The following is a 225,186-nucleotide window of genomic DNA, read 5'->3' as shown; positions in this document are numbered from 1 at the left end:
GAAGCTGGCACTGTCGGACGGCCAGCTCCTGTTGACGGTCAATAACCCCGACTCCGGAAGCGCGACCGAAGAAGTCGCCGTCGGCTACGACATGGACGCGATGGAAATCGGCTTCAACGCCAAATATCTGCTCGACATCACCGCGCAATTGTCCGGCGATGCGGCGATCTTCCTGCTTGCCGATGCTGGCTCGCCGACGCTGATCCGCGACACGGCCGGCGACGATGCTCTCTATGTCCTGATGCCGATGCGCGTCTAGCGAAACCGAAGCGCCCTTCATGCGTTCTTCGGAACGACAGAGGGGCGCTTTTCTTTGAGCCTGTGCAGCTTGCGACATTTTCTCTTTGTATTGCGCCATGGCATTGCAAGATGAGAGATAAACGATATGTAAGCCGTAACTGTTAAATCTGGTGGGGGGAGAGCATGGCGCTGCGTCTCAAGGAACGGCTGGGCAAGAAGTTCGACGAAGAAATCCGTTTCTTCAAAGGCATGATGCAGGGTCCGAAAACGGTCGGTTCCATCGTTCCGACCTCCTCGATTACCGCCCGCAAGATGGCGAGCGTCGTCAATATCCATTCCGGCCTGCCGGTGCTAGAGCTCGGCCCCGGCACGGGTGCGATCACCAAGGCGATCCTGGCGCGCGGCGTCGAACCGGAAAATCTCGTCGCCGTCGAATATTCCACCGACTTCTATAATCATCTCGTCCGTCTTTATCCCGGCGTCCATTTCATCAATGGCGACGCCTTCGATCTCGACAAGACGCTTGGGGTGTTGCGCGGCCAGACCTTCGATTCCATCGTCTCGGGCATTCCGCTGCTGAACTTTCCCACGAAGGCGCGCGTCGCTCTGCTCGAAAGCCTGCTGGACCGCATCCCACCCGGCAGACCTGTGGTGCAGATCTCCTACGGACCGGTCTCGCCGATCATTGCCCGGCCGGATCGCTATCATATCCGCCACTATGATTTCATCGTCCGCAATATTCCGCCGGCCCAGCTCTGGGTTTATAGCCGGGGCTGAGGCTATCCAGGAAGAGTCATCTTGCCACCGCGTTTCGGCTGGACATATTCTTGTTCCGAGACCCTTCAGTATGGAATCCTGCTCCGATGTTCGCTCTCTATATTACGCACCCGCAGGTGCGCATCGATCCCTCTGTGCCGGTTCCGGACTGGGGTCTTTCCGATATCGGCGCGGAACGCGCCAGACTGACGGCCACCCGCGCATGGGCGCGTGAGCTCGGCCTGATCGTTTCCAGCGGCGAGCGCAAGGCGATCGAGACAGCCGAAATCCTGGCGACGGCCAGCGGCGCGACGATCGAGATTATCGAAGCCATGCATGAGAACGACCGCAGCGCCACGGGCTTCCTGGCCCCGCCCGAATTCGAGAAGGCGGCCGACTGGTTCTTCGCCCATCCGCATGAAAGCTTCAAAGGCTGGGAACGCGCGATCGATGCGCAGGTGCGGATCGTCTCCCAGGTGGAGGCCGTTCTTTCTCGGCACGACCCGCGCACGCCGATCGCCTTTGTCGGCCATGGTGGCGTCGGTACGCTGCTAAAATGCCATCTCGAGGGCAAGCCTATCGCGCGCCAGGGCGATCAGCCGCCCGGCGGCGGCAATCTTTTCTGTTTCGACCTTGCGAAGCGCGCCGTCTCATGCGACTGGACGCCTATGGAAGATTGGCAGGGGTGGAGTTGAGATGACCGCACGCGACCGCTTGATCGTTGGACTGGATGTTCCAAACCTTCAGGAGGCCGAAAAGGTCGTCACGGCGCTCGGCGACGATATTCTCTTCTACAAGATCGGCTATCAGCTTGCCTTTGCCGGCGGCCTGGAATTTGCACGCGACCTTGCCGCCAGCGGCAAGAAGATCTTCCTCGACATGAAACTGCTCGATATCGACAACACGGTTGCGTCCGGCGTTGAGAACATCGTCAAAATGGGCATGTCGATGCTGACGCTGCATGCCTATCCGAAGGCAATGCGCGCCGCCGTTGCCGCAGCCAAGGGTTCCGATCTCTGCCTGCTCGGCGTCACCGTGCTGACCTCGATGGACGAAGAGGATCTCATCGCTGCCGGATACGAATATGACCCGCATACGCTGGTGCTGCGCCGCGCCGAACAGGCGCTCCTCGCCGGCATGGGCGGCATCGTATGCTCGGCCGAAGAATCTGCCGCCGTGCGCAAGATCATCGGTCCGGACATGGCGCTGGTGACCCCCGGCATCCGCCCGACCGGCAGCGACAAGGGCGACCAGAAGCGCGTGATGACGCCGACCGAGGCCATCAAGGCCGGATCGAGCCATCTCGTCGTCGCCCGGCCGATCGTCAAGGCGGCCGACCCGAAGGAAGCTGCCCGCGCCATCCTCGCGGAGATGGACGCCGCGCTCTAAATTGCAGGAAACAGGGAGACCGGACATGGCAAAGGGATATTGGATCGCACGCGTGGATGTACGCGACCCTGAGCGCTACAAGGACTACGTTGCCGCCGCCAAGCCGGCTTTCGAGAAATACGGCGCGAATTTCCTCGCCCGCGGCGGCGCTTTCACGCCACTGGAAGGCCAGGCGCGCGGCCGCAATGTCGTCATCGAATTCCCGTCGCTGCAGCATGCTGTCGATTGCTACAACTCGCCGGAATATCAGATCGCCGCCAAGATTCGTCATGAAGTCGCGGACGCCGAAATGGTGGTCGTCGAAGGCATCTAACGCTTTTAAAAAGCAGCCGGAACATGCGGTGTGATAGCACTTCACCTCGGCCCTCGGATCGGTTAAGACGAAACCAGATCAGCCCTATTTAAGCCTTTCGAGGAGCCTGCCATGACCCTGTCCAACCTTCCACCGCTCGTGACCGTGTTCGGGGGATCGGGCTTCATTGGGCGGCATGTCGTCCGCGTGCTCGCCAAGCGCGGCTATCGCATCCGCGTCGCCGTGCGCCGCCCCGATCTCGCCGGTTTTCTGCAGCCGCTCGGCAATCTCGGCCAAATCTCGATCGTCCAGGCGAACCTGCGTTACCGCAACTCCATCGATCGCGCCGTCGAAGGCGCACAGCATGTGGTCAATTGCGTCGGCATCCTCGCCGAAAGCGGCCGCAATAAATTCGATGCCGTGCAGGAATTCGGCGCCAAGGCAATCGCGGAAGCTGCACGCGGCGCCGGCGCTTCGCTGACGCATATTTCCGCCATCGGCGCCAATGCCAATTCGCCTTCCGCCTATGCCCGCACCAAGGCTCGCGCTGAAGCCGGCATCCTGTCGATCAAGCCCGATGCCGTCATCCTGCGGCCATCGATCGTCTTCGGTCCGGAAGACAGCTTCTTCAACAAATTCGCCGATATGTCGCGCACCGCGCCCTTCCTGCCGCTCATCGGCGGCGGCGAGACGAAGTTCCAGCCGGTCTATGTCGAGGATGTCGCCGAGGTAGTCGCCCGCGGCGTCGACGGCAAGCTGAAGGCCGGCACGATCTACGAGCTTGGCGGTCCGGAGGTGCTTTCTTTCCGCGAATGTCTCGAAACGACGCTTGCCGTTATCAACCGGAAGAAGTCGCTGGTCTCCATCCCCTTCGGCCTCGCTTCGCTCATCGGCTCGGCTGCTTCGCTGGTGCCGCTCATCACGCCGCCGATCACGCCCGATCAGGTTCGCCTGCTGAAGCACGACAATGTCGTCTCCAAGGAAGCCGAGGCGGAAGGCCGGACCCTGCAGGGTATCGGCCTGATGCCGACCCTGCTCGTCTCCGTGCTGCCGTCCTACCTGGTACGCTATCGCCCGCAGGGCCAGTTCACCGGCTCCGGCAAGGCCGCGTGACGCTTTGTAGCGATTCGGAAAAATTGAAGCGCCGTCTGGTTTATCCAGGCGGCGTTTTTGTTTCCTCTGGCTGCGTTTTCGGCACCGGGAGAGCTAGCTTTGCCGTCTTGATTCACAGCTTGGCGTTGCTCAAAAGACGCACACTGAAAATAGTAGCATTAACGTCAAATTTAACATGAACCTTTATTGCTATTCATCATTTCACTGACTAACACAACCGCGCGTCGCCAAGCCCGGCACGGGCCAATCGTGGCGCGTTTCACTTCTGCGGAAAGGCATTCTTCGATGGGTAAGTCTATCGCGCTTTTGTTTGCGTGCGCGGCACTGGTGATCCTCGCTGGCTCGTTCGTGGCCCGCGGCAGCATCGCCTCGGTCAAGGGTGAATGCACGCCGACCTATGGCGTCGATCCCTGCACGACGGGTTCCATCGAGCCTTCATCCTCGAACTGATCGAGCATGAAAAAAGGCCGGTTCTCACCGGCCTTCGTTTTTCTCAAGATTTCACCCCCGGCGATCGGCCTCAGCCGACCGTATAAAGCCCGATCAGGCCGAGCACGCCAATGGCGATGCGCCACCAGGCGAAGGGGGCATAGCCGCGGCGCGAGACGAAGTCGAGCAGAGCCCGGACCACGAACAATGCCGATATGAAAGCGGTGAAGAAGCCGACGACGATCAGCAGGCCCTGGTCCGTGCTGAGGTCGTGACGGCTCTTCCACAAATCCAGCGCGAAGGCGCCAGCCATGGTCGGCATGGCAAGGAAGAAAGAGAATTCCGCGGCCGAGCGCTTGTCGGCGCCAAGCAAGAGGGCGCCAACGATGGTGGAGCCGGAACGCGATGTTCCCGGGATCATTGCCAGACATTGGAAGAAGCCGATCTTGATCGCCATCGGCCAGGAAAACTCATAGGCGCTGGTATATTTGGGTTTGAACTCGATCTTGTCGATCGCCAGCAGAACGATGCCACCAAGAATCAGCGAGATACAGATAACCTTCGGCGAATCGAACAGCACCGTCTTGATGAAATCATGCGCGATCGCGCCGATCACGGCAGCCGGGAGGAAGCCGAAAAGGACCGCCAGCACGAAATGGCGAGCCTTGACGCTGACCGGCAGCGCCTTTGCGATTTGAACGAGACGATTGAAATAGACGAGCAAGATGGCGAGGATAGCACCGAGCTGGATCAGAACGTCGAAAGTGGCAGCTTCATCAAAACCGAGGAAATGTCCGATCAATATCAAATGGCCCGTGGAGGATACGGGAATGAACTCCGTCAGGCCTTCCACAAGGCCCAAAAACAACGCGATAACAATTTGTTCAGCCATATTGTGTCCTTTGTCAAAGAGCGGGGTGGCCCGATTCGCTTGTAATAGCTAGGCCAAACTCCTATAGCTTCAACCGATGACGTATGACTAGGGCCGCAAGATGGTGGGCCCGAGACTCTTATAAGCATCAACTGCAAAAGCCCGAGTATCAATGCCGACGCTGTATCATCATTCCATGTCATCTCCGTCACGGTTCGTCCGTCTGATTCTGACCGAATACGGCTATCAGACGGAGTTGATCGAGGAACAGACGTGGGAAAAACGGCGCGATTTCCTGGCGCTCAATCCGGCCGGCACCCTGCCGGTCTATGTCGACGACAGCATGCGGGCGCTCTGCGGCGCGACCGTGATCTCCGAATATCTCGACGAGACGCATGGCGTTTTGAAGCGAGACCGCCGGCTTCTGGCCGAAGACCCGTTCCAGCGCGCCGAAATCCGCCGGCTGACGGAGTGGTTCATGCAGAAGATGGAACAGGACGTGACGCGGCCTCTGGTGCGCGAACGGGTCTACAAGTTGCAGATGACTGCCGACCAGGGCGGCGGCGCTCCCGATTCCAAGGTGATGCGCATGGCTCGCGGCAACATCCGCCAACACATGAAGTATCTCTCCTGGCTTGCGGGTTCCCGCCAATGGCTCGCCGGCGATCGACTGAGCTATGCGGATCTCGCTGCTGCCGCCTCGGTTTCCGTTCTCGATTACCTCGGCGAGATCGACTGGATGGAATCACCCGTTGCCAAGGAATGGTATCAGCGGCTGAAATCGCGCCCGTCGTTCCGGCCGATCCTGGCGGAACGCGTGCGCGGCATCACGCCTGTATCGCACTACGCCGATCTGGATTTCTGACGAGGGCTGCATATGCCCGAAGACCGTGCCATAGATAAAGAAAGCAAGCGACGGCATAGGCTAACGGCCTTTCTTCGCGACGAAGCGCGGGCGCAGGGTTTCGATCTCTGTCGCATCACCCGGCCGGACGCCATTCCCGACGCGGGGATCAGGCTCAACCAATTCCTTGAACAAGGCTACCACGGCACCATGGCGTGGATGGAGGAAACGCGCGAACGTCGCGCTGATCCGCACATGCTCTGGGGCGATGTCCGCTCCATCGCGGTCTTCGGCCTCAACTACGGTCCCGAGGAAGACCCGCGCGGCATTCTGCAGAAGCCCGATAAAGCGGCCTTTTCCGTCTATGCCCGCAACCGCGACTATCACGACATCATCAAGGGCCGGCTGAAGGAGATCGCCACCCGCTTTGCGGCGCGATCGCAGGAGGACGTCAAGGTCTTCGTCGACACGGCGCCGGTCATGGAAAAGCCGCTGGCTGCCGCAGCGGGCCTCGGCTGGCAAGGCAAGCATACCAATCTCGTCAGCCGGACGCACGGTTCCTGGCTGTTTCTCGGCTCGATGTTCACAACGGCCGATCTCGAACCGGATCGGCCCGAGATCGATCACTGCGGCTCCTGCCGCGCCTGTCTCGACGTCTGCCCGACGGCCGCATTCCCGGCCCCCTATCAACTCGATGCGCGCCGCTGTATCTCCTACCTGACCATCGAGCATAAGGGGCCGATCGATCCGCAGCTTCGGCCGTTGATCGGCAACCGCATCTATGGCTGCGACGACTGTCTCGCCGCCTGTCCCTGGAACAAATTCGCCAGTGCGGCCGCCGAGATGAAGCTGGTCGCTCGCGACGACCTCAGGGAGCCGTCGATCGCCTTTCTGCTCGATCTCGACGATGCCGCCTTTCGCGCCTTCTTCAGCGGCTCGCCGCTCAAGCGCATCGGCCGCGATCGCTTCATTCGCAATGTGCTGATCGCCGCCGGCAATTCCGGGGATCGAGGCTTGATCGCGGCGTGCGGTGGCCTGTCGGACGATCCCTCGGCCGTCGTGCGCGGCATGGCCGTCTGGGCGCTGTCGCGGTTGATGACGGCTGGCGAGTTCCGCACTTTTGCGGCAGAAAGAGGTGACGAACCGGACGCGGATGTCCGCGCGGAGTGGATACTGGCGGGAGTTGCGTGATGCATGTGATGATTTTCGGCTGCGGCTATTCGGGAACGGCTATCGCCAAGGCCTTCGCCGGCCCGGGCATTCGGATCACCGGCACGACTCGTTCGCCCGAAAAGACCGGCCCTCTTGGCGAGCAAGGCATCGAAGCTTTCGTCTTCGACGGAGAGACATTCGATCCCGCATTGAGCGAGGTGATGAAATCCGCCACGCATCTCGTCCAGTCGATCGCGCCCGGCAAGTCGGGTGATCCGCTGCTGCGGCTGGCGCATCTGAATATCCGCGCGCTCATGCCGAAGCTCGAATGGGTTTGCTATCTTTCCACCGTCGGCGTCTATGGCGACCACAAGGGCGCCTGGGTCAGCGAGGAAACGCCGCTGCATCCGGTTTCCGACCGCTCGGTTGAACGCGTCGAAGCGGAGGATGGCTGGCACCGCGTCGGAATCAGGCTCGGTATTCCGGTTGCCGTGCTCCGGCTTGCCGGCATCTATGGTCCGGGCCGCAACACCTTCTGCAATCTGGAAAAGGGAACGGCACGGCGGCTGATCAAGGCGAACCAGGTGTTCAACCGCATCCGCGTCGAGGACATCGGCGCCTGCGCCAAGTTCCTTTCCGATCGCAAACTGGGCGGCATTTATAATGTCACCGATAACGAGCCCGGTCCGCCGCAGGACGTCATCGTCGAGGCCGCCCGTCTGATGGGTGTCGAGCCGCCGCCGGAACAGGCTTTCGAAACGGCGGAGCTGACGCCGATGGCGCGTTCGTTCTATGGTGAGAACAAGCGGGTTTCGAACGCAAAACTGCGCGCGCTGGGCTTCCCATTCCGCTATCCGGACTATCGCATGTCGCTCGCCCAACTGTGGTCCTCGGGGCGCTGGCGCGGCTAAGGGAATTCGACCTCATCCCCCGGATCAATCGCACGAAAATTCCTACTAACCCATATTGGCTAGTTCAATTTGCTCCACATTTATGGTTAATGATCTCTGAAATTGCACAAATGCGGCAGCAAATAAGGCGAAGTCGGAAAATTATTTTTTCAAATTTCGTGATCTTCTGCATTGCAGCATCGATTTGGGAAAATTCGTTCGGTTTTTAACTGAATTTATTGTGTTTTTTCCATCAAACCTTAGTTTTAGCGATACTCGATATCACTCGTCATAAATCACAAATGTTACAGCCTGTAACATTCCGTGATATTAGCAGGCACTTTTTTGCCATTTTTCGCCCGATTTAAGCCCCCGCCGCTCACCAGGCGCAAGTTCAATTGTTTGAGGGAAAATCGGTTTGAAGAAAATCAATCGTTCTGTTGCGATCATCGCAACTATATCCGCCGCTTTTGCTATCCTCTCGACGGACGCATTTGCAGCAACGGGATGCGGGGGCGCATCATGGTACGGGGGAAGCTCCAAGACTGCTTCCGGGGAACGCATGAGTTCCTCCCATTTTACTGCCGCCCATCGCTCGCTTGCCTTTGGCACTCGCCTGAAGGTAACCAACCGCCACAATGGTCGTAGCGTCGTCGTTCGCATCAACGATCGCGGACCTTTCATTCGCGGACGCGTGCTCGATCTCTCTCGTGCTGCAGCGCAGGATATCGGCATGGTTGCCTCCGGCACAGCGAGTGTTTGCTACGACGTCGTCGCCTCGAAATAACCGGCAGATCCGCTGGGAACGACCCGGCGTTTTGGCCTGACGCTTGCTCTCTCCGTCAATCGCGGCTACCACGCGGTTGAGACGTCTCAATAATCTGCCGCCACGTGCTTATTTCGTGCGGATTGATGAGGTGTCAGTGACACTTTGGTGGTGCATGAGCCTTTCCGGTGATCCAGGTGATTTCGGAGCCATGCGCAAGCAGGAGAATAGTGAATGCGTCTGGGCGGCCGGCTGCAGGGGGCCATCGAAGTTCTTGCCGATATCGAAGCGCGCAAGCGACCAGTGGCCGACGCCCTGAAGGATTGGGGACTGGCCCATCGCTTCGCCGGCTCCGGCGACCGCGCCGCAATCGGCAACATCGTCTACGATGCTCTGCGCATGCGGCTGTCTCATGCCTGGCTGATGGGCGACGACAGTCCCTCCGCGCTTGCCCATGCCGTGCTCTTTCGCCAATGGGGCTTGACGCCCGAGATGCTGGCTGCCGAATTTGAAGGCGACAAATTTGCACCCGAGCCGCCCAGCGCCGAGGCGCTGGAAGCCTTTGCCGCCCGAAAGATCGAAGATGCGCCGCGCCATATCCAGGGCGACATTCCGGAATGGGTCGAGCATTCCTTCCAACAGGCTTTCGGCGATAGCTGGCTTGCCGAGGCCCAGGCATTGGCCGAGCGGCCGACACTCGATCTGCGGGCCAACGCGCTGAAGGCCAGCCGCGACAAGGCCGTGAAGGCACTGGAACGCGCCGGAGCGCATGCCTCGAAGATCGCCCGTTACGGTATCCGCATTCCCGCCGGCGAAGGCGCATCGCGCCTGCCGAATGTCACCGCCGAACTTTCCTTCCAGAAAGGCTGGTTCGAGGTGCAGGACGAAGGCTCGCAGATCGTTGCCGATCTCGTCCTGCCTGAAGAAGGCGACCAGGTGCTCGACTATTGCGCCGGCGGCGGCGGCAAGACGCTCGCCATGTCGGCGGCGATGCACAATAAGGGCCAGGTCCATGCCTATGATTCCGATCGGCGGCGGCTGGCACCGATCATCGAGCGATTGAAGCGCGCCGGCACGCGCAATGTTCAGGTGCATGACGAAAGAAACGGCCTGCTCCCTTTGCGCGGCAAATTCGACAAGGTACTGGTCGATGCCCCCTGCACCGGTACCGGCACCTGGCGCCGGCGCCCCGATACGAAGTGGCGGCTGACGCAGAAGAACCTCGACGAGCGCACCAGCCAGCAGCAGGAAGCGCTGGCTCAGGCCGGCGAATTCGTCCGCCCCGGCGGCCTGTTGCTTTATGTCACCTGTTCGGTCCTGCCGGAAGAAAATGAAACGCAGGTCAACCGCTTCGCAGCCAACAATCCGGACTTCGAAGTGGTCGAGGCGCTGAGCGCCTGGGAGAAACTGTTCGGAAAGGATGCGCCCAAGCCGCGCTCTTCCGATGGTAAGACCATTACCCTGACGCCGGCATCGACGGATACCGACGGCTTCTTCTTCTGCCGGCTGCGGCGGAAGGGATAGGCAAGGCTTATCCCGCTCGCGGCGCGTTTGCTGGTTCGGCGGAACGAGACGGCGCGACATCTGCCGCTTTTTCCAGGCAAATGCGCTGCTTTGCCAATGCTGGAACTATCACTTTCCCGTTTTAAAATCATTCCAAACTAGAGTGTTTGACACCAGTTTGTTTTTAATACATGAGACAATTTACCAAGTTTCTGACGGCGCCCCCGCCGTCACAGGAGAGGATCATGAAACTGAAAATCAATTTTGGCGCCGGCCTGGCGCTGGCCGTCGCCTCGACTGCCATGTCCACCCTTCCGGCGCTCGCAGCCGCACCCGAGCCGGCCGCCATCATCAAGCATTACGCCGAAGTGGGGCATGCCAAGTATCAAGACGCGCTGATCACGGCGCAGACGCTGGACAAGGCGATCGACGCATTGCTTGCCAATCCCAGCGACAAGACGCTGAAGGCCGCCCAGGCCGCCTGGATCAAGGCGCGCGTTCCCTACGAGCAGACGGAAGTCTACCGCTTCGGCAATCCGATCGTCGACGATTGGGAAGGCGCGGTGAATTCGTGGCCACTCGACGAAGGCCTGATCGACTATGTCGACGCCTCCTACGGTACCGAAAGCGATGAGAATTCGCTTTATGTCGCCAATGTCATCGCCAACAAGACGATCAAGATCAACGGCAAGGATGTCGACGCTTCGCATCTGACGCCGGAATTCCTCTCCGGCACGCTACAGCAGGCCGGCGGCGTCGAAGCCAATGTCGCGACCGGCTACCACGCCATCGAATTCCTGCTCTGGGGACAGGACCTGCACGGCACCGGCCCGGGCGCCGGCGAACGTCCCGCCACCGACTACGACCTGAAGAACTGCACGCACGGCAATTGCGACCGCCGCGCCGAATACCTGAAATCGGCCTCGACCCTGCTCGTCTCCGCCATGCAGGAGATGACCAATGACTGGGCGCCGGATGGCGAAGCCACCAAGCATATCGAAGCCGATCCGAAGGCCGGTCTCGCCGCCATCCTCACCGGCATGGGCTCGCTCTCCTATGGCGAACTCGCCGGCGAGCGCATGAAGCTCGGCCTGCTGTTGCACGATCCCGAGCAGGAGCATGATTGCTTCTCCGACAACACCTACAACTCCCACAACAATGCCGCCATCGGCATTGCGGCCGCCTATAACGGCAATTATACGCGCGTCGACGGCACCAAGATGAAGGGTCCTTCGCTGCACGATCTTGCTGCCGCCAAGGACAAGGCGCTGGACAAGGAGATGGAAGGTAAGCTGAACGCGACGCTCGATGCCATGAAGGCCATGGTTCATCGCGGCGAGACCGTCGAGAAGTACGACCAGATGATTGCCGAGGGCAATAAGGTCGGCAACGCCACCGTCCAGAAGGCGATTGACGGCCTGCTCGACCAGACGAAGAGCATCCAGCGCGTCGTCGCCGACCTCGATCTCGGCACGATCAAGCTTGAAGGCTCGGACAGCCTTGATAATCCTAACGCCGTCTTCAAGAAGTAATAAAGGAGGGCGGCGGTATCTGACGATGCTGCCGCCCTGATCCAGATGATCCGCATTCCGGTCAGCCGCGCATTCTTGCCCGCCCTCGCAGCGGGCTTTGTGGTTTTTGCAGTGACGTTGGCGGCAGCCGATGCGCTGAATTTCCCAAGCGTCCGCACCGATCTGTCGGCCGATACGCTGAAACGGGTTCAGGACGTTACCCGCCCGACGGCGGATTTTTCCAAGGCCGAGCCCTATGAGGCGATGGAGAGTGGCGCGACGACGTCGATTGCCCCCGTCAGCCGCAATATCTTTTCCCAGCCTTCCGCCAATCTGGGCCTGGAGCGCGAAGAGAATTTCCATCTCGGCAACGCGTTGTTTCGCCAGCTCTGGGTCTCCTCGCCCTCTTCGACGCAGGCGACTGATGGGCTGGGGCCATTGTTCAACGCCCGTTCCTGCCAGAGCTGTCATATCAGGGACGGTCGTGGCCATCCGCCGGAGACGGCGGGAGCCCCCGCCACGTCGATGGTGCTGCGGCTGGCGCGGCCGGCGATCACGCCGGAAGAAGAACAGGTCGTCAAGGATTCCAAGGCGCTCAATTTTCCGGATTCGACCTATGGCGCTCAGTTGCAGGACCTTGCCGTTCCCGGTCTCGCGGCCGAAGGCAAGGTGGCTGTCACCTATGCGGAAGAGCCGGTGACGCTGGCAGGTGGCGAAGCTATTTCGCTGCGCAAGCCCCATTATGCCGTGACCGCGCTGGCCTACGGTCCTCTCGGCCAGACGACGACGGTCTCGGCGCGTGTCGCGCCGCCGATGATCGGCCTTGGCCTGATCGAAGCCATTCCAGATGCCGATATCCTCGCCCATGCCGACCCCGACGACAAGGATGGCGACGGCATTCGCGGCCGCGCCGCCCTGGTCCGCGACCACCGCACCGGCCAGCTCGCTCTCGGCCGCTTCGGCTGGAAGGCGCAGAACGCCACCGTGCGCGATCAGGTCGCCGACGCATTCCTCAACGATATCGGCATTTCCACGCCCGACCAGCCGAACGCCCACGGCGATTGCACGGCCAAGGAAGCACACTGCCTTGCCATGCCGACCGGCGTGCAGAAGCGTCTTGGCGACACGGAAGCACCAGGGCCTATCCTCGATCTCGTCACCTTCTATTCCGAGAACCTCGCCGTGCCCGCGCGCCGCAAGGCGAGCTTTCCCGATGTGCTGCATGGGAAGGAAATCTTCTATCAATCCGGCTGCGCTGCCTGTCATACGCCGAAATTCGTCACCCGCGACGATCTCAAGGGAAGCGACGGCAAGGCTGCCGCGCAGGCCTTTCAGCTCATCTGGCCCTATTCCGATTTCCTGCTGCACGACATGGGCGATAGGCTCTCGGACGGCCAGCAGGTCGGTGTGGCATCGGGACGCGATTGGCGCACGCCGCCTCTCTGGGGTATAGGGCTGACGCAAACGGTCAGCGGCCAGCAAGCCTACCTGCATGACGGCCGCGCCCGCACGCTCACCGAAGCCATCCTCTGGCATGGAGGAGAGGCGGAAAAGGCCCGCAATACATTCGCAAACCTGCCGCAGAACGACAGGCAAGCACTCATCGATTTTCTGGAGTCCCTTTGATGCGCCATTGGAAACCTTTCGCGGCCAGCCTGCTCCTCAGCCTTGCGGCACTGCCCGCAAGCGCCCAGGACGCGACGGCCAATGGCGCCGGGCTGAACGAAGCAGCCGTGCCGGCGGTCCTGCAGAAGGCGGTCGACGATGTCATCCGCCCCGGATACCGCGCCATGCATGACAGCGCCTCGAAGCTGACCACGGCGATGAAGGCGCTCTGCGCTGATCCTTCCGCCGCAAGCCTTGCCAACGCGCAGTCCGCCTTCGGCGATACGATCAAAAGCTGGTCGCGCATCGAGATCGTGCAGACCGGGCCGATCATCGAAAAGAACCGTTTCGAACACATCCTCTTTTATCCCGACCGCAAGGGCGTCGGCTTGAAACAAGTGCAGGCGCTGATCGCCAAGGCCGACGAGCACGACACCACGGTCGAGGCGGTCGCCGGCAAGAGCGTGGCACTGATGAGCCTAACGGCGCTGGAATACGTGCTCTACGGCAACGGCTCCAGCGTTCTCAGCACCGAAAAGCAAGGATTCCGCTGCCGCTATGGCGCGGCCGTCGCCGGCAATATCGAAAACACAGCCAAGGACATCGCCGACGAATGGGACGATCCGAACGGCGTGCAGAAATCCTGGAAGTTTCCCGGCAAGACCAGCAACGACTTCATGGACAACAAGGAAGCGGTAACGGCGCTGCTCGGCATCCTCGTGCATGGAGCTGCCAATGTCCGCGACCAGCGGTTGGAAACCTTCTATAAGGGCGATCAGGCAGCGGCCCGGCCGAAGATGGCGATCTACTGGCGCTCGGCCAATACCTGGACCTCGTTATCAGGCAATATCGAGGGTCTGAAGACGCTCTGGGAAAAGGCCGACATGGCAAGCTTGCTGCCATCAGACAAACCCGCCGTCGCCGCCAAGATCGACGGCCTCCTGAACGAGCTTGCGACGACGGCGACGACAATCAATCCGGATATCGAGGCCGCCATCGGCAACGACGCGGAGCGCGCCAAGATCGACAAGCTGCTCTCCGTCAGCCGCGACCTCGCCACCAGCTTCAGCGATGAGTATGGCGGCGCCATCGGGCTCTCGGCCGGCTTCTCCTTCGCAGACGGAGACTGAGCGCGATGCGCAGCGGCCTGATCGATCGCAGAGCTTTCGTCAAGGCGGCGGGGCTGACCTTCCTCGCGGCGCTCAAGCCCGGTGCCTTGATGGCGCTGGAGCGGGCCGATGCAGTCTATGCCTCCGGCATCCGCGCATCAGACGGTTCCTTCGCCGTGGCGACGGTCACCGAGCGCGGCCAGATCCTTGATCAGGTGGCACTGCCCGCCCGCGCCCACGGCATGGCCTTTTCTAAGGTAACCGGCAAGACCGTCGCCTTCGCCCGCCGCCCCGGCACCTATGCGATGATCTTCGATCCCTGGAACAAGGGCGAGCCCATTGTCATCACCTCGCGCGAGGGCCGGCATTTCTATGGCCACGGCACGTTTTCCCCTGATGGAAAGCTGCTCTACGCCAGCGAAAACGACTTCGACAACAACAGGGGCATGATCGGCATCTACGACGCCCGCAATCGCTTCGCGCGGATCGGCGAATACGAAACCTACGGCACCGGCCCGCATGACATGACAGTTTCCGACGACGGGACGCTGTTAGTCGTTGCCAATGGCGGCATCGAGACCCATCCGGATTTCGGCCGCACCAAGCTCAACCTCGATCATATGGAGCCGTCGCTCACCCTGATCGACGCGGCCAGCGGCCGGCTGATCGAAAAGCACGCCTTGCCGCTACAATATGCCCGGGTCTCCACCCGCCATGTCGATATCGACGTGCAAGGCCGCATCTGGTTCGCCTGCCAATATGAAGGCCATCGCAACGACCTGCCGCCGCTCATCGGCCATTTCTCCAAGGGCGAAGACCTGACCTTCGTAACCCTGCCCGACGATACGACCCGGGCGCTTGGAAATTATGTGGGCGCCATTGCCGTCAATCGCGCCGAAAACCTCGTCGGCGTCGCCTCGCCGGTCGAAGGCACGTCGGTGACGCTCGATGCGAAGACAGGCAGGGTGCTGAAGGTGGAAAGCATCGCCGACGCCGCTGGCATCGCACCGGCACGGCATGGCTTTGCCGTTTCCTCCTATCGCGGCGATTTCCTGGGCGAGCACAGCGACGTCGCCTGGGATCAGCATATCGTGCGCATCACCCGCGGCTGACGCCGCCTAAACTAGCTTGTTGCCTTCAATGAAACGCCGCAACGCCGTCGCCGCATTCAGCATATGCGCCCGCATGCGCCGCGACGCCATTTCCCCGTCACCCTCTGCGATTGCCTGCATGATGGCTTCATGCTCCGCCCGGGATCGATCGAGGCGCTGTTCCTGCTGCAATTGAGCGCGGCGGAAGGCCATTAGACGATTGCGGATCGCGATTGCCTGTTCGGCGAGGAAGCTATTGTGGGTCGCCTGATAGATCGCCTCGTGGAAGGCGCGATTGAAGGTATCATAGGTATCGAAATCGCCCTTTTTCACGATAGCTTCGGATGCATCGTGCAGTTCGATCAGGTGGCTACGCTCCAGGGGCGTCATGCGATAGGTGGCAAGCCTGACGCACATGGCTTCGATTTCGGCTGCCGTCTCGAACATGTCCATAATGCGCTCGGGCGTCATACGGGCGACGACGACGCCCCGCCGCGCTCGCACTTCGACTAGGCCGTTTGCCGCCAGTTGCCTTAATGCCTCGCGAACCGGCGTGCGGGAAGCGCCGAAGCGATCGGCAAGGTGCTGTTCGTCCATCGCAGCGCCCGCTTCCAGCTTACCCGCCGCGATCTCATCCGCCAGCGCGTTGCGGATACGATCGGACAACAATTCGCGATCCTCAGTGTCATCCGATCTATCAGCCATTTCTCATTCTCCCGCGTCCATACTGCTTGTATGCAAAAACATCTCTGCGCCTCATTTTTGCATGCAAATTCTCCATCACGCAACTGTTACGCATCCAATTATTGACAGATATCACCATTGAGAATACAAAAATGATCAACGAGAGCGCTCTTGCATACATAAAGAAGCCTCGAATACCCATCCGGAATGCAAGACGGAGCCACATTTGATCCGTTCGGGCAAATGCCGCTCCCAGAAATACGAAACCTTCAAGAAGCTCACCGCTCCGACATGCGGCGCGGACGGCTTTCTGGTGCCCGTTTATCCTCTAGCCAAAAGGATCACGATGATGATGATGATGACCAGACGGAATTTCTCGACCGCGCTCATTGCCGGCGCCGCCGCCTCCTTAGTTTCGACGCGCGCCATGGCCGCCAGCAGCGCGGCCTCGAGTTCGGGTTCCGCGCTCCCGGCGCCGCCAAAGGCTCGCAACGTCGTCCTTGCCCATGGGCTCTTCGCAGACGGCTCCTGCTGGACGGAAGTCATCGCGCGGCTGCAGGCCAAGGGGCTGAAGTGCACGGCGGTGCAGAACCCACTGACGACGCTTCCCGAGGCGGTTGCGGCCGCCCAGCGCGTTCTCGATCGCCAGGACGGCCCGACAGTCCTGGTCGGCCATTCCTTCTCCGGCATGATCGTGACGGAAGCCGGTGTGCATCCGAAGGTTTCTTCGCTGGTCTATGTCGCAGCCCGCGCACCGGATGCAGGCGAAGATTATACGGCGCTCGCCAAGACATATCCGACGCCTCCGGCATCGGCAGGCATTGTCTTCGACGGCGATGAAGGACGACTGACAGAGGAAGCTTTCCTGCGGGATTTCGCCGGCGACCTGCCCAAGGCCAAGGCAGAGGTGCTTTATGCCGTGCAGGAGCCCTTCCAAAAGGCCTTGCTGACCGGGAAGACCACCCAGGCCGCCTGGCGCAGCAAGCCGAGCTGGTATGCGGTCTCCACCGAAGACAGGACGATCAATCCGGATCTGGAACGCTTCATGGCCAAGCGCATGGGCGCCAAGACCATAGAGGTGAAGGCCAGCCATCTCTCGCTGATCTCGCACCCCGATACGATCGCCCGTCTGATCCTTGAAGCCGCCGGGCATTGACCGGCTTTGCCGGTTTAGCCCCTCGCCGCGAACTCCGCCTGCTCCATGCCGATCGCGACCGCAGCCGCCTTGGCGGAGTTCCTCAGCCAGTCCACCTCCCTCCTGTCGAGGTCAGCTAGAATGCCTGGAATGCGGGAGGCGTCATCGGCATGGCAGTTGGCGATCTCGAAACCCATCAGGTCGAGCATCGCCGGCGACAGCAGGAGCTGCGCATCGCCCTCGACCTCGATCTTTCTGCTGTTTGGCGATAGCCGACGGACCAGCAGCTTGCCCACCACCTGATAATGCGGATCGGGAGAGCGGGCGCGTCCGGCGGCGATGACGCCCGTGTGGATCGTCGTATCGGACGGATTGTGTCGGAGCGACCATGCAGACTGGGCGAGCGCCTTGACCTCGCGGATCACCGGCCCGCCGCGCCATTCGACATCGGCGACAAAGCGCGGGCGGCCGAGGCTACCGGTGCCGGCCGTGCGCGGCTTGGCGACAAAAGGGAGCTGCTCATCTGGTAGCGATCGCCGCAGCACGTCAAGGTAAGGCCCAGGAACCGGTTTGGCGGAGGGTGGCAGATCGCGATATTTGTCCCAGAACGCCTTGCGCTCGCCATTCGAGAGGATGACGTCATTGCGCAGCCACTTGTAATCACGCTCCAGGATGACCGGTGACGGCGTCTTCAACCCACGGCGATAGCCGCCCAAAATGGCCTCGGCGATGGCGCGCGGCGGCGGCGCGGTGGCGCCTCGCGCAAGGATCGCACTCGTCGCCAAACGCACAAGGTCCAGCGCATAGGGCATTACCGCCGCATCATCGAAATCGTTGGCGCCCCAGACCAGCCGCCCCTCCTCGTCGCGCCAGGTGCCGAAATTCTCCAGATGCGTATCGCCGATCGCCAGCACCTGCGGCGCGCCCGCAAGATGGGGGCAGATGTCGAAGATGGTCTCGGCCCAGCGCCAATAGGTGGCGCGCAGAAAGACAAAACCGCCGCTCTTCATTTTCTTGTGCTTCTTGTCGAGATCGGCATCGACCAGATCGTCCCCCAATTGCGTCCGCATCCAGGTCTCATAGGCTCTCGTCGATTGCAGGATCGTCGTCATCTCGGTTCCATCTCGAATCTGTTGATGCGTATCGAATACCCAGCATCATGGGAAAACAATGTCGATCGCGCGTTATTTCCGCGAGGCGAATTCCACCGCAGTGCCCTTGTCCAAATCCTCCTGCCATGCCAATTTCGCACCCCGCGAAAGGGAATGGGATGACTGGGGAAAGCAGCGACTTTCGGGCGCGTATTCGAACGAGTTTCGAGCGACAGGCGGCGATGACGACGATCGGCGCGGAGCTGACGCGCGTCGAGCATGGCACGGTCGAGATCGAGTTGCCGTTCGACGTCAAGCTGACGCAGCAGCACGGTATTCTACACGCCGGCATCATTGCCGCCGCGCTGGATTCGGCCTGCGGATTTGCGGCTTACAGCGTCATCGATCCTACAGCATCAATTCTTACAATCGAATTCAAGATCAATCTGATGTCCCCGGGACGCGGCGAGCGGTTTCTGTTTCGCGGCGATGTTACCAAGCCCGGCTCCACCATTATCGTCGCCGATGGGCGAGCCTATGCCATCAGCGACGGGCCTGCCAAGCTGATTGCCTCCATGACCGGAACGATGATGGTCATCCGAGGCCGAGAGGGAATTACCGGATGAAATTCGAACTGAAACGCGTATCGGGAAAGTCGATCCTGTTCGTCATGGCGGCGGAGGCGGAATACGGCCCCTTCCTGCGCTCCCGCATCGACCCGCTGATGACCGGCGTCGGTCCAGTCGAGGCGGCGATCGCCATGACGAAAGCGTTCGCTCAGCTCGAAGCGCAGGACGATTTGCCGGACATGGTGGTTTCGTTAGGTTCGGCCGGCTCCTCCAAGCTGGAGCAGACGGAGGTCTATCAGGTCACCTCCGTTTCCTATCGCGACATGGACGCCTCGCCGCTCGGCTTTGAGAAAGGCCGCACGCCGTTCCTCGACCTGCCCGCCACGATCGAGCTGCCGTTGCGCATTCCCGCCATTCCGGAAGCAAGCCTCTCGACCGGCGGCAATGTCATCTCCGGCGCCGATGCCTATGGCCGGATCGCCGCCGACATGGTGGATATGGAGACCTTCTCCGTACTGCGTGTCTGCCAGCTCTACGACCGGCCGCTGATCGGACTGCGCGGTATTTCCGATGGCCTAGTCGAGCTCCAGCACATTTCCGGCTGGACCGAATATCTGCACGTCATCGACCGCAAGCTCTCCTACGCCGTCGACGGACTGTTCACTGCGCTGGAAGACGGCGTTTTCTGGTTCTGAACGGCGCGGCGGCTGATACAATCGGGACAATAAAATCGGCCCTCGCGCGATTTGCCGGATTGCCAGGGAAAGCGCTTTTCATTAAAGGCTCGCCATGACCCAGACAGCACATCCAGACACCGTTCTCATCGTCGATTTTGGCAGCCAGGTGACGCAGCTCATCGCACGGCGCGTGCGCGAAGCGGGCGTCTATTGCGAGATCGTCCCCTTCCAATCCGCCGAAGCCGGCTTCAAGCGGCTGCAGCCGAAGGCCGTGATCCTGTCCGGCAGCCCGGCCTCGACCGTGGATGAAGGCTCGCCGCGGGCGCCGCAGATCATCTTCGACAGCGGCTTGCCGGTCTTTGGCATCTGCTATGGCCAGCAGACCATGTGCATGCAGCTCGGCGGCAAGGTGGAAAGCGGCCACCATCGCGAATTCGGCCGCGCCTTCCTGGACGTCGACAAGGATTGTGCCCTCTTCGAAGGGCTGTGGTCGCACGGTTCGCGCCATCAAGTGTGGATGAGTCATGGCGACCGCGTCACCGCGCTGCCCGAGGGCTTTGAAGTCGTCGCCACTTCCTCGAACGCGCCTTACGCCTTCATCGCCGACGAGAAGCGCAGATATTACGGCGTGCAGTTCCATCCGGAAGTGGTGCATACGCCTGACGGCGCCAAGCTGATCGGCAACTTCATCCACAATATCGCAGGCATCAAGGGCGATTGGTCGATGTCGGCCTATCGTGCCAAGGCGGTGCAGGCGATCCGCGATCAGGTCGGCGACAAGCGCGTCATCTGCGCACTGTCCGGCGGCGTCGACTCTTCCGTTGCCGCGCTGCTGATCCATGAGGCAGTCGGCGACCAGCTCACCTGCATCCTCGTCGACCACGGCCTGATGCGCAAAGACGAGGCGGCCAATGTCGTCGCCATGTTCCGCGAGCACTACAATCTGCATCTGCTGCATGTCGACGCCTCCGACCGCTTCATTGGCGAGCTGGAGGGCGTCAGCGACCCCGAGACCAAGCGCAAGATCATCGGCCGGCTCTTCATCGAGACCTTCGAAGAGGAAGCGAAGAAGCTCGGCGGCGCCGATTTCCTCGGCCAGGGCACGCTCTATCCGGATGTCATCGAGAGCGTTTCCTTCACCGGCGGCCCCTCGGTCACCATCAAGTCGCATCACAATGTCGGCGGCTTGCCGGAGCGCATGAAGATGCAGCTCGTGGAGCCGCTGCGCGAACTCTTCAAGGACGAAGTGCGCGTGCTCGGCAAGGAGCTCGGCCTGCCCGACAGCTTCATCGGCCGCCACCCCTTCCCCGGCCCCGGCCTCGCCATTCGCTGCCCGGGCGGGATCACCCGCGAGAAGCTGGAGATCCTGCGCGAGGCAGACGCCATCTATCTCGACGAAATCCGCAAGGCTGGCCTCTACGACGCCATCTGGCAGGCCTTCGCCGTGCTGCTGCCGGTCCAGACCGTCGGCGTCATGGGCGACGGCCGCACCTACGAATTCGTCTGTGCGCTCCGCGCCGTCACCTCCGTCGACGGCATGACGGCCGATTTCTACCATTATGACATGGAATTCCTCGGCCGCGCCGCGACCCGCATCATCAACGAGGTCCGTGGCATCAACCGCGTGGTCTACGACGTAACGTCGAAGCCGCCCGGCACGATCGAGTGGGAATGAGGGGCAAGCTGCGGCCATAGCGTAGTTTCGGCAGCGATATTCGCTGCCGAACTTTTGCAGTCACTCGCTGTATCTCCCCCTCCGCGCCGCCGGGACACTCAGATCTGAGCCCAGCCACCATCGACGCAGAGTTCGCTGCCTGTGATGTAAGCCGAGTCATCGGAGGCGAGGAACAGGACGGCCTTGGCGATCTCATCAACGGTGCCGCTGCGGTGCATTGGAATTTGGGCGTGCACCTGGGTCTTCGTCTGTTCGATCATCTCCTCGCTCACTCCGGCTTTACGTGCTTGGTCCGTATCGATGTAGCCAGGCGCCAGGGCATTTACCCGTATGCCCTTGTCGGTCAGCTCCGCGGTGAGCGACCGTGCCAGCGAGCGGATGGCTGCTTTCCCCGCCGAATAGACGCTGACATAGGGGCGGCCTTGTCTGCTCAGGGTCGAGGTGTTTAGGATTATCGAGCCGCCGGAACCCATCAGCGGCAGGAGCTTCTGCACCGTAAAATACGTCCCTTTGAACGTGTTAGCGACCGTGAAATCGAATTCTTCTTCGGACGTGTATTCAAACATGTTCGGTCGCGCGCCCCCGGCGTTCGCGAAAATAATGTCGACGCGGCCATGCTTTCTCTCGACATATTCGCGAAGCGCTTCGATGTCCGACATCCTGGAAATATCACTGCGGACCGCGTCGGCGCCATTTCCGATGCTTTGCACGGCAGCGTCGAGCGCCGCTTGATCGCGGCCGGTGATGACCACCTTTGCGCCTTCGCGTGCGAACAGCTTGGCCGTCGCCAGTCCCATTCCTGAGTTACCGCCAGTGATGACAGCGATCTTACCGTCCAATTTACCCATATTCGTCTCCTAATTCGCTTCCTAAGGCGTCACCGGCAACCACACGGGGCTAGAGCATCGGCGACGGCTGTAATATATGAAGCATTATTCAGTTTTTGGATTCGCATATGGAAAACGCTGCTCCGTCACCGCTAAACCGCCGGAAACTACCGCGTCAGGTCCGACCCATCGTCACCGTGAACGCTATTTTCGAGGCGACCATTCAGGTTTTGCTGAGCGATGGGCCGATCCGCCTGAACACGACGCGTGGCGCGTCGTGCCGGCGTTTCGGTCGGAACGCTGTACCAATATTTCCCGCATAAGCAGGCCTTGCTTTTCGCTGTGCTGGAGCGGCATCTCGCGTTGCTGGCCGAGGCTGTGGAGAAAGCGAGCGACGAAAACCTGTACGCTCCGGTGGAGACAATAGCTCGGGCGGTGGTGAAGGCCTATCTTGACGCAAGGATGGCGCAAACCGAGGTCGCGCCCGCCCTCTACCTCATCGCTACGGAGCTTGATGCGCGCGAGCTGATCGAATCGGCGTCCCGGCGGAGTGAAAGGGCGATCGAGGCGATGCTGTCCACCGCCAGCGACGGCCGTTTCGCCGATCCGCACGTGATCGCCCAAACAATGACGGCAGTGATTTACGGAACGGTCCCGGCATTCTGCAAACGGGTCATGCCCCCGGCTGTGGGAAGCGAGGCCGAAAAACAGCTAACGATAATGTTTCACTCTTATCTCGTCGCGAGCAGCACTGCGGCATAGCACAAGTGGCGAAAGCCACTTCCTGAATGCACTTTTCCGGAAGTGCCCGATCGCCAAACTCAGCAAATCGGGCCTCTCCGGGGAGATGACGAACGGAGCAACAGCCCCTTACTTCACCGTGATGCTCAGACCGCTGATATCGGCATTGATTTGCAGGCCTACCTGCCTGCCTGTGAGTTCGAGCTGAGCGCCCTTGTCATTGGTCATGACGATCACCTGGGCTCCTTTGACGACCGCGCCGCCGCCGCCCACTGCGCCGTACACTCCCGACACATCTCGAGCGCGGCGAATGTGGCGCACGGTACCACTGAAATACGTCTTGGAGGCACCGAAGGCGAGGCCGCCCGAGATGCCGCCGATCGTGATGGGGTAGCGCCGGCCGTGGAAGGTCAGCGTGCCCTCGCCGCCGGAGCCACCGACGAAGAAGGCTGCCTTGTAGACGGCGAAGCGGATCGTGCCGCTGTCGGCATGCGCGGCACTGGCAAAGCTGATTCCCGCGGCGGCGATGACGGCAACCGCGACTGAACGAAATCCGGACGAAATCTTCATGATGAGAGACTCCTGAAAAAGCGCCGCTTACCCCAGCCGGCCGGGCACGACGTTAGCGTCGTATCAAAGTTATAACTGAACAGTCTCGCGCGTCATTAGTTCCAAGCCATAATAGTAACATATCAAAATAATCGCGCGAGAATGAGGGGTTACACCTTCCAGCCAAGAAGGCGAGCTCGACCGGTCCGAGCGGAACACCAAGCTCAGCGCGGCGGCGTTAGGCTTTCGGTCTGCCGCCTTTGCAAAAAGCGGCGGACGACAGGATCTATTTCCAACGCAATCGCTTGGTCATAGGCTTCGCGGGCCGCTGCCATTTCCCCCGTTCTCGCATGGAGTTCGGCGCGCGCTGCCCAATATGGCTGATATTCGACCAGCCGGCTGCCAGGGGCCAGTATCGGCAGCGCCGCCAGCCCTGCCGCAGGCCCGCGCGTCTGCGCCACGGCGATCGCGCGATTAATTGCCGCCACCGGCGAGCCGGTAATTGCGCAAAGGCCATCGTAGAGGCGCTCGATAGCCACCCAATCGGTCGCGCCTGTGCGGCGTCGCACGACATGCGCCGATTGGATTGCCGCTTCCAATTGATAGCGGTCGAAGGCGTCAAGCGTACTGGCGCGAATAAGCAGATCTTCAGCTTCGTCGATCAACGCTTCGTCCCATAGAGCGGGATCCTGATCGGCCAGCGGCACGAATTCGCCGGCCGGACTGCGCCGGGCGCCACGCCGAGCATGCGAATAGAGCATCAGTGCAAGCAGGCCGAGCGCTTCAGCCTCCTTCGGTAAGAGCGCGACGATCAGCCGGCCAAGCCAAATCGCCTCCTCCGCGAGGTTGCGCAGGCTCGCATCGGTGCCGGCCGGGTCGCTCCAGCCTTCCGTATAGGCCGCATAGACCGCTTCCAGGACCGCCGCCAGGCGTGCGCGCATGTCTGCCCTGTCGGGCACACGCAAGGGAATCCTGGCGCGACGGATCTTGTTCTTGGCCCGCGCCAGCCGTTGGCCCATTGCCGCCGGCGAGACCAGGAAGGCGGAACCGATTGTCTGGGCGTCAAACCCAAGGATCGTCTGCAGGATCAACGGCGCTCTCACTCCAGACTCTATTGCCGGATGCGCGCAGGCGAACATCAAAGCCAGACGCTCGTCTGGAATGTCTGGTGCGAGGCTCGCCGTTGCCTCCAACTCTTCCGCCATGAGCTTCAGATGCTCGGAGGCAACGGCGCTTACTCGTCTGCGCCTGACGGCGTCGATCATCTTGCGCCGGGCAACGGCAAGCAGCCAAGCCTCGGGGTTTAGCGGCGCGCCATTGGCCGGCCAATCGGCCAAGGCAGACGCAAAGGCCTCCGACAGGGCGTCTTCGGCGCCGGCCACATCGCGTGTGCGGGCCGCAAGGATGGCGACCAGTTTGCCATAGCTTCGACGCGCCATCGCTTCGGCAGCTTTGATGGCGGACCGGTCATCTCCTTGCGACATGATAGTTCAATAGACCATGAGAGGGCGAACCTCTACCGTGTCCTGCCGGGCGCCGGGACAGCGCGCCGCCCAGGCGACGGCGCTATCGAGATCATCAGCCTCGATAATATAATAGCCGCCTAACTGCTCCTTGCTTTCGATATAGGGGCCGTTGAGAACGGTGGCCTTGCCCTCCGGCGCACGCACCACGGTTGCCATCGAGGAATCCTGCAATCCACTACCCGCAACGTAGGCTCCGGCCTTTTTCAACGTTTCCGTATAGGCCGCATAGGCCGCAAACGTCTCGGCTTTCTGTTCCTTCTTAGCATTCTTATGCTCGGCTTCGTTCCAATACACCAACAGCATATATTGCATGATGCGTTCCTTTCTCTCGATACGCGCAGCCTGATGGCCCGCTGCGACAAAGACGTTTGAACCGGCGAGATTTTGACAGGGCACTGGAAGAAACTAGGGGCATCCATCGATATCTTCGACGCTACTCTCATGGGAACGGTCGTGTCGCTAAAAAATCGCGAGACGGTGTCGGTTTCCAAAAACTCCGTTCGTCATTCCAATGTCAGGCCGATGCGGCCAGCTCAAACAGGGAGACGGACGATGCGTGTGATGGTGATCGTGAAGGCTACGGAAGACAGCGAGAAGGGGTTCCTCCACACGGCCTGGGAGGCGGAGATGATGGAAGCGATGGGCAGATTCAATGACGAGCTGAAAGATGCCGGCATCATGCTCGACGCCGGCGGCCTCAAGCCCACCTCGCAGGGCAAGCGCATTGCGTTCGAAGGCCCCGGCCGTGCGGTCATTGATGGGCCTTTCGCCGGTGGTCGCGAGATGGTCGCCGGCTTCTGGATCTGGGACGTCAAGGACATGGACGAGGCAATCGCCTGGGTGAAGCGCTGCCCCAATCCCATGCCGGGACCGAGCGAGATCGAAATCCGGCCACTATACGAGATGGCTGATTTGCAGCAATAATCCGACGGGCAGAAGTTACGCGCGGGGCTTTGCCTGTTTTATCCGCATGCCCGATGCTTCTGCATAATCCCTGAAATACAGCGATTGACAGCCGACGAGCGGCGCGGATGCTTTGCCAGTCAAATATGGAGGGCTGATACATGGCGAAGAAGCACACCGGTCAGTGCGCATGCGGGGCCGTCAAATTCGAGTTTGATACCGATCCTACCTTTGTTGCCGTCTGTCACTGCCTCGACTGCAAGAAGGCGTCAGGCGGCGAGGCGGCGACGTTCTTCGGCGTGCCCGAGGATGATTTTGCGCTGGTCAGCGGCGAGCCGAAGGCGTTTCACTACATCGCCCAATCCGGCAAGGGCCTGGATCGCAACTTCTGCCCCAATTGCGGCGCCAGGGTCTTCAGCAGCAAGCTGGAGAGCTTCCCCGGAATGATCTTCGCCACGATCGGCTGCCTGGATAGTTCCGCGGGCATCGAACCGGTGCTCGAGATGTTCACCAAGCGACGTCTTGAATGGGTGAAGCCGCTCGACCTTCCGCAATTCGAGAACATGCCGAGCTGAGTCCAAGCGGGCATATCGATGTGATCATTGGTGCGATCTAGCTGGGTCGCCTCTGCGCGGAGCGTCGTTGCTGCGGTATCTGACATGCTCGATGAATGCGCGCAGTTTGGGCAAAACCTGGCTTCTGCCCGGGTGGTACAGAAAAACCCCGGGGGTTGTGACGGCGAAGGAGGCGAGCAGCACTTGCAAGCGGCCATCGGCAAGAGCCGCTTCGGCGAGCGGGCTTGGCACTTGCGCAATTCCCGCACCCTGGATGGCAGCTCCCAGGACCGTGGGGTAGTCATGCGCGATGAGCGGCCCTGAGACGATTGCCTCGACCGCCTTGCCGCCGTCGACAAAGGACCAGGGCGCGACCGACCCGTTTGTGCGGCGCATGCGCAGGCAGGCGTGGTCACGCAGATCGTCGATACGCTCCGGCCGCTTGTGCCGAGACAGGTAATCGGGGCTGCCAACGACTACAAACGGGAACGGCGGCGTCAGCCGTACCGCGACCATGTCGGCGTCGATGAACTCGCCCAGCCTGACACCGGCATCAAATCCTTCGGCTGCGAGATCGACCAGCTTCTCGCTTACGGCGATCTCCACCTCGATCGCGGGATAGGCCTCGCAGAAGGACGCGATCAGTGGCTCCAGCACGATCGGCACGACCGAACGCGGCACGGCGAGGCGCAATAATCCGGCCGGCCGCTCTCCGAGTTGACCGGCGACCTCGCTTGCAGCGACGAGCTCTTCGAAGGCCGGCTTTGCGCGCGACAGGAATCGTTCTCCTGCTTCGGTCAGGCCCACGCTGCGCGTGGTGCGCAGGAAGAGCGCTGCGCCGACGCGCGCCTCAAGTGCGCGCACCACTTGGCTGATCGCCGATGGAGTTACCCCGAGTTCCGCGGCCGCTCTGCGAAAACTGCGGTGCTCGGCAACGCTCAGGAACGCCTCCACCCCATCGAGCGCGCCTCGTCTGACTGTGAAATTCTGCTTCATGGCCCGTCAACATTATAGCGAATAGTCGCCAGGCGATAGCGGTCGTACATCTGACCCGGACGGCCCGGCTCGGCATTCCGACCACCGTGTTTGAGACCGCATGAGCTAGCACACCATAGGAGGCTACATGTCGCCCGCAATCATCTTCCAGCTACATCTCGTTCTGGGTTACGTCCCCTGGCTGCTCTGCTTCGGAGCCTACGTCTGGCCGAAGCTCAAATCCATGGATCAGGTCGAAGCGCAACGCGCCATCGCCACGCTGCACAGTTTCCGTTTCTTCGGGCTGGTCTTCATTGTTCCCGGCGTCGTCGGCCCCAATCTGCCCGCCGGCTTCGCGATATCAGCCGCTTATGGTGACTTTGCAACCGGCCTGCTCGCCATGCTGGCGCTTCTCACCGTAAGGATACGTCCGCTCTTTTGGCTGTTCACCATTGCCTTCAATGTTGTGGGGACAGTCGACCTCATCGTCGACTACTATAATGGCACCCAATTCGACCTTCCCGGGTTCGCCGGACAGTTGGGCGCCACCTACGCAATCCCGATCATCTATGTGCCTCTATTGATGATCACGCATGTCGCCGCGTTCTATCTGCTGCTGCGTCCTCAGCCCGGAACGGCTCGGGCCATCGCCGGAGATGCGGCCGCATCCACGGACGCGTGACCCTCCGGGCGCGTTATGCACACGACCAACGTTCAGAAACCCAGGGATTGCTGCACGGGCTTCGGCGGCGCGAGCTGGACGCCTTCCAGTTCCAGCATGCGAGCCTTGGCGGTCGAACCGCCGGGCGCGGAGAAGCCGCCTATCTTGCCGCCGGCGGCCAAGACGCGGTGGCAGGGAATGATCAGCGCCACGGGGTTCTTGGCCATGGCCTGGCCGACGTCGCGCGCCGCTTCCGGACCGGCGCCGAGCTGTTTGGCTAGCGCGCCATAGGTGGTGGTGTGCCCCCACCCTACCTGCCTCGCTGCGGCATAGATCTGCTTGAAGAAATCGTCCTGCTCGCTGAGATCCAGTTTCACGCCGGAGAAATCGATTGTTTCGCCAGCGAAATAACGCTTTACGGCGGCAACCGCATCGGCGACATCGGGCGTCGGCGCGCTAGGTCGTGCATTTGGCAAACGGCGAAGCATGAGGCGCTCGGTCGCCTCAGCGCTTTTCGTCGGCAATTGGAAGCGAGTGACACCGATGTCGTTCCACGCAATCCCACAGAAACCACCGACGGTTTCGAAGATCAGATAATGTTGCCTTGTCTCGCTCATGGCAAAGTCTCCGTGTTTCCACTTGCCATGAAAATCGTGCCTCTGGCACCCGAATTCAACCCGATTCTTGCGCAGGCCGATTGTTGCCAACATTTTGCGGAGTGAAGGAAGCGATGCCGATGCTGCGACGGCAACATCCGCCACACCACTTCCCACCCAGCTTGGGAGCTTATCAATACCCTCCGCCGGCCGGAGCCGAATTCTGCGTCATGCCGCCGCCGGAGCCGGTGGTGGAGCAGGCGGAGACGCCGAGACCGATGAAGGCGAAAAGAACGGCGGAGAAGATGGTTTTGATCAACATGTGAGGTCATTCCCTTGTTGAGAGCGGGCCAAAATGCCCTGACCTGCGGTGAACAATCGAAGGGCAGTTTTATTCGGTGCTTTTTCCAAATCGAGGGATGCGATGAAATATCCGATCTTCCCGGCCAATTGCGGCCACTTCAATTTGTTCTCTATTTGTTCTTGATTTTAAGACTAGGCGACCGTAGGATATCAGCGCTCAGCAAGAACAGCACGAGGCAAGGCCGGCTGGCTTTGAAGCGATCTCATGAAGAACAACGCACAGCTTTCGCTCAATCTTGGCGGAGGATCACGAGTCAGGAAATCTGAAGCCGATCCGATGCATTCGGCTGGTCTTTATTTTGCTGTACTGCCTGATCGGGAGGTTGCTTCGTCAAGTGCCAAATTAGCAAGCGATCTGCATCGGCAATACCGTTTCTTCGCAAAGCCGCGCCCCTCGGATCTGTTTCATATTACGCTTTACCAGTTGGGCTCCTACGCCGGCATGCATGAGCCACCGCATGAGATCGCATTTGCGGCAATGCAAGCGGCGTCGACCGTCAGGAAGCCATCATTCCAAGTGGTTTTCGATCGAGCCGTCAGCTTCGGTAATGGCGACAATCGCCCCCTTGTCCTATGGTGCAAGGAAGGAAATGCGGAACTGAAAGCGCTGCGTCAAGAACTGGATGACGCAATGCGGTTCACCGGCTTTGCAAATAACGATAGAAGGGAATTTGAGCCGCATATGACCTTGCTATATCGGGGTCAATTGATTCCGGAAGTCGTGCTTGACGAACCCGTAGGGTGGACCGTCCGGGATTTTGTGCTGGTCCATAGCCTCCAGGGGGAAGGCAGGCACGAGCATCTTTGCTACTGGCTGCTGAACTAAGCCGGCTACAGAGGTCAGCCGTTCCCCACCGCCGGTGCAACCACCGCGGCCGCGTCGTCAACGCTGAAGCTGCAGCGATTTTCGAGATCGGTCATTCCGGCAGCGGCCATGAGGTCGCGGGCTTTATCATGAGCACGCGCGAATTGCACGCGGATGCCGGCAATGCGCATGGCATTGTCGAATTCCATCAAAGCGTCGAGCGCGGAGCTGTCGAGATCGAAGCTTTCCTCCAGACTCAGCACCACGGCCTTCAGTCCCGTTTCGGCGCGGCTGCGCATCAGAATCTCGCCAAGGATCATATCGGCATTTCCGAAAAACAGCGGCTCGCCGGGACGCCAGATCGCAATGCCGGGCGTTTCTATCGCCTCCGGGTGGCGGCTGACGTCGACGAAATTATGGCTGCCTCCCAGCCGTCCGAGGCGGGCGACATAGGGGGATGCCAATCGATGCATCATTGCGACGAGCGAAAGTACGATCGCCAGCAGCATGCCGTTGAGGACGCCGAAGATCAGTACGCCAGCCGCGGCACCGAGCGCGACATAGAAATCACGATGAAGCCGCCGCAGTCGAAGGATCGGGCCGGGGTCGAGCGCATGCGTGAGGGCCGCAATCACCACGGCGGCAAGCACCGGCTCCGGCAGCCGCGCCACCAGCGGCCCGGCGCAGGCGATCAGAATGGCAAGGCCGATGGCGGCAAAGACGGCGGTGGCCCGCGTCTTGGCCCCTGCCGCCTCACTGGCGAAACCTGCGGAAAAACCGGCGCCGACAGGCATGCCCTGGACGACGGCGCTGGCGATATTGGCAAAGCCCAACGCCCCCAACTCGCGATTGACCTCCAGAGCATCGCCGTAGCGCAGCGCCAAGGCCCGCATCGTACCCCAGGATTCGGCAAAGAGAATGAGCACCAGCGGCACGGTAAATTGCACCAGCCGCGAATAAGCGGGCCAGCCGGCATCGGGAAGCGAAGGCCATTGCGGCAGGACCTCGATCGTCCCGACCAACGCGACACCATGGCCGTCGAGGCCAAAGGCAGAAGAGGCGAGGATGCCGGCAGCGAGCACGAGGAAGGCGCCGGGGACGCCCGGCAGCCGCTTGAGCAATAGCAGTGCGACCAATGCCACGATGCCGACGGCAACGCTTGCGATGTTCCACCTAGGAATTGCCGCCAACAGCGCGCCGGCATAGCTGAAGATATTCGAGCCCTGCACGGGGACGCCGACGAGAATCGGGAGCTGATGCAGGATGATGGTAATCGCCAGTCCCAGGGCAAAGCCGCGCAACACCGGGCGCGAGATGAAGCCGGTAATGCCGCCCAGGCGCAAGGCGGCGGCGATGACGAAGAGGATGCCGGCCAGCGCGACGGCGATGGTCGCGAGGCTCGCCTTGACGGTGGCGTCTCCCGGAACAACCGCTAGCGTCGCCGCAAGAATGGCGGCAGATGAAGAGGTCGGTGAGACGATGGCGAAACGGCTGCGTCCGAAAATCGCGTAGACCAGACAGCCGGCAATACCGGCGAGGATCGCTCTATGCGGCGGCAGACCGGCGATACCGGCATAGGCGACTGCTTCGGGCAGCATCAGGCCGGCAACCGATATGCCCGCGATCACATCGGCTTTGTTTATCGCGGGCCAGCCGCCGAGCTTCGTCATCAATCACCGACCACAGGAATCGCCAATCTGTCTAGGTGTAGAGTTTCGCTGGCAGGCTGCAACAGGAAAGTAAGCATGACGAACCGTTGGCTTACGTGGCCCCGTCAGCCTCTCTCAATGGACACGTTCTGCCGATCGTTTCGCTGACAAAATCCATCACTGCGCGGATGGCCGGAGAGCGGCGCAGATCAGGATAGGTGACGAGCCAGAGATCGCGCGTGGGTGACGGGATCTCCGTCGGCAGACGCGTAAGCGCAGCTTCACCGTCGCCGAGAAAGGCGGGGAGCGCGACGACACCGAGACCAGCGAGCGCGGCTTGCAATTGACCGAAGACGTCGCCGGCGCGGAAAACGATCGGGCGGCCTGCAAGCAGGCTGCGCAGCCAGGTCTGCTGCGTCAGATGATCGAGCGCCGCATCATAGCCGATGAAGACCCAGCTCTCCTCCGGTGTTGCGGCAATCTCAGGGACAGCATAGAGCCCGAAGCGCATGACGCCGATGCGCCGCACCAGAAGATCGCTTTCTTCGGGCCGCGACATGCGCACGGCGACATCAGCCTCTCCATGATCGAGAGCGGCGCGACGGGTAACACCGGCGATCGTCAGCGTGATATCGGGATGTTCGGCACGAAAGGCGACCGCTTTCGGGGCGATGAGGTGGGCGGCGATCGATGGCGGCGCGCTGATCTTGACTGCGGCGGAAAGCCCCGCAACCGCGCTCTTTGAATAGCGTCTGATGGCCTCGACATTGTCCTCCATGCCGGCCACCAGCTCGGCGATCGCCCGGCCATCGGCCGTCAGCGGCGAGGTGCGCGGCCTACGGTCGATCAGGCGCAGGTCGAGCGTACGTTCTAGTGCGGCGATGCGCCGGCCGACCGTGGCATGGTCGACGCCGAGCTCACGCGCAGCCGCCGAGAGCGAGCCGGTCCGCGCCAGATAAGCGAAATGAAGAAGGTCCTGCCAATCGATCATCTGTGCATTATTGCACAGATACCGTGAACTCATACCGAATTTATTCAGACGCACCTTTGTGATCAAAAGCCCGTCTGAAAGGAGACCGTTCAATGCCCTTAGCCATCGCCATCACCGGTCCCGGCAGTCCCGAAACCATGACGCTCGTTGATCTTGCCATCACCGAGCCGGGTCCCGGCCAGGCCCGCATCCGCCAAAGCATTTCCGGCGTCAATTTCGTCGATATCTATGTCCGTTCTGGACTGTACCCTCTGCCGCCCGGCCAGACCGTTCTCGGCTTCGAGGGCGCCGGCATCGTGGAGGCAATCGGCTCCGGCGTCGAAGGTCTGTCGGTCGGCGATCGCGTCGCCTATGTCGGCCATCCGCTGGGAAGTTATGCGGAAGTGCGCACCCTGCCTGCCTCCCGGCTGGTGAGGCTGCCGGACGATGTCAGCGAAAGGCTCGCAGGCAGCACGATGTTGCGCGGGCTCACCGCCCATATGCTGCTCCACAAGGTTCATCCGCTGCAATCGGGCGAATGGGTGCTGGTGCATGCTGCAGCCGGCGGTGTCGGGCAGATCGTGACGCGCTGGGCCAAGCGGCTCGGCGCCAACGTCATCGGCACTGTCGGTTCCGAAGCCAAGGCGGGATTTGCCTATGAAGCCGGCGCCGACGCCGTTCTCCTGCATAATTCCGAGGATTGGGTGGAGGAAACGCGCCGCATCGCCAACCGCCGGGGCGTGCATCTCGCCATCGACGGCATCGGCGGCGCGATGCTGTCGCAGACGCTCGCCACCGTCCGGCCCTTCGGCATGGTCGCCAGCATCGGCCAGGCCGGCGGCCCCATTCCTCCGATCCAGATCGAGGAACTGACCGCCCCCCGCGCCATCGGTCTCGCTCGCCCGAGCGTATTGACCTACGCCAACGATCCCGATCTCTATCGACGGGGCGCCGAGGCGCTGATGATGGAATTGCAGGCCGGCCTGATCAATCCGATTGGCGCGGAATACGCACTGAAAGATGCGGCCAGAGCGCATGCCGACCTTGAGGCGGGGCGGACGACGGCAAGCGTGGTGTTGACGATGTGAACCCAAGGGCAAGGTGGCGCTATCGTCACCTTGTCTCCCTTCCCGCGGCCGGGCCTAGTGCGGTTCCCTTCCGCCACGGCGCTGAACACAATTGCTTGAAGACGCCATGAATTTTTGCTGCAAAGCAGCAATTTCATTGACCCCACCGTTTCCCGCCTGATACGAAATTGATCCGTGACGTCGCACGGTCGATGGGCCGTTGCCGCCACTCCTGTCCGGTACGAACCCCGATCCGCATGGCAAACAGCAAGGACACCGCGCGCGGTGCCCGCAGGCGATATCTCGTGAACACTGCCTCCCAGACCATCCAGTCCACCTCGACACTATCCCTCCTTTCCATCGTAGCGCTGACCTTCTTCGGCTATATCGCCATCGGCCTGCCGCTCGCCGTGCTGCCGACCTATGTCGACAGCGGTCTCGGTTTCGGCGTCGTCTGGGCCGGCATCACCATCAGCGCGCAATATGTGGCGACCATCATCAGCCGCGCACAGGTCGGCCGGCTTTGCGACCAGTATGGGCCGCGCCGTTCGGTTTTCCTCGGTTTCATCGCCTATGGATTTTCCGGCGCCCTGACGCTCGCATCGGCGCTGGTGACGGGTGCTCCGGTTCTGAGCCTGGCGCTGCTGCTTGTCGGCCGCTTGGCGCTGGGTGTCGGTGAAAGCCTGGTCAGCACGGCGGCGATTACCTGGGCGATCGGGCTGATGGGCGCGCGCGAAACTGTGCGCATCATCTCCTGGAACGGCATCGCCACCTATGGCGGCATCGCGCTTGCAGCACCCTTCGGCGCCTGGCTGGAGGGGCAATATGGTTTCTTCGCCACGGGCGCCGTGACGATCGGCCTGGCAATTGCCGGCCTGATGCTGGCGCAAACGCGGCCGGCCGTACCCGGCGTCAAGGAGAAGGGCATCGGCACCGGCCAGGTCCTCAGCCGTGTTGCGCCTTTCGGCGTGGCGCTGGCGCTTGCCTCCAGTGGCTTCGGCGTGGTGATGGCCTTTGTCGCTCTCTTTTTCCATAGCCGCGATTGGGATGGGGCTTCGCTGGCGTTGAGCGCTTTCGGCCTGGCCTTCATCGGCGTCCGCCTCGGATTGGCGCAAGCCGTCGCGCGCTTCGGCGGCTTGCCGCTGGCACGCGTCTCGCTGGTGGTGGAGATCCTGGGGCTGATGGCGCTGGCCTTTGCTCCCTCGCCCACGGTCGCAATCATCGGCGCAGCTCTTGCCGGAGCCGGCTTTGCACCGATCTTTCCGGCGCTCGGCAACGAGGCGATGGCGCACGTTCCAGCACAAAATCGCGGCGTGGCGCTTGGCCTCTATTCGGTTTTCCTGGATGTGGCGCTCGGAAGCACCGGCCCGATCGCCGGCCTGCTTGCCAATCAGTTCGGCTATACGGCACCCTTCCTCCTCGGTGCCGGCGCCGTCCTGCTCAGCCTCGCCCTGATCATGAGCCTGCGCAGGAGCGGCGGCCTATAGAACAGAAGCGATGACAAAGGCTCCGGAAGCGGAACCTTGTCTTTCGGCAGGCGGTGAAACAAGTTCTGATCCATCCGCGCGCCGCCTTCCCATAATTGTTGCGGACGGAGGCCACGACTTGGTATCGGGCCATCATAAGCAGGAGAGAAACACATGGACATTACGCACATCACTATCGACGGCGATACGCCGGGGATCGCGTGGCGGTTGCCCGTGTTGCATTTTTCAGGCAGCGAGCCGGATGCGCCGAAGGTCTATATCCAGGCGGCGCTGCATGCCGGGGAACTGCCGGGCACGGCGCTGGCCCATTTCCTCTGCGAGCGGCTGCGGCAGGCGGAGACGGAAGGCGCGGTTCTGAGCGATATCATCGTCGTGCCGCATGCCAATCCGATCGGCGCGGCGCAATCGCATTTCGGCGAAATGCAGGGCCGGTTCGATTTGGGCACGCGCACCAATTTCAATCGCGACTTTCCGCTGATCTCGGCGCGCGACCGCCATCTGCTGCTCGAAAACCTGGGGCGCTACCCGGCCGCTGACCGGCTGAAGCGGCAGCTCATCCATATGGCGCTTGCGGCCGATCTGGTGATCGACCTGCATTGCGATGACGAATCCCTGCAATATGCCTATATCGACGACGCCTTCTGGCCGGAGGCAGCCGATCTGGCGGCGGCGCTGAACATGGACGCCGTGCTGCTGTCGGATGGTGAAAGCTCCGCCTTCGAGGAGGCTGTCAGCTTCGCCTGGAAATACGAAGTGCCCGGCGAGAAGAAGGCGCGGCTACCGGGAAAACTGTCTGTGACCGCCGAATTGCGCGGCACGCGCGATGTCTATCCAGAGATGGCGAAGAGGGACGCCGAAGGGCTCTGGGGTTTCCTCGCTGCCCGCGGCGCAGTGCGGGATGAAGGCGTGAGCCTGCCGAGCTTTACCGGGCCCGCCGTGCCGCTCGACAATGTCGAGATAATCCGGGCGCCGCAGGCCGGTACCGTGCTCTTCCATCGCAATATCGGCGAACATGTCGATGAAGGCGATCTGCTGGCGACGATCATTACCGCTCCCGGCATGCCGAATGGGACGATCGATATCCATGCTCCGCAAGCCGGCCTCATCGTCACCCGCGTCTCCGATCGCCTCGTGCGCCGCCGCGGCGACTTGATGAAAATCGGCTGTGACAGGCCGAGCACGGCCGCCCGCAAGCCGGGAGCGCTGGAAGACTGAGGCACCTCAGCGGACGTATGACCGTCGAGCCGTCCCCAGACTTTCGCTCATCTCCGCTTGCGTGCTATGCGAGAGCGCACAGCAAGAGACGGATTCGACATGACGATTACCATTTACGGCATCAAGAATTGCGACACGATGAAGAAGGCACGGACCTGGCTGGAAGGCCATGGCATCGCCTATGATTTCCACGATTACAAGGCCGTCGGCATCGACCGCGACCATCTCGAACGCTGGACCGCGCAAGCCGGCTGGGAAACCGTCCTCAACCGCGCCGGCACCACCTTCAAGGCACTCCCCGAAGAAAATCGCGCCGATCTCACCAAGGACAGGGCCATCGCGCTGATGCTGGCCCAACCTTCGATGATAAAGCGCCCGGTGCTGGAGGCCGATGAAAAATTGTTGATCGGGTTCAAGCCGGAGATTTATGCAGGCATTTTCGGAAACTGACTAAAGCCAATTGGCTTCCAAAATGATAGCATATATGCTATCAAAAACTGATGAAAGTGGTCGTCGACACAAATATTTTCGTCTCAGCCATCATGAATGCGGATGGAGCTCCGCGGCATGTCATTCGTCTTTGCCTTGAAGGACACCTAATTCCACTAGTCGGTAACGCCCTCTTTGCTGAATATGAAGATGTATGCGGAAGAGATGCCCTCTTTGATGATCGGCTGATATCGAAAGACGATCGGATAGCCTTGTTGGATGCTTTCCTTTCAAGTTGTTTGTGGACCCCCATATACTATTTGTGGCGCCCGAATTTACGTGATGAAGCAGACAATCATCTGATCGAACTAGCAGTCGGCGGTGGTGCTTCAGCTCTGATAACGGCAAATAAGAGAGACTTCGCACGAGCTGAATTACTATTTCCACGGTTGGAAATCCGCACAGCAGGTGAATTCCTTACTCAAAGGAGGCTTTGACATGAGTACACTGACAATCCGCCTTCCAAACGATCAACATGAGCGACTGAAAGCTCTTGCCGCCGCCCGCGGCACGAGCCTCAACAAGCTTTTCGAAGAACTTTCAACGAAAGCGCTGACTGAGTTCGACGCCGAAACACGCTTCCGCCTGAGAGCAGCAAACGGTGATAGCGCGCGCGGATTGGAAATTCTTGAAAAGCTCGACCGCATTCATTCTAAGCGCGGATGAGATCCGCATCGCCAAAGACACCGGTATCCGCATGTCCAAAACCACCCGCGCCACGCAGGTGCTGACTCAGGCCAAGGTTGCCTTCACCGTCCATACCTATGACTACGATCCGAATGCCGAGCGTGTCGGCATGCAGGCGGCGGAAGCGTTGGGCGAGGAGCCGCATCGGGTGTTGAAGACATTGATGGCGGAGGTGGATGGCAAGCCGGTCTGCGTGGTTGTCCCCTCCGATCATGAGGTCAGCATGAAAAAGCTCGCCGGCGCGTTTGGCGGCAAATCGGCGGCTATGATGAAGCCCGCCGATGCCGAGCGGCTGACGGGTTATCATGTCGGCGGCATCAGCCCTTTCGGCCAGAAGAAGACGGTGCCGACGGCGATCGAGGCACAGGCGATGGCCGAGGCCTATGTCTATATCAACGGCGGCCAGCGCGGCCTGCAAGTGCGCCTTAACCCCCAGGATGCGCTGAGGATTTTGAAGGCGAAGGCCGCGCCGTTGATTGCCTGATCGTGCCAAAAGAACAAAACGGCCTTCATTTCCGTCGCAAACAAGTCTAAGTCTGGGACCGTTCTTCCGATCCTCACACGCAGGTTTGCCATGACGTTCGCCTCCCCCAACCATCATCCCGTCGATCCCGCCAAGCTGGAAAAGCTTGCCGAAGTGGCCGTGAAGGTCGGGCTGCAACTGCAGAAGAACCAGGACCTGGTTATTACCGCGCCGGTCGTCGCGATGCCGCTGGTGCGGCTGATCACCCGCGAGGCCTATAAGGCCGGCGCCGGTCTCGTCACCACGTTCTATTCCGACGAAGAAACCACGCTTGCCCGCTATGAATACGGCCATGAGGAGAGCTTCGACCGCGCCTCGAGTTGGCTCTATGAAGGCATGGCCAAGGCCTATGCCAACAACGCCGCGCGGCTTGCCATTTCCGGCGATAATCCGATGCTGCTCTCCGGCCAGGACCCGGCCAGGGTCGCGCGTGCCAATCGCGCCAACTCCGCCGCCTACAAGCCCGCACTGGAAAAGATCTCCAATTTCGACATCAACTGGAACATCGTCTCCTACCCCAATCCCTCCTGGGCGAAGTTGGTCTTCCCGGACGATCCGGAAGGCATCGCCGTCGCCAAGCTCGCCAAGGCGATCTTCGCCGCCTCGCGCGTCGACGTGCCGGATCCGATCGGGGCCTGGGCTGAGCACAATGCCAATCTGCACAAGCGTTCGGCCTGGATGAACGGCCAGCGCTTCGCCTCCCTGCACTTCCAGGGTCCGGGCACGGACGTGAAGATCGGCCTTGCCGATGGCCACGAATGGCATGGCGGCGCCTCGGTCGCCAAAAACGGCGTCACCTGCAACCCGAACATCCCGACCGAAGAGGTGTTCACCACGCCGCATGCGCTGCGTGTTGAAGGTCATGTCTCCTCGACCAAGCCGCTCTCGCATCAGGGCACGCTGATCGACAATATCCGGGTTCGCTTCGAAGGCGGCCGCATTGTCGAGGCGAAGGCGTCGCGCGGCGAAGAGGTGCTGAACAAGGTGCTGGATACCGACGAAGGCGCGCGGCGCCTCGGCGAAGTGGCATTGGTGCCGCATTCCTCGCCGATCTCGGCCAGCGGCATCCTGTTCTACAACACGCTGTTCGACGAAAATGCGTCCTGCCACATCGCGCTCGGCCAATGCTACTCCAAGTGCTTCATCGATGGCGCGACGTTGAGCCAGGAGCAGATCAAGGCCCAGGGCGGCAATTCCAGCCTCATTCACATCGACTGGATGATCGGCTCCGACAAGGTCGACATCGACGGCATCAAGTTCGACGGCTCGCGCGTGCCGGTCATGCGCAGAGGCGAGTGGGCGTAAGTCATCAATACCTTCGTTTCGATGGAGCGAAGGTATTTTCAGATATCGAGATCCACCCATACGGCCGCATGGTCCGAGGCGCCCTGTTTTTCCGCCGTCAGCTCCGGATAGACGTCCCAGCGCTTCGGCCTCGATCCCGGCCATAAGCCCCTGCGGAAAACGCCACCGCCTTGAACCTTGTCGAAAAGCGTCGGCGACAGGAAAAGATAGTCGATCTTGTTGGTGGTGTTGCAGAGGCCATAGGTACCGGGATAGCCGCCATCATCGAAGTCGGGATGGGTAAAGGCATCCTTCAGGGTGCTGGTGGTCAGCGGCTTCAGCGGCTGGCTATCGGGATAGTCGTTGAGGTCGCCGATCAAGGCGACGTAATCGACACCTTCCGTCAACAGCGCCTCGTAGATTTCCCGCGCCCGCTTCGCTTGCGTCCTGCGGCGGGCATCGGAAACCTGCACGCCGCCATAGCCCTTGCTTTTGAAATGGTTGACCAAAACGACGAGCGTCGCGCCGGCGGGCGTCGTAACACGATATTCGGCGCAATCCCGCGAGAAGAGCAGCGAACCATCCGGCATGCGATCATCGACATGGCTGCGCATGAAATCGATCGGGAAATCTTTCCGCGTCATGAGACCGACATCGATACCGCGCTCATCATTGCCGTCGATCACCATGACATGCGCGAAAGGATCGCCGCCGACAGCCGGCACGATCAATGAATTGAAGGAAGAGAGTGCCGGCCGGCCTTCGACTTCGACAATACCCAGCACATCGGCATTGACATCGCCGATGACGCGCGCCGTGTTGCGCATCGCCTCTTCATCCACCGGCTCTTCGCGCAGCTCCAGCGAGCCGACCCAATCGGCGCGGCCATCGGCGATGACGACGACACCGCCCGTCTTCGGCCGCGTCAACAGCGCACCGCGATTGCGCCGAAGGAGAACGAAGGGACCGGTATCGCTTTTCTCCAGGCCAAGCTGGACGATCAGTTCCGTCATCCTTTTCCGGTCGGCGTCGTTATAGCTCACTTGGCCGAGCAGGCCTTCGAGTGCGGCGAACTTCTCCAAGATCGGGCGGCCTTCATCCCAGCTATCGAGATTCATCGCCTTGGCGCGGTCGAACAGGTTTTCGACGTTATAAGAGGCCAACCTCATCGTATGGCCCTCCTAAAAAAACATGGTGTTAGAATAACATACGTCGCCAAAACCGCATATCAGCCGAATTGATTGGTTGGATACCGGGAGGATTAGTTGGTTCAAAGCGAAAGGGCAGCCAGGGCATTCCTGACGCGTGCAAGATGGGCAAGACGCCCGGCTTCGCCGATCCGATCCATATCGTGCAGGGTCAACATACGGAAATCGAGCCGCTTTGAGCAGAAGGCGGCGATGCCACGTTTCAAAAGGCGGCGCACCGGATTGCCCATGTAGAGATGCACGATCCACCAGGGCGAACCAGTCGTCGTCAACGCCCAGAACAGGCGGATATTGCTCAATTGCGGCACAATGCGGCCGCCGGCAGCATCGTGGCGGAAAGCGACGCCGGGAGCGAAGACCCGATCGAAGAAGCCCTTGAGGATGGCCGGAAAATTGAACCACCACTGTGGAAAGACCAGCATCAGCCCCTCGGCCGCCTGCAGCCGGGCGACGATATTCTCGACGACGGAAGCGTCATAAGGCTCATCGAAATAACCGCGCCGCTCGACTTCGGAGAGGCGCGGGTCGAAATCCTCACGGTAGAGATCGAGCAGATCCACCTGATGCCCGCCGGCGACGAGAGTCTCCTCCGCAGTTTTCGCTACTGCAGCCGCAAAACTATCCCCAAGAGGATGGGCGAGCACGAGGAGGATGCGCATTAGAACAGGCTTCCCTGCTTCGGCGGATCGGCGGCATCAGCCGGTTTCGCGGCCCGCTTCTTCGGCGGCGGCGTGCCTTCCGGCGGCACCCCCGGCGATGCAGTGGCAGGGTTGTCGCCGGTGACGGCACCGATGCGGCCATCGGCAAATTCGATCGAGATCGCGGCGCCCGTGGCAAGCGCTGCTGCCAAAGAAACGGGCCGGTCGGTCGCGTCGCGCACGACGGCGTAGCCACGCTTCAGCACGTTCTTGTAGGAAAGCGATTGCAAAATCCGCTCCTGGGCCACCAACTCGCCACGCGCCCGCACGAGCTGATGGCGTATCGCGGTGTCGGCATGGCGGGAAAGATTGCCTAACAGATCGCGGGCGCGGCCGGTCTGCGCCGCCAGCCGCGACGGCAGCGTGGCGAAAACCGCATCGGCGCGGCCGATGCGGGCGCGGGCGCGATCGATCATCCGCTCGACGGTGCGCTCAGCGCGATTGATCCGCTCGCTCAGCATCTGCCTCCGCTCGGCGATACGATTCGACAGCACATCGGGCCGCAGATGCGCGGCGATGCGCTCGAAGGCGCGGCGCTTGTTGAGCGTGTTCATCTCCAGCCCACGGCCCAGCCCGGCGGCGGTCTCATCGAAGCGGCGGCGCGGCAGGGCCAGAAGCTGGTCGAGCGAGGGCAGCGCCCGAAGCAGGGCACGCACCGCCTGCCGACGCTGATCCATCTGCCTGCCCATACCGCCCTGCAGGCGGGCGGAAAGGCTTGCGAGCTGTGCCTCAAGTTCAGCCTTGACCGGCACGGCCATTTCCGCGGCTCCAGTCGGCGTCGGCGCCCGTACGTCGGCGGCATAGTCGATCAGCGTCCAGTCGGTCTCGTGACCGACGGCGGAGATCAATGGAATCTCGCTCGCCGCGGCAGCGCGGACGACCGCCTCGTCGTTGAAGCTCCAGAGATCCTCCAGGCTGCCGCCGCCACGGGCGACGATCAGCACGTCCGGGCGGGGAACGGCGCCCCCTGGTACAAATTCATTGAAGCCGCGGATCGCATTCGCCACCTCATCGCCGGACCCGTCACCTTGCACCTTCACCGGCCACACCAGAACATGCACGGGGAAACGATCGGAGATGCGGTGCAGGATGTCGCGGATGACCGCGCCGGTCGGCGAGGTGACGACACCGATGACCTTGGGCATGAAAGGAAGACGGCGCTTTCGATCCGCATCGAACAGGCCCTCGGCGCCGAGCTTGCGCTTGCGCTCCTCCAGCAGAGCCATCAGCGCACCAGCGCCTGCCGGCTCCAGCGTTTCGATGACGATCTGGTATTTCGAGGAGCCCGGGAAGGTCGTCACCTTGCCGGTGGCGATGACTTCCATTCCTTCCTCGGGGCGGAATTTCAGCTTGGAAAATGCGCCTTTCCAGATCACCGCGTCGATGCGGGCCCGGTCATCCTTCAGGGCAAAATAGGCGTGGCCGGAGGAATGCGGTCCGCGATAGCCGGAAATTTCGCCGCGCACACGCACCTGATCGAAGGCGCTCTCAACGGTGCGCTTGATCGATCCGGACAATTCCGAGACGGAATATTCCGCAAGATTCGTCGGCGAATCATTCTCAAAGAAGCTGCTCATACGGTCCTTTTATCGAAAGTCGCCGCAAATGCGGAGCCTATTCCTTCATCATGCGTTAACCCTATCAACAAAGCCTTTCTTAGCCATCCTCGTGCAATTCTGTGCAAACTTGTTTTTGGTAAAGAGGAGGTGGAGCGATGATATTCGTAACCGCCATGATCATCGGAATTGCGGCCGGCCTGCAGCGTTCGGCGATCGGTTCGATCCTGGGCGCGGCCTTGGTCAGCATCGCCTTCATGGCAGCCGTCGCCGCCTCCGTGGTTCCGCCGCCTCTGACGACATTGTTCGTTGCGCTCGGCGGTTACAACCTCGGCTTCATTGGTTATCTCATCACGCTCGACGTGCTGGAGCGTCGCCAGGCCTGATCCGGGCGCATGTGCGCAAAAGGGATTTACAAAGCTTTGGTTACAGACCCCACTTCGGGCCATCTTCCGACAAAGTAATATCAACCGGATCACCGCTCACCTCGACAGATGGACCGCCGAGCGCATTCCAGCGAAACAGATTGAGATGCCAGCCACCGGGGATCATTCTTGATCGATCGATGATGCCATCGGCACCCGCCGCTCTGGCAGCATCGGCGGTGCGCCAGGACGGCGGCTCCTCGCCGGCAGCCAGTGCGGGGCGCCAGGGGAAATTGGAGGCATTCCGATCAATGCCGAGCCGTTCACACGCCTGCTGATCATGCTGATCGAGCACAAATGCGTCGCCGACCAACAACGGCACAACAACACGCCTCCGCCCGTCTTCGCGCATATAACCTGAAATCGCCATGACCGCCCACTCGGGGGACCCACTCATATAAAGGGCAGGCTGACCGAGCCGATGATAGCGGCCCGCGCTCCTCTCGTCCGGAGGATCGAGGACATGGTCGAGGCGTTCGACAGGGACAGAACGAAAGAAGCGCCCACTCACCTTGCGCAGGATGTTCGACGGTTCAGCGCGCGATTGTTCTTCCATGAAGATCCGTTGGTCCGACATACTAGATAACGCAGGCTATCGGCGATTTGTGACAGAGTCGCATCGGCTGCAATAGTCAGCCCACCTGCGATACGGGCACCCTCAATCCTGCGGCTTGAACCGGAAGAACTGCACGTCCGACTTCGCCGCCACTGGGATCGGTTCGAGATAGGCGGGCACATGCCCCTGGCCGAGTTGGGCGTAGAGCCCTTCCGGCTTCAGCTTGGAAACTTCTTCCACTTGCGGGTCGCTGGGGCAGAAGGCAAGCAATGTTACATGGGCGCCGCGCAGGAAGGCTTCTGCCTCTTTCGGCTCCGCAAGGCCGATGTGCAGCTCGGTCAGCATACCACCCTGGTTGCGATGATAAGGAGCCGACAGCACGCGATGCGGCGTGAAGCGCAGCATGGGCGAGCCCATGTTGGACGGCGCGGCAACGACGCCGGGATCGAGACTAGCGATCGGCGCCAGCGCGTCCTTTGAGGCGCATTCTCCCTTCTCTTCCGCATTGGCGACTGGAGCGGAGAAACTGTTTGCGATCCCGTTGTTGGCAAGCGCGCCGCCGACGGCCCAGACGGCGGGTACCGAAAGCAGCGTGGCGGCAACATAAAAGAAGGCCGCGCCCATATCTTCCGTGTCAGCGACGGAGATGCGACGAAGCTCGGCAAGCAGCAGCGCGAGCGGCGGAATGGCGAGCAGATTGGAAAACTCGGCTCCGCGCACCTGCACCAGCGCGATGATCCAATTGACGGCCACCATCGCCAAAAGGACGGCATGCAAGCGGGCACGCTCGCCGCGCATCATGCGGAAGATGCAGACCACGATCGCCATGAGGCCGGTGGCATAGAACGCGCCGAGCGAATCCGGCTGATGATGGGACAGGGTCAGGATCGACTGCGCCTCGGTGACGCTGTTCAACCAAAGTTGCACCAGCATCGGATCGAGATCGGCGAGCGGATTGCGCAGGCATTGGGGCGCGATCGCCAATGTCGTCGCGAAGACAACGGCGCCATTGGCCGCCAACACCGCCAGACGCCAGGGACGCGACAGGCGGCTGGCAAACAGCGCGGACAATAACAGGCCGGCGCCGCCGATGCTGATGATGCTATAGAAGCCGAGCGAGAGATTGTCGCATGTGACGTTGGAATAGAGATGCGGCGGCACCAGCGCGAAGAAAGCGGCGCTGACGGCGATCGTCAGCGTCAAGGCGAAGGCGCGGGCGGCGGGCGCGAAAATCTCGCCATCCCACGCCCAGAGCCCGGCAACAGCCATGCAGGCGACCGCGACGAACGGCGTGGTCTCCGCACCGATGCCGAGGGCGATGGCAAGGGCGATGGCCGCGATGACGAAATTACGCGGCCTACAGGTTTCGTCGGCCAGCATGGCGGCCGTGAGCGCGACAAGCCCGAGCTGCACATTGTCATGGTCGATGGAGCCCGGCTTGAAACGGCTCGACACCAGGATGAAGAGCGCCGTCAGACCGAGCGAGAAATGCATGCCTTCCGTGCTGGCGATGCGGCGTCCGGCTAGGCCCATGGAGAACATCAGCGGCAGCACGAGCAGCAGCGGCCAAACCGTAAGCGCTGCCGCCTCCGCGTTTTCCGGCGCAAGGAACAGTCGAAAGAAGGCAATCAGGCCAGCGATCGGCAGGTCGATGAAGCGCGACCAATGCATGAGCGTGCCGCCATCGAGGCCAAGGCGGTATTGCACCATGTCGAACCAGCCTTGGCCACCGAGAAAATCGCGTACTTCGACCAGGCGCATGATGTCGTCATTGTCGGGGCCGACATAGTCCGTGGCGTGACGATTGAGGATCAACAGCGCGGCGATGATGACGGCGCTGTAGATCAGCGAGACGAGCCATGGCTGCGACCAGCGCGAAGACGTCTTCTGCGTTACCGCCAGTGCCGATCCACGCGATAATCCCACCGCCTGCACCATTTCGAACCTCGTGTTTGAAGGACATGCAAGGGCGCCATGCTAACGGCTGCCGATCAAGAAAGGGTAAAGCAGGCCCACGCCGCAGCCGATATCACGATAATGTTCCCGCAGAGATCACAACCTGCCATTTTTCATCCTCAGCCATAGGGTCTTATTAACGCGCAGCGGGATAAGTTCTCATTCGAATTATCCGTCGGGGCCTCAAGTGAAAGTCATGCGTAGGAATTGGCCAGAGACCATGTGGAATGAGAACCTGAATATCGCCGTTCTCCTGCCCTGCTACAACGAGGCCGCAACCATCGGCCAGGTCGTACGCGGCTTTCGCGAGGCGCTGCCGAATGCCGGCATTTACGTCTACGACAACAACTCCACCGATGGCACAGCGCTGCATGCCATGCTTGCGGGCGCGACCGTCGTACGCGAGCGGCGTCAGGGCAAAGGCCATGTGGTGCGCCGCATGTTTGCTGATATCGACGCAGACATCTACCTCATGGCCGATGGCGACGGCACCTATGCGCCTGATGATGCCGAGGAATTGATCCGCACACTTCTGACCGAAGGCTCGGACATGGTGGTGGGCACACGCCGCGGCGTACATGACGATGCCGGCCGACAGGGCCATGCCTTCGGCAACCGGATCTTCAACTGGCTTTACCGCACGATCTTCGGCGCCGATTTCACGGATATCTTCTCCGGCTACCGCGCTTTCTCCCGGCGCTTCGTCAAGAGCTTCCCGGCTGTCTCCGGCGGTTTCGAGATCGAGACGGAAATGTCGGTGCATGCTTCCCGGCTGAAGCTGCCCGTCAGCGAATTGGAACTCGATTACGGTCGTCGGCCGGAGGGTTCGCATTCCAAGCTTTCGACCTTCCGCGACGGCTGGAAGATCCTCTGGATGTTCGCGATGCTGATGAAGGAAACGCGGCCCTTCGCCTTCTTCGGCATTTTGGGCGCCATGTTCATGGAAGCGAGTATCGGCTTCATGATCCCGGTCTTTGTCGAATATTTCGAAACCGGCATGGTCGCCCGCATGCCCACCTGGGTACTGTCGATGGCGTTGATGATGATTTCCTTCATGCTGTTCACAGCCGGACTGATCCTCGATTCCGTCGCTCGCGCCCGCGCCGAACAGCTTCGCATCCACTATATGAGCTTGGCCAAACCGCCATCGCGGCAGATTGGCGATGAGCAAACGCTCTATATGGCCGAACACGAAAAGCCGGCGAGCCGGAGGAAAAAGGCCAAGGCTGCATGAAGAAGCTCCTTCGCTTCCTGATCGCCGGCGGCATCGGCTTCGTGGTCGATGCGGGCGTGCTGCATCTGCTGCTCTGGTTCACGCCGTTCGGCCCCTTCGTCGGCCGAGCAATCTCGATCCCGAGCGCGCTGCTCGCCACCTGGTTTCTCAACCGCAATTTCACCTTTGGCCGTTCCAACCGCTCGCTCGCGGCCGAAGGCTTCCGCTATGGTTCGGTCGGCCTGACCTCGGCATTGCTGAACTATGCCCTGTTCAGCTCGCTGCTCGTTTCCGCGCCCACCCTTAAGCCGATTATCGCGCTGATCCTGGCCTCGGCGGCGGCGACTGCGTTCAGCTTCTTCGGCTATTCACGCTTCGTCTTCCGCCACCGTCAAAATCCCTAGAGGACGATGACTTTCCTTCGAATCGTCATCATGCTCTAGCTCTTTGATTTTGCATGATCTTATCCAAAAACCGCTGCGCACTTTTTGGGATCATGCTCCACCAGTTCAGACCGGCTCCCAGCCATCCTTCTCGCTGGCGCGATAAATGGCGTCGATGACCTTCTGATTGAGCTTCGAGCTTTCGAGCGTCACGACTTCCGCACCCTTGCCCATTGCGGCCGAGGCAAAGGCTTCCGCCTCGCGCTTGTACTGACGACTATCGGGGAAGCGGAAGATCTGCGATTCCGAATGGCCGCGATTGGTCAGCTCCAGCTCTTCGGCGCCATAGCGGTCGGCATTGAAGGGAGACTTCACCTCGATGAAACCGTCCGTGCCGTGGAAAACCATGACTTGGCGGGCAGCCATCTGCGTCGAGATATAGAAGGTCATCTCGAAATCGCCGAAATCGGCTTTGACGCTGGAATAGATGTCCGTGCCGAATTCCGGATCGCGCTCGGTGACCGCCTGGATGCGCAGGGGTTCGCGACCAGTAACGAAGCGGGTGCTGATCGTCGGATAGACGCCGATATCGGGCAAGCCGCCGCCGCCGAGTTCCGGGATGTTGCGCATATTGCCGGCATCGCGGTTGAAATAGGTGAAGGCGCCCTGGATGTGCCGCAGCCGGCCAATGGCGCCGGCTTGCAGCAGCGAGCGGACTTTCTGCCAGACCGGCGTATAAGTAACCATATAGGCTTCCGTCACCAGCACCTTGTTGCGGTCGCGGGCAGCGATCAGGCTGTCGATCTCGTTGGCCTTCAGCGCAATCGGCTTTTCGCAGAGCACATGCTTGCCGGCATCGGCCGCCTTGATCGTCCATTCGACATGCTGCGAAGTCGGCAGCGGAATATAGACGGCATCGATCGTGTCCGAGGCGAGCATTTCCTCGTAGGAGCCGAAAGCATGCGGGACGGAGAAGCGATCCGCCATGTCGCGAGCGCGCCCCAGATCACGGCTGGCGATTGCCGTCACCACGCAATTTTCCGCATCCTGAATAGCCGGCACGACGAGTTCGCGGCCGATCTTGGCGGTCGACAAAATTCCGAAACGCAGCATGATTTTCCTCCTGGAGCACGATCCCGAAGCAAACAACCGCAGGGCGGCAAGCGCTGAGCGGCTTTCGAACAGGACCTTATGAAATTGATGGGTGGAACGAAACGATGGGTCGTCTCGCTCGCGACGAAACCGGGACCAACTCTATTCGGCACTTATCCAAGGCGCAATGGCATGGAGCAGCGTCAAGCCGAAAACTCGTTGCGCTGCTGGATGTCTCTATGGCCGGATTTGTCCTCATTTTGTCCGGCTTTTGGCTTTTGAGGCTATCAAGGCGGGTCTAGCTTCGGTTATCCTTCAAACACAGGAGATACGAAAATGTCCCATGCCGACACCGCCTTGCTGGTCATCGATGTTCAGGAGTCCTTTCGTCAGCGCCCATACTGGCAAACCGATGATCTGCCGGATTTCGTCGACCGGCTACAGGCACTGATCGACGGAGCCAAAGCCCGCGGCATTCCGGTGGTCCAGATTTTCCATGTCGATGGCGACGAGCATTTCAGCCTGGCGAGCGGATATGTCCGCAAGCTCGAGGAGATTGCGCTGGAGGCCGACGCCGTATTCCACAAAACCCGCCATTCCGCGCTCGTGGGTTCCAGTCTCGACGTCTGGCTGGTGGAAAATGGCATCCGCAAACTGATCGTTTCCGGCATCCGCACCGAACAATGCTGCGAAACAACGACGCGCCACGCCTCGGACCTCGGCTACGATGTCGACTATGTCACCGAGGCGACGCTGACTTTCCCGATGACGCACGCGTCCGGCACGGTGTTCAGCGCCGATGATATCAAGAAGCGGACCGAGCTGGTGCTATCAGGTCGATTTGCCCGCATCGCCACCGTGGACGATGCGCTTGCCGCCGCGACCACCAGGAGCGCTGCATGAACCAAACCGGCCGACACCTCCGGACCATTCCCGTTTATGTCGTACTGCCACCCTATACGCTGCTGATGGATGTCGCCGGGCCGGTGGAGGTTCTGCGCCGCGCCAATATCGAACAGGAGGATATCCTGTTCGATTACCGTTTCATTGCTGCCCGGCCGACCCAGACCACTTCGATCGGTCTGACGCTTGCCGACCTGCTGCCGCTGCCCGATCGTGTTCCCGATGGTGCACTGGTTATCGTCTCCGGCAGCGTCACGCCGCCGGCTGATGCCGGCGACATCGATGAAGAGAATAGGCTCCTCGCCACCTGGCTAAGGACGGTAATCCGTCCGGGCGTCACCCTCATCACCATCTGCTCTGGGGCCGTACTTGCTGCTCGCGCCGGGCTGCTCGAAGGCTATGCCTGCACGACGCATGCGGCGTGCATCGAGGAAGTTCAGCACCATGCCCCGACTGCGCGGGTTCTCGACAACCGGCTCTACGTCGAGGACCGTGAGCGCTATTCCAGCGCCGGCATCTCCACCGGCACGGACCTGATGCTGCACATCGTCTCGAAACTCACCTCGCCGGTGACAGCGTTGACCATCGCCCGACACATGGTCGTCTACATGCGCCGCACCGGCGCCGACCCGCAGCTTTCGCCCTGGCTCAGCGGCCGCAACCATGTGCATCCCGCCATTCACCGCGTTCAGGATGCGATCATGGCCGATCCCGCCCATGGCTGGTCGCTCGCGGAGCTCGCCGGTATCGGCGCGATGAGCGCGCGGCATATTTCCCGCCTGTTTCAGGAGCATGCCGGGCTGTCGGTAACCGCCTATGTCAATCTGATGCGCGTCACGCTCGCCCGCGATGTGCTCGCTAACTCGCGGCTGGATATGGAGCGCGTGGCGGAAAAATCCGGTTTCGCCTCGCCGCGGCATATGCGGCGCGTCTGGTCGAAGTATAATGAGCTGCCGCCCAGCCACTACCGACGATCGGCGGCCGAATAAAATAATCGTTAGTGGCATTTCCAATGGTAGAACGATAGCTTGCCGCGACGTCCCCTCCCCTTCCGGCCTTTTCCCCACGCCGGTTTTTGCTCAAGTGATTTGGAGAGCCATTATGGAAATGCGTAAGCTTGGACGAACTGATCTTTTCACCGCGCCGATCGTCTTAGGCGGCAATGTCTTCGGCTGGACGGCCGATGAGAGGACCTCCTACGCTCTGCTCGACGCCTTCTTCGACGCCGGCTTCAACACAATCGATACAGCCGACGTCTATTCAAGCTGGGTTCCGGGCAACAAGGGCGGCGATTCCGAGGAGATCATCGGCAAGTGGCTGAAGCAGGGCCGTGTCGCCCGCGACAAGGCCATTATCATCACCAAGGTCGGCTCGGAAATGGGTCCCGGCAAGAAAGGGCTGAAGGCGGACTACATCCTGCAGGCGGTCGAGGATTCGCTGAAGCGCCTACAGACCGACTATATCGACCTCTACCTCTCGCACTGGCCGGACCCGGAAACCCCGCATGAGGAGACGCTCGGCGCCTATGCCAAGCTGAAGGAACAGGGCAAGATTCGCCATGCCGGCTGCTCCAACCTCAATGCCGAGCAGTTGCAGGCCTCCTTCGACGCCGCGGCCAAGGCTGGCCTGCCGCGCTACGACGTGCTGCAGCCGGAATATAATCTCTATGCGCGCGACAGCTTCGAAGGTCCGCTCGCGGACCTCTGCGTCAAGGAAGAAATCGGCGTCATCACCTATTTCAGCCTCGCGGCCGGCTTCCTCACCGGCAAATACCGCAGCAAGGCCGATACCGAAGGCCGGGCGCGCGAAAACCGCGTCGCGACTTATCTCAACGACAAGGGTTTCCGCATTCTCGCCGCTCTTGATACAGTCGCGGCGGAAACCAAATCCACGCCGGCCGATGTCGCGCTCGCCTGGCTGCTGCGCAAACGGGGTGTTACCGCGCCGATCGCCAGCGCCACCAGTCTCAGCCAGCTCGACGCGCTGATCAATTCGGCAAAGCTTTCGCTTTCCGACGAAGCGATGAGGCTGCTCGACAAAGCCGGCGAATAACGTAGGCAGGGACAAAACGATGACCGTGGTGATCCGCGATGCCAAGCCAGAAGACGAAAGCCGCTGGCGCGAGCTCTGGGCCGACTATCTCGCTTTCTATGGCGTCGGCATCGCGCCGGATATTACCGACAAGACATGGCGCCGGGTCTTCGATCCGGCGTCCGCCATATTCATGCGCGTCGCCGAAGTCGATGGCGAGGTGAAGGGTTTCACGCTCTGCCTGACGCATGAGGGCACCTGGGTGCGTACGCCGGATTGCTATCTGGAAGACCTGTTCGTCGATGAAAGCGCACGTGGCCGGGGTGTCGGCCGGGCGTTGATGGACGACCTCGTCGCCCTCTGCCAAAAGAACGACTGGGCGCGGCTCTATTGGCATACGGAAGAGAGCAACGCGACGGCCCGCAAGCTCTACGACAGCTATGTCGAGAGCGACGGACACATTCGTTACCGCATCAGTTTTTAGGGCATGATCCCAAAAAGTGTGAAGCGGTTTTTGGATAAGATCATGCCCAGTCAAATAACCGGTTTCGGAAATCCTTCGTAGAGGGCCGAATGATCGCCTTGCCAATTTGCCATGCCGGGCTTGGTCAGCATGCCGCGCGGCGGGGCATAGCTCTGGATCGTCCGTTGCGGCCGCTCGTGCCATTGGATGTTGAAGGCCCATAATTTCGGGAAGAAGCAGAGCGAAGCGTAGGGCAGGTGATCGTGGATCCACCAGGCAAGCTTCTGCCAATCTCCCTCTTCGCGGCAATTGTCGATCAGCCACGGCACGACGATACAGACTGCCGCGCCCATGCAACCATCAAGATCGCGCATATCCCAAATATGATGCGTGGCGGTGTGGGCATTGGTCGAGCAATTGAAGCCGTTCCTGTTGCCGAAGGCATTGACCTCGGGCGCGCGGTAGCCTGAACGGATATGCAGTCGTCCGAAGGTCGCCTGCAGCGGCTCCAGCAGCTCCTCGCAAAGCCGGCTGCCGGTCTCGATTGCCAGATCAGGATCATCGGGGATATTCGGAATGCGATGGAAATCGGCGATCTCCGAGTGCAGGAAATCACGCAGGAAGAAATTCTTCGACAGCCGGACGCGGCCGAGCTCCTCCAGCCCCTTCATCGATCCCGGCTTCTTCATCGTCTCGAACCTCTCTCCGCCCGCGTGACTGGTACAGACACCTTATCTCACGCCGCCACCCCGAATTTGTCAGCAGCGGGAACAATTGGGATTGCACTGGCTTCTGTAGGGGTCGCCGTCGAGCGGCATCCCAGAAAAATCAGGCTCTGACAACACGGAGAGAGAGATAATGGCCAAGGACAAGACGTTGGAAGATCTGTTCTACGATACACTGAAGGACATCTATTATGCCGAGCGGCAAATCGTTCGGGCACTGCCCAAGATGGCTCGCGCAGCGCAATCGCCGGATCTCAAGGCCGGCTTCGAAAAGCATCTGCAGGAAACCGAAGGACATGTGGAACGCCTGCAGCAGGTGTTCGAACTGATCGGCAAACGCGCGCAAGGCAAGACTTGCGAAGCCATTCAAGGAATCATCGCCGAAGGCGAAGAGATCATCGACGAATTCAAGGGAACGCCCGCTCTCGATGCCGGGCTGATTTCCGCCGCGCAGGCCGTCGAGCATTATGAGATTGCCCGCTACGGCACGCTGCGCACCTGGGCGAACACACTCGGCCAGCAGCAGGTGGTCAAGCTGCTCGACCAGACGCTGCAGGAAGAGGGAAATACCGACAAGATCCTCTCGAAGCTGGCGATGACCGCTGCCAATCAGAAAGCCGCAGCGTGATTGCCTCGTGGCAAGAGCGGCGGGGCCTGCCCCGCTGCTCTCCTATTGCCCGGTATATTTGAAGAAATCGATGAAGGCCCTGAGTGCCGGGCGCATCTGACGGCGGCTGGAATAATAGATGCAGAAGCCGGGATAGGGTGCACACCAGTCCTCCAGCACGCGGATGAGCTTGCCCTCGGCCAGTTCCTGCTGCACGCGGATGTCAAACAGATAGGCGAGGCCGGCGCCATTGATCGCCGCCAGAACCGCAAGCCGGTCCTCGATCACGATCAAAGGCCCGTCGATGGCGACGATCAACTCACGACCGTCCTTCTCGAACTCCCAGCGATAGAGAGAGCCATCGGTAAATCGTCGCTTGATGCAGCGGTGATGGACGAGATCGCGCGGATGCAAAGGCTTCGGATTCTTCTCGAAATAGGCCGGGGAGCCGGCGATGACGGTGCGGATATCCGGCGAGACCTTCACCGCGATCATATCCCCTTCGATGCTCTCCTCCAGGCGAATGCCGGCATCGAAGCCTTCCTTGACGATATCGCTGAAGCCATCCTCATTGGCGATTTCCAGCGTGATATCGGGATAGGTGTTCAGGAAATCGCCGAGCCGCGGGGCGAGCAGCAGGTCGGTCGCAAAACGCGGCGCGGTGATGCGAAGGTTGCCGGCCGGACGCCCGCGGGCGGCAAGCGTATCCTCCAAGGCAATATCGATCTGCTCCAGTGCCGGCGCCAGGCGTTCCAACAACAGCTTACCCTCCTCCGTCGGCGACACACTTCGGGTGGTGCGGGCAAGCAGCCGCACGCCGAGGCTTTCCTCCAGGCTGGAGATCGCATGGCTGACGGCGGAGGGCGCAATCGATAATTCCTTGCCGGCGGAACGGAAGCTGCGATGGGCAGCAACGGCGGCGAGGACCGCCAACTGAGAGAGCTGGGTTCTGTTCATTGATCTAAATAATAGAACAGCCTATTTGGATTTGCATGCATTTTCATTCGTTATCGCCAGGCATAGTTTCTCGCTTGTCACGCGGCAGGCAATCATTGTCGTCGCGGCTCGGAATTAAGCTCAAAAGGATACGACTATGAAAACCCGCAAACTCGGCAAGGAACTTTCTGTCTCCGCCGTCGGTCTCGGCTGCATGGGCATGAGCTTCGCCTATGGCGCTACGGATGATAACGAGTCAGTCAAAACGCTGCATCGTGCCGTCGACCTCGGCGTAACCTTTTTCGATACCGCCGAGACCTACGGCCCCTTCACCAATGAGGTGCTGGTCGGCCGTGCGCTGAAGCCCGTCAGGGATCGCGTCGTCATCGCGACGAAGTTCGGCTTCAAGCTCGATCTGGAAAAATCCGGTCCGGCAGCGATGGTCGGCGTCGACAGCCGGCCGGAACATGTGAAAGAGGTGGCCGAAGCCTCGCTGAAACGCCTCGACACGGATGTCATCGACCTCTTCTACCAGCACCGCGTCGATCCGAATGTTCCGATCGAAGATACCGTCGGCGCCATGGCGGAGCTGGTGAAGGAGGGCAAAGTGCGGGCGCTCGGGCTTTCCGAAGCCAGCGCCGCCACCATTCGCCGCGCCCATGCCGTGCATCCGATTGCCGCCGTGCAGAGTGAATATTCGCTGTGGAGCCGCGATCCGGAGGAAGAGGTCCTTGCCGCCTGCCGTGAACTCGGCATCGGCTTCGTGCCCTATAGCCCGCTTGGCCGCGGCTTCCTGACCGGCGCGATCCGCAATGCGGACGAACTGGCAGCCGATGACTTCCGCCGCAATCTGCCGCGTTTCCAGGCCGAGAATTTCGACGCCAACGCCGCACTCGTCGCCAAGCTCGAAGCCCTCGCCAAGGACAAGGGCGTCACGGCGGCACAGCTCGCACTTGCCTGGGTGCTGCACCAGGGCGACGACATCGTGCCAATCCCCGGCGCCCGCAAGCTGAACCATCTGGAGCAGAATGCCGCCGCTGCCGACATCACGCTCTCGGCCGGCGAACTTCAGGAATTGAGCGATGTCATGCCGCTCGAGCTGGTAGCTGGCAAGCGCTATTCGGATGCCTCGCTGGCGATGACGAACCGGTAGGGATCGTCAGCCATTCTCACGCAACATCGGCACCGGCGCCCCCTCGCCGGTGCCGATGAACAGGTGACACATCTATTCGATGACGAACTGAACGCGATCCTCAGCAGCCATCGTCATGAGGATGAAACAGACGCTCTGTAAAGGTCTGTACTGCGAAACAAGGTATCGACCTTCTACAAAATAAGCTTTTGATTTTTCTCTGCTTATCCGTGCCGAATGACATCTTCGCACGCGCAGTCCATTGCGAACTGGATGATTGGCATTCCCATCGAGCGTTCTGTCGAAAGCCTTGAAAAGCGTAGACTAAAGTACCAATTTTTGATCGAAGGCTTCACATCAAATAGATCGTTATGGTCGAAATCCCGCTTTTAGATCTCGACGCTCGGTTGACAAATTAGCCCGAAGTTTGAAGAGTGCGGCCAATCGAAACGGACAGCGTTGGGGGGACTTATGTCTAAGCGCGCGTTTATCGGACTTTCCGCTTTTCTTCTCGCCACCTTCGCTGCCTTGACGCCGGCGAGCGCCGCCGATACGAAGCGCCAGGTGGTCACCACACAGGATGGGGACTATTTCGGCTTCGATCTGCGCACCGAACAGAATGTCACGCTGGACCAGTGCTCGACATCCTGCATCGGCGACAAATCCTGCAAGGCCTTCACCTATAATCCCAAGGTGAAATGGTGCTTCCTGAAGTCCGATTTCAACCAGCTCAACAGTTTCCCCGGCGCTGTCGCCGGCAAGATCGTCGAAACGGCTGCCGCCAACGAGCCGGATATCGGCGCCGCACCCGCCCTCCCCTTCCTTTCCGACAATTTCGTACAGAGCGCGCGCGATGCGAAGAGCAGGCTCACGCTCGCCAATGAGTTGAAGGGACAAGGCGTCGAAAGCCTGACGGCGCTCGGCCGCATCGAGCTGACCTCCGGCAACGTCAACAATGCCTTGAACGCCTTCCAGGGCGCGCTGTCGCTTGCGCCTGACAATGGCGCGCTCTGGGTCGAGATGGCACGGGCCGCCAACACGATAACGAACGATACAACCGTCGCCACCCAGGCGGCTTACGCTGCTCTCAACGGCTATCAGCTTTCCCGCACGACGCGCAGCCGCGCCGACGCACTCGCCGTGCTCGCTACCTCGCTGCAGAATGCACAGAATTATCGCCAGGCGCTCAGCGCCTATAAGGCAAGCCTCGCTCTGGCCGGCTCCCCGACGATCCAGGCCGCCTATGACGATCTCAAAGCCCGGCAGGGCTTCCGTGTCACCGGCAACACGCTGGACAACGACAACGCCTCGCCCCGCGCCTGCCTGCAATTCTCCGAAAAACTGGTGAAGAGCGGCGTCGACTACACGCCCTTCGTGACCGTCAACGGCGCCGCCCCCAAGGGCGTCGACGCCAAGGACAACCAGATCTGCGTCGAAGGCCTCGAATTCGGCCAGCACTACAAGATTTCGCTGCGCCGCGGCCTGCCCTCCTCTGTCGATGAGAACCTTGCCGCCCAGGTGGACATCGATGTCTATGTCAAGGACCGCACCGCCTCGATCCGCTTCACCGGCGACAATTTCGTGCTGCCGTCGACGGCGCGTCGCGGCATTCCCTTGGTTTCGGTCAACACCACCACGGCCAATCTGAAGCTCTACCGCATCGGCGACCGCAACATTGCCCAGTTGCTCAGCAATTCGCAGTTCCTGACGCAGATGGACAGCTATAGCGCCCAGACCATCCAGGACACCAGCGGCGAACTGGTCTGGCAGGGTTCAATCGATATCCAGCAGGACCTCAACAAGGACGTCGTCACAAGTTTCCCGGTCGACGAGGCGCTGCCCAAGCGCAAGCCGGGCGTCTATGTCCTGACCGCCGTCACACCGAACGGCGGCCAGGAGTGGGATCCGCAGGCTACGCAATGGTTCGTCGTCTCCGACATCGGTGTCACGACCTATGCCGGCACCGACGGCTTGAACGTCTTCACCCGCTCGCTTGGCAGCGCCAAGCCGATCGCTGGCGTCGAACTGCAACTGCTCGCCAAGAACAATGAAATCCTTGGCACTGCGAAGACCGATGCGAACGGCCGCGCCACCTTCAGCGCCGGCCTGATGCGCGGCACGGCAGGCATGACCCCGGCCGTCATCACGGCGCAGAACGGCGACCAGGATTACGTCTTCCTTGACATGACCCGTGCGGGCTTCGATCTCTCCGACCGCGGCGTCACCGGCCGCACGGCACCGGGCGCGATCGATCTGCTCACCTGGACCGAACGCGGCATCTACCGCGCCGGCGAGACGGTGCATGCCTCCGCTCTTGCCCGCGACGTCAGCTCGATGGCGGTCGAGAACCTGCCGCTCACCTTCGTCTTCCTGCGCCCCGACGGCGTCGAGGACCGCCGCATCGTCACCGACGGCGGCAAGCTCGGCGGCTACAATGTCGACCTGCCGCTACAGCAGACCTCGATGCGCGGCACCTGGACAATGAACATCTATACCGACCCGAAGGGCACCTCCATCGGCTCACAGACCTTCCTCGTCGACGATTTCGTGCCGGATCGCATCGAATTCGACATGAAGAGCGACGCGAAGGCGATCGAAGTCGGCCAACCCACACCGGTCAATATCGAAGGGCGCTACCTCTACGGCGCGCCGGCCGCGGGTTTAAGCCTCGAAGGCGAAGTGACGCTGAAGCCGACCCGCGAGAGCGCCGACTATAAGGGCTATGAATTCGGCCTCGCCGACGAGGGCGCCGGGCAGGACAACAGCGATAGCGACAGCAGCAGCGACAACAAGGCCGAAAGCTCGCAAATGCCGCTGGAAGACCTGCAGGCGCTGGACGAAGACGGCAAGACGACCTTCGACGTCACCATAGCCGACACGCCTTCGACCACGCAGCTCCTCAATGCCAACATCACCGTGCGCATGCAGGAGGCCGGCGGCCGGGCCGTCGAGCGCTCCCTGACGCTGCCGGTCAAGGCGGATGGGCCGCGGATCGGCATCAAGCCGGAATTCGACGGCGATCTCGGCGAAAATTCCATCGGCAACTTCCATGTCATCGCCGTCGACCAGAACGGCCAGAAGCAGGCCATGCAGGGCCTGACCTGGAAGCTGCTCAGTGTCGAACGCGACTACCAATGGTATCGCGACGGCAGTAGCTGGAAATACGAGCCCGTGATGTCGACCAAGCAGGTCGCCACCGGCACGGTCAACGCCACAACGGACGGCGCTAGAATCTCGGTGCCGGTGACCTGGGGCCGCTACCGGCTGGAAGTAGAGACGGCCGATCCGAACGGGCCGGAATCCAGCGTCCAATTCAACGCCGGCTGGTATGTCGCTTCCGCCTCGACGCAAACGCCGGACGCACTGGAAATTGCGCTCGACAAGGACAGCTACCATGTCGGCGATACTGCCAAGCTGAAGGTGACCTCGCGTTACGCCGGCCAGTTGATGGTGACGGCCGGGTCCGAAACGCTGATCTCGGTGACCAATGCCGATATCGGCGCCACCGGCGGCGAAGTCGACATCCCCGTCACCGCCGATTGGGGCGCCGGCACCTATGTAACCGCCACCCTCTTCCGCCCCGGCGATGCCCAGGAAAGCCGCATGCCAATGCGCGCAATCGGCATCAAATGGGCGATCGTCGATCCCGGCGAACGCAAGCTGCAGGTCAAGCTCGATGCGCCACAGAAGACCCTGCCCCGTCAGCCGCTGACTATCGGCGTGCAGGTGGCGGGCGCGGGCGCCAACGAGGATGCCTATGTCACGGTTGCCGCCGTCGATGTCGGCATTCTCAACCTCACGCGCTACCAGCCGCCAGCCCCGGACGAATGGTATTACGGCCAGCGCCAGCTCGGCCTCGAAATCCGCGACCTCTACGGCCGCCTGATCGACGGCTCGCTCGGCGCCACCGGGCGGTTGCGCACCGGTGGCGATGGCGGACAGGCGGCCTTGCAGGCCAGCCCGCCGACGGAAAAGCTGATCGCCTTCTTCTCCGGCCCGATCAAGCTCGATGCCAGTGGCAAGGCCAATGTCAGCTTCGACATTCCGCAGTTCAACGGCACGGCACGCCTGATGGCCGTCGCCTGGTCGAAGGCCGGGATCGGCCATGCGACGCAGGATGTGATCATCCGCGACCCCGTCGTCGTCACCGCTAGCCTGCCGAAATTCCTCGCTCCGGGGGATAAGGCCAATCTCCGGCTCGATATCGCCAATACTGACGCGCCCGCCGGCGACTACAGGCTGGCAGTGACGGGCAACTCGGCCGTGACCGTGGATGCAAGCGCTGCGCAGCAGACGATCAACCTACAGACCGGCGGTAAATACAACATCACGCTGCCGCTGACCGGCGGACAGCCCGGCGACGGTACGGTTTCGATCAAGCTGTCGAATGCTTCCGGCATGTCGCTCGATCAATCGGTCGATATTCCAGTTCGCCCGGCGCAGCTACCAGTCACCGAACGGCGCGTCATCGCGCTTGCCCCCGGCAAGAGCCTGACAGTCAATGCCGACCTTTTGGCCGATAGCGTGCTGCCGGGCGCTTCCGTCAGCCTCAATGTCAGCCGCTCCAGCGCCTTCGACGTGCCCGCTTTGCTGATGAGCCTCAGCCGCTATCCTTATGGCTGCGCCGAGCAGACAGCCAGCAGCGCGATGCCGCTGCTCTATTTCAGCGATATGGCGATCAAGAACGGTCTTGCCGACGACGCTGAAATCCACAAGCGCGTTCAGGACGCAATCTATCGCGAAATGTCCTATCAGTCGTCGACGGGCAGCTTCGGCCTCTGGGCTCCGGGCTCCGGCGATCTCTGGCTCGACGCCTATGTCACAGACTTCCTGACCCGCGCCCGCGAGCAGAAATACACCGTGCCGGATCAGGCCATGGTGCAAGCACTGGAAAACCTGCAGAACTCCTTGAGCATCAACACCAACGTCAAGGACCAGGGCAACGAGATCGCCTATGCGCTCTACGTGCTCGCCCGCAACAAGAAGGCTTCGATCAGCGATCTGCGCTACTACGCCGACGCCATGCTGAACGACTTCCCGACGCCACTCTCCAAGGCACATCTGGCGGCCGCTCTCGCGCTCTATGGCGATGCCCAGCGCTCACGCAACATCTTCGTCGATGCGCTGCAGATGTCGCAAAAGGCGGCGGTGACCAAGGTCAGCTTCGCTCGTTCCGACTACGGTTCGTCGCTGCGCGACGGCGCGGCCGTGCTGGCACTTGCTGCCGAAAGCCGCCCTGTGCCCCCGATCATTCCAGATCTGGCGTCGGTCGTTGCCAAGGAATGGCAGACCAAGACCTATACCAGCACCCAGGAACAAACCTGGATGCTGCTCGCTGCCCGCGCCCTGCAGAACGGCGATGACGGCCTGACGCTGGATGTCAACGGCGCTGCCCATAGCGGCGCTTACATGGCCCAAATGACCGGCGACGCCCTGATGGGACATCCGCTGACCGTCACCAACACCACACGCCAGCCCTTATCGGCCGCGGTGACTACGGTCGCCGCTCCGGTCGCACCACTGCCGGCCGGCGGCAACGGCTTCAAGATCGAGCGCAAGTACTACACGCTCGATGGCGAGGAGGCTAATGTCAGCCAAGCGCAGCAGAACGAGCGTTACGTCGTGGTGCTGCATGTTACCGAGGACAATGACTGGCCGCAGCGCCTTCTCGTAACCGATCTCCTGCCCGCCGGCTTCGAGATCGACAATCCGAGCATCGTCAACAGCGCCCAGCTTTCGAACTTCGACTGGCTCAGCGATATCCAGCCGGCCCATGTCGAATTCCGCAACGACCGCTTCGTCGCCGCTTTCGACCAGAGCACCGGCGCCGATCGTGATCTGACCTTCGCCTATGTCGTCCGTGCCGTTACCCCCGGCACCTACGATCATCCGGCCGCGAGCGTCGAGGACATGTATCGTCCGCAATTCTCGGCCCGCACGGCGATGGGCCGCATGGAGGTGCTGGCAGCACAGCAGTAAGAGCAGGCGATGAAGACACGATGGAAAATTGCGATCGGTGTCGGGGTGAGCGCCCTCTCGGTGGCGGCGCTTGTCCTTGGCCTCGAGGCCGGCGATCGCGCCTTTCCGCCTCCGCTCGACAAGGCCGGCATCGTCTCGGCAGAGGTGCTCGACGTCAATGGCGAGTTGCTCCGAGCCTTCGCCACGCCGGAGGGGCGCTGGCGGCTGAAGACCGATGTCGCCGATGTCGATCCGCAATTCCTGCGCATGCTGGTCGCCTACGAGGACCGGCGGTTCTACGACCATCACGGCGTCGACCCGATGGCGCTCGGCCGGGCACTTGTGCAGCTCGTTAGCCATGGCCGCATCGTCTCGGGCGGCTCGACACTATCGATGCAGGTGGCGCGGCTGATCGAGCCGCGCAATGAGCGGTCGGTGACGGCAAAGCTGCTGCAGATCGTCCGCGCCATCCAGATCGAGCGGCGGCTCAGCAAGGAGCAAATCCTCGATCTCTATCTGACGCATGCGCCCTATGGCGGCAATCTGGAGGGTGTGCGTGCGGCAAGCCTTGCCTATTTCGGCAAGGAGCCGCGGCATTTGACCGTCGCACAGACGGCCTTGCTGGTCGCTCTGCCGCAATTACCGGAAAAGCGCCGGCCGGACCGCAATCTCGCAAGCGCCGAGGCAGCCCGCCGCCGCGTGCTCGATCGCGCTGCCGTTGCGGCTGCCGTCGGCGAGGGTGAAGCTGAGCGGGCAGCGCTCGTCCCGGTCCCCGCGAAGCGACGGCAATTGCCGGCCTATGCCGCGCATCTCGCGGAGGCCGCGCTACGCAAGCAACCCGGCGTCATCCGGCACCGAACGACGCTGCGCCGGGATATTCAGCAAGGCCTTGAAATCGTCGCCGATGAAGCATCGAAGCGGTTGGGACCGAAGGTCTCTGTCGCCATGGTGATGGCGGATGCACATACCGGCGACATCGTCGGTGAGGTCGGCTCGGCCAATTATTTCGATTCCAGCCGCTCCGGCTGGATCGACATGACTCGTGTCCTGCGCTCGCCCGGCTCGACGCTGAAACCCTTCATCTACGGCCTTGCCTTCGAAGAAGGATACGTCGCCCAGGAAACGATCATCGAGGACCGTCCTGCGGATTTCTACGGTTATCGCCCGCGCAATTTCGACATGACCTACCAGGGCGATGTCAGCGTGCGCGAGGCGTTGCAACTGTCGCTCAATGTGCCGGCCGTGCGTCTGCTCGACGCCGTCGGGCCGACGCGGCTGCTGGTGCGTTTCCGCCGCGCCGAGGTGAAGCCGGTATTGCCGCCCAACGAAGCGCCGGGCCTCGCCATCGGCCTCGGCGGCGTCGGCATCACGCTCAAGGATCTGGTGCAGCTCTATGCAGGCCTTGCCAACCGCGGCAAACCGATGCGGATCGGCGACGGCATTCAGGATCAACCCGGGCCGATCGAAAGCGAGCCGCTGATGGAGCCGGTCGCAGCCTGGAACATCACCGACATTCTCTCCGATATCATTGCACCGGCCGGCAGCAAGCAGCTCGGCATCGCCTATAAGACCGGCACCAGCTATGGCAACCGCGACGCGTGGTCCGTCGGCTACGATGGTGCGCATGTGCTCGGCGTCTGGGTCGGCCGGCCGGACAATGGCGCGGTGCCGGGCCTGGCGGGCTATGTCTCAGCCGCCCCCATCCTCTTCGAAGGCTTCGCCAAATCCGGCGTCGCCATCGCGCCGTTTCCGCCGGCGCCCATGGGCGCGGTGCGCATTTCCGCCACCGAACTGCCGATCAGCCAGCGGCGTTTTTCGGTGACGGCCGCCGGCTTGCTGTCAGCCTCGACCCGCGAGCCGGCGCCACAGATCGTCTATCCGCCAGAGGGGGCGCGCGTCGATCTTGGCGCGAGCAGCGGCGCCAACCCACCGATGCCGCTGGCATTGAAGCTGCAGGGCGGCCGCGCGCCGTTCCGCTGGCTCGCCAACGGCAAGCCGCTGCCCGATCTCTCTCGCCGCCGCACCAATCAATGGATTCCGGATGGCGCCGGCTATTCGACGCTGACCGTCATCGATGCCGCCGGCCGGGCCGCCAGCGTACGGATTTTCGTAGAATAAGACCGGTCAAATCCTCGCGATCACGCCGCCGTTTTTGCCAGTTGGGGCGTTTATGCTATATTAACAGGCACTCAAACGAGGAATAGCGAGATGTCAGAAGAGCAAGCAATCCGTGCGGTTGTTCACCTCTATGTCGATGGCATGGCATTCGCGAACGAGCCGGCATTGCGCAAGGCGCTCCATCCACGAGTAGCGATCATAGGCAATTATCAGGGTGCGGTGGAATGGATGACGCGCGACGAATTCATCAGCGCCATCGTTGAAGAAGGCAGCGCACCGCCCGACACTGTGCCGCTGATGGAGATCGAGCTGATCGATATCGAAGGTGATGCCGCAAGCGTCAAAGTCGTCGACGAATTCGCCGGCATGCGCTTTTCCGACTATCTGTCACTGCTGAAGATCGACGGACGGTGGACCATCGTCAACAAGGTCTACCATTTGCATCGGTAGGTCTTTCCCCTTCTCCCAGGCGGGGAGAAGGGAAACCTTGTCACCCCCGAAGCACGCCACCCGTCGTTTTCGTCACGTTGGCGACGATCTTCTGGGTCAGCGCCTCGAAATCCTCGTCGGTCAGCGTGCGCTCGGCCGGCTGGATCTGCACCTCGATGGCGATCGACTTCTTGCCGTCGCCGAGCGATGCGCCCTCGAAAATATCGAAGACATTGACGCCGGTGATCAGCTTGCGGTCGGCGCCCGTGGCGGCGCGGATGACGGCGCCGGCTTCCACAGTCTTGTCGACCACGAAGGCGTAGTCGCGCTTGACTGCCTGGAACGGCGAAAGCTCCAGCGCCGGCTTGGTGCGCGTCGTCTTCTTCTTTGGCTCCGGCATGGCGTCGATATAGACCTCGAAGCCGGCAAGCGCGCCGGTGACATCGAGCGCTTCCAGCGTCTTCGGATGGAATTCGCCGAAATAGCCGAGCACGACTTTCGGACCCATCTTGATGGTGCCGGAGCGGCCCGGATGATACCAGGCGGGGCCACCCTGCTCGATCTGGATATTGCCCATCGGCAGGCCGCAGGCTTCGATCACGGCCAGTGCGTCGGCCTTGGCGTCGAAGACATCGACCGGCTTGCCGCCGCCCTTGGCGGCGTTCGACCACATGCGGCCGGCGCCCGTCAACGTCGCAGTACCACGGCGGATGCCGCCGGCGACGCGGCGTTGGCCTTCGGGCCTGTCGTTTTCATAGGTGCCGGAGACTTCGAAGATCGCGACGTCGCCATAGCCCTTGTCGGCGTTGCGCTGCGCAGCCGACAGCAGGCCCGGCAGGAGCGAGGGACGCATGTCGGACATGTCGGCGGCGATCGGATTGGCAAGCTTCAGCGCATTGGAGCCGCCGCCGAAGAGCTTGGCCTGATCTTCGGAGATGAAGGACCAGGTGACGGCTTCCAGCATGCCGCGGGAGGCAAGCGCGCGCTTGGCGGTGCGCGTACGGATCTGCAGCGTTGTCAGGATCTTGCCGTTGACGGCGTTGTGGCTTGCGAGCGGCTGCGGCTTGATATTGTCGACACCATGGATGCGCATGATCTCTTCGACGAGATCGGCCTTGCCATCGACATCCGGCCGCCAAGAGGGAACTGCGACGGAGACCCGCTCGCCCGAGCCGGAGACCGAAAAGCCGAGCTTCGTCAGGATTGACCTGCCCTCTTCCACCGAGACGTCAAGGCCAGTCAGACGCTTGACCTCGGAGAAGGGGAAATCGACGATCTTGGCGTCGTAGCCCTTATAGCCTTCGACCTTGGCCTTGGCGGCGGTACCGCCGCAGCAGGCGAGCACCAGCTCGGTCGTGCGTTCCAGGCCGGGAGCCATATATTCCGGATCGACGCCGCGCTCGAAACGATAGCGGGCATCGGTGATGATGCCGAGGCTGCGGCCGGTCTTGGCGATGTTCATCGGGTCCCAAAGCGCCGATTCGATCAGCACGTCGACGGTGTTCTCATCGCAGCCGGAATGCTCGCCGCCCATGATGCCGCCGATCGACTCGACGCCATCATCATCGGAGATGACAACATTGTTGGGATTGAGCTTGTATTCGCGCTCATCCAGCGCCAGCAAGGTCTCGCCATCCCGGGCACGGCGCACGACCAGATTGCCCTTGACCTTGGCGGCGTCGAAGACGTGCATCGGCCGGCCCTGATCGAAGGTCATGTAGTTGGTGATGTCGACCAGCGCGCTGATCGGGCGCAGCCCGATCGCCAGCAGCCGCTGCTGCATCCATTTCGGGCTCGGGCCGTTCTTGACGCCGCGTACGAGGCGGAGCGCGAAGCCTGGGCAGAGGGCGGCATCATCGAGCTCGATCTTCAAGTCCACCGGCGTATCGCCGTCGACGGCGAAGGTCGGCGTCAGGCGCGGCTTCAGCGTGCCGAGGCCGGAAGCGGCGAGGTCGCGAGCGATGCCGTAGACGCCGGTGCAGTCGGGACGGTTCGGCGTCAGGTTGATCTCGATCATCGGATCGTCGAGGCCGGCATAGGCGGCAAAGCTGGTGCCGACGGGCGCATCTTCCGGCAGATCGATGATGCCGTCATGGCTGTCGGAGATTTCCAGCTCCTTTTCCGAGCACATCATGCCGTGACTTTCGACGCCACGGATATTGCCGACCGTCAGGATTACATCGATACCAGGAACATAGGTGCCGGCAGCCGCGAAGGCGCCAACGAGGCCGGCGCGGGCATTCGGCGCGCCGCAGACGACCTGGACCGGCTTGCCAGAGCCGTTGTCGACCATCAGCACCTTCAACCGGTCGGCCTGCGGATGCTTTTCGGCGGAAAGGACCTTGGCGATGACGAAGGGCTTGAATGCCGCCTTGTCGTCGACGTCTTCCACTTCCAACCCGATCATCGTCAGGCGGGCGCAGATCTCGTCGAGCGTGGCGTCCGTTTCCAGGTGCTCTTTCAGCCAGGAGAGTGTGAATTTCATGTGCTTTATCCCTTCCTTACACGCTCAAACCGCCGAACAGTGTCGGCATGTCGAGCGGGCGGAAGCCATAGTGGTTCATCCAGCGGACGTCGGCGTTGAAGAAGTCGCGCAGGTCGGGCATGCCGTATTTCAGCATGGCGATGCGGTCGAGGCCCATGCCCCAGGCAAAGCCCTGATATTCATCCGGATCGAGACCGCCATAGCGCAGCACGTTCGGGTGAACCATGCCGCAGCCGAGGATTTCCATCCAGTCGGTGCCTTCGCCGAACTTGACGATCGGGCCGGAGCGATCGCACTGGATATCGACCTCGAACGAGGGTTCCGTGAACGGGAAGAAGGAGGGGCGGAAGCGCATCGTCACATTGTCGACCTCGAAGAAGGTCTTGCAGAATTCTTCCAGCACCCAGCGGATATTGGCGACATTCGCCGTCTTGTCGATGACGAGGCCTTCCACCTGATGGAACATCGGCGAATGCGTGGCGTCGCTATCCTGGCGATAGGTCTTGCCGGGAATGATGATGCGGATCGGCGGCTTCCGCGTCTCCATGGTGCGCACCTGCACCGGCGAAGTGTGCGTGCGCAGCACCTTGCGCTCACCCTTCTCGTCCGGCTGGAAGAAGAAGGTATCGTGCATCTCGCGGGCCGGGTGCCCTTCGGGGAAGTTCAGCGCCGTGAAGTTATAATAATCGGTCTCGACGTCGGGACCTTCGGCGATCGAAAAGCCCATGTCGCCGAAGATGGCGGTGATCTCGTCGACGATCTGGCTGATCGGATGAATGCGGCCGCGTTCCGCAGGCGAAGAACGCACGGGCAGGCTGACGTCCAGCGTCTCCGCCTTCAGCTTGGCCTCGATCGCGGCATCGCGCAGCGCACCCTTTCGGGCGTTGATGGCGTCGGTCACCGAATTCTTCAGCGCATTGATCGCCGCGCCCCGCGTCTGCCGCTCTTCCGGCGACATCGAGCCCAGCGTCTTCAACAGTTCTGAAACCGAGCCCTTCTTGCCGAGAGCGGAGACCCTGACGGCTTCGATCGCCTGCTCGTCCGTGGCAGCGGCCACATCGGCCATGAGTTGGGTTTCAAGAGTATCGAGTTCCGTCATCTTGTCCTGCCTTGCGGAGGGCGGGCTCACCGCGCCGCTCATTCCGCAGAATAATTGGTGAACACATACATCGGATAGCTGGTGGCAACGATGAAGCGCTGCAGATCACTACCCATGTGCACGCGGCCAATCAACGGGCAAATGACAAAAACCCGCCAAGAAAACGGGTCATGTGCCGAAGTTCGGCCACAGCCGGCGGCGGCGCGCGCTTTGATCAGGCCAAATGGGCTCGATCATGCGTGCTGCAAACACAAAACCCGCGCCGGTTTTGCCAGCGCGGGTTTGCAATGAATACACGAAATACGTGCGAAGCGGTGTTAGTTCACAGCAGCTTCGAATTCGTTCTTCGTGCCGGCGTCCTTGAGATATTCCAGCGCCTTCTTGGAGGCGGCGACGAGCGCGCCGAAAGCTTCCGGCTCATGGATCGCCATGTCGGAGAGAACCTTGCGGTCGACTTCGATGCCAGCCTTGTTCAGACCGTCGATGAAGCGGCCGTAGGTCAGGCCGAATTCGCGGACGGCAGCGTTGATGCGCTGGATCCAGAGGGCGCGGAAGTTGCGCTTGTTGATCTTACGGTCGCGGTAAGCGTACTGCTTGGAGCGGTCGACGGCGGCCTTGGCGGTACGGATGGTGTTCTTGCGGCGGCCGTAGAAGCCCTTGGCTGCCTTCAGAACCTTCTTGTGCTTGGCGTGGGCGGTAACGCCTCTTTTTACGCGTGCCATTTCATGATCTCCTTAGTCTATAGCGTTACGAATAGTCTCAGAGACCGTTCGGCAAGTAGTTCTTGACAACCTTACGGCCATCCGGCTCTGCGAGAACCATGGTGCCGCGGGCGTCGCGAATGAACTTGTTGGTACGCTTGATCATGCCGTGGCGCTTGCCAGCAGCGGCTGCCTTGACCTTGCCGGACGCGGTGATCTTGAACCGCTTCTTGGCAGAGGACTTCGTCTTCATCTTGGGCATTTTGCTACTCCTTCGATGCTTCCTGGCGCGCTTTGTAAAAAGCCTCCCCACAGATCCGGCTGGGCCGGGGCTGCGACAAGGTGCCGGAGCGTTTGTTGTTGAACGGCGGATACGGTGACGAACCGCTCCGCCAGCATTCTGAACTGCCACGGCATGCCCTGCCGGTCAGTTCGGACGCGCGCTTATAACCGCAGTCGCCTGTAAGTGCAACGGGCACGGCGGGGATTCTTTTACGGATCGATGACAGGCATCAACCCGGAGCACAAAAGGAAAAAGCCGCCCAACAGGACGGCTCCGGCCTCTTACGTCTGCTCGCGCCTCACTTTGGCGCAAGCACCATCATCATCTGGCGACCTTCGAGCTTGGGCTCGGCTTCGACCTTGGCGATCTCGAGCGTATCTTCCTTGACCTGCTGGAGAAGCTTCATGCCGAGTTCCTGGTGGGCCATTTCACGGCCGCGGAACTTCAAGGTCACCTTCACCTTGTCGCCTTCTTCAAAGAAACGTTCGATCGCCTTCATCTTCACGTCGTAGTCATGCGTGTCGATGTTCGGGCGCATCTTGATTTCTTTGACTTCGACGACCTTCTGCTTCTTGCGCGCCTCGGCGGCCTTCTTCTGGTTGGCGTATTTCAGCTTGCCCAGATCGAGGATCTTGCACACAGGCGGTTCAGCGTTGGGGGAAATCTCCACCAGATCGAGACCGGCCTCCTCTGCCATTCTCAATGCCTGGTCGGTTGGGACGATGCCCATATTCTGGCCGTCAGCCGCGATGAGCTGAACTTTGGGAATGCGGATTTCCCTGTTGGAACGTGGCCCGTCCTTCACGGGCGCATCGGTTTTAAAGGGTCTGCGAATGGTCGTACTCTCCACGAATTGTTTCGGATTGCTGCAGCCTCTCGCTCCCGTCGGCGCAACTGACGGAAATGTCGTAAAAGCTGCGGTGAAGTCAATAGCATGATGCCAGGAAAAAATCACCTCCCGTGTGCCAATACTGTGCGGCGCAGCCGTAAGATGCGCAAAGGACACAGCAACATCACAAAATAGCGCATGCGCTTCTTCAGAAATCGGGAGGATTTTTGCACTCGCGCGGGTGCGAATCTGCTCTATAAAGCACAAAATTCCGGGAGTTTTTAATGTCCGAAGCACTAGCCGACCTTGAACCGACCTTTATTTCCGTGGGCAGCGCCGACGACCAACGGCAGATCGCCGTGCAACTGCGCGCGGCCAGGAAAGGCGCAAAGGGCGCGACCTTCGTGTGGCTCTCCGGCTATCGCTCCGATATGAGCGGCACCAAGGCGCTGGAGCTCGACGCGCTTGCCGAACGGCTGGGCCTCGGCTGCATCCGCTTCGATTATTCGGGCCATGGCCAATCCGGCGGCGTCTTCACCGACGGCACGATTTCGCGCTGGTTGGAAGAGGCGCTCGCCGTCATCGACTACGCCAAGCCGAAGCGGATCGTCCTTGTCGGTTCGTCCATGGGCGGCTGGATCGCGCTGCGGCTCATCCAGGAACTGCGCAAGCGCAAGAAGACACCGGCCATCCAGGGCCTTGTGCTGATTGCTCCCGCCCCGGACTTCACTATCGATCTCATCGAGCCGAACCTTTCCGATGTCGAGCGGAGATCGCTTGCCGAACGCGGCTATTTCGAGGAGCCTTCAGAATATAGTCCCGAGCCGAATATCTTCACCCGCGCGCTCATCGAGGACGGCCGCGCCAACCGCGTCTTGACCGGCATCATCGAAACGGGCTGCCCGGTTCATATCCTACAGGGCATGCAGGACGAGGATGTGCCCTTTGCCCATTCGTTAAGATTGGTCGAACATTTGCCGGCCGACGATGTCGTGTTAACACTTGTGCGTGACGGCGATCATCGGCTGTCCCGACCGCAGGATATCGAGCGCATGTTGACCGCAGCGGAGACGCTGGCGCTCCATAATCATCCGTAAAAACATATAGATAGCTTTGTGAAAAACCCGCGGACGGCCCGCCGCGGGGTAGAACCCGCATGCCTTCCGGTAATCATAAGAGGCATTGAATTGTGGCGACTAGCCTCTTGATTGTGCTGAAATTAACCATAAAGGCTGGTTCCGCTGTTAACACTTAAGTAACGATTGACTTGGCGCGCCCCCTTACATTAACAATTTGTTAACAAATGCAGGGACGATACAAGGAAAGTGGGCGTGCGTATTAAGGGCGTATTCGTTGCCTTCGCAGCTATAGTTGCGATGTCGTCGTCGGCCATGCCGGCCCCCCAGAACACCGCATCGATGACCATCGGCGGTGTAACATCCCAGCCCATCGGGCACTATGAGTTTTGCGAGCGTCATGCCGACGAATGCGGCCCGACGCGCAATACCGGTCCTGTCGATATGAACGCCGCCACCTGGACGCTGGTCAATCAGGTCAACCTGCGCGTCAACAAGACCATCACGCCTGCCACCGACATGGAAGTCTACGGCCAGGAAGAATATTGGGAATATCCGAAGACGGCCGGTGACTGCGAAGATTTCGCGCTTCTGAAGCGCAAGCTTCTCATGCAGAAGGGTATTTCCGCCGCCAACCTTCTGATGACGGTCGTACGCAAACCCGATGGCGAAGGCCATGCCGTGCTGACGCTGCGCACCGATCAGGGCGACTACATTCTCGACAATCTCGATGACGAGGTGAAGGTCTGGTACCAGACCCCCTATTCCTATCTGAAGCGCCAGGCGAGCTACAATGCCGGCCGCTGGGTCACCATCGAAAATGGCAACGACGTCCTCGTCGGAGCCGTCAAGTAATCACCATAAGAACAGAACTCATACAAAAGGCCGGCACATCTGCCGGCCTTTTGTTTTTCCAAAAATCCTTAGAACGGTCTGATCTTCGTCCTACAGAACAAGACAAGACATCGCCTATGCCGTGCCCGCCGGCCCTTCGCTTGGGCTCAGGGCGTTCGACGCGCGAAACGATTCACTGGATCGTTTCGTCGGCTTCGCCGATCGCGTCTCACCCATTTCCAATCAGTATGCCCGCTGCAAGCACCAGGGAGCCACCAACAACGACCTGGAAGGCGGCGCGGAGAAACGGTGTCTCCATATATTTGTTCTGAATAAAGGCGATCGCCCACAGCTCGAAGAAGACAACGATGGCCGCAGTAATCGTGGCGGTCCAAAAATTGGGAATAAGATAGGGAAGCGCATGGCCCAATCCGCCGAGTGCCGTCATGATGCCGCAGGCAAAACCGCGCTTGATCGGCGAGCCGCGGCCGGAAATCTTGCCGTCGTCATGGGCGGCTTCAGTGAAGCCCATGGATATGCCGGCGCCGACGGAAGCCGACAGGCCGACGAGGAAGGTCTGCCATGTCTGCTGCGTCGCGAAGGCGGCGGCGAAGATCGGCGCAAGCGTCGAGACCGAGCCGTCGATCAGGCCGGCAAGGCCCGGCTGCACATAGGTGAGCACGAACTTGCGGCGGGCATCCGCATCCTCTTCTTCCTTCACCGATTCCGGCGTGTGCTTGTCGCCAAGCATGCGGGCAATGTCTTCATGCCCTTGTTCCGCCAGCGCCAGATCGCCGAGGAGCTGGCGCGTCGAGGCGTCGGAAACCCGCTTGCCCGCCTCGACATAAAAATTATAGGCCTGCTGTTCCATGCCCTCGGCTTCTGCACGGATGGCTTCGAGCGACAGGTTCTTGCGTAGCCAGTCCGGCTTGCGTTCATAGAAACCGTTGACATGTTCGCGCCGGATCAGCGGGATACGCTCGCCGAAACGCTTGCGGTGCATGTCGATCAGCGTCTTGCGGTGGGTATCCTCGACTTCGGCCATGTCCTCGAACACCTTGGCGGAATCGGGATAGTTGTCTCTTAGAATATCGGCATAGGCGAGATAAATGCGGGCATCGTCCTCTTCCGAGGCGATGGCAATGGCGAGAATTTCCTGTTCGGACAAAGAGGCAAAGGAACGTTTTGGCGAGCGGAAAAACCCGAGCAACATAAAAATCTCCATCTTTAGAATTATTCTAAAACTAAAGTGGACGATCACTGGGGTCAAGGGCTAACAGACTATGCCGAGCCAACTACCCCATGACTTTGACAGATTGCCGCAACGGCGGCATGACATCTTGGTTGCGCCATGAAAATGCATAGATAGAGGGCCGACAAACGCCGTATTGCGCAAAATGCTGAGCGGCGGCAGGAGCATGACATGAACATTGACATACAGGGTCGCGCCGCTCACCTGGCCGGCATCCGCGAGAAGGCCGAAGCCGAGATGACGCGCATCGGCATCGATGCAGCCTTCATCGACCGGCTTGTCGATACTTTCTACGGACGCATTCAGGCGCATCCCCGGCTCGGTCCGGTTTTTGACGGTCGTCTTGCCGGTCGGTGGCCGGACCATATGGAGAAGATGAAACGCTTCTGGTCGTCGGTTGCGTTCAAAAACGGCGCCTATGGCGGCAAGCCGGTGCAGGCTCATCTCGGCGTCGAAGGCATCGCGCCGGACCTTTTTCCAGAATGGCTGGCGCTTTTTTCGGAAACGCTTGCGGATATCGCGCCCTCGGATGAAGCTAGGGCCTGGTTCATGGCGACAGCCGAGCGCATCGCCAAGAGCCTGACGCTCTCACTCTTCTATAATCCGGCATTGGACGATCCGGCGAGGAAGACTGTCTAAGCTCAGCCCTTCGTGGCGAAAATCGTTGCGCCGATGCTGGCGGCGACGACGAGGGCCGTGCCGAACATCTGCGACGGCGTCATCGGCTGCGACAGGATAATAAAGCCGGCAACGGCAGCAATGGCGGGTTCCAGGCTCATGAGGATGCCGAAGGACGAGGTCGGCATGCGCCGCAGCGCGACCATTTCCAGCACATAGGGGAGCAGCGGAACGAGCAGTGCCAGGCCGGCGATTTCGAGGAGGCCAGAGGCTGTCAGATGCGGGGCGGCGGAGGCAAAGCCGAAAGGTGTTGAAACGACCGCCGCGACCAGCAGTGACATGGAAAGCCCTTCGAGACCCTGGAAGGCGTTGCCGACCTTCTTCGTCAACAGGATATAGCAGGCCCAGCCCACGCCCGCGCCGCAGGCAAAAAGGATGCCCGGCAGATTGCCCACCCATTCCTCACCGTCATAGGCCAATAGCAGAACGCCGACGCCGGCGAAGACGGGCCAGAGAAGCTGACGGCTCAACCCGAAGCCGAGGGTCGCGACAAGCAGAGGTCCGAGGAAGTCTATCGCGACCGCAAGACCCAGCGGAATGTGCGCAATCGCCGAGAAGAAGGAAGCCGTCATCAACGCCGATACGGAACCAAGTGCCAGCACGCTGATCCATTGCGAGCGGCTGTAGCTCATGATCTTCGGACGGACGATGATCGCCAGTGCGGCAGACGCGAAGACGAGCCGCAGCCACGTCGCGCCGACGGGTCCATAGGTATTGATGATCGGAGACGACAATGCCGAGCCGAATTGGATGCTGCACATGGACAGGACGCACATCAGCACGCCGGCGGCAATGCCGCCGGAGGATGGCGCAACATCCGGATGCGGCATCAGCGCCGCGCCGCCATCCGTGCCACTTTCGATAAGCTGCTGGTCCATGACCTCTCCTCTTATGCGGGTTTTTTAGAGATCTGGCCCTGGACTGACAAATTCAAACTTTTCATCCTGCGATCACGCGCGTTGATCCAGGCCCGTCTCAGGCTTCGAGGCCCATGAGGACGTTGGCGACGTTCAGGCCGATCTCGGGCACGCCATAACCGCCCTCCATGCAGACGAGAACCGGCAGGCCGGCGCCGGCAACGCGCTCGCCCATGCGAATGAAATCCTGCGACGTCAGCTTGAAAAAGGAGATGGGATCGCGCTCGAACGTATCGACGCCGAGCGAGAGCACGATCGCCTCCGCGCCGAAATTCTTGATGCGGGCGAGAGCCTCGGCAAGTGCCGCCGACCATTCTTCCCAGGACGTGCCGCGCGGCATCGGATAATTGCGGTTCGCCCCCAACCCTTCGCCTTCGCCCTTCTCGTCGACATGACCCAAGAAATAGGGGAAGGCATGGATGGGATCACCATGCAGCGAAGCGGTGAAGACATCGCCGCGCCGATAGAAGATATCCTGCGTGCCGTTGCCATGATGGAAATCGACATCGAGCACGGCCACTTTCTTCGTGCCGTGGTCGCGCAGCCGCTGCGCGGCGACGGCGGCATTGTTGATGAAGCAATAACCCCCGAAGAGATCGTATCCGGCGTGGTGGCCGGGCGGGCGGCAGAGGGCGAAGGCATAGCGATTGCCGGCATGGAGCCAATCGGCACCCGTCAATGCGCAGCGCATCGATGCGAGCGCCGCTTCATAGGAGCCCTTGGTGATCGAGGTGTCGGCGGCGTTGGCATAATGGCCGATCATGCCGACAATGTTTTCCGGCACGCGCTGGCTGGTGCGCCGCACGGGAAAAGAATTGGCGATCGCCTCACCCTTGTAACCGGCCGCAACCCAGCGCTCCCAGACCACGCCCAGAAAATCGAGATAGGCCGGATCGTGAACCTTGCGCGCCGTCTCCAACCCATGCGCTTCCGGCGCGACGATGTCCGCAAAACCGGCCTCCTTCACGGCGGCCAATATCCATTCGGCACGGAACGGCGCTTCGAAAGGCGTCACAAGCTGCCCATCATGCAGTTCTGTCTTGGCGTCCCTCAGCTTGTGATCTTCCGAATAGATGACGCGCATGGCAGCCTCCTGACGCCGGCTAAATTCCCTGGGGAATGCAGAGGCTTACACGGATTGCAGGACGGAAAAAAGAGCCGCATGCGCTCTTGATCGCCGGCAGAAACAACGCCACCTTCCCCATGCCTTCCATTCCACTGGGAGATTCGCGCCGCATGAAAGTTCTGATGGTCGATGTCGACGGTGTGCTGGTGCATGGGCGACCCGGCGATGGCCTGCACTACTGCACCTATCTGGAACGCGATCTCGGTATCAAGCGTGAGGTGCTTCAGGAAGAATTCTTCAGGAAAGACCATTGGGGAGACGTCGTTACCGGCCGCGACAATCTGGAACCCCGGCTCACCCGCGTTCTGGAGAGGATCGCGCCGGGGCTGAGCGCCTCAACGCTGATCGACTACTGGTTCGAGAACGACTCCCGCCTCGACCAAGCCTTGCTTGGCGACCTCGCGGCGCTGCGGGCCAAGGGCATCCCGATGTACCTGGCGACCAACCAGGAGCATCGCCGCGCCGCCTATCTGATGGAAAAGCTTGACCTATCCTCCTATTTCGACGGCATCTTCTATTCCGCCATGCTCGGCTACCAGAAGCCCGCGCCTGAATTCTTCCGGCTGGCCACCGAGCGCGTCGGTATCGAAGCCCATGAGATCGCCTTCATCGACGATTATCCCGCCAACATAGAGGCCGCGCGGCAATTCGGCTGGAAGGCCATGCACTGGACGACGACTTCGACGCTGAATGACGCGCTTGCCGCATTTTCACAGTGACTATGCCAACCGAGTTCAGGCGGCGATCCGCTTATAGAACAGCGTCGTATCGCAAAGGCCGCCTTCCGGCCACATGGCGTAATCGGGGATGACCCCGACCCGCTGCCAGCCGAGACGGGGATAGATGGCTTCGGCTTCGCTGCCGGTTGCGGTATCAAGCACCAGCAGGGTCTTGCCGCGCTTGGCCGCTTCACGCTCAGCCGCCGCCATCAGCAGTCGCGCCAGCCCCTTGCCACGCGCAGAGCGATGCACCAGCAATTTCTTGAGATCGCCGCGATGCGGCTGGTTCGGCATCTGCGCCGCGCCTACCTGCACGGTACCCACAACTTTGCCCTCGATCTCGGCTACCAAGAGCAGCGTAGCGCCGCTCTCGACGCTGTCGGCGACGCCTTGCCAATAGGGCATGGCGTCGGCTGGCTTATACGGCTGCATGAAGCCGACCGAGGCGCCACCGTTGACGCAATCGGCGAGCACGTCGCAGAGGTCAGGAGCGACGGCGCGGGCTTCGGCGGCGGAAAGAAGACGAATATCGGGCATGAAAAAGGTCCTTGACGATTATGAGCGGCCGCGATCGAGGATGACGCAATAGCGCGCCGGACCCTCGCCGGGATTATGAAAGGCATGACCGTCGCCGACGCCCATGAAGAGGCAATCCCCGGGCATCAGGCGATGGGTGACATCACGATGGGTCACCTCCATCTCGCCTTCGAACAGCCAGACATGTTGTGTCATGGCAAGGCTCGCGGCATTCGGAGGAAAGCTAACGCGTGCGCCGGCGGGGAAGACGACTTCAACAACATCCACCTTCGATTCCGTTCCCGGTGGCGAGACGGCGCGTCTGATATAGCCGGTTTCCGGATCGCGCCAGACCGCTTGCTGGTCGCGGCGAGCCAATGGCGACACGTCCTTGGCGTCCTCGGCGAAGAAGGCTGAGAGCGACAGGCCGAGGGCTGCGCAGAGCCTTGACAACAAGGACGCCGTCGGGCTCGCCTCGGCCCGCTCGATGCGCGAAATCATCGCACGGCTGACGGCGGAGGCATTCGCCAGCTCGTCCAGCGTCAGACCGCGAGCGATGCGCAACTGCTTGATGCGCGCCCCGATCGCCAGTTCCAGATCGTCGTCTATCATCTGCCCCGCACTATTCGACTGAAATTCCAATATAAGAGAAATACACGATCAAATAATGGAATCAAGCGCGATAATGATCTTGATAAATGGAGCGCCCGAAAAGCCTGCCTTCATGCGAATATAGCCGCCAAAACCCCGCTTTTCCGCTTTGCGGCGCGGGGCGGCGCTGCTATATGGCGCGCATGAGCACCAATTCCACCACTCCGCTTTCGCATATCCGCAACTTCTCGATCGTGGCCCATATCGACCACGGCAAATCGACGCTGGCCGACCGCCTGATCCAGACGACGGGCGGCCTCGCCGAACGCGAGATGTCGGAGCAGGTGCTGGACAATATGGAGATCGAGCGCGAGCGCGGCATCACCATCAAGGCCCAGACCGTGCGCCTGCACTACAAGGCGAATAACGGCGAGACCTATATTCTCAACCTGATCGACACGCCCGGACACGTCGACTTCGCCTACGAAGTCTCCCGCTCGCTGTCGGCCTGCGAGGGCTCGCTGCTGGTGGTCGATGCCAGCCAAGGCGTCGAGGCGCAGACGCTCGCCAACGTCTATCAGGCGATCGACAACAACCACGAACTCGTCACCGTGCTCAACAAGATCGACCTGCCGGCGGCCGAACCGGACCGCATCAAGGAACAGATCGAGGAAGTGATCGGCATCGACGCCTCCGACGCCGTGCTGATCTCTGCCAAGACCGGCCTCGGCATTCCCGACGTTCTCGAAGCCATCGTTCATAAGCTGCCGGCGCCGAAGAGCGCGGGCGGCGAAAAGGCGCCGCTGAAGGCGCTGCTGGTCGATAGCTGGTACGACACCTATCTCGGCGTCATGGTTCTCGTGCGCATCATCGACGGCACGCTGACCAAGGGCCAGACCATCCGCATGATGGGCACGGACGCGAAATACCAGATCGAGCGCGTCGGCGTGCTGACGCCGAAGATGGTCGCCGTCGACAGCCTCGGCCCGGGCGAGATCGGCTTCATCACCGCTTCGATCAAGGAAGTAGCCGACACCCGCGTCGGCGATACTATCACTGAGGACAAGCGCCCGACCGCTGCGCCGCTGCCTGGCTTCAAGCCGGCGCAGCCTGTCGTGTTCTGCGGCCTCTTCCCCGTCGATGCCGCCGATTTCGAGGACCTGCGCTCGGCCATGGGCAAGCTGCGCCTCAACGACGCCAGCTTCTCCTTTGAAATGGAATCTTCTGCCGCTCTCGGCTTCGGCTTCCGCTGCGGCTTCCTCGGCCTGCTGCATCTGGAAATCATCCAGGAGCGCCTGGAGCGCGAATTCAATCTCGACCTGATCGCGACGGCCCCTTCGGTCGTCTATCAGCTCACCATGACCGACGGCACCGAGATCGAGCTGCACAATCCGGCCGACATGCCCGACGTCGTCAAGATTTCCGAATTCCGCGAGCCGTGGATCAAGGCAACGATCCTGACGCCGGACGATTATCTCGGCTCGATCCTGAAGCTCTGCCAGGACCGCCGCGGCATCCAGACCGAGCTGACCTATGTCGGCAACCGCGCCATGATCACCTACGACCTGCCGCTCAACGAAGTCGTTTTCGACTTCTACGATCGTCTGAAGTCGATCTCAAAGGGCTATGCCTCCTTCGACTACAGCCTGACCGATTATCGCGAGAGCGACCTCGTCAAGATGTCGATCCTCGTCAATGCCGAGCCGGTGGATGCGCTCTCCATGCTCGTACACCGCTCCGCCGCCGAAAAGCGCGGCCGCGTCATGTGCGAGAAGCTGAAGGACCTCATCCCGCAGCACATGTTCCAGATCCCGATCCAGGCCGCCATCGGCGGGCGCATCATCGCTCGCGAGACGGTGAAGGCCCTGCGCAAGGACGTGACCGCCAAGTGCTACGGCGGCGACGCCACCCGCAAGCGCAAGCTGCTCGACAAGCAGAAGGAAGGCAAAAAGCGCATGCGGCAGTTCGGCAAGGTCGAAATCCCGCAGGAAGCGTTTATTGCAGCGCTGAAGATGGGGGATGAATAAAGCTCTTCTGAATGGCGGATCACGCGCATATAGTTTGGGCATAATTTGAGGAACGCCTCATGGCCCAAACGACGCGCAAAGCCGCCATTTTGTCTCTGGACGAAAGACTGCTTTCAGATGCCCGTGAACTGAAAATCAATATCGCGCGTGCGGCCGAAGATGGCATAGCGCACGCCATCAAAGCCGAGCGTGAGCGCCTATGGCGTCTGGAAAACGCCGAGGCTATCGAACAAGCCAATGCTTACGTTGAAAAACATGGCGTGCCGTTCGGAAAATACAGGCAATTCTGACGGCACGATTTCGCAGCTAGAATTTATGCCTGCTCCCCATACTCCTTGATGAGCCCCTCATACTCGTTCATCTCCGGCAGCGCCGCATAGCTGTGCTTTGCCGGTGTCGTCACCCAGGGCAATTTTTCTCTTGTCCAGGTCTCGACGAAGGGCGTGAACCAACTGGGGTCGTCGAGCATGGTCGGGCGCAGGTTGACGAACCAGTCGAACCCTTCCAGGCGCGTGAACATCCAAGTCATGCAGTAGGGGCAGAAATAGTGCTTCAGGTTTTCGTCGTGCATGCCGCCGATAACGGGTTCGCCTTGCGTGACTTCGAAACCTTCGCTCGGAATGGCGACGCTCAGCGAATAGGCGCTGGAGGACATGCGCTGACAGCCGGTGCAATGGCAGGCCATGGTCAATAGCGGTTTGGCGCTGATCTTCAGTCGCACCTCCCCGCAACGGCATCCACCTTTCCAGGGTAATTCTGGCTGGATCATGATCTCGCCTCCTCCGGTTTCTATGAAATCTAGTGGCCTTGACGCCGTTGTCAAAGCCATCGTCAACGTCGCTCGGCCATCATAATCTGACATTGCCTGCCGCTTGTTTTCACGACACCATGGCAGCGTTCGGAGATATCCCGATGTTGAAATCACGATCGATTGCCATCGCCTTCGCGCTCGCAGTCATCAACGAGGCAGCCGTCGCTCACGCCGATGATCAGAGCCGGCTTTACCGAGCGCAGGCAATCGTTACCGGCACTGGCGCCATCAATCGCGAACTCGGCTTCAAGGATTGCCTGGGTCGCGTGCTGGTCAGGGTCAGCGGCGATCAGCGTGTGACGACGGAGAATGCCTTTCAAGCGATGCTGCCGCGTGCCGGCTCCTTCGTCGCGACCTACAGCTATCGCGATCGCCTGGAAGGTATCCCGATCCATGACGAGCAAGGCACCCACGACCGGCCGCAGGACCTCACTTGCATCTACATGCCCGATACCATCGATCAATTGCTGTCCACGCTCGGGCACAAGCCGTGGCTGTCACCGCGCCCGAAACTCGCGATTTTCTTGGTCGTACGCGATGCGCAACGCACTTTCACGCTGACCCGCGACGGTGACGAAAGCCCTTACATGATCGACGCTTTCGAAGCGGCCGCCAGACCGTTTGCCATGGCAATCATTATGCCCAACAAGGCAATGCTGGTCAGCCGGGGCCTCACCACAACGGGTTTGACGGGGACGGCACAGCAGGAACTCGATGCCTTGGCCAAGACCATCGGCGGCGATATCGCCTTGGCGGGTTCGCTTGTCTGGAGCGACAAGGATCTCGGCTGGGTCGCCGATTGGTCGATGATGGAAAGTGGAAAAATCCATCACTGGCGAATCCGCGGCGTCAGCTTCGATGACGCATTTCGCAACGCTATAGGCGGGGCGGCACAGATCGCCTCCGGCAATGGAGAGCCGCAATAGATGGGCTAGCCGATTGAACCGCTCTAAGACGCCGCCTGCAGCTCCACCTCAGCACCAATCGTCCTCACCCACGCCCGGGCGATCGTCAGCCCGGCGATCTCAGCCGCCGGTGCATTCTTTGCGGCGATCTCGGCATAGCGCTCCAGCCAGCCGGGTTCGTTGCGCTCGATCGTCGCCTTGAACTCCGTCCGCCAGCCTTCGACAACGGCGGTATTGGCTTCGAAATGGAACTGCGTGCCGTAAGCGGCGCGGCCGATGCGGAAGGCTTGGTTGTTGGTCACCGCGTTGGTGGCGAGGCGAATGGCGCCTGTCGGCAGCGAAAACGTGTCGGAGTGCCATTGGAAGATGGTGAAATCATCGCCCAAAGCAGATAGCAGCGGATCGGCCTTGCCTTCCTCGGTGACGCCGACGGTTTTCCAGCCGAATTCATGGGCGGCACCGAGAAGATTTTCGGCCTCGTAGGCGCGGGCCAGAATCTGGCTGCCGAGGCAGATGCCGAGCACGGCCTTGTCGGCCTCCTCGAACCGACGCATGAGCCTTGCGAGCTCCGGCAGATAGGGGTGGGTGTCGTCGTCGCGGGCATTCTGCTCGCCGCCGAGCACCACCAGCGCATCATGCGCCGCTACATCGCTCGGAAGCCGCTCGCCATCCCACGCACGGAACCATTCGATCTCCGCTCCCGCTTCTTCCAGCGCGATGCCGAGGGCGCCGAGCGGCGTATCTTTCATGTTTTCGACGATGGCGACCCGCATTCCCATGACCCCCGAATACAATTCGGGCAAAATGAACATGGGAGGGCCGACGACGCAAGAGGCCAGCTTGCGGCCGATTAAAGTTGAGCCTAAATGTCAGCAAACAACAAGGAAACCGCCGATGACCGACAAGCCCCGGATCACCATTCTCTATTGTACGCAATGCAACTGGCTGCTGCGCGCCGGCTGGATGGCGCAGGAACTGCTGCAAACTTTCAGCGACAGCGTGGGCGAAGTGGCGCTGATCCCCGGCACGGGCGGCAACTTCGAAATCCGTATCGATGGCGAGCTGTTGTGGGAGCGCAAGCGCGACGGCGGCTTCCCCGGTCCGAAGGAGCTGAAGCAGCGGGTGCGCGATATCATCGATCCCGATCGCGATCTCGGCCATACCGACCGCGGATCGCTGGAGAGCTGACTACCCCATTCTCCGGCGCACCTCCGCGGCGCGCCGGCCGATATTCCGCCGACTGACATATCGAGAAGGCGCGGCCTGCGGCGCGTCTTCGCTCCGTCACTTATCTTTCCTGCCGAGGCTGATCGTGCTGGCAGCCTGCCTGACCTGAGAACCAGGCTGCTGCTTTACAGCGACGATCTTGCCCTTCTTGGGTTTCCGCGCTTCGCGGGTACTTCTCAATTGACCCTTTGCCATTTTGGGCTCCTTGCTTCGCCCGCGACCCTGTGGAAGCGGCGACATTATAGGGACTGCCCAAGTCGCGAGAAAAGCAAGCGATTTATTTTCGCTTCCTCATATAGACAAGGCGAATGGATGTGCTCTGTGCTGAAACCGGCGCCAGAGGCGCTCCCGCTCACTCAATAATAGGGGGAGCGGCAGGTCTGAAAGCCGTGGTGAAGGGTGGTGTAGAGATTGGTGCCGGGATTGTAGGTCCGATAATGTTCGGAGCACCATATCTGATGCCGCGTGCGATTGTTGACCGGCGCCGGGTAATTGGTTCTCGGCGGAACAGGATTGCGCGGCTGGATATAGATGCGGGGATTGTCAAAGCGCGACCTCCTATCGAGGCTCCGCGGCGTATAGGGAATGGGATAGCCAGGCGGGCGGTACCATTGCTGCGAGCCGAAACCGAAACAACCGCGAGCGTCGCAAACAGTGGGCCCAACCCTTGGGGGAGGCAGGCCGAGCTTCGGGCTGTTCGAGGCCGCATTGGCGAGATCCGGTGGCGACAACAAAACGAGGCTGACGGCGCAGCCGAACGCGATCTTGCCGAAAACAGTCATGGCAGACTCCTGTTGCTGGTCTTGGCGACCCAGCATCTTTTCCCGCGGCTCGCTCTATATTTGGGGCTTCCCTCAAGGCAAAACCAGGGGCGCGAAGGCGGCTATCGGCCGCGATCGATCGGTTGATCCTTTCCCCCGCTTGTTCCATAAGAGGCGCAACATTCCGAGGAGATTGCACGTGAGCAGCTTGAAATTTGGAACCAGCGGCCTTCGCGGCCTGTCCGTCGATCTCATGGGACGGGCATCTGCCCTCTACGCCACGGCCTATGCCCGCCACCTGTTGAAGAGCGGCCATGCGCAGCCCGGCGATCTCATCCTGGTCGGCCGCGATTTTCGCGAGTCCAGCCCGGCGATCTCGGCCACCTGCATCGGCGCGCTGAAACGCGCCGGCCTCACGCCAGTCGATTGCGGCACGGTGCCGACCCCGGCGCTGGCGCTTTACGGACTAGAGCTCAAGGCCGCCTCGCTCATGATCACCGGCTCGCATATTCCGGCCGACCGCAACGGCATCAAATTCTACCGCCCCGACGGCGAGATCGACAAGCAGGACGAGCTGGCAATCAGCACTGAGGCCGCTGACATCGGCGACGCCGACCTCGATGAGACGCCCGGCACTTGCGACGACCGGAAGGCGGAAGCCGAGGCGCTGTTCTTCGAGCGCAATGTCGCCCTGCTGCCCGCCGACAGCCTCGCCGGCCTCACCATCGGCGTCTATCAGCACAGCACCGTGGCGCGCGATCTGCTCGGCCTGGTGCTGGCCCATTACGGCGCGCGCGTCGTGCCGCTCGGCCGCTCCGAAAGTTTCATCCCGGTCGATACCGAAGCGGTCTCGGCCGAAACCATCCGCCTGTTGAAGGGCTGGGCGCCGGAGCATGGGCTGGATGCGATCGTCTCCGCCGATGGCGATGGCGACCGGCCGCTTGTCTCCGATGAAACCGGCGAGCCGCTGCGCGGCGACCTGCTCGGCCTGATTGCCGCGAATTTCCTCGGCGCGGAAGTCGTAGTGACGCCGGTCACCTCCAATTCCGGCATCGAGGCCGCCGGCTCCTACGCCGTTACCCGCACCCGCGTCGGCTCGCCCTATGTCATCGCCGGCATGGATGAGGCCTTAGCGGCCGGCAAGGCCAATGTCATGGGCTTCGAGGCCAATGGCGGCACGCTGACGGCAAGCCGCTTCATCATCGAGGGACAGCCGATCCGCGCCCTGCCGACGCGCGACAGCTTCCTGCCGATCCTGGCGACGCTCTACGCCGCCGCGCGGGCAGAGCAATCGCTGTCGGCCGTTGCCGCCAACTACCGCCTGCCGTTTGCCGCCGCCGACCGGCTGGAGAATTTTCCGGTCGAAACCAGCGGGGCGCTGATGGCCTATCTGCGCGCCTCCGACGCCAATCTCGCCGCCTTCCTGGCGCCGGTCGCCGGCGTCGCGTCAAAGAGCGATATAGACGGGCTGCGGGTGACGCTGGCCGACGGCCGAATCATCCATTTCCGCCCCTCCGGCAATGCGCCGGAGATGCGCTGCTATGTCGAAGCGGCAGATGAAAACGAGGCAAAGGCCTTGCTGGAACAGGGACTTGGCCTCATCCGCGCCTGGGCGGCGGCCCGGGGTTAACCCGGGCTTCAACCGCTTTTTTCAAGATTGCCACGAAAACTTCAAAAACCCTGTTGACACCGGACAGCCACCCCCTTACATGCGTGTCCGTCGCCCAGATGGCGGAATTGGTAGACGCGCAGGTTTCAGGTACCTGTGCCGCGAGGCGTGGAGGTTCGAGTCCTCTTCTGGGCACCATTTCCTTTTGATCACTGCCAAGATCAAAGAGTTAGATTTCGTGAAAGTTTGCGCGTTTTGTGCCTTGTGACAAAGGCCTGCGGCAATGCGCTTGGGGCTTGGGCCGCGCGGTGGCTTCGAAGGTTCTTCCGACGCCCATCTCTCCATGTGGGTAATCTCGCCACGGCTGCTCCGTGAATACCTGTGAGAAATCTGGCTCTAAACTTTATTGAAGCACCAAGTCGGGTTCTACTGCATCAGGTTGATCAAATGAGTGTTTATGAAGTCAGCGCACTTCTGCCCGTGTTCGATCTGAATGTATCGTGCCATGAACTCGTCCATTCTCGCGCTGTATAGCTTTGTGATCTTTTCCTTGAGAGCCCCTTCCACCTGAGTCGGCACGCCGTATCCGGTGGAGTAGACCTTGGTATAGTAGGATTTGCCTTCGGGGATGTTAGCCTCAAGTAACCGCATGTTTTGATTGGCGAAAGCAAAACCCAAGAATACAATAGCTCTCGCTTGGGCGATGGCAGTCTTAATCGCATCCACTTGTTGTGAATCACGAATCGACTCAGACCACGTGACGAGCGACTCGCTTACTCTCCAAAGATCCAATCGATCGAGATCGGGGCCGTAGGGTATGTAGTCCCGGTCCAACAAGCCCTGAGGGAGCCTTCCCAACGTCCCATACGGATGTATGATCCGCATGTTACTAACAATCTTGTACGCCTGCTCGCGGGAAACTTTATAAAAACTCCGTTCAATGGCCGCGATAAGATAAAATTCAATGCATCTGTCGTAGTTGAAACAGATAATGGTAATATTGCTACCAATGTTGTCGACGTCGGTTGTGCGAACGCCGTCGAATAGCGCCCGAGCGAAAGTCGCAATCCACGCGTTATCTAGAGCTTCCCAGTTTAGATCCTGCCTGTTCCTATCTCGGTTAACCGCGAGCTTCGAAGCACCTTCCGCTTTTGCAATAGCATAGGCAATCTGAAGCTTTCCCACTTCGGCAATATGTGGCACGTGATTGTTTCGGTCGATGAATGAGTCAATCGAGCCGGCGGAGTCAATCGCCCGGTAAATCTCTGCGCATGCCTCAAAACGGGCATTGATTTCATCGTTGCGGTTCTCATACCGCCTGACGATTGCATCGTGGATTTCTTTGACACCCTCCTTAAGCCCGTAGTCAAAACGGAACTTTGAGTTTTGCTTGATGGTGTTCATCAATTTCCAGCCGACCGGCAAATTAAATTCGTCGCTAGCACCAGCACCAATCACAAAAACAGTATTGTCTTTGAACATAAGTAGAGGGCCTGAAAGTTCGTTGGGTTCCAAGAAATGCACATTTGATCTATATGCGCGATTCGAAGATTGGACCCGTTATGCTCCATTTGCAAAGGGTACTGTGGGCCGCTCTACTATCTAACATTACTCAATAACCATTGTTGCTGAGAATGAGGGCTAATATCCATAATTCTGGATACCAATCTGATTTGATCGCCGCCAAAATCAAACCGCAGATCTTCCCGGAAGCAGAGGTCCCGAGATCTCCTTCTCTGCAGCTTTTCAGATCGAACCCGACATTGAATAGAGTCGGCTTACATCGCTCACTTGCGATTATGCCCCTTCCCCGTCGTCGAGACACAGCGCTGAACCTTGCAGCTCGGATTGTCCGAGGTTGGCACTGAGGCGCTCGACATGGCACCACGGTTAATGCAGGCCGCCGAGTTTGAGACGTAGCGATCGTACATCATCAGATTGTTGACGCTGTGCGAGGGGTATCGCAGGACGATTTCGCCCTCTCGGGCAATCTTGTCGTGAAGAGCCGAACAGGTCATGCGATGGGAGTCATAGCGGGACATTGCCATTGCGCTTGAGGCGGATAGCGCCAATGCCACGAGCAAAATGATCTTCTTCATGGGGTTTCCTCTTCTAGGTGACAGACGTCGCTATCGAAAGGAACCACATTATCCTGCATCTATTCTATCAGTTTCGTGACATAGCCATGCGCTGCCGGCAATGCAGGCAATCACGGCTGCGGCAATCACGACCCTGGACATCTGCCTATAGGGCCGGACTGAGCCGCACGATCGCGGCGAAGCGCTCCCAATTCTTGCCCGCCTTCGGCGTCCAGGCGGCTTCGGCGATGGCCGGCAGCCGGGGGAAGACGAGGCGGTTGAAATAGGCGCGGGAGAGGAAATTTTCGAGCCAGATGCAGGCCTGCACGCCCTTTATCCGGTCCTTCAATTCCTCGGGGAACTCGCCTTCCGCCTCATAGGCGTAGGTATGCGCTGGGGGTACGGTGCCGGCCCAACTCGCGCCCGGCTCCTGCCAGGCTTCCGCCTGCACCATGTCGAGGTAATAGGCCTGGCCGGGGGTCATCACCACATCATAGCCTTCGCGCGCAAGCTCGATGCCGACCTCCGGTTTCTCCCAGGCCATCAGCAGCGTGCCTTCCGTGCCGACGCCGCCGCCATGGGCGACTTCGTTCCAGCCGGCTAGCTTGCGGCCGCGCGCCGTCAGCATCGTCTTCACCCGCTTCAGGAAATAGGATTGCAGCGCGAACGTGCCGGATATGCCTTCCTGCTCCATCAGTTTGCGGGCGAGCGGCGAGGCGAGCCAGGAACCGTTGGCCACTTCGTCGCCGCCGATGTGGATATATTCGGAGGGAAACAGCTCGACCATTTCATCGAACACTTTCCCGAGGAACTCATAGGTCGGCTCCACGGCCGGGTTGAGGGCATTGTTGGGATAGCCCTGGACGGAATGATAGCTCTCCGGCGCTTCCTGCCCGTCGGCCAGATCCGGCAGGGCGACGAGGGCGGCTGTGCTGTGGCCGGGAATATCGATTTCCGGCACGACCTCGACGCCGAGCGCCAGAGCATGAGCGACGATCTCCCTGACATCTCCCTGCGAATAGGAGCCGTCCACCGGCTCAGCGCCGTTTCCAAGCTGCGGCAGCAGAGGTTCGTCCGGGCCGCGCAGCACGCCAGTCGAGGTTAGCTGCGGATAGGCCTTGATCTCCAGCCGCCAGGCCTCGTCGTCGGTCAAATGCCAATGGAAGATATTGAGCTTCAGCCAGGCGAGGATATCGATCAGCCGCTTCACATTCTCCTTCGGGTGGAATTGCCGGGAGACATCGAGATGGCAGCCGCGCCAGCCGTAACGCGGCTGGTCGGAGATCGTGCCGGCGGCCGGAAAGCGGAATTTGCCGGGTTCGCGCCGCGCGCCGTCCAGAAGCTGCGCCAAGGTCGTCAAACCATAGAGACGCCCGGCCTCAGTGCCATAGGCAAGCGTGATCTCTTCGGCCGAGAAAGTGAGCTGATAAGCTTCCTTGGCGAGAGCCGGCCGCTCGACGAAGCGCAAGGGCCTGCCCTGCGGCGCGGCTATGAGGCTGAATGGCGCGTGATTGGCCGGAAACAGGCGCTGGAAGAGCGCCAGCGACGTCGCAACTGCCTTCAGGCTGGCAGCATCGGTTCCCTTGACGGGATAGAGCACGACCGGAAAGCTTTCGCCCGGCTTGGCATCGATCGCCGCTGGCCAAGGCTGGATGGCGAAGGGAAGATCGAGCTTGCCTTCCGGCAGCAGCACCGGCGGCGGCTCGCTGACGCGACCTTCAAGCAGGAGATCGGTGACGGACACCGGCACATGGCTGCCGTCGGACAGTGTCAGATAGGCGGATTTGGCGCCATCGGTGCAATGTTTCGCTGTCCGGTTCAGGCCGCTGACGCTGAAGGTCCAGCTTTCGCCCGATGCCAGGGAGAGGCCGGCAGGCGGGGCGAATTCATGGAAATTGGCGTTGCGGCGCAGGAAGACGGCATTGTCGCAAGCCTTGGGATCGATGACGCGCGTCAGCGAGGTATAGACGAGGCGGAAACCGGTGAGCGGCGCATCCGAGAGATTGATCAGCGTAAAGGTCAGGCGGCCGTTCGGTCCGCCATCGGGGGACCAGGTGTTTTCGAGATGATAGGAAGCCGGCTGCATATCTATTCTCTCCTTAACGACAAGCGTTCAATAATGATCGGACTGTGAAAATGTATGCGCCAGCTCGGCCTGCCCCGCCGTCAGGCCGCAATCGACCGGCAGGCAGACGCCGGTGATGGCGCTGGCAAGCGGGCCGGCGAGAAAGGCAACGGCATTGGCGACATCGGCCGGATCGACGACGCGCTGCAGCGGATACCAGCGGCGGGCCTCTTCGAAGACATTGGGATTGGCGGCCGCACGCGCCTCCCAGGCCTGCGTGCGCACCGTGCCCGGCGCGACCGCATTGGCGCGGATGCCGAACTTGCCGTATTCGACCGCGACCAGCCGAGTGAAATGCAACAAACCAGCCTTGGCGGCGCTATAGGCGGGATGGCCGAAGACGGCCATGCCGTTGACCGAGGCGATGTTGACCAGCGATCCCTTTGACGCCTTCAGCATATCCTCGACGGCGCGGAAACAGAGGAAGGCGGCTTCGAGATTAAGGGCATTGTCGGCGCGCCAGATATCCGGCGTCGTATCATGCAGGCTGACGGCGCGGGCCGCTCCCGCATTGTTGACCAGGGTCTTGACCATACCCAGTCCCGCGGCGGCCTTTGCCATTTCGGCAAGGTCGGCCTCGCTGGTGACATCGGTTTTCAGGGCGATGAAGCGTTCCGCCGGTCCCAGCTCTTCCGCAGCCTTTCGAACGGCAGCGGCATCGATATCGACCAGCAGGACGATATCGTGATCATCCGCGAGACGCCGGGCAATGGCGCGGCCGATATCGCCGGCAGCTCCGGTAACGATGGCGACGGATCGGGTCATGCATCTCTCCCCTGCTGCGTTTCTGTTCTTTCGCAATTCCGGACGGAAAGCGGCTCACGCACTTTTCCTAAAGCTCGTCGCGATCTTTCAGATTCGCTCCCACGCTTTAGCTCCTTGTTTTTGCATGTCGTTTTCGCAAAACCGCCGCACACTTTTGCGCGACATGCATTAGAATCGCTTTAGTCCCCGAGAAGCTGGCGGTCGTCGCCGTCGCGATGAGTGACGAGCTGTTGCTTGATGCGACGCAGCGTTACCGTCGCTTGCGGCTGGATGCGGTAAGCGACAAGGCTGGCGAGGATATCCACGACCGCGAGATAGGCGATGCGCGTCGATGTCGGGCGATAGATATTGTTGCCCTCGGGCAAATCGACCGGCACGGTGATGTCAGCGGCAAGCGCCACCGGACTGTGGCTCTGCGTCAACGCAATCGTCGGCACCTTGGCTTCGCGGGCGAGCATAAAGGCCCGCACCAGCTCGGCATTGCGGCCCGACAGCGACGAACCGATCAGCACGTCCGTCGGCTTGGCGGCGGCGGCCATCATCAACTGCATGCTGTGATCGGAACTGGCGGTGACGCGCAGGCCGAGGCGGAACAGCCTGTTCTGCAGCTCGCTGGCGATCATCGAGGAATTGCCGCCGGAGCCGAAGGCGTAGATCATCTCGGCGCCGGCAAGCCTGTTGGAGGCCTGCTCGATGGCGGGGATATCCAGCCCGCGATGCAGCAGGAACAGCGCATTCTGCGCCTTGGTGATGATGTCCTGCGCGACATCCGCCGGCGCGATGCTCTTCGGCTCCGGCTTGATGTAGCGCATGCCGACATAGGCGGTGCGGGCAAGCTGCACCTTGAAATCGGAAAAGCTCTCGCAGCCGAGCCGACGGCAGAAGCGCGTCACGGTCGGCGGCGAAACATCCGCCTTGCCGGCAAGCTCGATAATGGAGGCGTTGACCGCAAATTCGAAATCGTTGAGGACGATGTCGGCAATGCGGTTTTCCGACTGCGACAACCGCCCTCTTTCCTCCTGCATGGTCGTGAAAATATCCACAGACGTCCCCCATTTTAATGCACAATCCTATCCAAAAGCCGCTATGCGCCCTTCCAAGATCATGCAGCCCCTGACAGTCTTCCTACCTCACGCTTCCGGCGCCTTGTAGGCGATGCAGTCGATCTCCACCTTGCAATCCACCATCATCGACGACTGCACGCAGGCGCGCGCCGGCGGATGCGCGCCGAAGTAGTCCTGGTAGATCTTGTTGAAGCTCCAGAAATCACGGGGATCATCGAGCCACACGCCGACGCGGACGACATGCTCGAGGTCATAGCCGGCTTCATGGAGAATGGCGATGAGGTTGCCGATCGCCTTATGGGTCTGGGCGACGATGCCGCCATCGATGATCTCACCATCTTCCATGGCGACCTGGCCGGAGACATGGAGCCAGCCATTGGCTTCGACAGCGCGCGCGAAAGGCAGCGGCTTGCCGCCCGCACCCGTCTGGACAGCGCCATAACGCTTGATGGTCATTTTCAATCCTGCAAATTATTTTCGTGACACGTTGACAAATGACCATAGAAAGCAGAATTTGACCAGTGAAAATCGCAATTTATGAAAAGAATTTCAATATTGGCGGGTACAATGCGCGATCCCTTTAAAAATCCCTTCCCTGCCGACGACGCTGCCCGGCACGCAATCTGGGAGATGCTGGTGCCGCGCGATATCGACGCCTTTCTCGCAGCCGACTGGTCGCAGGTGGCGGACGATTTCGTCGAAGACGGCTTCATCGGCATCGACGGCCGCCGCGAAGTCAGTCCCGACAAATGGCGCCTCACCTTCCCGACGCTTGCGGCCTACCGCGACGAATGGTTGCGGCAAGCGCGCGATTTTGCCGGCCAATCCTTTGCGGAAGACCCGCGCACCGCCATCTTTACGACGACTACGCTGGAAGACATCGAGATCGAAGGCGATATGGCGCTGGTGCGCAAGAAATTCGATGGCAGCCTGAAGAAAGCCGATGGCGACGTCGATGTGCTGAAATGGCAGACGCTTTATTATTGCCGTCTGCATAATGGCCGCTGGAAGATTTCCGGCTTTACCGGTTACCTGCCGAATCCAATGGAATAGAGGCGACGGCGTTGCGCATTTTCACCGCGGTGCTCGCGACCGAGACGAACACTTTTTCTCCGATCTGCGTCGATCGGCGCGCCTTCGAGGCTTCCCTCTATGCGCCGCCGGGCGAGCATCCGGAGACGCCGACGCTTTGTTCGGCGCCGATCACAGTCGGCCGGCGAGTGGCCGCGGAAAGGGGCTGGGAGCTGATCGAGGGCACGGCCGCCTGGGCCGACCCGGCCGGCCTTGTGAATCGCACGGCCTACGAGGGCCTGCGTGACGAAATCCTCGACCAGCTTCGCGCCGCCATGCCGGTCAATGCCGTCGTGCTCGGCCTGCATGGCGCGATGGTTGCCGCCGGCTACGAGGATCCCGAGGGCGATTTCCTGTCGCGGGTCCGTCAGATCGTCGGGCCGGACATTCTCGTCTGCGCCGAACTTGATCCACACAGCCATCTGACGAAAAAGCGTCTCGCAGCGGCAAATTTCTTCGTCTACTTCAAGGAATTCCCGCATACGGACTTCGTCGATCGCGCCGAAGACCTCTGGCGCATCGCCGTCGATACGCTGGGGGGCCGCGTACAGCCGGTCATGTCGGCCTTCGATTGCCGTATGATCGACGTCTTTCCGACCTCGCGCGAGCCGATGCGCTCCTTCGTCGACAAGATCATGGCGCTCGAGAAAAGCGATGCTGATATTCTGTCCATCTCCGTGATTCACGGCTTTATGGCCGGCGACGTCCCGGAAATGGGTACGAAACTGCTGGTCGTCACAGATAATAAGCCGGATAAGGGCTCCGCCCTCGCCCGCGACCTCGGCTTGGAGCTCTTTTCCAAGCGCGGCACCTTCATGATGCCGCAGATCGACGAAAAGCAGGCCGTGACCGAGGCCATGGCTGCCAGTTCGGGGGCCGCACGCTCGGGTCCGGTCGTCATCGCCGATGTCTGGGACAATCCCGGCGGCGGCACGGCGGGCGATGCGACCGTCATCCTCGAAGAATTGCTGACCCGCGGCGCCTGTGACACGGCGATCGGCACGATCTGGGACCCGATGGCGGTGCAGATTTGCATGGCGGCCGGCGAAGGTGCGGAAATTCCGCTGCGCTTCGGAGCGAAATCTGCGCCCGGCACCGGCAATCCGATCGACGGCGTCGTCAAGGTCGTGCGTCTGGTCGCCAATGCCGAAATGCGCTTCGGCGAAAGCCTGGCGCCCTTCGGCGATGCGGCGCATATTGAATTCGAAGGCATCGACATCATCCTCAATTCGACGCGCGCCCAAAGCTTCGATCCGAGCCTTTTCTCGGTGATGGGCATCGATCCCACGCAGAAGAAGATCCTGGTGATCAAGTCGACCAACCACTTCTTCGCATCCTTCTCCAAGATCGCGTCGGAAATCCTTTACTGTTCGGCCGGAACGCCCTATCCGAACAATCCGGCGCGCACGCCCTATCGCCGCGCGCCCAAGGATATATGGCCGATGGTTGCCGACCCGCATGGGTTACAAGAGGGAGCTGCCTGATATGGCGCAGGATATCGTCTCGGACATCAGCCCCAGGCCAGGCGACCGCATTGACGATCTTTCGACGCCACGCCCGATCATCGACGAAGACCGCATGATGGCGAATATCGCCCGCGTGCAATCCTATATGGATGCGCATGGGCTGAACTTCCGGCCGCATATCAAGACGCACAAGATCCCCGCGCTGGCGAGCGCCCAGGTGGCGGCAGGCGCCAACGGGATCAACTGCCAGAAGATCACCGAGGCCGAGGTGTTCGCCCATGCCGGCTTCGAAGATATCCTCATCACCTTCAACATCCTCGGTCCGGAAAAGCGCGCTCGCCTCTCTGACCTCAACGATCGCATTTCCGGGCTGAAAGTCGTCGCCGACAGCACGGTTACGGTCGACGGCCTGTCAGCCCATTTCGCGACGCGCAAACCGCTCACCGTGCTGGTGGAGTGCGATACCGGCGGCGGGCGCTGCGGCGTGCAGTCGCCGGAAGAGGCCGCGGCATTGGCAAGGCATATTGCCGGCAGGCCGGGCCTGACCTTCGGCGGCCTGATGACATATCCGAAGCCAAATAGCGCTGCCGCCATACAGGCTTTTCTGGCCGAGGCCATCTCGCTCCTGAAGCGTGATGGCATCGCATGCCCCATCGTCAGCAGCGGCGGCTCGCCGAGCCTCTACGAGGCGCATCTGGTGACGGCGGCCACTGAGCACCGTGCGGGCACCTATATCTACAACGATCGGTCCATGGTGCGGGCGGGCCATTGCAGCGAGGACGATTGCGCCATGCATATCCTCGCGACCGTCGTCTCGCGCCCAACGCCAGACCGCGCCGTCATCGACGCCGGTTCCAAAGCGCTGACCTCCGATCTCCTCGGCTTTTCGGACTACGGCACCGTGGTCGGCTACCCCGAAGCGGTCATCACAAACCTTTCGGAAGAGCATGGGGTGATCGATCTTTCGAAATGCACCGGGCCTCAGCCGGCGATCGGCGAGAAGATCCGCATCATCCCCAACCACACCTGCGTCGTCTCCAACCTTTACGACCGCATGGTGTTTCACCGCGACGGCATCGTGACCCGCATCGAGGATGTCGCGGCGCGCGGGCTGGTCTGGTAGGGCGCCGCTGATTGTGCCAACCACCCGCTCTCGTGGTTCGAGGGCGCTGCGCGCCACCTCACCATGAGGGCTCACCTTCCGCGCCTCGCGGCTGCATATATCGTCTTTGCGTTGATGCGTGGTGACCGCTCGGCCTCATCCTGGGAGCACTGACACGGGAGCGCTTGCGGACTTGGCAGGGCCTCGAAGTGCGAGGCGGCCCCAAGGGCTTTCACGAAGAAGGTGTGCCCAACAGCTCCATATCGATATCCGTCAGCTCCACCTTGCGCTCGAAAGCCAGGCCGTTCTCATCGAAAAGATGGCAGTCGGCCAGGCGGATGCCCGTGACCAGCGGCACATCCGTGCGGATGGCGACGCTTCCCGGCAGCGTGGCGCAAAAATTCTCGCCGCTGTAACGCTCCAGCGCCGCATAGGCGACCGTCTGTGCCCCCAGCCGCTCGATCACTGTCGGCATGACTGTCAGGGATATATCGCCGCCGCCAAGCTGCACATGCTCCGGCCTGATGCCAAGCGTGAGCTCCTTACCGACGACGCCGTCTCGCGGGGCGACCGGCAGCAGCGCCGTCTGGCCTTTGTACTCCACCTCGACGCCTGCCTCGGTGACGCTCTTGCAGGTCACGGGCAGGAAATTCATCTTGGGGTTACCGATGAAACTCGCGACGAATTTATTTGCCGGCTTATGATAAAGCTCCAGCGGCTCGCCGGTCTGCGCGATCTCGCCGGCGTTCAGGACGACGATCCGGTCGGCCATGGTCATGGCTTCGACCTGGTCGTGGGTCACATAGATCATCGTTGCCTGCAACTGACGGTGCAGCTTGGCAAGTTCGATGCGCATATCGGCGCGCAGGGCCGCGTCGAGGTTCGACAGCGGCTCGTCGAACAGGAAGATTTTCGGCTCACGGACGATCGCCCGGCCGATGGCGACGCGCTGGCGCTGGCCGCCCGACAGCATGCCCGGCTTTTGCTGCAGGCGTTGATCGAGATGCAATATGCGGGCGGCGTGCTCTACCCTGGCCTTGAGCTTGTCTTCCGCCATCTTCTCGACGCGCAAGGGAAAGGCGATATTCTCGAACACCGTCATATGCGGATAAAGGGCGTAGGACTGAAAGACCATGGCGATGCCGCGCTTGACCGGAGGCAGGTCGTTGACGCGCGCGCCATCGATGACGATGTCGCCGCTCGTGACACCGTCGAGGCCGGCGATCATCCGAAGCAGGGTCGACTTGCCGCAACCGGAGGGGCCGACGAAAACGACGAACTCGCCATCCATAACGTCAAGCTCGACGCCTTTGATGACTTCGAAGTGGCCGTAGAATTTCCTGACCTGGTTAAGGTGAAGCTTTCCCAAACTCTGTCTCCGCGCGGCGCCGCCATCAGGCGGGCGGGGCTCAAAAGGCCGCGCGCGATGCGCGCGGCCCGGCGATTTGCAAGCCTATTTATATTGCTCGAGATCCCCGGCTGCCTTCTTCAAGGCATCCGCCGGCTGGGCCTTGCCGGTCACAACGGACTGGACCATCTCGATCATGACGTTCTGAAAGCCCTTATAGTCCTTGAACAGCGGTTCCGGACCACCATAGCCGATGCCGTCGATGAACGGCTTCCAGAAAGGATCCTTCTTTTCGAACTCATCGACCATGGGCGAAGGACGCAGAGGCGTCAGACCGGCGCCGCCTTGCAGTTCGTATTCGCCCTGCGGACCGGGAGAGGTGATGAACTTGGCGAATTCGATTGCCTTGTCCTCGACGCCGGTGCCCTTGAAGACCGCAAGGCTGTCGGTGATGAGCAGCGTGCCTTGGCCCTTGGCTGAAGGACCGAGCGGCAGCGGTGCGACGCCCCAGTTGATCTTCGTCTCCTTCAGGCGATAGGCAGCACCCGAGCCCGCCTGGATCATGCCGACTTTGCCGTCCAGGAAGATGGCGCGCACTTCGTTCTGTTCGTAAGCGGTCGGTCCTTCGACGGAATAAGGCGTGATATCCTTATAGGCTTGAAGGGCGGCCAGCACTTCCGGGCTGTCGAGGACGATCTTGTCGCCGTCGATCACCTTGCCGTTGTTGGTGTAAACCCAGTGCAGGAACTGGTGCATGGTGTTGTCGAACGTCTTGGCCGACAATCCATAGCCGGGGATACCGGTCTTCTCCTTGATCGCCTTGGCATCGGCAATTTCCTCGGCCCAGGTGGTCGGCGGCTTTTCCGGATCGAGACCCGCTTGCTTGAAGAGGTCCTTGTTCCAATAGAGCGCCTTGGTCGAGAAGGCGATCGGAACACCCCACTGCTGACCGTCGGAGGTGACGGTATCAACGATATTCGGATAGTAGCTCTTCTTCTCCTCGTCCGTCATCGGGATCGGAACGATCAGATCGTTCTCCGCGAACTGTTTGAGGGTGCGCGAGCCGACATAAGCCATGGCGACCGGGGTACCGGCTGCGGCGAGCGTCGTCGCCTTATCCTGGCACTGCTCCCAGCCGACGACTTCCGGCTTGACCGCCCAGCCGGGATTCTTGTCTTCCCACTGCTTGATATATTTCACATGGATCGGATCGATGCTGTCGCCGCAATAGATCCAGCTAATTTCCTTGTCGGCGGCTTGAGCATTCACGGCCCCAAGCGCAGTGGAGCCGAGCAAAGCAAGGGCCAACAGCCCTGTTTTGAAATGGAATGTCACGTTTAAGCTCCCCTTCTCTAGTGATTTTGGACGATTTATTGCTTCACCGCGCCGGCGGTCAGACCGCTGACGAGATAGCGCTGCAGGAAGAAGATCACGACCAGCGCCGGCGCGATGCCGACGAAGCTTGCAGCCATGAGTTCATTCCAGACAACCTCTTGCCGGCCGAAATAAGCGAACAGCCCAACCGGCAACGGCATGTATTCGGTCTTTGAATTGAATGTGAGCGCATAGATGAACTGCTGCGCATAGGCTTCGATGAAGGAGGAAATCGCCACCACGACGATGCCCGGCATCGCGATCGGCAGGATGACGCGGCGCAGCGTGTAGAGTTGGCTTGCGCCATCGACATAAGCGGCCTCGTCAAGCTCCCGGGGGATGCGCTTCATATAGGTGTGCAGCAGCCAGATCCCGGTTGGGATGATGAAGGCGACGCCCGGCACGATCATGGCGAAATAGGTGTTGAGCACGCCGAAGGAACGCATGAGCCGGAACAGCGGAATCAGCAGGACCGCACCGGAGAACATCTTGACGGCGAGAAAGGCGCCGAGCAGCAGTCCGGAGCCCCTGAACTCGAAACGCGCGAAGGCATAGGCAGCCGGCACCACCAGGATCAGCACGATGATGGTAATCGTGCCGGAAATCAGGAACGAGTTGAAGATGTACCAGCCGAAGCCCGGCACACTGGTCCACATGGTCCGATAGGCGGCGAACGAACCGTTTTCGGGAATGAAACGGTAGGGTGACGAGAAAAGCTGGCTGAGCGGCTTCAGCGAAACCAGAAACCCTTCGATGAAGGGCGCTAGTACAAAGGTAAGGAACAGCAGAATACCGGCATAGATGCCGATAAGTTCATACCATCTGTAGCGATTGATCATCGAAGGGTGGTTCATCGCTTGTCCCCCGTGGCAAAGCGGCTGGTCAGGCGGAAGTAAGCGAGGCAGAAGAGCGACAGGAAGATGCAGATCAGCACCGCACGGGCCGCCCCCTCACCATATTTGTAGGAGCCGATCGCCGTACGATAGGTATCGATGATCATCGTCGTCGTCTCGCCATTCGGACCGCCGCGGGTCAAGATCCAGATGATGTCGAAGGAGTTGAACGTCGAAATCAGCGACAGCATCGACATCGTGACCAGCGAGGGCACCAGGAGCGGCAGCGTGATGCGGCGAAAGCGGTAGGACCGCCCGGCACCATCCGTCCAGGCGGCCTCGTAGAGATCCTGCGGAATCGACTGCATGGCAGCCAGCATATAAAGCGTCACCATCGGCACGCCGATCCAGACGTCCGTTATAATCGTCGCCCAGAAGGCCGTGCTGCCAAAGGCCAAAAAGGCAACCGGGCCATCGACGAGACCAAAGCGCTGCAGCAGGCCGGAAATCATGCCGAACTGGCCATTATACATCCAGCCCCACATGAAGATGCCGATCGCCATCGGCACGATCCAGGGAGGCATGGTCAGTACCCGAAAAAGCGAGCGGCCTGGAACCGCCGAATTCAGCATCATCGCCCCGAAGGTGCCGATGATCATCTTGATCGACACGGAAAAGAACGTCCAGATGAAGGTGCGGACAATCACCGAGGCAAATGTTTCGTTGAAAATCTTCGCATAATTTTCGAAGCCGACCCAGTTTGTCAGCTTCTTCAGCGAGGCGTCGGTGAAGGACAGGATGACGGTGTCGACCAGCGGATAGGCGACGATGACGACGACGTAGAGAACGGCCGGAAGAAGCAGGAGCCAGGCGAAGATGACTGTGCTGCGTTGAACACCCATCTTGCGCCTCCCTCTATGCGGCCCGCGAGTGCAGCGCTTCGTCGAACTCGTCCCAGATCGGGCGGAGATCGACGACGGCTCTCTTCCTGCGAGCCTCGTCCATCGACAAGGCAAGAATGCCCGCTTCGAGCGCATTCAATGTCGAGACCGGCAGATGCTGCCCCGATCTGACATGCGAGATGATATCGGCCGCCATCTGCTCGTCAGCGCCGTAGTGCTGCGAAAGCACCGTGCGCGTCGCATAGGTCTTCTCGATCACCTTGTTGCCGGTGAGCATCTCGTGGACGTTGAAATAGCCGCGAATGAAATCGCCTTCCGCCATGCCGCGCGAGCCCATGATGGCGAAGCGACGGAACTGGTCCGGCACGTTCAGATTGGTGTGGAAGTTCATGCCGACGCCGTTGGCATATTCGACGATCGCCACCTGGTAATCGATGATGTCGCCATCGCTGTCGAAAACCTTGTCCGATCCCATCCAGCCGCTCGGCTTGCGATGGAAAAGCTCGAGATCGTTGATGCCCTCCCTTGCCGGGTCGTTTTCCGGAATGAAGCTCTTGCGCCCGCCAAAGCTTGCGACCCGCTCCGGTCGCGCGCCGACAACGCCATTATAGAGATCGAGGTCATGGCAGCATTTCTCCAGCATGAAGCTGCCGGAATAATGTTCGTAGCGGCGCCAGTCGCGCATGAAGAAGGCGCCGTGGTAGGGTTCGATATGCTCGGCCGCCTCGATGGAAACGATGCGACCGAGCTTTCCTTCGGCCTGCGCGACGAGCAGATCGCGATACATCGGCGAATAGCGCAGGACGAGGCCGACCATTAGCCGCTCATGGCCGAATTTTGCCATCAGGCGGGCAAGCTCGATACTGTCCCTAATGCTCGTGACGATCGGCTTTTCGCAGAAAATCTTGAGACCTGCCTCAAGCCCGAGGCGAATATGATCGAGATGCATGTGGTTCGGCGAACCAATCATCAGCAGGTCGAGCTTTTCACTGGCGATCAGCTCCTGCGGGGAGGCATAGGCCTTGCCGGCCGAAATGCCGTTTTCGGTCAGGCCCTGAAGGCCCGCCGGCTCGGGATCCACATAGCCCGCGATCTCGAAGCTGTCATCGATCGCTTTGAAAACATACCCCAGATATCCCAGACGGAATCCGAGTCCAATGATCCCCACTCGCATACTGGTAACGTTCCCGCTGCGTAATTTATTTTCGTCAGCTTGAGCGAAATTTTCCCATTCGTCAACGCGCTTCGGGAAAATACTCGAAATGATGAAATTCATTTTCAGATTGACGTTTAAGAACACGCTGCCGCTCTGGGGCGGGGCGCAGCGGATCGATCTCCTTGCCAGTTATTTTGGAGGAATGGCCGAGCCTATCTGTTGGGGCCGTTATATTGCCAATACTGATAGTTCGGTTTGCCGGTGCCTTCGGAGATGACGCCGTTTTGTTCGCAGATATAACCGAGACGCGGCATGTTGTGATAGAAGACGCCCTCGTGGAATCCGCGTATGCGCACCGTGGTCGTGCGGCACTCGAATTTTTCGTCGCAGCCATCTTCGGTTCCGTCACCCCCGGAAGGTTCTTATAGGGATAGATCGGGCGGACATAGGGCTTGGGGAGCAGCGGATTGTCGGCAAAGGCAGCCACGGGCACGAGGCCGGCGAGAAGTAACGCGGCAATGACGATTTTCGGTCTGGTCCACATGGATTTCAGGATCCTTCCGGCATGCAGGCGAATGACAATACGCCGTCTGTCTCAGATATAATGATGCCCATGCAGCGCCAACAGATGACGCATGAAAATGACCTCGGAAACCGGCATGTCTGCAACCGCACATTCGTTCACAGCAAATTACGTCAGCGAAAACGCTTTTACTTGAGCATACACTATAAGCGTGCAATCTGAATTTGCGAAAAGTGAGAAGCCTGTTATATATAAATGGGGCTGTCGCTTTAGTTTATCTTGGTCGGGATTTCTATTTTTGGGAGTAAAGGTGATTCTGGAGCGGACCAATCGGATCATCGCATGTGCGGAAGTACCCAGCGCCGATAATCCGGCCTCGCAAGTTCGCATTTACGTCATCAACCTCGACCGTTCGCCCGAACGCTGGGAAAGATTGCGCGGACAGGCCGCCCAATACGGGCTAAATGTCACTCGAATTCCCGCTATCGACGGTAAGACGATTCCGGAACGCGACCGCGTCGATTTCCAGCCGCGGCAATTCATCTATCACAACGGGCGTAAATTGCTGGCCGGCGAATATGGTTGCTACCGCAGCCATCTGCTTGCCCTGCAGCAATTTGTCGCAAGCGGCGAGAAGATGGCGATCATCATGGAGGATGATGTTGAGCTCAACCATAGATTGATACCCCGTGCGCTCGCCGCCATGGACAGCGTTTGCGGCGCACGCCTGGTGAAGCTCGTCAATCATCGTCTGGTCGGCTTCAAGCCGATATCCGAAACCGCCGAGTGCGACATTGTCGGCCGCTGCATGCACGGACCGCAGGGATCGGCGGCATGCTACATCGTCAACCGGCAGGCCGCGAAGAAGCTGCTGGTCGCGCTGAAGCCGATGCTTCTGCCTTACGATGTCGCGCTCGAGCGTGGCTGGTCGACAGGGGTCGAAACTTTCGCCACCCTTGAAAACGTCGCGGATTTCAGTCCATTCCGCGCCGAAACGACGATCGGCAAGCGCGTCCACTACCGCGCGGTGAAGCGGCATTTTCTATTGCGCGCAACAGCGCATTGGTTCCGCTTCTGCGACCAGATCCGCCGTTGGGCCTATACCGTGAAGGCCAAGCCTCAATCGATTGTCGGGGGCGGCGGCGAACGGTAAGGCGGCTCGGCTTTTGCCGGAATGCCTCAAAATTACAGCCCCGCGACGCTGCCGAAATCCGGCTGACCGATGGTCAGATCCATCTCGCGCTCGCGGAAAACGAGGTCCACCACTTCGCCACTCGGCGCGTAGCCGGAGACCAGCTTCTGCAGCAGGGTTCTTGCCTGCGGGATGTCGTTTTCATCCAGCGCTGCCTCAAGGGCCGCAAGCCTCTTTGACAGCTCCGACCAGTGCAGGAAATCTTCCTTGGCCCGCATGATGCGCGGATGGGTCGTCGCCTGCGGATTGTCGCCGATCAGCAGCTCTTCATAGAGTTTCTCGCCCGGCCTCAGGCCGGTGATCTCCAGCTCGATGTCGCCCTCCGGCTCATCCTGGTCCCTGACTGTCAGGCCGGACAATTCCACCATGCGGCGGGCAAGATCGGCAATGCGCACTGGTTCGCCCATGTCGAGCAGGAAGACGTCGCCGCCGCCGGACATGGCGCCGGCCTGGATGACGAGCTGCGATGCCTCGGGGATCGTCATGAAATAGCGGGTGATATCCGGATGCGTCAGCGTGATCGGACCGCCATCGCGGATCTGCTGGCGGAAGAGCGGCACGACCGAACCCGATGAACCCAGCACGTTGCCGAAACGGACCATGGCGAAATTCGTGCCCCCCACGCCGGGCTTGCGGTCCGCGTCCATGGCCTGCAGCACCATCTCCGCCAACCGCTTGCTGGCGCCCATGATGTTGGTCGGACGCACGGCCTTGTCGGTGCTGATCAGGACGAAATCCTCGACGCCGCAGTCGCGCGCCACTTCGGCTGTCGTCAGCGTTCCCAGCACGTTGTTGCGTATGCCTTCGACGGGATTGTATTCGACGAGCGGCACATGCTTGTAGGCGGCGGCGTGATAGACGGTTTTCGGCCGCCAAGCCTCCATGATCTGTCTGAGCCGTCGGCCATCGCGGATGGACGCCAGGAATGGAATGATGCGGATATCATCATAGCCAGCCGTCGCCGCCGATTTCTCCAGCTCGCCGTGAATGGCGTAGAGCCCGAATTCATTCTGCTCCACCAGCAGCAGGCAGGAGGGGCGGTTCTTCAGGATCTGACGGCAGAGTTCGCTGCCGATCGAGCCCCCGGCGCCGGTGACCATCACCACTTTGCTGCGGATATTTTTCTCGATCAGCGTGCGATCGGGCGCGATCACGTTGCGGCCGAGCAGGTCTTCGATATCAAGTTCGCGCAGGTCTGAGACCGCGACGCGCCCTTGGGCGAGAGCCGTCAGATCGGGCATGGTGCGCACGGTGACGCGCGCCTTGCGCATGCTTTCGAGAATTTCGTTGCGGCGCTGGCGCGTCGCGTTCGGCAGCGCCAGCAGCACGTCGCTGATCTCGCTCGAGACGCTCAAGGCAGACAGGTCGGCCGGATCATAAATGGGCAGGCCGCCCATGATGCTGCCATGCAGATGCTTGTCATCGTCGAGATAGCCCACGACATTCAGTTCGGCGCTGTTGGCGAGTGCACCGGCGAGCTGCCGCCCGGAAGAGCCGGCGCCGTAGATCAGCACCTTGGCCAGTTGATTGCGGTTCAACAGCCGCTGATAGGCGTTGCCGAGCCAGTAGCGCGTCCACATGCGCGACAAGCCGATGGCGATCAACAGCAGCAACGGCTGCAAGATGCCGACCGTGCGGGGTACGCCGGGCACGCTGATCGCGGTAAAAATGGTCATGAAGGCAAGCGCGTAGATCGCCACCGCCTTGACGACGGTCATGAAGGCCGACATGCCGGCATAGCGGAAGATGGCGCGATAGAGGCCAAGGACGATGAAGATCGGGATGGCAACGAGGAGCGAAACGATCGCCGGCAGCCACTCCACGCCTTCGAGAATGACCCAGTCATCCAAGCGGAGACAATAGGCGAACCAGACGGTCAGAACGCAGAGGCTGGCATCGACAATCAGCGCCAGGGCGCGTTTGGTCGAGCGTGGCAGCGCCAGGAACGGCAGGACGAGCTTATCCGCGGGTACCATGGGTCAATTTCCCCTGGCGCCGGTCAACGGAACAGCATACCGCTTCTCTCGCATAAATTGTCCCACCATGTATTGCACGGCACAGCAAGATTGTCTTTATGCCTTCATTAGCAAAATGCAATCACTCTCTGCATCAATTCACTTTTAGAACAGCGGACGCGCAATTGCATCCCCGATCTTGAAAGAGTCGCTTACAGCAGAGGTGGCGGCGAAGATCACTTCCCAAGATAGCCACGAACGACCGGATGCCGGAACAAGCCGGCGAGGATGGCAAAGGCTGCCCCGAGGCTCATGCCGAACAGCGCGCCGGCGATCAATCCGGCCACCATCATCACCTTTCGGCTCGGTCCATTCGCCGTCAGCGGCGGCTCGGCCTCGGAGATGACACGGATATTGTTCTGCGACAGGTCCTGCGCGTCGCTCGTCTGGCCGGAACGCTTCAGCAGCGCCTCGTAAACCTCGCGCGCAGCAGCCGCCTTGCGCTGCAACTCGTTCAGTCCGACCAGCTTGCCCGATGTATTGACCTGCGACGCCTTCTGCACCGCCAATTCCTTGGCGATATCCTGCTCGGCCTTCTGCGCCTGCTCGTAATCGGCGCGGGCCGACGTCGTCTGTCGCTGCAGCTCGCGGCGAATTTCCGCTGCGAGGCTGTCGAGCGAGGATTTGGCGGCAAGCAGGCGCGGATGGCGGGCACCGAGCTGGCTTTGCAGGCTGCCGACATTGGCGGCGAGCGCCGCATATTGCTGACGCAGACTGCTGAGCGATGTGGACGTTGCCGTCATGTTGGCCTGGGAGCCATTGGCAACGACGTCCTCGAAACTCAGTTTATTGGCAGCTTCGGCCCGTGCCTTCGCCTCGATCGTCTTTTGCTGTGCGGTCACCAGCATATCGTTCAGCGCAGTCAGGCGCTTGTCGGAGATCAGATTGCCTTCGACGGCGACCATATCATTATCGGCCCGGTAGAGCTCGACGGCCTTTTCGGCGTCAAGCACCTGCTGGCGCAGATCTTCAAGCCGACCATCCAGCGCGGTGCTGCTGGTGTGATAGCTGTTCGCCGCCGCCTTGCTCTCTTCCTCCATGAAGGAGGTAACAAGCTGGTTGGCGATCTTGGCCGACTTTTGCGGATCGCGCGTCGTGACCTTCAGCGACACGACATAGGTACTGGCCTCGCGGGCGATCAGCACTGCCTTCGCCAGCGTTGCGGTCGCCACGTATTTTGCCGCGTCGCCGGTCGCGCCGCCGTTGAATTGAGAATCCTGATCGAGCTTCAGCGCATCGACGACCCGGCCCAGCACCCTGCCGGAGGAAAGGATCTGGGTCTGGCTGTCGATCATCGTCAGGATCAGTTCCGGCGCAGTGGGCGCGGCCTGCGGACCATCGGAGCCCCCCACTTGGCGAGGATCGAAATAGAGGCTGGTTTCGGCCGTGAATTTCTGCGGCAGCAGCGGGATGATGCTGGCGCCGAGCACGGCCCCGACGCCTGCAAGCGCAAGAACCAGCAGCTTTTTCGCCCAGATCGACCGCACAGCCGAGCGCAAGTCGAGAAGCGGCGTATCGGCCGCGGGCATCCGCGCAGGCGAAACCGTTTGCGGCGTGACAACAACCACCGGCTCGGTGACTGGGGGGGGAGCGACAACGACCGGCTCCGCGACCGGCGGCGGCGCGGCTTCCGCTTTGCGTTCGAATTCGCGACGTACGTCATCGCGGGCGGCGATTATCCGCTCCGCCGGATCGACCGGCTTTTCGGCGGCAACGGGTTGAACCTCATGAACAAAGTCTCTCGGCCGCAGCACAGGGCTGCGTGAACGCAAGCCTTCGCGCCGTCCTTCGTACGGCTCGGTGCTGCGCCAACCCGGAAGTTGGCTCGATCGCTTGCTTCGTTCCAATGAGCTCATGTCAGACTTTCACGGGGTCCGCGCGCAGTCTCTGCGCCGCAGATGCCTGGAGTTTAGAAATGTTTGGCTAACGGAACATTAAGGACATTCCCAGGAAGTCCCTTGGTGGAGGCAGGCAGAGAGCCCGCCAAGCCCATCTCTTCATCAATATTCAACCGGGAGGTTCATATGAAACGGGCTCACTGGCGACGAGGAAGAACAGGAGCTCGCAATGACCGGACTCGTGAGGAGACTGCTGCGCCAAGCGCTCGCCGCAGCGGTTCTGCTCGCTTCGGCCGCAGAGACCGATGCAAGCTTTGACCCATCGCAGCTCTGCTATCGGGGCATCAACCTTTCCGGGGCCGAATATGGCGACCGCACCGGCGTGGTCGGCACCAACTATACCTATCCGTCGGAAGAAACGGTGCGCTATTTCGCCAGCAAGGGCATGAATGTTGTCCGCCTGCCGTTCCGCTGGGAGCGGCTGCAGCCGGTGCTTGGCCAGCCGTTGGACGGCGAAGAACTGCAGCGGCTCAGGGATGCCGTCGATCTCATCCAAGAGCATGGCATGGCCGTCGTCCTGGATCCGCACAATTTCGGCTATTACGACAAGGATCAACTCACACAGGCGCCTGCGACCGATCTCGCCTTCGGCGATTTCTGGGCGCGTCTCGCCGTCGAGTTTGCCAATCAGAAGGGCGTGTTCTTCGGCCTGATGAACGAGCCGCACGATATCAAGGCTCCCGATTGGCTGGAAGCCGCCAATACCGCGATACAGGGCATTCGTACGGTCGGCGCCCGCAACCTCATCCTCGTGCCCGGCACGAACTGGAGCGGCGCGCTCACCTGGGCTACCGACAGGATCGGCGGCGGCGCGAACGATACTGTCATGCTTGGCGTCAAGGACCCTCTCGATTTCTATGCATTCGAGTTTCATCAGTATCTCGATGCCGATAGTTCCGGTACGCATCCTGTCTGTGACGGCAGCGACCAGGCCAGACAAGGGTTGACCGACGTCACCGCCTGGCTGCGCAAGAACGGCAAGCGCGGCTTTCTCGGCGAATTCGGCGTGGCGGGAAACCAGCCCTGTCTTGACGGGCTAAAGCAGATTTTCGATGTCATGGCCGACAACAACGATGTCTGGCTCGGATGGACGTATTGGGCGGCCGGCGACTGGTGGCCGTCGCAGGAGCCGCTGAACGTGCAGCCGCGTGGCGGCAAGGACCGGCCGCAGATGAAGGTGATCGCTGCTGCCGTCGGTAAGAAAACGGTGATTGCGCCGGCCTGCGCCAGCGTCAAGCCGGCGGGCTGATCGGCGGAGACGAACGGGCGGATAGCGCTTTGTCGCGAATCACGGCGCTGCTATGGTTGCCCCGGCCGATGGACGCGGCAGCCCTGGACATTTCATGAAAACCCTCACGGACAAGCAGCGCATCGATTACCCGATCCTGGCGATCACACTGTTTTCGGTCCTCTACAATTGCATTCTCGCCTATATCAACCACAACATCACGCCGCTTGCCGTCTCGCATGTCGTGCTCTGCGAAGGCATGATGATGCTTTCCAGCGTCGCGTTCATTTTGAAGAAGGGCATCTATGAGGAGGATCTGCCGATCTTCCTCTTTCTGACATTCACGCTGATCATCACGATCTACATCACCGTGCTGAACCATGTGCCTTTCATCGACCAGTTCCGCAACGTGCTGATCATCGTCTCCTTCGCCGGCATCGGCAGTTGGGCGAGCGAGCGGACAGTGAAAATGGCTTTCCGCATCGGCTGTTTCTTCGTGCTGCTGTTTCTGGTCTGCGAGATCGTCAGCACGCCCTTCTATGTCAGCCTGTTCCATCCCGGCGAATATTTCGAGAATACCCGCGGCATCAAGCAGGCAAGCTTCAATAGTACCGGCCTGTTCGCCAACGCACTCGGTTTCCAGGGCCGCTTCTCCTTCGGCCTCATCGACCACCGGTCGTCGTCGATCTTCCTGGAGCAGGTGTCGCTCGCCAATTTCTGCGGCGTGATCGTCATCTATCTGCTCTCCTTCTGGCCGAAGCTCGGCAGGATCGACAAGGCGCTATTCGTTTCGACGGTGCTGCTCATCCTGCTCACCAACGATACGCGCACCATGCTGATCTTCTCCTGCATCAGCATCATCGGCTACTTCGTCTTCCCGAAGATTCCGAAGGCTTTCGATCTCATCCTGATGCCGCTGATCATCCTGATCGGCTTCTTCGTGCATTTCATGAAGCCGGATGAAATGGGCGACAATTTCACCGGCCGTATCGGCGTTACGGTCAAGAAGATGCTGGATCTCGATTTCCAGGCGATCCTCGGCCTGGATATTGCGCGTATCGGGGAATTCGCCGACAGCGGTTATGTCTACCTCATCTACGGTTCGACGATTTTTGGCCTGATCATGTTCTGGCTGTTCGTCTGCCTTTTTCCCGCCGGTGCAACCCCGGCGCAAAGACGGTGCGGTCATTCACTCTCTCTTTTCATTTTTCTGAATATGATGATCGGCGGTACGGCGATCTTTTCCATCAAAATCGCTGGCCTGCTCTGGCTGCTGATCGGTTACATGCGCGTTTCTGAAAAGCCGCGCATTGCCCGGACACAGCCGGCAAATGTGGATGGCAGCAGAGTGCCGGGCTGACTTGCTTCATGTCGGCCGAGGCCGCATGAGGATCGGGATGCTTGTACAGTTGCAGTATCTGCGCGCCATTGCTGCGCTGATGGTCGTCTATTTTCATTCAGTGCTGCAGGTACCGAAGGTCAATTCCGGCTTCGACTGGCAATTCCATCTCTTCGGCGAGACTGGCGTCGACATTTTCTTCGTCCTCAGCGGTTTCGTCATGTGGCTGACCACGGCAGGACGTGAAGTGCGCCCGCTCGACTTCTATCGCCGCCGCATCCAGCGCATCGTGCCGCTTTATTGGCTGGCGACACTGTTTTCCGCCGCCGTCGCTCTCGTCGCGCCATCGATCCTGAAATCGACGGTGTTCGACGTTCCCCACCTCGTCGCTTCGCTTCTATTCCTGCCCTGGCACAATGCTGCCGATCCCAGCCTCATCGCACCCGTCGTCGTGCCCGGCTGGACGCTGAACTATGAAATGTTCTTCTATTTCGTCTTCGGCCTGTTGCTGCTGGTGCGCGAAAAATGGCGGCTCCATGCCCTCTTCGGCACGATGACGGCGATCATCCTCGCCTGCCACCTGTTTCCGGTAGAAACGACCGCCACCACGGTCTATGGCGACCCGATCATCTATGAATTCCTGGCGGGCGTCGTTCTCGCCAAGCTTTATCTCGAAAAAGTGCTGCTGCCGCAGACGGTCGCCTGGCCGGCGCTGGTGGTCGGATTCGCCTTCCTGCTGATCAACGAGACGCTCTGCGATGCCAACATGCGCTCCTATATGTGGGGCATTCCGGCCGTCATTATTCTCTACTCGGCCGTCTCGATCGATTTTTCCAAGCTTCCCGTCATCGGCTGGTTGAGCTATCTCGGCGACGCGTCCTACAGCATCTACATCACCCATGCCTTCACGCTGGCATTTCTGCGCGTCGTCTGCGGCGTGCTGAAGATCGATATCATGGCGCATGGTCCGATCTTCGTCAGTTGCTGCATCGTCGGCTCGGCGATTGGCGGCGCGATCGTCCACGAGCTGACGACACCCAGCCGCTGGAGCAAGTGGAAAAAGAAGCAGGCCGCCATCGCCTGAGCCGTTTCTCATCGATCTGCAGCGGCTTTCCCTCAGAACGACGGGGATACGCGGCTGAAAGGCGCAATGGGAACGGAATTTTCCGCCGCCTATCTTAAGCTCTGTTGCGAGGAATGGGCGGGGAGCTTTCCCGTGCCTTTCGATTGCTATAAGCGAGCGGCGAAACGACGAGCCGCCTTACGAGGGAAGAAACATGAAGAGCTATGTTCTACGGGTATCCTGCAAATCGACGCGCGGGATCGTTGCGGCGATAGCGAATTATCTGGCCGACCAGGGCTGCAATATCGTCGACTCCAGCCAGTTCGACGATCTCGATACCGGCAAGTTCTTCATGCGGGTCTCCTTCATCTCCGAGGAAGGCGTCAAGCAGGAGGCATTGGTCGAAGGTTTCAAGCCGGTCGCCGAGAAATTCGAGATGGATGCCGAGATCTATGATGCCCAGAAGCGCATGAAGGTGCTCTTGATGGTGTCGCGCTTCGGCCATTGCCTCAACGACCTGCTCTATCGCTGGAAGATCGGCGCGCTGCCGATCGACATCGTCGGCGTCGTCTCCAACCATTTCGACTACCAGAAGGTGGTCGTCAACCACGACATCCCCTTCCACCACATCAAGGTGACGAAGGACAACAAGCCGCAGGCCGAAGCGCAACTGCTGGACCTCGTCGAGCAGACCGGCACCGAACTCATCGTGCTGGCCCGCTACATGCAGGTGCTGTCGGACGCCATGTGCAAGAAGATGTCGGGCAAGATCATCAACATCCACCATTCCTTCCTGCCGAGCTTCAAGGGCGCCAACCCGTACAAGCAGGCCTATGAGCGCGGCGTGAAGCTGATCGGGGCGACGGCACATTACGTCACCGGCGATCTCGACGAAGGTCCGATCATCGAGCAGGACACGGCCCGCATCACGCATGCGCAGTCGGCGGAAGACTATGTCTCGATCGGCCGCGATGTCGAAAGCCAGGTACTGGCGCGGGCCATCCATGCCCACATCCACTACCGCACCTTCCTCAACGGCAACCGCACCATCGTCTTCCCGGCAAGCCCCGGAAGCTATGCCTCGGAGCGGATGGGGTAAAAACACGCGGCTATGGGCAAGGGGCGCCGAATTCGCAAACCCGCGATCTGCGCCTCCATGTCCCTATTTCCTTTTCCCGCTAAATTGCGATTTAATGCGGCCGATATCGAATCGCTTGGAGGTTGCGGAGGAGGAAAATGCGATCATATCTGGAGAGAATCCTGCCGCTCTCGGCCCTTGCCATCCTTGTGAGCACACAGGTGTCAACGGCCGCAATGACCTCGGAAGAAGACCCTTCGAAGATCGATCTCGCCAAGCTGATCGAATGCACGACCTATGACGTGCCAAGCTATAATGGCTTTGCCATGTGGCTGACCGGACCGGAAAGCGATGAGGCAATGAGACGGTTCGGCATTACCGAGCAGCCGTCGACCAGCCTTCTGCTGCGGGAATTCAAGCTGGCAAAGCCGATCACCGTTTTCGGGCGACAGACCGACAGGATCGCGTTTGCTTCCTCCGGTCCGCTTGCACTGATCAACGAGGCCGATCCGCATCCGCTTGCCAAGGAGCTGGGCGTCACCGCTGCGGTCGACCGGTTCGACAAATATCTTGCCGAAAGGGAGATATTCTCCAAGAAGGAGCAGTTGGAGAATTCCGACACGGTCCTGCATTCGCGCATCGCCCTCGACGTCTCGACCGACATCTACCATCCCGGCAAGACGCTCGCCGGCTGCAGCTATTCAATCGAGGTTGAGTAGGGTCCGAACAAGACCGACTTTTGTGTATTCAAATGAACGCACAGCGCTCTTGAGCATCCCGCTTTCATGCAAATGAACGCATGGCGCTCTAGGCAGGCGTAATCGGGAGCCTATCTTTCGTCTTAACGTTAGATCACCCTATTCGTTTTCGGTGATTTTCTTTTGGACGGAATGGTTTAGTGTCGACGCAGATGAACCATCCGGGGGAGCCATGACCGACGCCGCGCTCGTCAATCGCATGCAACTGCCAAGACCGGATACCACGCCGGAAGCGGCGGCGGAGATCTTGCAGACGCATTACGGCCTGACCGGGACGGTTACCGAACTCGGCAGTCAGCAGGACCGCAACTACCGTATCGACGCGGGTGACAACAGCTACGTTCTGAAGATCTGCCGAACGGAATACGACACGGTCGAGCTGGAGGCGCAGAACGCCGCCATCCGCCATCTACATGCGAAACCCGATGCGCCGCGCGTGCCCAACATCGTGCCCTCGCTGAGCGGCCGGGATATTCTCGTCGTCACCATTCGCGAGCAGGATTATCTTGTCCGGCTGCTCAGCTATCTCCCCGGTCAATCGCTGACTCGGCGCAAGCATCTGCCCGTCGCCGCCGTTTCGGCGCTGGGTGCCCTTTCCGGCCGGCTCGCCCGTGACCTTGCCGATTTCGAACATCCCGGCCTCCACCGCAGCCTGCAATGGGACCTGCGCCGCGCCGGGCCGGTCGCCGTGCAGCTCCTGTCGGCGATATCGGATCACGAGGCGCGCGACCGCATCGCCAAGGCAATGGTCGCGGCCGTAAAGCGCATCCAGCCGCTTGCGAGCGGGCTTCGCGTGCAGCCCGTCCATCACGACGTCACCGGCGACAATGTCGTCAGTCATCCGGATGCGCATGGGCAGCCTATCCCGGATGGGGTGATCGATTTCGGCGACATCATCCAGGGCTGGGTGGTGGGCGACCTCGCCGTCACCTGCGCCTCGCTGCTTCACCACGCCGAAGGCGATCCCTTCTACATCCTCCCTGCCATCAAGGCCTATCACGCGATCTATCCGCTCGGGGAAGCCGAATTGAAGGCGCTCTGGCCGCTGATCGTCGCCCGCGCGGTGATTCTCGCCGCCAGCGGCGAGCAACAGCTCGCCATCGACCCCGACAATGATTACGTGCGCGGCAATCTCAAACTCGAGCGCGAGATTTTCGACGTTGCCACCGGCGCGCAGCCGGACGTGATGGAAGCGGCGATCCTCCGGGCCGCGGGCATGGATCTCGCTCCGCTCGCCACCGACGGCTGGTCCGTATTGCTGCCGGACATTGCATCGGATCACATCGCCGCCGTCGATCTTTCCGTGACCAGCCCGCATTTCGTCGACGGTAACTGGCTAAAGCCGGACATGGACTGGCGGTTGCTCGCCAAGGCGGCCATCGCTTCCGGCTCGGCTGCGACGCGCTACGGGGAATTCCGTCTGTCGCATGCCGATCTTCTCAGCATGACGCCGCCGCAGAATTTCGCGCTGCATAGCGATATCTGCCTGCCGGCCGGCACGACCGTCACCGCGCCCTTTGCCGGCCGCATCCAATGGCATGGCCAGCATCTCGTTCTGATTGGCGAAACCGTCAGCCTGCATCTCGACGGCGTCGAGTGCACGCTGGAAGAGGGCGCCGAGGTGGAACAAGGGGCGATCGTCGGCACGATCGGCAGCGAGGGCTCGGCCATCGGGGGACTGCGCGTGCAGCTCTGCCGCGTCCCGGGGATGGTGCCACCGCTCTTTGCCACAGCCCACCAGGCCGATGGCTGGTCGGCCGTCTGCCCCTCGCCCGCCATTCTCCTGAACGAGGCCTGCGAGGCGCCGCGGCTGGAGAGCGCCGCACTTCTCACGCAGCGCGAAGCGCATTTTGCCAGCCCGCAAAAGCATTATTACGACGTCCCGCCGCAGATCGAGCGCGGCTGGCATGAATTCGTGTTCGACACACAAGGCCGCACCTATCTCGACATGGTCAACAACGTGACCATGCTCGGCCATGCGCATCCGCGGCTGACGGCGGCCATCGAGCGGCAATGGTCACGGCTCAACACCAATTCCCGCTTCCACTATGCCGCCGTTGCCGAATTTTCTGAGCGTTTGGCAGCATTGGCGCCCGATGGTCTCGATAGCGTCTTTCTCGTCAACAGCGGTTCCGAGGCCAACGATCTCGCCATCCGGCTTGCCTGGGCGCATACGGGCAAGAAAAACATGCTGTGCCTGCTGGAGGCCTATCACGGCTGGACGCTGGCAAGCGATGCTGTCTCCACTTCCATTGCCGACAATCCGCAGGCGTTGACGACGCGACCGGACTGGATGCATCCGCTCGTTTCGCCCAATACCTATCGCGGCCCGTTCCGCGGTCCGGATTCGGCTGCGGACTACGTGGCCGGCGTTACGACCTTGCTGGAGACCATCGACGAGAAGGCCGAGGGTCTCGCCGGCTTCATCGCGGAAGCGGTCTACGGCAATGCCGGCGGCATTGCCCTGCCGCGCGGCTATCTCGCCGATGTCTACGCCGCCGTCCGGCAACGGGGCGGCCTCTGCATCGCCGACGAGGTGCAGGTGGGTTACGGCCGGCTCGGCCACCATTTCTGGGGCTTCGAGACCCAGGACGTCGTGCCCGATATCATCACCATCGCCAAGGGCATGGGCAACGGCCATCCGCTCGGCGCCGTCATCACCCGGCGGGAGATCGCCGAATCACTGGAGAAAGAGGGCTATTTCTTCTCCTCGGCCGGCGGCAGTCCGGTGAGCTCGGTTGTCGGCCTTACCGTGCTGGACATCATGAAGGACGAAGGCCTTCAGGAGAATGCTCGCATCATCGGCGACCACCTGAAGGCTGGGCTGATCGCGCTGATGGAGCATTTTCCGCTGATCGGCGCCGTGCACGGCATGGGCCTCTACCTCGGCGTCGAATTCGTCCGCGATCACGAGACGCTGACACCCGCCACGGAAGAGACGGCCGCTCTCTGCGAGCGGCTACTCGAGCTTGGCGTCATCATGCAGCCGACCGGCGATCACCTGAATGTGTTGAAGATAAAACCACCGCTTTGCCTCTCGGCGGAAAGCACCGATTTCTTCGTGAAAGCCCTGGAAAAGGCGCTGGAGGACGGCGTTTAGGGCCTGCCATCCCCGCCATTAACCATTGAGGAGATTTGGCGGCAAACCGATTTTTAATCTTCTCGGCCATTGTCGAATCTCGTTCCAATTCCTATTTGTGGGACGGTGATCGGCAATACCCTTCCGATACGGGAGGCTGCGCGGAGGTTGATACAGGCTTTCTCGTAGTTAGTCGGATACGGAATTTTATTTTCCCGATCGTCGATATTTTGACATCTTTCGGAATATGTTTCTGAAGATGGAATTGCTATTATCTACCAAGATTGTAGACAATAGAACACCAGATCGCAGGCCTCTCCCGTTGGGGCCTTACAAGTACAACACCAACTAAGGAAGTGACATGCTGAACTTTAAAGTCATCGCTTCGATCCTTGGGCGGTCCGTGCTTGGCCATGACCGCTCGGGCGCACTCTCCCGCCCGCGCTGTCGAATGTGACGTTCGTCCTCTTATCGGATTCAAACAGTCAATTCGCCATATCTGCGCCGCTAGGGCGCGGAGGGAGTATTTTTAATGAAAAAGCAAGTCATCGAATATGCTGGCGTTCCCGTCGGCATCGTTGTTCCGGATGAAGACCGGCTGAAGTTCATAGCCGTGAAATATCATGTCCATGATCTGGACGAGCAGCGTTTCAGAAGCGCGGATGAGGTCAAACTCGCCATCCGCGATCTCCTCGTCCGCCAACAGGCTAAGCCGATCCACGTTTGATGGATCGGCTCGGCTATTCCCCACCATCACCACACCACATCATCAGCCCTTGCTCTTCGAGCGTCGTTCGCTCCCTGGGTGGGGGTTGATCTTTTGTACCGGCCCATCGAAAGCCTCTCCGTCCGATCGCCACGGTCTCTCCGCCCTCATGGTGAGGCGCGCAGGCTGAAAGCCGGAGCCTTGAACCACGAGGGTCGGCCTCCACAGCACTCACCTTCGACAAACCCATCTTGTCTTTTCCCCCTCTTTGCGATCCTATCGCCATGACGACCTCGCGCTTTGAAAGGCGAAGGATTTTTCATTGGCTGATCTCCTCAATCTCCTAACCGATATCGAAGGCGTCGGCGTCGGTCATTGCACCGATCCTGCGCTAGGCTCCGGTGTCACAGCCATCATCTTCGATGAACCGGCAGTCGCCTCCTGTTCCGTGCTCGGCGGTGCGCCGGGCGGACGCGACACGGCATTGCTCGATCCGGCGATGACGGTGGGCGTAGTCGACGGGCTGGTGCTGTCGGGCGGCTCAGCCTTCGGTCTCGATGCGGCGGGCGGCGTGCAGGCGGGCCTGCGCGACATCGGCCGCGGCCTGCAGGTCGGCAGCGCGCGCGTGCCGCTGGTGCCGCAGGCGATCCTCTTCGATCTCATCAATGGCGGCGACAAGGATTGGGGCCTGCATTCGCCCTATCGCGACATGGGTTACGCCGCCTTCAAGGCCGCAGGCAAGGGTGCCTTCCCGCTCGGCACGGTCGGTGCCGGCACGGGTGCGACGACGGCGACGGTCAAGGGCGGCCTCGGCTCGGCCAGCGCCGTCAGCAGCCAGGGACATAGGATCGCGGCCATCGTCGCCGTCAATGCGCTGGGCTCGGCCACCATCGGCGAAGGACCGCATTTCTGGGCCGCTCCCTTCGAGATCGGCGGGGAATTCGGCGGTCTCGGCATGCCCGAAACCATCGACGTCCGACTGCGGCTGAAGGGCGCGAATGTTACGGCAACAACGATCGGCGCCATCGTCACCGATGCTGCGTTGACCAAGGCGGAAGCGCATCGGCTGTCGATCTGCGGCCATGACGGTTTTGCCCGCGCGCTGTTGCCCACGCATCTGCCGCTCGACGGCGACACGGTGTTTGCCGCTTCGACCGGCAAACATCAGAGAGACGACCTGCTGAGCTTCATGGAACTCTGCCATCTCGCCACCCTCGTTATGGCGCGTGCCATTGCCCGCGGCGTCTACGAAGCAACGGCGCTGGCCGTCGCAGGCGCGCTGCCGGCCTGGCGGGACCGCTTTCCGGACCGGATAATTTAGCCATTTCGGGACCGCGCCGGGCATGCGCAGCACAAATTTTCGCAATTGTGTGTGCGCTTGCGAGATGACACTATTTCAAAAAAATGGCCTTGCCGGAGGGAAAACCGGCATCGGGAGCCGGAGCAAGGGAATTGAGATGACCAAGTTTTCGAGTTCAGACCTGGGCGATTATGCGCGCCGTCTTGCCTGCGGCGCCACGCTGTCGGCCGGGCTGCTGATACTGGGCATAGCGCCGGCGGAAGCGGCCAAGACGACGCTGAACATCGGCATGAGCGTCGAACCCACCGGCCTCGATCCGACAATCGCCGCACCCGTCGCCATTGGTCAGGTGACTTGGCAGAACATCTTCGAAGGGCTCGTCGCTATCGACGAGAGCGGCAAGATCGTGCCGCAGCTTGCGAAAAGCTGGGAAATCTCTCCCGACGGGCTAACCTACACATTCAAGCTGCAAACCGGCGTCAAGTTTCACGACGGCGAGGCCTTCGATTCGACGGCGGCGAAATTCGCACTCGATCGCGCCCGTGACGGCAAATCCATCAATCCGCAGAAACGCTTCTTTGCAACCATCGCCTCGATCGACACGCCGGACCCGGAAACGCTGGTGCTGCATCTCTCTTCGCCGACGGGCAGCCTGCTCTACTGGCTCGCCTGGCCCTCCTCCGTCATGGTCGGCCCGAAGTCTGCTGCCGACGACAAGACGACGCCTGTTGGTACCGGCCCGTTCAAATTCTCGGCCTGGGCCAAGGGCGACCATGTGGAGCTCCTAAAGAACCCGGATTACTGGAACAAATCCGTCGACGTGAAGCTCGACAAGGTGACCTTCCGCTTCATTTCCGATCCGCAGGCGGAAGCGGCAGCCCTGAAGGCCGGCGATCTCGACGCCTTTCCGGAATTCGCGGCACCGGAGCTGATGAGCTCTTTCGACGGCGACGCGCGGCTGATGACCAAGGTCGGCAATACCGAACTCAAAGTCGTCGCCGGCATGAACAATACGCGCAAACCCTTCGACGATAAGCGGGTGCGCCAGGCCCTGATGATGGCACTTGACCGCAAGACGATCATCGACGGCGCCTGGTCCGGTTTCGGCACGGCGATCGGCAGCCACTACACGCCGAACGACCCGGGATATCAGGAGCTGACGGGGACGCTGCCTTATGACCCCGCAAAGGCCAAGGCGCTGCTGGCCGAGGCCGGCTATCCGAATGGCTTCACCTTCACCATCAAGACGCCGCAGATGGCCTATGCGCCGCGTAGCGCCCAGGTGATGCAGGCGATGTTTGCCGATATCGGCGTCACCATGAATATCGAGCCGACGGAATTTCCGGCAAAATGGGTGCAGGACGTCTTCACCGGCCACGACTACGACATGACCATCGTCGCCCATGCCGAGCCGCTGGACATCGACATCTATTCGCGCGACCCCTATTATTTCAATTATAAGAACCCGGTCTTCAACGAGCTGATGAAGAAGATCCAGCTAACCGCCGATCCGGCCGCGCAGAACAAGCTCTACGGCGAGGCGCAGACGATCCTGGCCGAGGATGCCCCCGCGCTCTTCCTCTTCGTCATGCCGAAGCTCGGGGTCTGGGACAAGAAGCTGAAGGGGCTTTGGGAGAACGAGCCGATCCCCTCGAATGTCTTGACCAACGTCTCCTGGGAAGACTGATCTCTTCGGTTCCGCACAGACAGCAGGGCGGATCACCTCGCCCGCTGTCGAATGTTTCGATGCTGGAGCCGATCCGGCGATGGGCATGCAATGATCGTACTTCTTACCCGCCGGATCACAGGTCTTATCCTGACCCTGATCGCCGTTTCGTTGCTGATCTTTGCGGTGATGGCCCTGCTGCCGGGCGATCCCGCCGCCATCACGCTCGGCACCTCGGCCTCGCCGGAGACGCTTGCCGCGCTGCGACACGACATGGGCCTCGATCAGCCATTGATCGTCCGCTACGGCCAATGGCTTGGCGGCGCGCTGACTGGCGATCTCGGCAAGTCCTATACTTATGGTGTGCCGGTCGCCGGCCTCATCGTCGAGCGGCTGGCCGTAACATTGCCGCTTGCCATCCTCGCCATCATTCTTTCCATCCTCATCGCCGTGCCGCTCGGCGTGGCGGCCGCCGCCCGGCGCGGCGGCATATTCGATATTATCGCCACGCTGTTTTCGCAGATGAGCATCGCCGTGCCCGGCTTTTGGGTGGGCCTGCTGTTGATCCTGCTGTTTTCCACCTCGCTCGGCTTAATGCCGGCGGGAGGATTTCCCGGTTGGAGCGATGGCCTGGGACCGGCACTCCGGGCGCTGATCCTGCCGGCGGTGGCATTGGCTCTGCCGCAGGCAGGTGTGCTGACACGGGTCACTCGTTCGACCGTGCTCGACACGCTGCATGAGGATTTCGCCCGCACGGCGGTCGCCAAGGGCCTGTCAAGCGGTGCCGTTCTCTGGGGCCATATCGTGCCGAACGCCCTGGTGCCGATACTGACCATCCTCGGCCTGCAATTCACCTTCCTTGTCGCTGGTGCCGTGCTGATCGAGAACGTCTTCAACCTGCCGGGTCTCGGACGGCTCGCCTATCAGGCGCTCAGCCAGCGCGACATCGTCGTCATGCAGGATGTCGTGCTGTTTTTTGCCGCCCTCGTCATCATCATGAATTTCCTGGTCGATCTCTCCTTTCTGGTCATCGACCCCAGACTTCGCAGCGGAGGCGCGCGATGATTACGGTCGAAACCGTCGCCCCCGCTCCTCCCCGCCGCTCCCGGTTCCGCGCCCTGCGCCGCGCCAATCTGATCGTCGGCGCCATCATCATTCTTTCGCTCGTCGGCGTCGCGATCCTGTCCCTCTTCTGGACGCCGGTGCCGCCCGCGAAAATGCAGATCATCCATAAGCTGCAGCCTCCTTTCGGCTTCGGCCTTCTGGGCACCGACCAGCTCGGCCATGACGTGCTGTCGATGCTGATGGTCGGCTGCTGGAATTCGCTGTCGATCTCAGTGTCGGCGGTCGCGATCGGCGGCACGATCGGGACGGTGATCGGCATTGCCGCTGCCGCTCAGCGCGGATTGTTCGAATCGCTCGTTATGCGCACCTGCGACGTGATCTTCGCATTGCCGCCAATCCTTTCGGCCATGATCCTCGGCGCCTTTCTCGGTACCGGACGCTTTACCGCCATCACCGCCATTGCCACCTTCATGGTTCCTGTCTTTGCCCGCGTGGCGCTTAGTTCGGCGCTGCAGGCCTGGAGCAGGGATTACGTGCTGGCGGCGCGCGCCCTCGGCAATACGCACCTGTCGATCACCATGCGGCATGTGCTGCCGAACATCATGGGCATCATCATCGTCCAGGCGAGCATCCAGCTCGGCCTGGCGATCCTGACCGAAGCCGGCTTGAGCTTCCTCGGCCTCGGCGTGCCGCCGCCGGCGCCGACCTGGGGGCGGATGCTGGCGGAAGCGCAGACCTATCTTGGACAAGCGCCCTGGCTCGCCATCCTGCCGGGCCTAGCGATTGCACTCTGCGTCCTCGGCTTCAACTTGCTTGGCGACGGCCTGCGCGATCTTCTCGATCCACGCGCGGCACGCCGCTAAAGCAATTCCAGGAAAAGTGCGGAGCGGTTTTCCGTCCGGAATGCGTAAAAACAAAAGGATAGAGCGGGAAAGCGATTCCGTTAAACGCTGAACCGCTCTAACTTCGACATACGAAGAGAATGGACCATGACCGAAGCGACCGATCTTTCCATCCGCCAACTCCTTCGGAAATTTTCCGAAAAGAGCCTTTCGCCGAGTGAATACTGGCTGGCGCTGGAGAAACATATCGAGGCGTGGGAGCCGACGATCGCCGCACTCTACGCCTATGAGCCGGAAGTGGCGCGCCGGAAGGCGGCCGCCTCGACCGAACGTTGGGCGAAGGGCGCGCCGCTCGGAGCACTGGACGGCATTCCGGTGACCCTCAAGGAGCTGATCGCCACCAAGGGCCAGCCGGTGCCGCTCGGCACGGCCGCCGTCGAACTCATTCCCGCCGCCGAGGATGCGCCGGTCGCAGCTCGCCTGCGCGAAGATGGCGCGGTGATCTTCGCCAAAACCACCTGCCCGGACTACGGCATGCTGTCCTCCGGTCTTTCCAGCTTCCACAAACTCAGCCGCAATCCCTGGGATCCGACCCAGAATCCTGGTGGGTCCAGTGCCGGCGCCTCGGCGGCGGCGGCTGCCGGCTACGGGCCGTTGCACATCGGCACGGATATCGGCGGCTCGGTGCGCCTGCCGGCAGGCTGGACCGGCATTTTCGGCTTCAAGCCAAGCCATGGCCGCATTCCGGTCGATCCCTATTATGTCGGCCGCTGCGCCGGGCCAATGGCCCGCACGGTCGAGGACGCCGCCTTTTCCATGGCCACGCTCTCGCGGCCCGATTGGCGCGATGGCACCAGCCTGCCGCCGAACGAGATCGACTGGATGGATCTCGATATCGATGTGCGCGGGCTGAAGATCGGCCTGATGCTCGATGCCGGCTGCGGCCTGCCCGCCGATGCCGAGGTGCGCGATGCGGTTGTCGCCGCCGCCAAGCGCTTCGAAGAAGCGGGCGCTACGATTATCGACGTCGCGCCGGTGCTGACAAAGCAGATGCTGGATGGGCTGGATGTCTTCTGGCGAGCGCGTTTCTGGAGCGATATCATGGGATTGAGCGAGGAGCGCCGCGACCTGATCCTGCCCTATATCTACACATGGGCGAAGGGCGGTGCCGATATCAGCGGTGTCGAAGCGGTGCGCGGTTTCAACCAGACGATCGAGATGCGCAGAAGTTGCGGCAAGCTGTTTACCGAGGTCGATGCGCTGCTATCGCCCACCAACCCGATTGTCTCCTATCCGGCCGATTGGGCCTCCCCCACCAACGATCCGGCCCTGCCCTTCGAGCACATCGCCTTTACCGTTCCCTGGAACATGTCGGAGCAGCCGGCCTCATCGATCAATTGCGGCTTCTCCCGCTCCGGCATGCCGATCGGACTGCAAATCGTCGGTCCGCGTTTTGGCGACATGCTGGTGCTGAAACTCTCGAAGGCGTTCGAAACCTGGACCGGCGGGGTCACGAACTGGCCGAAGCCACCTGCTCCCTGACCGGCGCGTACCGCGCGACCTCTCCCCGCTGGGGCAAGGGTGAAGGCCTACAGCCGGGCCGCACCTTTCTCCTCGACATCGGCGCCAAGCTGCCGCAAGGCCTTTTCGATGACATGCAGGTCATCCTGTAGGCCGTCATCTATACTCATCATGCTGGCGCTGCCGGCGCGCTGGATGCCGCGAGTTTCGCTCCGCAGCTCACGCAGCCGATCGATCTTGCGACTGCGCCTCAGATGGCTGTCGTGGAGGATATCCCTGATCACCTGTTCCATGGCCGTGATCGGCATGATGCTTCTCCTCTCGAACAAGAAGGTGTTCAATCGAGGAAATAACGGTTTAGATTCAGACCAGTTCCGACCGGCTCTCAGCCCTGCAGGCGGCGGTAGCCTGTCGGTTGCTCATAGAGCCAGCCGATGCGCTCGACGGCGGCGGCAAAATCTTCGCGTGCCGTGGTCATCGTATGGCCGTTGGCATGCACGATGGTTTTCTCGTCTTCCATGATGGCCACATGGCCCTTCCAGAAGACGAAATCGCCGCGGCGCAATTCCTCACGCGTAATCGGTTCGCCGAGGCCAGCCGCCTGCATGTCCGCATCGCGCGGCGCGTCGCGGCCCGTCATCAACAATGCGAGCTGCACGAGGCCGGAGCAATCGATACCGAGACCGGACCGGCCGCCCCAGAGATAGGGGGTTTCCAGGAAGCGCAAGGCGACATCGACATAGTCGCCGCCATCATTGTAACCGATCGGCTGGACATGCTTGGCGAAGATGGCCGCGCCGTCTTCAAGGACGACATAATGGTTCCCCCGCGTCTCGGCCGTGCCGGTGACGCGCACGCGGCTGCCCATGGAGAGGATATCCGCGTGGGGTTTGCGCAGTTCCGGCTCGGGATAGAGAAACGTCCGCTGCGTCACGACGACATGCGTGGGTGCGGCCTGTTCCGTCAGGATCGTTTTTTCGGGAAGATAGCCAACATAGCCGTCCGACACCGCTTTCACCCAGCACCAGCCATCCTTGCGCTCGAAGACATCGACCTCTTCGCCGAACAAAAGCTCGGTGTCGATGCCGCGCGCCAGATCCGGCTGCGGGCGAAGGGCGGCGACGGGATCGACGACCTGCGCTCTGGTGCCCTCGACAAAACGGCCGGCTTCGACCTTGCCCCGAAGGGAGGCCTCGGCAAGATCGGGCCGAAAGGCATTGAGACGGCGGTCGAGCATCATGAACATGGTCCTCTAGAGCAATTCCAGGAAAAGTGCGTAGAGGTTTTCCGTCCGGAATTGCGTGAAAACAAAGAGATAGAGCAGTTCAGCGATTCCGTGAAGCGCTGAACTGCTCTAGACGGATAGTTTGCGGCCTTGCTCGATGACGAGATCACCGAGCTTTTCCAGATAGAGCGCGCCTGCGACAGTGCGCTTGATGATGACGTTGCGGCGATCACGCTCGTCGCGGACGCGGTCGACCAGCCCCATCTCGCCCATGGTGTCGAGCGCACGGGTGATGACCGGCTTGGTAACGCCGAGCGTTGCGGCGAGCCCTCGCACCGTATGCGGTGGCGGCACGAGGTAGATCTGCAGGAGGATCGCCATCTGCCGAAGCGTCAAGTCATGACCCTCGCGACGCACCTGCTCGAGCGCCACGCCTTGCCAGAGGCCGAGAGCCTGCGAGGCAGAGAGTTCAAGCGGCAAAGGCAACCTCGAAGATCGTTACGCTACCGTTTCAGTCTCGGCCAAGATCATGGCGGTTTCAAGGGGAATTCGCCAACCCTTCTCCCCGTAATGCGGGGAGAAGGGTTGCAGCACATTCGGGCCGCCAGCGGCCACCTCATGGTGAGGTGCGAAGGTCCAAAGGACCGTAGCCTCTAACCACGAGGGCGGGTGAGAGGCAGTACTTCGGCCCTATCGCACGCTCTGGCGGATATAGTGATACAGCGCCCGGATGGCCTGCGCCTCGCCGCCGCCCGGCGAGTGAGGACGTTCGCTCTGTGCCCAGCCGAAGATATCGAAATGCGCCCAGCTCGGCGTTTTCGTCACGAAACGCTGGAGGAACAAAGCGGCGGTGATCGAGCCGGCCATGCCGCCGGAGGGGGCATTGGTGATATCGGCGAATTTGGCGCGGATATCCTTGTCGTAGCCCATGTAAAGCGGCATGCGCCACAACGGGTCGTCCGTCTCCAGGCTGGCTTCGGTGAGATCGTTGGCAAGATCGTTGTCATCGGTGAAGAAGGGCGGCAGGTCCGGGCCGAGTGCGACACGGGCAGCGCCCGTCAATGTCGCCATGTCGATCAGCAAATCGGGCGCTTCTTCGTCTGCATAGGAGAGCGCATCGGCGAGGATCAGCCGTCCCTCGGCATCGGTATTGTCGATCTGCACGGTCAGGCCCTTGCGGCTCTTGTAGATGTCGCCGGGACGGAAGGCATTGGACGAAATCGAGTTTTCGACGACCGGAATAATGACGCGCAGATCGACCTTCAGCTTGGCGTCCATGATCATCAGCGCCAGGCCCATGACATTGGCGGCACCGCCCATATCCTTCTTCATCAGCAGCATGGAGGATGCCGGCTTGATGTCTAGGCCGCCGGTGTCGAAGCAGACACCCTTGCCGACCAGCGTGATGCGGCGATGACCCTTCTTGCCCCAGCGCAGTTCCAGAAGGCGCGGCGCATCGGCGCTGGCGCGGCCGACCGTGTGCACCAACGGGAAATTCTGCTTCAGGAGATCGTCGCCGATAATGACGGACACCTCCGCCTTGTAGTGCTCGGCGAGCGCCCGGAAGGCGGCTTCGAGCTGTTCCGGTCCCATGTCGTTGGTCGGGGTGTTGATGAGGTCGCGGGCGAGGAAGACGCCGGCGAGCTGGCGCTTGATATCGGTGGCGTCCGCATCGCGCGGAATCATCAGCGTCGGCGGGTTGGCTTTTTCCGATTTGTAGCGCTCGAACCGGTAGCTGCCGAGGCCGAAGCCGAGCGAAAGCCGGTTTGCCGTGAGCGGCGCGGTCTCGATATGCCAATCACCCGCCGGCAGGCTACGCGCCAACCTGCCCGTCAGGAAGGGTTGTTCCGAGGGGTTGGAGCCAAGGCCGAACAGAGCGCCGCCGAGATGGCCTTCTTCGGTCGGAATCAATAGCAGCGAGCCGCTATCGGCCTTGTAGCCGGCCTTGCTCGCCCAATCGAGGGCGATGGGATCGATGGTGCCAGTCTCGATATGTGCCGGAGTGACGGCAAAAATCGGCAGCGTCGCGCCACCCTTCGAGTTGAAGGGGCTCGCGCGCTCGATGTACTGATAGGGGGCCATAACTATCCTTTGGCAATGATTTCCGGGAATCGCGGGTTAACTCTCTGTTAGGGTTAACAGATTATTGCTGGAGCGAACATTGCGTCAAACCTTTCCCTGTTCCGATTTGAGGCCAGGCGCAGGACTCAGGCATTTCGGGATAGGCGCCATGGCCACTTCGTCAACCACGTCGACATTCAAGACCTTCCTGCTCCACGGTGCGTCAGCGGCACTTATGGCGCTTGTACTCGCCGGCTGCTCGACGACCGGAAAAGACAAGATGACGACCGGCTCGATCCCGACAATGTCAAAGCCGGTCGACGAGATGAACGGCGCGGACCTCGCGCAGGCGACCCTTACCCTCGGCAAAGCCTATGAGGCCAATCCGAAAGACCGCGATACCGGCGTCAACTACGCCAATGCGCTGCGCATGAGCGGGCGCAACGATCAGGCGCTGGCGGTCATGCAGCAGGTGGCGATCGCCCATCCCGACGATCGCGGCGTACTGGCTGCCTACGGCAAGGCTCAGGCCGCTGCCGGGCAGCTCCAGGATGCGCTTGCGACCATCGATCGCGCGCAGACCCCGGACCGCCCGGACTGGCGGCTGGTTTCGGCCGAAGGCGCGATCCTCGATCAGCTCGGCCGCTCGACCGAGGCGCGCGGCAAATATCGCGATGCACTCGTGCTGCAGCCGAATGAGCCGACAATCCTTTCCAATCTCGGCATGTCCTATGTGCTGACCGGCGATCTGAAGTCCGCCGAGACCTATCTTCGCTCCGCCGCCGCTCAGCCGACAGCCGACAGCCGCGTGCGCCAGAATCTGGCTCTCGTGGTTGGGTTGCAGGGCCGCTTCCCCGAAGCCGAAAAGATCGCCCGCCAGGAACTGACGCCACAGCAGGCGAACGCCAATGTCGCCTATCTGCGCTCCATGCTGGCGCAGCAGAATTCCTGGCAAAAACTCGCCGCCGGCGATGGCGGCAAGAAAGCGGTTAACTAGAGCGGTTTCAGCGCCAGATATGCCGCGGCAGGCCTTCCGCCACCAGCCGGACGCCAAGCGCTCCCATGACGGCACCCGCGATCCTGTCGATCCAAAGCTTGGCGCCGAGATAGAGCGCGCGCGGACGGTTTGACGAAAAGGCGAGTGTCACAACCGTATACCAACCCACCTCGACGGCGAAGACCGCCAGTGGCACGGCGAGCATCAGCCCGGGAGCGGGTTCGGCCGGAAGAAGTGCTGCAAAAATGCTGCCGTAGAAAATGGCCGTCTTCGGGTTGCTGAGCTGCGTCCCCAGCGCAAACCAGAAATTACGCCCGACGCTCCCGCCGATCGGCGTGGCTGGAGCGTCGATAGAAAGGTCGTGGGCGGCGTTCCGCCAAATGCGGATGCCAATGTAGATCAGATACAGGCCACCGGCGACCTTCAGGGCAAGATAGAGCCATTCGACCTGCATCAGCAGCGCGTTCAAACCGAACAGGGTCAAAGTCGCGAAGGTGACGCTGCCGGCACCCATTCCGAGCGCGGCGGCAAGGCCAGCCCTGCGCGAGCGGGAAACGGCGATGCGGGAAACGAGAACGAAACTCGGACCAGGGCTGACCGCCCCGATGAAAACGGCGGCGATGATGCTGAAAAAGATAGCTATGGATGACATGAAAATCCTCCCGATACGATCGGCCTCGGGGCGGACGGCGCCATCTTCGCGCCGGTATCATCCGCCTCACATTGCCGATGACGCAGGATTGGAAATTAATCACGTCCGGCACCGGCGGCAAGTTTTGTATGTCAGAATTTGTCCATCACCTGGATAGCCGCCGGGCCAAGGATAACGGCCATGAGAACGGGCAGGAAGAAGACGATCATCGGCACCGTCAGCTTCGGCGGCAGGGCGGCGGCCTTCTTTTCCGCCTCGTTCATGCGTTCGTCGCGGCCTTCCTGCGCCAGCACGCGCAGCGCCTGCGAGATGGGCGTGCCATAGCGCTCGGCCTGGATCAGAGCCTGCGTCACCGATTTGACGATTTCGATCTGTGTGCGGCTGGCGAGATTGTCGAAAGCGGTACGGCGATCCTGCAGGAACGAGAGTTCCGCCGTGGTCAACACCATTTCTTCGGCGAGCGGCGGCGATTGCTCCGCCATTTCTTCGGAGACGCGGCGCATGCCGGCTTCGATGGAAATGCCCGATTCCACGCAGATCAGCATGAGATCGAGCGCATCCGGCCAGGCGCGCTTGATCGATTTCTGCCGTTTGGTCATGCGATTGGAAATATAGATGTTCGGGGCGTAAAAGCCGAGATAGGCGGTGCCGATAACGCCGAGAAGGCGGATCGCGAAGGGCTTGGCGGCGAAGTAGCCAAGGACGAAAACGAAAATGACGGCAACCATCAAGAACAGGAAGGGCAGCAGAAAACGCGCCACCAGGAACATGTTCAGCGCATTTTCCGAACGCAGACCGGCCGCTCGCAACCGATTGACCGTGTTGGTATCGACCAAAGCGGTGCGGAGATTGAAGCGCTCGACGATCTGGCGGACATTCTGGTTGTTCTGGCTGCGTAGCGACGCCTTGCCGCCATCGGCGGTCAAGCGGGCGCGTTCCCGGGCGCGGATCTGTTCTCGCTCGGTGGAAACGGCTTTCATGCGTTTGTTGAGATCGCCGCGCTCCAGGAAGGGCACCGCGATCGTGTAGAAGGTGGCGAAGACGGCGATCGCCACGAAAACGGCGAGTACCGTGCTGGGATCGGTCAATCTACTGGCGAAATCGGAGGACATGGCTCGGCGTCTCCTTCGGTCAAATCTCGAAATTGACCATGTTGCGCATGATGTAGATGCCGACCGACATCCAGATGCCGGCGGCGCCCAGGATCAAATGGCCGCGCGGATCTGTGAAAAGGATCAACATGTATTGCGGCGAGGTCAGATAGACGAGCGTCGCGACGATGAAGGGCAGCGAGCCAATGATGACGGCCGAGGCTTTGGCTTCCATCGACAGCGCGGTGACCTTCGCCTTCATCTTCTTGCGCTCGCGCAGCACGCGCGCGAGGTTGCCCAGCGCTTCGGAGAGGTTGCCGCCGGCCTGCGCCTGGATGGCGATGACGATCGTGAAAAAGTTCACCTCCTGCAGCGGCATGTGGTTGGTCATGCGCGCGCAGGCATCGGTCATGCTCAGGCCGACCTGCTGGGCTTCGACGACGCGGCGGAACTCGGTTTTCACCGGCTCGCGCGCCTCGCCCGCCACCAGCCGCACGGCGTCATTGAGCGGCAGGCCCGAGCGGATCGAGCGGGTGATGAGATCGAGCGCGTTGGGGAATTCATCGAGGAACTTGTTCTGCCGGCGCTTGATGAGGAAACCGATGACCCAACGTGGCAGGCCGAAGGCGGCGGCGAAGGGAAGGCCGACCAAGACGGCGACCGGTGCGCCGAGCAGGAAGACGACAAGCATGATGAAGAAGCCGAACAGGACGCTGAAGAGATAGAAACGCGCCGGCGTTAGCGACAGGCCGGCTTGCCCGAGGCGTACTTTCAGCGACTGCTTCTTCTTGGTGTTCTCCAACTGGCGCTTTTCGAGATCCTTCAGCGAATCCTGCACCGATTTGCGCCGTTTCGACATTTCCTGCACGCGGTCGCGCGCCGCCTTGACCTGCATACGGTCGGTCTCGGCCGATTTGATGCGGTTGACGCGGCTGTCGGCCTTTTTCTGCCTCTCGATCCGGGAATAGAGGATGCTGTAACAGACAGCCGCCGCGGAGACGGCTGCGAGCACCACAATCAGAAGCACTACCGGATCGACACCGAACATCGGGAAAGTCCTATTTCGACTTGTTTTCCATTTCGTCGAGGGCAGCAGCCAGGCGCTTTTCCTCGTTGTAGTAGCGGGCGCGGTCCCAGAAATTCGGCTTGCCGATGCCGGTCGACATATGCCGCCCGATGATACGGCCGTTCGCATCTTCGCCTTCGATCTCGTAGCGCATCAGGTCCTGCGTGATGATCACATCGCCTTCCATGCCGATCACCTCGGTGATCTGGGTGATGCGGCGCGAACCGTCGCGCAAGCGGGCGGCCTGGATGACCACGTCCACGGATGTGGAAATGATCTCGCGCACCGTCTTCGCCGGCAGGCTGAAGCCGCCCATCGCGATCATCGATTCCATACGGCTCAGGCATTCGCGCGGCGTGTTGGCGTGGATCGTGCCCATCGACCCGTCGTGGCCGGTGTTCATCGCCTGCAACAGGTCGAAGACTTCCGGTCCGCGCACTTCGCCGACGATGATGCGTTCAGGACGCATGCGCAGGCAGTTCTTAACGAGATCGCGCATGGTGATCTCGCCTTCGCCTTCGATGTTCGGCGGGCGGGTTTCGAGGCGGACGACGTGCGGCTGCTGCAGTTGCAGTTCGGCCGTATCCTCGCAGGTGATGACGCGCTCGTCGCGGTCGATATAGTTGGTAAGGCAGTTCAAAAGCGTCGTCTTGCCCGAGCCGGTACCGCCGGAAATGACGACATTGCAACGAACGCGGCCGATGATCTGCAGCAGCGTGGCTCCTTCCGGCGTGATAGCGCCGAAGCGGACGAGCTGGTCGAGCGTCAGCTTGTCCTTCTTGAATTTACGGATGGTGAGCGCGGGGCCGTCGATCGACAGCGGCGGTGCGATGACGTTGACGCGCGATCCGTCCGGCAGGCGGGCGTCGCAGATCGGACTCGATTCATCGACGCGGCGGCCGACCTGGCTGACGATACGCTGGCAGATGGAAAGGAGCTGTGCATTGTCGCGGAAGCGGACTTCCGATTCCACCGTCTTGCCGCCGACTTCGATGAAGGTCTGGCCGGCACCATTGACCATAATGTCGGCGATATCGTCGCGGGCAAGCAGCGGTTCGAGCGGACCGTAGCCGAGCACGTCATTGCAGATGTCCTCGAGCAGTTCCTCCTGCTCGGAGATCGACATCGCGAAATTCTTGATGGTGATGATGTCGTTGACGATGTCGCGAATTTCTTCGCGCGCAGCCTCGGCATCGAGCTTGGAGAGTTGCGACAGGTCGATCGTATCGATCAGAGCGGAAAAGACCTGCGACTTAGTGTCGTAATATTCTTCGGTGCGCGCCGGCCGGCGGCGTGTCGGCGTCTGCATCGACGGCGGCGCCACCTGCTGGCGCGGTTGTGACCCCTCGCGCGCCGGCTCGACCAGCACTGTCGATGCCGCAGGCGCAGTAGCGGACGGCGCACGGGGCGGCGACGGCGGAGGCGTCACGCCACCGCTCTTTGCAGGACCTTCATTTCCGCGTCTGCCAAACATGCCGTCGATCCAATTCTACGCTAGAGCATGATCTCAAAAACACGAACCGGCCTTCGAACAAGATCATGCGACATCAAACAATTACTTCCGCTTCAGAAGGCCGAGCAGGCCGCCCTTCTTTGCCTTCTTCAGGGCAACGCGCCCGGTAACGATGTGCGATATCTGCGAGAAGGTCTCGGCGACCGGTGATTTCGGGTCGGTCTCCGAAATCATGCGGCCGCTGTTGGCGGCGTTGCCAAACAAGTTGATATCGAAGGGAATGATGGCGATCGGGTCGGTCTCCAACGGCTCGCAGAATTCCGAGGGACCGATTTCCGGGCGCTTCGGCATACCGACCTGATTGAGGATGAGATGTGGCGCCTTGTCGTTGGGGCGCAGCTTGCGCAGCGCATCCAACATGTTCTTGGCGTTGCGCAGATTGGCAAGGTCGGGCGCCGCGCAAATGACGACTTCGTCGACGGCCGAAAGCACCGAGCGCGTCCATTCCGTCCAGAGATGCGGCACGTCGAGCACGCTCACCGGCGCGCTGCGCTGCAGGACGTCGAGCACGGGCTGAAAGGCCTGGCCGTCGAAATCATAGGCGCGATCGAGCATAGAGGGGGCAGCAAGCAGCGACAGGTGCTGCGAACATTTGGTCAGCAGGCGATCGAGGAAAACCTCGTCAAGACGCTCCGGCGCATAGACGGCCTCGGCGATGCCCTGGGCCGGGTCCTGATCGAAATCGATATTGGCGGTGCCGTAGGGCAGATCGAGATCGGCGAGAATGGTCTCGGTCGAGAACAGGTTGGAGATGCCGAAAGCGCAATTATGCGCGATGGTGGATGCCCCTACCCCACCCTTGGCGCCGATAAAGGCGACGCTGCGGCCAAGCGGCTCGGCATCGGGATCGACGAAGATCGCCGTCATCGCCGCCATGACGTCGGCCATGGCAACCGGCTGAACCATATATTCGGAAATACCGTTGCGGATGAGTTCGCGATAGAGGCCGATATCATTGTGATGACCGACGATCACCACCTTGGTGCTGGGATCGCAGACGGCAGCGAGCGGCGCAAGCTCCGCCAGGAGATTGCCCGGATTGGCCCGGGTTTCCAGGATGATCAGATTGGGCGTCGGCGTCGAGGCGAACATGTTCGCCGCCGCCGCGGTGCTGCCGCTGGTGATTCTGAGGCTGACCTTGGACATGCGCCGATCATTGGCGCATCGGTCCATCACCTGCTGCAACTGCTCGCTTTCGCAGAAGGCGTGTACCGAGATGCGCGGCAGCGGTCGCATGTTCTCGAGATCGCCCGTGCGGGGCGCATCATCGTCCTCCATCTCGGGCTTTCTGATATCGTAATTGATAGCGCTCATGATTCTATCCTGTTCCGCCGGCCGATTATCCTCATGCTCACGAGCCGAAGCCGCTGATCGTGGCCGTGCTCGTCGGGACGTTGCCGCTGCGGTAATTGTCGATCACCTTGCTGCGTTGGTCGGTATCGATCGGCGACATGGCGCGCGGCGCGACGAGGTCGGTCGGGTTTGCCACTTGCGCTGCGAGGTTGTTCTGGGTCGCGCAGCCGAAATTGTAGTAGTTCTGATTGTCGAAGGCGTTATCGGACAGATCTTCCGGCCATTGGCCGCAGGAATTGGTGGTCGCCGTCGTTGCCATGAAACTAAGGCGGATCGGCGCGGCATCACCGGGGCCGCCGGATTGATAATAATTGTCGACGATACGCGCTGACGGAATGCCGCTTGCGACAAGTTCTTGCCGGATCTGCCGGCGAAGCGCGGAAACCCCAGGCGAGTTGGCCGAACTGCCGGGCGCCAGGATTTCGACAGTGCCGGAAGCGTGAGCCTTATAATCCTGCACGAAACCGCGAACCGTGTCGCGGGCGCCGGTCGTAATACGGCGATCGCCGGCAATGACGGGGATGTCGACGTGATGTTCCTTTTCGGTCAGCACGATAGGATGACGCTGACGATAGTCATCGGAAAGGGCGCTGGTCGTCATGCGATCCGGCGATCCCGCACATCCGCTGACAGCCGCAGCCATCATGATCAGAGCCAGGGCTGAAAATCGCGGCCTGGCGATACGGGGCGCATTGCGATCGAGGCTGGCCATCTTTTGGTCTCTCGTTGTTCCGGTTGAAAAGGGGTGCGTCATTGTCCGTCTCCCCTCACTTGTAGATAAAGCCGACCGTGCCGTGGAAATCGGCATCCGCAACCGGCGGCCCGTCCTTATGCCCGTAGATCTTGTTGACACGGTTCATGAAGAAGGCAGAGACATCGTTGCTCGGTGAAAAATTGTCGTCAGGGCGAGCGAGTTGAGCCCGCGCCACCGGCCGCACCAGATAGGGTGTCGCGATGATCACCAGTTCGCTTTCGTCGCGTTCAAAGCTCTTTTGGCGGAAGAGTGCGCCGAGGATCGGGATCTTCGAGGCGCCCGGCGTGCCGTTGGTGGTCTGCTGGACGCTGTCACTGAGGAGGCCCGCCAGCGCAATGGAGCCGCCGGAGGGCAATTCGACCGAGGTATCGGCCGCACGCTGGTTATACGTCGCGGTTCCCGATGTGCCGACCGGGTTGGACACCTCAGTCTGGATATGCAAGCTGATGCGCCCTGCAGAGAGAACCACAGGCGTGAAGGCCAAGCTTACGCCGTAGGTAAAGGGCGTAATCGTGACGTTGCCGTCGCTATCGGTCGTGGAGTAGAGCTGCTGACCGCCGGAATTGAAGGTCGCGGCCTGACCGGAGATTGCCGTCAATGTCGGTTCCGCCAATGTACGTACCGCGCCGGCCTGCTCCATGGCACTGAGATAGGTGCTGATATTGTATTTGCCGATCGCGCTCTTGAATAGGGCGGCGATACCGCCACCGCCCGCGGCCGCGGTCGTGTCACTGGTGATACTGCCGAGTTGAGCGACAGTCAGGCCTGAGGAATTGCTGACGAGATTGTCGAAGCCGATTTGCTTCAGCACGCTGCGCTTGATCTCGGCGACGGTGACCTTCAGCGTCACCTGATCCTCGCCCTCGATCTGCAGAAGGTTGACGATCTGTGACGTCTGGCGTGCTTCGGCAAAGAGGGCGACGGAATTGTCGCCGCCGCTAGCGCTTGCGGTTTCATTGCGCGTCGTCGCCTCGCCGCCCTTGAGGAAAGCCTCGGCAAGCTGTTCGGCGCGCGTCGAATCCTGCGGCGTACGCACCGTACCGGTCATGACAATGTTGTCGGAGACGATCTCGACATTAATGTCGGAGTCCGGAACGAAGCGCTTGATATTGGACTGAAGGCTGGAAATATCGCGCTCGATCTGGAGGTCGAGGCTGACGATCTCCTTCCCGTCGGCACCGAAGACGAAGATATTGGTCTGGCCGACCGTCTTGCCGAAGAGATAGATGCGGCGCGAGGTACGCGTCACGGCATCGGCCATCTTCGGATCGGAAACGAGAATATCATGGGCGTCTGCCGGCAAATCGACCACCAGCGCCTTGTTGAGGCCGAGCTTCAGCGTGCGCTTGGTGCCGAGGCCTGCAATGGTAACGATGCTGTCGGAACCGTCGGCCTTGGCCGTCGACATGCGCAGAAAGGCCGGCGCTGCGGCGAAAGGCAGGCCGGAGAAAGCGACCGAAAAGGAGAGAGCCGCAATCGAGAGGAGGTGGATCGGTTTGCTGGTCTTGAACATGGTCCCGCCCCTTCTCATGGCGTCTTGGCTGCGGCTGTGCCGTTGGCGATGATCGAGCCTGATTTGATAACTTGGACGACGGCACCGCCGTTATCTCCGCTCAGCAGGTAATCGGCGGCGATCGTATCCGGCTGCTGCGCGTCGGCGACGGAGCGCAGCGCCAGTGTCAGCCGGTCGGCCATCTGCTGGGCGACCGCAAGCACCTTGGTCTGATCCGGCGTCAGCTCAAGCGTTGCGGTCGTGCCAACCACGGACTTGCTGCCATCCTGCTTTTCCTCGACCTGCTGATCGACGGCGAGCACGCGGACATTGCTGAGCACCGTCTCGGTTACGAATTTCTGGGTATCGCCCTTGCGCACCATGATCACGTCGACCCGGTCATTGGGGAGAATGAAGCCGCCGGCACCGGTGGCGACGGAAATCTCGGTGGCGACCGCACGTTTGCCGGAGGGCAGCAGCGAGGAGAGAATGTGGCTGTTGGAATCGGCGACCTTCTCTTCGCGGATCGGTTCGCCTTCAAAGATCGGCAGACGCACGACTGCGCCGTTCAGGTCTTTCAGGGCATCGGGGCGCTCGGATTCGGTAATGAAACCCTTGACCAGGCCGCTTTGCGGCCAGGCCATCCAGTGGATCGACTTCTCATTCAGGCGCGAGCCGACCGGAAGATTGGCGTCGGCGACGAGCACATTGGCCGTCGCCTCCTTCTCTATCACCGCTTCGACCTGCGGCACGACGTTGCGCGTGCCGGCCAGACGCATCGCCAGCAATCCGGCAAGCCCTGCCGCGACAACTGCCACCGCGAGTATCATTAAGCGAGCGGGTTTCATGATCATTCCTTGGGGAATACGACTCTTCGCCCCGCAGAATGCTCCGCAATTGGTGTAATTATGGTTAATGGTATATTACATTTACAATCAATTAAGCATAACTATTAAAGGCACGCAGAATATAGCGTTGCGCAATACATCATTAATTCTTAGAAAGATCTAATTTAGATAATATGATATGTCGCCGCCGCGACCATAGGCGACGAGGGAAAAGCCAGGAAGCCGCCGATAGCGATGGCAATGCCATAAGGGATCTTCTTGGCAATCAGCAGCGAGTTCGGCAGTGGCAAGCCCATGGCCATGATGGCGCTCGAATGCGAGCGGATCACGAGGATAAAAAGCGTCACCGCGCCGCCGATGAGGGCAACATAGACGAGGAAGGCGAGAAGCGACGGATCGTAGCCAAACCAGAGTGCGGACGCCGCCAGCAGCTTGGCGTCGCCACCGCCCATCACGTTGAGGGCAAAAAGCGCGAAGCAGACGCTGAACACGATGGCCGCGCCGGCAAAATGCATGCCGATGTCGGGCCATGTCAGACTGAGCAAGGGCGCAAGTACGATGAAGGAACCGAGCAGGACGAGCGAAACCCGGTTCGGGATCGTCATCGTAAACAGGTCGGAAAAGGCCGCGACCGCGAGGCAGAGCGGGAAGATCAGCAATGTTGCAGCTTCAAGCATTTGATATCCCCAGCTTAACCTATAAAAGTCAAAAACCGCTCACTATAGGGAGCGGTTTCCGAATATCTTACATCATTATACTTCCGCACGATTAATGCGCAGTAGAAGCAGCGTTCATCTTGTCGGAAATGCCGTTGAACGTGGTGCTGAGCGTGTTGCCCAGTGTGGTTGCGCCGGCAATGATGGCGACGGAGATCAGCGCTGCGATGAGGCCGTACTCAATTGCTGTCGCACCGGATTCGTCTTTCAGAAAACGCGAAAAAAGTTTAGTCATGAGGTAGCTCTCCGCTCACTTTGTTGGCTGCACGCCAGCCAACTGTGCCGTTTTCGATCCAAACATGCCGCCGAGACGCCGCAATCAATTAGTGTGCGGTAGAAGCAGCGTTCATTTTGGTGGAAATATTATTGAACACGGTGCTGAGCGTGTTGCCCAGGGTCGTTGCGCCAGTAATGATAGCGACGGAGATCAGCGCGGCAATCAGGCCGTATTCAATTGCGGTCGCACCGGATTCGTCTTTCAGGAAACGGGAAAAAAGCTTGGTCATAGGTTCACTCCACTCACTTTGTTGACAGCACGTCCGCCAACTGTTTGCCGTTGATCGGATGAGCAGAACGGTAGCGGCTGGCCGTTTCCATCGCTTTAAGGAAGTGGGTTAACAGATCGGAAAAACTAAAACGCAAATAGACTAGTTAACGTCAATTCATGTCTTTCCAAGCATTTTTAGAGAAAATCTTCAGCCTCTTCGTAATGATTAGGAGCTGATATATTAGCAATCAATGGGAATTGTTCCAATATATTGCAACTCCCGTAGGGAAATCCCAAAATGGAAGCAGAAGAGCACGACTTGCATCGGAACTGAACGAATAGCCTTCCCCTTAATTGTTCATTCACCATTCTTTCTCATTCTATTTGGTAATTGTTTCCGTCATCAGCTTCACGAGGCCAGACCCATGCCAACCCGCGGCAAAATTGCATTCTTTGCCTGCGTCGCCGCAACAGTGGGGCTGATGCCGCAGTTTTCCCACGCCGCGGATAACGGCATGCTGCGCGTCTATATGGATCATGCACGCGTATTGAAGCTCGATCGTCCCGTCAGCAAGGTCATCGTCGGCAATTCGCAAGTGGCGGACGCGACCGTTGCCGATCCGAAGACCATCGTGCTTACCGGCCGCAGTTTCGGCACCACGAACATCGTCCTGCTCGATTCCGACGGCAACGCAATCGTCGATGAGCGTATCCTCGTATCGATCGACGAGGGCAACACAGTCCGCGTCTACCGCCAGACCGACCGCTCGGTGCTTTCCTGCACGCCCAACTGCGAGCAGCATGCCCAACAGAACAGCACCGCCGCAGCCGCTACCCAATAATGGCGGCATCTCCGTTCCTTCTCTGTATTCAACTATATTAAATAAGACTCGTCTTTCTTAAACAATCCAAACATTTCTTCAATATGAAGAGAGATGAGAAACGGATTATCAAGAAAGCGGCTCTAGTCTTAACCCCACTTAAAACGTGCGGATTCCGGTATGATGCCAGAGGACGATATACTTGGGGGCAAGACTTTTGCGCAGAAGCGGGCAGGCGGACGCTTGCGCGCATTCGTGCGTTCTCGCGACGGCGCTGCCGCCATCGAATTCGCCCTTCTCGCGATCCCCTATTTCCTGATCATCTTCGCAATTCTGGAAACCTTCGTCGCCTTCATCGCCGAACAGGTCGTTTCCAATGCCGTCGATACCGTGTCGCGCGAGATCAGGACCGGGCAGATCACCGCCGCCACGGGTGCACAACCGTTCCGTCAGGCTTTCTGCAACGAAATTTCCGTGATCATCGCATGCTCGGCAACCGAACTGACGACGCCGACCAATCTCTATCTCGACGTGGAAAGCTACACGAGCTTTGCAGCCATGCCGACCACCATCCCACGCGTGTCGTCCGATCCCTATTCCGACCTCGACACAACGGGCTTCAAATTCGCTCCCGGCGGCGCCAAGTCTATGAATATGGTGCGCGCCTACTATCGCTGGCAGATAATGACCGATCTGCTGCGGCCTTATCTCACCACGATACGGCCGTCAGACGGTTCGATGCCGACGACCTACCTTATCGTCGCAACGGCCGCCTTCCAAAACGAGAATTATCCGTGAGGAGGGTGGCGATGGCACGAAAGGAGCTAACGGTTAGGTTTTGCGCCCTTTTGCGGCGCTTTACCCGCGACGAGCGGGGCATCGGCGCGATCGAATTTGCCATTCTCTTTCCGGTGCTGCTGATGCTCTATCTCGGCGCCTTCGAACTTACCATTGCGCTCAGCGTCGAAAAGCGCGCCAGCCGGTCGGCCGGATCCATTGCCGATATCGTGACGCAGCAATCCAGCGTCAGTAAGACGGTGCTCGCCACCATGCCTTCGGTTGCAAACGCTATTTTCGCACCCTACGACTCGACCGGCCTGACCCTGAAAATCACCGGTATTCAGCTCGATGCCAGCAGTAATGCCACCGTTGCCTGGTCCTGGGCGCAGGATGGCAGCAAGCCCTACGCGACCGGTGGCACCGCCACCGTCCCCAGCGACATCAATCAGGCGAGCACATTTCTGGTGCGCACCGAGCTTGCCATTCCGTATCAGCTCATCAGTTTCGGCTCGGATTTCCTGCCCGCCGGCAGCAGCCAGATCACCATCAGCCGCGAGTATTTCTATCGTCCACGGACCGACAGTACGGTCACCTGCAGCGATTGCTGAGCAGAATTGTTGTAAATCCCTGCAATATTTCCCACCTGAACAGGAAATTGCCAAGTTGACGTCGCCGTTATATGGGTGACGTCCAATGCGCCTGACGCTGGACGTCGCGCATTGAGCAATCCTATCGGGTGGACCATGGCGCGCGCCTTTCTCTTCGTTCTTGATTCCTTCGGTGTCGGCGGCAGCCCGGATGCGGCCACCTATGGCGACGAGGGCGCCGATACGCTCGGCCATATCGCCGAGTTCTGCGCGGCGGGTGCCGCCGACCGCGACGGCCTGCGTTCCGGCCCCTTGTCGCTGCCGAACATGTCGGGTCTCGGCTTGCTGGAGATCGCCAAGGCGGCAACAGGCAGCTATCCGGCCGGCATGCCGCAGCCGGAAAAGCTCTTTGGTCTCTACGGCTGCGCCAACGAAGTGTCGCGCGGCAAGGACACGCCATCCGGCCATTGGGAAATCGCCGGCACACCCGTCATGTTCGACTGGGGCTATTTTTCCACCGAGGGCGACGCATTTCCGCCGGAGCTGGTCGATGCCATCTGCGAGGCCGCCGATCTCCCCGGCATTCTCGGCAACTGCCATGCATCTGGCACCGAGATCATCGCCAAATATGGCGAAGAGCATATCCGTAGCGGCAAGCCGATCTGCTACACCTCGTCAGACTCCGTCTTCCAGATTGCCGCGCATGAGCGCCATTTCGGCCTCGAACGGCTGACCGCCCTCTGCCAGATCGTCCGCACCCTGCTTGATCCTTATAATATCGGCCGCGTTATCGCCCGCCCGTTCGTCGGCGAGACGCAGGCGACATTCGAGCGTACCGGCAACCGTCGCGACTTCTCCGTGTTGCCGCCGGAGCCGACCCTGCTCGACCGACTGGTCAAGGCCGAACGCACCGTGCATGCGGTCGGCAAGATCGGCGATATCTTTGCCCATCAAGGCGTCTCCCGCATCATCAAGGCCAACGGCAACATGAAGCTGATGGATGCGACGCTAAGGACGATGGACGAGGCCGGCGATGGCGACCTCGTCTTTACGAATTTCGTCGATTTCGACATGGTCTATGGCCATCGCCGCGACGTGGCCGGCTATGCGGCCGCGCTCGAAGCCTTCGACGCAAGGCTGCCGGAGGTGCACGAGAAGCTGAAGCCTGGCGATCTCGTCATCCTGACAGCCGATCACGGCTGCGATCCGACCTGGCGCGGCACCGACCATACGCGCGAGCGTGTGCCGGTTATCGCCTACGGGCCTGGCATCCGCTCGCGCTCGATCGGCGTCCGCCAGACCTATGCCGATATTGGTGAAACCGTTGCACGCCATTTGGGAATTGCGGCAGGGCCGCATGGAAGGAGTTTTCTGTGACATCGCATTTGAAAAAGGTCGAGCTGCATTGCCATCTCGAAGGCGCTGCTCCTCCGGCGCTGACGTTGGCACAGGCACGGAAATATAATGTCGACACCAGTGCCTTCATGCATGACGGTATCTATCTTTGGAAGGATTTTACCGAATTCCTCGTCTGCTACGACAAGGTTTCCGAAGTCTACCGCACCGAGGAAGACTATGCGCTGTTGACCGAGACCTATCTCGAAGAGCTTGCGGGCATCGGCACGATCTACAGCGAACTGATCGTCTCGCCCGACCATGGCGACCGGATCGGCCTCGGGGCCGATGCCTATATGGCCGGCGTTTCGGCCGGCATTCGTGCAGCGCAGGAAAAGAGCGGCATCGTCGCCCGGCTGCTCGTCACCGGCGAACGTCACTTCGGACCGGAGCGCGTCATCAAGGCCGCCGAATATGCCGCCAAGAGCGATAACCCGTTGATCACGGGTTTCAACATGGCCGGCGAAGAGCGCATGGGCCGGGTTGCCGATTATGCGCGCGCCTTCGACATTGCCCGCGAAGCCGGCCTCGGCCTCACGATCCATGCCGGCGAAGTCTGCGGCGCCTTCAGCGTCGCCGATGCGGTCGAGCTGGTCCGTCCGTCGCGCATCGGCCATGGCGTGCGCGCCATCGAAGATGCCGACCTCGTCAAGCGCCTCGCCGATCTCGGCACGGTGCTGGAAGTCTGCCCCGGCTCGAACGTCGCGCTGAATGTCTTTCCCGACTTCCCGTCGCACCCGCTGCGCAAGCTTCGTGACGCGGGCGTGCGCGTGACGATTAATTCCGACGACCCGCCCTTCTTCCACACCTCCCTGAAGCGCGAATACGAGCTGGCGTCCGCCGCCTTCGGCTTCAGCGACGACGAGATCAATGCCATGACTCGAACGGCAGTCGAAGCCGCGTTCGTGGACGACGCAACGCGGGCGACGCTGTTAGCGAGGATATGACCACATCGTTTTAGGTCGCCGACTGGGGATGACGTTCCAAAATGCGGCCTATTTTCTTGCACCACAGACGATTTCCGTGAAAGAAACATCAGATATCGCGGAATTATTGGAAGGCTGAAATCATGGACGGCGTTACTGTCATCGATCACCCGCTCGTGCAGCATAAATTGACCATCATGCGCAAGAAAGAGACGTCGACGGGAAGCTTTCGCCGGCTTCTGCGCGAGATTTCGACGCTGCTTTGCTATGAAGTGACGCGCGACCTCGAACTGACGATCGAGACGATCGAGACGCCGCTGCAACCGATGGACGCGCCGATCCTCGAAGGCAAGAAACTGGTCTTCGCCTCGATCCTGCGCGCCGGCAATGGCCTGCTGGAAGGCATGCTCGACCTCGTGCCCTCGGCCCGCGTCTCGCATATCGGCGTCTACCGCGATCACGAAACGCTGCAGCCGGTCGAATATTACTTCAAGGCGCCGGAAGATATTTCCGAGCGCCTGATCATCGTCGTCGACCCGATGCTGGCAACGGGCAATTCCTCGATCGCGGCAATCGACAAGCTGAAGGAACGCGGCGCCCATAATATCCGCTTCCTCTGCCTGCTGGCGGCTCCGGAAGGCATTGCCAATTTCCGCAAGGCGCATCCGGACGTACCGGTCTTTACCGCGGCAATCGACAGCCATCTCAATGAAAAGGGTTATATCGTCCCCGGCCTCGGCGACGCCGGCGACCGCATGTACGGCACGAAGTAAATCCTGAAGCTAGATTAGCTTTTTTGCCCGGCAGCCCCCCAACTGCCGGGCTTTTTATTGATCTGTTTAGCGGCCTGTCAGCGAAGCTATATTAAACGTAGGGATCAATGGGCTTGATATGGAAAAGCCCATGGGAAGGATCTCGCCGATGCTCGCTCGCGTTCTTGTCATTGCCGGTATCGTCGCCGCCGCTGCTACCCAGGTTCCTGCGTTGCTGGGCACGCAAATGGCAAGCAGCGAAAGATCGACGCCTGCGGTTAAGGTTGCCGTTGCGCAGCAGCCGGTCGCGACGACGGCGGCGGCATTTGGAAGCGTGTTGTTGCAGGCGGGTGCGGGCGGCCACTACGAAGGCGATTTCAAGATCAACGGCCGGCCGGTGCATGGCATGATCGATACGGGCGCGACCTATGTGGCAATCAATGAGAGCACCGCACGCCGCCTCGGCATCAGCGGCAACGATCTCGATTATCGCTACACCACGCAGACGGCCAACGGCCCATCCAAGGTGGCTCTCGTCAAACTCGACCGTCTTGAAATCGGCACGATCAAGGTCCGCGATGTCGACGCCGTGGTCGCGAAAGACGGCGCATTGAGCACAACGTTGATCGGCATGAGCTTCCTCAAAAAGCTCAATTCCTATAGTGCCGAAAACGGCTCGTTGCGGCTGACGCAATAATTACCGGTCAAATCCGGGTAACGATCACCGACGGCAGAACGGGTGCGGCATCGCCGATCCGGTAGTTCGCAGCCAGATCGCCTGCGGCCCTTTCGGCGCTCGCCTCGTCGGCCGCATGAACGGTTGCGATGCGATCGCCTTTGCTGACCCTTGTTCCGAGCGGCAGGATATCGCTGAAGCCGACGCGATGGTCGATCTTGTCCTGCGGATGACGGCGGCCGCCGCCGAGATCGATGACGCTCATGCCGATGGCGCGGGCGTCGCAGGCTGCAAGCCAACCGTCCGAAGATGCAAGAACAGGCTTCTGCACGGACGCCGCAACTAGGTATTTGTCCGGATGATCCAGCAGATCGGCAGGGCCGCCGAGAGCGTGGACCATGCGGGCGAACAGCTCGGCCGCCTTGCCGGAAGAGAGCGCTTCGCGCGCTTTCGCCTCAGCCTCAACCAATGTCTTCGCGATCCCAGCCTGCGTCAACATCTCGGCGGCGAAGGTCAGCACGACCGTTTCGAGCCGCGTGCCCGCCTTGCCACCCTTCAGGAAATCCAGGCAATTGCGGAGTTCGACGACATTGCCGGCGGCATCGGCGAGCGGCTGGTTCATGTCGGTGATCAAAGCGGAGGTTTTGACCCCGGCGCCATTCGCCACCTCTACCAGCGATCGGGCCAGCGTCTCGGCCTCTTCCAGAGAGGTCATGAAGGCGCCATTGCCGATCTTGACGTCGAGCACCAGCGTCTCGAGGCCGGCGGCCAGCTTCTTCGACAGGATCGAAGCGGTGATCAGCGGCACGGAATCGACCGTGGACGTGACATCGCGCACGGCATAGAGCTTGCCGTCGGCGGGCGCCAAGGCTCCAGTCTGGCCGATGATGGCGCAACCCACCTCATCCACCACCTTGCGGAAATGGGCGGCATGCGGGGTGATGCCATAGCCGGGGATCGATTCCAGCTTGTCCAGGGTGCCGCCGGTGTGCCCGAGACCGCGGCCGGAAATCATCGGCACGGCAAGGCCGCACGCCGCGGCGATCGGTGCCAGCATCAACGAGACATTGTCGCCGATGCCGCCGGTCGAATGTTTGTCGGCGATCGGCCTGTCGATGCCGGACCAAGAGAGCATATCGCCGGAGCGAGCCATGGCCAAGGTCAGCGCCACGGTCTCTTCGCGCGTCATGCCGCTGTACCAGACGGCCATGGCGAAGGCGCCGATCTGGCTTTCGGCCAACTCATCCCGCGCAAGGGCCGCGATGAAGGCGTCGATATCGGTGACGTGAAGCGTGCCGCCATCCCGCTTCCGCCGGATGATTTCCTGCGGGATCATGGCTCAGTATCCGGATGCTGCCGCGCTCGACTGCCCGCCGCCGAGCACGTTGAGGATATCGTCGAGCAGGCTCGACGCGCCGAAACGGAAAGTCGAGGGCATCGCCCAATCCGGCGCCATAATGGTCTCGGCAAGGCTCAGATAGAGCGCCGCATCGGCGACAGAGCCGATGCCGCCAGCCGGCTTGAAACCAACCTTGCGGCCACTCTGGCGGATCGCCCGCAGCATGATGTCGGCAGCCTCGAGCGTCGCATTGACGGCGACCTTGCCGGTCGAGGTCTTGATGAAATCGGAACCCGCCTCGATCGCCAGTTCGGAGGCGCGTCGGATCAGCGCCACGTCCTTGAGTTCGCCGGTTTCGAGGATGGTCTTTAAGAGCACCGGTCCCTTGCACTCGGCTCTGACGGCGGCCACCATGTCGGTAACGGCCTGCTCGTTGCCGGCCAGCAGCGCGCGATAGGGGATGACGAGATCGATCTCGTCGGCGCCATCGGCGATCGCCTCGCGTGCTTCGGCGGCGACATCAGCCACTTCCATATCGCCGGCCGGGAAATTCACCACGGTCGCGATCCGCACCGCATGGTCGGTTCCGAGAATGCCGCGTGCCTGGGCGACGAAACGCGGCCAGATGCAGATGGCGGCGGTGTGGCCATAGGGTGACTGGGCGCGCGCGCAGAGCGTCTCGATCTGCGCCGGCGTGCAGTCGTCCTTCAGGTTGGTGAGATCGAGAAGGGAAAGCGCAACGGCCGCCGTTTCTCTAAGGGAATGGCTCGTCATTGTTCGTTTCCTCCGTCCGCAATCATTTCCTTCAAGATGGCGGCAAGGCGAGCGCCGCCGACCGGGGCCATGTCCTTCGTCTCTTCATGCGTAAGCTCGGCGCCGGTCATGCCAGCCCCATAATTAGTAATGACGGAGGCGGCTGCAACCCTCAGGCCGAAAAGTCGCGCAAGAATAACTTCCGGCACCGTCGACATGCCGACAGCATCGGCACCCAGAATGCGCGCCATGCGGATTTCCGCCGGGGTTTCGAAGCTCGGGCCCGAGAACCACATATAGACGCCGTGCGACAGCTTGACCTCGGCCTTTTCCGCCGCCTTGCGCATGCGCATGATAAGGTCGGTATCATAGGCACTGGTCATGCCGACGAAGCGCTTGTCGCTTTCCTCGCCGATCAACGGGTTCATGCCGGAATAATTGATGTGGTCGGTGATCTGCATCACCGATCCCGGCGGCATTTCCTCGCGCAGCGATCCGGCCGAATTGGTGAGGATCAGCGTCTCGACGCCGAGAGCCTTCAGCGTCTCGATCGGCACGCGCATGGCGTTGGCGTCGCCCTTTTCATAATAATGCACCCGGCCGGACAGCATGATAACCGGCACGTCACCGAGATAACCGGCGACTAACGTGCCGGCATGACCGGAGACGGCACTGACGGGGAAATCGGGGAGATCGGCATAGGGAATGCGCACGGCATCCCTCACCTGATCGACCAGGGAACCAAGGCCGGAGCCAAGGACGATGCCGTAGCGCGGCTGGAGATCACCGAGCTTTACGGCCAGGAGGTCGACGGCGGCGCTCATCCGAGTATCTCGGTTTCGAAGCTGAAGGGCAGCATCTCGTCCATGGTCATGGTCTTCTTCACGCCGGTTTCGTCGCAGAGATAGATGCGGGTTTCCTTGCTGGCGAACTCGGCGATCTTCTGCCGGCAGCCGCCGCAGGGCGGGCAGAGCGGCAGCTTTTCGGCAATGACGGCCATTTCGACGATCTTCTTGGCACCGGCCATGATCATATGGCTGATCGCGGTCGGCTCGGCGCACCAGCCCTGCGGGAAGGAGAGGTTCTCGATATTGGCGCCGGTATAGACCTTGCCGTCCTCGGCACGGATGGCCGCACCGACAGGGAATTTCGAATAGGGGGCATGGGCAAAGGCCATCGCTCCGCGAGCGGCCTCAAACAGATCATGCGACATGGATCAGCGCTCCTTGGTGTAGGGCACGCCGCCCGCCTTTGGCGGTTTGGCGACGCCGATGAAGCCTGCGAGCAGGATGCAGGTCAGAATATAGGGCAGCGCCTGGAAAATCTGCACCGGCACTTCACCGATGCCAGGCACGGCCTTGCCCTGCATGAAGTTGGCGAAAGCATCGAGGAAGCCGAAGAGCAGGCAGGTGAACATGACCGGCACCGGCTTCCATTTGGCGAAGATCAGCGCCGCGAGCGCGATATAGCCCTTGCCCGCAGACATGTTGTTGATGAAGGCGGCCGATTGGGCGATGGCAAGATAGGTGCCGGAGAAGCCGCAGAGAATGCCGGCGACGATCAGCGAGCGATACCGTAGCCACTCGACGGAGATGCCGGCCGTATCGACGGCGCCCGGATTTTCGCCGACGGCGCGCAGACGCAGGCCAAAGCGGGTGCGATAGAGGATCCACCAGGAAATCGGCACAGCAAGGAAGGCGAGATAGGTGAGAATATTATTGCCTGAGATGACGTTGGCATAGAGCGGCCCGATGAAGGGCACGTCATGGATGGCGTTGGCACCCGGCAAGGTGATCGAAGCGAAACGCGCCTCGGCCGGCAGCGTCGGCGTGCGCCCACCCTGGCCGAACCAGGCTTGGCCGAGCACGATGGTCAGGCCGGCGGTCAGGAAGTTGATCGCAACGCCCGAGACGATCTGGTTGCCGCGGTTGGTGATCGAGGCAAAGCCATGCAGGAGGCCGAGGGCGACCGATATGACGATGCCGGCGCCGAGACCAGCCCAGGCCGAGCCGGAGACGGAGGCGACACAGGCGGCGGCGAACGCGGACGCCAGCATCTTGCCTTCGAGACCGATGTCGAAAATGCCGGCGCGCTCGGAAAACAGGCCGGCAAGGGCCGTAAAGATCAGCGGAATCGACAGGCGGATGGTCGAGCCAAATATGCTGATGAGGAGATCATAATATTCCATCGTCCGATCCTCAGGCCCTGGCTAATTTTTGATAGGTGCGCACCATCGCGGGCCGGAACATATATTCGAGCGCGCCGGCGAACAGGATGACGAGGCCCTGGATAACCACGATCATGTCGCGCGTGATGTTGGGCATGTCGAAGGAAAGCGCATCGCCGCCCTGGTAGAGAATCCCAAACAGGATCGCCGCAAGGATGATGCCGACCGGATGGTTGCGGCCCATCAGGGATACGGCGATGCCGACGAAACCGGCGCCAAGCACGAACTCGACCTGCAGGCGGGCCGAAGCGCCCATCACCGGATTGAGCGCCATCATGCCGGCCAAGCCGCCCGAGAGCAGCATCGCGATGATGACCGTGCGGGCATACGGAATGCCGGCATAGACGGCAGCCGTTGGGCTGAGGCCGAGCGTGCGCATTTCATAGCCGAGCTTGGTGCGCCAGACGAGCATCCAGACGAGGAAGCACATGACCAGCGCGATCAGGAAGGACACGTTGAGGGGTGCCGCACCGATCGTCGAACCGAAGATGCCCATCAGCCAGTCCAACTTCGGAAGCTGACCGCCCGCGAGGAAGGTACGGGTTTCCGGCGCCATCTTGCCGGGTACGATCAGCACATGCACCAGGATGAAATTCATCATCGCCGAGGCAATGAAGTTGAACATGATGGTGGTGATGACCACGTGGCTGCCGCGCTTAGCCTGCAGCCAGGCGGGAATGAGAGCCCAAAGCGCGCCGAAAATGGCTGAGCCGATGACCGCGAAAGGCATCGTCACATACCAGGGCACATAATTGTCGAGCGTCAGCGCCACAAGCGCGCAGCCGAGGCCGCCGACATAGGCCTGGCCTTCCGAGCCGATGTTGAACAGGCCCGCATGAATGGCGACGGCCACCGATAGGCCGGTGAAAATGAAGCTCGTGGCATAGAACAGCGTGAAGCCGATGCCCTCGCCGCTGCCGAGCGCGCCCTGCAAGAGCAGGTTCAGCGCATCCAGCGGGCTTTCGCCGATGAACCAGACCACGAGACCGGAAATCAGGAAAGCGATAACGAGGTTGAGGACCGGGATCAGGCCATAATTGATCCAATTGGGAAGCGGAACGGATGCAGTGCTCATCAAGGCCTCATGCGGCAATGCCGGCCATCATCAGGCCGAGTGTCTGTTCACCGGCGTCAGCCGTTTTTTCGCCGACGACGTGGCCGGCGAACATGACGAGGATGCGGTCCGAAAGGGCGCGGATTTCATCCAGCTCCACCGACACCAGCAGGATCGCCTTGCCGGCATCGCGCATCTCGATGATGCGGCGATGGATGAACTCGATGGCGCCGATGTCGACGCCGCGCGTCGGCTGGCCGATCAGCAGAGCCTTCGGATCGCGCTCGATCTCGCGGGCGACAACGATCTTCTGCTGGTTGCCGCCAGAGAAATTGGCGGTCTTCAGCCGGGCGTTTGGCGGGCGAATGTCGTATTTCTCGATCTTTTCAATCGCATCCTTGCGCATGGCGTCGAGATCGAGCATGCCGGCCCTGCCGTATTTCACATCACGGTGGTAGCCGAGCATGGAATTTTCATATTCCTCAAACTTGAGGACGAGGCCCATGTGATGGCGGTCTTCCGGAATATGGGCGAGGCCGAGTTCACGCAAGGCCGCGGGATCGGCGGTGCCGATCGGCTCGCCGTGCAGGTGGATTTCGCCCGAGGCGGGCTTGCGGATGCCGGCGATCGCCTCCAATAGCTCCGACTGACCATTACCGGCGACGCCAGCGATGCCGACGATCTCGCCGGCGCGGACGTCGAAGGAAACATTGTCGACCATGGTAACGCCACGGCCGTCCTTGACGGTCAGATTGCGGACGGAGAGCACGACCTCGCCGGGATGGGCAGAGCCTTTTTCGACGCGCAGCAACACGCGACGGCCGACCATCAGCTCGGCGAGCTCTTCGACGGTGGTTTCCGCCGTCTTGCGCGTGGCAACCATTTCGCCGCGGCGCATGACCGACACCGTATCGGTGATGGCCATGATTTCGCGCAGCTTATGGGTGATGAGGATGATGGTCTTGCCCTGATCGCGCAACACGCGGAGAATCCGGAACAGATTGTCGGCTTCGGCCGGTGTCAAAACGCCGGTCGGCTCGTCCAAGATGAGGATCTCGGCGCCGCGATACATGGCCTTCAAAATTTCGACGCGCTGCTGCTGACCGACTGGAAGCTCCTCGATCAAGGCGTCCGGATCGACATCCAGGCCGTAATCCGTTTCCAGGCGCCTCAGTTCGGCGCGGGCAGCCGTGACACCCTTCGCCAACAAAGCGCCGCCTTCGGCGCCGAGCATGACGTTCTCGAGCACGGTGAAATTATCGACCAGCATGAAATGCTGGTGCACCATGCCGATGCCGGCGGCAATGGCCGTCTGGCTGTCGCGGATGGCGATGGGATTGCCGTTGATGCGGATCTCGCCGCTGTCGGCATGATAGAAGCCGTAGATGATCGACATCAGAGTCGACTTCCCGGCACCGTTCTCACCGATGATTCCGTGGATCGAGCCCTTGGAAACGGTCAGGTTGATGTCTTTGTTGGCATGGACGGCACCGAACTTCTTGTCGATGCCCACGAGTTCGATGGCAGGCGTTTGGCTCACTACGCAGCTCCAGAAATCAGGCTTCCGGATAAGAAAAGGGCGTATGACGTTTGAATACGTCATACGCCCTTATTTCATATCAGCTCTTCGGGCAGGCGTTGTCGGTCGTGTAGTCGTGCACCTTGATCGTGCCGGAGATGATGTCGGCGGTTGCCTTGTCGACGGCGGCCTTCATTTCCGGCGTGACGAGCGGCTTGTTGTTGTCGTCCATGGCAGCGCCCACGCCCTCTTCCTTGAGGCCGAGTTCCTGCGTGCCGGCCGTGAACTTGCCGTTCTTGGCATCGGTAAAGGCGTTATAGACGGCGAGGTCGACGCGCTTGACGACAGAAGTCAGGACCGAACCCGGATGCAGGTAGTTCTGGTTGGAGTCGACGCCGACCGAAAGCTTCTTGTTGTCGGCAGCCGTCTGCAGCACGCCGAGGCCAGTCGCGCCGGCAGCCGCGTAAACAACGTCAGCACCCTGGTCGATCTGGTTCTTGGTGAGCTCGCCGCCGCGAACCGGGTCGTTCCAGGCAGCGCCGGTCGTGCCGGTCATGTTCTGGAAGACTTCGATCTTCGGATTGGCGGCGCGGGCGCCCTGCTCATAACCACATTCGAACTTGCGGATCAGCGGAATGTCCATGCCGCCGACGAAGCCGATCTTGCCGGTCTTCGAAGCCATGGCAGCCATGACGCCGGCGAGGTAGGAACCTTCATTTTCCTTGAACTTGACGGAACGAACGTTCGGCAGGTCGAGGCTGTCGTCGATCAGAACGAACTGGGTCTTCGGATATTCGGCAGCAACCTTCTGCAGAGCGGACGTCCAGGCGAAGGAGACGGCGATAACCGGATTGAAGCCCTTGCTGGCGAAGTTGCGCAGCGCCTGTTCGCCCTGGGTGTCGCCCGTCGGCTCGAAGTCGCGATAGGCGACGCCGGTTTCCTTCTTGAACCTTTCGGCGCCGTTATAGGCCGCTTCGTTGAAGGACTTGTCGAACTTGCCGCCGGTGCCATAAACGATCGCCGGCTTAATGTCGGCCGCAAGCGCCGTTGCCGACATGGCAGCCAAGGCGAAAAGGGTCAAAAGGGATTTTTTCATGAGTTGCAGCCCTATTGTTGCTATCTTGTTGGGTCCTCCCGCAAGTCCGTTGACCGGACATGTCTGCGGAACCGCCGGCCTCCCCCGAGGCCAAGCTGGCGCATCCTTGCATGGCTGCAGGAAAAATTCACGAGAAATTTTTCAGTTGGTAAAGATTTGTGGGAATTGCCAAAAACCCGCCCAAGAGAGCTGATTTTTGAACATTTTCGCCCTCAAACTGCGATTTTATTAGCCAAACAAGGTCGGATGGCCGATGTGGCAAGAACGGTCTTAAACGCTTGCGGCATTCACGATCGGTTGCCTCGATACTCGAGTAATCTATATCAAAGCGATTGTCCAAAACGCATTTGATCGCCCGATTTCGCGAGGCAGCTCGTCGTGTCGAGATCCCTCAGTCATAAGCTTTTCATCATCGAAGTCAGAACCTCGCGCAGTCCGGTTCGGCCGCGTCTTATATCGCCGACACCCGGCTCCGCATCGATCCGTCCGGCATTGTGGGCGTCATACAATTCCGCAACCAGTTCGGCATAGCTTGCGCTTATTCCTCCCCGAACGAGTGCAGGGATCCAGTCCAGGCGAGGCATCTCGCTGGCGATAATTTTCCGGCCGGCAAGCTCTCCAGCAATCCGCGCAACATCCTCGACGCTGTAGCGATCTGGCCCCTCCGCATGAATGATGCTGAGAGGTGCCTGGGTGCCGGATAGCAGCAATTCGCCCGCAATAACGCCGACATCGGGAGCCGACACGGTGGGAAATAGTTTAGTGACCGGATGATGCCGGCTTGGGAGCACCCCGGTCTCGATCGCGCGTCCGATCTGGCGGCTCCAATTCTGCATGTGTTCGGCCGAGCGCAGGAAGGTCAGAGCGGCGGGCAGCTTTTTCAGTTCGGATTCCAGATGATGGAAAATCAGCGTGATGCCTGTGTCGGATGCAAGATGCGCGCCGTAGTCGGAGATCGCTAGAACGGAGCTCGGCCTGTTCCGGTCGAGTGCATCGACGATCGTTCTTATGCTGTTTTTCATCTCCGCGGCTGCATCATCCGCCTGAACGCTTGTGGGGCAGATGATCTGCACGGCCGTCGCGCCTCTCATGCTTTCAGAAAGAGCCGCACTGTCCTGAATATCGGCGATGGCGACATCGCAACCCATGGCGCTTAGATCATCGGCGCTATTTTGACGTCGCACGACGGCTCTTACCGGTGCGCCCTGGCGGCGAAGCTCGGCAATCGTCGCCCGCCCAATCTTTCCGGTCGCGCCCAAAATTACGAACATCTCTTCATCCTCAAACGTTCATCGTGGATGTGGAGCATGCTGTTTTTATGCGTCCTGTCGCACAGGATCGGACAATGGAGAGCAGAAATGGACAGCAAAATACCGTGCCGACGCGACCTTCCCTGGACTATCGCCTCATCCGGGCGATGCCGGTCGGTGTTATGCCGAGAATGCGCTTCATCGCCTGTGCCATATGGCTCTGATGGGCGAAGCCTGCGGCGAGCGCGATCTGGCTGATCGACAGCTCTCCCATGGCAAGCAGGTGTCTGGCGCGCTCCACCCGGCGGCGGATCACATATTGATGCACCGGCATGCCGAACGAGCGGCGAAACAGCACCTTCAGATGCGAAACGCTGATCGCCGCCACCTCCGCCAACTGTGCCAGCGATAAATCCCCATCAAGATGGGATTCAATGAACTCGACCAGCCTGCGTCTCTGGTTCGATGAAAGCTTTTGCCTAGCCGAAACGGTTGTCGCATCGAATGTACCAGCGATGAGCCGCACCGCCAGCGCCCTGCCAAGGCTTTCAACGAACAGGCGATCGGCGGGTTCATCCACCTTCGTTTGCGTTTCCAGCGCCAGGGCGATGTGCTCGATACCTGGATCGCGATGCTGAAACTTGGGACGGATGGCAATGCTGTCTGGATCGATCTCCATATCCTCCGCCGCACCGCGCATGATCGCGGGGCTTATCCACAAGCGCAGAATTGTGCAGTCGGCGTCGTCTTCCCATTCGCCATCCAATCCGGCCGGAACGATATCGATATCGCCATGCGACTGAACGCGGCGATGCTGCCAGCCGTCGCACCGGCAGGAGGCGTTAACCGGCGCTCCCATATGAATTCCAAGACGGTGAAAGGGTGTTGCGGGAATGTATGTCAGGCCAGCAGCGATATGCCACCGGGTCGCTCTGATGCCGAAGGGGCCGAGGTCGTGGTCAAGCAAGTTCCATCTCCCGTCTCCAGCGCCCAGTGGACCGGATTCTTACTGCGCCCGGGCGGTCTAAACGCTGAAGCGACCGGCAACCGGCGGCTTCTTGTAGGCGGCCATCCACAAAAGCAGCGAGATCGCCAAGAACACCGCGAAAGCCGGCTGGAACAGCAACCACTGCACGGCCAGATCATAAAGGCGCGGATGGATATAATAGGAAATCAGCGACTGGACGGTCGCAAGGGACGACGGGCTGACATCGTTCCAGGCATCCTCCATCGGGGTCAGCACCACGGCGGAGGCCGCAACCGATTGGATGGAATCGATGGTGCCGGCGACCACCGCAACGACCAGCGCGACGAGACTGGCAAAACGCAACAAGAAACGCATCGAACCCTCCGCATACTCACTTCCCGTCGGCCATAGTCGACTGGGTTACTGCATTCCGCTCCGTCCTTCTTCTTAGATATGATCGGAGCCGGATAAGCGCAATGGACCAAAGGTCTGGAGTTTTCTGTCGGGAAGTCAAAAATCTGTCAGATTCGGGTTGATCCTAAGAAATTCATCGGTATATATCGCGGCCGTTCCGACGATTTGCCTCCTGACCGGTTGCGAAACGCCAAAGGACAGGTGGCCGAGTGGTTTAAGGCGCACGCCTGGAACGCGTGTGTACGTGAAAGCGTACCGAGGGTTCGAATCCCTCCCTGTCCGCCATTCTCGAAATTTTCGATAATCATTTCAGCTTTTTATTCTCTTCCGGTAGCCGCGAAGCGTCATGCCGATCGACAGCATGACGCCAGCAAGCATTGCGTGGCGAGAACTTTGAGTGTGAGCCGCGTCGACTCTCGCTTTTTTCTTCTTTTCAGTTTCTTGCCGCAGCCGCGTCTATGCCACGCAGATGCCAGGGACCCCGACCTTCTGGAACAGATGGGGCGAGGCAACGGACGAGGATGGATAGGCCGAGATTTTTTTCCTGAACTCCGGATGCGTGAAGGCGGCTCGGAAATCAGCCATAGTCTCCCAGACGGCATAGTTCAGATAGGCGGGGCTCTCGCCGACCGCGCGATGAAGCTGGGTCGAAATGAAACCCGGCTGCCGCTTCATGAACGCGGCATCGTCTTGCCATGCATTGAGGAACGTCTCCTCATCCGCCTTATCGAGCGTGAAGAGATTCACGAGGACAACGGGGGCGGCTTCGACGGTGATTTGGCGGTCAATCGGAAATGAGGGGTCCATTGGGCGCATTGGTGACATGGTGTGCTCCGTTCGATATGGTTGCATGATGTCAATCTGACGCCATACACGTAGATAATTGACATTATGATGTCAAATAGAATACAGGATGACAAATGCAAGAGACCAAACGAACGCCGGTCGGAATCGCCCTGACCGGTCTGATTCTCGATCTATTCAGGCTTCACAGCCGCGTGCTCGCCTCCGGCGACAGGCTGGTTGCTCCGCTCGGCCTGACGAGTGCCCGCTGGCAAATCCTCGGCGCTATCAATTCGGCGGACCGGCCGCAGCCGGTTGCGTGGCTGGCGCGCGACATGGGAGCCAACCGCCAAAATGTGCAGCGCATCGTCAACGATCTGGAGAAGGACGGACTCGTTGCCTTCGAGCCCAATCCGCACCACCGGCGGGCGCAGCTCATCCTGATGACGGACAAGGGCAGGCAGACATTCGACGCCGCCATGCGTCTGCAAGCCCCCTGGGTCAACGATCTCTCGGACGGGCTCTTGGTCGAGGACATCGAAACGATGCGCGGGGTCATGTCGGTGCTGCGCGGCAAACTGGAAAGAAATGAAGATGCTGAAGAGCAGGTCTGATCGCTATGGCGCTGTCGCAGTCTCAATTCACTGGCTGAGCGCCATCCTGATCCTGGCCCTGCTCGGCTCCGGTTTCCGGGCCGCAAATGCTATGGGCGCGGCCAGCAAGGCTGCTTTCCTGCGTTTCCATATTCCAGTAGCGATCGCAATTCTGTTCTTGACGCTGCTTCGCATTGTCTGGTGGTGGCGTTTTGATCGGAAGCCACTGCCGGCGGAGGGATTGCCTCTCTGGCAGGAGCGCATCGCGGGCGGGGTTCACATCGCCTTCTACCTCGTCATTCTTGGTATGGCTGCCAGCGGCATCGGCATGATGATCCTAAGCGGCGCGGCACCCGCTATATTTGGGGCGCCTGGGGCGATGTTGCCCGACTTCACCGATTATCCGCCGCGAATACCGCATGGTTTGGGTGCCTTCTTGCTTGTCGGGCTGCTGGTGTTTCATGCCGGTGCGGCCCTTTATCACCAATTCGTTCGCCGCGATGATCTGCTCCAGCGCATGTGGTATGCCGGGTCGTCCGGCGATTAGAGTTGTGCTGGAAAGCCGCGGGACCTCACCTTCGGCCTCTTATTATTTCATTGCGATCCCGCCTTGCCTTTCGCCATCGTCCTCAGATGCTCGACCAAATCGCGCGCGAAGGGAGACAGGTCCTCAATAGCACGCATGCAGAGCAGGAGACGGCGTGTTGCCCAGTCGTCGGTCAGCCGGACAGAGCGAATGGGCATCGATCGACGGCATCTTTTCGCGGCGGTTTCCGGCACGATCCCGATGCCGACGCCTTGGGCCACCATTCGGCAGATGCCCTCGAATGTTCGCATCCGGACCCGAAACTTCAGCGGATGGCCCGCACGGGCCGCATGCTCGTCGATATGCTCCTGCAAGGGGCTGCCGATCGTCAATCCGACGAATTCCTGTCCGACGACTTCCACAAACGCAAGCGCCTTTGCTGAAGCCGAGGGATGATCGGCAGGCAGGACGAGAAGGAGGCGATCGATGGCGAAGGGCAGGAGCTGCAAATTGCCGGCATCGACGGCGTCCGAGATAATGCCGATCTCCGCTAGGCCGCCCGCCACCGCCTTCACGATCTCGGTGCTCAGCCGCTCATTCAGATCGATGTCGATATGCGGACGCGTTGCGAGATAGGGCGCAAGCGCCTCGGGAAGAAATTCCGTAATGGCGGCCGTGTTCGCCAGCAGCCGGATATTGCCCTTCAGCCCCTTGGCATAGACGCCCAACTCGCCCCGCATATGGTCGATCTGCCGAAGGATGATACGAGCGTGGTGTGCCAGAGCCTCGCCGGCGGCCGTCGGCGCGATCCCCCTGCGGCGGCGTTCGAGCAGCCGCACGCCGCTCACCTCTTCCATTCCGCGTAGCCGTTCGCTGGCCGAAGGAAGCGCAAGATTGGCGCGCGCCGCTCCATGGGTGATGCTGCCCGCCTCGACGACGAGCAGGAACAGGCGAAGGTCGGTGAGATCGAAACGCATGGGCCGGAAGGCTATCATGCCCCCAGCCTTCGGAACAGCCAAAGGCTGAGTTAGGATCATCCGCATTGCGGACGGCCAGCGGAATTGCCACAAATGGCGGCATGTTCGACCATTCTTCCTGGCTGATCCTTGCCACCGCTTCAACTTTCCTCCTCGCCGGCATCGTCAAGGGTGTCACCGGCATGGGCTTGCCGACGGTCGCCATGGGGCTGCTGGGCGCTATCATGCCGCCGGTGGCGGCGGCCGCCTTGCTGATCGTGCCGTCCTTCGTCTCCAATGTCTGGCAGTTGTTCGCCGGACCGAGTTTCGCAGCCCTCGCCGGAAGGCTATGGCCCATGCTGCTCGGCATTCTTGTCAGCACGGTCGCCGCCACCTCGATGCTGGCGAGCGACAATACGCAGTGGATCACGATGGCGCTGGGTGCCGCCCTGATCATCTATGCCGGCTACACCCTGTTTGCCCGGCAACTGTCCGTGCCGAAAAGGGCCGAACCCTGGCTGTCGGCGCTGATCGGTCTGATGACCGGCGCGGTCACTGGCGGTACCGGAGTCCTTGTCATTCCCGCCGTTCCCTATCTTCAGGCCCTCGCATTGGGCAAGGACGATCTGATCCAGGCGCTCGGGCTTTCCTTCACGGTTTCGACCATCGCCCTTGCAATCGGATTGGCGGCGCGCGGAGCCTTTCAGCTCGATAATCTGGCGATGTCCTCGCTCGCCGTAGCGCCGGCGCTGCTCGGAATGTGGCTGGGACAGGCAATCCGACGCAAGGTCAGTCCCGCAACGTTTCGCCGATGGTTCCTGATCGCTCTCATCGTGCTTGGTACCGAACTCGCCCTGCGTCCGTTCTTCTAGCGCACCAACGGCCGGCGAAGCCTCTTCCAGGTTTCGGGTTCACGGCGTCATGCGATATAAGGACGGCATCAGGGAGGCGGATCAGCATGGGATTCCAGGACGACGATCTCGAAAAATTTGCCGCAGAGGGCGCGGCGACACTGCCGGCCACGGATGTCCATGGTCATGTCGAAAACGACGGCGCCCGCATCTGGTATGCGGCCTATGGGTCCGGCATGCCGGTGATCCTGCTGCATGGCGGCCTCGGAAACAGCGGCAATTGGGGATATCAGGTTCCGGCCTTGATCGATGCCGGCTATCGCGCCGTCGTCATCGATAGCCGTGGCCACGGGCGCAGCACCCGCGATTTGCGACCCTATAGCTATGAGCTGATGGCATCGGACGTGCTGGCCGTGATGGACAGGCTGCACATTGAAAAAGCAGCCGTCGTCGGATGGAGCGACGGGGCATGCACCGGCTTGATCCTCGCTAGGACCAATCCGGCGCGCATTGCAGGCGTTTTCTATTTCGCGTGCAACATGGACCCCAGCGGCACAAAGGAATTCGTGCCCACGCCGATCATCGACCGTTGCTTTTCCCGACATGTGAAGGACTATGCCGCGCTTTCGGCCACGCCGGATCAGTTCGACGCCTTCGTTCAGGCAGTCAGCCTGATGCAGCGGACGGAGCCGAACTATTCTGCCTCCGATCTCGCCGAGATCGACGTGCCTGTTGCCATCGTGCATAGCGAGCACGACGAATTCATCAAGCGCGACCACGCCGACCATCTCGCCCGCAGCATCTCGGGCGCGGGGCTTATCCTGCTTCCCGGCGTCAGCCATTTCGCGCCGCTGCAGCGGCCGGGGCAGTTCAACGATGCGATGCTGACTTTCCTTCGCAAGATTACTGGGTAGCCCAAGGCTCCGGCAGGAACCCGGCGGAATCATCATTCTCCGGATCTTGCTCGCGCGGGATTTGGTTGCGCACGTCCGATTGTTCGGATAAATGATGATCATCATATTTCGAATCTCCCCAGACCGAACCGCCGCTGACCGGCCCTTCCGCCCAGGGAGCAAAATCCGCTCCAGGCAGGAGAATTTCATGACAACTACTTTGTTTTCGCCGCTCGCCGTCGGTCCATACGAACTGGCGCATCGTGTCGTCATGGCGCCGTTGACGCGCATGCGGGCAGGCCAGCCGGGCAACGTGCCTTCAGCGATGAACGTCGAATATTATGCGCAGCGCGCGTCGAGGGGCGGGTTGATCATTTCCGAGGGTTCGCAGATTTCGCCCGCCGGACAGGGAATGCCGGCAACACCGGGCATCCATACGTCGGAGCAGATCGCCGGCTGGAAAGCGATCACCCAAGCGGTTCACGCCAAGCGCGGCCGGATCTTTCTGCAGCTCTGGCATGTTGGCCGCATTTCCCATTCCTCGCATCAGCCTGATGGCGACCTGCCATTCGCGCCGTCGGCGATCGCGGCTGCCGGAAATGCTTTCACGGCGTCATTCGAGCGCGTGCCCTTCGAGACGCCGCAGGCAATCGATACTGATCTGATGCCCCTGCTGATCGACGTCTACGGCCGGGCGGCTGCCAATGCGAAGGCGGCCGGTTTCGATGGTGTCGAAATCCACGGCGCCAACGGCTATCTGATCGAACAATTCCTGCAGGCCCGTTCGAACCAACGCACTGACCAATATGGCGGTTCGATCGAGAACCGGACACGCCTGCTGCTCGAAGTGATCGAGGAGGTGTCCAAGGTCTGGGGTTCGGATCGCGTCGGCGTCCGCCTCTCCCCCTTCGGCATTGCCAATGACAGCGGCGAGGACGATCCGTTGCGGCTCTACGGCCATGTCATCCGCGAGCTCGACCGGCTGCACCTTGCCTATCTGCACCTGATCGAACCGCGCGCCAGCGGCGCCGGCCAAGCCGAAGTCGACCACAAGAACGTACCGTCGGCAGCGGAGCTCTTCCGTCCTGCTTGGTCCGGAACCTTGATCGCCGCCGGCAATTTCAAGCCTGAAACCGCCGAGACTACCCTCGCCGCCGGCCATGCTGACGCCATCGCTTTCGGCCGACTGTTCATCGCCAATCCCGATCTGCCGGAGCGCATTCGCCGCGGCGCGAGCCTCAACCCCTATCATCGCCCGACCTTTTACGGCGGCGGCGCAGAGGGCTATACGGATTATCCGACATTGGACGCCAGGGAGGCTGCGGAATGAGTATGCCAAGCGCCATCATCGTTGGAGTGGGAGCGGAACAAGGTCTCGGCGCAGCCCTCTGCCGGCTGCTGGCCGACAAAGGCTACCATGTCATCATCGCCAGCCGGACGTTGGAAAAGATCACCAAGGTCGCTGACGCCATCAATGCCTCTGGCGGCAGTGCCGAAGCGATAGAAACCGATGCGACCAACGAAGCCGCGGTGAAGCGGCTGTTCGAGCATGCCTTTGCGCCGCAGGATGAGATCGATCCGCCGGACTTCATCGTCTTTAACGCCGGCATCAATCGTCATGTCGGCTTTCGCGGCGTCACCGCCGCCGAGTTCGAGGAGTTCTGGCGCATCTGCTGTTTCGGCGGCTTCCTCGTCGGGCGGGAGGCGGCCCGGCATCTCGTCCCCCTCGGACGCGGCACAGTGATCTTTACCGGCGCTTCGGCAAGCCTGCGCGGCAAGGCAGGATATGCGCAGTTCGCCGCCGCCAAGGCGGGCTTAAGGATGATCAGCCAGAGCATGGCGCGGGAGTTCGGGCCGCTTGGCCTGCATGTCGCCCACACCATCATCGATGGCGGCATCGACGGCGAAAGATTGCGGTCAAGGCGGCCGGACGTGGAGGCCGACGCGCTGCTCAACATCGATGCCATCGCCGAGACCTACTGGCATATCCACCGCCAGCATCCCTCCGCCTGGACGCAGGAGATCGACCTGCGCCCCTATAAGGAAACGTTCTGAGGCCGGCGCTTACCAGCGCCGACCCCATAAAAATCCTCAGCCGGCAGGAAAGGGATTGCGTTCACTAAAGCCGCGCTGATGCCAATAGGGATAGGTGGGCGTCTGGGCGCTGGCGGCGTCAAGGCGGGCGACCTGCTCCGTGGTCAGGTTCCAACCGACGGCACCGAGATTGTCGCGCAACTGGCCTTCGTCGCGGGCGCCAACGATAATGCTCGACACTGTCGGCCGCTGCAGCAGCCAGTTCAGGGCCACCTGCGGGATAGTCTTGCCGGTTTCCTTCGAAATCTCGTCAAGCGCATCGACCACAGTGTAGAGATACTCGTTGTCCACCTGTGGGCCATTGTCCGCCGTCTTGTGCAAGCGGCTGACCTCCGGCAATGGTTGGCCTCGACGAATCTTGCCGGTCAGGCGGCCCCAGCCGAGCGGGCTCCAGACGACGGTGCCGACCTTCTGATCGACAGCAAGCGGCATGAGTTCCCACTCGTAATCGCGGCCGACAAGCGAATAATAGGCCTGGTGCGCGACATAGCGCGGCAGGTTGTGGCGATCGGCCGCCGCCAATGACTTCATCAGGTGCCATCCGGAGAAATTCGAGCAGCCGACATAGCGAATCTTGCCGGCACGCACGAGATCGTCGAGCGCCGACAGCGTTTCCTCGACCGGTGTCATGGCATCGAAGCCATGCAACTGGAAGAGGTCGATATGATCGGTCTGCAGGCGCTTCAGTGAAGCTTCCACGGCCTTGATCAGGTGGAAGCGCGAAGAGCCGACATCATTCGGCCCATCGCCCGAGCGAAAGGTTGCCTTGGTGGAAATCAGCACCTTGTCGCGGCGACCCTTGATCGCCTCGCCCAGCACCTGCTCGGCAACGCCGCCGGAATAAACATCGGCGCTGTCGAAGAAATTGAGACCGGCATCGAGGCATATATCGATCAGACGGCTTGCCTCATTGACGTCGGTGGCGCCCCAGGCACCGAAAAACTCGCCTTTGCCGCCGAAGGTGCCGGTACCGAAGCTCAGGACCGGCACGCGAAAACCCGATCCGCCGAGATAGCGATAGTCCATAACATAACCTCCAAAAGGATGGATGCATCAAAGATGGCGCGCGAGAGCGAACCGTACGGAGGTCGGACCGCACTCGTGCTTGAGTGATGTGTGGCGGTTACCCGGTTTGTTCAACACCTTCGATGCCCGCCGTCCGCATCTCGATCACTTGGCGGGCGGCCGCTGCGGCGGCATCCTTCTCGCTTGCGACTTGGACCGTCGGGAAGGCAAAATGGATGTCGTTTTCATCGAAGGCCTGCTTGATCATCGCCAGGGCGTTACGACGGATGACGGAGACTTCGCCGGGCTTGGTGGTGATCGCCAGCCTAATCTCGATCGCGAAATCACCGAACTGCTCGACACCCTTCATCTTCAGCGTCTGGATGATGTTGGGTGCCAGTTCCGGATCATCGAGCAGTCGCTGGCCGATCTCCTTGATGATCCGCTTGGTCTTCGTCAAATCGGTGTCGTAGGTGACCTTGATGATGATCTTGTCGATCGCCCAATCGCGGTTCATGTTGTTGACCGCTCCGAGCGAGCCGAAGGGAACCGTCGCCAGCGGGCCGCGCTGATGACGAAGTTTCACCGAGCGAAGGCTGAAGGATTCCACCACGCCCTTGTGGTTGCCGCTTTCGATATATTCGCCGATGCGGAAGGCATCATCCCAGAGATAGAAGATGCCGCTGATGACATCCTTGACGATGGTCTGCGCGCCAAAACCGACGGCAACACCGACCACGCCGGCGCCGGCGATCAGCGGCCCGATCTCGATACCGAGACCCGACAGCACCATCATGATGGCGATGATGCCGATGGCCACGGCAAGGATATTGCGGAAGATCGGCAGCAGCGTGTGCAGCCGAGCGCGCCGGGCCCTCATCTCCTCGCTGTCGCTGACGAGCGGCGCAGACGCGGACAGCTTGGCATTGATGTAGGTCCTCGACAGATGCCAGAGCAAATCGGCGGCGAGCAGAATGACGATGCCACCGATGATGCCGCGTGCGATGCGGTCGATCATGGATTCAGGCGGCCTCATCATCATGGTTGCTTCAACACCGAGCATATGGCCGAGCCAGAGGGCAGCAAGCGCGATGATGACGGCGCGTACGCCGCGGTCGAGCAGCACTGTCGCAAGCGTGCCAGCACCGAGAACACCGCCAGCCGCATCATGCAGCGCTTCCACCGCCCGCGACGACACCGAAAGCGCGCGCGGCAGCAGAATGACATAGATGCCAAGCCAGAGCAGACCATTGAAGCCGCTCACCCACAGGCACCAAAGCGCGGCGAAATAGATGGTCAACAGCCACGAGATGACCTTCCTGCCATTCGTTCCAGCATGCGCGGGACGCGCCCAGACAGCTTCGACGGCAATCAGGAACAGGCCGATGCCAAGCGTATAGCCGACCAGAGCGCGGGCGCCATCGGAGAAGCCGAGCGGCTCCATGGCCTGGACCACCGCCCAGCCGCAGGCGAAATAGATGACGAAAAGGGTGCCTCGCCTGTACCAGTATTTCGCGACGCGCCGCCGCTCGGCGATCCGCGCAGCGCCACCATCCTCATCGAGAACATCGCTCGCCCTTCGCATCGCTATCAGCTCCATCAGCAGTCTGCCGAGCGAGACCGCCAGCCTTATGGAGACGATCGCGATGACGCAGGCGATTGCAAAACTTTCGATGATCGGCGGCCAATCGAAGATGAGAAGCGGAACCAGCATCGCCACGCCATGAACGATGGCCGGCACCACGCCGCCCATGAACTGGAAGCGCGCGGCCTGCAATTCGGTCTCAACCCCGGCCGCCCGCTCGGTACGCTGCATATGCTTGGCATTGATCAGGCGGGCAACCACCAGTTCGGCCACGAGACCAAAGAAAAACAGCACCACCGCCTGAATGCCGATGCGCACCCGGCCCGCCGCCTCACCTTCGTTTTCAAGCCGCTTGGTGGCCGTCATCACCTCGGAAGGCAATGTCATCGCGGCTTGAGACACTATCTCCAGGTGCCGTCGGGTATGGCCGAGCGTATCGGACAATTCCGACATCTGGCCGCCGCCCGAGCTAGGATTGTCCGTCGACGCAGGCTTGGCATTCACCTGCGACGCAAGCCACTGTTTGACGTCGGGCTCGTTCATCAACTGAATGAGTTCGCGGACCTTCTCCGGTGGCGGAGCGGCGGCCGATGGTGCGGCCGCAGTTTGCGCATGGACCGCAGCCGGTACGGCAAATGCAATAAGACATAGAAGCAGAGCTCCAATCGACCGCCTGCCACCCCCGACAATACTCATATGCGCCGCCCTTCTCGCAATCGGCCCGACCAGCCTGTTTTTGCAGACTATACGCCTTTTTAGTGCGGACAAGCAGGCACTTACGCAAGTCACGCAATCAATTAGGTATCGGCATTGCACACGAGCTGGTGGCACGTTAGGTTTTGCGGGAATACCGCTTGGGGATGTATCGCGTGTTCAACTTCCTGAAAAAGCTCTTCGGCAGAGGAAAACGGCCGAACACGCAGATCGAGCCACCGGCCCCGCCCGCGCCACAGCCTGCCAACAGGCCGGCGATCAAGAGCCTCGATCTCAACATCCCTGACGAAGCGCTGGAAAACGAGGCGCGCTTTGCCGCCTACCTGCAAGAGCGCCTGCCCTTTTTCGGGGAGGTTATCAAAGTCGACTATGATCCGGGTGCTGGCAGCCTGACGCTGCATAGCCGCAACGGCGACACGATGACGAAATTCCTGAGCAACGCGCTGCTGGCGCTGCGCGAAAAGAAAGGACAGGCGCGCGCCCGGGCTCTGCTCAACTATCTCAACATGACCGAAGCGTTGGAAGGCGGCGACGAGCTCGGCAAGGTGCTGCCGGTGCTGAAATCGCGCAGCTTCGTCGACGTGGCGCGGCAGCAGATGATACAGGCAGTCAAGGACGAACCCGAGCCGCCGCAATTCGTCTATCTCGATGAGGCCGAGAATCTGGTCAGGCTTTTCGTCGTCAATGGCGAGACCGCGGTCAGCTATGTCATGACCACCGCATTGGACGGCTGGGGCATTGACGTCGGCGAACTGGCGGATACGGCGCAGGATAACCTCTATAAGTTCCTGGCGAAGACCGGCGTGCAGATCGCCAAACGCAGCCAGTTCCAATATGTCGAGATCGACGGCCAGTTCGAATCCAGCGTCGCCTTCCTGCCGAAATTCTGGGCGCAGGTGCAGGACCAGTCCGGTGGCGCTGCGCCGATCGCCGCCTTCCTGTCACGCGACAAGGTATTCTTCACCCACGAAAACGACGCCCAGGGACTGCACCTGCTCGAATTGATCAGCACCGACCTCAGCGACGTGCCCTATGTGATCTCACCCGATCAATATCGCTGGGAAAACGGCAAATGGTCGCTGTTCAAACGGGTGGCGCGGAGCGTGCAGTAAGTGACGCGTTGTTACTTGTAGCCATCTTCGCGGCCATGGCGGATGGCTGCTATAAGAACGTCCTCACCAATATATTGGTAGAGAACAATATAGCCATCCCGCCCAAACGTAACGATGAGCTCGCGTAATCCTTGTTCTGAGCCTTCCACGGGCCGCCCCATATCGGGCTGGCTCGACAATATCTGAATTGTTTGAATAATCCTTGCTGATGCCTTCCTCGCCGCGGCAGCATTTTTAGACCGCAGAAATGCCCTCATCCGCTCGAGGTCACGAAGAGCGCGCTGCGTCAGCCTTACCGATGGCATTCAGGTGGGGCCTTCTCATCGTCGTCGCCCCAAGTCTCTAACCAAGCAATGACTTCATCGCCCGTCACATGCAGGCCCGTCGCCTGATAGTCGTCCAATGAACGACGCACATCCTGCAACAGAGAGTCGCGCTTTTCCTCACGTTCCACATACTGCCTGACGGCTTCGTTCAGCAGCCGATTCGGGTGACGGTGGCGACTGGCAGCCAGCTTCTCCAGGCGCTCGTTCACGTCAGGATCAATTTCTACACTGGCCTTCAAAGCGGGTGACATCGAATTCTCCGGAGGTAACCGATACCGACGATATAGTATCAGCCCCTTGCGTAAAGAACCATCGGCTGGTTCCTGCCAAAGGAATGCCTACACCAGCACCTCTTGATCGACGCGATCCTCGGCTCCAAAGAACTTCAGATAACGTTCGACCTCTGCAGGCTCGCCCGTTGCCTTCTGCGGATTGTCCGAGAGCTTTACGGCCGGGCGGCCATTGGCTTGGATCACCTTGCAGACGATCGAGATGGGGTTGAGACCCTCGATTTCGGTGGGGGCGCAGCCGGCGAAATCATTGGTGAGGTTGGTGCCCCAGCCAAAGCCCATGCGCACGCGGCCCTCGAAATGCTTGTAGGTGGCGATGATCGCATCGACATCCAGGCCGTCGGAGAAGATCAGAAGTTTCTGGCGCGGGTCGCGGCCCATCTTCTTCCACCAGTCGATGATCTTTTCGCCGCCCTCGATCGGAGGGGCGCTATCCGGACGAAAACCGGTCCAGTCGGCCACCCATTCCGGTGCGTTGCGCAGGAACGAAGCCGTGCCAAAGGCATCGGGCAGAACCACCAGCAGGTTGCCGCCGTAGAGGCGGTTCCAGTCGCGCAGCACCTTGTAAGGCGCCTTGCCAAGCTCATCGTCAGTCTTGGCGAGCGCCGCCGCGACCATCGGCAGCTCGTGCGCGTTGGTACCGACGGCCTCGAGATCGGAATCCATGGCGAGAAGGACGTTGCTGGTGCCGGTGAAAGCATGGCTGACACCTTCCTTCAGCGCTTCCACGCACCAACGCTGCCAGAGGAAACTATGGCGCCGGCGGGTGCCGAAATCGGAAATACGCAGGTTCGGCAGCTCTCTCAGCCGCTCGACCTTTTCCCACATCTTCGCCTTGGCCCGCGCATAGAGGACATCGAGCGTGAAGGGGCCAAGCGCCTTCAGCGCCGCGCGCGATCGGAGTTCGTTGATGATGGCGAGGGCCGGAATCTCCCACATCGTTGTTTCCTTCCACGACCCGTGGAAGTCGAGAATATACTGGCCGTCACGCTTGGATAGCTCGTACTCCGGAAGCTGAAAGTTCGACAGCCAGGCCAGGAATTCCGGCTCGAAGATCTGGGCGCGGCCGTAGAAGCTGTTACCCGCCAGCCAGATCATCTCCTTTTTGGCAAGCCTGAGCGTACGCGCGTGATCGAGCTGCTCGCGCAATTCCTTCTCGTCGATCACTTCGGCGAGCCGGACGCTCTTGGTGCGGTTGATCAGGGAGAAGGTGGCGTCGACATCTGGATAAAGCTTCCAGATCATCTGCAGCATCAGAAGCTTATAGAAATCCGTATCGATCAGGCTGCGGATGATCGGATCGAGCTTCCAGGTATGGTTATAGACACGGGTGGCGATATCCGTCTTCGTCATCTCGTTCCTGCCCGTCTCCCTGCGCCCCGGACGTCATGCTTTCCGCCTTCCAGCTCACTGGCGGCGGGTATAATGCTCTTCTTATCAAAAAATGTTGAGCGAAAGTCCAGTCACTGAAAGAAAATTGATACTAAATTAAAACACGCTGCTCCGGATAGTGGCGGCGCGGCCTTCGATCGAGGCTGATGACCAAATTCGTTACGGCTGGGAATTGCCTTGAACCGGCGGCTTTGGTGCCGTGGTCTGATCCTGGGTCGTTGTCTCTGGCGCGGTCTGCGTGGGTCTGCTGTCCCATAATTCCACCAGCGCCCACACGACCGCCGTCAGGGCAAGCGCGACAAGGAGCACCGCCAACACCCGGCCGCCCATATGGCCTTGTTTGGCCTCGGTCGCCGGCAACTCCTTTTCCTCATGCAGACGGCGATCAGAATCCTCCCAATGCGTATGGGTTTCCAGCTTCCGTGGCATGACAGCCTCCTTCCAAATTCGCCTTGCGGCGATGTTCTTTGGAAAACGGAGGCGGCTCTGGAAGGTTCCGAAGGCGCTCAATAGCCCCGGCGGCGATCCACCAGATATTGCAGCGGTTCGCCGCGTTCAAAGCGGGCGATTTGCTCTTCGACATGACGCATCAGCGAGTATTCCTCGGAAACCGCCGCATCATGCGGGGTGATGACGACATTCTCCATACCCCAGAGCGGGTCATCCATCGGCAGCGGCTCGACATCGAAGACATCGAGCGACGCGCCGCCGAGCACGCCGGTTTCGATCGCCGAGGCGATATCGGCCTGAACCTGGCTCTTGCCGCGTCCGGCATTGATGAACACCGGTTTGCCCAGAGCGCCGTTACGACGGAGCTTGGAAAAGAGCGAGCTATTGTAGAGCCCCGTCGTCTCCGGCGTCAGCGGCAGCAGGCCAACGAGAATATCGGTCCTCGCGAGAAAAGCATCGAGTTCGCCGGCATCGAACGTTTCCATGCCGTCGATCTGCTTTTTCTGCCGCGACCAGCCGATGACGTCGAAGCCCATGACCTTGAGTTTGGCGGCGGCATCGAGGCCGAGAACGCCGAGACCCATGACACCGACCGTGACTTCGCGCGCCTCAGGCGCCGAAAGATGGCCCCAGACGCGCTTGCGCTGGTGCCTGAAGTGACCGAAGACGTCGCGCAAATGCATGAGGCATTGCAGCACGACCCATTCCGTCATGCGCACCGTCAAGCTGCGGTCGACGAAACGGACGATGGGAATGTCGGGAAGGTCGGCGATATTCATCATGGAATCGACGCCGGCACCGCCGGAAAAGATCACCTTGAGGTTGGGTGCGCGCTGAAAAAGATCGGCATCCGGCTTCCATAGAAGGGCATAGTCGACCCGGCTCAGATCCGCGCCCTTGTTGGCGGGATCGGCGAGATTGATGCTGCCGCGATCCGCAAACGCGGTTTTAAGGGCTGCTACGATGGCCTCAGGCGTGAATTTCAGATCGACGAGAACAGGGCTTTTGACCGGCATGGCGATTGTCTTTTATTGCTGGACGGCGGCGGTGGGGACCGCCTCGATGTTGAAGGCTGCGGCGAGAAGCGCCTTAGTGTAATCCTCTTTGGGCGCACGGAAAATCTCCGCTGACGAACCCTGCTCGACGACCTTGCCGAAGCGCATGACGATCAGCTCGTTGGCAAGCGCCTTCACCACTTTCAGATCATGGCTGATGAAGAGGTAGGCAAGGTCATGGCGCCGCTGCAGGTCGCGCAGCAGATCGACCACCTGGGCCTGCACGCTCATGTCGAGCGCCGAGGTCGGCTCGTCGAGCATGACGAAACGCGGCTTCAGCACCATGGCGCGGGCAATGGCGATGCGCTGACGCTGGCCGCCGGAGAATTCATGCGGGAAGCGCCAGCGGGTCGAGGGATCGAGGCCGACCTCTTCCAGCGCCCAGCAGACGCGCTGATCGCGCTCTTCCGCCGACAAGGATTGCTCGTGCACCTTAAGCCCTTCGGCAATGATTTCGCCGACCGACATGCGCGGGCTCAGCGATCCATAGGGATCCTGGAAGACGACCTGAAGCTGGTTGCGCAGCGGCCGCATCTCCTTGAAGGAATAATCCGCAATGTCCTTGCCGACAAAACTGATGCGGCCTCTGGAGGAAATCAGCCGGGCCAGCGCCAGGCCAAGCGTCGTCTTGCCGGAGCCGGATTCACCGACGACGCCCAGCGTCTGCCCAGCCCTGAGCCTGAGATCGATGCCGTCGACCGCCTTCACATGGTCGACTACCTTGCGCATCAGCCCAGCCTTGATCGGGAACCAGACCTTGATGTCGGTGCCTTCCATGACCAGGGGCTTGCTGATGTCTCCCACCGGCGGCTCGCCGCGCGGCTCGGCGGCAAGCAGATGCCGGGTATACTCATGCTGCGGATTGGTGAAGACCTCCTCGACCGTGCCGGTCTCGACGATATGGCCCTTAGTCATGACGCAGACGCGATCGGCAAATTTGCGGACGATGCCGAGATCGTGGGTGATGAACAGCATCGACATGCCATGCGCACCCTTGAGGTCGCGCAGCAGTTGGAGGATCTGCGCCTGCACCGTCACATCGAGCGCCGTCGTCGGTTCGTCGGCAATCAGAAGCTCCGGCCGGTTGGCGAGCGCCATGGCGATCATCACGCGCTGACGCTGGCCGCCCGAGAGCTCGTGTGGATAGGCCTTGAGGCGCTTTTCCGGCTCGCGGATGCCGACCTGGTTCAGGAGATCCAGGATGCGGCTACGGGCCGCCGGGCCGACCACGCCCTGGTGCAGCGCCAGGATTTCGCCGATCTGCTTTTCGATCGTATGGAGCGGATTGAGCGAGGTCATCGGCTCCTGGAAGATCATGGTGATGTCGTTGCCGCGCACGGCACGCAACTCATTATCGGACGCCTTCAGCAGATCCTTGCCCTTGAACAGGATTTCGCCCGAGGGATGGCTCGCGGACGGATAGGGCAGCAGTTTCAGGATCGAATTGGCCGACACCGATTTGCCAGACCCGGATTCGCCGACCAATGCCAGTACCTCGCCCTTGGCGATATCGAAGGAGACGCCGTCGACCGCGGTCGAAGTTTGGCCGCCCTGATGAAAGGCGACGGATAAATTGCGGACGGAAAGCAATGGGGTGTGGTCTCCGCTCATCGGAACGTCTTCCTCGGATCGAATGCGTCGCGGACGGCCTCACCGATGAAGATCAGAAGCGACAGCATGATCGACATGGTGAAGAAGGCGGAGAGGCCCAGCCAGGGGGCCTGCAGGTTGGATTTGCCCTGCGCGATCATTTCGCCAAGCGAAGGCGAGCCGGGGGGCATGCCGAACCCTAAGAAATCCAGCGAGGTCAGCGTCGTGATCGAGCCGGAGAGAATGAAGGGCACGAAGGTCAGGGTTGCGACCATGGCGTTCGGCAGCAGGTGTCGGTACATGATCGTGATGTTATTGACACCGAGCGCGCGGGCGGCGCGCACATATTCGAAATTGCGCGCTCGCAGGAATTCGGCACGCACGACGCCGACCAAACCCACCCAGGAAAACAGAAGCAGAATGCCGAGCAGGATGAAGAAGCCGGGCGGCAGGACCGAGGCGATGATCAGCAGAATGTAGAGCACCGGCATCGACGACCATATCTCGATGAAACGCTGCAGGAGAAGGTCCGTCCAACCGCCGAAATAACCTTGGATAGCGCCGGCGGCAACGCCGACGACTGCCGAGCAGATGGTCAGCGCCAGGCCGAACAACACCGAGATGCGGAAGCCGTAGATCATGCGCGCCAACACATCGCGCGCCTGATCGTCCGTGCCGAGCCAATTGAGATTGCTCAAGGTGCAATTCGGATCGGCGACACCCTTTTCATAACCGGAGCAACGCTGTTCCTTGCTCATCAGCCAGAAGGGGGCGGTCGGGGCCGAGGTTCCCTTTGGAAGGTTCGAATTGGCGGTCTGGTAGGAATAGTGGATCGGCGGCCAGATCATCCAGCCGTTGGCGTTGATTTCGTCCCGAATATCCTGTGCGCGATAATCGGTCTGCGCGAGGAAGCCGCCGAACTTTTCCTCGGGGTAATCGACGAAGACTGGCGTCAGGATCTCGCCCTTGTACGAAATGAGGATCGGCCGGTCGTTGGCGATGAATTCCGCCCCGAGACTGAGGAAGAACAGGATCAGGAACAGCCAGAGGGACCAGTAGCCGCGACGGTTCGCCTTGAAATTCTGCCACCGGCGAACGTTCGTCGGGGAAAAGAGGCCTTTGCGCGGCGGCTTTACCGCTGCCGGGGTCGTCGAATTGGTCGCCACGTCCATCAGACGTCCCTCCGCTCGAAATCGATGCGCGGGTCGATCCAGGTATAGATCAGGTCCGAGATCAGGCCGACGAACAAGCCAAGCAGCGAGAAGATATAGAGCGTTGCGAACACGATCGGATAGTCACGCTGGACGACGGAGAGATAGCTGAGGCGGCCGAGGCCGTCGAGCGAGAAGATATTCTCGATCAGCAGCGAACCGGTGAAGAAGGCCGAGATGAAGGCCCCGGGAAAACCGGCGATGACGATGAGCATGGCATTGCGGAAGACATGGCCGTAGAGCACCCGCCGCTCGCTCAGCCCCTTGGCGCGAGCCGTGATGACATATTGCTTCTTGATCTCTTCGATGAAGGAATTCTTGGTGAGCAGCGTCGTGGTGGCGAAGGCGGCGAGCGACAGCGAGATCAGCGGCAGGACGAGGTGCCAGAGATAATCGATGATCTTCTGCCACCATGTAAGATCGGCAAAATTGTCGGAGACGAGGCCGCGCAGCGGAAACCAATCGAAGAAGGAACCGCCGGCGAAAAGCACGATCAGCATGATGCCGAAGAGGAAGCTCGGAACGGCATAGCCGATGATAATGACGCCTGATGTCCAGACATCGAAGGTCGATCCATCCTGTATCGCCTTGCGGATGCCGAGCGGGATGGAGATGGCGTAGGAGAAGATCAGGATCCAGATGCCGAGCGAGATCGACACCGGCAGTTTCTGCCCGATGAGGTCGATCACCGTCGTATTGCGGAAGAAGCTTTCGCCGAAATCGAAGCGAATATAATTCCACATCATCTGCCCGAAGCGCGTAAGCGGCGGCTTGTCGAAGCCGAATTGCTTGTCGAGCTTGGCGATCAGCTCCGGATCGAGCCCCTGGGCGCCGCGATATTTCGAACTGCTGTCATCGACGTTCTGCTGGCCGAGCACATCGGTGCCGCCGGAAAGACGGCCATTGGCATTGTCCGCCTGGCCAGTCAACTGCGCGATGACCTGCTCGACGGGACCGCCGGGCGCGAACTGCACGATGGTAAAGGAGATCGCCATGATGCCGATGATGGTCGGGATCATCAGCAGCAGACGTCTGAGGATATAGGCGCCCATCAGTCCGTCACTCCCCCATCGAGGAATATGCCTGCTCTCGCCTCAATCCATCCGTCGTTCAAGTCGCTTATTCCCTTCCGCCAAATTGAGCCGGCGCAGTCATTTCAGGCTGAAACTGCCGAATCGGCATGAGGCATTTGGAGCCCAGCATGCCCGTCATTGCAAGAGCCGCTCATTTGCCGGCGTTTTTCGACCACCATGTCTCGGGAAAGCCCATCGAATATTCCGGCAGGTTGGCGGGATGTTCGAACTTGTCCCAATAGGCGATGTGAAAGCTCGTGGCATAGAACAACGGAACGACATAGTGGTGGGCGAGCAGCGCGCGGTCGAGCGCCCTCGCCGATGCCTCCTTCTCGGCGACATTCTTGGCATAGATGACCTTGGTGATTAGCGCATCGATGCCGGGATCGGCTATGCCGGCATAATTTCGAGAACCCTGGCGATTAGCGGAGGCCGAACCCCAGAAATCGATCTGCTCATTTCCGGGATTGAGGGTCTGGGCCCAGACATTCCAGATCATGTCATAATCGAAGCTACGCACCCGATTGATATATTGTGAGGAATCGACCGTGCGCACGCGCGCGTCAATGCCAATCTTCTTGAGGTTCTGCGCATAGGGCAGCACCCATTTTTCAACAAAAGGGCTGCCGAGAAGAATCTCGATGGAAAAGGGCTGCCCGGTCTTGGCATTGACCATCTGGTTGCCCTTGATGACATAGCCGGCATCCTTGAGAAGCGCGATCGCTTTGCGAAGATTGTCGCGCGATTTCTGCGGATCGCCCCCCACGGGATTGCTGTAGGGGGTCGTAAAGACCTCAGGCGGCACCTTGTCCTTGATCTCGTTCAGAATATTCAGCTCTTCGCCTTGGGGCAAACCGGAGGACGCAAGCTTAGTGCCGAAGAAATAGCTGTCGTCACGGCGATACACACCATAGGCGACGGTGCGATTGATCTCTTCGAAATCAAAGGCGTAGTTGAGCGCTTCGCGTACGCGCTGGTCCTTGAACTGATCACGGCGCATGTTCGGCACCAGCGCCTGCATCACGCCCGTTGCGCGCAACGGATTGGGCAAGTCTTCGCGCTTGATGCGTCCATCCTTGGCGGCAGGGAAATCATAGCCTGTGACCCAGCGGCTGGCGCTGTTGTCCTGCCAGAAATCGACATTGCCGCCGCGAAAGCCTTCGAATTCTACATCGTCATCGCCGTAATAAGCGTATGAGATCGCTCCGAAATTGTTCTCGCCGACGTTCACGGGCATGTTCTTGCCCCAATAGTCGTCGCGAAGCTCGTAGCGGATGGTAGACCCGGGCGATACCGAAACGATCTTGTAGGGCCCGGAGCCCATAACCGGCTCCAGAGTCGTACGCGTGATGTCGCGCGGCTTGTCGTCAGGACCCGTGCCTTCCCACCAATGTTTCGGAACGACCAAAAGCTGACCGAGAATGGACGGTAGTTCGCGGTTGTTCTTTTCGTCGAAATAGAAGGTGATGTCGCGATCACCGGATTTTTCGGCTCGCGTTACATGCGAATAATAGCTTGTCAGGAAAGGATTGAGTTCTTTCGACTTTTCGAAGCTGAATATGACGTCCTCGGGGGTGACCGGCGTTCCATCGGCCCATTTCGCCTCTGTCCGCAAACGGAACGTGGCGCTTGAGACATCGTCCGGATAGGACACGCCCTCGGCAAGCTGGCCGTAGGAAGAGAAAATTTCGTCGTCGGCCGACTTCAGCAGGGTATCAAATACAAGGCTGAGCCCCGACGCCGGATTGCCTTTTAGCAGCACCGGATTGAGTGTGTCGAAGGTGCCGTTGGAGGAAAGCTTCAACTCGCCGCCCTTCGGCGCGTCCGGATTGACGTAGTCGAAATGCTGGAAGCCGGGCTGGTATTTCAGATCGCCGAGGATGGCCGTGCCGATGCGGAATTGCGGCTCGTCGGCGTTGGATGGCGCCGGCAAGGCCAGCAGGCAGAAAAGAGAAGCAACCAAGCCTGCTTTCAACCGCGACAACGCCATTCATGATCCCCTGTGATTTGACTGGAATCAAGCATAGGCCAAATACGGGCAAAAAACAGGACGGATTGCTCATCTCTTCGCAAACCGGCCCATTGCCACTTCATGAAATCAGGCTTTTGCGGCAGCCTCTTCAAGGCGTTTGCGCAGCATTAGGCGCAATTCGCGGACAAGGCGCCGGTCGCCGGCCGCTTCCGGCTCGTTGGCGGCAACGACGGCGATGCGCAGCAGTTCGAGAACGATCGCCGACATCAGGGCGACATCGTCCGTGACTGGCGGCTCAGCTCGCCGCAGAATGGCGGAAATCAGCTCCTTCAGCTCGGCCCGCGAACGCATCTTGCGGTCCTTCGGCACATCCCGGCGGGTGGCAAGCACCGGAAATTCCGGAAACTCCTCGATGAAAGCGCCGAGCCTGTCGAAGATTGCCTCGCCGCTGTCGGCCGCCGAGAGGCCGCCGCTCTTTTCCGCGATGTCCTGAAGCACCGCTTTCAGCCGCTCCAGCCGCTCGATATGCAGCGCTTCGGCAAGCAGCGGCTTTGTCGGAAAAAATTGATAGAGCGAGCCGATCGACGAGCGCGCTTCGGCGGCGATCTCCGTCATCGTGGCCGCGTCATAGCCCTTCTGAACGAAGATTTTTGCAGCCGCTTCCAAGAGCACGGCAACGCGATCATGCCCGCGGCGGCGCTTCGGAACACGCGTCTGCGGCTCCGCGCTTGATTTTTGCGAGGATTCGCTCATGTTTGTCATTGTGAGGATACCCTCATATTTCCCCGGAGCCCCCTGATGCCTCTTTACGATCCCCAAACCACCGCACTTGTCTCCATCGATCTGCAGGGCCTGGTTCTCAGCCGCCCGCTCGCACCCCACTCTGCGCAGCAGATCGTCGAGAATACAGCCGCCATCGCCAGGAAATTGAAAGCCGACGGCGGAACCACAGTCTTTGTGACGGTTGGATTTTCCGCAGACTATGCCGACGCTGTCAACCAGCCCGTGGACGAAAGCTTCAGCTTTCCAGAGGGAGGTTTGCCGCCGGCAGCTCTGGCGGCACCCGCCGAAATCGCTGCGCTGATACCCGATATCGCCATCGTCAAGCGCCAATGGAGCGCCTTTTACGGCACCGAACTCGATCTGCAACTGCGCCGCCGCGGCATCAAAACACTCATCCTTACCGGTGTCGCCACCAATTTCGGCGTCGAATCGACCGTTCGCGACGCCTATGCGGCCAATTATGCCGTCATCGTCGCCGAGGATGCGGTAACGACCTTGTCGCAGGAAATGCAGGATTTCGCCTGCACAAAGGTGTTGCCGCGGCTGTCGCGTATCCGCAAGACGTCGGAAATTCTGGCTGGTTGATCATGCACTTAGCGCTCCGGAGCGCCGATATGCGATGGTGCATTAGCCTTGCGCGATAAAACACGGATTCACCAAAATCGCTTTTCAAGGTAGATTCACCCGCAAATCACTTCGGCCATCGTCGGCAGCTTCTCAAGGAACCACATGATTTCTTTCCTGGTTCGGACCCTCAATGTGTTCAGCAAATTTTCCCTCGCCGTAACGATCGGGGCTGGTCTCGTCAGCGGCGATGCGCTGGCGCAGCAGGCAACCCCGTCACCCGGCAGCGCCAAGGCGATTTTCGGGGCTGTGACACTCCCGACGCAGGGACCGCCGCAATCGCTGGGTTTTTATGCCAAGGGCTGCCTTTCCGGCGCCGAAGCGCTGCCGGCCGACGGGCCGACCTGGCAGGCCATGCGCCTGTCGCGCAACCGCCGCTGGGGCCGCCCGGAAATGATCGGACTCCTCGAGCGCCTGTCGCGCGACGCGGCCAAATATGACGGATGGCCGGGTATCCTGGTGGGCGACATCTCGCAGCCACGCGGCGGGCCGATGTTCAACGGTCACGCCTCGCATCAGATCGGCCTCGATGCCGACGTCTGGCTGACGCCGATGCCATCGCGGGCTTTGACAACGGCCGAGCGCGAAACCCTACCGTTCACTTCGATGCTGGCGAAGGACAAATTCCTGACGATCAACGACAAGGTCTGGACGCCGGAGCATGCCCGCCTCCTGATGCGCGCCGCCAGCTACCCCGAAGTCGAGCGCATCTTCGTCAATCCGGCGATCAAGAAGAAGATGTGCGACACGTGGACCGGCGACCGCACCAATCTCGGCAAGCTGCGCCCGGAATATGGCCATGACTCGCATTTCCATATCCGCCTCCGCTGCCCCGCAGGCTCGGCCAACTGCAAGCCGCAGGCACCCGTTGCCGCCGGCGACGGCTGCGACAAGTCGCTCGCCTGGTGGTTCACACCCGCGCCCTGGGCCAAGCCGAAGCCCAGCACGAAGCCGCCGGCAAAGCCGCGCGAAGTCATGGTTTCCGATCTGCCGAAGGCCTGCCAGACCGTGCTGAATGAACCTTCCGTCGCCTCGGCCCGCGCCGCCACCTTCGGCGCCAAGGCCGCCGATGCTACCGCTGCGACCGGCGCGCTGCCGGTTTCCAGCGCCGATACGGGCAGCACTCCCCCGGACAGCATTCCGCAACAGTAAGGGCGGCAGGGCCGGTTCGGCCGGCTTGACCCGTCATTCAAAAGCCCGTCTTTCAAAGGGCTGTCTCTTGGTATAGAAGGCGGATAAATCGATTAAAAGTTTTGGGCGGAGTGAGAGTTTCATGGCCGGCAAATGCATCGCGCTGATCGCGCATGATCAGAAAAAGGATGCAATGGCGGAGTTTGCACGCCGCAACCAGGATGCGCTGGCCGATTGGCATATCGTTGCCACGGGCACGACCGGCGGCCGTGTGCTCGATGTCTGCCCCGGCCTTAAGGTCACCCGCATGAAGAGCGGTCCGCTCGGCGGTGATCAGCAGATCGGCGCCATGATCGCCACCAGCGAGATCGATGTGCTCATCTTCTTCATCGACCCAATGACCCCCTTGCCGCATGATGTCGACGTGAAAGCATTGACGCGGCTTGCCGTTCTCTACGACATTCCCATGGCTCTCAACGAAGCCACCGCGGAACGACTGATCAAAACACTGAACCATTAATCCGCCTCGGCGGCAGACCACGGACCTGGCCATGCCCAAACTCAGCCACAGCGAAGCCCCCCTGCCCTTTCCTATCCTGATCGGCGATATCGGGGGAACCAACGCACGCTTTTCCATCCTCGTCGATGTCTATGCCGAGCCGAAGCATTTCCCGAACGTGCACACCGCTGATTTCAAAACGATCGACGAGGCGATCCAGCAGGGCGTCCTCGACAAGACGGCGGTGCAGCCGCGCTCGGCGATCCTTGCCGTTGCGGCGCCGGTTCGGGGCGACGAAATTCCGCTGACCAATTGCGACTGGGTGATCCGCCCGAAGACGATGATCGAAAATCTCGGCCTCGATGATGTGCTGATCATCAATGATTTCGAAGCGCAGGCACTGGCGATCGCCGGTGTTTCCGAGGAGCATCGCGAGACCATCGGCGAAACGTCGGAAGGCATGATCGCATCGCGTGCCGTATTGGGGCCGGGCACCGGCCTTGGCGTTGCCGGCCTCATCCATGCCCAGCATACCTGGATCCCGGTGCCTGGTGAAGGCGGACATATCGATCTCGGGCCGCGCAGCGCGCGCGATTTTCAGATCTGGCCGCACCTGGAGCCCATCGAGGGCCGCATCTCCGCCGAGCAGGTCCTCTGCGGCCGCGGCCTGCAGTATCTCTATCACGCAATCTGCAAGGCTGACGGCATTGAGCCCGTGCTGACGCAACCGGCCGATATCACCACCCACGCACTCGCCGGCACCAACGCTCAGGCCGAAGAGACGTTGACGCTGTTCGCCACCTATCTCGGTCGTGTCGCCGGCGACATCGCCTTGATCTTCATGGCGCGCGGCGGCGTCTACCTTGCCGGCGGCATTTCGCAAAAGATCCTGCCGGCGCTGCAGAAGCCGGAATTCCGCGCCGCTTTCGAAGACAAGGCGCCGCATAGCGCGCTGATGAAGTCGATCCCGACGCATGTGGTGACCCATCCGCTCGCCGCGCTCGCCGGCCTCTCGGCCTACGCCCGCATGCCGGCCAATTTCGGCCTGGCGACGGACGGCCGCCGCTGGCGGCGTTGACCAAAGGGGCAGCAACAGATGATCAGGCGCGGTCGTTGAGAGGATCGAACCGGCGACCACGCGACGCCTTTTTGGAGGAGTGGCCTTACCTTATAATAAGCTTGGCTCCATGACCTGCCTTAACCAGTGCAACAGGCCATATCTAGCCAAAACCGTCCTAACTCTTTATAGACCCGCGAAAGCACGTGCCATATGCGGCTCGCTTGGTTTGAGACAGGAAGCCGATATTTGAAGTCGCCGGACACCAAAAAAACCGATATCGACAGTGAGACGATCGCCGCTGTGCTGAAGCGTATCATTGCTGAAAACGGTCGTGACCATATCTGGGGCTACTCGATCGCAATATTTTGCCTCGTTGTGGTCGCAGCGTCGACGGCGACGATGGCCGCGGTTATGAGACCGATCGTGAACGGAGCTTTCTACGAGCGCCGCGCCGAGGTTATGTGGCTGATTTGCTTTGCGATATTAGCCGCCTTTGTGGCCCGTGGTTTTGCTGGTTATTTTCAATCGGTCATTCTGTCCAAAATTGGCAATGACATCATTGCCCGTTATCAAAGGCGCCTCTATGCACATCTGATGACACTGTCGGTTGGCTTCTTCAGCGAAGCCCGTTCGGCTCAGATTGCGGCGCGAGTGAGCCAGAACGTTTCCGGTATCCGCGATGTGATGAACCTTATCATCACATCGACTGCGCGTGACTTTTTGTCATTTGTCTTTCTGCTGGCCAATATGGTCTATCAGGATCCGCTGCTCAGCCTCCTATTCTTCGTCATTGCGCCGCCTGTGTTTCTGGCCTTGCGCCACATCTCAAGGCGCCTACGCGCCGTTACGCGCGAGGCTGTCATTCTCAACAGCCGCGTGCTCGGCGCGATGCAGGAGACTATTCAAGGGGTTTCCATCGTCAAAGCCTTCACGATGGAGCGCGAGCTCGAACGCAAAGTCGATAAGCTGATTACGGCGGCTGAAAACCGACAAAATCGAATTGCTCGTATTTCCGAGCGTAATGGCCCGCTGATCGAAACGGTCGCCGGCTTTGCCGTGGCCGGTGTGTTTGCATACGCTGCCTATCGTTCGATCTATGAAAACGTTCCGCCGGGCGCAGTGTTTTCGTTCATCGTGTCGCTGCTGCTCGCCTATGATCCAGCCCGGCGTCTCGCCAAATTGCAGGTGCAGTTAGAGCGCGCCGTCGTCAATGCGCGCATGATCTATGAATTGCTCGATATGGAGCCGCGTCAGCGCGATCTGCCTGACGCGAAGCCGCTCGCCGTCACCGAGGCCCGCATCGAGTTTCGCGACGTTCACTTCGCCTACGGCGACGAAGCCGTTCTATCCGGCGTGAGTTTCGTTGCTGAGGGCGGAGAGACGACGGCCTTGGTCGGCCCTTCCGGCGCCGGCAAGTCCACCGTCATTAATCTTATTCCGCGCTTCTACGATCCCAAGGCCGGCAGCATCTTCATCGACGGGCAGGACATAGCGCATGTGACGAAGCAGTCGCTGCGCGAACAGACCGCCTATGTCTCGCAGCAGCCCTACCTCTTCGAAGGCACGATCCGCGACAACATTCGTTACGGTCGTCCGGAAGCGACGAATGCCGAAGTCGAGGAGGCAGCCCGGCTTGCCTATGCCCATGACTTCATCCAGGCGCAGCCCCAGGGCTACGACACGCCGGTCGGCGAAAACGGCGTGACGCTTTCCGGCGGCCAGCGCCAGCGCCTGTCGATCGCCCGTGCGCTGGTGCGAAACGCGCCGATCCTGTTGCTGGACGAGGCGACATCGGCGCTCGACACCGAGTCGGAAGCAGCCGTGCAGAAGGCGCTGGACGAAGCCATGAGCGGCCGCACCGTCGTCGTCATCGCCCATCGTCTGTCGACGGTCGTGCGGGCGGAGAAGATCATTGTCATGCAGAACGGGCGCGTCGTCGAAGAGGGCAACCATGAGACGCTTGCGACGGCCGACAATGGCCTCTACGCTCGCCTCAACAACCTTCAGCGGCCGGTCGTTTCCGGCACTTCCCGAAAATAAGACGATAGAGAAGACATGAGCGACGATGCGATGAAGCTGGTGGTGGTGGGCGCGGCAGGCCGCATGGGACAGGCGCTGATCCGCCTCATCCACACCACCGAAGGCGTCACACTGCACGCCGCCGTCGCACGTCCAGGCTCCGCTTTCATCGGCAAGGATGCCGGTGAGATTGCCGGGCTGGGGCCGATCGGCGTCCCGGTCACCGATGACCCGCTTTCCGCCTTCCTGCATGCCGAAGGCGTGATCGACTTCACTACGCCCGCCACCAGCGTCACCTTCGCAGGCCTCGCCGCCCAGGCGCGCATCGTCCACATCATCGGTACGACCGGCTGCTCGGCGGAAGACGAAGCCAAGTTCAAGGCGGCCTCCCGCCACGCCCGCATCGTCAAATCGGGCAATATGGGCCTCGGCATCAACCTCTTGAGCGTCCTTGTCGAGGAGGCGGCACGCGCGCTTCCGCCGGCCGATTGGGACATCGAGGTCCTGGAAATGCATCACAGACACAAGGTCGATGCCCCCTCCGGCACCGCGCTCCTGCTCGGCCAGGCGGCGGCAAAGGGCCGCGGCATCGATCTCGGCGAAAATTCTGTGCGCGTGCGTGACGGCCATACCGGTCCGCGGCCGACGGGCACCATCGGCTTTGCCACGCTGCGCGGCGGCGGCGTCATCGGCGATCACTCGGTCATCTTCGCCAGCGAGAGCGAGCGGCTGACACTTTCCCACAATGCCTGCGACCGCTCATTGTTTGCCCGCGGCGCGCTTCAGGCAGCGCTCTGGGCGCGCGACAAAAAACCCGGCTTTTATTCTATGCTCGACGTTCTCGGGCTTTCCACACGTTGATCCCATCCTGGAGCGGTTCAGCACGGAACTGCTGAACCGATCCAGCCTTTTGTTCTCATGCAATTCCGGACGGAAAACCTCTACGCACTTTTCCTGGAATTGCTCTATCAAGGAGGAATATTTCATGAGCGGTACTCTCGTCCTCGTTCGCCACGGGCAGAGCGACTGGAATTTGAAGAATCTCTTTACCGGCTGGAAGGACCCCGACCTGACCGAGCTCGGCGTTGAAGAAGCCAAGACCGGTGGCAAGGCGCTTGCGGATTACGGCATCAAGTACGACGTCGCCTTCACCTCCGCGCTGGTCCGCGCCCAGCACACGCTGAAGATCATCCTCAATGAAGTCGGCCAGCCCAACCTCGAGACCATTAGGGATCAGGCGCTGAACGAGCGCGATTACGGCGATCTCTCGGGCCTCAACAAGGACGACGCCCGCGCCAAGTGGGGCGAAGAGCAGGTGCATATCTGGCGCCGCTCCTACGATGTTCCGCCGCCCGGCGGCGAAAGCTTGCGCGACACCGGCGCCCGTGTCTGGCCCTACTACCTCACGGAAATCCTGCCACGTGTTCTCGCCGGCCAGAAGGTGCTGGTCGCCGCTCACGGCAATTCGCTGCGCTCGCTCGTCATGGTCCTCGACCGGCTGACCAAGGAGCAGATCCTGGCGCTCAACCTCGCGACCGGGGTACCGATGGTCTACAAGCTCAACGCCGACTCCACCGTTGCTTCCAAGGAAGTGCTCGGCGACATGTCGGGCGCGCATTAACATCTAGAAATACTAAACCACCCCTCATGCGGTTGACGGCAGAGGGGTGGGAAATTTGGCATGACGTGTTACGTTGTACTAACGGTGTAACACATGAGATCAGATATGACAGACGCCACGTTCACGTTTCGAGTTGAGGAAGACTTGAAATCTGCCTTCAACGAGGCGGCGCGGGCGCATGATCAAACCGCGGCGCAACTGCTTCGCGCATTCATGCGCGACTACGTGAAGCGCCAGCAGAATGAAGCTGAATACGACATCTGGTTTCGTCAGCAAGTTCAGGCGGGGCTTGATTCCGCCAATGCCGGCAATCTCATTCCAGCCGATGAAGTAGAAGCCGAGTTCGCTGCTTTGCGGGAAGAAACACGCCGCAAGCTAAGTGGAAAACCCTCGTGAATCTTGTTTGGACTCTCGAGGCAAGAGCTGATCGACGCGCAATTTACACTTATATCGAGGCGGATAACGCCGCCGCCGCGCTCGCGCTTGACGAACTTTTCGCCAAGAGATCAGCGCAGCTTATTGCGCACCCAATGACAGGCCGTCCTGGTCGCGTGTCGGGAACGCGAGAGCTGGTCGTCCATAGACACTATTGCTGATTTACGATCTCGCGGACGAAACGGTGCGAATACTCCGCATTCTCCATGCTGCTCAGCAATGGCCTCCGAGCGGGATTGGACCGATTTCCTAAAGCCTTTCAATTCTCGACGGTGAAACGGACCCTGTCGGCGGCGAAGCGGGAAATCGAATATTGCACCGGAACATGGTCAAGATCCGAATTGAGCGCCTGTGCAACCAGCACGATGGCCCCCGGGGATAATTGCAGGTCGGCCAGATCGCCTTCGTCGGCATGCGTCGCGGTGATTTCGGTGACGACGCGCACATAATCCGGCACGCCAAGCTCACGAAATGCCTTGGTGATCGATCCGGTCGTTCGATAGATCTCGGCAATAGCGCCGAACCGATCCGCCGGGAACCAGCTTGTGGCCCGCGAAACCGGACGGTGATCCGCCTGACCGAGCGTTTCCAGGCGCACAAGCCGTGTGCCGGTCTTGATCTTGAGCTGCCGAGCCAATTCCGTACTCGCAGCCTCCTCGCTGGCGGCCAGCAGGATACTACGGGTCTCGCGCACCTGATCGCCAATGCCTTGCGAAAACCGCGTTCGCTTCGAAATCGGGAAGCTCAGGCGCTCCTTGCGCTCGATCAAAGTTCCGCGCCCCTGCACGGCCCTGACGATCCCTTCCTGCGCCAGCGCCGCAAGTGCGCTTCGTATCGTGTGCCGGTTAACCCCGAACTGCAGCGCGAGCGCCGTTTCCGGCGGCACCATGCCAGTGTCGTCAAAATCGCCGTGGTTGATCGACGTGCGAATCCGGTCGGCGATCTGCCGCCAGAGCGCCACGCCCGTCTGTCTTTGTACCTTCTGCCCCGCCATATCGCCTGCTGCTAATGTCACACGCTTGTCACGTCTCGCCAATAAATATAAAACTACCTTGTATGGTTGTCTATATCAATAGACATTTTGAGGATGACGCGATGAATTCAGCACAGAGGCAAGAGGCGGCAGCGCAGGAGCGCCGGGAACGCAAGCGCGCCGCCGATCTTTTGGCGCGGGCCGAACGCGAAGAGCTAGACGCGGCCTGGGAAGCATTATCCAACAAACCCGTGGTTCAGCCCGTACGAGGACCGGAAACCGGGCTCGTCATGGTGCGCGGCCGCATCGGCGGCGGCGGTTCGCCCTTCAATCTCGGCGAGGTCACTGTGACGCGCGCCACCGTCAAGCTCGCCTCGGGTACGATCGGCCACGCGCATGCGCTCGGCACCGACCGCGAGAAGGTGCGGCTCGCGGCGATCTTTGACGCGCTCTGGCATCAAACGGCCACCAAGGAATTCGTCGAGAAAGCCATCCTGCTGCCGGTCACCGATCGGATTGCCGAATATGACCGCAAACGCGCCGAGGAAACGGCAGCCACCCGCGTTGATTTCTTCACCATGGTCCGCGGAGAAGACAAATGAGCCTTTCCACCACCTCTACGACGCGCGGCAACGATGCGTTGACCGGCGGTTTCGCCGATCCGGTGTTCGACGCGCAGAGCGTCTTCAAGATGATGATGGATGCCATGGCGCGGCCTGGCATCATCCAGACGATCACCTCCGATATCGCTACGCCCGCTCCCCTCGGCTTTGCTGCCGGCGCAATCGGCCTCACGCTTTGCGATCATGATACGCCGGTGTGGCTATCGTCCAGTCTCGCCAAGTCGGCCGCGCCGGAATGGCTGAGCTTCCATACCGGCGCAGCTGTGGCATTCGACAGGATCGAGGCGCGCTTTGCCTTTATTGAAGCCGGCATGGCGCTCGCTTCCCTCAACCAGTTCGCAGTCGGCACTCAGGAATATCCCGACCGTTCGACGACACTGCTGCTCGAAATCGCAGCCCTTGAGGGCGGCAAGGAACTGGCGCTCTCGGGTCCCGGCATTGCCGGTATCCGCATGATCGCTCCAATCGGCCTGCCCGATACGTTCCTGCGCATCTGGAACGACAATCGCGCGCTTTTTCCGCGCGGCGTCGATCTCGTTCTGACGGCGGGACGGCAATTCCTTTGCCTGCCGCGCACCACCAAGATCATCGCGACGGAGATGTGACGCATGTATGTTGCCGTTAAAGGCGGCGAAGCCGCCATCGCCAATGCTCACCGGCTGCTCGCCGATCGTCGTCGCGGCGACCGTTCGCTGCCGGCCATCGGCATCGACCAGATCGTGGCGCAATTGGCGCTCGCCGTCGACCGCGTCATGGCGGAAGCCTCGCTTTACGACCGCACGCTGGCAGCCCTTGCGGTTCGCCAGGCGCGCGGCGATATGATCGAAGCGATCTTCCTGCTACGCGCCTACCGCACCACGCTGCCGCGCTTCGGCTATTCCCAGCCGCTGGATACGTCAGCGATGAAGATCGAGCGCCGCATCTCCGCCACCTACAAGGACCTGCCGGGCGGCCAACTTCTCGGCCCCACCTTCGACTATACTCATCGCCTGCTCGACCCGAGCCTGCTCACCGATACGCCGGTGGACGAGCCGATGCAGCGGCCGGCGGAAGAAGGCCGTGTGATGCGCGTCTCGGAAATTCTGAGCCAGGAAGGGCTGATCGAGGGCGACGGAGAGATGCCGATCGACCACGAGACCGGTGACCTGACGCGCGAACCGATGGAATTCCCGATGACCCGCGATCTGCGCCTGCAGGCGCTTGCGCGCGGCGACGAAGGTTTCCTGCTGGCGCTCGGCTATTCGACCCAGCGCGGCTATGGCCGCACCCATCCCTTCACCGGCGAAATCCGCATCGGTGAAGTGGAGGTCGAACTGGACGTGCCGGAACTCGGTTTCGCCGTCTCGCTGGGTAGCATCCAGGTTACCGAATGCCAGATGGTCAACCAGTTCAAAGGCTCTGCCAAGGCGCCACCGCAGTTTACCCGCGGTTACGGCCTCGTCTTCGGCCAAAGCGAACGCAAGGCCATGGCGATGTCGCTGGTCGACCGGGCGCTCCGTGCCGATGAACTCGGCGAAGATATCGTCGCACCCGCCCAGGACGAGGAATTCGTCATTTCCCATTCCGACAACGTGCAGGCGACCGGCTTCGTCGAACATCTGAAGCTGCCGCACTATGTCGACTTCCAGGCCGAACTCGACCTGGTGCGCCGCATGCGCCGCGACTTCGAAGCCACCCGCGATGGCGGCAAGGATCCCCTGACGGAGGCAGCCGAATGACCGAACTTGCCACCTATAATTTCGCCTATCTCGACGAACAGACCAAGCGGATGATCCGCCGCGCCATCCTGAAGGCGATCGCCATTCCCGGCTATCAGGTGCCATTCGCCTCACGCGAAATGCCGATGCCGTATGGATGGGGCACTGGCGGCGTACAGTTAACTGCCGCGATCATCGGGCCGGATGATGTCCTCAAGGTCATCGACCAGGGCGCCGACGACACGACCAACGCCGTCTCTATCCGAGCCTTCTTCCAGAAGGTTGCCAATGTCGCCGTCACCACCCGCACGGACGAGGCGACCATCATCCAGACACGCCACCGCATCCCGGAAGGCAAGCTCGGCCCCAATCAGGTGCTGGTCTACCAGGTGCCGATCCCCGAACCGCTGCGCTACCTGGAGCCGCGCGAGACCGAGACGCGCAAGATGCATGCGCTCGAAGAGTACGGTCTCATGCATGTGAAGCTCTATGAGGACATCGCCCGCAACGGTCGCATCGCCACGACCTACGCCTATCCGGTCAAGGTCGCCGGCCGCTACGTGATGGACCCATCGCCGACGCCGAAATTCGACAATCCGAAAATGCATATGTCGGATGCGCTGCAGCTCTTCGGCGCCGGCCGCGAGAAGCGCATCTATGCCGTGCCGCCTTACACCGAAGTCGTGAGCCTCGATTTCGAGGATCATCCCTTCGAAGTGCAGCGTTTCGATAAGCCTTGTGCGCTCTGCGGCGCCGAGCAGGTCTATCTCGACGAAGTGATCCTCGACGACAAGGGCGGGCGGATGTTCGTCTGCTCCGACACCGATTTCTGCGAAGACCGCCGCGCCCATGGCCATGCCGGCCCCATGCTGGTGGCCAATGGGCTGGCTTCCAACCAGGAGGCCGCCGAATGAGCGACACGCCACTCCTCAAGGTCAAGGACATCTCGAAATTTTACGGCAGCCGCATCGGTTGCCGCAATGTGTCCTTCGACCTCTGGCCTGGTGAAGTGCTGGCGATCGTCGGCGAATCCGGCTCCGGCAAGACGACACTGCTCAATTGCATTTCGACCCGGCTGCTGCCGACCACCGGCAGCGTCGAATACCATATGCGCGACGAGACCTATCGCGATCTCTTCCGCATGAACGAGGCCGAGCGGCGCTTCCTGATGCGCACCGACTGGGGTTTCGTCCATCAGAACCCCGCCGACGGCCTGCGCATGACGGTTTCGGCCGGCGCCAATGTCGGCGAGCGGCTGATGGCGATCGGCAACCGGCATTACGGCAATATCCGCAACACTGCGATCGACTGGCTGGAACGCGTGGAGATAGACGCCGACCGCATCGACGATCAGCCGCGCGCCTTCTCAGGCGGCATGCGCCAGCGCCTGCAGATCGCCCGCAATCTGGTGACCGGTCCTCGCCTGGTCTTCATGGACGAGCCGACCGGCGGCCTCGACGTGTCCGTACAGGCCCGCCTGCTCGATCTCGTCCGCGGTCTCGTCAACGATCTCGGCCTGTCGGCCATCATCGTCACGCACGACCTCGCCGTCGCCCGGCTGCTTTCGCACCGCATGATGGTCATGAAGGACGGTGTGGTGATCGAACATGGTCTCACCGACCGCGTGCTCGACGATCCGCGCGAGCCATATACGCAACTGCTCGTCTCTTCGATCCTGCAGGTCTGAGGAAAAAGCCATGGCAACCCCCCTCGTCGTTTCCGAAGTCTTCAAGAGCTTCACCATGCACCTGCGCGATGGCATCCGCCTGCCGGTCGTCGCCGATGTCTCCTTCTCCGTCGCATCGGGCGAATGCGTGGTGCTTGGCGGCCCTTCCGGCATTGGCAAGAGCTCGCTTCTGAAGATGATCTACGGCAACTACGCCGTCGATAGCGGCCAGATCCTGGTGACGCATCGGGAAAGGATCATCGATCTCGCCGCCGCTGATCCCCGCACCGTGCTGGAAGTTCGCCGCCATACCATGGGCTATGTCAGCCAGTTCCTACGCACCGTGCCGCGCGTTGCTGCCATCGACGTGGTTGCCGAGCCGCTGTTGGCGCGAGGCGAAAGTGCCGAGACCGCTCGCCAAAGGGCGGGCAACCTGCTTTCGCAGCTCAACCTTCCGGAAGAGCTTTGGCAATTGCCGCCCGCCACCTTCTCCGGCGGCGAACAGCAGCGCGTCAATATCGCCCGCGGCTTCATCACCGATCACGCCATTTTGCTGCTCGACGAGCCGACCGCCTCTCTCGACGCGAGAAACCGTGCCGTCGTGGTCGACATGATCGAAGAGAAGAAAAAGGCCGGCGTCGCACTCCTCGGCATCTTCCATGACGAGGAAGTGCGCGAGGCCGTCGGCAGCCGCATTCTCGACGTGTCGCAATTTTCGCCCAGAAAGTCCGCCGCATGAGCCGCAAATTGGGCGAAACGCCTTTCATCAGCCCCTCCGCGAGCGTCAGCAACTCGACGCTCGGCCGCTACACCGAAGTCTCCGACCGCTGCCGCATCGACGAGACGGAGATCGGCGATTACTCCTACATCATGCAGGATGGCGCGATCTGGTGCGCCACCATCGGCAAATTCGTCAACATTGCCGCGGCGGTGCGCATCAATGCCACCAACCATCCGACCTGGCGGGCGACGCTGCATCACTTCACCTATCGCGCCGCCGACTATTGGCCGGATGCCGATATGGAGACGGAATTCTTCACCTGGCGGCGCGACAACCGCGTGGCCATCGGCAACGACGTCTGGATCGGCCATGGCGCCACCATCCTGCCGGGCGTCACTGTCGGCAACGGTGCGGTCATCGGCGCCGGCGCTGTTGTCTCCAAGGATGTCGCCCCCTATACGATCGTCGGCGGCGTGCCGGCCAAGCTCATCCGCCAACGCTTCACCGAAGCTGTCGGCGAACGCATGGACAAGCTTGCCTGGTGGGATTGGGATCATGCCACATTGCGAACCGCGCTTGCCGATTTCCGCGCCCTTTCGGCCGAAGATTTCCTGATCCGCTACGGCGCATGACGCCACTGCGCGGGCCTCGTGCAATCCACCCGCAAATCCTCTTCGAAGCGCGAAAATCTCCCCGGTTTTCGGGCTTTTGCGTTGCCGTTACGGAAGGGCGCAAACAGGGAGGAATTGTAACAGCAGTTACACAAATCTGACATTGGAGGTTCATGAACCGGGACTAATGCGTTGCGCATGGCAGCGTCGAAGGCTTCTTCGAAGCGAAGGATTATGCGCTCGTCCAACAGATTTCCGCGGACCCGACGTCAACGTTTGTTGCGGCGGAGCCGGGCAGCCGCGAAAGGAAAGCCTCATGTTCGAGCTGAAGAATGTCTCGCGCCGGTTCGGAAACAAGCTCGCTGTCGATTCCGTGACGTTGGACATTCCGCAAGGACAAATGGTCGGCATCATCGGCCGCTCGGGCGCCGGCAAGTCCACGCTGCTGCGCATGATCAACCGACTTGCCGATCCGACCTCCGGCTCCATCTATTTCGCCGGCACCGAAGTCTCGAAGCTGCGCGGCCGGGCGTTGCGCAACTGGCAGCGCGATTGCGCCATGATCTTCCAGCAGTTCAACCTGGTTCCCCGTCTCGACGTTCTCACCAACGTCATGCTCGGTCGCCTGAACCAGCGTTCGACCACGCTGAGCCTGCTTTCCATCTTCAGCCGCGAGGAGCGCATCCAAGCCATTGCGGCACTCGAACGTCTCGGCATCGAGCAGACTGCATTGCAGATGGCCGGCACGCTGTCGGGTGGCCAGCAGCAGCGCGTCGCCATCGCCCGCGCCCTGATGCAGCAGCCGAAAATGATACTTGCCGACGAGCCGATTGCCTCGCTCGATCCGCTGAACGCCAAGATCGTCATGGATGCGCTGCGCGACATCAACGAGCGTGAGGGCATCACCGTCATCACCAACCTGCACACGCTGGATACGGCGCGCAATTATTGCGAACGCATCGTCGGCATGGCGGCGGGGCGCGTCGTCTTCGACGGCAAGCCATCAGAGCTGACGGCCGCGGCGGTCAAGGAAATCTACGGCACCGACAAGGATGGCGCCGGGATCGACGAGACGATGACGTCGACCGCCATCAATCTTTCCGATCAGCCCGCGCAAGCCGCGGCAAACGCATCCGCCGGCCCGCAACCGCTGGCACTGGCCGGTCTCTGAGCGAGACGGCCGCGATCGAAGGCCCGCGTCAAGGGCGCATTTCTTCTAGACCGAAGACATCCGGGGACACCGGTTAATCAGGAGACGAACCCATGTTGAAGAAGACCCTTCTCGCAGCCACGGCGCTTCTCGCGCTCGCTGGCGGCGCTGCCGCTCAGGACATCAAGGAATTCCGCGTTGGTATTCTCGGTGGCGAAAACGAAGCCGACCGCCTGCGCAACTACGCCTGCCTCTCCGACCACCTGAAGAAGGAGTTCGGTTTCGAGAAGGTATCGCTGTTCCCGGCTGCCGACTATGACGGCGTTATCCAGGGCCTGCTCGGCGGCACGCTCGACTTCGCCGAACTCGGCTCTTCCGGCTATGCAGCCACCTACATCAAGGACCCGAAGGCCGTTACCCCGATCCTGACCACGCAGCAGACGGACGGCTCGACCGGCTATTACTCGATCGGTCTCGCTCTGAAGTCCTCCGGCATCAAGACGATCGCCGACGCCAAGGGCAAGAAGCTCGGCTACGCCGATCCGGACTCCACTTCGGGCTATCTCGTTCCGCTGACGCAGATTCCGAAGACCACCGGCATGCCGAACGACAAGTTCTTCGCTTCGACCCAGTTCAACGGCGGTCACGAGAACAACCTGCTCGCCGCCTATGACGGCAAGGTCGACGTTGCCGTTGACGATTCGTCGGGCCTCGGCGATTTCAAGGACGGCTACACCTCCGGTACCTTCCACAAGGAAGTCGACAAGGGCGCCGTCGATCCGAACAAGCTCGTCGAAGTCTGGCGTTCGCCGCTGATCCCGAACGGCCCGCTCGTCGTTCGCAACGCCCTCGGCACCGAATGGCAGGCCAAGCTGACCGACTTCTTCCTGAAGCTCCCGACCACCGATGCCAAGTGCTTCTCGGCGATCGAAGGCGGTGACTTCAAGGGCTACGTCAAGGTGAACCCGGACTTCTACAAGGCCGTTGTCGAAGTTCGCAAGGCTGCCATCGGCGGCTAATCCCTATCCAGACTGCAGGGCGGCCGGCGACGGCCGCCCTTTTCCTATCACAAGGGCAGGACATCAAGGGCAGGACATTCATGACGATTGCCGATACTCAGCTACAGACGCAAGGCGCTCCCCAGGGCGCCAAGGATATCGGTGACGCCTGGAGCAGGATGGTGGCGCGCCGCCGCCTCTATACCGGCATCGGCCTGCTGATCCTGATCATCGCCTTCGTCAGCTCCGTGCGCTTTGCCGACGAGAGCAATGCCGGCCATTTCTTCGATCGCCTGCCGCATCTTTTCGATTTCCTGAGCTGGCTCATCCCCAAGGATTGGGCCGACGTTTATCGCGCGCTCTTCGACTTGCCGAGCCCCAATGGCGCAAACGGCGTCGGCGGCGAGGAGTTCAATTTTCCGAACGGCCGCGTCTATGTCTGGGGCAACTTCTATATTCCTGAATATTTCGAGCTGATGATCATCACGATCAACGTGGCGCTGGTTTCCACCATCATCGGCTTCGTCGTCGCCCTGCCCCTCAGCTTCTTTGCCGCGCGCAACATGTCGCCGTCGCATCCGGTTCGTCTGGTGACCAAACGCTTCATGGAATTGCTGCGCGCCTTTCCCGAAATCGTCATCGCCGGCCTGTTTTCGGCGATCCTGTCGATCGGCCCGATCGCTGCCATCATCGCCGTCGGCCTGCATACGATCGGGGCACTCGGCAAGCTGTTCTACGAAGTGATCGAGAATATCGACATGAAGCCCGACGAGGGCATGAGGGCGGTCGGCGCGAGCTGGACGGAGCGCGTTCGCTTCGCCGCGCTGCCGCAGGTTCTGCCGAATTTCATGTCCTATGTGCTGCTGCGCCTGGAGATCAATGTCCGAGCCTCCACCATCATCGGCGCCGTCGGCGGCGGCGGCATCGGCGAGGAGCTGAAGCTTTCGATCTCGCGCGGCTTCGGCGCCAAGACGGTAGCGCTCGTGCTGCTGCTTTTCGTGACGATCGTTGCCGTCGACCAATTTTCCGCATGGCTCCGTCGCCGTCTCGTCGGCGAACATGCCTTCCTTCTGCAACACTGAGGTTGCCCATGTCCGTCATCGACGCCGGTCGCATGCAGGAAATCGAAGCACGCTATCCGGAGATCCTGCACCGATCATTCCGCCAGCGCTTCGGCGCGCTGATGATCTTTCTCGGCGTGATCCTTTACGGCATCTACGCCGTCTGGTTCTTCGACCTGCCGAAGATCATCGCTGAGGCGCATTGGGAACGCGTCGGCATCTATCTCAGCGAATGGATCAGCTACGACGTGCAGCCGGAATTCCACGTTTCAGGCGACAAGATCAGCGTCAAATATCCGCGTTTTTCGCCGCTCGGCGATAATCCGCACCCAGATTGGGTGACGAACAATCCCGACGGCAGCCTGACGATCTCGGTCAGCGGCACCGGCCGCAGCGTAACGGTGACGAAGACGCAAGCGATCCTGACCGCGCATGGCGTCACCGTTCCGATCGACTTCACCGGCGACGCGCCGAAGCTCCTCGGCTCGGAACCGCCGCCGTCGTGGATCACGGTCTATGACGATAACATCCTCGCCAATATGGGCTTTGCCGGCGACGTCAGCATTTCCACCGACCGCGTGAAGATCCGCAAGCGTTTCCTCGGCTGGGCGAATTTTGTCTTCGACACGCACTCGCCTTTCTTCGACAAGCCGGCAAGCGAAGTGATCGGCCTGATCGTCTCCGGGCCGCGCCTCGACCCGGCGCAATCCAATCTCTCGCTGGCCTTCGACAACATTTGGAACAATGGCGCCTGGCAGCATGGGGACGTCTGGACCAAGCTGTTCCAGACCATCGTCATGGCCTTCCTCGGCACGCTGCTGGGATCGCTCGCCGCCTTCCCGCTCTCCTTCCTTGCGGCCCGCAACATCACGCCGAGCCGCCTGGTCAATCAGATATTGAAGCGCTTCTTCGACTTCCTGCGTTCGGTCGACATGCTGATCTGGGCGTTGTTCCTGACCCGCGCCTTCGGCCCCGGCCCGCTTGCCGGCAGCGGTGCGATCTTCCTGACGGAGACCGGCACGCTGGGCAAGCTCTACTCCGAAGGGCTGGAGAACATCGACAACAAGCCGCGCGAAGGCGTCAAATCGACGGGCTCCTCGACGGTTCTCGTGCATCGCTACGGTATCATGCCGCAGATCGTTCCCGTCATCGTCAGCCAGACGCTCTATCAATGGGAATCGAATGTGCGCGGCGCCACCATCATCGGCGCAGTCGGCGCCGGCGGCATCGGCCTCAAACTTTGGGAAGCCATGCGCACCAACGCCAATTGGGAAAACGTCGCCTATATGGTGCTGCTGATCCTGATCGTCGTCTTCCTGTTCGATGCCGGTTCCAACGCGCTGCGCTCACGCCTGATGGGGACGCAGAACCGGTAAGAAGCCTTCAGAAAAATCGTGGCGCATCATCATTTTGTCACGGGAATCCGGTAGCGCAGGTCGGCAAGACAACATTGCTCGAACCCGCTTTAGCCGGATTCGAACCGCTGCTGCCTTGCTGCTCTTGCGGTTTGTCGCAAATCACCCAACAGTGTCTCGCGCAGCCGATTTTTCCAAGGAATGCAGCCTTGCGCTATGCTCTCTATTTCACGCCGCCCAAAGACGATCCGTTGACCGCGCTTGCCGCTCTCTGGCTGGGCCGCGATGCATTTTCCGATGAGATTTTCTCGGACAAGGCCATGGGTCCCGTGTCGGAAGACCATGCCGAGCTGACCGCCGATCCGCGCCGCTACGGCTTTCACGCCACGCTGAAGGCACCTTTCGAGCTTGCCGGCTCGGTGACCGAGCGCGATCTTCTCGATGTCGCCACAGAATTTGCCTCACAGACCAAGGCTTTCACCATTCCAGAGTTGGTCTTGGGCCAGCTCGGTCATTTCTTCGCGCTCGTGCCCGGCTCGCTTTACCAGCCGCTGCAGGATTTTGCCTCGCGCGTGGTCAAGGCTTTCGAACCGTTCCGTGCGCCGCTTTCGGATCACGACATAGCCCGGCGCAAGCCGGAAGGCCTGACGGAACCGCAGCGCGCCAATCTGTTGTGCTGGGGCTATCCCTACGTCAATGACGAGTTCCGCTTCCATATGACGTTGACGGGGCGCGTCCCCACCGAACGTCAAGCCGACATGCACGACGTCCTGCGCGCGCGCTTCGCCGACCATATCGGCAAAGCGCTTCACGTTTCCGGCCTCGCCGTCTTTATCGAAGAAGAGCGCGGCGCTCCCTTTACCGTCCGTTCCTGGCTGCCGCTTTCCGGCGCCTAATAGCGAAAGACCTGACATGACCAAAGAAACCGTCCTTTCCAACGCCCGCATCGTCCTCGAAGACAAGATCGTCGAAGGCTCCGTGCTGATCCGTGACGGTCGCATTGCCGGCATTTCCGAAGGTAAGTCCGCTATCGGCGAGGATTTCGAGGGCGATTACCTGATCCCCGGCCTGGTCGAACTGCACACGGACCATCTGGAAGCCCATTATTCGCCGCGCCCCGGCGTGCGCTGGAACAAGACGGCCGCCATCCAGGCGCATGACGCCCAGATCGTCACCTCCGGCATCACCACAGTATTCGACTGCTTGCGCATGGGCTCGGATGAAGACGGCGGTTTCGAGCGCGGCGAGATGCGCGACATGGCCGACGCGATCCAGGCGGCAGAGCGCGAAGATCGGCTGCGCGCCGAACACCTGATCCACCTGCGTTGCGAAGTCTCCGCCGACAACGTCCTCGATCACTTCCAGGACTTCGAGAAAGATCCTTATGTTCGCCTGGTCTCGCTGATGGATCACGCGCCCGGCCAGCGCCAGTTCCAGACCATGGATCAATACATCTTCTACTATCAGAAGAAGCGCGGCTTGAGCGACGAGGCCTTTGCCCGTTTCGTCGCCAAGCGCCAGGAAGAATCGGCCAAATACGCGACCCCACATCGCGACGCCATCTCCAAGGTCTGCGCCGAGCGCGGCATCACCATCGCCAGCCATGACGATGCGACGCTCGCCCATGTTGACGAAGCCATCAATTATGGCGTTCGCCTTGCGGAATTCCCGACCAGCATCGACGCCGCCAAGGCGTCGCACGGCGCGGGCATGAGCGTGCTGATGGGCGCGCCTAACATCGTTCGTGGCAAGTCGCATTCCGGCAATATCGCCGCCCGCGATCTCGCCGAACTCGGAGTCCTCGACGTTCTGTCCTCCGATTATGTGCCGCTCAGCCTGCTGCATGCTCCCTTCATCCTCGCCGACGAGGTGGAGAGCATTTCGCTGCCGCGGGCGATCGCCATGGTGACCGCAACCCCCGCAAAGACCGTCAGCCTGAACGACCGTGGCCGCATCGCCGAGGGCCTGCGCGCCGATCTCGTGCGCGTCCGTCGCGATCATGGTGTGCCGGTGACGCGCTCGGTCTGGCGAGAAGGACGGCGTGTCGCATGACGGTCGAGGCCCACATAAAGCCGGCTAACGGCCTATCGGCCGATACCGTCGGCATCATGGCCGTGGTGGTCGGACCGAGTGGGGCCGGCAAGGATACGCTGATGAATCTTGCCGCCCGGCATTTTGCCGGCCGGCCGGATGTTCATTTCGTCCGCCGCGTCATCACCCGGGAAAGCGATGCCGGCAACGAGGATCACAAAAGCGTCTCGGACGCCGATTTCGACGCCATGGAGCGCGCCGGCGCCTTCGCCGTCTCCTGGGAAGCGCATGGGCTGAAATACGGAATTCCGGCCGCGGTCAGGGAGGAGCTTGCCCGCGGCCATCTCGTCATCGCCAACGGCTCGCGTTCGGTGCTCGACCGCTTCCAGACCGCCTTTCCGCAATTGAAAGTCATCAATGTCACGGCGCGGCGCGAGGTATTGGCAGAGCGGCTGATGGCACGCGGTCGCGAAAGCCGCGAGGATGTGCTGAAGCGGCTGGAACGTAGCTCGCTCACCGTCAACGGCAGCTACGACGTCGCTGATATCGACAATAGCGGCACGCTCGACGAGGCCGAACGCGCTATCATTGCCGTGCTGGAAGCGCTGATTGGGAAGTAAGCGGCCGGTGTTCCGCCTGACGCATTTTTTTGCACACCAAATCGCGGATCTCTCACCGCCTCCTGCTGCGCCCGCGGCTCAATGGGCTTCATCCCAATTGTTGGCGGCGCGGGCGTCCACCTTCAGCGGCACGGACATATCCACCGCCGGCATGGCGGCATTTTCCATCACCGAGACAATGATCGGCGTCGAGCGCTCGACATCGGCGTCTTCGACTTCGAAGATCAGTTCGTCGTGCACCTGCAGCAGCATGCGCACGCGATCGGCGAGGCCGGCTGCCGCAAGCGCCGGCTCCATCTTGATCATGGCGCGGCGGATGACGTCGGCGGCGGAGCCCTGGATCGGCGCGTTGATCGAGGCACGCTCATTGAAGGCACGCACGGACGGATTGGAGGAGCGGATTTCCGGAAAATGCACGCGGCGGCCGAAGATGGTCTCGACATAGCCCTTGTCGCGCGCGGCCTGCTTGGTGCTTTCCATATAGTCGCGGATACCGGGGAAACGCTCGAAATACCGCTTGATGTAATCGCCGGCTTCCGAGCGCTCGATCGACAATTGATTGGCGAGACCGAAAGCGGAAATGCCGTAGATGATGCCGAAATTGATCGCCTTGGCGCGGCGGCGCACTTCGCTCGGCATGCCCTCGATCGGCACGCTGAACATTTCCGATGCCGTCATGGCGTGAATATCGACGCCGTCGGCGAAGGCCTGTTCGAGCTGCGGGATATTAGCGACATGCGCCAGCACACGCAGTTCGATCTGGCTGTAGTCGGCGGAGATCAGCTTATGGCCCGGCGTCGAAATGAAAGCCGTGCGGATCTTGCGGCCCTCAGCCGTGCGAACCGGGATGTTCTGTAGGTTCGGCTCCGAGGAGGACAAGCGTCCGGTCGTGGTCGAGGCCAGCGAATAGGAGGTGTGGACCCGTTTGGTCTCGGGGTGGACATAGCCCGGCAACGCATCGGTATAGGTCGATTTCAGCTTGGTGAGCTGGCGCCAGTCGACGATCTTGCGCGGCAGCTCGAAGCCGGCGGCCGCCAGGTCTTCCAGCACTTGCGCCGAGGTCGACCATTGCCCGGTCTTGGTCTTGTTGCCGCCGGCAAGGCCCATCTTGCCGAAGAGAATATCGCCGAGCTGCTTCGGCGAGCCAATGTTGAAGCGCTCGCCGGCCAGCGTGTAAATTTCATCCTCAAGGGCTGCGGCGCCCTGCGCCAGCTCGCCGGAGAGGCGCGACAGGATCTGCCGGTCGATGGTGATGCCGCGTTCTTCCATGTGGGCGAGAACCGGCAACAGCGGCCGCTCCAAGCGCTCATAGACGCTCGTCAGCTTTTCCGCTGCCAACCGCGGCTTCAGCACCAGCCAGAGCCGCAGTGTCACATCGGCATCCTCGGCAGCGTAAGCCGTGGCGCGGTCGATATCGACGAGATCGAAGGTGACGTTGGATTTGCCGCTGCCGGCGACATCCTTGTAGGCGATCGGCTTGTGGCCGAGCCAACGCTCCGACAGGCTGTCCATGCCGTGCGTGGCATTGGCGCCGCCATCAAGCACATAGGACAAAAGCATCGTGTCGTCGAAGGCCTTGAGCTCGATGCCATAGCGCTTCATCAGCAGGTAGTCGTATTTCAGGTTCTGCGCGATCTTGAGGACGGAAGTGTCTTCAAGCAGGTCCTTCAATCGCGGAAGGGCATCGCGCAGCGGGATCTGATTGTCCACCAGCCCGCCGCCGAGCAGATCGCCGACGCCATTCTTGTGCCCGAGCGGCACGTAGGCGGCGCGGATGATCGCGCCGGAGGGATCGTTCCGGTTATCGGCGATCGCCAGCGAAAAACCGACGATTTCGGCCTGCATGGCATCGAGCGAGGTCGTCTCCGTATCGAAGGCGACGATGCCGGTTTCGCGCGCGTCCGCGATCCACCGATCAAGCGCGGTCACGTCGCGGATGGTGACATATGTCGAGTGATCGATCGGCGCGGTGGCAAAGCTTGCCGCCCGCGCCTTGGCGAGTTCGGCCGGCTCCGCGGCGCTCTCCGACGCCATGCGCGACTTGACGACCGGCGCAGGCACGGAGGCACCCTCGGCCGCGACCTCGCTGCCGGCAACGAGATCGACATTTTCGCTGACATCCAGGTCGGGGCCATGGGCGGTATCGCCCCATTCGACCTTGACCTCGGATGGTTCGATCGCAGCAGCATCGCAATTGCAGGCATCGGCAACGCGACGCGTCAGCGAGGTGAATTCCATCGTCTTCAGGAAGCCGACCAATTTCGGGCCGTTCTGCGGCTCGAGCACCAACGCATCGAGCGGCAGCTCCAGCGGCACATCGGTCCTCAACGTCACCAACTGCCGGGAAATCCGGGCGAGCTCGGCATTGGCGATGATGTTTTCGCGGCGCTTCTGCTGCTTGATCTCTCCGGCGCGGGCGAGCAGCGTATCGAGATCGCCGAACTCCTCCAGAAGCTGCGCCGCCGTCTTCGGGCCGATGCCGGGAATGCCGGGCACATTGTCGACGGAGTCGCCGGTCAGGGCCTGCAGGTCGATCATCTTTTCCGGCGGCACGCCCCACTTCTCGACGACATCGGGGATGCCGATCTGCTTGTCCTTCATGCTGTCATACATATGGACCATGGGAGTGACGAGCTGCATCAGATCCTTGTCGGAGGAGATGATGGTGACATCGGCGCCGATCGCCTCGGCCTGGCGGGCATAGGTGGCGATGATGTCGTCGGCCTCGAAGCCGTCGGTCTCGATGCAAGGCAGGTTGAAGGCGCGCGTCGCCTCGCGGATGAGCCCGAATTGCGGGATCAGCTCTTCCGGCGGCGCTGAGCGGTTTGCCTTATAGGCATCATAGATATCCTTGCGGAATGTCTTCGAGGAGTAGTCGAAGATGACCGCAAAATGCGTCGGCGTGACGCCGACCGAGGTGTCGCGCGCCGAGGTCAACAGCTTCCATAGCATGTTGCAGAAACCGGAGACGGCGCCGACCGGCAATCCATCGGATTTGCGCGTCAGCGGCGGCAGGGCATGAAAGGCCCGGAAAATGAAACCGGAGCCGTCGACGAGGAAGAGATGATCACCTTTTTTCATGGAAGCATGGATAGCGTGGCGCACCTCCAACGTCCATATAAAGTTCCATCTGGCGATGTGCAGAAAGGGCGAAATCTCTCACCGAAACGTTACCAATTTTTAATCAATCTAATCTGCGGATTCCCTTGAAAAACCATATTTGCAGCCTCATTTCATACTCACCGGCGATTGATTACGCCGAGGGTCTGGCAACCGGCCTGTCCCCCGCCATGTCAGACTTGGACAAAGGCCTATCCCCCTCTCCGGGCCTTTGTCCCCCTTCTGAAGCCGCCATGGTCCTCCCTCCAGGCCATGGCGGCTTTTCTATTAGAATCCATTAACATAGCCAGCAAAACAAACCGCAAAATATAACCCGAATTTGGCTTGCCTTAGACGTATTTCACCCAAGATTTGATGATTGTTTTGCTCCAAAATACGGGCATACTTGCAATCATGGGATTTAATCGGATGGAATCTGCGGCCTACCTTGCCAATCAGATGGCGAAGGGATTTGCCCGCTCGTTGCAACAACGGGCGGCGGGGCTTGGCTTTTCGCCCGGCCAATTTCCGATCCTGCTCGAATTATGGTCCGAAGACGGGCTGACGCAGAAACAATTGCTGGAGCGCGTCGACATCGAACAGGCGACGATGGCCAACACCCTGTCGCGCATGGAACGCGACGGGCTGGTGGAACGCCGGCCGCATCCATCCGACAAACGCGCGCAACTGGTCTTCCTGACCGGCAAGGCCACTGCCATGCAGACGGAAGCCGTCGAGGCGGCGATGGCGGCGGACAAGGAACTGTTCCGCGGCTTCCGCAGCTTCGAGCGCGAACTGCTGCTCGAATATGTCCGGCGCATCCTGGAGAACGCCAAGCAACTCTAGCTCTGTCTCTCTCGTTCAATTGATCGGGCATTCGGAAGTTTTCGATTTTCCTGCCTCGAAACCGGGCCGGCTTTGGTCTATCGTCCGGCCAATTTCCACGTAAGGAGTCGGATATGACCGATGTATCGCCCGTTCTCGACCGTGCGGACCAGAACCTTCCGTCCAGCCTCGACAATCTGTTCGAACTGCTGCGCATCAAATCCATCTCGACCGATCCGGCCTTCAAGGCGGAATGCCGCAAGGCGGCGGAATGGCTGGTCGCCTACCTGACCTCGCTCGGCTTTACCGCCTCCGTGCGCGACACACCCGGCCATCCGATGGTCGTCGCCCATCACGACGCAGCAAATGCCGATGCGCCGCATGTGCTGTTCTACGGCCATTACGACGTGCAGCCGGTCGATCCGATTGAGCTTTGGGAGAGCGATCCTTTCGCGCCAGCCATCAAGGATGTGGGCACTGGCCGCAAGATCCTGACCGGCCGCGGCACCTCCGACGACAAGGGTCAGTTGATGACCTTTGTCGAAGCGGTCCGGGCCTACAAGGAAATCAAGGGTGCGCTTCCGGTCCGCATCAGCATCCTGTTCGAAGGTGAAGAGGAATCCGGCTCACCGTCGCTGAAGCCTTTCCTTGAAGCCAATGCCGCCGAGCTGAAGGCGGACTATGCGCTGGTCTGCGACACCGGCATGTGGGACGGCGATACGCCGGCAATCTCGGCCGGCTTGCGCGGCCTCGTCGGTGAAGAAATCATCATCAATGCTGCCGATCGCGACCTGCATTCCGGCATGTTCGGCGGCGCGGCCGCCAATCCGATCCATATCCTCGCCGATATTCTCGCCGGCCTGCATGACGAGACCGGCCGCATCACTCTCGACGGCTTCTATGACGGCGTCGAGGAGACGCCGGGCAATATCAAGGCTTCTTGGGAAACGCTCGGCATGACGACAGAAAAATTCCTCGGCGAAGTCGGCCTCTCCATTCCCTCGGGCGAAAAGGGCCGTTCGGTGATGGAACTCACCTGGGCACGGCCGACGGCTGAGGTCAACGGTATCACCGGCGGCTATACCGGCGCCGGCTTCAAGACGGTCATCGCCGCCAAGGCGTCAGCGAAAGTATCGTTCCGCCTCGTCGGGCAGCAGAACCCGGAAGCGATCCGCGAGAGTTTCCGCGCTTACGTGCGCTCGAAGGTTCCGGCCGATTGCTCGGTGGAATTCCACGAGCATGGCGCCTCGCCGGCAATCCAACTCTCCTACGATTCTCCGGTGCTGACCAAGGCGAAGAATGCTCTTTCCAACGAGTGGCCGAAGCCGGCTATCGTTATCGGCATGGGCGGATCGATCCCGATTGTCGGGGATTTCCAGAAGATGCTCGGCATGGAATCCCTGCTGGTCGGTTTCGGCCTCGCTGACGATCGCATCCATTCGCCGAACGAGAAATACGAGCTGAAATCCTATCACAAGGGCATCCGCTCCTGGATCCGCATCCTCGACGCGCTTGCCGCTTGAGCTACTAAGCGGTGATGGCGCCTCTCACCTTCTCCTCTCGGGGAGAAGGTTCCAACCCCAACGGCTGCTCCAGCAGCATCGTCGGTTCAACCGGAAGAGGCTATCTGCCGACCACGTCGAAGGCATGCGCCTTGCCGAGCACGCTGACATGGACAGTGCTGCCGATCTCCGGCAGGCCGACGCTGGAGCTTTTGATGGTGAGCGGCGCGGCGCCTGCGGCATTGGCAAGGGCAAGCGTCACCGTGCAGACCGCGCCGCCGAATTCGACGTCGATGACCTCGCCGGCGCATAGGACACCGGAAGTTTCGCCATCGATCGCATTGAACCGCAATTGCTCGGGGCGCAGCATGATTTCCGCCCGGCCCCGGCGGCCGTTCGCGTCGGTCGGGATGCGGCCGAGCGCGCAATCGGCAAAGCCATCACCCAGTTCCGCCGGCAGCAGGATGGCGTCTCCAAGGAAAGTGGCCGTCTCGCGGTCGCAGGGATTGAGATAGAGCGTTTGCGGCGTTCCGGCCTGCACTAATTTACCCTCGCGCAGAACGGCCACCTGATCGGCGAAGGAGAGCGCTTCAGCCTGGTCGTGCGTTACCAGGATCGTGGTGATACCGGCGTTCTGCAACACGCGGGCAACGGCCTTGCGCATGTTTTCTCGCAGGCCCGTGTCGAGCGCGGAAAAGGGCTCGTCCAGCAACATCAGCCTGGGCTTGCGGCCGAGCGCGCGGGCAAGCGCCACGCGCTGCTGCTGGCCGCCGGAGAGCTGGTGCGGGCGGCGATCGAGCATGCCGCGATCGAGCTCCACCATATCGATCAGCGCGTTGATCTGTTCGGCACGATCGGCCAACCCGCGCTCCATGCCGAAGCCGATATTGTTCGCCACGCTCAAATGCGGAAACAATGCGCCGTCCTGCGAAACGATGCCGATGCCGCGGCGGTGGGCAGGCACGACGGCTGGCCCATTCGCCAGCAGATGATCTTCCAGCACTACCTGGCCGGCATCCGGAGTCTCGAAGCCGGCGATGATGCGCAGCAGCGTCGTCTTGCCGGAACCGGAAGGGCCGACGACGGCGGTGCGGCTGCCGGCGGCGACCGTGAGGTCGATATTGTCAAGCGCGTGCACCGGGCCATAGTGCTTGCTGATATTCTTGATCGCCAGAAAGGTCATTGTCCGGCCGTCCGCTTGGATTGCGCATAGAGAAGAAGGGTGAGCGGCAGCGACAGCACTACCATCATGAAGGCATAGGGCGCGGCGGAGACATAATCGATCTCGCTGGTGAGCGACCAGAACTTCGTCGCCAGCGTCTCCGTGCCGTTGGGCGACAGCATCAGCGTCGCCGTCAATTCGTTGGTAATGCCGAGAGCCGCAAGCGCCACGCTCGCCGCGAAACCGGGAGCGGCAAGCCGCATGGTGATCTGCCGCACGGCTTGGCCCGGCGTGCGTCCCAACGCCATGGCGGCGCGTTCGAGCTCGACCGGCGCCTGGGCGATGCTGGAGCGCAAGCCCACCATGGCGCGCGGCAGGAACAGCAGGACATAGGCGAGCAACAGTGTCGCAAAGGTCTGATAGAGCGGCAGTATCAGCCGCACGGTGATCGACACCAGCGCCAAAGCGACCACGACGCCCGGCAGCGAGCCGACATAATAGTGGCAGGCTTCGAGGATGCGCTGTAGCCGGCCGGGCGCGCGTACCGAGAGCCAGGCCATGGGGATAGCGGCGATGGTGGCCAGCACACCGCCTGCAACGGCAAGCACGATCGTCTGCAGCAAAGTTGAGCCGATCGTATCCATCCGCCAGATGCCGGCACCGCCGAGATAGAGCCAGCGCGCCAGCGTCACGAACGGCACGCCGAGCGTCAGCACGGCCGCTGCCAAGGGCAGCGCAATGGCCGGGATGACGAACCAGCCGAGACGGCGACGATCCGCCGGGCGGGCCGCACCGGAGCCGACACGGGCGTAGCGCTCATTGCCGCGCACCAACACCTCGATGCCGAGCAGCAGCAGACAGCAGAAGACGAGAACGCCGCCGAGCATGTTGGCGGCCGGGCTGTTATAGGCGGACTGGAACTGATCGACGATCGCCGTCGAAAAAGTGTCGAAGCGGATCATCACGTAGAGACCGTATTCCGCCAGCAAATGCAGGCCGATCAACAGCGAGCCGCCGCAGATGGCGAGGCGAAGCTGCGGCAGGATCGCCCGGAAGAAGACGCGCCAGGGACCGAGGCCGAGCGAGGCCGCGGCATCCTCGATCGCCGGATCGAGGCGGCGCAACTGTGCAGCTACCGGCAGATAGAGGAAAGGATAATAGGCGAGCACGGAAACCAGCACGCCGCTCCAGAGCCCGCGCATGCCCGGCAAGAGGCTGACCCAGGCGTAGCTGTGCACGAAGGCGGGCACCGCAAGCGGCGCGACCGCCAGCCAGGACCAGATGCGGGAACCCGGGATATTCGTCCGCTCGGTCAGCCAGGCGAGCGTGACGGCAAGCGCGATGCAGAGCGGGATGGTGCAGACTTCGAGAAGGACTGTATTGGTCAGCAATTCGCCGACGCGACTGCGGAAAATGAGCGCAATGGCGTCGCTCCAGCCGGTGTCGACCGTGATCCAGACAATGAAGCCTAGCGGCACGAGGCTCAGAAGGGCGACGACGGATGCAAGGGCGATGACGGAAGCGTGCGGGACACGGCCACCGGACGCAGCGGTCAACGGAGGTAATCGCAGGGCAGCGGCCTGAGCGGCCGGCGCGGCATATGTGTTCTTCTGCAGCAAGTCTTAGCTGCCTTTCACGCCCTGAAATAGGAAAGCAATCGCCACTAAAGGCGATTGCCGGGATCGAAATGGCCGAATGGCCATCCGCATGCCCCTAGCAGGGCATGCGGACCGGATGCAAGGGGCTACCCTTCATTGACGCATAAGCCTTTCCGAAAACCGCTTCGCAGTTTTCGGGGTTATGCGTTAGATCAACCCGGCTTCGGTCATGAGATCGGTCACCTTCTTGCTGTTCAGCTTGGAAGGCTCGACCTTGGGTGCCTGCAGATCGCTGAGCGGCACGAGCTTCGGGTTCGACTGAGCACCATTGCCGACGGCATATTCATAGGAATCGCCATCGCGCAGAACGGCCTGGCCGCCCTTGCCTGTGATCCACTTCAGGAACGCCTGAGCTTCCTTCTTATGCTGGCTGGAGGCGAGGACGCCGCCGCCGGAGATGCTGACGAAAGCGCCCGGATCCTGGTTCTTGAAATAGTGCAGCGCGACGTTCTTGCTGTTTTCGCCCGTCTTCGCCTGATCGCCGAACCAGTAATAGTGATAGATCACGGCACCCTCGATCTCGCCGGCATTGACGGCCTTCATGGCAACGCTGTTGCCCTTGTAGGGTGTTGCGTTTTCCTTCAGCGCCTTCAGCCAGGACTTGGTGACGTCCTCGCCCTTCAGTTCGAGAAGCGCGCTGACGATCGCCTGGAAGTCGGCGCCGGCCGGCGAGGCACCCCAACGGCCCTTCCACTTGGGATCGGCGAGGTCGAGCAGCGACTTCGGCAGATCGCCCTCTTTCAGCTTGGTCTTGTCATAGGCGAAAACCGTCGAGCGGGCGGCAACGCCGACCCAATCGCCATCAGCCGCCTTGAAGGTTTCCGGTACCTGCGCCAGCGTATCGGCATCCACCGGTGCAAAGAGCTTGCTGGCGTCGACCAGCGTCATGCCGGGAGAATTTTCGGTCAGGAACACGTCTGCGGGAGATGCGGCGCCTTCCTCGACGATCTGGTTGGCGAACTGCATGTCACTGCCGTTGCGGATCGTCACCTTGATGCCGGTTTCCTTGGTGAAGCCATCTGCCCAGGCCTGCGTCAACGCCTCGTGCTGTGCATTATAGACGACGATGCCTTCAGAATCGGCGGCGTTGGCCGTCAGCGGCGCAAGCGCAAGACCCGCGGCAAGCGCCAAGGCGCTGGTGAGATGGGTAAAGGAAAAAGTCATCGGCATCCTCTCGCTGAAACCCGTCCGTGACGGTGGTGCGGTAGCCTATATTTTTCTTGACTATCGTTTTCAAGTTTCAGCACGTTCTTTTTTATCACAAAAGTTTGAAAAGGGAGTCAAGATTTGGCTGTCGCTCCCCGGCAAGATCCAGCCAAGCGCAGATGACATGCTCAAGATGAGGTGTGATCAAAAGAAAAAGCCGCGGCGCTTTCACACCGCGGCTTTCTTGATGCTTCAAAGCTTCGATCAGTTGTCGCGCGTTTCCAGCGTTTTGCTGAAGAAGATCGCAACGAGCGTGCAGACGACGCCGGAAAGCAGGTAAAGGCTGGTATAGACTAGGCCGAACTGGCTGGAGAGGGCGAGCGCGACGAAGGGTGCGAAGCCGGCGCCGATCAGCCAGGAAAGGTCCGAGGTCAAAGCCGAGCCGCTATAGCGATAGTTCCGGCTGAAGCGCGAGGCGCTGGCGCCGGCGGCCTGCCCAAAGGAGAGGCCGAGCAGCGTGAAGCCGACAACCACGTAGATATGGCGACCGGTGACACCGCCATCGAGCAACCAGGGTGCGACGAAAGCAAAGGCCGCGATCAACACAGCGCCAAGGGCAAGCTGGTTGCGGCGGCCGATACGGTCGGCGAGCAGGCCGGAACAGACGATTGCGGCGATACCGCAGATCGCACCGAGGAATTCCACCAGCAGGAACGAACCGGGGGATTGCGCGCTGTAGAGCGTCACCCAACCAAGCGGAAACACCGTGACCAGATGGAAGGTCGCGAAGCTTGCCAGCGGCACGAAAGCGCCGATCAGCACGTCGCGGCCATGCACGCGCAGAAGCTCCGTCATCTTGACCGGCTCCAGCTCATGACGTTCCAGCAACGCGCCGAATTCCGGTGTGGCGACCAGGCGGAGCCGGGCGAAGAGAGCCACGACATTGACCATGAAGGCGCAGAAGAAGGGATAGCGCCAGCCGTATTCCAAGAAATCGAACGTCGAAAGACTCGTTACGAAATAGGCGAAAAGAGCGCTCGCCAGCATGAAGCCGGTCGGCGCGCCGAGCTGCGGGATCATCGCATACCAGCCGCGGCGATCGGCGGGCGCGTTGAGCGCGAGCAGCGACGCCAGGCCATCCCAGGCGCCGCCGAGCGCTAGACCCTGGCCGATGCGCAGGGCCGCGAGCAGGATGATCGCATAGACGCCGACTTCGCTATAGCCGGGCAGGAAGCTCATTGACGCCGTGGAGCCACCGAGCAGGAACAGCGCGACCGTCAGCTTGACGCCGCGGCCGTAGGTGCGGTCGATCGCCATGAAGATGAACGAGCCGATCGGGCGGGCGATAAAGGCAAGCGAAAAAACCAGGAAGGAAAGCAGCGTGCCCTGCAAGGGATCCGCGAAGGGGAAGATCAGCTTCGGGAAAACCAGGACCGATGCGATGGCGTAAACGAAGAAATCGAAAAACTCGGACGTGCGACCGATGATCACGCCGATGGCGATATTGCCGGGGTCGACAGTGGCGCGAGCATGCATGTTGCGTGCATCGCGTTCTAAACCTGAAGACGTTGGATTTAAGGATTCATGTGTGGCGCTGGCCATATACGGGAGCCTCCCTCTCCGGACGCGAATTCCTCCACGAAATCGCGTCGAGGTAAGATGTTTTATCAAACTTACGAACTTATCAAGTATCGTGCATGGAATAATTCGCGAATTGGCGATTGGATCTGGCCTAATTTCCGTCTTTTGCCGCCACAATCCCACGGCGGCGCGCTGCGGCCGGTAGCCATATCCGCCGATCTCGGTATATTAGCCGCAACAAAGCAACTGCGCGTTGGAAAACCTTCTGGATTTCTCAAGATTTTCCCGATAGGGGAAGTTGCGCCCCGATACCGCATTGCACCCAAGCTTGCTGCGGTGCGACGAAACACCTCATACCGTTCATGACCGCCGTCCTTTAGTCGCCATACGGTCAATAACAAAAAGAGCTTTGAGACGTGCCAAGACTATCGAAGATTTTCAGCCGCTTATCCGTCCTACCGCTCATCTTGCTGCTCTCGGGCTGCAACATGGTGGTGATGGCTCCCTCCGGCGACATCGCCGTGCAGCAACGCGACCTTATCGTCGTCTCGACCGTCCTGATGCTGTTGATCATCATACCGGTGATTTTCCTAACCCTGTTCTTTGCCTGGAAATATCGCCAGTCGAACACGACAGCACCCTATAATCCGGACTGGCATCATTCGACCCGCCTCGAGCTCGTCATCTGGTCGGCGCCGCTCGCCATCATCATCGCGCTCGGCGCGGTGACCTGGATCAGCACCCACCAGCTCGACCCCTACCGGCCGCTCGACCGCGTCGCCGCCGGCAAGCCGGTGACCACCACGACAAGACCGCTGAATGTCGAAGTCGTGGCGCTCGATTGGAAATGGCTGTTCTTCTATCCCGATCTCGGCATCGCCACGGTCAACGAAATGGCCGCGCCGGTGGATGCGCCCATCAACTTCAAGATCACGGCCTCCTCGGTGATGAACTCGTTCTTCATTCCCGCGCTCGCCGGCCAGATCTACGCCATGCCTGGCATGGAAACGAAGCTGCATGCCGTCATCAACAAGCCGGGCGAATATCAGGGCCTGTCCGCCAACTACAGCGGCGCCGGCTTCTCGCATATGCGCTTCAAGTTCCATGGTCTGAGCCAGGCCGACTTCGACCAATGGGTCCAGAAGGTCAAGAGCCAGGGCTCGACCCTCGGCCGCCCGGAATATCTGACGCTCGCCAAGCCGAGTGAACGAGAGCCGGTGCGTTACTACAATTCGGTCGACGACGGCCTATACGACGCCATCCTCAATATGTGCGCCGATCCCAGCAAAATGTGCATGGGCGAGATGATGCATATCGACGCCAAGGGCGGCGCCGGCAAGGACAGCCAGGAAAACCGCGAGCGCCTGATCTACGACAACCGCGGTGCGGATGCAGGCGAAGTGACGCCGGTCAAGGCTGACGGCAGCGCTGGCCATACCATGCAGCAAGGCGACAACTCGATGCAGGGCATGGGCTCCATGCAGGGCATGGATATGGGCAACGGCTCTTCTTCCGATTCGTCGACCGGTTCGGCGCAGCATCAGGGTCACTGATCCGGTGCGCTCAATAACAAGACATTCATAAGGGACAGAGGCGATCCATGTTTTCCAACCCGGACCTCTATAAATTCATCTTCGGTCGGCTGACGCTCGATTCGATTCCCTATCACGAGCCTATCCTCGTCGTGACCTTCATCGGCGTTGCCCTCGGCGGTATCGCCCTTCTCGGCCTGCTGACTTATTTCCGTCTTTGGGGCTATCTCTGGAAGGAATGGTTCACCAGCATCGATCACAAGAAGATCGGTATCATGTACGTCGTGCTGGCACTCATCATGCTGCTGCGCGGCTTCTCCGACGCATTGCTGATGCGCCTGCAACAGGCGATCGCCTTCAACGGTTCCGATGGCTATCTGCCGCCGCACCACTACGACCAGATCTTCACCGCCCACGGCGTCATCATGATCTTCTTCGTGGCGATGCCCTTCGTCACCGGTCTGATGAACCTCGTCGTGCCACTGCAGATCGGCGCACGCGACGTCTCCTTCCCCTTCCTCAACAACTTCTCGTTCTGGATGACGACGGCCGGCGCGATCATCATCATGATCTCGCTCTTCATCGGCGAATTCGCCAAGACCGGCTGGCTGGCCTATCCGCCGCTTTCCGGCATCGCCTATAGTCCCGACGTCGGCGTCGATTATTACATCTGGGGCCTGCAGGTCGCGGGTATCGGAACGACGCTTTCGGGCATCAACCTGATCGCGACCATCGTCAAGATGCGCGCTCCGGGCATGACCTTCATGAAAATGCCGGTCTTCACCTGGACCTCGCTCTGCACCAACATCCTGATCGTCGCGAGCTTCCCGATCCTGACCGCCACGCTCGCATTGCTGACGCTCGATCGCTACGCCGGCACGAACTTCTTCACGAACGACCTCGGCGGCAATCCGATGATGTATGTCAACCTCATCTGGATCTGGGGCCACCCGGAAGTCTACATTCTGGTGCTGCCGGCCTTCGGCGTCTTCTCGGAAGTCGTCGCCACCTTCTGCGGCAAGCGCCTCTTCGGCTACGCCTCGATGGTCTACGCCACCTGCGTGATCATGATCCTCTCCTACCTCGTCTGGCTGCACCACTTTTTCACGATGGGCTCGGGCGCCAGCGTCAACTCCTTCTTCGGCATCACCACGATGATCATCTCGATCCCGACGGGTGCGAAGCTGTTCAACTGGCTGTTCACGATGTACCACGGCCGCATCCGCTACGAAGTGCCGATGCTGTGGACTGTCGGCTTCATGGTGACCTTCACCATCGGCGGCATGACCGGCGTCATGCTCGCGGTTCCGCCGGCCGACTTCGTGCTGCACAACTCGCTGTTCCTGATCGCCCACTTCCATAACGTGATCATCGGCGGCGTGCTCTTCGGCATGTTTGCGGGTGTCAACTACTGGTTCCCCAAGGCCTTCGGCTTCAAGCTCGATCCTTTCTGGGGCAAGATGAGCTTCTGGTTCTGGCAGATCGGCTTCTGGTTCGCCTTCATGCCGCTCTATATCCTCGGCCTGATGGGTGTTACCCGCCGCGTCAACCAGTTCGACGATCCGTCGCTGCAGATCTGGTTCATCATCGCAGCCTTCGGCGCCGGACTGATCGCCATCGGCATCGCCTGCTTCCTCATCCAGCTTGCCGTCAGCTTCATGAAGCGCGAAGAGCTTCGCGATCACACCGGCGATCCCTGGAACGGCCGTACGCTGGAATGGTCCACCTCGTCGCCGCCGCCGGCCTACAACTTCGCCTTCACGCCGATCGTCTATGATCACGACGCCTGGTGGGACATGAAGAATCGCGGTTACAAGCGTCCGACGGAGGGTTTCATCCCGATCCACATGCCGAAGAACACTGGCACGGGCGTCATCCTCGGCGTTCTCTCCATCGCCTTCGCATTCGGCATGATCTGGTACATCTGGTGGCTCGCCGCCATTACCTTCGTCGCGATGATCGCCATTACGATCGGCCATACCTTCAACTATAAGCGCGACTTCTACATTCCCGCCGACGAGGTCGTGAAGACTGAGGCCGAGCGCACGAAGGCGCTCGCAGGACAGGTATAAACCCATGACGACCCATACCGTACCCGCTTCCAAGGATGGCGAAGCTACCGCCTTCTACCTGACGGAGGAGCATCATCCGGAAGGTAGCACGATGCTCGGCTTCTGGCTCTACATCATGAGCGACTGCCTGATCTTCGCGGTGCTCTTTGCGACCTATGCCGTGCTTGGCCGCAGCTATGCGGCCGGTCCGTCGCCGGCCGACCTGTTCGAGCTGCCGGTCGTCGCCCTCAACACGACGATGCTGCTGCTCTCCTCCATCACCTATGGCTTCGCCATGCTGACCATGGAGAAGGACAACAAGTCGGCGACGCTGTTGTGGCTGGCGATCACCGGCCTGTTCGGCGCCGCCTTCATCTATTTCGAACTGAACGAATTCTATCACCTGATCCTGGAAGGCGCCGGCCCGCAGCGCAGCGCCTTCCTGTCGGCCTTCTTCACGCTGGTCGGCACGCACGGCCTGCACGTCACCAGCGGCCTCGTCTGGCTGATCACGCTGATGGTGCAGACAAGCCGGCACGGGCTCATTCCCGCTAACAAGCGCCGTCTGATGTGCCTGTCGATGTTCTGGCACTTCCTCGATGTCGTCTGGATCGGCGTGTTTTCCTTCGTCTACCTCATGGGAGTTCTCGGATGAGCTCGAACGCCAATTCTTCGCATCATTCCGCCGACGCCCACGCTCACGGCCATGGTCACGGTCACGGTCACGGCCATGGCGGCCATGAGGCCGGCCACGGCACGTTCAAGAGCTACGTGACGGGGTTCATCCTCTCCGTCATCCTGACTGCCATCCCCTTCTGGCTGGTCATGGCCAAGGTCTTCTCCGATCCGGCCGTCACGGCGGTGTTGATCATGATCCTCGGCGCCATCCAGATCATCGTGCACATGATCTATTTCCTGCACTTGAACACCAAGTCGGAAGGCGGCTGGAACATGATGGCGCTGATCTTCACCATCGTGCTGGTGGTCATCGCGCTTTCCGGCTCGCTCTGGGTCATGCACCACCTCAATTCCAACATGATGCCCATGTCGCCCGACATGATGCGCAATATGCCGTAACAAACCGGACGGCGGGTGTCCCCACGGATGCCCGCCGCTTTTCCAGCGTAAGATTTCCGCTGGGCTACTGCTTCGAGCATCCGATGGGACGAGCAGCAGTATTTTTTAGATGATGCATGATCTTATCCGAACGCCGCCTCGCACTTTTCGGAATCATGCGACAGCGCCTCCGATGGAGTTCAGCGCCTTGACCGATACCCCCACCGACACTCTTTCCAAAAAGCCCCGCTCCACGCTCGCGCTTGCCATCTGGGTAATCCTGCTTCTGCTATTGACCGCAGCGCTCATTGCGCTCGGCACCTGGCAGGTGAAGCGGCTGTCCTGGAAGCTGGATCTGATCGCCCGCGTCGATGCCCGGGTGTACGCGCCGCCCGTGGCCGCCCCCGGCCCAGCGGAATGGTCCGCGATCGACGCCGCCGGCTACGAATACAAGCATGTTCAGACGACCGGCACCTTCCTCAACGATAAGGAAGCGCAGGTCTATGCCTCGACCGCGCTCGGCCCCGGTTATTGGGTGCTGACGTCGATGAAAGCGGCTGACGGTATGATTATCATCGTCAATCGCGGTTTCGTGCCGACCGACAAGCGCAACCCGGACACCCGCCCAGCCGGCGAGCTGGCTGGCGAGACGACCGTCACCGGCCTGCTCAGGATCAACGAGCCGAGGGGCACGCTGCTGCGCTCCAACGTGCCATCGGAAGAGCGCTGGTATTCCCGCGACGTTACGGCGATCGCCGCCGCGCGGGGCCTTCAAAACGTCGCGCCCTATTTCATCGATGCGGACGATACGAAAAATCCGGGCGATCTGCCTGTCGGTGGCCTGACGCAGATCGTCTTCCCCAACAATCATCTCGTCTACGCCATCACATGGTACGGGCTTGCCGTGATGACATCAGGCCTTGCCGCCTATCTTATCTATTTTGAGCGGCAGCGAGCGAAGGCGAGCCGCTAACCACTATCTTACGGCATTCGGAAAACGAAGCTGCCAGCGGCGGCCGTCGCTGGTCATCTCCACGATGCCGAGCGATTCCACATCGATCGTCCAGAACGCGGTAGGCGGCGCTTGCAACACATGGAGAATAGCGGCACGGATGACGGTCGCATGCGTGACGACGACGCTGTGACCGCCCTCGCCGGTGTGGCTCTTCATCCAATCGCCGACGCGGGCGAGGACGGCGGATAAGGGTTCGCCACCATGCGGCGCCGCATCCAAATCCAGCATCCACCGCGACAGCGCTTCCGCATCGGCTTCGTGTAACTCGGTGATCGACCGGCCTTGCCAGCGCCCATAGTCGCACTCGCGGAAAGATGGTTCCGTTGCAGCGTCAAGTCCCATAGCCACAGCCGTCTGGCCGGCCCGTAGAGCCGGGCTCGTCCACGCGCGGTCGACCGTTCCAAGCTGCGCGGCAAGCAGGCCGGCCTGTTGAGTGGCCTTTGCCTCCAGCGGCTCATCCACCGGAAACCGGTTCTTCCGGTTGGCTTCGGTCATTCCGTGGCAGACCCAGCTCAAACGCGCTCTCATAATATCCTATATCCTCAGACCGGGTCCGCTGCCGCGACTTTCGATCACGGCAACGCCTTGATTGACAATCGTCTTTGCAGCCAGCTATAAGCTTAGTCTTACGGGTGTGGAAGCCGGTGAAATCCCGGCGCGGTCGCGCCACTGTAATCGAAGGGCGGATACCGCCCCTAGAGAGCCAGACCCTTCCCGTAAAAAACCCTTCCGTAAATGGAACGCGCTCTTCTTAAAGGGAAATAAAATGGCTGATACCACCTTCGCACCGACCGCAATCCCGACGCCGATCCCGGTTGGCGAAATCCTGCCTTGGGCGATTTTCGCCGGTCTTCTCCTCATGCTGGCGATCTACTTCATCGGCGCCGAGCAAGGTGCGACCGCGCTGATGTCGGGCTCGTATGTGCACGAATTCGTGCACGACGCGCGCCACCTGCTCGGGTTCCCCTGCCACTAAGGGGTCTGGAACATGGTTGGACGTCTTTTGCTCCGCGGCATGCTGGTCGGAGTGCTGGCGGGTATTCTCATTTTTGCCTTCGCCCATACTTTCGGCGAGCCGCTCGTCGAGCGGGCGATCGCGTTTGAAGAGCAGGCTGCCCAGGCGGCAGGCGAAGCCCCGGAACCGGAGATCGTCAGCCGCGCCACCCAGGCAGGCCTCGGCCTCTTCACCGGTGCCTTGGTCTATGCAACGGCAGTCGGCGGGCTCTTTGCCCTGGTCTTCGCCTATGTCTATGGCCGTATCAGCCCCTTTGGCGCCCGCGGCACTGCCGCGCTGCTGGCAATCGCCGCCTTCATCGCCATCTCCCTGGTTCCCGACATCAAATATCCGGCCAATCCGCCGGCGGTCGGCAATCCGGACACTATCGGCGCGAGGACCGAGCTGTTCTTCGTGATGATCGTTGCCTCCGTCGTCGCCATGGTTGCCGCGGTGTCCCTCGTCCGCGGTCTGGTAACACGCTACGGTTCATGGAACGGCGTGATTTTCGCTGGCATCGCCTACATCGTGTTCATCGGCCTGGTTCAATACCTCCTGCCGACGATCAACGAAGTGCCGGAGCAGTTCTCCGCCGTCGTGCTCTGGCGCTTCCGCATCGCGTCGCTCGGCATGCACGCGATCCTGTGGGCGACACTCGGCCTCGCCTTCGGGGCATGGGCCGAACGTGACCTGCCGCAGGTTCGCTACGGTCGCACATCCATGCGCCGGGCCTGAAATGGCAAGCCTGACATGTCCCCCGCATGACTTTTTGCGGGGGATATATTGGCGGCGACCAGCCATTCTGTTTTCGGTCTTTTATCTGATCTGCGCACTCGGCTTGCCGCTGGAGGCGAAGGCGCATAGCGGCAGCTCGTCCGGAACTCGTGCGGGCATTCCGATACCAAGCTTGACCCATGGCGAAATGGCCGTGATCGCTCCTTACTACGGGCGCATCATCGCGCTTGCCTCATCGGCGTCCGATACCGACGAGTCCTTCCGTCGCGTCCTGAACTACGCACAAATCCAGCGTGCCTATTGCCTTTGGGGCGTCATGCCGGGAAGCGTTGGCGATGAGGACAGTCCCTTTAACGAATGCTCGCATGCCTATCTCGCCGCCGCCAAGATGGCGCTGCTGCAGATGCGGACGATGAAGGACGAAATGGCTGCCGCCGGCGACCTCGTCTCGGAGATCGACGGCGCGCTGGTACGCAACAATCTGTCGCTTATTCTCTGCCAATTCAGCAACGAAGGCTTCAACACCGCCGACTTGATCCGGCCACGGCTCGCCGGCATCTTTCTGCACGTCAAAAGCCTCGCAACAACGATGCTGGCGCTGATGACGGCAGTGGCCGCGCTGTGGTCGACCGCGCGGCTCCTGCGGACGAAACCGGCCATTGCCGATTAGAGCAATTCCAGGAAAGTGCGAAACGGTTTTCCGTCCGGAATGCGTAAAAACAAAGAGATAGAGCGGGAAAGCGATTCCATGAATCGCTTTCCCGCTCTAGTAGACGACACCCGCCGTCAGCGGACGGCGGGTGTCTTATTTTACCAATCACGCGGCCGGCCTCGCCAACCACCGTCCCATCCGTCACGATAATAGGGACGATGGCCATACCAGCCCCAACGCGGCGGTGGCGCCCTGTAATATCCCCAGCCATAACCGCGCGGCGGCCCATAGCGGTTCGGCCGGCATACGCCGCGCGGCGTCAAATGCCAGCCACGGCCGCAGGCATAATCAACGTTGACGACCGGCGCTTTAGCCACGGTCCCAACAGCGGCGATAGGCATTGCTTCTGCCGAAGATACGACAAGGCTGCCGAGTACGGCAGCAACGGCAATCACGGGCAATCTCATCGTGATGATCTCCATTCAAGTCCCTTACAAGCGGATTTAAATCCCCGCTGGCTGAACCCCGGGTGAACCGAAAAAGGCCTTTTCGCGGCAAAATCAAGACGTTGAACGTGGAGTTGCAATGCGCGTGTCGCCCACTGCCGCCTTAGGAGAGACGTTCGCAACAAGAAGTTCAGTATCGACACCACGAGTACGCGTCACGAGAGCGTCATCAACCGCGCTTAAATGAAGACCTTATTTGCGATAGGGAGTTTGAGATGGTCGACGTCGTTTCAAGCAATTCGGAGGGTGGTGACCATCCTATTCACGGCGCAGGCGGTTCCGCCAAATGGTTCCTGCCGCTCTTCGGCATCGTCGTACTCGGCGGCCTTGCTTACGTTGGCTATGCCCTTGGCAACGATCTTGCCAATGCGGCGGCGGTTCCGTGGATCCTGCTCGGATTGGCGTTGCTGATCGCGCTCGGCTTCGAATTCGTCAACGGTTTCCACGATACGGCCAATGCGGTCGCTACCGTCATCTACACCCGTTCGCTGCCGGCCGAATTTGCGGTTATCTGGTCGGGATTCTTTAATTTCCTCGGCGTGCTGACCTCTTCCGGTGCCGTCGCGTTCGGCATTCTGGCGCTGTTGCCCGTCGAACTGATCCTGCAGGTCGGCTCGGGCTCCGGCCTTGCCATGGTCTTCGCCCTGTTGACCGCCGCCATCGTATGGAACCTCGGCACCTGGTATCTCGGCCTGCCGGCTTCGAGCTCGCACACGCTCGTCGGCTCCATCATCGGCGTCGGTCTTGCCAATCAGTTCCTGGCGCCGGCCGGTTCCGCCACGAGCGGTGTCGACTGGTCGCAGGCAAGCAATGTCGGCCTGTCGCTGCTGCTGTCGCCGATCATCGGCTTCTGCCTAGCCGCTGTGTTGTTGCTGGTCTCCAAAGTTCTGATCCGCAACAAGGAGCTTTATGAAGCGCCGAAGGGCAATACGCCACCGCCGCTGTGGATCCGCGGCCTGCTGATCTTCACCTGCACCGGCGTCAGCTTCGCCCATGGTTCGAACGATGGCCAGAAGGGCATGGGTCTGATCATGCTCATCCTTATCGGCCTGGTGCCGACCGCTTTCGCGCTGAACAAGACGCCCGATGTCAATTACCTCGATGCCTACAAGGCAGCCTCGGCGCAGGTCGAGACGGTACTCGGCAAGTATGTGAAGGCCGGCATCGCCACGCCTGCAGACCCGAAGGCTGCCGTCAGCGTTGCCGTGAAGAGCAAGACCTGGACGGACGAAACGACACCGGCACTGCAGGCCTATATCCACGCCACCAGTGCCGAGATCGCCGCCTATCCGAGCGTCGAAAAACTGCCGAACGGCCTCGTCGGCAACGTTCGTAACGACATCTACCTGATCGGTGAATCGTTGAAGCTCATAGACAAGCAGAAGCTGCTGCAGATGAGCCCGGATGATCTGAAGGCCGTGACCAACTATCACGCCGCGGTCGATCACGCGACCAAGTTCATTCCGCTCTGGGTGAAGGTTGCGGTGGCGCTGGCACTCGGCCTCGGCACCATGGTCGGCTGGAAGCGTATCGTCGTCACCGTCGGCGAAAAGATCGGCAAGACGCACCTGACCTATGGCCAGGGCGGCGCCGCCGAAGTCGTCGCCATGCTGACGATCGGTGCGGCCGACCATCTCGGCCTGCCGGTTTCGACCACGCACGTCCTGTCCTCCGGCGTCGCCGGCACGATGGCCGCCAACGGTTCCGGTCTGCAGTGGTCCACCGTCCGCAACATGCTGATGGCCTGGATCCTGACGCTGCCCGCCTCGATCGCGCTTGCCTTCGTGCTGTTCATCGTGCTCCGCCAGGTCTTTTGACCGGTGCCGCCGGGCTATCGAGCTGCGGCTCAGCAGTCCAAAATATCGTCAAGAGATGATGGCGCCCTTGAGGCGCCATTATTCTTGCGGCTTGTTGCCGTTGGCGCCGAGGCCGGAGAGCTTGGCGAGTTCCGAACGGCGGTTCGCATAATTCTGGGCGACCATCGGATAGTTGGGAGCAAGACCCCATTTTGCGCGATATTCCTCGGGCGTCATGCCGTAATGAACGCGCAGGTGCCGTTTGAGCGTCTTGAAGCGTTTCCCGTCCTCGAGGCAAATGATGTAGTCGTTCGTCACCGATTTCTTGAGATCGACGGCCGGAACAGGCTTGGCTGACTCCATCGGAGATGCGGATCCATTCAAAGCCTGCAGCGCTTCATGCACATCCGCGATCAGCTTCGGAAGGCTCCCGGCAAGAACAGGGTTGTGGCTGACATAGGCCGAAACAATCTTCACACAGCCGTCAAACAGAACATGCGTTTGCGACTGGGGCAGGTCTCTTCTACTATTGAAAGCGTCCATCATCGTTTCCCGAATCTCATGTGGCCTGGCGTCGGCCGCCTCGCGTGACTGCTTCATGTACAAAGCCATTCGTGAATCTTGCATCGGTTTCAAACTCCACAGGTTTTGGTTGCGGCACCCTTGGCATTTCTTGATGAGGACGCCTGCTCATTGCCGGTCTTTCTTCACGGGCTCTGCATGGCCAGCCGCATCTGCAAGGTCCTCTGCAGGACCCGCAAAATCCTTTGCAGGATCTGCAAAGTCCTTTGCAGGATCTGCAAAGTAGGTGGCCAGCTTGGTACACAGGAGGATAAGGGGAATGCCGAGCATGAAGGCGGCATAGGTTGGATTGCCGTTGCAATGACGCAGGGTCTGAAGGATGAGTTTTCGCTCGACATCCTCCACGGTCTGGCCGACGAGAACGCCGACGGCGGTGTTCACGGTGCGCGGCACAAGGTTGTCGTCGCTGGCGGAGAGGTGTGCGACGATTTCATCGATCAGCCGCTCTTCGCTCGCCGTCGCCAGTACGATGCCGGTGGCGCTGTCGAGTTCACAAAAGACATAAAGGCCGTTTTCGGGATCGATCGTGACCCGTCCGGAGGCATTTCCCGAGATGTTGTGAATAATGATGTGCGGCTCGTCTCCGCCCACAAGAGCGAACGGCAAGTCGCTACCGATGTACGAAACGCCGGGGAACAGGCCCTGCAACTCCTCGAATAGCAGACTAAGCCGAGCTTGCGCCTGCACATCCTGTGCGGCCGAGAAATCATGGTCCCGAGCGAAGGAAGGATGTTTGATCATGCCGTCACCTCCGCGATCAAGCCGCGCGTCCCCCCGATGGACTCCTGGCCCCAGGTTCGTTTTGCCGAGCAGCTTCGCGAGACAAGGCGCGGAATATTCATCCAACCTCCCGTAGGCCGAATTTACGCATTTGAGGAAGCTGCTGAAGCGCCATGGGCCTGGACAGAAGGAAGCCTTGCGCATGCGTCCCGCCGGTCGAGCGTGCCGCCTCCAATTGCGCCTCGGTTTCTATGCCCTCGACAACAACCAGGGGCGCCAGACAGGATGCAAAACCGACCAAGTGATACAGGCTATCATGGCCATCCCGGCCGGGCCTGATATCGCGGATGAAGGACGCATCGATTTTGACGATATCGGCCGTAACCTGCAGCAGGTGCGAGGGGGTCGCATAGCCGGTGCCGAAATCATCGATCGCAATGCGGCAACCGAGTGCACGTATCATCTTCAACCGCTCGACGGGCGCGCCGACGAGCGGATAGGTCTCGGTAACTTCAACGACAAGCCGGGACGTGAGCTCGGGCTGGCGGCTGATTCGATTGAAGATATCGGCAAATCGATCCGGCGCGGACAAAGTGGCTGCGGATAGATTGCAGCCGAGTGTCAGTGCCGCATCCGCCGTCAAGGCAGACAGAACCAACTCCAGCATGCGGAGATCGAGGTCGAAGCGACCTTCCAGTCGCTCCAACTGCGGCACGAAGGCGCCTGCGGTGTGAACGACACCCTCGGCATCCGTTACACGCGCCAGGCATTCGGCATAGAGGATCGCTTCAATGTCTTGGGCGTCATGGATCGGTTGTACGACAAAGCTCAAGCCGCCCTTGGCGATTGCCTTTAAAATCAGGGCGCTATGCCCCTTGTCAATCCGGTTGCCTCTACCGCTCATCAAGCCTCCAAAGGCTGCAAGATGGGCAGCAAACAGAAATTCGGAAAGAAAAGGAGACGTCTGAAAAAGACGCAAAGAAAGGGGGAGCATGGGATTTCTGGTGCCTAAAAGCCGCCTTTTCCATCTCCCGGACCCTTTAGCTCAAGGTAACTAGAATTTTCCTTCCCCAAGCAGAAATGTCGCATCAGGGCGACAACTGACTTAGAATCACTATATTACTAATATGTAAACTAGTGTCATCGAACATTCAATTGATACGAGTTTTTCTAGTTACTAATTCAATTACTGCCGAAGCGGGCGGCGACAATCTTCCGCCGCGAACCATGGGGCCGCTATATTGAAGCATGGCTTAGACGCCCAAGTTTCTCCGGCACGGGTTCCGTTAAAATCCTGACAGGCTTACCGTTCGGGATCGCCTGCATCGGACTGCGGCCACCAGTTCGCTTGCCTTGCCTCCCGCAGGGCGTGGTCGAGCGGGGGGAGATCTGCATGCCACAGCCGCTCCCATTCAAGGCTCATGACGCCGTCATAGCGATCGGCGGCCAATGCAGAGAGCAGCGCCGCCATCGGAAACTCGCCGGCGGCGGGGGGCGTGTAAGTATATGGCAGCTTCCCGCTCGGCTTCGAGATGCTGTCCTTCACATGCAGGTGCCTGGTATTGCGACGGACTTGCTTCCAGGTCTCCGCGGGATCTTGTCCGCCTTTGCGCCAGGTATGATGCGTATCCCAGAGCAGGGCGCAATCGGGTGCCGCTTCCAGAAAGCGGCCGAGCGCGTCCGGATGCACCAGAAAATCGTGTGTCTCCACCATGATATCCGATGCAAAACCCTCGCGCCTGGCCGTCTCGCGCCACCATTCCAGTGTCGACAGCGCCTCGGAAAGTTCGCCGGCATCACCCGTGCTGCCGCCATCGAAAATGCGCAACGCTTTTATGCCGGCCGCCTCGGCCCAGGGAAGGTAACGCAGGAACTCTTCCTTCGCTTGCGGCGTAGCGCCGACGAGGCGCATCGACGTGTTGAGCGCACAAATGGCCACAGGGGCTCGCTCGAGCGCATGGACAAGGCCTGCCGGAGTGCCGAACCGCTCGGCAAAATAGGCCGGCAGATCGATCATACCGCCGAGAGCACGAATTTCGATCGCATCGAGGCCATGACGTGCGGCCAGAGCCAGGGCTTCATCCAATTCCAGCTCTGCGCAGCCCAGTGTCGAAAATGCCAGCGATATCAGTGGGGCTTTGACGTCAACGGCGGTAACCATCGCATCCTCCGCTTGGTTCCTGGGATATGAATAGGCGACGCTCGCCAACGCGATGTCTCTCGAACCAAGCGCGACGCTAGTAACTAAATGGATAATTGTGAAGCAACCTCTGAGCGTCAAGGGGCCATGGTTGTCATGGCTCCCAAAAGGGAGCTCAGCCCACCCTTTCAAATGCGCCGATCCACGGCGTCCATGATTCTTATCAAAGGCCGGGAACATTCCCTTCAGATGATGGTTTTCTGTGCGTGATCGAGGGGCGCGAAAATTCCCACCAAAGCATTGGCGTCCGCCGGCACGGCATGCGTCGAGACAAAAATTTCCAAAAAACAATCATTGATGTGGAGGAGAGCATAATGCCGACTGAACAGGGACATGAGTGGATCAAAAGACGTGCATATTCTCTGTGGGAAGAAGCGGGCCGTCCGCACGGCCGTGATCAGGAACATTGGAATCAGGCTGTTGCCGAGCGGGAAGATCTTGAGCGCACGCGGGCTTCCGTGGACGGCGAAGACATTCTCATCAAGTTCAGGGGAAAAAAGCCCATCCTCGGTAAAGCACCAGAACCTCAACCATTCTCGAAATTGACTGGCACGAGATAAGGCTCGGTATCTCCGAGGCAACAGCCAAGCCGTCGCATGGGAAGCTGCCGAGCATGTCGGTGGCTCCAATGAGGTTTGGTTCGCACAGGCTGTCACTGATGGCGGTACGCTTGATAAGCGTTAGCTGCCGAAGATCGTCCGCATTGCCTTCAGGAGGGCGCGCGCACTGCGCTCCTGTCCGGTTTTGGAGAGAGGCAGATGGCGCACATGATCGGCTCGGGCGGAGAGTCTTGCAGCTATCTCCTCCGCCATGGCCGGGCGCGCGCCGAGCAGCGGCGCAAAGCTCTGTTGATCGATTTCATAGACGGTGACGCGCGTGAGCGCCTGCAGTGTGCAGACTTCGCCCATTCCCGCAAGCAAGCCGCTCTCGCCGAAGAAATCCCCGGGCGAAAGCCGTCTCTGTTCCTGCTCGCCATAGCGCATTGCGAGGATCCCTGCGCGAATGATCATCATCGAGGCCAGCATTTCTCCCTGATGAACAATGATGTCGTTCTTCTGATATTCACGGACCGCGCATGATCGGGCCAGAAGTTCCTTCTCCGACATCGTCAGACCGAAGAAAATGGGAATCGCCTCAATGAGGGCAAGCGGCGTTATTTCAGGCGGCTTGGCGCGCTCTTCGCTGGGCGGTTCGCTCATGAGTGCGATAGCCGATGGTGGCATCGCCAACAGCAATCCGGCGGATTTGCAGTGGCGATAAAACAGATCCATCACTTCATTTCGGGCTTTCGTGCGCAGCGATGGATTCCTGACCCAGAACTGCAGCTCGATTTCCAGGGCGACAGCGTCCAAATTCTTCAGCGCCACCTGTGGGGGCGGTTCCCTGACGATCGAATTACAACCGGCCAAGACCGACTGCATGACGTCCTCGACGATGGAGGGCATCCGCGTCGGCGCCACCCGCACCGTCATTTTGAGAAGATGCGTTTCATCGGGCTGGCTGATGTTCGTCAGTCCGAGTTTGGCAAGGACGCTGTTGGGCAGAGCGACGACGTTGTTTGCTCCGGTCAGAACCTGTGTCGACCGCCAGGTGCTGGCAATGACACGCCCCTCCGTCCCGTCCGCGAGCAGAATCCAATCGCCCAGGGAATAGCTCCGCCCGAGAGTAAGAGCGATGCCGGAGAAGACATCTCCGAGGGTGTTTTGCAGTGCCAGACCGAGGACGATAGCAATCACGCCTGATGTGGCGACCAGTGTTCCGATCGGAATGCCAAGCACGAAGGCCAGCGCCGACAAGGTGACGCAAAGATAGACCAGCCCGACCACGATATCCTGGAGAAGGTGCTCCTCGTGTGGCTTGCCTTCTAGAACCAGATAGATGCGTACGAAGCCGATGATCGCCCATGCGAGATGGAGCCACCACAGCAATTTCGCCATGATGACGGCAAAAGCATGCGCGTCTTCCAGGCCGTAGCCTTGAAACCGGATAGGCGAGATGTCGCTGCCGATGAGAACGGCGGTCATCGCGGCAAAGAAGCCAATCTCCACGACAAGCCGGAGGTTCACACGCCAGCGCGGGATCAAATGCCACACGACGATGCCGGCCAGCTCGAGAGTGATCAGCCATGCAAGTGAAGCCCTCGCAAGTCCTTCAAGATATAGCTGCAGCATGATGATCATCTCGGCGCGCGTGGAAAAGCTTCCTGCGAGCCGGACGGCTCGGGCAAATGTGAAAGAACCGCCTCAATCCCAGGCGCGATGGGATGCGACGACGGCTAATGTCGGCAATGTTTGAACATCGGGCCGGTTAGGCAATCTCAGGCCGCCATCGGCTACCGGTAGCCCAATCCCGTTATGTAATCTGCGAGCATATGCTCCTGTAGCTGCTCTTGCTCAAACAGCACCTTCATCGCATCGCGAATATCGAGAACGCCGAGAGGCTTCGAATCCGCGCCGAGTACCGGCATGTTTTGCAGACGCTGCGCCACCATGATCTGCCAGGCGGCCAGGAGCTCGTCATCGGGATCGCAGGAAACGATATTCCGACTCATGAGTGTCACCACCGAAGCGTCCGGTTCTCGGTCCATAAGGTGGCGAATAAGGTCGGACTTGCTGAGCACGCCGGTTGCCTTGCCATTTTCGCCGCTCACGACAGCCAATCCTATCCCGGGATTTGAAAGCGAGAGGGCGGCGGTTTCCAGCGTGGCGTTGATATCGATCACCATCAGGCGAGCCGATGTCATTGTGTTTAGTCGTTCGATCCGCATCATGGCCTCCTGACAACGCCCGCGGCCTGCGGCCGAAGGGCGATAAGCATTTCATTCGAGGTTTCGGCTATCCCCGAGACCGAAGAGCCCGATCGAGGTGGCGCCGCGACGCGGCGCCACTTTCACAACACCAGCAAGTCTTGGGAACGAACAGCGTCAGCCTCTGTGCGAATGCGCGAGCGGGCGAGCACGCATTGTTTTGCTGGCATTTTCACTGACGCCGTGATGATCGATCGTCAGTTCTTGCGAGCAGATTGGCTGAACCACTGGTCGAAGCCGATGGCGCCCAGGCGCGGGTTGTCGCCTTCCTCCGGGACGAGCGAGCGGTCATCCAACTCCGTGCCGAAATAGAGTGCGTGCGGATCCGCAACGACCTTGCGCGGATCATTGGCCGCTTTCAGGAACCGCGCGACAATGTCGGTGAAGCGCCCCCTCTCCGGCCCGGCGATGTAAACGATGCCGTTCGCCGGCGGCGCAAGCGCCACGTCCGCCATGACATCAGCGACGTCGTCCGACGCAATCGGCTGAAAATTGACGGCCGGCAGGTGCACGGTCTCACCGACGGTTGCCGACTGAGCGATGCCGGCCAGGAACTCGAAGAACTGCGTCGAGTGAACGATGGTATAGGGTATCCCGGAACTCCTGATCAGATTCTCCTGGGCCATCTTGGCGCGCAAATAGCCGCTGCGCGGCAGGCGCTCGGTCCCGACGACCGAGAGCGCGATATGATGCTTAACGCCGGCGGCCGCTTCTGCGGCAAGCAGGTTTCGGCCGGAGGTTTCGAAAAACTCCAGAACGGCCTTGTCCTCGAAGGATGGCGAATTTGCCAGGTCAAGCACGACCTGTGCTCCAGCGACGGCCTGGGCCAATCCTTCGCCGGTAATGGTGTTAACCCCCGTATTCGGGGAGGCTGCTATTACTTCATGACCCTTCTTGCGCAGCCTCTCCGCCGTCTTTGAACCGATGAGGCCCGTGCCGCCAATAATAAGGATTTTCATGTCCAGTCTCCCGATTTGCGGTTTTTAAAATCGCGTTGCTCTTGCGGTCGGTCACGACCAATGCCGGGGAGAATGCGCCAGCTCGGCGCGCGAGCCTATCGAACGGAAGCATTGGCCACACGATGCCAAAGTACAGGTCGGATACATCGGGCGGATGGAAATCCTAGTGGAAGCGCGCCCGGGTCTGCGACTTCGGGCACTGGCTGGGTTCGCCGTGCATGCAGATAGCCGGCGGCGACACTTATGCTTCACCCTGAATGCTCGGATTCAAGGCAGTTGTTCCGCCGTGGCCGTCGCGCTGTGCCTCGTTGCCTGAGCAGGCGTTAGGTCGTCGAGCGGTTACCAAATACACGAAAGCCCGCGCGATGGCGGGCTCTCGTGTATTTGGTATCGGTGGGAGGCTATGAAGCTTGGGCTTTCCGGTTATGGTCCGTCGGCTGCGGCGGTATCGCCAGCGAAGCGGAATGCTTTGGGGTATTGATATTGGAATGTTATGTGGGAAGTTGGTTGCGGGGGCAGGATTTGAACCTGCGGCCTTCAGGTTATGAGCCTGACGAGCTACCGGGCTGCTCCACCCCGCGCTATCCGAGCAAACCGCGTTGCGGTTTGTCCGCCCTGAGCGAACCGTTGGGGTTCGTCGGAGCTTGAGCAAGCCGCGTTGCGGCTTGCGTGATCCGGGCAAATCCGAAGGATTTGTCCCGTGTTCCCGTGGCACCTTATTTCGGAGCCGGGCGTATAACTGTATGCCTTTAGAAGCGACAAAGGCCGCTTTTGAGCGGCCTATTGTAACACGGCTTAGCCGTTTTTGTGTCGAGAAGATTTAAATCATCGGACAAACCCAGATGGGTTTATCCGGCGTTGCGTTTTGCAGACCTGGCAGCGACCTACTCTCCCGCGTCTTGAGACGAAGTACCATGGGCGCAGGGGCGTTTCACGGCCGTGTTCGGAAAGGGAACGGGTGCAGCCACCCCGCCATAACCACCAGGTCAGCGAAGCGCAACGTTGAGAAGCTGGTGAAGAGAGGATGGAGGCAATAGCCTTCATGTCTCTTGTCTTTTTTTGAACACGTCAGATGCATCGTGTGATGAACACGAGCAATGGGAACGATCAAGCCAATCGAGCTATTAGTACCGGTAAGCTTCATGCGTTGCCGCACTTCCACACCCGGCCTATCAACGTGGTCGTCTACCACGGCTCTGATAGGGAACACTCGTTTTCAGGTGGGTTTCCCGCTTAGATGCCTTCAGCGGTTATCCCTTCCATATATAGCTACCCTGCTATGCCCTTGGCAGGACAACAGGTCCACCAGAGATATGTCCATCCCGGTCCTCTCGTACTAGGGACAGATCCTGTCAATATTCCTACACCCACGGCAGATAGGGACCGAACTGTCTCACGACGTTCTGAACCCAGCTCACGTACCGCTTTAATTGGCGAACAGCCAAACCCTTGGGACCTGCTCCAGCCCCAGGATGCGATGAGCCGACATCGAGGTGCCAAACAACCCCGTCGATATGGACTCTTGGGGGTCATCAGCCTGTTATCCCCGGCGTACCTTTTATCCGTTGAGCGATGGCCCTTCCACGCGGGACCACCGGATCACTATGACCGACTTTCGTCTCTGCTCGACTTGTCAGTCTCGCAGTCAGGCGGGCTTATGCCATTGCACTCGACGACCGATTTCCGACCGGTCTGAGCCCACCATCGCGCGCCTCCGTTACTCTTTCGGAGGCGACCGCCCCAGTCAAACTACCCACCATACACTGTCCCGGATCCGGATGACGGACCGCGGTTAGACATCCATGACGATAAGGGTGGTATTTCAAGGATGGCTCCACAAGAACTGGCGTCCCTGCTTCAAAGCCTACCACCTATCCTACACATGCCGACACGAATGCCAGTGTAAAGCTATAGTAAAGGTGCACGGGGTCTTTCCGTCTGACCGCAGGAACCCCGCATCTTCACGGGGAATTCAATTTCACTGAGTCTATGTTGGAGACAGCGGGGAAGTCGTTACGCCATTCGTGCAGGTCGGAACTTACCCGACAAGGAATTTCGCTACCTTAGGACCGTTATAGTTACGGCCGCCGTTTACTGGGGCTTCGATTCAGAGCTTGCACCCCTCCTCTTAACCTTCCAGCACCGGGCAGGCGTCAGACCCTATACGTCGTCTTGCGACTTCGCAGAGCCCTGTGTTTTTGGTAAACAGTCGCTACCCCCTGGTCTGTGCCACCCTCACATGCTTGCGCACATAAGGGTCACGCTTCTTCCGAAGTTACGCGTGCAATTTGCCGAGTTCCTTCAACATAGTTCTCTCAAGCGCCTTGGTATACTCTACCTGACCACCTGTGTCGGTTTCGGGTACGGTCTATACGGTGGAGCTATTTCCTGGAACCGCGTCCCTGCAAGATCAATCCAATAAGACCTTACAAGTTAAGCAATCCGTCACTACCACCAGGCCCACGAATATTAACGTGGTTCCCATCGACTACGCGTGTCCGCCTCGTCTTAGGGGCCGGCTAACCCTGCTCAGATTAACTTTAAGCAGGAACCCTTGGTCTTTCGGCGAGAGGGTCTCTCACCCTCTTTATCGTTACTCATGTCAACATTCGCACTTCCGATACCTCCAGGATGCCTCACGGCTGTCCCTTCACAGGCTTACGGAACGCTCCGCTACCACTCCTCAAAGAGGAATCCTCAGCTTCGGTGCATGGCTTTAGCCCCGTTACATTTTCGGCGCAAAGACCCTTGACTAGACCAGTGAGCTGTTACGCTTTCTTTAAATGATGGCTGCTTCTAAGCCAACATCCTGGTTGTTTTGGGATCCTCACATCCTTTCCCACTTAGCCATGACTTGGGGACCTTAGCTGGAGGTTAGGGTTGTTGCCCTTTTCACGACGGACGTTAGCACCCGCCGTGTGTCTGCCGAGTAGTACTTCCCGGTATTCGGAGTTTGGTTAGGATCAGTAAGACGGTGAGTCCCCATAGCCCATC

The 225,186-nt window shown here is 60.7% G+C and carries 224 protein-coding genes, 3 tRNA genes, 2 rRNA genes, 1 pseudogene and 1 riboswitch (2 of these 231 running past the window's edge); of the genes and pseudogenes, 123 read left to right on the top strand and 107 right to left on the bottom strand.

Translation table 11 applies throughout. The features are described from left to right. The 7 genes from dnaN to NXC24_RS35395 all read left to right on the top strand — a co-directional run. Positions 1–259, top strand: the end of a protein-coding gene (gene dnaN / locus NXC24_RS01910) for a DNA polymerase III subunit beta (protein WP_104821753.1). The gene continues 860 nt to the left of window position 1, outside the view; only the last 259 of its 1,119 coding nucleotides appear in the window; its start codon lies off the left edge, out of view; it ends in the stop codon at positions 257–259. Positions 260–423: 164 nt separating this feature from the next. Beyond that, entirely contained in the window at positions 424–1,017 is a 594-nt protein-coding gene (gene pmtA / locus NXC24_RS01905) for a phospholipid N-methyltransferase PmtA (protein ID WP_104821752.1), read from the top strand. An 86-nt stretch (positions 1,018–1,103) separates the two neighbouring features. Then, entirely contained in the window at positions 1,104–1,691 is a 588-nt protein-coding gene (locus NXC24_RS01900) for a histidine phosphatase family protein (protein ID WP_104821751.1), read from the top strand. Between the two features lies 1 nt (position 1,692). Then, entirely contained in the window at positions 1,693–2,385 is a 693-nt protein-coding gene (gene pyrF, locus NXC24_RS01895) for an orotidine-5'-phosphate decarboxylase (protein WP_104821750.1), read from the top strand. A gap of 25 nt (positions 2,386–2,410) precedes the next feature. Continuing rightward, entirely contained in the window at positions 2,411–2,698 is a 288-nt protein-coding gene (locus NXC24_RS01890) for a DUF1330 domain-containing protein (protein ID WP_104821749.1), read from the top strand. A 111-nt stretch (positions 2,699–2,809) separates the two neighbouring features. Further along, entirely contained in the window at positions 2,810–3,790 is a 981-nt protein-coding gene (locus NXC24_RS01885; protein WP_104821748.1) for a complex I NDUFA9 subunit family protein, read from the top strand. A 285-nt stretch (positions 3,791–4,075) separates the two neighbouring features. Then, positions 4,076–4,240 (top strand): hypothetical protein, encoded by a 165-nt coding sequence (locus NXC24_RS35395; protein ID WP_199773511.1) that lies wholly within the window; start codon positions 4,076–4,078, stop codon positions 4,238–4,240. 70 nt (positions 4,241–4,310) lie between these two features. On the opposite strand, the gene NXC24_RS01880 is transcribed toward NXC24_RS35395, so the two are convergent. Beyond that, complete coding sequence (locus NXC24_RS01880) at positions 4,311–5,111, bottom strand: undecaprenyl-diphosphate phosphatase (protein ID WP_104821747.1); 801 nt, start codon at positions 5,109–5,111, stop codon at positions 4,311–4,313. 151 nt (positions 5,112–5,262) lie between these two features. Here NXC24_RS01880 and NXC24_RS01875 point away from each other — a divergent pair, with 151 nt between their 5' ends. Genes NXC24_RS01875 through NXC24_RS01865 form a run of 3 tightly spaced genes read left to right on the top strand, consistent with a single transcriptional unit; the run spans position 5,263 to position 7,997 of the window. Then, positions 5,263–5,955, top strand: coding sequence for a glutathione S-transferase family protein (locus NXC24_RS01875; RefSeq protein WP_104821746.1), 693 nt, complete (start codon positions 5,263–5,265; stop codon positions 5,953–5,955). Positions 5,956–5,967: 12 nt separating this feature from the next. Then, positions 5,968–7,125 (top strand): tRNA epoxyqueuosine(34) reductase QueG, encoded by a 1,158-nt coding sequence (gene queG, locus NXC24_RS01870; protein ID WP_104821745.1) that lies wholly within the window; start codon positions 5,968–5,970, stop codon positions 7,123–7,125. Further along, positions 7,125–7,997: an SDR family oxidoreductase gene (locus NXC24_RS01865; RefSeq protein ID WP_104821744.1), complete on the top strand. Its 873-nt coding sequence runs from the start codon at positions 7,125–7,127 to the stop codon at positions 7,995–7,997. The genes queG and NXC24_RS01865 overlap by 1 nt, the downstream gene beginning before the upstream one ends. Before the next feature lie 309 nt (positions 7,998–8,306). Here NXC24_RS01865 and NXC24_RS35650 read toward each other — a convergent pair whose 3' ends face one another. Beyond that, a complete protein-coding gene (locus tag NXC24_RS35650; RefSeq protein ID WP_245464004.1) occupies positions 8,307–8,540 on the bottom strand; it encodes a hypothetical protein in 234 nt (77 codons plus the stop codon). On the opposite strand from NXC24_RS35650, the gene NXC24_RS01860 reads away from it, so the two are divergent. From NXC24_RS01860 to NXC24_RS01835, 6 genes are all read left to right on the top strand, one after another. Further along, positions 8,434–8,763: a septal ring lytic transglycosylase RlpA family protein gene (locus tag NXC24_RS01860; RefSeq protein WP_245463961.1), complete on the top strand. Its 330-nt coding sequence runs from the start codon at positions 8,434–8,436 to the stop codon at positions 8,761–8,763. The two genes, NXC24_RS35650 and NXC24_RS01860, sit on opposite strands and share 107 nt — an antisense overlap. 213 nt (positions 8,764–8,976) lie before the next feature. Continuing rightward, a complete protein-coding gene (locus tag NXC24_RS01855) occupies positions 8,977–10,266 on the top strand; it encodes an RsmB/NOP family class I SAM-dependent RNA methyltransferase (protein ID WP_104821742.1) in 1,290 nt (429 codons plus the stop codon). 224 nt (positions 10,267–10,490) lie between these two features. Continuing rightward, a complete protein-coding gene (locus tag NXC24_RS01850; protein WP_104821741.1) occupies positions 10,491–11,777 on the top strand; it encodes an imelysin family protein in 1,287 nt (428 codons plus the stop codon). A gap of 45 nt (positions 11,778–11,822) precedes the next feature. Next, positions 11,823–13,382: a di-heme oxidoredictase family protein gene (locus NXC24_RS01845; protein WP_104821740.1), complete on the top strand. Its 1,560-nt coding sequence runs from the start codon at positions 11,823–11,825 to the stop codon at positions 13,380–13,382. After that, a complete protein-coding gene (locus NXC24_RS01840) occupies positions 13,382–14,491 on the top strand; it encodes an imelysin family protein (protein WP_104821739.1) in 1,110 nt (369 codons plus the stop codon). Before NXC24_RS01845 ends, NXC24_RS01840 begins: the two co-directional genes overlap by 1 nt. 5 nt (positions 14,492–14,496) lie before the next feature. After that, on the top strand, positions 14,497–15,582 hold the full coding sequence (locus tag NXC24_RS01835) for a DUF1513 domain-containing protein (RefSeq protein WP_104821738.1): 1,086 nt from the start codon (positions 14,497–14,499) through the stop codon (positions 15,580–15,582). Positions 15,583–15,588: 6 nt separating this feature from the next. Here the strand turns inward: NXC24_RS01835 and NXC24_RS01830 are convergent, their stop codons facing one another. After that, a complete protein-coding gene (locus NXC24_RS01830) occupies positions 15,589–16,266 on the bottom strand; it encodes a GntR family transcriptional regulator (RefSeq protein WP_104821737.1) in 678 nt (225 codons plus the stop codon). Positions 16,267–16,597: 331 nt separating this feature from the next. Here NXC24_RS01830 and NXC24_RS01820 point away from each other — a divergent pair, with 331 nt between their 5' ends. Beyond that, the gene (locus NXC24_RS01820; RefSeq protein ID WP_104824960.1) at positions 16,598–17,401 is read left to right on the top strand and encodes an alpha/beta hydrolase; all 804 of its coding nucleotides are present in this window, start codon (positions 16,598–16,600) and stop codon (positions 17,399–17,401) included. Between the two features lie 14 nt (positions 17,402–17,415). Here the strand turns inward: NXC24_RS01820 and NXC24_RS01815 are convergent, their stop codons facing one another. Next, a complete protein-coding gene (locus NXC24_RS01815) occupies positions 17,416–18,492 on the bottom strand; it encodes a DUF2252 family protein (protein ID WP_104821735.1) in 1,077 nt (358 codons plus the stop codon). 158 nt (positions 18,493–18,650) lie between these two features. Here NXC24_RS01815 and NXC24_RS01810 point away from each other — a divergent pair, with 158 nt between their 5' ends. The 3 genes from NXC24_RS01810 to guaA all read left to right on the top strand — a co-directional run bounded on the left by NXC24_RS01810 (position 18,651) and on the right by guaA (position 21,392). Continuing rightward, complete coding sequence (locus NXC24_RS01810) at positions 18,651–19,097, top strand: PaaI family thioesterase (protein WP_104821734.1); 447 nt, start codon at positions 18,651–18,653, stop codon at positions 19,095–19,097. Further along, positions 19,094–19,735 carry a 5'-methylthioadenosine/S-adenosylhomocysteine nucleosidase gene (locus NXC24_RS01805; RefSeq protein ID WP_104821733.1) on the top strand — a complete coding sequence of 214 codons (642 nt, stop codon included), beginning with the start codon at positions 19,094–19,096 and terminating at the stop codon, positions 19,733–19,735. Before NXC24_RS01810 ends, NXC24_RS01805 begins: the two co-directional genes overlap by 4 nt. Before the next feature lie 94 nt (positions 19,736–19,829). Continuing rightward, on the top strand, positions 19,830–21,392 hold the full coding sequence (gene guaA / locus NXC24_RS01800) for a glutamine-hydrolyzing GMP synthase (protein WP_104821732.1): 1,563 nt from the start codon (positions 19,830–19,832) through the stop codon (positions 21,390–21,392). A 98-nt stretch (positions 21,393–21,490) separates the two neighbouring features. On the opposite strand, the gene NXC24_RS01795 is transcribed toward guaA, so the two are convergent. Then, a complete protein-coding gene (locus NXC24_RS01795; RefSeq protein WP_104821731.1) occupies positions 21,491–22,240 on the bottom strand; it encodes an SDR family oxidoreductase in 750 nt (249 codons plus the stop codon). 246 nt (positions 22,241–22,486) lie between these two features. Between NXC24_RS01795 and NXC24_RS01790 the strand changes: the two genes are divergently transcribed. Next, the gene (locus NXC24_RS01790) at positions 22,487–22,981 is read left to right on the top strand and encodes a TetR/AcrR family transcriptional regulator (RefSeq protein ID WP_245463919.1); all 495 of its coding nucleotides are present in this window, start codon (positions 22,487–22,489) and stop codon (positions 22,979–22,981) included. 108 nt (positions 22,982–23,089) lie between these two features. On the opposite strand, the gene NXC24_RS01785 is transcribed toward NXC24_RS01790, so the two are convergent. The 3 genes from NXC24_RS01785 to NXC24_RS01775 all read right to left on the bottom strand — a co-directional run bounded on the left by NXC24_RS01785 (position 23,090) and on the right by NXC24_RS01775 (position 25,347). Further along, positions 23,090–23,530 (bottom strand): hypothetical protein, encoded by a 441-nt coding sequence (locus NXC24_RS01785; RefSeq protein WP_104821730.1) that lies wholly within the window; start codon positions 23,528–23,530, stop codon positions 23,090–23,092. Between the two features lie 203 nt (positions 23,531–23,733). Beyond that, positions 23,734–24,993: a DUF6596 domain-containing protein gene (locus tag NXC24_RS01780; protein ID WP_104821729.1), complete on the bottom strand. Its 1,260-nt coding sequence runs from the start codon at positions 24,991–24,993 to the stop codon at positions 23,734–23,736. A gap of 6 nt (positions 24,994–24,999) precedes the next feature. Then, complete coding sequence (locus NXC24_RS01775) at positions 25,000–25,347, bottom strand: YciI family protein (RefSeq protein WP_104824959.1); 348 nt, start codon at positions 25,345–25,347, stop codon at positions 25,000–25,002. 240 nt (positions 25,348–25,587) lie between these two features. Between NXC24_RS01775 and NXC24_RS01770 the strand changes: the two genes are divergently transcribed. Further along, complete coding sequence (locus tag NXC24_RS01770; protein ID WP_104821728.1) at positions 25,588–25,959, top strand: YciI family protein; 372 nt, start codon at positions 25,588–25,590, stop codon at positions 25,957–25,959. A 140-nt stretch (positions 25,960–26,099) separates the two neighbouring features. Beyond that, positions 26,100–26,513 carry a GFA family protein gene (locus tag NXC24_RS01765; protein WP_104821727.1) on the top strand — a complete coding sequence of 138 codons (414 nt, stop codon included), beginning with the start codon at positions 26,100–26,102 and terminating at the stop codon, positions 26,511–26,513. 24 nt (positions 26,514–26,537) lie between these two features. Here NXC24_RS01765 and NXC24_RS01760 read toward each other — a convergent pair whose 3' ends face one another. Next, entirely contained in the window at positions 26,538–27,488 is a 951-nt protein-coding gene (locus NXC24_RS01760) for a LysR family transcriptional regulator (RefSeq protein WP_104821726.1), read from the bottom strand. 127 nt (positions 27,489–27,615) lie between these two features. On the opposite strand from NXC24_RS01760, the gene NXC24_RS01755 reads away from it, so the two are divergent. Beyond that, on the top strand, positions 27,616–28,149 hold the full coding sequence (locus NXC24_RS01755; RefSeq protein ID WP_104821725.1) for a hypothetical protein: 534 nt from the start codon (positions 27,616–27,618) through the stop codon (positions 28,147–28,149). A gap of 32 nt (positions 28,150–28,181) precedes the next feature. On the opposite strand, the gene NXC24_RS01750 is transcribed toward NXC24_RS01755, so the two are convergent. Both NXC24_RS01750 and NXC24_RS36140 read right to left on the bottom strand, forming a co-directional pair. Beyond that, the gene (locus NXC24_RS01750; protein WP_104824958.1) at positions 28,182–28,745 is read right to left on the bottom strand and encodes a methylated-DNA--[protein]-cysteine S-methyltransferase; all 564 of its coding nucleotides are present in this window, start codon (positions 28,743–28,745) and stop codon (positions 28,182–28,184) included. A 172-nt stretch (positions 28,746–28,917) separates the two neighbouring features. Further along, a complete protein-coding gene (locus NXC24_RS36140) occupies positions 28,918–29,046 on the bottom strand; it encodes a hypothetical protein (protein WP_260303290.1) in 129 nt (42 codons plus the stop codon). A 246-nt stretch (positions 29,047–29,292) separates the two neighbouring features. Here NXC24_RS36140 and NXC24_RS01745 point away from each other — a divergent pair, with 246 nt between their 5' ends. After that, complete coding sequence (locus NXC24_RS01745) at positions 29,293–29,913, top strand: 2'-5' RNA ligase family protein (RefSeq protein ID WP_104821724.1); 621 nt, start codon at positions 29,293–29,295, stop codon at positions 29,911–29,913. Between the two features lie 14 nt (positions 29,914–29,927). Here NXC24_RS01745 and NXC24_RS01740 read toward each other — a convergent pair whose 3' ends face one another. After that, the gene (locus NXC24_RS01740) at positions 29,928–31,562 is read right to left on the bottom strand and encodes a SulP family inorganic anion transporter (RefSeq protein ID WP_104821723.1); all 1,635 of its coding nucleotides are present in this window, start codon (positions 31,560–31,562) and stop codon (positions 29,928–29,930) included. 91 nt (positions 31,563–31,653) lie between these two features. Beyond that, positions 31,654–32,532, bottom strand: a complete 879-nt coding sequence (locus NXC24_RS01735; protein ID WP_104821722.1) for a LysR family transcriptional regulator — start codon at positions 32,530–32,532, stop codon at positions 31,654–31,656. A 92-nt stretch (positions 32,533–32,624) separates the two neighbouring features. Between NXC24_RS01735 and NXC24_RS01730 the strand changes: the two genes are divergently transcribed. From NXC24_RS01730 to NXC24_RS01695, 8 genes are all read left to right on the top strand, one after another. Continuing rightward, positions 32,625–33,599 (top strand): quinone oxidoreductase, encoded by a 975-nt coding sequence (locus tag NXC24_RS01730; protein ID WP_104821721.1) that lies wholly within the window; start codon positions 32,625–32,627, stop codon positions 33,597–33,599. Between the two features lie 284 nt (positions 33,600–33,883). Then, entirely contained in the window at positions 33,884–35,065 is a 1,182-nt protein-coding gene (locus tag NXC24_RS01725) for an MFS transporter (RefSeq protein ID WP_104824957.1), read from the top strand. A gap of 153 nt (positions 35,066–35,218) precedes the next feature. Further along, on the top strand, positions 35,219–36,280 hold the full coding sequence (locus tag NXC24_RS01720) for a succinylglutamate desuccinylase/aspartoacylase family protein (protein WP_104821720.1): 1,062 nt from the start codon (positions 35,219–35,221) through the stop codon (positions 36,278–36,280). 99 nt (positions 36,281–36,379) lie between these two features. Next, positions 36,380–36,730 (top strand): ArsC family reductase, encoded by a 351-nt coding sequence (locus tag NXC24_RS01715; protein ID WP_104821719.1) that lies wholly within the window; start codon positions 36,380–36,382, stop codon positions 36,728–36,730. Positions 36,731–36,780: 50 nt separating this feature from the next. Next, the gene (locus NXC24_RS01710) at positions 36,781–37,206 is read left to right on the top strand and encodes a putative toxin-antitoxin system toxin component, PIN family (RefSeq protein ID WP_104821718.1); all 426 of its coding nucleotides are present in this window, start codon (positions 36,781–36,783) and stop codon (positions 37,204–37,206) included. A gap of 1 nt (position 37,207) precedes the next feature. Next, complete coding sequence (locus NXC24_RS01705) at positions 37,208–37,435, top strand: ribbon-helix-helix protein, CopG family (protein WP_104821717.1); 228 nt, start codon at positions 37,208–37,210, stop codon at positions 37,433–37,435. Between the two features lie 31 nt (positions 37,436–37,466). After that, on the top strand, positions 37,467–37,940 hold the full coding sequence (ybaK, locus tag NXC24_RS01700) for a Cys-tRNA(Pro) deacylase (RefSeq protein ID WP_104824956.1): 474 nt from the start codon (positions 37,467–37,469) through the stop codon (positions 37,938–37,940). A 90-nt stretch (positions 37,941–38,030) separates the two neighbouring features. Beyond that, the gene (locus tag NXC24_RS01695; protein WP_104821716.1) at positions 38,031–39,284 is read left to right on the top strand and encodes an aminopeptidase; all 1,254 of its coding nucleotides are present in this window, start codon (positions 38,031–38,033) and stop codon (positions 39,282–39,284) included. Positions 39,285–39,322: 38 nt separating this feature from the next. Here the strand turns inward: NXC24_RS01695 and NXC24_RS01690 are convergent, their stop codons facing one another. The 3 genes from NXC24_RS01690 to xseA all read right to left on the bottom strand — a co-directional run bounded on the left by NXC24_RS01690 (position 39,323) and on the right by xseA (position 42,746). Beyond that, complete coding sequence (locus tag NXC24_RS01690; protein ID WP_104821715.1) at positions 39,323–40,432, bottom strand: endonuclease/exonuclease/phosphatase family protein; 1,110 nt, start codon at positions 40,430–40,432, stop codon at positions 39,323–39,325. 101 nt (positions 40,433–40,533) lie between these two features. Further along, positions 40,534–41,130 (bottom strand): NAD(P)H-dependent oxidoreductase, encoded by a 597-nt coding sequence (locus NXC24_RS01685; RefSeq protein WP_104821714.1) that lies wholly within the window; start codon positions 41,128–41,130, stop codon positions 40,534–40,536. Beyond that, positions 41,130–42,746: an exodeoxyribonuclease VII large subunit gene (gene xseA, locus NXC24_RS01680; RefSeq protein ID WP_104821713.1), complete on the bottom strand. Its 1,617-nt coding sequence runs from the start codon at positions 42,744–42,746 to the stop codon at positions 41,130–41,132. The genes NXC24_RS01685 and xseA overlap by 1 nt, the downstream gene beginning before the upstream one ends. 137 nt (positions 42,747–42,883) lie before the next feature. Here xseA and NXC24_RS01675 point away from each other — a divergent pair, with 137 nt between their 5' ends. After that, entirely contained in the window at positions 42,884–43,111 is a 228-nt protein-coding gene (locus NXC24_RS01675) for a homogentisate export protein (RefSeq protein WP_104821712.1), read from the top strand. Between the two features lie 40 nt (positions 43,112–43,151). Here NXC24_RS01675 and NXC24_RS01670 read toward each other — a convergent pair whose 3' ends face one another. Continuing rightward, on the bottom strand, positions 43,152–43,706 hold the full coding sequence (locus tag NXC24_RS01670) for an RES domain-containing protein (RefSeq protein WP_104824955.1): 555 nt from the start codon (positions 43,704–43,706) through the stop codon (positions 43,152–43,154). A 102-nt stretch (positions 43,707–43,808) separates the two neighbouring features. Further along, positions 43,809–45,644: a hypothetical protein gene (locus NXC24_RS01665; protein ID WP_104821711.1), complete on the bottom strand. Its 1,836-nt coding sequence runs from the start codon at positions 45,642–45,644 to the stop codon at positions 43,809–43,811. Between the two features lie 238 nt (positions 45,645–45,882). Here NXC24_RS01665 and NXC24_RS01660 point away from each other — a divergent pair, with 238 nt between their 5' ends. Further along, on the top strand, positions 45,883–46,896 hold the full coding sequence (locus tag NXC24_RS01660) for a glycosyltransferase (protein ID WP_104821710.1): 1,014 nt from the start codon (positions 45,883–45,885) through the stop codon (positions 46,894–46,896). Next, positions 46,893–47,279: a GtrA family protein gene (locus NXC24_RS01655; protein WP_104821709.1), complete on the top strand. Its 387-nt coding sequence runs from the start codon at positions 46,893–46,895 to the stop codon at positions 47,277–47,279. Before NXC24_RS01660 ends, NXC24_RS01655 begins: the two co-directional genes overlap by 4 nt. A 105-nt stretch (positions 47,280–47,384) precedes the next feature. Here the strand turns inward: NXC24_RS01655 and NXC24_RS01650 are convergent, their stop codons facing one another. Beyond that, the gene (locus tag NXC24_RS01650; protein WP_104821708.1) at positions 47,385–48,371 is read right to left on the bottom strand and encodes a Gfo/Idh/MocA family oxidoreductase; all 987 of its coding nucleotides are present in this window, start codon (positions 48,369–48,371) and stop codon (positions 47,385–47,387) included. Between the two features lie 315 nt (positions 48,372–48,686). Here NXC24_RS01650 and NXC24_RS01645 point away from each other — a divergent pair, with 315 nt between their 5' ends. From NXC24_RS01645 to NXC24_RS01630, 4 genes are all read left to right on the top strand, one after another. After that, complete coding sequence (locus NXC24_RS01645; RefSeq protein WP_104821707.1) at positions 48,687–49,253, top strand: isochorismatase family protein; 567 nt, start codon at positions 48,687–48,689, stop codon at positions 49,251–49,253. Continuing rightward, complete coding sequence (locus NXC24_RS01640; protein ID WP_104821706.1) at positions 49,250–50,242, top strand: helix-turn-helix domain-containing protein; 993 nt, start codon at positions 49,250–49,252, stop codon at positions 50,240–50,242. The genes NXC24_RS01645 and NXC24_RS01640 overlap by 4 nt, the downstream gene beginning before the upstream one ends. 112 nt (positions 50,243–50,354) lie before the next feature. After that, complete coding sequence (locus NXC24_RS01635; RefSeq protein WP_104821705.1) at positions 50,355–51,305, top strand: aldo/keto reductase; 951 nt, start codon at positions 50,355–50,357, stop codon at positions 51,303–51,305. 19 nt (positions 51,306–51,324) lie between these two features. Then, positions 51,325–51,768 carry a GNAT family N-acetyltransferase gene (locus NXC24_RS01630; RefSeq protein ID WP_104821704.1) on the top strand — a complete coding sequence of 148 codons (444 nt, stop codon included), beginning with the start codon at positions 51,325–51,327 and terminating at the stop codon, positions 51,766–51,768. 50 nt (positions 51,769–51,818) lie between these two features. Here the strand turns inward: NXC24_RS01630 and NXC24_RS01625 are convergent, their stop codons facing one another. Then, positions 51,819–52,436, bottom strand: coding sequence for a hypothetical protein (locus NXC24_RS01625; protein WP_104821703.1), 618 nt, complete (start codon positions 52,434–52,436; stop codon positions 51,819–51,821). Positions 52,437–52,605: 169 nt separating this feature from the next. Between NXC24_RS01625 and NXC24_RS01620 the strand changes: the two genes are divergently transcribed. Then, positions 52,606–53,100 (top strand): ferritin-like domain-containing protein, encoded by a 495-nt coding sequence (locus tag NXC24_RS01620; protein ID WP_104821702.1) that lies wholly within the window; start codon positions 52,606–52,608, stop codon positions 53,098–53,100. A gap of 42 nt (positions 53,101–53,142) precedes the next feature. On the opposite strand, the gene NXC24_RS01615 is transcribed toward NXC24_RS01620, so the two are convergent. Next, entirely contained in the window at positions 53,143–54,036 is an 894-nt protein-coding gene (locus tag NXC24_RS01615; protein WP_104821701.1) for a LysR family transcriptional regulator, read from the bottom strand. 136 nt (positions 54,037–54,172) lie between these two features. On the opposite strand from NXC24_RS01615, the gene NXC24_RS01610 reads away from it, so the two are divergent. The 4 genes from NXC24_RS01610 (at position 54,173) to NXC24_RS01595 (ending at position 63,673) form a co-directional block, all read left to right on the top strand. Further along, positions 54,173–55,168 carry an aldo/keto reductase gene (locus NXC24_RS01610; protein ID WP_104821700.1) on the top strand — a complete coding sequence of 332 codons (996 nt, stop codon included), beginning with the start codon at positions 54,173–54,175 and terminating at the stop codon, positions 55,166–55,168. A gap of 450 nt (positions 55,169–55,618) precedes the next feature. After that, the gene (locus tag NXC24_RS01605; RefSeq protein ID WP_104821699.1) at positions 55,619–61,126 is read left to right on the top strand and encodes an alpha-2-macroglobulin family protein; all 5,508 of its coding nucleotides are present in this window, start codon (positions 55,619–55,621) and stop codon (positions 61,124–61,126) included. A 9-nt stretch (positions 61,127–61,135) separates the two neighbouring features. Continuing rightward, positions 61,136–63,223, top strand: a complete 2,088-nt coding sequence (gene pbpC / locus NXC24_RS01600) for a penicillin-binding protein 1C (protein ID WP_104821698.1) — start codon at positions 61,136–61,138, stop codon at positions 63,221–63,223. A 90-nt stretch (positions 63,224–63,313) separates the two neighbouring features. Next, the gene (locus NXC24_RS01595) at positions 63,314–63,673 is read left to right on the top strand and encodes a nuclear transport factor 2 family protein (protein WP_104821697.1); all 360 of its coding nucleotides are present in this window, start codon (positions 63,314–63,316) and stop codon (positions 63,671–63,673) included. Positions 63,674–63,713: 40 nt separating this feature from the next. Here NXC24_RS01595 and pheT read toward each other — a convergent pair whose 3' ends face one another. From pheT to infC, 5 genes are all read right to left on the bottom strand, one after another. Continuing rightward, positions 63,714–66,137: a phenylalanine--tRNA ligase subunit beta gene (gene pheT / locus NXC24_RS01590; protein ID WP_104821696.1), complete on the bottom strand. Its 2,424-nt coding sequence runs from the start codon at positions 66,135–66,137 to the stop codon at positions 63,714–63,716. 16 nt (positions 66,138–66,153) lie between these two features. Continuing rightward, positions 66,154–67,236, bottom strand: a complete 1,083-nt coding sequence (gene pheS, locus NXC24_RS01585; RefSeq protein ID WP_104824954.1) for a phenylalanine--tRNA ligase subunit alpha — start codon at positions 67,234–67,236, stop codon at positions 66,154–66,156. Positions 67,237–67,553: 317 nt separating this feature from the next. Then, positions 67,554–67,958, bottom strand: a complete 405-nt coding sequence (rplT, locus tag NXC24_RS01580; RefSeq protein ID WP_104821695.1) for a 50S ribosomal protein L20 — start codon at positions 67,956–67,958, stop codon at positions 67,554–67,556. A gap of 37 nt (positions 67,959–67,995) precedes the next feature. After that, complete coding sequence (gene rpmI, locus NXC24_RS01575; RefSeq protein WP_028750884.1) at positions 67,996–68,199, bottom strand: 50S ribosomal protein L35; 204 nt, start codon at positions 68,197–68,199, stop codon at positions 67,996–67,998. Between the two features lie 319 nt (positions 68,200–68,518). Next, entirely contained in the window at positions 68,519–69,055 is a 537-nt protein-coding gene (infC, locus tag NXC24_RS01570; RefSeq protein ID WP_183868856.1) for a translation initiation factor IF-3, read from the bottom strand. Between the two features lie 278 nt (positions 69,056–69,333). On the opposite strand from infC, the gene NXC24_RS01565 reads away from it, so the two are divergent. After that, entirely contained in the window at positions 69,334–70,146 is an 813-nt protein-coding gene (locus NXC24_RS01565; RefSeq protein ID WP_104821693.1) for an alpha/beta hydrolase, read from the top strand. A 234-nt stretch (positions 70,147–70,380) separates the two neighbouring features. Continuing rightward, positions 70,381–70,980, top strand: a complete 600-nt coding sequence (locus NXC24_RS01560) for a transglutaminase-like cysteine peptidase (RefSeq protein ID WP_104821692.1) — start codon at positions 70,381–70,383, stop codon at positions 70,978–70,980. A 208-nt stretch (positions 70,981–71,188) separates the two neighbouring features. Here the strand turns inward: NXC24_RS01560 and mbfA are convergent, their stop codons facing one another. Beyond that, positions 71,189–72,172, bottom strand: a complete 984-nt coding sequence (gene mbfA / locus NXC24_RS01555) for an iron exporter MbfA (protein ID WP_104821691.1) — start codon at positions 72,170–72,172, stop codon at positions 71,189–71,191. Positions 72,173–72,382: 210 nt separating this feature from the next. Here mbfA and NXC24_RS01550 point away from each other — a divergent pair, with 210 nt between their 5' ends. Next, positions 72,383–72,850: a truncated hemoglobin gene (locus NXC24_RS01550; protein ID WP_104821690.1), complete on the top strand. Its 468-nt coding sequence runs from the start codon at positions 72,383–72,385 to the stop codon at positions 72,848–72,850. A 2-nt stretch (positions 72,851–72,852) separates the two neighbouring features. Here NXC24_RS01550 and NXC24_RS01545 read toward each other — a convergent pair whose 3' ends face one another. Both NXC24_RS01545 and NXC24_RS01540 read right to left on the bottom strand, forming a co-directional pair. Continuing rightward, positions 72,853–73,767 carry an EamA family transporter gene (locus tag NXC24_RS01545; RefSeq protein ID WP_104821689.1) on the bottom strand — a complete coding sequence of 305 codons (915 nt, stop codon included), beginning with the start codon at positions 73,765–73,767 and terminating at the stop codon, positions 72,853–72,855. A gap of 97 nt (positions 73,768–73,864) precedes the next feature. After that, positions 73,865–74,890, bottom strand: coding sequence for a histone deacetylase family protein (locus NXC24_RS01540; protein WP_104821688.1), 1,026 nt, complete (start codon positions 74,888–74,890; stop codon positions 73,865–73,867). 152 nt (positions 74,891–75,042) lie between these two features. On the opposite strand from NXC24_RS01540, the gene NXC24_RS01535 reads away from it, so the two are divergent. Next, positions 75,043–75,651 carry an HAD-IA family hydrolase gene (locus tag NXC24_RS01535; protein WP_104824953.1) on the top strand — a complete coding sequence of 203 codons (609 nt, stop codon included), beginning with the start codon at positions 75,043–75,045 and terminating at the stop codon, positions 75,649–75,651. A 15-nt stretch (positions 75,652–75,666) separates the two neighbouring features. Here NXC24_RS01535 and NXC24_RS01530 read toward each other — a convergent pair whose 3' ends face one another. Together NXC24_RS01530 and NXC24_RS01525 are read right to left on the bottom strand one after the other, a co-directional pair. Then, positions 75,667–76,188, bottom strand: coding sequence for a GNAT family N-acetyltransferase (locus tag NXC24_RS01530; RefSeq protein WP_104821687.1), 522 nt, complete (start codon positions 76,186–76,188; stop codon positions 75,667–75,669). Between the two features lie 18 nt (positions 76,189–76,206). Continuing rightward, positions 76,207–76,776 (bottom strand): XRE family transcriptional regulator, encoded by a 570-nt coding sequence (locus NXC24_RS01525; RefSeq protein ID WP_104824952.1) that lies wholly within the window; start codon positions 76,774–76,776, stop codon positions 76,207–76,209. A 176-nt stretch (positions 76,777–76,952) separates the two neighbouring features. Here NXC24_RS01525 and lepA point away from each other — a divergent pair, with 176 nt between their 5' ends. Together lepA and NXC24_RS01515 are read left to right on the top strand one after the other, a co-directional pair. Further along, entirely contained in the window at positions 76,953–78,785 is a 1,833-nt protein-coding gene (lepA, locus tag NXC24_RS01520; RefSeq protein ID WP_104824951.1) for a translation elongation factor 4, read from the top strand. 59 nt (positions 78,786–78,844) lie between these two features. Beyond that, a complete protein-coding gene (locus NXC24_RS01515) occupies positions 78,845–79,075 on the top strand; it encodes a type II toxin-antitoxin system CcdA family antitoxin (protein ID WP_104821686.1) in 231 nt (76 codons plus the stop codon). Between the two features lie 23 nt (positions 79,076–79,098). Here the strand turns inward: NXC24_RS01515 and NXC24_RS01510 are convergent, their stop codons facing one another. Further along, entirely contained in the window at positions 79,099–79,554 is a 456-nt protein-coding gene (locus NXC24_RS01510) for a GFA family protein (RefSeq protein ID WP_104821685.1), read from the bottom strand. A 143-nt stretch (positions 79,555–79,697) separates the two neighbouring features. Between NXC24_RS01510 and NXC24_RS01505 the strand changes: the two genes are divergently transcribed. Then, positions 79,698–80,522 carry a DUF2066 domain-containing protein gene (locus NXC24_RS01505; RefSeq protein ID WP_158704413.1) on the top strand — a complete coding sequence of 275 codons (825 nt, stop codon included), beginning with the start codon at positions 79,698–79,700 and terminating at the stop codon, positions 80,520–80,522. Between the two features lie 23 nt (positions 80,523–80,545). Here the strand turns inward: NXC24_RS01505 and NXC24_RS01500 are convergent, their stop codons facing one another. After that, positions 80,546–81,274 (bottom strand): type 1 glutamine amidotransferase, encoded by a 729-nt coding sequence (locus tag NXC24_RS01500; RefSeq protein ID WP_104824950.1) that lies wholly within the window; start codon positions 81,272–81,274, stop codon positions 80,546–80,548. 121 nt (positions 81,275–81,395) lie between these two features. On the opposite strand from NXC24_RS01500, the gene NXC24_RS01495 reads away from it, so the two are divergent. After that, a complete protein-coding gene (locus NXC24_RS01495; RefSeq protein WP_028750867.1) occupies positions 81,396–81,689 on the top strand; it encodes a SelT/SelW/SelH family protein in 294 nt (97 codons plus the stop codon). A 96-nt stretch (positions 81,690–81,785) separates the two neighbouring features. On the opposite strand, the gene NXC24_RS35390 is transcribed toward NXC24_RS01495, so the two are convergent. Next, positions 81,786–81,923, bottom strand: coding sequence for a hypothetical protein (locus tag NXC24_RS35390; protein WP_199773510.1), 138 nt, complete (start codon positions 81,921–81,923; stop codon positions 81,786–81,788). Between the two features lie 161 nt (positions 81,924–82,084). Next, a complete protein-coding gene (locus NXC24_RS01490) occupies positions 82,085–82,510 on the bottom strand; it encodes a BA14K family protein (RefSeq protein WP_104821683.1) in 426 nt (141 codons plus the stop codon). Positions 82,511–82,697: 187 nt separating this feature from the next. Here NXC24_RS01490 and NXC24_RS01485 point away from each other — a divergent pair, with 187 nt between their 5' ends. Together NXC24_RS01485 and NXC24_RS01480 are read left to right on the top strand one after the other, a co-directional pair. Then, the gene (locus NXC24_RS01485) at positions 82,698–84,119 is read left to right on the top strand and encodes a phosphomannomutase (RefSeq protein WP_199773558.1); all 1,422 of its coding nucleotides are present in this window, start codon (positions 82,698–82,700) and stop codon (positions 84,117–84,119) included. 92 nt (positions 84,120–84,211) lie between these two features. Beyond that, a tRNA-Leu gene (locus tag NXC24_RS01480) sits at positions 84,212–84,296 on the top strand. Between the two features lie 228 nt (positions 84,297–84,524). Here NXC24_RS01480 and NXC24_RS01475 read toward each other — a convergent pair. The 6 genes from NXC24_RS01475 to NXC24_RS01450 all read right to left on the bottom strand — a co-directional run bounded on the left by NXC24_RS01475 (position 84,525) and on the right by NXC24_RS01450 (position 90,586). After that, positions 84,525–85,580: a hypothetical protein gene (locus tag NXC24_RS01475; RefSeq protein ID WP_104821681.1), complete on the bottom strand. Its 1,056-nt coding sequence runs from the start codon at positions 85,578–85,580 to the stop codon at positions 84,525–84,527. Positions 85,581–85,885: 305 nt separating this feature from the next. Further along, entirely contained in the window at positions 85,886–86,197 is a 312-nt protein-coding gene (locus tag NXC24_RS01470; RefSeq protein WP_104821680.1) for a hypothetical protein, read from the bottom strand. A 145-nt stretch (positions 86,198–86,342) separates the two neighbouring features. Then, complete coding sequence (locus NXC24_RS01465) at positions 86,343–88,262, bottom strand: beta-N-acetylhexosaminidase (protein ID WP_104821679.1); 1,920 nt, start codon at positions 88,260–88,262, stop codon at positions 86,343–86,345. Between the two features lie 27 nt (positions 88,263–88,289). Further along, positions 88,290–89,066: an SDR family oxidoreductase gene (locus tag NXC24_RS01460; RefSeq protein ID WP_104821678.1), complete on the bottom strand. Its 777-nt coding sequence runs from the start codon at positions 89,064–89,066 to the stop codon at positions 88,290–88,292. 179 nt (positions 89,067–89,245) lie between these two features. Beyond that, positions 89,246–90,109 carry a MurR/RpiR family transcriptional regulator gene (locus NXC24_RS01455; RefSeq protein WP_104821677.1) on the bottom strand — a complete coding sequence of 288 codons (864 nt, stop codon included), beginning with the start codon at positions 90,107–90,109 and terminating at the stop codon, positions 89,246–89,248. Positions 90,110–90,196: 87 nt separating this feature from the next. Continuing rightward, a complete protein-coding gene (locus NXC24_RS01450; protein WP_104821676.1) occupies positions 90,197–90,586 on the bottom strand; it encodes a RidA family protein in 390 nt (129 codons plus the stop codon). A gap of 111 nt (positions 90,587–90,697) precedes the next feature. Between NXC24_RS01450 and NXC24_RS01445 the strand changes: the two genes are divergently transcribed. The 3 genes from NXC24_RS01445 to NXC24_RS01435 are packed head-to-tail and all read left to right on the top strand — an operon-like array spanning position 90,698 to position 93,790. Further along, positions 90,698–91,183 (top strand): hypothetical protein, encoded by a 486-nt coding sequence (locus NXC24_RS01445; protein ID WP_104821675.1) that lies wholly within the window; start codon positions 90,698–90,700, stop codon positions 91,181–91,183. A gap of 11 nt (positions 91,184–91,194) precedes the next feature. Next, positions 91,195–92,685, top strand: coding sequence for a M81 family metallopeptidase (locus tag NXC24_RS01440; protein WP_104821674.1), 1,491 nt, complete (start codon positions 91,195–91,197; stop codon positions 92,683–92,685). A gap of 1 nt (position 92,686) precedes the next feature. After that, positions 92,687–93,790 carry a D-TA family PLP-dependent enzyme gene (locus NXC24_RS01435; protein ID WP_104821673.1) on the top strand — a complete coding sequence of 368 codons (1,104 nt, stop codon included), beginning with the start codon at positions 92,687–92,689 and terminating at the stop codon, positions 93,788–93,790. Between the two features lie 211 nt (positions 93,791–94,001). On the opposite strand, the gene ugpC is transcribed toward NXC24_RS01435, so the two are convergent. From ugpC to NXC24_RS01405, 6 genes are all read right to left on the bottom strand, one after another. Next, positions 94,002–95,138, bottom strand: a complete 1,137-nt coding sequence (gene ugpC, locus NXC24_RS01430) for a sn-glycerol-3-phosphate ABC transporter ATP-binding protein UgpC (protein WP_104821672.1) — start codon at positions 95,136–95,138, stop codon at positions 94,002–94,004. 84 nt (positions 95,139–95,222) lie between these two features. Then, the gene (locus NXC24_RS01425) at positions 95,223–96,452 is read right to left on the bottom strand and encodes an ABC transporter substrate-binding protein (protein WP_104821671.1); all 1,230 of its coding nucleotides are present in this window, start codon (positions 96,450–96,452) and stop codon (positions 95,223–95,225) included. 35 nt (positions 96,453–96,487) lie between these two features. Next, a complete protein-coding gene (locus NXC24_RS01420) occupies positions 96,488–97,345 on the bottom strand; it encodes a carbohydrate ABC transporter permease (protein ID WP_104821670.1) in 858 nt (285 codons plus the stop codon). Beyond that, positions 97,342–98,226: a sugar ABC transporter permease gene (locus NXC24_RS01415; protein ID WP_104821669.1), complete on the bottom strand. Its 885-nt coding sequence runs from the start codon at positions 98,224–98,226 to the stop codon at positions 97,342–97,344. The genes NXC24_RS01420 and NXC24_RS01415 overlap by 4 nt, the downstream gene beginning before the upstream one ends. A gap of 13 nt (positions 98,227–98,239) precedes the next feature. Beyond that, positions 98,240–99,400, bottom strand: coding sequence for a Gfo/Idh/MocA family oxidoreductase (locus NXC24_RS01410; protein WP_104824949.1), 1,161 nt, complete (start codon positions 99,398–99,400; stop codon positions 98,240–98,242). A gap of 61 nt (positions 99,401–99,461) precedes the next feature. Then, a complete protein-coding gene (locus NXC24_RS01405) occupies positions 99,462–99,926 on the bottom strand; it encodes a hypothetical protein (protein WP_245463918.1) in 465 nt (154 codons plus the stop codon). 289 nt (positions 99,927–100,215) lie between these two features. On the opposite strand from NXC24_RS01405, the gene NXC24_RS01400 reads away from it, so the two are divergent. Beyond that, entirely contained in the window at positions 100,216–101,058 is an 843-nt protein-coding gene (locus tag NXC24_RS01400; RefSeq protein ID WP_104821668.1) for a glycosyltransferase family 25 protein, read from the top strand. A gap of 32 nt (positions 101,059–101,090) precedes the next feature. On the opposite strand, the gene NXC24_RS01395 is transcribed toward NXC24_RS01400, so the two are convergent. Next, entirely contained in the window at positions 101,091–103,073 is a 1,983-nt protein-coding gene (locus NXC24_RS01395) for a nucleoside-diphosphate sugar epimerase/dehydratase (protein ID WP_104821667.1), read from the bottom strand. A 215-nt stretch (positions 103,074–103,288) separates the two neighbouring features. Beyond that, positions 103,289–104,968 carry a GumC family protein gene (locus NXC24_RS01390; protein ID WP_104821666.1) on the bottom strand — a complete coding sequence of 560 codons (1,680 nt, stop codon included), beginning with the start codon at positions 104,966–104,968 and terminating at the stop codon, positions 103,289–103,291. 211 nt (positions 104,969–105,179) lie between these two features. Here NXC24_RS01390 and NXC24_RS01385 point away from each other — a divergent pair, with 211 nt between their 5' ends. From NXC24_RS01385 to NXC24_RS01330, 12 genes are all read left to right on the top strand, one after another. Next, positions 105,180–106,259 carry a glycoside hydrolase family 5 protein gene (locus tag NXC24_RS01385; protein WP_104821665.1) on the top strand — a complete coding sequence of 360 codons (1,080 nt, stop codon included), beginning with the start codon at positions 105,180–105,182 and terminating at the stop codon, positions 106,257–106,259. Positions 106,260–106,353: 94 nt separating this feature from the next. Next, a complete protein-coding gene (locus tag NXC24_RS01380; RefSeq protein ID WP_104824948.1) occupies positions 106,354–107,598 on the top strand; it encodes a hypothetical protein in 1,245 nt (414 codons plus the stop codon). 37 nt (positions 107,599–107,635) lie between these two features. Then, positions 107,636–108,661 carry an acyltransferase gene (locus tag NXC24_RS01375; protein ID WP_104821664.1) on the top strand — a complete coding sequence of 342 codons (1,026 nt, stop codon included), beginning with the start codon at positions 107,636–107,638 and terminating at the stop codon, positions 108,659–108,661. Positions 108,662–108,854: 193 nt separating this feature from the next. Further along, complete coding sequence (gene purU, locus NXC24_RS01370) at positions 108,855–109,739, top strand: formyltetrahydrofolate deformylase (RefSeq protein WP_104821663.1); 885 nt, start codon at positions 108,855–108,857, stop codon at positions 109,737–109,739. A 137-nt stretch (positions 109,740–109,876) separates the two neighbouring features. Beyond that, on the top strand, positions 109,877–110,437 hold the full coding sequence (locus NXC24_RS01365; protein ID WP_104821662.1) for a hypothetical protein: 561 nt from the start codon (positions 109,877–109,879) through the stop codon (positions 110,435–110,437). Between the two features lie 211 nt (positions 110,438–110,648). Further along, positions 110,649–113,576, top strand: a complete 2,928-nt coding sequence (locus NXC24_RS01360; RefSeq protein ID WP_104821661.1) for an aminotransferase — start codon at positions 110,649–110,651, stop codon at positions 113,574–113,576. 511 nt (positions 113,577–114,087) lie between these two features. Further along, a complete protein-coding gene (locus NXC24_RS01355; protein WP_104821660.1) occupies positions 114,088–114,282 on the top strand; it encodes a hypothetical protein in 195 nt (64 codons plus the stop codon). 301 nt (positions 114,283–114,583) lie between these two features. Beyond that, positions 114,584–115,582 (top strand): P1 family peptidase, encoded by a 999-nt coding sequence (locus tag NXC24_RS01350; RefSeq protein ID WP_104821659.1) that lies wholly within the window; start codon positions 114,584–114,586, stop codon positions 115,580–115,582. A gap of 136 nt (positions 115,583–115,718) precedes the next feature. Next, complete coding sequence (locus tag NXC24_RS01345; protein WP_104821658.1) at positions 115,719–117,248, top strand: ABC transporter substrate-binding protein; 1,530 nt, start codon at positions 115,719–115,721, stop codon at positions 117,246–117,248. A gap of 90 nt (positions 117,249–117,338) precedes the next feature. Next, positions 117,339–118,292, top strand: a complete 954-nt coding sequence (locus NXC24_RS01340) for an ABC transporter permease (protein WP_104821657.1) — start codon at positions 117,339–117,341, stop codon at positions 118,290–118,292. Then, complete coding sequence (locus NXC24_RS01335) at positions 118,289–119,155, top strand: ABC transporter permease (protein ID WP_104821656.1); 867 nt, start codon at positions 118,289–118,291, stop codon at positions 119,153–119,155. The genes NXC24_RS01340 and NXC24_RS01335 overlap by 4 nt, the downstream gene beginning before the upstream one ends. Positions 119,156–119,281: 126 nt before the next feature. Next, a complete protein-coding gene (locus NXC24_RS01330) occupies positions 119,282–120,676 on the top strand; it encodes an amidase (protein ID WP_104821655.1) in 1,395 nt (464 codons plus the stop codon). Between the two features lie 47 nt (positions 120,677–120,723). Here the strand turns inward: NXC24_RS01330 and NXC24_RS01325 are convergent, their stop codons facing one another. The 4 genes from NXC24_RS01325 to NXC24_RS01310 form a co-directional block, all read right to left on the bottom strand. Next, entirely contained in the window at positions 120,724–120,963 is a 240-nt protein-coding gene (locus NXC24_RS01325) for a hypothetical protein (protein ID WP_104821654.1), read from the bottom strand. A 77-nt stretch (positions 120,964–121,040) separates the two neighbouring features. Further along, positions 121,041–121,895, bottom strand: a complete 855-nt coding sequence (locus NXC24_RS01320) for an NlpC/P60 family protein (RefSeq protein WP_104824947.1) — start codon at positions 121,893–121,895, stop codon at positions 121,041–121,043. Positions 121,896–122,009: 114 nt separating this feature from the next. Further along, entirely contained in the window at positions 122,010–122,360 is a 351-nt protein-coding gene (locus tag NXC24_RS01315; RefSeq protein ID WP_104821653.1) for a MarR family winged helix-turn-helix transcriptional regulator, read from the bottom strand. Positions 122,361–122,570: 210 nt separating this feature from the next. After that, on the bottom strand, positions 122,571–123,962 hold the full coding sequence (locus NXC24_RS01310) for a M17 family metallopeptidase (protein ID WP_104821652.1): 1,392 nt from the start codon (positions 123,960–123,962) through the stop codon (positions 122,571–122,573). A gap of 148 nt (positions 123,963–124,110) precedes the next feature. Between NXC24_RS01310 and NXC24_RS01305 the strand changes: the two genes are divergently transcribed. Beyond that, entirely contained in the window at positions 124,111–124,938 is an 828-nt protein-coding gene (locus NXC24_RS01305; RefSeq protein ID WP_104821651.1) for a tetratricopeptide repeat protein, read from the top strand. A gap of 7 nt (positions 124,939–124,945) precedes the next feature. Here NXC24_RS01305 and NXC24_RS01300 read toward each other — a convergent pair whose 3' ends face one another. From NXC24_RS01300 to NXC24_RS01250, 11 genes are all read right to left on the bottom strand, one after another. Next, entirely contained in the window at positions 124,946–125,590 is a 645-nt protein-coding gene (locus NXC24_RS01300; RefSeq protein ID WP_104821650.1) for a LysE family translocator, read from the bottom strand. Positions 125,591–125,721: 131 nt separating this feature from the next. Beyond that, positions 125,722–126,702, bottom strand: coding sequence for a type II secretion system F family protein (locus NXC24_RS01295; protein WP_104821649.1), 981 nt, complete (start codon positions 126,700–126,702; stop codon positions 125,722–125,724). A gap of 19 nt (positions 126,703–126,721) precedes the next feature. After that, on the bottom strand, positions 126,722–127,729 hold the full coding sequence (locus tag NXC24_RS01290; protein WP_104821648.1) for a type II secretion system F family protein: 1,008 nt from the start codon (positions 127,727–127,729) through the stop codon (positions 126,722–126,724). Between the two features lie 10 nt (positions 127,730–127,739). Beyond that, positions 127,740–129,221: a CpaF family protein gene (locus NXC24_RS01285; RefSeq protein ID WP_104821647.1), complete on the bottom strand. Its 1,482-nt coding sequence runs from the start codon at positions 129,219–129,221 to the stop codon at positions 127,740–127,742. Between the two features lie 81 nt (positions 129,222–129,302). Further along, positions 129,303–130,574 (bottom strand): CpaE family protein, encoded by a 1,272-nt coding sequence (locus tag NXC24_RS01280; protein ID WP_104821646.1) that lies wholly within the window; start codon positions 130,572–130,574, stop codon positions 129,303–129,305. Positions 130,575–130,611: 37 nt separating this feature from the next. Beyond that, the gene (locus NXC24_RS01275) at positions 130,612–131,325 is read right to left on the bottom strand and encodes a CpaD family pilus assembly protein (protein ID WP_104821645.1); all 714 of its coding nucleotides are present in this window, start codon (positions 131,323–131,325) and stop codon (positions 130,612–130,614) included. Positions 131,326–131,380: 55 nt separating this feature from the next. Then, the gene (locus NXC24_RS01270; protein ID WP_104821644.1) at positions 131,381–132,880 is read right to left on the bottom strand and encodes a type II and III secretion system protein family protein; all 1,500 of its coding nucleotides are present in this window, start codon (positions 132,878–132,880) and stop codon (positions 131,381–131,383) included. Positions 132,881–132,894: 14 nt separating this feature from the next. Then, positions 132,895–133,707: a Flp pilus assembly protein CpaB gene (cpaB, locus tag NXC24_RS01265; protein ID WP_104821643.1), complete on the bottom strand. Its 813-nt coding sequence runs from the start codon at positions 133,705–133,707 to the stop codon at positions 132,895–132,897. 164 nt (positions 133,708–133,871) lie between these two features. Beyond that, positions 133,872–134,384: a prepilin peptidase gene (locus tag NXC24_RS01260; RefSeq protein ID WP_104821642.1), complete on the bottom strand. Its 513-nt coding sequence runs from the start codon at positions 134,382–134,384 to the stop codon at positions 133,872–133,874. Between the two features lie 91 nt (positions 134,385–134,475). After that, on the bottom strand, positions 134,476–134,658 hold the full coding sequence (locus NXC24_RS01255; protein ID WP_104821641.1) for a Flp family type IVb pilin: 183 nt from the start codon (positions 134,656–134,658) through the stop codon (positions 134,476–134,478). 88 nt (positions 134,659–134,746) lie between these two features. Continuing rightward, on the bottom strand, positions 134,747–134,929 hold the full coding sequence (locus tag NXC24_RS01250) for a Flp family type IVb pilin (RefSeq protein WP_104821640.1): 183 nt from the start codon (positions 134,927–134,929) through the stop codon (positions 134,747–134,749). Positions 134,930–135,335: 406 nt separating this feature from the next. On the opposite strand from NXC24_RS01250, the gene NXC24_RS01245 reads away from it, so the two are divergent. From NXC24_RS01245 to NXC24_RS01215, 7 genes are all read left to right on the top strand, one after another. Beyond that, positions 135,336–135,752: a pilus assembly protein N-terminal domain-containing protein gene (locus NXC24_RS01245; protein WP_104821639.1), complete on the top strand. Its 417-nt coding sequence runs from the start codon at positions 135,336–135,338 to the stop codon at positions 135,750–135,752. A gap of 159 nt (positions 135,753–135,911) precedes the next feature. Further along, on the top strand, positions 135,912–136,529 hold the full coding sequence (locus NXC24_RS01240) for a TadE/TadG family type IV pilus assembly protein (protein WP_104821638.1): 618 nt from the start codon (positions 135,912–135,914) through the stop codon (positions 136,527–136,529). A gap of 11 nt (positions 136,530–136,540) precedes the next feature. Beyond that, positions 136,541–137,119 (top strand): TadE/TadG family type IV pilus assembly protein, encoded by a 579-nt coding sequence (locus NXC24_RS01235; RefSeq protein WP_104821637.1) that lies wholly within the window; start codon positions 136,541–136,543, stop codon positions 137,117–137,119. A gap of 135 nt (positions 137,120–137,254) precedes the next feature. Then, positions 137,255–138,475 (top strand): phosphopentomutase, encoded by a 1,221-nt coding sequence (locus NXC24_RS01230; protein WP_104821636.1) that lies wholly within the window; start codon positions 137,255–137,257, stop codon positions 138,473–138,475. Continuing rightward, entirely contained in the window at positions 138,472–139,440 is a 969-nt protein-coding gene (locus NXC24_RS01225; protein WP_104821635.1) for an adenosine deaminase, read from the top strand. The genes NXC24_RS01230 and NXC24_RS01225 overlap by 4 nt, the downstream gene beginning before the upstream one ends. Before the next feature lie 122 nt (positions 139,441–139,562). Beyond that, the gene (upp, locus tag NXC24_RS01220; RefSeq protein WP_104821634.1) at positions 139,563–140,192 is read left to right on the top strand and encodes a uracil phosphoribosyltransferase; all 630 of its coding nucleotides are present in this window, start codon (positions 139,563–139,565) and stop codon (positions 140,190–140,192) included. Between the two features lie 148 nt (positions 140,193–140,340). Further along, positions 140,341–140,868: a TIGR02281 family clan AA aspartic protease gene (locus NXC24_RS01215; RefSeq protein ID WP_104824946.1), complete on the top strand. Its 528-nt coding sequence runs from the start codon at positions 140,341–140,343 to the stop codon at positions 140,866–140,868. Positions 140,869–140,875: 7 nt separating this feature from the next. Here NXC24_RS01215 and deoA read toward each other — a convergent pair whose 3' ends face one another. From deoA to NXC24_RS01160, 11 genes are all read right to left on the bottom strand, one after another. Beyond that, complete coding sequence (gene deoA, locus NXC24_RS01210; RefSeq protein WP_104821633.1) at positions 140,876–142,183, bottom strand: thymidine phosphorylase; 1,308 nt, start codon at positions 142,181–142,183, stop codon at positions 140,876–140,878. 3 nt (positions 142,184–142,186) lie between these two features. Further along, on the bottom strand, positions 142,187–142,960 hold the full coding sequence (deoC, locus tag NXC24_RS01205; RefSeq protein WP_104821632.1) for a deoxyribose-phosphate aldolase: 774 nt from the start codon (positions 142,958–142,960) through the stop codon (positions 142,187–142,189). Beyond that, a complete protein-coding gene (locus tag NXC24_RS01200) occupies positions 142,957–143,763 on the bottom strand; it encodes a purine-nucleoside phosphorylase (protein ID WP_104821631.1) in 807 nt (268 codons plus the stop codon). The genes deoC and NXC24_RS01200 overlap by 4 nt, the downstream gene beginning before the upstream one ends. Further along, positions 143,760–144,152: a cytidine deaminase gene (locus NXC24_RS01195; protein ID WP_104821630.1), complete on the bottom strand. Its 393-nt coding sequence runs from the start codon at positions 144,150–144,152 to the stop codon at positions 143,760–143,762. Before NXC24_RS01195 ends, NXC24_RS01200 begins: the two co-directional genes overlap by 4 nt. Before the next feature lie 3 nt (positions 144,153–144,155). Further along, on the bottom strand, positions 144,156–145,127 hold the full coding sequence (locus NXC24_RS01190; RefSeq protein ID WP_104821629.1) for an ABC transporter permease: 972 nt from the start codon (positions 145,125–145,127) through the stop codon (positions 144,156–144,158). A 10-nt stretch (positions 145,128–145,137) separates the two neighbouring features. Then, positions 145,138–146,241, bottom strand: coding sequence for an ABC transporter permease (locus NXC24_RS01185; RefSeq protein ID WP_104821628.1), 1,104 nt, complete (start codon positions 146,239–146,241; stop codon positions 145,138–145,140). A gap of 7 nt (positions 146,242–146,248) precedes the next feature. Continuing rightward, on the bottom strand, positions 146,249–147,760 hold the full coding sequence (locus NXC24_RS01180; protein ID WP_104821627.1) for an ABC transporter ATP-binding protein: 1,512 nt from the start codon (positions 147,758–147,760) through the stop codon (positions 146,249–146,251). A gap of 79 nt (positions 147,761–147,839) precedes the next feature. Further along, positions 147,840–148,835, bottom strand: coding sequence for a BMP family ABC transporter substrate-binding protein (locus tag NXC24_RS01175; RefSeq protein WP_104821626.1), 996 nt, complete (start codon positions 148,833–148,835; stop codon positions 147,840–147,842). A 395-nt stretch (positions 148,836–149,230) separates the two neighbouring features. Next, positions 149,231–150,106 carry an NAD(P)H-binding protein gene (locus NXC24_RS01170; RefSeq protein ID WP_104821625.1) on the bottom strand — a complete coding sequence of 292 codons (876 nt, stop codon included), beginning with the start codon at positions 150,104–150,106 and terminating at the stop codon, positions 149,231–149,233. A gap of 127 nt (positions 150,107–150,233) precedes the next feature. Continuing rightward, positions 150,234–151,052 (bottom strand): AraC family transcriptional regulator, encoded by an 819-nt coding sequence (locus NXC24_RS01165; RefSeq protein WP_245463917.1) that lies wholly within the window; start codon positions 151,050–151,052, stop codon positions 150,234–150,236. Positions 151,053–151,109: 57 nt separating this feature from the next. Beyond that, positions 151,110–151,427, bottom strand: a complete 318-nt coding sequence (locus tag NXC24_RS01160) for a hypothetical protein (RefSeq protein ID WP_104821623.1) — start codon at positions 151,425–151,427, stop codon at positions 151,110–151,112. 234 nt (positions 151,428–151,661) lie between these two features. Here NXC24_RS01160 and NXC24_RS01155 point away from each other — a divergent pair. Continuing rightward, a tRNA-Ser gene (locus NXC24_RS01155) sits at positions 151,662–151,751 on the top strand. Between the two features lie 171 nt (positions 151,752–151,922). Here the strand turns inward: NXC24_RS01155 and NXC24_RS01150 are convergent. After that, positions 151,923–152,291, bottom strand: coding sequence for an antibiotic biosynthesis monooxygenase family protein (locus NXC24_RS01150; protein WP_104821622.1), 369 nt, complete (start codon positions 152,289–152,291; stop codon positions 151,923–151,925). A 95-nt stretch (positions 152,292–152,386) separates the two neighbouring features. On the opposite strand from NXC24_RS01150, the gene NXC24_RS01145 reads away from it, so the two are divergent. After that, positions 152,387–152,863, top strand: a complete 477-nt coding sequence (locus NXC24_RS01145; RefSeq protein WP_104821621.1) for a MarR family transcriptional regulator — start codon at positions 152,387–152,389, stop codon at positions 152,861–152,863. Beyond that, complete coding sequence (locus NXC24_RS01140) at positions 152,844–153,389, top strand: cytochrome b/b6 domain-containing protein (protein ID WP_104824945.1); 546 nt, start codon at positions 152,844–152,846, stop codon at positions 153,387–153,389. Before NXC24_RS01145 ends, NXC24_RS01140 begins: the two co-directional genes overlap by 20 nt. Before the next feature lie 47 nt (positions 153,390–153,436). On the opposite strand, the gene NXC24_RS01135 is transcribed toward NXC24_RS01140, so the two are convergent. Next, a complete protein-coding gene (locus NXC24_RS01135; RefSeq protein WP_104821620.1) occupies positions 153,437–154,345 on the bottom strand; it encodes a LysR substrate-binding domain-containing protein in 909 nt (302 codons plus the stop codon). Positions 154,346–154,446: 101 nt separating this feature from the next. On the opposite strand from NXC24_RS01135, the gene NXC24_RS01130 reads away from it, so the two are divergent. The 4 genes from NXC24_RS01130 to NXC24_RS01115 all read left to right on the top strand — a co-directional run bounded on the left by NXC24_RS01130 (position 154,447) and on the right by NXC24_RS01115 (position 158,123). Further along, positions 154,447–155,196, top strand: coding sequence for a sulfite exporter TauE/SafE family protein (locus tag NXC24_RS01130; protein ID WP_104824944.1), 750 nt, complete (start codon positions 154,447–154,449; stop codon positions 155,194–155,196). A gap of 86 nt (positions 155,197–155,282) precedes the next feature. Further along, a complete protein-coding gene (locus NXC24_RS01125) occupies positions 155,283–156,089 on the top strand; it encodes an alpha/beta hydrolase (protein WP_104821619.1) in 807 nt (268 codons plus the stop codon). Between the two features lie 187 nt (positions 156,090–156,276). Then, a complete protein-coding gene (locus NXC24_RS01120) occupies positions 156,277–157,398 on the top strand; it encodes an alkene reductase (RefSeq protein WP_104821618.1) in 1,122 nt (373 codons plus the stop codon). Next, positions 157,395–158,123 (top strand): SDR family NAD(P)-dependent oxidoreductase, encoded by a 729-nt coding sequence (locus tag NXC24_RS01115; protein WP_104821617.1) that lies wholly within the window; start codon positions 157,395–157,397, stop codon positions 158,121–158,123. The genes NXC24_RS01120 and NXC24_RS01115 overlap by 4 nt, the downstream gene beginning before the upstream one ends. A gap of 36 nt (positions 158,124–158,159) precedes the next feature. Here the strand turns inward: NXC24_RS01115 and NXC24_RS01110 are convergent, their stop codons facing one another. Together NXC24_RS01110 and NXC24_RS01105 are read right to left on the bottom strand one after the other, a co-directional pair. Continuing rightward, complete coding sequence (locus tag NXC24_RS01110) at positions 158,160–159,188, bottom strand: aldo/keto reductase (RefSeq protein WP_104821616.1); 1,029 nt, start codon at positions 159,186–159,188, stop codon at positions 158,160–158,162. Positions 159,189–159,285: 97 nt separating this feature from the next. After that, a complete protein-coding gene (locus NXC24_RS01105; RefSeq protein ID WP_104821615.1) occupies positions 159,286–161,448 on the bottom strand; it encodes a mechanosensitive ion channel family protein in 2,163 nt (720 codons plus the stop codon). A gap of 164 nt (positions 161,449–161,612) precedes the next feature. Here NXC24_RS01105 and NXC24_RS01100 point away from each other — a divergent pair, with 164 nt between their 5' ends. Continuing rightward, positions 161,613–162,578 (top strand): hypothetical protein, encoded by a 966-nt coding sequence (locus NXC24_RS01100; protein WP_245463960.1) that lies wholly within the window; start codon positions 161,613–161,615, stop codon positions 162,576–162,578. A gap of 11 nt (positions 162,579–162,589) precedes the next feature. Here the strand turns inward: NXC24_RS01100 and NXC24_RS01095 are convergent, their stop codons facing one another. The 10 genes from NXC24_RS01095 to NXC24_RS01050 all read right to left on the bottom strand — a co-directional run bounded on the left by NXC24_RS01095 (position 162,590) and on the right by NXC24_RS01050 (position 172,699). Continuing rightward, positions 162,590–162,883 carry a type II toxin-antitoxin system RelE/ParE family toxin gene (locus NXC24_RS01095; protein ID WP_104821614.1) on the bottom strand — a complete coding sequence of 98 codons (294 nt, stop codon included), beginning with the start codon at positions 162,881–162,883 and terminating at the stop codon, positions 162,590–162,592. Continuing rightward, entirely contained in the window at positions 162,871–163,155 is a 285-nt protein-coding gene (locus tag NXC24_RS01090; protein WP_104821613.1) for a CopG family transcriptional regulator, read from the bottom strand. Before NXC24_RS01090 ends, NXC24_RS01095 begins: the two co-directional genes overlap by 13 nt. Before the next feature lie 87 nt (positions 163,156–163,242). Continuing rightward, positions 163,243–164,547 (bottom strand): nicotinate phosphoribosyltransferase, encoded by a 1,305-nt coding sequence (gene pncB, locus NXC24_RS01085; RefSeq protein ID WP_104821612.1) that lies wholly within the window; start codon positions 164,545–164,547, stop codon positions 163,243–163,245. A gap of 198 nt (positions 164,548–164,745) precedes the next feature. After that, positions 164,746–165,015 (bottom strand): hypothetical protein, encoded by a 270-nt coding sequence (locus NXC24_RS01080; protein ID WP_158704412.1) that lies wholly within the window; start codon positions 165,013–165,015, stop codon positions 164,746–164,748. Between the two features lie 77 nt (positions 165,016–165,092). Then, positions 165,093–166,052, bottom strand: a complete 960-nt coding sequence (locus tag NXC24_RS01075) for a glyoxylate/hydroxypyruvate reductase A (RefSeq protein ID WP_104821610.1) — start codon at positions 166,050–166,052, stop codon at positions 165,093–165,095. Between the two features lie 12 nt (positions 166,053–166,064). Further along, entirely contained in the window at positions 166,065–167,702 is a 1,638-nt protein-coding gene (locus tag NXC24_RS01070; protein WP_104821609.1) for an ABC transporter ATP-binding protein, read from the bottom strand. Further along, the gene (locus NXC24_RS01065) at positions 167,699–168,853 is read right to left on the bottom strand and encodes an ABC transporter permease (protein ID WP_104821608.1); all 1,155 of its coding nucleotides are present in this window, start codon (positions 168,851–168,853) and stop codon (positions 167,699–167,701) included. Before NXC24_RS01065 ends, NXC24_RS01070 begins: the two co-directional genes overlap by 4 nt. Beyond that, the gene (locus tag NXC24_RS01060) at positions 168,853–169,944 is read right to left on the bottom strand and encodes a microcin C ABC transporter permease YejB (RefSeq protein ID WP_104821607.1); all 1,092 of its coding nucleotides are present in this window, start codon (positions 169,942–169,944) and stop codon (positions 168,853–168,855) included. Before NXC24_RS01060 ends, NXC24_RS01065 begins: the two co-directional genes overlap by 1 nt. 172 nt (positions 169,945–170,116) lie before the next feature. After that, complete coding sequence (locus NXC24_RS01055; RefSeq protein ID WP_104821606.1) at positions 170,117–171,955, bottom strand: extracellular solute-binding protein; 1,839 nt, start codon at positions 171,953–171,955, stop codon at positions 170,117–170,119. Positions 171,956–172,063: 108 nt separating this feature from the next. Then, on the bottom strand, positions 172,064–172,699 hold the full coding sequence (locus NXC24_RS01050; protein ID WP_104821605.1) for a TetR/AcrR family transcriptional regulator: 636 nt from the start codon (positions 172,697–172,699) through the stop codon (positions 172,064–172,066). 36 nt (positions 172,700–172,735) lie between these two features. Here NXC24_RS01050 and NXC24_RS01045 point away from each other — a divergent pair, with 36 nt between their 5' ends. The 9 genes and pseudogenes from NXC24_RS01045 to NXC24_RS01005 all read left to right on the top strand — a co-directional run bounded on the left by NXC24_RS01045 (position 172,736) and on the right by NXC24_RS01005 (position 180,362). Continuing rightward, complete coding sequence (locus NXC24_RS01045) at positions 172,736–173,305, top strand: hydrolase (RefSeq protein WP_104821604.1); 570 nt, start codon at positions 172,736–172,738, stop codon at positions 173,303–173,305. Positions 173,306–173,449: 144 nt separating this feature from the next. Beyond that, complete coding sequence (mepA, locus tag NXC24_RS01040; RefSeq protein ID WP_104821603.1) at positions 173,450–174,496, top strand: penicillin-insensitive murein endopeptidase; 1,047 nt, start codon at positions 173,450–173,452, stop codon at positions 174,494–174,496. A 121-nt stretch (positions 174,497–174,617) separates the two neighbouring features. After that, positions 174,618–174,995: a methylglyoxal synthase gene (locus tag NXC24_RS01035; protein WP_104821602.1), complete on the top strand. Its 378-nt coding sequence runs from the start codon at positions 174,618–174,620 to the stop codon at positions 174,993–174,995. A gap of 31 nt (positions 174,996–175,026) precedes the next feature. Then, positions 175,027–176,052, top strand: coding sequence for a glucokinase (locus NXC24_RS01030; RefSeq protein WP_104821601.1), 1,026 nt, complete (start codon positions 175,027–175,029; stop codon positions 176,050–176,052). Positions 176,053–176,280: 228 nt separating this feature from the next. Further along, entirely contained in the window at positions 176,281–178,074 is a 1,794-nt protein-coding gene (locus NXC24_RS01025; RefSeq protein WP_104821600.1) for an ABC transporter ATP-binding protein, read from the top strand. Positions 178,075–178,089: 15 nt separating this feature from the next. Next, the gene (gene dapB / locus NXC24_RS01020; RefSeq protein ID WP_104821599.1) at positions 178,090–178,914 is read left to right on the top strand and encodes a 4-hydroxy-tetrahydrodipicolinate reductase; all 825 of its coding nucleotides are present in this window, start codon (positions 178,090–178,092) and stop codon (positions 178,912–178,914) included. Between the two features lie 124 nt (positions 178,915–179,038). Next, positions 179,039–179,674 carry a 2,3-bisphosphoglycerate-dependent phosphoglycerate mutase gene (locus tag NXC24_RS01015; RefSeq protein ID WP_104821598.1) on the top strand — a complete coding sequence of 212 codons (636 nt, stop codon included), beginning with the start codon at positions 179,039–179,041 and terminating at the stop codon, positions 179,672–179,674. A gap of 105 nt (positions 179,675–179,779) precedes the next feature. Continuing rightward, entirely contained in the window at positions 179,780–180,070 is a 291-nt protein-coding gene (locus NXC24_RS01010; protein WP_104821597.1) for a hypothetical protein, read from the top strand. Next, positions 180,067–180,362, top strand: a pseudogene (locus NXC24_RS01005) (type II toxin-antitoxin system RelE/ParE family toxin). The gene NXC24_RS01010 and the pseudogene NXC24_RS01005 overlap by 4 nt, the downstream one beginning before the upstream one ends. 6 nt (positions 180,363–180,368) lie before the next feature. Here NXC24_RS01005 and phnF read toward each other — a convergent pair. Then, complete coding sequence (gene phnF / locus NXC24_RS01000; protein ID WP_104821596.1) at positions 180,369–181,103, bottom strand: phosphonate metabolism transcriptional regulator PhnF; 735 nt, start codon at positions 181,101–181,103, stop codon at positions 180,369–180,371. A gap of 101 nt (positions 181,104–181,204) precedes the next feature. Between phnF and phnG the strand changes: the two genes are divergently transcribed. The 14 genes from phnG (at position 181,205) to phnN (ending at position 193,615) form a co-directional block, all read left to right on the top strand. After that, positions 181,205–181,684: a phosphonate C-P lyase system protein PhnG gene (phnG, locus tag NXC24_RS00995; RefSeq protein ID WP_104824942.1), complete on the top strand. Its 480-nt coding sequence runs from the start codon at positions 181,205–181,207 to the stop codon at positions 181,682–181,684. Then, complete coding sequence (phnH, locus tag NXC24_RS00990; RefSeq protein ID WP_104821595.1) at positions 181,681–182,310, top strand: phosphonate C-P lyase system protein PhnH; 630 nt, start codon at positions 181,681–181,683, stop codon at positions 182,308–182,310. The genes phnG and phnH overlap by 4 nt, the downstream gene beginning before the upstream one ends. A gap of 3 nt (positions 182,311–182,313) precedes the next feature. Continuing rightward, complete coding sequence (locus NXC24_RS00985) at positions 182,314–183,423, top strand: carbon-phosphorus lyase complex subunit PhnI (protein ID WP_104821594.1); 1,110 nt, start codon at positions 182,314–182,316, stop codon at positions 183,421–183,423. Further along, the gene (locus NXC24_RS00980; RefSeq protein WP_104821593.1) at positions 183,420–184,316 is read left to right on the top strand and encodes an alpha-D-ribose 1-methylphosphonate 5-phosphate C-P-lyase PhnJ; all 897 of its coding nucleotides are present in this window, start codon (positions 183,420–183,422) and stop codon (positions 184,314–184,316) included. Before NXC24_RS00985 ends, NXC24_RS00980 begins: the two co-directional genes overlap by 4 nt. Next, positions 184,313–185,089: a phosphonate C-P lyase system protein PhnK gene (gene phnK / locus NXC24_RS00975; RefSeq protein WP_104821592.1), complete on the top strand. Its 777-nt coding sequence runs from the start codon at positions 184,313–184,315 to the stop codon at positions 185,087–185,089. Before NXC24_RS00980 ends, phnK begins: the two co-directional genes overlap by 4 nt. A 10-nt stretch (positions 185,090–185,099) precedes the next feature. Next, positions 185,100–185,807 (top strand): phosphonate C-P lyase system protein PhnL, encoded by a 708-nt coding sequence (gene phnL, locus NXC24_RS00970; protein ID WP_104821591.1) that lies wholly within the window; start codon positions 185,100–185,102, stop codon positions 185,805–185,807. Continuing rightward, the gene (locus NXC24_RS00965) at positions 185,804–186,421 is read left to right on the top strand and encodes a DapH/DapD/GlmU-related protein (RefSeq protein ID WP_104821590.1); all 618 of its coding nucleotides are present in this window, start codon (positions 185,804–185,806) and stop codon (positions 186,419–186,421) included. Before phnL ends, NXC24_RS00965 begins: the two co-directional genes overlap by 4 nt. A 295-nt stretch (positions 186,422–186,716) precedes the next feature. Continuing rightward, entirely contained in the window at positions 186,717–187,571 is an 855-nt protein-coding gene (gene phnC, locus NXC24_RS00960) for a phosphonate ABC transporter ATP-binding protein (protein WP_104821589.1), read from the top strand. 92 nt (positions 187,572–187,663) lie between these two features. Continuing rightward, the gene (gene phnD, locus NXC24_RS00955) at positions 187,664–188,569 is read left to right on the top strand and encodes a phosphonate ABC transporter substrate-binding protein (RefSeq protein WP_104821588.1); all 906 of its coding nucleotides are present in this window, start codon (positions 187,664–187,666) and stop codon (positions 188,567–188,569) included. A gap of 80 nt (positions 188,570–188,649) precedes the next feature. Continuing rightward, a complete protein-coding gene (gene phnE, locus NXC24_RS00950; RefSeq protein ID WP_104821587.1) occupies positions 188,650–189,630 on the top strand; it encodes a phosphonate ABC transporter, permease protein PhnE in 981 nt (326 codons plus the stop codon). Between the two features lie 8 nt (positions 189,631–189,638). Further along, on the top strand, positions 189,639–190,985 hold the full coding sequence (gene phnE, locus NXC24_RS00945; protein ID WP_104821586.1) for a phosphonate ABC transporter, permease protein PhnE: 1,347 nt from the start codon (positions 189,639–189,641) through the stop codon (positions 190,983–190,985). 188 nt (positions 190,986–191,173) lie between these two features. Beyond that, positions 191,174–191,860 carry a DUF1045 domain-containing protein gene (locus tag NXC24_RS00940; RefSeq protein WP_104821585.1) on the top strand — a complete coding sequence of 229 codons (687 nt, stop codon included), beginning with the start codon at positions 191,174–191,176 and terminating at the stop codon, positions 191,858–191,860. Positions 191,861–191,876: 16 nt separating this feature from the next. Beyond that, entirely contained in the window at positions 191,877–193,016 is a 1,140-nt protein-coding gene (locus NXC24_RS00935) for an alpha-D-ribose 1-methylphosphonate 5-triphosphate diphosphatase (protein WP_104821584.1), read from the top strand. Next, positions 193,013–193,615, top strand: a complete 603-nt coding sequence (phnN, locus tag NXC24_RS00930; RefSeq protein WP_104821583.1) for a phosphonate metabolism protein/1,5-bisphosphokinase (PRPP-forming) PhnN — start codon at positions 193,013–193,015, stop codon at positions 193,613–193,615. The genes NXC24_RS00935 and phnN overlap by 4 nt, the downstream gene beginning before the upstream one ends. A gap of 78 nt (positions 193,616–193,693) precedes the next feature. Here phnN and polA read toward each other — a convergent pair whose 3' ends face one another. Continuing rightward, entirely contained in the window at positions 193,694–196,696 is a 3,003-nt protein-coding gene (gene polA, locus NXC24_RS00925) for a DNA polymerase I (RefSeq protein ID WP_104821582.1), read from the bottom strand. 447 nt (positions 196,697–197,143) lie between these two features. Here polA and NXC24_RS00920 point away from each other — a divergent pair, with 447 nt between their 5' ends. Further along, the gene (locus tag NXC24_RS00920) at positions 197,144–197,560 is read left to right on the top strand and encodes a MarR family transcriptional regulator (RefSeq protein ID WP_104821581.1); all 417 of its coding nucleotides are present in this window, start codon (positions 197,144–197,146) and stop codon (positions 197,558–197,560) included. Between the two features lie 113 nt (positions 197,561–197,673). Beyond that, positions 197,674–199,062 (top strand): M20/M25/M40 family metallo-hydrolase, encoded by a 1,389-nt coding sequence (locus NXC24_RS00915; protein WP_104821580.1) that lies wholly within the window; start codon positions 197,674–197,676, stop codon positions 199,060–199,062. Positions 199,063–199,162: 100 nt separating this feature from the next. On the opposite strand, the gene NXC24_RS00910 is transcribed toward NXC24_RS00915, so the two are convergent. The 4 genes from NXC24_RS00910 to NXC24_RS00895 all read right to left on the bottom strand — a co-directional run bounded on the left by NXC24_RS00910 (position 199,163) and on the right by NXC24_RS00895 (position 204,609). Further along, positions 199,163–200,224, bottom strand: a complete 1,062-nt coding sequence (locus NXC24_RS00910; protein WP_104821579.1) for an ABC transporter ATP-binding protein — start codon at positions 200,222–200,224, stop codon at positions 199,163–199,165. Then, a complete protein-coding gene (locus NXC24_RS00905; RefSeq protein WP_104821578.1) occupies positions 200,221–201,822 on the bottom strand; it encodes an iron ABC transporter permease in 1,602 nt (533 codons plus the stop codon). The genes NXC24_RS00910 and NXC24_RS00905 overlap by 4 nt, the downstream gene beginning before the upstream one ends. Before the next feature lie 186 nt (positions 201,823–202,008). Continuing rightward, positions 202,009–203,025 carry an iron ABC transporter substrate-binding protein gene (locus NXC24_RS00900; protein WP_104821577.1) on the bottom strand — a complete coding sequence of 339 codons (1,017 nt, stop codon included), beginning with the start codon at positions 203,023–203,025 and terminating at the stop codon, positions 202,009–202,011. A gap of 246 nt (positions 203,026–203,271) precedes the next feature. Continuing rightward, entirely contained in the window at positions 203,272–204,609 is a 1,338-nt protein-coding gene (locus tag NXC24_RS00895; RefSeq protein ID WP_104821576.1) for an MFS transporter, read from the bottom strand. Between the two features lie 57 nt (positions 204,610–204,666). On the opposite strand from NXC24_RS00895, the gene NXC24_RS34990 reads away from it, so the two are divergent. The 6 genes from NXC24_RS34990 (at position 204,667) to NXC24_RS00870 (ending at position 210,200) form a co-directional block, all read left to right on the top strand. After that, on the top strand, positions 204,667–204,954 hold the full coding sequence (locus tag NXC24_RS34990; protein WP_158704411.1) for a hypothetical protein: 288 nt from the start codon (positions 204,667–204,669) through the stop codon (positions 204,952–204,954). A gap of 50 nt (positions 204,955–205,004) precedes the next feature. Continuing rightward, the gene (gene cyoA / locus NXC24_RS00890) at positions 205,005–206,141 is read left to right on the top strand and encodes a ubiquinol oxidase subunit II (protein ID WP_104821575.1); all 1,137 of its coding nucleotides are present in this window, start codon (positions 205,005–205,007) and stop codon (positions 206,139–206,141) included. Between the two features lie 47 nt (positions 206,142–206,188). Continuing rightward, the gene (cyoB, locus tag NXC24_RS00885) at positions 206,189–208,192 is read left to right on the top strand and encodes a cytochrome o ubiquinol oxidase subunit I (protein ID WP_104821574.1); all 2,004 of its coding nucleotides are present in this window, start codon (positions 206,189–206,191) and stop codon (positions 208,190–208,192) included. A gap of 4 nt (positions 208,193–208,196) precedes the next feature. Beyond that, on the top strand, positions 208,197–208,826 hold the full coding sequence (gene cyoC / locus NXC24_RS00880; RefSeq protein WP_104821573.1) for a cytochrome o ubiquinol oxidase subunit III: 630 nt from the start codon (positions 208,197–208,199) through the stop codon (positions 208,824–208,826). Continuing rightward, entirely contained in the window at positions 208,823–209,248 is a 426-nt protein-coding gene (gene cyoD, locus NXC24_RS00875) for a cytochrome o ubiquinol oxidase subunit IV (protein ID WP_104821572.1), read from the top strand. The genes cyoC and cyoD overlap by 4 nt, the downstream gene beginning before the upstream one ends. Positions 209,249–209,435: 187 nt before the next feature. Beyond that, entirely contained in the window at positions 209,436–210,200 is a 765-nt protein-coding gene (locus NXC24_RS00870) for an SURF1 family protein (protein ID WP_245463916.1), read from the top strand. A gap of 3 nt (positions 210,201–210,203) precedes the next feature. Here the strand turns inward: NXC24_RS00870 and NXC24_RS00865 are convergent, their stop codons facing one another. Then, entirely contained in the window at positions 210,204–210,770 is a 567-nt protein-coding gene (locus tag NXC24_RS00865) for a histidine phosphatase family protein (RefSeq protein ID WP_104821571.1), read from the bottom strand. A gap of 108 nt (positions 210,771–210,878) precedes the next feature. Then, a riboswitch (cobalamin riboswitch) is annotated at positions 210,879–210,951 on the top strand. 57 nt (positions 210,952–211,008) lie between these two features. Between NXC24_RS00865 and NXC24_RS00860 the strand changes: the two genes are divergently transcribed. The 3 genes from NXC24_RS00860 (at position 211,009) to NXC24_RS00850 (ending at position 212,641) form a co-directional block, all read left to right on the top strand. Further along, on the top strand, positions 211,009–211,218 hold the full coding sequence (locus tag NXC24_RS00860) for a CbtB-domain containing protein (protein ID WP_104821570.1): 210 nt from the start codon (positions 211,009–211,011) through the stop codon (positions 211,216–211,218). A 12-nt stretch (positions 211,219–211,230) separates the two neighbouring features. Then, positions 211,231–211,971, top strand: a complete 741-nt coding sequence (locus NXC24_RS00855) for a CbtA family protein (RefSeq protein WP_104821569.1) — start codon at positions 211,231–211,233, stop codon at positions 211,969–211,971. A 64-nt stretch (positions 211,972–212,035) separates the two neighbouring features. Further along, positions 212,036–212,641 carry a hypothetical protein gene (locus NXC24_RS00850; protein WP_104824940.1) on the top strand — a complete coding sequence of 202 codons (606 nt, stop codon included), beginning with the start codon at positions 212,036–212,038 and terminating at the stop codon, positions 212,639–212,641. Between the two features lie 140 nt (positions 212,642–212,781). Here NXC24_RS00850 and NXC24_RS00845 read toward each other — a convergent pair whose 3' ends face one another. Continuing rightward, a complete protein-coding gene (locus NXC24_RS00845) occupies positions 212,782–213,090 on the bottom strand; it encodes a hypothetical protein (RefSeq protein ID WP_104824939.1) in 309 nt (102 codons plus the stop codon). 254 nt (positions 213,091–213,344) lie between these two features. Here NXC24_RS00845 and NXC24_RS00840 point away from each other — a divergent pair, with 254 nt between their 5' ends. Continuing rightward, positions 213,345–214,946, top strand: a complete 1,602-nt coding sequence (locus tag NXC24_RS00840) for an inorganic phosphate transporter (protein WP_104821568.1) — start codon at positions 213,345–213,347, stop codon at positions 214,944–214,946. A gap of 78 nt (positions 214,947–215,024) precedes the next feature. Here NXC24_RS00840 and NXC24_RS00835 read toward each other — a convergent pair whose 3' ends face one another. From NXC24_RS00835 to NXC24_RS00820, 4 genes are all read right to left on the bottom strand, one after another. Beyond that, positions 215,025–215,525, bottom strand: a complete 501-nt coding sequence (locus NXC24_RS00835; protein ID WP_104821567.1) for a MucR family transcriptional regulator — start codon at positions 215,523–215,525, stop codon at positions 215,025–215,027. A 90-nt stretch (positions 215,526–215,615) separates the two neighbouring features. Continuing rightward, the gene (locus NXC24_RS00830) at positions 215,616–216,431 is read right to left on the bottom strand and encodes a helix-turn-helix domain-containing protein (protein ID WP_199773508.1); all 816 of its coding nucleotides are present in this window, start codon (positions 216,429–216,431) and stop codon (positions 215,616–215,618) included. Further along, the gene (locus tag NXC24_RS00825; RefSeq protein ID WP_104824937.1) at positions 216,346–217,131 is read right to left on the bottom strand and encodes an EAL domain-containing protein; all 786 of its coding nucleotides are present in this window, start codon (positions 217,129–217,131) and stop codon (positions 216,346–216,348) included. Before NXC24_RS00825 ends, NXC24_RS00830 begins: the two co-directional genes overlap by 86 nt. A gap of 399 nt (positions 217,132–217,530) precedes the next feature. Continuing rightward, complete coding sequence (locus tag NXC24_RS00820; RefSeq protein WP_104821566.1) at positions 217,531–218,388, bottom strand: sugar phosphate isomerase/epimerase; 858 nt, start codon at positions 218,386–218,388, stop codon at positions 217,531–217,533. Positions 218,389–218,741: 353 nt separating this feature from the next. On the opposite strand from NXC24_RS00820, the gene NXC24_RS00815 reads away from it, so the two are divergent. Continuing rightward, a complete protein-coding gene (locus NXC24_RS00815; protein WP_104821565.1) occupies positions 218,742–218,987 on the top strand; it encodes a DUF2934 domain-containing protein in 246 nt (81 codons plus the stop codon). A gap of 120 nt (positions 218,988–219,107) precedes the next feature. Here NXC24_RS00815 and NXC24_RS00810 read toward each other — a convergent pair whose 3' ends face one another. The 6 genes from NXC24_RS00810 to NXC24_RS00785 form a co-directional block, all read right to left on the bottom strand. After that, positions 219,108–220,598 carry a cyclic nucleotide-binding domain-containing protein gene (locus NXC24_RS00810; RefSeq protein ID WP_104824936.1) on the bottom strand — a complete coding sequence of 497 codons (1,491 nt, stop codon included), beginning with the start codon at positions 220,596–220,598 and terminating at the stop codon, positions 219,108–219,110. Between the two features lie 161 nt (positions 220,599–220,759). Beyond that, a complete protein-coding gene (locus tag NXC24_RS00805) occupies positions 220,760–221,152 on the bottom strand; it encodes a CBS domain-containing protein (protein WP_245463915.1) in 393 nt (130 codons plus the stop codon). A gap of 278 nt (positions 221,153–221,430) precedes the next feature. Next, positions 221,431–222,192, bottom strand: coding sequence for an SDR family oxidoreductase (locus NXC24_RS00800; protein WP_104821563.1), 762 nt, complete (start codon positions 222,190–222,192; stop codon positions 221,431–221,433). Positions 222,193–222,696: 504 nt separating this feature from the next. Continuing rightward, positions 222,697–222,773, bottom strand: a tRNA-Met gene (locus NXC24_RS00795). Between the two features lie 290 nt (positions 222,774–223,063). Then, positions 223,064–223,178: ribosomal RNA gene (gene rrf, locus NXC24_RS00790) — 5S ribosomal RNA — on the bottom strand. A 117-nt stretch (positions 223,179–223,295) separates the two neighbouring features. Further along, positions 223,296–225,186, bottom strand: a 23S ribosomal RNA gene (locus NXC24_RS00785) (it continues 1,003 nt past the right edge of the window).

The organism is Rhizobium sp. NXC24 (genome assembly GCF_002944315.1).
GTDB lineage: Bacteria > Pseudomonadota > Alphaproteobacteria > Rhizobiales > Rhizobiaceae > Rhizobium.
The sequence above is the reverse complement of the archived record's forward strand: the minus strand, read 5'-3'. Positions and strand labels throughout refer to the sequence as shown.

Bases quoted from the DNA above. Each gene is read 5' to 3' on its own strand.
- pmtA (WP_104821752.1), top strand. From the start codon at position 424: ATGGCGCTGCGTCTCAAGGAACGGCTGGGCAAGAAGTTCGACGAAGAA.
- NXC24_RS01900 (WP_104821751.1), top strand. From the start codon at position 1,104: ATGTTCGCTCTCTATATTACGCACCCGCAGGTGCGCATCGATCCCTCT.
- pyrF (WP_104821750.1), top strand. From the start codon at position 1,693: ATGACCGCACGCGACCGCTTGATCGTTGGACTGGATGTTCCAAACCTT.
- NXC24_RS01890 (WP_104821749.1), top strand. From the start codon at position 2,411: ATGGCAAAGGGATATTGGATCGCACGCGTGGATGTACGCGACCCTGAG.
- NXC24_RS01885 (WP_104821748.1), top strand. From the start codon at position 2,810: ATGACCCTGTCCAACCTTCCACCGCTCGTGACCGTGTTCGGGGGATCG.
- NXC24_RS35395 (WP_199773511.1), top strand. From the start codon at position 4,076: ATGGGTAAGTCTATCGCGCTTTTGTTTGCGTGCGCGGCACTGGTGATC.
- NXC24_RS01880 (WP_104821747.1), bottom strand. From the start codon at position 5,111: ATGGCTGAACAAATTGTTATCGCGTTGTTTTTGGGCCTTGTGGAAGGC.
- NXC24_RS01875 (WP_104821746.1), top strand. From the start codon at position 5,263: ATGCCGACGCTGTATCATCATTCCATGTCATCTCCGTCACGGTTCGTC.
- queG (WP_104821745.1), top strand. From the start codon at position 5,968: ATGCCCGAAGACCGTGCCATAGATAAAGAAAGCAAGCGACGGCATAGG.
- NXC24_RS01865 (WP_104821744.1), top strand. From the start codon at position 7,125: ATGCATGTGATGATTTTCGGCTGCGGCTATTCGGGAACGGCTATCGCC.
- NXC24_RS35650 (WP_245464004.1), bottom strand. From the start codon at position 8,540: ATGCGTTCCCCGGAAGCAGTCTTGGAGCTTCCCCCGTACCATGATGCG.
- NXC24_RS01855 (WP_104821742.1), top strand. From the start codon at position 8,977: ATGCGTCTGGGCGGCCGGCTGCAGGGGGCCATCGAAGTTCTTGCCGAT.
- NXC24_RS01850 (WP_104821741.1), top strand. From the start codon at position 10,491: ATGAAACTGAAAATCAATTTTGGCGCCGGCCTGGCGCTGGCCGTCGCC.
- NXC24_RS01845 (WP_104821740.1), top strand. From the start codon at position 11,823: ATGATCCGCATTCCGGTCAGCCGCGCATTCTTGCCCGCCCTCGCAGCG.
- NXC24_RS01840 (WP_104821739.1), top strand. From the start codon at position 13,382: ATGCGCCATTGGAAACCTTTCGCGGCCAGCCTGCTCCTCAGCCTTGCG.
- NXC24_RS01835 (WP_104821738.1), top strand. From the start codon at position 14,497: ATGCGCAGCGGCCTGATCGATCGCAGAGCTTTCGTCAAGGCGGCGGGG.
- NXC24_RS01830 (WP_104821737.1), bottom strand. From the start codon at position 16,266: ATGGCTGATAGATCGGATGACACTGAGGATCGCGAATTGTTGTCCGAT.
- NXC24_RS01820 (WP_104824960.1), top strand. From the start codon at position 16,598: ATGATGATGACCAGACGGAATTTCTCGACCGCGCTCATTGCCGGCGCC.
- NXC24_RS01815 (WP_104821735.1), bottom strand. From the start codon at position 18,492: ATGACGACGATCCTGCAATCGACGAGAGCCTATGAGACCTGGATGCGG.
- NXC24_RS01810 (WP_104821734.1), top strand. From the start codon at position 18,651: ATGACTGGGGAAAGCAGCGACTTTCGGGCGCGTATTCGAACGAGTTTC.
- NXC24_RS01805 (WP_104821733.1), top strand. From the start codon at position 19,094: ATGAAATTCGAACTGAAACGCGTATCGGGAAAGTCGATCCTGTTCGTC.
- guaA (WP_104821732.1), top strand. From the start codon at position 19,830: ATGACCCAGACAGCACATCCAGACACCGTTCTCATCGTCGATTTTGGC.
- NXC24_RS01795 (WP_104821731.1), bottom strand. From the start codon at position 22,240: ATGGGTAAATTGGACGGTAAGATCGCTGTCATCACTGGCGGTAACTCA.
- NXC24_RS01785 (WP_104821730.1), bottom strand. From the start codon at position 23,530: ATGAAGATTTCGTCCGGATTTCGTTCAGTCGCGGTTGCCGTCATCGCC.
- NXC24_RS01780 (WP_104821729.1), bottom strand. From the start codon at position 24,993: ATGTCGCAAGGAGATGACCGGTCCGCCATCAAAGCTGCCGAAGCGATG.
- NXC24_RS01775 (WP_104824959.1), bottom strand. From the start codon at position 25,347: ATGCAATATATGCTGTTGGTGTATTGGAACGAAGCCGAGCATAAGAAT.
- NXC24_RS01770 (WP_104821728.1), top strand. From the start codon at position 25,588: ATGCGTGTGATGGTGATCGTGAAGGCTACGGAAGACAGCGAGAAGGGG.
- NXC24_RS01765 (WP_104821727.1), top strand. From the start codon at position 26,100: ATGGCGAAGAAGCACACCGGTCAGTGCGCATGCGGGGCCGTCAAATTC.
- NXC24_RS01760 (WP_104821726.1), bottom strand. From the start codon at position 27,488: ATGAAGCAGAATTTCACAGTCAGACGAGGCGCGCTCGATGGGGTGGAG.
- NXC24_RS01755 (WP_104821725.1), top strand. From the start codon at position 27,616: ATGTCGCCCGCAATCATCTTCCAGCTACATCTCGTTCTGGGTTACGTC.
- NXC24_RS01750 (WP_104824958.1), bottom strand. From the start codon at position 28,745: ATGAGCGAGACAAGGCAACATTATCTGATCTTCGAAACCGTCGGTGGT.
- NXC24_RS36140 (WP_260303290.1), bottom strand. From the start codon at position 29,046: ATGTTGATCAAAACCATCTTCTCCGCCGTTCTTTTCGCCTTCATCGGT.
- NXC24_RS01745 (WP_104821724.1), top strand. From the start codon at position 29,293: ATGAAGAACAACGCACAGCTTTCGCTCAATCTTGGCGGAGGATCACGA.
- NXC24_RS01740 (WP_104821723.1), bottom strand. From the start codon at position 31,562: ATGACGAAGCTCGGCGGCTGGCCCGCGATAAACAAAGCCGATGTGATC.
- NXC24_RS01735 (WP_104821722.1), bottom strand. From the start codon at position 32,532: ATGATCGATTGGCAGGACCTTCTTCATTTCGCTTATCTGGCGCGGACC.
- NXC24_RS01730 (WP_104821721.1), top strand. From the start codon at position 32,625: ATGCCCTTAGCCATCGCCATCACCGGTCCCGGCAGTCCCGAAACCATG.
- NXC24_RS01720 (WP_104821720.1), top strand. From the start codon at position 35,219: ATGGACATTACGCACATCACTATCGACGGCGATACGCCGGGGATCGCG.
- NXC24_RS01715 (WP_104821719.1), top strand. From the start codon at position 36,380: ATGACGATTACCATTTACGGCATCAAGAATTGCGACACGATGAAGAAG.
- NXC24_RS01710 (WP_104821718.1), top strand. From the start codon at position 36,781: ATGAAAGTGGTCGTCGACACAAATATTTTCGTCTCAGCCATCATGAAT.
- NXC24_RS01705 (WP_104821717.1), top strand. From the start codon at position 37,208: ATGAGTACACTGACAATCCGCCTTCCAAACGATCAACATGAGCGACTG.
- ybaK (WP_104824956.1), top strand. From the start codon at position 37,467: ATGTCCAAAACCACCCGCGCCACGCAGGTGCTGACTCAGGCCAAGGTT.
- NXC24_RS01695 (WP_104821716.1), top strand. From the start codon at position 38,031: ATGACGTTCGCCTCCCCCAACCATCATCCCGTCGATCCCGCCAAGCTG.
- NXC24_RS01690 (WP_104821715.1), bottom strand. From the start codon at position 40,432: ATGAGGTTGGCCTCTTATAACGTCGAAAACCTGTTCGACCGCGCCAAG.
- NXC24_RS01685 (WP_104821714.1), bottom strand. From the start codon at position 41,130: ATGCGCATCCTCCTCGTGCTCGCCCATCCTCTTGGGGATAGTTTTGCG.
- xseA (WP_104821713.1), bottom strand. From the start codon at position 42,746: ATGAGCAGCTTCTTTGAGAATGATTCGCCGACGAATCTTGCGGAATAT.
- NXC24_RS01675 (WP_104821712.1), top strand. From the start codon at position 42,884: ATGATATTCGTAACCGCCATGATCATCGGAATTGCGGCCGGCCTGCAG.
- NXC24_RS01670 (WP_104824955.1), bottom strand. From the start codon at position 43,706: ATGGAAGAACAATCGCGCGCTGAACCGTCGAACATCCTGCGCAAGGTG.
- NXC24_RS01665 (WP_104821711.1), bottom strand. From the start codon at position 45,644: ATGGTGCAGGCGGTGGGATTATCGCGTGGATCGGCACTGGCGGTAACG.
- NXC24_RS01660 (WP_104821710.1), top strand. From the start codon at position 45,883: ATGTGGAATGAGAACCTGAATATCGCCGTTCTCCTGCCCTGCTACAAC.
- NXC24_RS01655 (WP_104821709.1), top strand. From the start codon at position 46,893: ATGAAGAAGCTCCTTCGCTTCCTGATCGCCGGCGGCATCGGCTTCGTG.
- NXC24_RS01650 (WP_104821708.1), bottom strand. From the start codon at position 48,371: ATGCTGCGTTTCGGAATTTTGTCGACCGCCAAGATCGGCCGCGAACTC.
- NXC24_RS01645 (WP_104821707.1), top strand. From the start codon at position 48,687: ATGTCCCATGCCGACACCGCCTTGCTGGTCATCGATGTTCAGGAGTCC.
- NXC24_RS01640 (WP_104821706.1), top strand. From the start codon at position 49,250: ATGAACCAAACCGGCCGACACCTCCGGACCATTCCCGTTTATGTCGTA.
- NXC24_RS01635 (WP_104821705.1), top strand. From the start codon at position 50,355: ATGGAAATGCGTAAGCTTGGACGAACTGATCTTTTCACCGCGCCGATC.
- NXC24_RS01630 (WP_104821704.1), top strand. From the start codon at position 51,325: ATGACCGTGGTGATCCGCGATGCCAAGCCAGAAGACGAAAGCCGCTGG.
- NXC24_RS01625 (WP_104821703.1), bottom strand. From the start codon at position 52,436: ATGAAGAAGCCGGGATCGATGAAGGGGCTGGAGGAGCTCGGCCGCGTC.
- NXC24_RS01620 (WP_104821702.1), top strand. From the start codon at position 52,606: ATGGCCAAGGACAAGACGTTGGAAGATCTGTTCTACGATACACTGAAG.
- NXC24_RS01615 (WP_104821701.1), bottom strand. From the start codon at position 54,036: ATGAACAGAACCCAGCTCTCTCAGTTGGCGGTCCTCGCCGCCGTTGCT.
- NXC24_RS01610 (WP_104821700.1), top strand. From the start codon at position 54,173: ATGAAAACCCGCAAACTCGGCAAGGAACTTTCTGTCTCCGCCGTCGGT.
- NXC24_RS01605 (WP_104821699.1), top strand. From the start codon at position 55,619: ATGTCTAAGCGCGCGTTTATCGGACTTTCCGCTTTTCTTCTCGCCACC.
- pbpC (WP_104821698.1), top strand. From the start codon at position 61,136: ATGAAGACACGATGGAAAATTGCGATCGGTGTCGGGGTGAGCGCCCTC.
- NXC24_RS01595 (WP_104821697.1), top strand. From the start codon at position 63,314: ATGTCAGAAGAGCAAGCAATCCGTGCGGTTGTTCACCTCTATGTCGAT.
- pheT (WP_104821696.1), bottom strand. From the start codon at position 66,137: ATGAAATTCACACTCTCCTGGCTGAAAGAGCACCTGGAAACGGACGCC.
- pheS (WP_104824954.1), bottom strand. From the start codon at position 67,236: ATGACGGAACTCGATACTCTTGAAACCCAACTCATGGCCGATGTGGCC.
- rplT (WP_104821695.1), bottom strand. From the start codon at position 67,958: ATGGCACGCGTAAAAAGAGGCGTTACCGCCCACGCCAAGCACAAGAAG.
- rpmI (WP_028750884.1), bottom strand. From the start codon at position 68,199: ATGCCCAAGATGAAGACGAAGTCCTCTGCCAAGAAGCGGTTCAAGATC.
- NXC24_RS01565 (WP_104821693.1), top strand. From the start codon at position 69,334: ATGTCCGAAGCACTAGCCGACCTTGAACCGACCTTTATTTCCGTGGGC.
- mbfA (WP_104821691.1), bottom strand. From the start codon at position 72,172: ATGTTGCTCGGGTTTTTCCGCTCGCCAAAACGTTCCTTTGCCTCTTTG.
- NXC24_RS01550 (WP_104821690.1), top strand. From the start codon at position 72,383: ATGAACATTGACATACAGGGTCGCGCCGCTCACCTGGCCGGCATCCGC.
- NXC24_RS01545 (WP_104821689.1), bottom strand. From the start codon at position 73,767: ATGGACCAGCAGCTTATCGAAAGTGGCACGGATGGCGGCGCGGCGCTG.
- NXC24_RS01540 (WP_104821688.1), bottom strand. From the start codon at position 74,890: ATGCGCGTCATCTATTCGGAAGATCACAAGCTGAGGGACGCCAAGACA.
- NXC24_RS01535 (WP_104824953.1), top strand. From the start codon at position 75,043: ATGAAAGTTCTGATGGTCGATGTCGACGGTGTGCTGGTGCATGGGCGA.
- NXC24_RS01530 (WP_104821687.1), bottom strand. From the start codon at position 76,188: ATGCCCGATATTCGTCTTCTTTCCGCCGCCGAAGCCCGCGCCGTCGCT.
- lepA (WP_104824951.1), top strand. From the start codon at position 76,953: ATGGCGCGCATGAGCACCAATTCCACCACTCCGCTTTCGCATATCCGC.
- NXC24_RS01515 (WP_104821686.1), top strand. From the start codon at position 78,845: ATGGCCCAAACGACGCGCAAAGCCGCCATTTTGTCTCTGGACGAAAGA.
- NXC24_RS01510 (WP_104821685.1), bottom strand. From the start codon at position 79,554: ATGATCCAGCCAGAATTACCCTGGAAAGGTGGATGCCGTTGCGGGGAG.
- NXC24_RS01505 (WP_158704413.1), top strand. From the start codon at position 79,698: ATGTTGAAATCACGATCGATTGCCATCGCCTTCGCGCTCGCAGTCATC.
- NXC24_RS01500 (WP_104824950.1), bottom strand. From the start codon at position 81,274: ATGCGGGTCGCCATCGTCGAAAACATGAAAGATACGCCGCTCGGCGCC.
- NXC24_RS01495 (WP_028750867.1), top strand. From the start codon at position 81,396: ATGACCGACAAGCCCCGGATCACCATTCTCTATTGTACGCAATGCAAC.
- NXC24_RS35390 (WP_199773510.1), bottom strand. From the start codon at position 81,923: ATGGCAAAGGGTCAATTGAGAAGTACCCGCGAAGCGCGGAAACCCAAG.
- NXC24_RS01490 (WP_104821683.1), bottom strand. From the start codon at position 82,510: ATGACTGTTTTCGGCAAGATCGCGTTCGGCTGCGCCGTCAGCCTCGTT.
- NXC24_RS01475 (WP_104821681.1), bottom strand. From the start codon at position 85,580: ATGTTCAAAGACAATACTGTTTTTGTGATTGGTGCTGGTGCTAGCGAC.
- NXC24_RS01470 (WP_104821680.1), bottom strand. From the start codon at position 86,197: ATGAAGAAGATCATTTTGCTCGTGGCATTGGCGCTATCCGCCTCAAGC.
- NXC24_RS01465 (WP_104821679.1), bottom strand. From the start codon at position 88,262: ATGCAGCCGGCTTCCTATCATCTCGAAAACACCTGGTCCCCCGATGGC.
- NXC24_RS01460 (WP_104821678.1), bottom strand. From the start codon at position 89,066: ATGACCCGATCCGTCGCCATCGTTACCGGAGCTGCCGGCGATATCGGC.
- NXC24_RS01450 (WP_104821676.1), bottom strand. From the start codon at position 90,586: ATGACCATCAAGCGTTATGGCGCTGTCCAGACGGGTGCGGGCGGCAAG.
- NXC24_RS01445 (WP_104821675.1), top strand. From the start codon at position 90,698: ATGCGCGATCCCTTTAAAAATCCCTTCCCTGCCGACGACGCTGCCCGG.
- NXC24_RS01435 (WP_104821673.1), top strand. From the start codon at position 92,687: ATGGCGCAGGATATCGTCTCGGACATCAGCCCCAGGCCAGGCGACCGC.
- NXC24_RS01420 (WP_104821670.1), bottom strand. From the start codon at position 97,345: ATGAACCACCCTTCGATGATCAATCGCTACAGATGGTATGAACTTATC.
- NXC24_RS01415 (WP_104821669.1), bottom strand. From the start codon at position 98,226: ATGGGTGTTCAACGCAGCACAGTCATCTTCGCCTGGCTCCTGCTTCTT.
- NXC24_RS01410 (WP_104824949.1), bottom strand. From the start codon at position 99,400: ATGCGAGTGGGGATCATTGGACTCGGATTCCGTCTGGGATATCTGGGG.
- NXC24_RS01405 (WP_245463918.1), bottom strand. From the start codon at position 99,926: ATGTGGACCAGACCGAAAATCGTCATTGCCGCGTTACTTCTCGCCGGC.
- NXC24_RS01395 (WP_104821667.1), bottom strand. From the start codon at position 103,073: ATGGTACCCGCGGATAAGCTCGTCCTGCCGTTCCTGGCGCTGCCACGC.
- NXC24_RS01390 (WP_104821666.1), bottom strand. From the start codon at position 104,968: ATGAGCTCATTGGAACGAAGCAAGCGATCGAGCCAACTTCCGGGTTGG.
- NXC24_RS01385 (WP_104821665.1), top strand. From the start codon at position 105,180: ATGACCGGACTCGTGAGGAGACTGCTGCGCCAAGCGCTCGCCGCAGCG.
- NXC24_RS01380 (WP_104824948.1), top strand. From the start codon at position 106,354: ATGAAAACCCTCACGGACAAGCAGCGCATCGATTACCCGATCCTGGCG.
- NXC24_RS01375 (WP_104821664.1), top strand. From the start codon at position 107,636: ATGCTTGTACAGTTGCAGTATCTGCGCGCCATTGCTGCGCTGATGGTC.
- purU (WP_104821663.1), top strand. From the start codon at position 108,855: ATGAAGAGCTATGTTCTACGGGTATCCTGCAAATCGACGCGCGGGATC.
- NXC24_RS01365 (WP_104821662.1), top strand. From the start codon at position 109,877: ATGCGATCATATCTGGAGAGAATCCTGCCGCTCTCGGCCCTTGCCATC.
- NXC24_RS01360 (WP_104821661.1), top strand. From the start codon at position 110,649: ATGACCGACGCCGCGCTCGTCAATCGCATGCAACTGCCAAGACCGGAT.
- NXC24_RS01355 (WP_104821660.1), top strand. From the start codon at position 114,088: ATGAAAAAGCAAGTCATCGAATATGCTGGCGTTCCCGTCGGCATCGTT.
- NXC24_RS01345 (WP_104821658.1), top strand. From the start codon at position 115,719: ATGACCAAGTTTTCGAGTTCAGACCTGGGCGATTATGCGCGCCGTCTT.
- NXC24_RS01340 (WP_104821657.1), top strand. From the start codon at position 117,339: ATGATCGTACTTCTTACCCGCCGGATCACAGGTCTTATCCTGACCCTG.
- NXC24_RS01335 (WP_104821656.1), top strand. From the start codon at position 118,289: ATGATTACGGTCGAAACCGTCGCCCCCGCTCCTCCCCGCCGCTCCCGG.
- NXC24_RS01330 (WP_104821655.1), top strand. From the start codon at position 119,282: ATGACCGAAGCGACCGATCTTTCCATCCGCCAACTCCTTCGGAAATTT.
- NXC24_RS01325 (WP_104821654.1), bottom strand. From the start codon at position 120,963: ATGCCGATCACGGCCATGGAACAGGTGATCAGGGATATCCTCCACGAC.
- NXC24_RS01320 (WP_104824947.1), bottom strand. From the start codon at position 121,895: ATGATGCTCGACCGCCGTCTCAATGCCTTTCGGCCCGATCTTGCCGAG.
- NXC24_RS01310 (WP_104821652.1), bottom strand. From the start codon at position 123,962: ATGGCCCCCTATCAGTACATCGAGCGCGCGAGCCCCTTCAACTCGAAG.
- NXC24_RS01305 (WP_104821651.1), top strand. From the start codon at position 124,111: ATGGCCACTTCGTCAACCACGTCGACATTCAAGACCTTCCTGCTCCAC.
- NXC24_RS01300 (WP_104821650.1), bottom strand. From the start codon at position 125,590: ATGTCATCCATAGCTATCTTTTTCAGCATCATCGCCGCCGTTTTCATC.
- NXC24_RS01295 (WP_104821649.1), bottom strand. From the start codon at position 126,702: ATGTCCTCCGATTTCGCCAGTAGATTGACCGATCCCAGCACGGTACTC.
- NXC24_RS01290 (WP_104821648.1), bottom strand. From the start codon at position 127,729: ATGTTCGGTGTCGATCCGGTAGTGCTTCTGATTGTGGTGCTCGCAGCC.
- NXC24_RS01285 (WP_104821647.1), bottom strand. From the start codon at position 129,221: ATGTTTGGCAGACGCGGAAATGAAGGTCCTGCAAAGAGCGGTGGCGTG.
- NXC24_RS01280 (WP_104821646.1), bottom strand. From the start codon at position 130,574: ATGAGCGCTATCAATTACGATATCAGAAAGCCCGAGATGGAGGACGAT.
- NXC24_RS01275 (WP_104821645.1), bottom strand. From the start codon at position 131,325: ATGGCCAGCCTCGATCGCAATGCGCCCCGTATCGCCAGGCCGCGATTT.
- NXC24_RS01270 (WP_104821644.1), bottom strand. From the start codon at position 132,880: ATGTTCAAGACCAGCAAACCGATCCACCTCCTCTCGATTGCGGCTCTC.
- cpaB (WP_104821643.1), bottom strand. From the start codon at position 133,707: ATGAAACCCGCTCGCTTAATGATACTCGCGGTGGCAGTTGTCGCGGCA.
- NXC24_RS01260 (WP_104821642.1), bottom strand. From the start codon at position 134,384: ATGCTTGAAGCTGCAACATTGCTGATCTTCCCGCTCTGCCTCGCGGTC.
- NXC24_RS01255 (WP_104821641.1), bottom strand. From the start codon at position 134,658: ATGACTAAACTTTTTTCGCGTTTTCTGAAAGACGAATCCGGTGCGACA.
- NXC24_RS01250 (WP_104821640.1), bottom strand. From the start codon at position 134,929: ATGACCAAGCTTTTTTCCCGTTTCCTGAAAGACGAATCCGGTGCGACC.
- NXC24_RS01245 (WP_104821639.1), top strand. From the start codon at position 135,336: ATGCCAACCCGCGGCAAAATTGCATTCTTTGCCTGCGTCGCCGCAACA.
- NXC24_RS01240 (WP_104821638.1), top strand. From the start codon at position 135,912: ATGATGCCAGAGGACGATATACTTGGGGGCAAGACTTTTGCGCAGAAG.
- NXC24_RS01235 (WP_104821637.1), top strand. From the start codon at position 136,541: ATGGCACGAAAGGAGCTAACGGTTAGGTTTTGCGCCCTTTTGCGGCGC.
- NXC24_RS01230 (WP_104821636.1), top strand. From the start codon at position 137,255: ATGGCGCGCGCCTTTCTCTTCGTTCTTGATTCCTTCGGTGTCGGCGGC.
- upp (WP_104821634.1), top strand. From the start codon at position 139,563: ATGGACGGCGTTACTGTCATCGATCACCCGCTCGTGCAGCATAAATTG.
- NXC24_RS01215 (WP_104824946.1), top strand. From the start codon at position 140,341: ATGCTCGCTCGCGTTCTTGTCATTGCCGGTATCGTCGCCGCCGCTGCT.
- deoA (WP_104821633.1), bottom strand. From the start codon at position 142,183: ATGATCCCGCAGGAAATCATCCGGCGGAAGCGGGATGGCGGCACGCTT.
- deoC (WP_104821632.1), bottom strand. From the start codon at position 142,960: ATGACGAGCCATTCCCTTAGAGAAACGGCGGCCGTTGCGCTTTCCCTT.
- NXC24_RS01200 (WP_104821631.1), bottom strand. From the start codon at position 143,763: ATGAGCGCCGCCGTCGACCTCCTGGCCGTAAAGCTCGGTGATCTCCAG.
- NXC24_RS01195 (WP_104821630.1), bottom strand. From the start codon at position 144,152: ATGTCGCATGATCTGTTTGAGGCCGCTCGCGGAGCGATGGCCTTTGCC.
- NXC24_RS01190 (WP_104821629.1), bottom strand. From the start codon at position 145,127: ATGGAATATTATGATCTCCTCATCAGCATATTTGGCTCGACCATCCGC.
- NXC24_RS01185 (WP_104821628.1), bottom strand. From the start codon at position 146,241: ATGAGCACTGCATCCGTTCCGCTTCCCAATTGGATCAATTATGGCCTG.
- NXC24_RS01175 (WP_104821626.1), bottom strand. From the start codon at position 148,835: ATGAAAAAATCCCTTTTGACCCTTTTCGCCTTGGCTGCCATGTCGGCA.
- NXC24_RS01170 (WP_104821625.1), bottom strand. From the start codon at position 150,106: ATGTTCGTAATTTTGGGCGCGACCGGAAAGATTGGGCGGGCGACGATT.
- NXC24_RS01160 (WP_104821623.1), bottom strand. From the start codon at position 151,427: ATGCGTTTCTTGTTGCGTTTTGCCAGTCTCGTCGCGCTGGTCGTTGCG.
- NXC24_RS01150 (WP_104821622.1), bottom strand. From the start codon at position 152,291: ATGTCACCAATGCGCCCAATGGACCCCTCATTTCCGATTGACCGCCAA.
- NXC24_RS01145 (WP_104821621.1), top strand. From the start codon at position 152,387: ATGCAAGAGACCAAACGAACGCCGGTCGGAATCGCCCTGACCGGTCTG.
- NXC24_RS01140 (WP_104824945.1), top strand. From the start codon at position 152,844: ATGCTGAAGAGCAGGTCTGATCGCTATGGCGCTGTCGCAGTCTCAATT.
- NXC24_RS01135 (WP_104821620.1), bottom strand. From the start codon at position 154,345: ATGCGTTTCGATCTCACCGACCTTCGCCTGTTCCTGCTCGTCGTCGAG.
- NXC24_RS01130 (WP_104824944.1), top strand. From the start codon at position 154,447: ATGTTCGACCATTCTTCCTGGCTGATCCTTGCCACCGCTTCAACTTTC.
- NXC24_RS01125 (WP_104821619.1), top strand. From the start codon at position 155,283: ATGGGATTCCAGGACGACGATCTCGAAAAATTTGCCGCAGAGGGCGCG.
- NXC24_RS01120 (WP_104821618.1), top strand. From the start codon at position 156,277: ATGACAACTACTTTGTTTTCGCCGCTCGCCGTCGGTCCATACGAACTG.
- NXC24_RS01115 (WP_104821617.1), top strand. From the start codon at position 157,395: ATGAGTATGCCAAGCGCCATCATCGTTGGAGTGGGAGCGGAACAAGGT.
- NXC24_RS01110 (WP_104821616.1), bottom strand. From the start codon at position 159,188: ATGGACTATCGCTATCTCGGCGGATCGGGTTTTCGCGTGCCGGTCCTG.
- NXC24_RS01105 (WP_104821615.1), bottom strand. From the start codon at position 161,448: ATGAGTATTGTCGGGGGTGGCAGGCGGTCGATTGGAGCTCTGCTTCTA.
- NXC24_RS01100 (WP_245463960.1), top strand. From the start codon at position 161,613: ATGTATCGCGTGTTCAACTTCCTGAAAAAGCTCTTCGGCAGAGGAAAA.
- NXC24_RS01095 (WP_104821614.1), bottom strand. From the start codon at position 162,883: ATGCCATCGGTAAGGCTGACGCAGCGCGCTCTTCGTGACCTCGAGCGG.
- NXC24_RS01090 (WP_104821613.1), bottom strand. From the start codon at position 163,155: ATGTCACCCGCTTTGAAGGCCAGTGTAGAAATTGATCCTGACGTGAAC.
- pncB (WP_104821612.1), bottom strand. From the start codon at position 164,547: ATGACGAAGACGGATATCGCCACCCGTGTCTATAACCATACCTGGAAG.
- NXC24_RS01080 (WP_158704412.1), bottom strand. From the start codon at position 165,015: ATGCCACGGAAGCTGGAAACCCATACGCATTGGGAGGATTCTGATCGC.
- NXC24_RS01075 (WP_104821610.1), bottom strand. From the start codon at position 166,052: ATGCCGGTCAAAAGCCCTGTTCTCGTCGATCTGAAATTCACGCCTGAG.
- NXC24_RS01070 (WP_104821609.1), bottom strand. From the start codon at position 167,702: ATGAGCGGAGACCACACCCCATTGCTTTCCGTCCGCAATTTATCCGTC.
- NXC24_RS01065 (WP_104821608.1), bottom strand. From the start codon at position 168,853: ATGGACGTGGCGACCAATTCGACGACCCCGGCAGCGGTAAAGCCGCCG.
- NXC24_RS01060 (WP_104821607.1), bottom strand. From the start codon at position 169,944: ATGGGCGCCTATATCCTCAGACGTCTGCTGCTGATGATCCCGACCATC.
- NXC24_RS01055 (WP_104821606.1), bottom strand. From the start codon at position 171,955: ATGGCGTTGTCGCGGTTGAAAGCAGGCTTGGTTGCTTCTCTTTTCTGC.
- NXC24_RS01050 (WP_104821605.1), bottom strand. From the start codon at position 172,699: ATGACAAACATGAGCGAATCCTCGCAAAAATCAAGCGCGGAGCCGCAG.
- NXC24_RS01045 (WP_104821604.1), top strand. From the start codon at position 172,736: ATGCCTCTTTACGATCCCCAAACCACCGCACTTGTCTCCATCGATCTG.
- mepA (WP_104821603.1), top strand. From the start codon at position 173,450: ATGATTTCTTTCCTGGTTCGGACCCTCAATGTGTTCAGCAAATTTTCC.
- NXC24_RS01035 (WP_104821602.1), top strand. From the start codon at position 174,618: ATGGCCGGCAAATGCATCGCGCTGATCGCGCATGATCAGAAAAAGGAT.
- NXC24_RS01030 (WP_104821601.1), top strand. From the start codon at position 175,027: ATGCCCAAACTCAGCCACAGCGAAGCCCCCCTGCCCTTTCCTATCCTG.
- dapB (WP_104821599.1), top strand. From the start codon at position 178,090: ATGAGCGACGATGCGATGAAGCTGGTGGTGGTGGGCGCGGCAGGCCGC.
- NXC24_RS01015 (WP_104821598.1), top strand. From the start codon at position 179,039: ATGAGCGGTACTCTCGTCCTCGTTCGCCACGGGCAGAGCGACTGGAAT.
- NXC24_RS01010 (WP_104821597.1), top strand. From the start codon at position 179,780: ATGACAGACGCCACGTTCACGTTTCGAGTTGAGGAAGACTTGAAATCT.
- phnF (WP_104821596.1), bottom strand. From the start codon at position 181,103: ATGGCGGGGCAGAAGGTACAAAGACAGACGGGCGTGGCGCTCTGGCGG.
- phnG (WP_104824942.1), top strand. From the start codon at position 181,205: ATGAATTCAGCACAGAGGCAAGAGGCGGCAGCGCAGGAGCGCCGGGAA.
- phnH (WP_104821595.1), top strand. From the start codon at position 181,681: ATGAGCCTTTCCACCACCTCTACGACGCGCGGCAACGATGCGTTGACC.
- NXC24_RS00985 (WP_104821594.1), top strand. From the start codon at position 182,314: ATGTATGTTGCCGTTAAAGGCGGCGAAGCCGCCATCGCCAATGCTCAC.
- NXC24_RS00980 (WP_104821593.1), top strand. From the start codon at position 183,420: ATGACCGAACTTGCCACCTATAATTTCGCCTATCTCGACGAACAGACC.
- phnK (WP_104821592.1), top strand. From the start codon at position 184,313: ATGAGCGACACGCCACTCCTCAAGGTCAAGGACATCTCGAAATTTTAC.
- phnL (WP_104821591.1), top strand. From the start codon at position 185,100: ATGGCAACCCCCCTCGTCGTTTCCGAAGTCTTCAAGAGCTTCACCATG.
- NXC24_RS00965 (WP_104821590.1), top strand. From the start codon at position 185,804: ATGAGCCGCAAATTGGGCGAAACGCCTTTCATCAGCCCCTCCGCGAGC.
- phnC (WP_104821589.1), top strand. From the start codon at position 186,717: ATGTTCGAGCTGAAGAATGTCTCGCGCCGGTTCGGAAACAAGCTCGCT.
- phnD (WP_104821588.1), top strand. From the start codon at position 187,664: ATGTTGAAGAAGACCCTTCTCGCAGCCACGGCGCTTCTCGCGCTCGCT.
- phnE (WP_104821587.1), top strand. From the start codon at position 188,650: ATGACGATTGCCGATACTCAGCTACAGACGCAAGGCGCTCCCCAGGGC.
- phnE (WP_104821586.1), top strand. From the start codon at position 189,639: ATGTCCGTCATCGACGCCGGTCGCATGCAGGAAATCGAAGCACGCTAT.
- NXC24_RS00935 (WP_104821584.1), top strand. From the start codon at position 191,877: ATGACCAAAGAAACCGTCCTTTCCAACGCCCGCATCGTCCTCGAAGAC.
- phnN (WP_104821583.1), top strand. From the start codon at position 193,013: ATGACGGTCGAGGCCCACATAAAGCCGGCTAACGGCCTATCGGCCGAT.
- polA (WP_104821582.1), bottom strand. From the start codon at position 196,696: ATGAAAAAAGGTGATCATCTCTTCCTCGTCGACGGCTCCGGTTTCATT.
- NXC24_RS00920 (WP_104821581.1), top strand. From the start codon at position 197,144: ATGGAATCTGCGGCCTACCTTGCCAATCAGATGGCGAAGGGATTTGCC.
- NXC24_RS00915 (WP_104821580.1), top strand. From the start codon at position 197,674: ATGACCGATGTATCGCCCGTTCTCGACCGTGCGGACCAGAACCTTCCG.
- NXC24_RS00910 (WP_104821579.1), bottom strand. From the start codon at position 200,224: ATGACCTTTCTGGCGATCAAGAATATCAGCAAGCACTATGGCCCGGTG.
- NXC24_RS00900 (WP_104821577.1), bottom strand. From the start codon at position 203,025: ATGACTTTTTCCTTTACCCATCTCACCAGCGCCTTGGCGCTTGCCGCG.
- NXC24_RS00895 (WP_104821576.1), bottom strand. From the start codon at position 204,609: ATGGCCAGCGCCACACATGAATCCTTAAATCCAACGTCTTCAGGTTTA.
- NXC24_RS34990 (WP_158704411.1), top strand. From the start codon at position 204,667: ATGTTTTATCAAACTTACGAACTTATCAAGTATCGTGCATGGAATAAT.
- cyoB (WP_104821574.1), top strand. From the start codon at position 206,189: ATGTTTTCCAACCCGGACCTCTATAAATTCATCTTCGGTCGGCTGACG.
- cyoC (WP_104821573.1), top strand. From the start codon at position 208,197: ATGACGACCCATACCGTACCCGCTTCCAAGGATGGCGAAGCTACCGCC.
- cyoD (WP_104821572.1), top strand. From the start codon at position 208,823: ATGAGCTCGAACGCCAATTCTTCGCATCATTCCGCCGACGCCCACGCT.
- NXC24_RS00865 (WP_104821571.1), bottom strand. From the start codon at position 210,770: ATGAGAGCGCGTTTGAGCTGGGTCTGCCACGGAATGACCGAAGCCAAC.
- NXC24_RS00860 (WP_104821570.1), top strand. From the start codon at position 211,009: ATGGCTGATACCACCTTCGCACCGACCGCAATCCCGACGCCGATCCCG.
- NXC24_RS00855 (WP_104821569.1), top strand. From the start codon at position 211,231: ATGGTTGGACGTCTTTTGCTCCGCGGCATGCTGGTCGGAGTGCTGGCG.
- NXC24_RS00845 (WP_104824939.1), bottom strand. From the start codon at position 213,090: ATGAGATTGCCCGTGATTGCCGTTGCTGCCGTACTCGGCAGCCTTGTC.
- NXC24_RS00840 (WP_104821568.1), top strand. From the start codon at position 213,345: ATGGTCGACGTCGTTTCAAGCAATTCGGAGGGTGGTGACCATCCTATT.
- NXC24_RS00835 (WP_104821567.1), bottom strand. From the start codon at position 215,525: ATGAAGCAGTCACGCGAGGCGGCCGACGCCAGGCCACATGAGATTCGG.
- NXC24_RS00830 (WP_199773508.1), bottom strand. From the start codon at position 216,431: ATGCGCAAGGCTTCCTTCTGTCCAGGCCCATGGCGCTTCAGCAGCTTC.
- NXC24_RS00825 (WP_104824937.1), bottom strand. From the start codon at position 217,131: ATGAGCGGTAGAGGCAACCGGATTGACAAGGGGCATAGCGCCCTGATT.
- NXC24_RS00820 (WP_104821566.1), bottom strand. From the start codon at position 218,388: ATGGTTACCGCCGTTGACGTCAAAGCCCCACTGATATCGCTGGCATTT.
- NXC24_RS00815 (WP_104821565.1), top strand. From the start codon at position 218,742: ATGCCGACTGAACAGGGACATGAGTGGATCAAAAGACGTGCATATTCT.
- NXC24_RS00810 (WP_104824936.1), bottom strand. From the start codon at position 220,598: ATGCTGCAGCTATATCTTGAAGGACTTGCGAGGGCTTCACTTGCATGG.
- NXC24_RS00805 (WP_245463915.1), bottom strand. From the start codon at position 221,152: ATGGTGATCGATATCAACGCCACGCTGGAAACCGCCGCCCTCTCGCTT.
- NXC24_RS00800 (WP_104821563.1), bottom strand. From the start codon at position 222,192: ATGAAAATCCTTATTATTGGCGGCACGGGCCTCATCGGTTCAAAGACG.